At 30.3% G+C, this 230,686-nt stretch carries 180 protein-coding genes, 2 tRNA genes, 1 rRNA gene and 14 pseudogenes (1 of these 197 only partly in view); 127 read left to right on the top strand and 70 right to left on the bottom strand.

Annotated elements, in window-relative coordinates; translation table 4 throughout:
- Positions 1-37 precede the first annotated feature (37 nt).
- Together VY93_RS01555 and VY93_RS01550 are read right to left on the bottom strand one after the other, a co-directional pair.
- Positions 38-460 carry a hypothetical protein gene (locus VY93_RS01555; protein ID WP_020002774.1) on the bottom strand — a complete coding sequence of 141 codons (423 nt, stop codon included), beginning with the start codon at positions 458-460 and terminating at the stop codon, positions 38-40.
- 58 nt (positions 461-518) lie between these two features.
- Positions 519-959: a hypothetical protein gene (locus VY93_RS01550; RefSeq protein ID WP_020002775.1), complete on the bottom strand. Its 441-nt coding sequence runs from the start codon at positions 957-959 to the stop codon at positions 519-521.
- A 308-nt stretch (positions 960-1,267) separates the two neighbouring features.
- Here VY93_RS01550 and VY93_RS01545 point away from each other — a divergent pair, with 308 nt between their 5' ends.
- A complete protein-coding gene (locus VY93_RS01545) occupies positions 1,268-3,661 on the top strand; it encodes a P68 family surface lipoprotein (protein ID WP_020002776.1) in 2,394 nt (797 codons plus the stop codon).
- An 80-nt stretch (positions 3,662-3,741) separates the two neighbouring features.
- Here the strand turns inward: VY93_RS01545 and VY93_RS01540 are convergent, their stop codons facing one another.
- The gene (locus VY93_RS01540) at positions 3,742-4,764 is read right to left on the bottom strand and encodes an IS30 family transposase (protein WP_020002725.1); all 1,023 of its coding nucleotides are present in this window, start codon (positions 4,762-4,764) and stop codon (positions 3,742-3,744) included.
- Between the two features lie 158 nt (positions 4,765-4,922).
- Here VY93_RS01540 and VY93_RS03855 point away from each other — a divergent pair, with 158 nt between their 5' ends.
- The 3 genes and pseudogenes from VY93_RS03855 to VY93_RS04370 all read left to right on the top strand — a co-directional run bounded on the left by VY93_RS03855 (position 4,923) and on the right by VY93_RS04370 (position 7,069).
- Positions 4,923-6,257, top strand: a complete 1,335-nt coding sequence (locus tag VY93_RS03855) for a thermonuclease family protein (RefSeq protein ID WP_020002738.1) — start codon at positions 4,923-4,925, stop codon at positions 6,255-6,257.
- A gap of 96 nt (positions 6,258-6,353) precedes the next feature.
- Positions 6,354-6,644: pseudogene (locus VY93_RS04565) on the top strand (ATP-binding cassette domain-containing protein); the annotation flags it as partial.
- A gap of 290 nt (positions 6,645-6,934) precedes the next feature.
- A complete protein-coding gene (locus tag VY93_RS04370; RefSeq protein WP_020002737.1) occupies positions 6,935-7,069 on the top strand; it encodes a hypothetical protein in 135 nt (44 codons plus the stop codon).
- Positions 7,070-7,178: 109 nt separating this feature from the next.
- On the opposite strand, the pseudogene VY93_RS04280 reads toward VY93_RS04370, so the two are convergent.
- The 3 genes and pseudogenes from VY93_RS04280 to VY93_RS01515 all read right to left on the bottom strand — a co-directional run bounded on the left by VY93_RS04280 (position 7,179) and on the right by VY93_RS01515 (position 10,883).
- A pseudogene (locus tag VY93_RS04280) lies at positions 7,179-8,836 on the bottom strand (IS1634 family transposase).
- A gap of 328 nt (positions 8,837-9,164) precedes the next feature.
- On the bottom strand, positions 9,165-9,908 hold the full coding sequence (locus tag VY93_RS01520) for a phosphotransferase family protein (protein WP_011283432.1): 744 nt from the start codon (positions 9,906-9,908) through the stop codon (positions 9,165-9,167).
- Positions 9,908-10,883 (bottom strand): annotated as a pseudogene (locus VY93_RS01515) (aspartate--ammonia ligase). Before VY93_RS01515 ends, VY93_RS01520 begins: the two are co-directional and overlap by 1 nt.
- A gap of 247 nt (positions 10,884-11,130) precedes the next feature.
- Between VY93_RS01515 and VY93_RS04225 the strand changes: the two are divergent.
- Complete coding sequence (locus tag VY93_RS04225) at positions 11,131-11,310, top strand: hypothetical protein (protein WP_020002741.1); 180 nt, start codon at positions 11,131-11,133, stop codon at positions 11,308-11,310.
- Between the two features lie 1,035 nt (positions 11,311-12,345).
- Here the strand turns inward: VY93_RS04225 and VY93_RS01510 are convergent.
- Positions 12,346-13,296 (bottom strand): DHH family phosphoesterase, encoded by a 951-nt coding sequence (locus VY93_RS01510; RefSeq protein WP_020002753.1) that lies wholly within the window; start codon positions 13,294-13,296, stop codon positions 12,346-12,348.
- Positions 13,283-14,252, bottom strand: a pseudogene (locus VY93_RS04620) (DHH family phosphoesterase). The gene VY93_RS01510 and the pseudogene VY93_RS04620 overlap by 14 nt, the downstream one beginning before the upstream one ends.
- 1,012 nt (positions 14,253-15,264) lie before the next feature.
- Here VY93_RS04620 and VY93_RS01500 point away from each other — a divergent pair.
- On the top strand, positions 15,265-15,441 hold the full coding sequence (locus VY93_RS01500) for a hypothetical protein (protein ID WP_223211483.1): 177 nt from the start codon (positions 15,265-15,267) through the stop codon (positions 15,439-15,441).
- A 918-nt stretch (positions 15,442-16,359) separates the two neighbouring features.
- Here the strand turns inward: VY93_RS01500 and lpdA are convergent.
- The 7 genes from lpdA to VY93_RS01465 form a co-directional block, all read right to left on the bottom strand.
- The gene (gene lpdA, locus VY93_RS01495) at positions 16,360-18,228 is read right to left on the bottom strand and encodes a dihydrolipoyl dehydrogenase (RefSeq protein WP_020002784.1); all 1,869 of its coding nucleotides are present in this window, start codon (positions 18,226-18,228) and stop codon (positions 16,360-16,362) included.
- 1 nt (position 18,229) lies between these two features.
- Entirely contained in the window at positions 18,230-19,114 is an 885-nt protein-coding gene (locus tag VY93_RS01490; RefSeq protein ID WP_020002785.1) for a 2-oxo acid dehydrogenase subunit E2, read from the bottom strand.
- A 10-nt stretch (positions 19,115-19,124) separates the two neighbouring features.
- A complete protein-coding gene (locus VY93_RS01485) occupies positions 19,125-20,117 on the bottom strand; it encodes an alpha-ketoacid dehydrogenase subunit beta (protein ID WP_020002786.1) in 993 nt (330 codons plus the stop codon).
- Complete coding sequence (gene pdhA, locus VY93_RS01480; protein WP_020002787.1) at positions 20,117-21,241, bottom strand: pyruvate dehydrogenase (acetyl-transferring) E1 component subunit alpha; 1,125 nt, start codon at positions 21,239-21,241, stop codon at positions 20,117-20,119. Before pdhA ends, VY93_RS01485 begins: the two co-directional genes overlap by 1 nt.
- 53 nt (positions 21,242-21,294) lie before the next feature.
- Positions 21,295-23,043: a GIY-YIG nuclease family protein gene (locus VY93_RS01475; RefSeq protein ID WP_020002788.1), complete on the bottom strand. Its 1,749-nt coding sequence runs from the start codon at positions 23,041-23,043 to the stop codon at positions 21,295-21,297.
- Between the two features lie 247 nt (positions 23,044-23,290).
- Positions 23,291-24,295: a type I glyceraldehyde-3-phosphate dehydrogenase gene (gene gap, locus VY93_RS01470; RefSeq protein WP_011283362.1), complete on the bottom strand. Its 1,005-nt coding sequence runs from the start codon at positions 24,293-24,295 to the stop codon at positions 23,291-23,293.
- A 122-nt stretch (positions 24,296-24,417) separates the two neighbouring features.
- Positions 24,418-26,841 (bottom strand): GA module-containing protein, encoded by a 2,424-nt coding sequence (locus tag VY93_RS01465; RefSeq protein ID WP_082071168.1) that lies wholly within the window; start codon positions 26,839-26,841, stop codon positions 24,418-24,420.
- 902 nt (positions 26,842-27,743) lie between these two features.
- Here VY93_RS01465 and VY93_RS01460 point away from each other — a divergent pair.
- The 69 genes and pseudogenes from VY93_RS01460 (at position 27,744) to VY93_RS01145 (ending at position 107,005) form a co-directional block, all read left to right on the top strand.
- The gene (locus VY93_RS01460) at positions 27,744-28,757 is read left to right on the top strand and encodes a hypothetical protein (RefSeq protein WP_052717822.1); all 1,014 of its coding nucleotides are present in this window, start codon (positions 27,744-27,746) and stop codon (positions 28,755-28,757) included.
- A gap of 23 nt (positions 28,758-28,780) precedes the next feature.
- On the top strand, positions 28,781-29,236 hold the full coding sequence (locus VY93_RS01455) for a hemagglutinin (RefSeq protein WP_223211482.1): 456 nt from the start codon (positions 28,781-28,783) through the stop codon (positions 29,234-29,236).
- Between the two features lie 45 nt (positions 29,237-29,281).
- Positions 29,282-31,240: a hypothetical protein gene (locus VY93_RS01450; protein ID WP_169743361.1), complete on the top strand. Its 1,959-nt coding sequence runs from the start codon at positions 29,282-29,284 to the stop codon at positions 31,238-31,240.
- A 23-nt stretch (positions 31,241-31,263) separates the two neighbouring features.
- Positions 31,264-32,292 carry a hemagglutinin gene (locus tag VY93_RS04245; protein WP_223211481.1) on the top strand — a complete coding sequence of 343 codons (1,029 nt, stop codon included), beginning with the start codon at positions 31,264-31,266 and terminating at the stop codon, positions 32,290-32,292.
- Between the two features lie 479 nt (positions 32,293-32,771).
- Positions 32,772-33,245 carry a hypothetical protein gene (locus tag VY93_RS01440; RefSeq protein ID WP_046128340.1) on the top strand — a complete coding sequence of 158 codons (474 nt, stop codon included), beginning with the start codon at positions 32,772-32,774 and terminating at the stop codon, positions 33,243-33,245.
- A gap of 45 nt (positions 33,246-33,290) precedes the next feature.
- Positions 33,291-35,333, top strand: a complete 2,043-nt coding sequence (locus VY93_RS04365; protein WP_046128339.1) for a hypothetical protein — start codon at positions 33,291-33,293, stop codon at positions 35,331-35,333.
- 23 nt (positions 35,334-35,356) lie between these two features.
- Complete coding sequence (locus VY93_RS04325) at positions 35,357-36,421, top strand: hemagglutinin (protein ID WP_223211475.1); 1,065 nt, start codon at positions 35,357-35,359, stop codon at positions 36,419-36,421.
- A gap of 166 nt (positions 36,422-36,587) precedes the next feature.
- Positions 36,588-37,324: pseudogene (locus VY93_RS04615) on the top strand (hemagglutinin); the annotation flags it as partial.
- Between the two features lie 54 nt (positions 37,325-37,378).
- Complete coding sequence (locus VY93_RS01420) at positions 37,379-39,457, top strand: hypothetical protein (RefSeq protein WP_046128337.1); 2,079 nt, start codon at positions 37,379-37,381, stop codon at positions 39,455-39,457.
- 263 nt (positions 39,458-39,720) lie between these two features.
- On the top strand, positions 39,721-40,164 hold the full coding sequence (locus tag VY93_RS01415) for a hypothetical protein (protein ID WP_046128323.1): 444 nt from the start codon (positions 39,721-39,723) through the stop codon (positions 40,162-40,164).
- A 46-nt stretch (positions 40,165-40,210) separates the two neighbouring features.
- Complete coding sequence (locus VY93_RS01410) at positions 40,211-42,097, top strand: hypothetical protein (RefSeq protein WP_046128336.1); 1,887 nt, start codon at positions 40,211-40,213, stop codon at positions 42,095-42,097.
- Between the two features lie 870 nt (positions 42,098-42,967).
- A pseudogene (locus VY93_RS04675) lies at positions 42,968-43,525 on the top strand (hypothetical protein); the annotation flags it as partial.
- Positions 43,526-43,579: 54 nt separating this feature from the next.
- The gene (locus tag VY93_RS01400) at positions 43,580-44,008 is read left to right on the top strand and encodes a hypothetical protein (RefSeq protein WP_027332503.1); all 429 of its coding nucleotides are present in this window, start codon (positions 43,580-43,582) and stop codon (positions 44,006-44,008) included.
- Positions 44,009-45,994 (top strand): annotated as a pseudogene (locus VY93_RS04610) (hypothetical protein).
- Between the two features lie 23 nt (positions 45,995-46,017).
- Positions 46,018-46,641: a hypothetical protein gene (locus VY93_RS04315; protein WP_027332505.1), complete on the top strand. Its 624-nt coding sequence runs from the start codon at positions 46,018-46,020 to the stop codon at positions 46,639-46,641.
- Between the two features lie 636 nt (positions 46,642-47,277).
- Positions 47,278-48,429 carry a hemagglutinin gene (locus tag VY93_RS04310; protein WP_408633533.1) on the top strand — a complete coding sequence of 384 codons (1,152 nt, stop codon included), beginning with the start codon at positions 47,278-47,280 and terminating at the stop codon, positions 48,427-48,429.
- A 53-nt stretch (positions 48,430-48,482) separates the two neighbouring features.
- Positions 48,483-49,445 (top strand): hypothetical protein, encoded by a 963-nt coding sequence (locus VY93_RS01380; protein ID WP_052717816.1) that lies wholly within the window; start codon positions 48,483-48,485, stop codon positions 49,443-49,445.
- Between the two features lie 439 nt (positions 49,446-49,884).
- Positions 49,885-50,091, top strand: coding sequence for a hypothetical protein (locus VY93_RS04670; protein ID WP_052717814.1), 207 nt, complete (start codon positions 49,885-49,887; stop codon positions 50,089-50,091).
- A 207-nt stretch (positions 50,092-50,298) separates the two neighbouring features.
- Positions 50,299-50,892, top strand: coding sequence for a hypothetical protein (locus VY93_RS04665; RefSeq protein ID WP_052717812.1), 594 nt, complete (start codon positions 50,299-50,301; stop codon positions 50,890-50,892).
- 26 nt (positions 50,893-50,918) lie between these two features.
- Positions 50,919-52,022 carry a hemagglutinin gene (locus tag VY93_RS01370; RefSeq protein WP_117274813.1) on the top strand — a complete coding sequence of 368 codons (1,104 nt, stop codon included), beginning with the start codon at positions 50,919-50,921 and terminating at the stop codon, positions 52,020-52,022.
- 29 nt (positions 52,023-52,051) lie between these two features.
- Entirely contained in the window at positions 52,052-53,020 is a 969-nt protein-coding gene (locus VY93_RS04145; protein ID WP_223211472.1) for a hemagglutinin, read from the top strand.
- 35 nt (positions 53,021-53,055) lie between these two features.
- Positions 53,056-54,048: pseudogene (locus VY93_RS04600) on the top strand (hypothetical protein); the annotation flags it as partial.
- 23 nt (positions 54,049-54,071) lie between these two features.
- Positions 54,072-54,380, top strand: coding sequence for a hypothetical protein (locus VY93_RS04355; RefSeq protein WP_223211471.1), 309 nt, complete (start codon positions 54,072-54,074; stop codon positions 54,378-54,380).
- A 335-nt stretch (positions 54,381-54,715) separates the two neighbouring features.
- Positions 54,716-54,991 carry a hypothetical protein gene (locus tag VY93_RS01350; protein ID WP_046128333.1) on the top strand — a complete coding sequence of 92 codons (276 nt, stop codon included), beginning with the start codon at positions 54,716-54,718 and terminating at the stop codon, positions 54,989-54,991.
- A gap of 97 nt (positions 54,992-55,088) precedes the next feature.
- Positions 55,089-56,100, top strand: a pseudogene (locus VY93_RS01345) (hemagglutinin).
- Between the two features lie 26 nt (positions 56,101-56,126).
- A complete protein-coding gene (locus VY93_RS01340; protein ID WP_082071164.1) occupies positions 56,127-57,215 on the top strand; it encodes a hemagglutinin in 1,089 nt (362 codons plus the stop codon).
- 263 nt (positions 57,216-57,478) lie between these two features.
- Complete coding sequence (locus VY93_RS01335; protein WP_046128323.1) at positions 57,479-57,922, top strand: hypothetical protein; 444 nt, start codon at positions 57,479-57,481, stop codon at positions 57,920-57,922.
- A 46-nt stretch (positions 57,923-57,968) separates the two neighbouring features.
- Positions 57,969-59,855, top strand: coding sequence for a hypothetical protein (locus VY93_RS01330; RefSeq protein WP_046128331.1), 1,887 nt, complete (start codon positions 57,969-57,971; stop codon positions 59,853-59,855).
- A gap of 300 nt (positions 59,856-60,155) precedes the next feature.
- Positions 60,156-61,361: a hypothetical protein gene (locus VY93_RS01325; RefSeq protein WP_052717802.1), complete on the top strand. Its 1,206-nt coding sequence runs from the start codon at positions 60,156-60,158 to the stop codon at positions 61,359-61,361.
- Positions 61,362-61,390: 29 nt separating this feature from the next.
- Complete coding sequence (locus tag VY93_RS04305; RefSeq protein ID WP_082071161.1) at positions 61,391-62,473, top strand: hemagglutinin; 1,083 nt, start codon at positions 61,391-61,393, stop codon at positions 62,471-62,473.
- Positions 62,474-62,496: 23 nt separating this feature from the next.
- The gene (locus tag VY93_RS01315) at positions 62,497-63,009 is read left to right on the top strand and encodes a hemagglutinin (RefSeq protein ID WP_223211477.1); all 513 of its coding nucleotides are present in this window, start codon (positions 62,497-62,499) and stop codon (positions 63,007-63,009) included.
- A 45-nt stretch (positions 63,010-63,054) separates the two neighbouring features.
- Positions 63,055-64,977, top strand: coding sequence for a hypothetical protein (locus tag VY93_RS04120; protein ID WP_046128329.1), 1,923 nt, complete (start codon positions 63,055-63,057; stop codon positions 64,975-64,977).
- Between the two features lie 439 nt (positions 64,978-65,416).
- On the top strand, positions 65,417-65,887 hold the full coding sequence (locus VY93_RS01305) for a hypothetical protein (RefSeq protein ID WP_046128328.1): 471 nt from the start codon (positions 65,417-65,419) through the stop codon (positions 65,885-65,887).
- 45 nt (positions 65,888-65,932) lie between these two features.
- Positions 65,933-67,996, top strand: a complete 2,064-nt coding sequence (locus tag VY93_RS04265) for a hypothetical protein (RefSeq protein ID WP_046128327.1) — start codon at positions 65,933-65,935, stop codon at positions 67,994-67,996.
- 29 nt (positions 67,997-68,025) lie between these two features.
- Positions 68,026-68,499 (top strand): hemagglutinin, encoded by a 474-nt coding sequence (locus VY93_RS01295; protein ID WP_082071159.1) that lies wholly within the window; start codon positions 68,026-68,028, stop codon positions 68,497-68,499.
- Positions 68,500-70,521: pseudogene (locus tag VY93_RS04595) on the top strand (hypothetical protein).
- Between the two features lie 69 nt (positions 70,522-70,590).
- A complete protein-coding gene (locus VY93_RS01285) occupies positions 70,591-71,061 on the top strand; it encodes a hypothetical protein (protein ID WP_046128325.1) in 471 nt (156 codons plus the stop codon).
- Positions 71,062-71,106: 45 nt separating this feature from the next.
- Positions 71,107-73,134, top strand: a complete 2,028-nt coding sequence (locus tag VY93_RS01280) for a hypothetical protein (RefSeq protein WP_046128324.1) — start codon at positions 71,107-71,109, stop codon at positions 73,132-73,134.
- Between the two features lie 263 nt (positions 73,135-73,397).
- A complete protein-coding gene (locus VY93_RS01275; protein ID WP_046128323.1) occupies positions 73,398-73,841 on the top strand; it encodes a hypothetical protein in 444 nt (147 codons plus the stop codon).
- A 46-nt stretch (positions 73,842-73,887) separates the two neighbouring features.
- On the top strand, positions 73,888-75,774 hold the full coding sequence (locus VY93_RS01270; RefSeq protein ID WP_046128322.1) for a hypothetical protein: 1,887 nt from the start codon (positions 73,888-73,890) through the stop codon (positions 75,772-75,774).
- A 300-nt stretch (positions 75,775-76,074) separates the two neighbouring features.
- Positions 76,075-76,314, top strand: a complete 240-nt coding sequence (locus VY93_RS04350) for a hypothetical protein (RefSeq protein WP_052717798.1) — start codon at positions 76,075-76,077, stop codon at positions 76,312-76,314.
- Positions 76,315-76,998: 684 nt separating this feature from the next.
- Entirely contained in the window at positions 76,999-77,277 is a 279-nt protein-coding gene (locus tag VY93_RS04500) for a hypothetical protein (protein WP_052717796.1), read from the top strand.
- A 29-nt stretch (positions 77,278-77,306) separates the two neighbouring features.
- Positions 77,307-77,777 carry a hemagglutinin gene (locus tag VY93_RS01260; protein ID WP_223211474.1) on the top strand — a complete coding sequence of 157 codons (471 nt, stop codon included), beginning with the start codon at positions 77,307-77,309 and terminating at the stop codon, positions 77,775-77,777.
- 45 nt (positions 77,778-77,822) lie between these two features.
- The gene (locus VY93_RS01255) at positions 77,823-79,883 is read left to right on the top strand and encodes a hypothetical protein (RefSeq protein WP_046128320.1); all 2,061 of its coding nucleotides are present in this window, start codon (positions 77,823-77,825) and stop codon (positions 79,881-79,883) included.
- A gap of 264 nt (positions 79,884-80,147) precedes the next feature.
- Positions 80,148-80,708, top strand: coding sequence for a hypothetical protein (locus tag VY93_RS01250; protein WP_046128319.1), 561 nt, complete (start codon positions 80,148-80,150; stop codon positions 80,706-80,708).
- A 59-nt stretch (positions 80,709-80,767) separates the two neighbouring features.
- A complete protein-coding gene (locus VY93_RS01245; RefSeq protein WP_046128318.1) occupies positions 80,768-81,055 on the top strand; it encodes a hypothetical protein in 288 nt (95 codons plus the stop codon).
- A gap of 70 nt (positions 81,056-81,125) precedes the next feature.
- On the top strand, positions 81,126-81,716 hold the full coding sequence (locus VY93_RS04660) for a hemagglutinin (protein WP_309299859.1): 591 nt from the start codon (positions 81,126-81,128) through the stop codon (positions 81,714-81,716).
- Positions 81,717-81,724: 8 nt separating this feature from the next.
- Entirely contained in the window at positions 81,725-82,090 is a 366-nt protein-coding gene (locus tag VY93_RS04655) for a hypothetical protein (protein WP_046128316.1), read from the top strand.
- 53 nt (positions 82,091-82,143) lie between these two features.
- A complete protein-coding gene (locus tag VY93_RS04300; RefSeq protein ID WP_052717794.1) occupies positions 82,144-83,115 on the top strand; it encodes a hypothetical protein in 972 nt (323 codons plus the stop codon).
- A 23-nt stretch (positions 83,116-83,138) separates the two neighbouring features.
- The gene (locus tag VY93_RS04345; RefSeq protein ID WP_223211473.1) at positions 83,139-83,786 is read left to right on the top strand and encodes a hypothetical protein; all 648 of its coding nucleotides are present in this window, start codon (positions 83,139-83,141) and stop codon (positions 83,784-83,786) included.
- A 902-nt stretch (positions 83,787-84,688) separates the two neighbouring features.
- Positions 84,689-86,108: pseudogene (locus VY93_RS01220) on the top strand (hypothetical protein); the annotation flags it as partial.
- Between the two features lie 54 nt (positions 86,109-86,162).
- Entirely contained in the window at positions 86,163-88,085 is a 1,923-nt protein-coding gene (locus tag VY93_RS01215) for a hypothetical protein (RefSeq protein ID WP_046128314.1), read from the top strand.
- A gap of 249 nt (positions 88,086-88,334) precedes the next feature.
- Positions 88,335-89,555, top strand: coding sequence for a hypothetical protein (locus tag VY93_RS04235; RefSeq protein ID WP_051245058.1), 1,221 nt, complete (start codon positions 88,335-88,337; stop codon positions 89,553-89,555).
- Positions 89,556-89,581: 26 nt separating this feature from the next.
- Positions 89,582-90,658, top strand: a complete 1,077-nt coding sequence (locus VY93_RS01205; RefSeq protein WP_081692751.1) for a hemagglutinin — start codon at positions 89,582-89,584, stop codon at positions 90,656-90,658.
- A gap of 260 nt (positions 90,659-90,918) precedes the next feature.
- Complete coding sequence (locus VY93_RS04650; protein ID WP_027332508.1) at positions 90,919-91,131, top strand: hypothetical protein; 213 nt, start codon at positions 90,919-90,921, stop codon at positions 91,129-91,131.
- Complete coding sequence (locus VY93_RS04645; protein WP_027332507.1) at positions 91,119-91,742, top strand: hypothetical protein; 624 nt, start codon at positions 91,119-91,121, stop codon at positions 91,740-91,742. The genes VY93_RS04650 and VY93_RS04645 overlap by 13 nt, the downstream gene beginning before the upstream one ends.
- A gap of 175 nt (positions 91,743-91,917) precedes the next feature.
- Positions 91,918-92,076: a hypothetical protein gene (locus VY93_RS04640; protein ID WP_309299856.1), complete on the top strand. Its 159-nt coding sequence runs from the start codon at positions 91,918-91,920 to the stop codon at positions 92,074-92,076.
- A gap of 212 nt (positions 92,077-92,288) precedes the next feature.
- Complete coding sequence (locus tag VY93_RS01195) at positions 92,289-93,554, top strand: hypothetical protein (protein ID WP_052717789.1); 1,266 nt, start codon at positions 92,289-92,291, stop codon at positions 93,552-93,554.
- A gap of 26 nt (positions 93,555-93,580) precedes the next feature.
- Positions 93,581-94,669: a hemagglutinin gene (locus tag VY93_RS01190; protein WP_082071164.1), complete on the top strand. Its 1,089-nt coding sequence runs from the start codon at positions 93,581-93,583 to the stop codon at positions 94,667-94,669.
- A gap of 29 nt (positions 94,670-94,698) precedes the next feature.
- A complete protein-coding gene (locus VY93_RS04290; protein WP_117274811.1) occupies positions 94,699-95,703 on the top strand; it encodes a hemagglutinin in 1,005 nt (334 codons plus the stop codon).
- A gap of 26 nt (positions 95,704-95,729) precedes the next feature.
- The gene (locus VY93_RS04255; RefSeq protein ID WP_318023957.1) at positions 95,730-96,776 is read left to right on the top strand and encodes a hypothetical protein; all 1,047 of its coding nucleotides are present in this window, start codon (positions 95,730-95,732) and stop codon (positions 96,774-96,776) included.
- A gap of 332 nt (positions 96,777-97,108) precedes the next feature.
- The gene (locus tag VY93_RS04465; RefSeq protein ID WP_046128313.1) at positions 97,109-97,531 is read left to right on the top strand and encodes a hypothetical protein; all 423 of its coding nucleotides are present in this window, start codon (positions 97,109-97,111) and stop codon (positions 97,529-97,531) included.
- A 68-nt stretch (positions 97,532-97,599) separates the two neighbouring features.
- Positions 97,600-97,782, top strand: coding sequence for a hypothetical protein (locus VY93_RS04460; protein WP_027332510.1), 183 nt, complete (start codon positions 97,600-97,602; stop codon positions 97,780-97,782).
- A 23-nt stretch (positions 97,783-97,805) separates the two neighbouring features.
- On the top strand, positions 97,806-97,943 hold the full coding sequence (locus tag VY93_RS04340; RefSeq protein WP_223211470.1) for a hypothetical protein: 138 nt from the start codon (positions 97,806-97,808) through the stop codon (positions 97,941-97,943).
- 373 nt (positions 97,944-98,316) lie between these two features.
- A pseudogene (locus tag VY93_RS04075) lies at positions 98,317-99,827 on the top strand (hypothetical protein); the annotation flags it as partial.
- 53 nt (positions 99,828-99,880) lie between these two features.
- Complete coding sequence (locus VY93_RS01160; RefSeq protein ID WP_046128312.1) at positions 99,881-101,854, top strand: lipoprotein; 1,974 nt, start codon at positions 99,881-99,883, stop codon at positions 101,852-101,854.
- Positions 101,855-101,901: 47 nt separating this feature from the next.
- Positions 101,902-102,864 (top strand): hemagglutinin, encoded by a 963-nt coding sequence (locus tag VY93_RS01155; protein WP_220094918.1) that lies wholly within the window; start codon positions 101,902-101,904, stop codon positions 102,862-102,864.
- A 128-nt stretch (positions 102,865-102,992) separates the two neighbouring features.
- A complete protein-coding gene (gene gap, locus VY93_RS01150; protein ID WP_011283362.1) occupies positions 102,993-103,997 on the top strand; it encodes a type I glyceraldehyde-3-phosphate dehydrogenase in 1,005 nt (334 codons plus the stop codon).
- Positions 103,998-104,188: 191 nt separating this feature from the next.
- Entirely contained in the window at positions 104,189-107,005 is a 2,817-nt protein-coding gene (locus VY93_RS01145; RefSeq protein WP_020002904.1) for a sialidase family protein, read from the top strand.
- A gap of 117 nt (positions 107,006-107,122) precedes the next feature.
- Here VY93_RS01145 and VY93_RS01140 read toward each other — a convergent pair whose 3' ends face one another.
- Genes VY93_RS01140 through VY93_RS01130 form a run of 3 tightly spaced genes read right to left on the bottom strand, consistent with a single transcriptional unit; the run spans position 107,123 to position 109,102 of the window.
- Positions 107,123-107,959, bottom strand: a complete 837-nt coding sequence (locus VY93_RS01140; protein WP_046128311.1) for an N-acetylneuraminate lyase — start codon at positions 107,957-107,959, stop codon at positions 107,123-107,125.
- Complete coding sequence (locus VY93_RS01135; protein WP_026365169.1) at positions 107,952-108,647, bottom strand: N-acetylmannosamine-6-phosphate 2-epimerase; 696 nt, start codon at positions 108,645-108,647, stop codon at positions 107,952-107,954. Before VY93_RS01135 ends, VY93_RS01140 begins: the two co-directional genes overlap by 8 nt.
- Positions 108,647-109,102 (bottom strand): YhcH/YjgK/YiaL family protein, encoded by a 456-nt coding sequence (locus tag VY93_RS01130; protein WP_020002902.1) that lies wholly within the window; start codon positions 109,100-109,102, stop codon positions 108,647-108,649. The genes VY93_RS01135 and VY93_RS01130 overlap by 1 nt, the downstream gene beginning before the upstream one ends.
- Before the next feature lie 52 nt (positions 109,103-109,154).
- Here VY93_RS01130 and VY93_RS01125 point away from each other — a divergent pair, with 52 nt between their 5' ends.
- Positions 109,155-110,027, top strand: coding sequence for an ROK family protein (locus VY93_RS01125; RefSeq protein WP_020002901.1), 873 nt, complete (start codon positions 109,155-109,157; stop codon positions 110,025-110,027).
- Here VY93_RS01125 and VY93_RS01120 read toward each other — a convergent pair.
- Both VY93_RS01120 and VY93_RS01115 read right to left on the bottom strand, forming a co-directional pair.
- A complete protein-coding gene (locus VY93_RS01120) occupies positions 110,014-111,159 on the bottom strand; it encodes an amidohydrolase family protein (protein ID WP_020002900.1) in 1,146 nt (381 codons plus the stop codon). The two genes, VY93_RS01125 and VY93_RS01120, sit on opposite strands and share 14 nt — an antisense overlap.
- A complete protein-coding gene (locus tag VY93_RS01115) occupies positions 111,146-111,904 on the bottom strand; it encodes a glucosamine-6-phosphate deaminase (protein ID WP_020002899.1) in 759 nt (252 codons plus the stop codon). Before VY93_RS01115 ends, VY93_RS01120 begins: the two co-directional genes overlap by 14 nt.
- 434 nt (positions 111,905-112,338) lie before the next feature.
- Here VY93_RS01115 and VY93_RS01110 point away from each other — a divergent pair, with 434 nt between their 5' ends.
- Positions 112,339-112,569 (top strand): hypothetical protein, encoded by a 231-nt coding sequence (locus VY93_RS01110; protein WP_020002897.1) that lies wholly within the window; start codon positions 112,339-112,341, stop codon positions 112,567-112,569.
- Positions 112,569-114,416, top strand: a complete 1,848-nt coding sequence (locus VY93_RS01105) for a sodium:solute symporter (protein WP_020002896.1) — start codon at positions 112,569-112,571, stop codon at positions 114,414-114,416. Before VY93_RS01110 ends, VY93_RS01105 begins: the two co-directional genes overlap by 1 nt.
- 601 nt (positions 114,417-115,017) lie before the next feature.
- Here VY93_RS01105 and VY93_RS04195 read toward each other — a convergent pair.
- The 8 genes from VY93_RS04195 to VY93_RS04190 all read right to left on the bottom strand — a co-directional run bounded on the left by VY93_RS04195 (position 115,018) and on the right by VY93_RS04190 (position 129,376).
- Positions 115,018-117,714 (bottom strand): ABC transporter substrate-binding protein, encoded by a 2,697-nt coding sequence (locus VY93_RS04195; protein ID WP_036434340.1) that lies wholly within the window; start codon positions 117,712-117,714, stop codon positions 115,018-115,020.
- Positions 117,714-118,082, bottom strand: coding sequence for a hypothetical protein (locus VY93_RS01095; protein ID WP_020002894.1), 369 nt, complete (start codon positions 118,080-118,082; stop codon positions 117,714-117,716). Before VY93_RS01095 ends, VY93_RS04195 begins: the two co-directional genes overlap by 1 nt.
- 7 nt (positions 118,083-118,089) lie before the next feature.
- A complete protein-coding gene (locus tag VY93_RS01090) occupies positions 118,090-123,999 on the bottom strand; it encodes a PDxFFG protein (RefSeq protein WP_020002893.1) in 5,910 nt (1,969 codons plus the stop codon).
- Positions 124,000-124,009: 10 nt separating this feature from the next.
- The gene (locus tag VY93_RS01085) at positions 124,010-125,308 is read right to left on the bottom strand and encodes an ABC transporter ATP-binding protein (protein ID WP_020002892.1); all 1,299 of its coding nucleotides are present in this window, start codon (positions 125,306-125,308) and stop codon (positions 124,010-124,012) included.
- 9 nt (positions 125,309-125,317) lie between these two features.
- A complete protein-coding gene (locus VY93_RS01080) occupies positions 125,318-127,075 on the bottom strand; it encodes an ABC transporter ATP-binding protein (RefSeq protein ID WP_020002891.1) in 1,758 nt (585 codons plus the stop codon).
- A gap of 5 nt (positions 127,076-127,080) precedes the next feature.
- A complete protein-coding gene (locus VY93_RS01075; protein ID WP_020002890.1) occupies positions 127,081-128,070 on the bottom strand; it encodes an ABC transporter permease in 990 nt (329 codons plus the stop codon).
- On the bottom strand, positions 128,070-129,098 hold the full coding sequence (locus tag VY93_RS01070) for an ABC transporter permease (protein WP_026365166.1): 1,029 nt from the start codon (positions 129,096-129,098) through the stop codon (positions 128,070-128,072). The genes VY93_RS01075 and VY93_RS01070 overlap by 1 nt, the downstream gene beginning before the upstream one ends.
- Positions 129,099-129,205: 107 nt before the next feature.
- Complete coding sequence (locus VY93_RS04190) at positions 129,206-129,376, bottom strand: hypothetical protein (protein WP_020002889.1); 171 nt, start codon at positions 129,374-129,376, stop codon at positions 129,206-129,208.
- A 216-nt stretch (positions 129,377-129,592) separates the two neighbouring features.
- Here VY93_RS04190 and VY93_RS01065 point away from each other — a divergent pair.
- The 14 genes and pseudogenes from VY93_RS01065 (at position 129,593) to rrf (ending at position 146,044) form a co-directional block, all read left to right on the top strand.
- A tRNA-Cys gene (locus tag VY93_RS01065) sits at positions 129,593-129,666 on the top strand.
- 3 nt (positions 129,667-129,669) lie between these two features.
- Positions 129,670-129,746: transfer RNA gene (locus tag VY93_RS01060), tRNA-Arg, on the top strand.
- Positions 129,747-129,801: 55 nt separating this feature from the next.
- Positions 129,802-130,881: a peptide chain release factor 1 gene (prfA, locus tag VY93_RS01055; protein WP_020002888.1), complete on the top strand. Its 1,080-nt coding sequence runs from the start codon at positions 129,802-129,804 to the stop codon at positions 130,879-130,881.
- Positions 130,881-131,606: a peptide chain release factor N(5)-glutamine methyltransferase gene (gene prmC, locus VY93_RS01050; protein ID WP_020002887.1), complete on the top strand. Its 726-nt coding sequence runs from the start codon at positions 130,881-130,883 to the stop codon at positions 131,604-131,606. Before prfA ends, prmC begins: the two co-directional genes overlap by 1 nt.
- A gap of 8 nt (positions 131,607-131,614) precedes the next feature.
- Positions 131,615-133,555: a transketolase-like TK C-terminal-containing protein gene (locus VY93_RS01045; protein ID WP_020002886.1), complete on the top strand. Its 1,941-nt coding sequence runs from the start codon at positions 131,615-131,617 to the stop codon at positions 133,553-133,555.
- Complete coding sequence (locus tag VY93_RS01040) at positions 133,555-134,193, top strand: chromate transporter (RefSeq protein ID WP_020002885.1); 639 nt, start codon at positions 133,555-133,557, stop codon at positions 134,191-134,193. Before VY93_RS01045 ends, VY93_RS01040 begins: the two co-directional genes overlap by 1 nt.
- Positions 134,193-134,855: a chromate transporter gene (locus tag VY93_RS01035; RefSeq protein ID WP_020002884.1), complete on the top strand. Its 663-nt coding sequence runs from the start codon at positions 134,193-134,195 to the stop codon at positions 134,853-134,855. Before VY93_RS01040 ends, VY93_RS01035 begins: the two co-directional genes overlap by 1 nt.
- Before the next feature lie 116 nt (positions 134,856-134,971).
- Positions 134,972-136,659: pseudogene (locus tag VY93_RS03915) on the top strand (IS1634 family transposase).
- Between the two features lie 355 nt (positions 136,660-137,014).
- Complete coding sequence (locus VY93_RS01015; RefSeq protein ID WP_020002750.1) at positions 137,015-138,052, top strand: Dam family site-specific DNA-(adenine-N6)-methyltransferase; 1,038 nt, start codon at positions 137,015-137,017, stop codon at positions 138,050-138,052.
- A 751-nt stretch (positions 138,053-138,803) separates the two neighbouring features.
- Positions 138,804-139,631 (top strand): type II restriction endonuclease, encoded by an 828-nt coding sequence (locus tag VY93_RS01010; RefSeq protein ID WP_020002749.1) that lies wholly within the window; start codon positions 138,804-138,806, stop codon positions 139,629-139,631.
- 492 nt (positions 139,632-140,123) lie between these two features.
- Positions 140,124-141,811, top strand: a pseudogene (locus tag VY93_RS03910) (IS1634 family transposase).
- A gap of 1,241 nt (positions 141,812-143,052) precedes the next feature.
- The gene (locus tag VY93_RS00990) at positions 143,053-143,250 is read left to right on the top strand and encodes a hypothetical protein (RefSeq protein WP_020002743.1); all 198 of its coding nucleotides are present in this window, start codon (positions 143,053-143,055) and stop codon (positions 143,248-143,250) included.
- A gap of 14 nt (positions 143,251-143,264) precedes the next feature.
- Positions 143,265-145,490 carry an HsdM family class I SAM-dependent methyltransferase gene (locus VY93_RS03810; protein ID WP_051245055.1) on the top strand — a complete coding sequence of 742 codons (2,226 nt, stop codon included), beginning with the start codon at positions 143,265-143,267 and terminating at the stop codon, positions 145,488-145,490.
- 448 nt (positions 145,491-145,938) lie between these two features.
- Positions 145,939-146,044 (top strand): 5S ribosomal RNA (gene rrf, locus VY93_RS00975).
- 33 nt (positions 146,045-146,077) lie between these two features.
- Here the strand turns inward: rrf and VY93_RS00970 are convergent.
- Positions 146,078-146,581 carry a hypothetical protein gene (locus tag VY93_RS00970; protein ID WP_020002759.1) on the bottom strand — a complete coding sequence of 168 codons (504 nt, stop codon included), beginning with the start codon at positions 146,579-146,581 and terminating at the stop codon, positions 146,078-146,080.
- 141 nt (positions 146,582-146,722) lie between these two features.
- On the opposite strand from VY93_RS00970, the gene VY93_RS00965 reads away from it, so the two are divergent.
- Genes VY93_RS00965 through hinT form a run of 3 tightly spaced genes read left to right on the top strand, consistent with a single transcriptional unit; the run spans position 146,723 to position 150,404 of the window.
- Complete coding sequence (locus VY93_RS00965; protein WP_027332496.1) at positions 146,723-148,888, top strand: HinT-interacting membrane complex protein P80; 2,166 nt, start codon at positions 146,723-146,725, stop codon at positions 148,886-148,888.
- Entirely contained in the window at positions 148,888-150,084 is a 1,197-nt protein-coding gene (locus VY93_RS00960; RefSeq protein ID WP_020002757.1) for a HinT-interacting membrane complex lipoprotein P60, read from the top strand. Before VY93_RS00965 ends, VY93_RS00960 begins: the two co-directional genes overlap by 1 nt.
- A complete protein-coding gene (hinT, locus tag VY93_RS00955) occupies positions 150,084-150,404 on the top strand; it encodes a histidine triad protein HinT (protein ID WP_027332497.1) in 321 nt (106 codons plus the stop codon). Before VY93_RS00960 ends, hinT begins: the two co-directional genes overlap by 1 nt.
- Positions 150,405-150,450: 46 nt before the next feature.
- Here the strand turns inward: hinT and rmuC are convergent, their stop codons facing one another.
- The 8 genes from rmuC to VY93_RS00920 form a co-directional block, all read right to left on the bottom strand.
- Positions 150,451-151,950 (bottom strand): DNA recombination protein RmuC, encoded by a 1,500-nt coding sequence (gene rmuC, locus VY93_RS00950; protein WP_020002812.1) that lies wholly within the window; start codon positions 151,948-151,950, stop codon positions 150,451-150,453.
- A 64-nt stretch (positions 151,951-152,014) separates the two neighbouring features.
- A complete protein-coding gene (locus VY93_RS00945) occupies positions 152,015-152,506 on the bottom strand; it encodes a hypothetical protein (RefSeq protein ID WP_020002811.1) in 492 nt (163 codons plus the stop codon).
- The gene (thrS, locus tag VY93_RS00940) at positions 152,499-154,241 is read right to left on the bottom strand and encodes a threonine--tRNA ligase (RefSeq protein WP_020002810.1); all 1,743 of its coding nucleotides are present in this window, start codon (positions 154,239-154,241) and stop codon (positions 152,499-152,501) included. Before thrS ends, VY93_RS00945 begins: the two co-directional genes overlap by 8 nt.
- Positions 154,242-154,243: 2 nt before the next feature.
- Positions 154,244-155,236 carry a tryptophan--tRNA ligase gene (gene trpS, locus VY93_RS00935; protein WP_026365144.1) on the bottom strand — a complete coding sequence of 331 codons (993 nt, stop codon included), beginning with the start codon at positions 155,234-155,236 and terminating at the stop codon, positions 154,244-154,246.
- Complete coding sequence (gene obgE / locus VY93_RS00930; RefSeq protein WP_020002808.1) at positions 155,236-156,510, bottom strand: GTPase ObgE; 1,275 nt, start codon at positions 156,508-156,510, stop codon at positions 155,236-155,238. Before obgE ends, trpS begins: the two co-directional genes overlap by 1 nt.
- Positions 156,511-156,559: 49 nt before the next feature.
- Entirely contained in the window at positions 156,560-159,154 is a 2,595-nt protein-coding gene (gene secDF, locus VY93_RS00925) for a protein translocase subunit SecDF (protein ID WP_020002807.1), read from the bottom strand.
- A 62-nt stretch (positions 159,155-159,216) separates the two neighbouring features.
- Positions 159,217-159,312, bottom strand: a complete 96-nt coding sequence (locus VY93_RS04580; RefSeq protein ID WP_223211469.1) for a Holliday junction DNA helicase RuvB C-terminal domain-containing protein — start codon at positions 159,310-159,312, stop codon at positions 159,217-159,219.
- 99 nt (positions 159,313-159,411) lie between these two features.
- Positions 159,412-161,067: an IS1634 family transposase gene (locus VY93_RS00920; RefSeq protein ID WP_046128308.1), complete on the bottom strand. Its 1,656-nt coding sequence runs from the start codon at positions 161,065-161,067 to the stop codon at positions 159,412-159,414.
- Between the two features lie 334 nt (positions 161,068-161,401).
- Between VY93_RS00920 and VY93_RS00915 the strand changes: the two genes are divergently transcribed.
- Together VY93_RS00915 and VY93_RS00910 are read left to right on the top strand one after the other, a co-directional pair.
- Positions 161,402-162,682: a putative cysteine peptidase gene (locus VY93_RS00915; protein ID WP_020002736.1), complete on the top strand. Its 1,281-nt coding sequence runs from the start codon at positions 161,402-161,404 to the stop codon at positions 162,680-162,682.
- A gap of 29 nt (positions 162,683-162,711) precedes the next feature.
- Positions 162,712-163,245: a hypothetical protein gene (locus VY93_RS00910; protein WP_020002735.1), complete on the top strand. Its 534-nt coding sequence runs from the start codon at positions 162,712-162,714 to the stop codon at positions 163,243-163,245.
- A 78-nt stretch (positions 163,246-163,323) separates the two neighbouring features.
- On the opposite strand, the gene VY93_RS00905 is transcribed toward VY93_RS00910, so the two are convergent.
- Positions 163,324-164,979: an IS1634 family transposase gene (locus VY93_RS00905; RefSeq protein WP_046128307.1), complete on the bottom strand. Its 1,656-nt coding sequence runs from the start codon at positions 164,977-164,979 to the stop codon at positions 163,324-163,326.
- A 127-nt stretch (positions 164,980-165,106) separates the two neighbouring features.
- Here VY93_RS00905 and VY93_RS00900 point away from each other — a divergent pair, with 127 nt between their 5' ends.
- Complete coding sequence (locus VY93_RS00900; RefSeq protein WP_020002725.1) at positions 165,107-166,129, top strand: IS30 family transposase; 1,023 nt, start codon at positions 165,107-165,109, stop codon at positions 166,127-166,129.
- 271 nt (positions 166,130-166,400) lie between these two features.
- On the opposite strand, the gene ruvB is transcribed toward VY93_RS00900, so the two are convergent.
- The 3 genes from ruvB to rpmF form a co-directional block, all read right to left on the bottom strand.
- Positions 166,401-167,351, bottom strand: coding sequence for a Holliday junction branch migration DNA helicase RuvB (gene ruvB, locus VY93_RS00895; RefSeq protein WP_046128306.1), 951 nt, complete (start codon positions 167,349-167,351; stop codon positions 166,401-166,403).
- On the bottom strand, positions 167,329-167,925 hold the full coding sequence (gene ruvA / locus VY93_RS00890) for a Holliday junction branch migration protein RuvA (protein ID WP_011283327.1): 597 nt from the start codon (positions 167,923-167,925) through the stop codon (positions 167,329-167,331). Before ruvA ends, ruvB begins: the two co-directional genes overlap by 23 nt.
- 72 nt (positions 167,926-167,997) lie before the next feature.
- On the bottom strand, positions 167,998-168,198 hold the full coding sequence (rpmF, locus tag VY93_RS00885) for a 50S ribosomal protein L32 (protein WP_011283326.1): 201 nt from the start codon (positions 168,196-168,198) through the stop codon (positions 167,998-168,000).
- Between the two features lie 94 nt (positions 168,199-168,292).
- On the opposite strand from rpmF, the gene VY93_RS00880 reads away from it, so the two are divergent.
- The 4 genes from VY93_RS00880 to VY93_RS00865 are packed head-to-tail and all read left to right on the top strand — an operon-like array spanning position 168,293 to position 173,404.
- Positions 168,293-169,216 carry a nucleotidyltransferase gene (locus VY93_RS00880; RefSeq protein ID WP_020002747.1) on the top strand — a complete coding sequence of 308 codons (924 nt, stop codon included), beginning with the start codon at positions 168,293-168,295 and terminating at the stop codon, positions 169,214-169,216.
- A 6-nt stretch (positions 169,217-169,222) separates the two neighbouring features.
- On the top strand, positions 169,223-169,621 hold the full coding sequence (locus VY93_RS00875; protein ID WP_046128305.1) for a hypothetical protein: 399 nt from the start codon (positions 169,223-169,225) through the stop codon (positions 169,619-169,621).
- Positions 169,621-170,931 (top strand): site-specific DNA-methyltransferase, encoded by a 1,311-nt coding sequence (locus VY93_RS00870; RefSeq protein WP_081619822.1) that lies wholly within the window; start codon positions 169,621-169,623, stop codon positions 170,929-170,931. Before VY93_RS00875 ends, VY93_RS00870 begins: the two co-directional genes overlap by 1 nt.
- A gap of 10 nt (positions 170,932-170,941) precedes the next feature.
- Positions 170,942-173,404 (top strand): DEAD/DEAH box helicase family protein, encoded by a 2,463-nt coding sequence (locus tag VY93_RS00865; RefSeq protein ID WP_020002931.1) that lies wholly within the window; start codon positions 170,942-170,944, stop codon positions 173,402-173,404.
- 40 nt (positions 173,405-173,444) lie between these two features.
- On the opposite strand, the gene VY93_RS00860 is transcribed toward VY93_RS00865, so the two are convergent.
- The 7 genes from VY93_RS00860 to VY93_RS00830 are packed head-to-tail and all read right to left on the bottom strand — an operon-like array spanning position 173,445 to position 181,991.
- Entirely contained in the window at positions 173,445-174,857 is a 1,413-nt protein-coding gene (locus tag VY93_RS00860) for an MSC_0618 family F1-like ATPase beta subunit (RefSeq protein ID WP_020002930.1), read from the bottom strand.
- Positions 174,857-176,401, bottom strand: coding sequence for an MSC_0619 family F1-like ATPase alpha subunit (locus tag VY93_RS00855; RefSeq protein ID WP_020002929.1), 1,545 nt, complete (start codon positions 176,399-176,401; stop codon positions 174,857-174,859). The genes VY93_RS00860 and VY93_RS00855 overlap by 1 nt, the downstream gene beginning before the upstream one ends.
- Positions 176,401-178,608, bottom strand: a complete 2,208-nt coding sequence (locus VY93_RS00850) for an MSC_0620 family F1-like ATPase-associated subunit (RefSeq protein WP_020002928.1) — start codon at positions 178,606-178,608, stop codon at positions 176,401-176,403. Before VY93_RS00850 ends, VY93_RS00855 begins: the two co-directional genes overlap by 1 nt.
- Entirely contained in the window at positions 178,599-179,072 is a 474-nt protein-coding gene (locus VY93_RS00845) for an MSC_0621 family F1-like ATPase epsilon subunit (RefSeq protein ID WP_020002927.1), read from the bottom strand. The genes VY93_RS00850 and VY93_RS00845 overlap by 10 nt, the downstream gene beginning before the upstream one ends.
- Entirely contained in the window at positions 179,072-179,971 is a 900-nt protein-coding gene (locus VY93_RS00840; protein WP_020002926.1) for an MSC_0622 family F1-like ATPase gamma subunit, read from the bottom strand. The genes VY93_RS00845 and VY93_RS00840 overlap by 1 nt, the downstream gene beginning before the upstream one ends.
- A complete protein-coding gene (locus VY93_RS00835) occupies positions 179,961-180,518 on the bottom strand; it encodes a DUF2714 domain-containing protein (RefSeq protein WP_020002925.1) in 558 nt (185 codons plus the stop codon). The genes VY93_RS00840 and VY93_RS00835 overlap by 11 nt, the downstream gene beginning before the upstream one ends.
- A 9-nt stretch (positions 180,519-180,527) precedes the next feature.
- The gene (locus VY93_RS00830; RefSeq protein ID WP_020002924.1) at positions 180,528-181,991 is read right to left on the bottom strand and encodes an MSC_0624 family F1-like ATPase-associated membrane protein; all 1,464 of its coding nucleotides are present in this window, start codon (positions 181,989-181,991) and stop codon (positions 180,528-180,530) included.
- 357 nt (positions 181,992-182,348) lie between these two features.
- On the opposite strand from VY93_RS00830, the gene VY93_RS00825 reads away from it, so the two are divergent.
- The 3 genes from VY93_RS00825 to VY93_RS00815 all read left to right on the top strand — a co-directional run bounded on the left by VY93_RS00825 (position 182,349) and on the right by VY93_RS00815 (position 186,724).
- The gene (locus VY93_RS00825) at positions 182,349-183,731 is read left to right on the top strand and encodes a M17 family metallopeptidase (RefSeq protein WP_020002923.1); all 1,383 of its coding nucleotides are present in this window, start codon (positions 182,349-182,351) and stop codon (positions 183,729-183,731) included.
- Between the two features lie 68 nt (positions 183,732-183,799).
- Positions 183,800-185,215 (top strand): M17 family metallopeptidase, encoded by a 1,416-nt coding sequence (locus VY93_RS00820; protein WP_020002922.1) that lies wholly within the window; start codon positions 183,800-183,802, stop codon positions 185,213-185,215.
- Positions 185,216-185,344: 129 nt separating this feature from the next.
- Positions 185,345-186,724 carry a dihydrolipoyl dehydrogenase family protein gene (locus VY93_RS00815; protein WP_020002921.1) on the top strand — a complete coding sequence of 460 codons (1,380 nt, stop codon included), beginning with the start codon at positions 185,345-185,347 and terminating at the stop codon, positions 186,722-186,724.
- A gap of 16 nt (positions 186,725-186,740) precedes the next feature.
- Here the strand turns inward: VY93_RS00815 and rsmG are convergent, their stop codons facing one another.
- From rsmG to VY93_RS00795, 4 genes are all read right to left on the bottom strand, one after another.
- Positions 186,741-187,418: a 16S rRNA (guanine(527)-N(7))-methyltransferase RsmG gene (gene rsmG / locus VY93_RS00810; protein WP_020002920.1), complete on the bottom strand. Its 678-nt coding sequence runs from the start codon at positions 187,416-187,418 to the stop codon at positions 186,741-186,743.
- Positions 187,402-188,397, bottom strand: coding sequence for a ribose-phosphate pyrophosphokinase (locus VY93_RS00805; protein WP_026365172.1), 996 nt, complete (start codon positions 188,395-188,397; stop codon positions 187,402-187,404). Before VY93_RS00805 ends, rsmG begins: the two co-directional genes overlap by 17 nt.
- Positions 188,398-188,460: 63 nt before the next feature.
- Complete coding sequence (locus VY93_RS00800) at positions 188,461-189,531, bottom strand: M24 family metallopeptidase (protein WP_020002918.1); 1,071 nt, start codon at positions 189,529-189,531, stop codon at positions 188,461-188,463.
- A gap of 2 nt (positions 189,532-189,533) precedes the next feature.
- Positions 189,534-190,079: an inorganic diphosphatase gene (locus VY93_RS00795; RefSeq protein WP_020002917.1), complete on the bottom strand. Its 546-nt coding sequence runs from the start codon at positions 190,077-190,079 to the stop codon at positions 189,534-189,536.
- A 57-nt stretch (positions 190,080-190,136) separates the two neighbouring features.
- Between VY93_RS00795 and VY93_RS00790 the strand changes: the two genes are divergently transcribed.
- Positions 190,137-190,508: a hypothetical protein gene (locus tag VY93_RS00790; protein ID WP_020002916.1), complete on the top strand. Its 372-nt coding sequence runs from the start codon at positions 190,137-190,139 to the stop codon at positions 190,506-190,508.
- A 124-nt stretch (positions 190,509-190,632) separates the two neighbouring features.
- Positions 190,633-193,239 (top strand): PTS transporter subunit IIABC, encoded by a 2,607-nt coding sequence (locus VY93_RS00785; RefSeq protein ID WP_020002915.1) that lies wholly within the window; start codon positions 190,633-190,635, stop codon positions 193,237-193,239.
- Between the two features lie 40 nt (positions 193,240-193,279).
- On the opposite strand, the gene VY93_RS00780 is transcribed toward VY93_RS00785, so the two are convergent.
- Both VY93_RS00780 and ftsY read right to left on the bottom strand, forming a co-directional pair.
- Positions 193,280-193,513: a sigma factor-like helix-turn-helix DNA-binding protein gene (locus VY93_RS00780; protein ID WP_011283309.1), complete on the bottom strand. Its 234-nt coding sequence runs from the start codon at positions 193,511-193,513 to the stop codon at positions 193,280-193,282.
- Complete coding sequence (gene ftsY, locus VY93_RS00775; RefSeq protein WP_026365171.1) at positions 193,506-194,558, bottom strand: signal recognition particle-docking protein FtsY; 1,053 nt, start codon at positions 194,556-194,558, stop codon at positions 193,506-193,508. The genes VY93_RS00780 and ftsY overlap by 8 nt, the downstream gene beginning before the upstream one ends.
- Positions 194,559-194,615: 57 nt before the next feature.
- On the opposite strand from ftsY, the gene VY93_RS00770 reads away from it, so the two are divergent.
- From VY93_RS00770 to der, 3 genes are read left to right on the top strand one after another with little or no spacing between them, the layout of a single operon-like run.
- Positions 194,616-195,062 (top strand): hypothetical protein, encoded by a 447-nt coding sequence (locus VY93_RS00770; protein ID WP_020002913.1) that lies wholly within the window; start codon positions 194,616-194,618, stop codon positions 195,060-195,062.
- A 2-nt stretch (positions 195,063-195,064) separates the two neighbouring features.
- Complete coding sequence (cmk, locus tag VY93_RS00765; RefSeq protein WP_020002912.1) at positions 195,065-195,721, top strand: (d)CMP kinase; 657 nt, start codon at positions 195,065-195,067, stop codon at positions 195,719-195,721.
- Between the two features lie 5 nt (positions 195,722-195,726).
- Positions 195,727-197,034 (top strand): ribosome biogenesis GTPase Der, encoded by a 1,308-nt coding sequence (der, locus tag VY93_RS00760; protein WP_020002911.1) that lies wholly within the window; start codon positions 195,727-195,729, stop codon positions 197,032-197,034.
- Between the two features lie 32 nt (positions 197,035-197,066).
- On the opposite strand, the gene VY93_RS00755 is transcribed toward der, so the two are convergent.
- The 6 genes from VY93_RS00755 to VY93_RS00730 are packed head-to-tail and all read right to left on the bottom strand — an operon-like array spanning position 197,067 to position 204,108.
- Positions 197,067-197,699 carry a deoxynucleoside kinase gene (locus VY93_RS00755; protein ID WP_020002910.1) on the bottom strand — a complete coding sequence of 211 codons (633 nt, stop codon included), beginning with the start codon at positions 197,697-197,699 and terminating at the stop codon, positions 197,067-197,069.
- A complete protein-coding gene (locus VY93_RS00750) occupies positions 197,690-198,343 on the bottom strand; it encodes a deoxynucleoside kinase (protein WP_011283303.1) in 654 nt (217 codons plus the stop codon). Before VY93_RS00750 ends, VY93_RS00755 begins: the two co-directional genes overlap by 10 nt.
- Positions 198,344-198,345: 2 nt before the next feature.
- Entirely contained in the window at positions 198,346-199,299 is a 954-nt protein-coding gene (locus VY93_RS00745; protein WP_020002909.1) for an ABC transporter permease, read from the bottom strand.
- Entirely contained in the window at positions 199,299-200,909 is a 1,611-nt protein-coding gene (locus VY93_RS00740; protein WP_020002908.1) for an ABC transporter permease, read from the bottom strand. The genes VY93_RS00745 and VY93_RS00740 overlap by 1 nt, the downstream gene beginning before the upstream one ends.
- On the bottom strand, positions 200,893-202,704 hold the full coding sequence (locus tag VY93_RS00735; RefSeq protein WP_020002907.1) for an ABC transporter ATP-binding protein: 1,812 nt from the start codon (positions 202,702-202,704) through the stop codon (positions 200,893-200,895). Before VY93_RS00735 ends, VY93_RS00740 begins: the two co-directional genes overlap by 17 nt.
- Before the next feature lie 60 nt (positions 202,705-202,764).
- Positions 202,765-204,108: a BMP family ABC transporter substrate-binding protein gene (locus VY93_RS00730; protein WP_026365170.1), complete on the bottom strand. Its 1,344-nt coding sequence runs from the start codon at positions 204,106-204,108 to the stop codon at positions 202,765-202,767.
- 517 nt (positions 204,109-204,625) lie between these two features.
- Here VY93_RS00730 and VY93_RS03805 point away from each other — a divergent pair.
- Positions 204,626-204,919, top strand: a complete 294-nt coding sequence (locus tag VY93_RS03805; RefSeq protein WP_052717777.1) for a hypothetical protein — start codon at positions 204,626-204,628, stop codon at positions 204,917-204,919.
- Positions 204,920-205,775: 856 nt separating this feature from the next.
- Here the strand turns inward: VY93_RS03805 and VY93_RS00715 are convergent.
- The 7 genes from VY93_RS00715 to secA all read right to left on the bottom strand — a co-directional run bounded on the left by VY93_RS00715 (position 205,776) and on the right by secA (position 215,339).
- Positions 205,776-206,594, bottom strand: a complete 819-nt coding sequence (locus tag VY93_RS00715) for an aromatic motif membrane protein (protein WP_020003063.1) — start codon at positions 206,592-206,594, stop codon at positions 205,776-205,778.
- Positions 206,584-207,489: an aromatic motif membrane protein gene (locus VY93_RS00710; RefSeq protein WP_020003064.1), complete on the bottom strand. Its 906-nt coding sequence runs from the start codon at positions 207,487-207,489 to the stop codon at positions 206,584-206,586. The genes VY93_RS00715 and VY93_RS00710 overlap by 11 nt, the downstream gene beginning before the upstream one ends.
- Positions 207,479-208,408, bottom strand: coding sequence for an aromatic motif membrane protein (locus VY93_RS00705; RefSeq protein ID WP_020003065.1), 930 nt, complete (start codon positions 208,406-208,408; stop codon positions 207,479-207,481). Before VY93_RS00705 ends, VY93_RS00710 begins: the two co-directional genes overlap by 11 nt.
- A complete protein-coding gene (locus VY93_RS00700; RefSeq protein WP_020003066.1) occupies positions 208,398-209,477 on the bottom strand; it encodes an aromatic motif membrane protein in 1,080 nt (359 codons plus the stop codon). The genes VY93_RS00705 and VY93_RS00700 overlap by 11 nt, the downstream gene beginning before the upstream one ends.
- Positions 209,452-210,153, bottom strand: coding sequence for an ABC transporter ATP-binding protein (locus VY93_RS00695; protein WP_011283294.1), 702 nt, complete (start codon positions 210,151-210,153; stop codon positions 209,452-209,454). Before VY93_RS00695 ends, VY93_RS00700 begins: the two co-directional genes overlap by 26 nt.
- Positions 210,153-211,955: an ABC transporter permease gene (locus VY93_RS00690; protein WP_020003067.1), complete on the bottom strand. Its 1,803-nt coding sequence runs from the start codon at positions 211,953-211,955 to the stop codon at positions 210,153-210,155. The genes VY93_RS00695 and VY93_RS00690 overlap by 1 nt, the downstream gene beginning before the upstream one ends.
- 102 nt (positions 211,956-212,057) lie before the next feature.
- Positions 212,058-215,339, bottom strand: a complete 3,282-nt coding sequence (gene secA, locus VY93_RS00685; RefSeq protein ID WP_020003068.1) for a preprotein translocase subunit SecA — start codon at positions 215,337-215,339, stop codon at positions 212,058-212,060.
- A gap of 290 nt (positions 215,340-215,629) precedes the next feature.
- On the opposite strand from secA, the gene VY93_RS00680 reads away from it, so the two are divergent.
- The 10 genes from VY93_RS00680 to VY93_RS00640 all read left to right on the top strand — a co-directional run bounded on the left by VY93_RS00680 (position 215,630) and on the right by VY93_RS00640 (position 223,458).
- Positions 215,630-216,619: a hypothetical protein gene (locus VY93_RS00680; protein WP_020003069.1), complete on the top strand. Its 990-nt coding sequence runs from the start codon at positions 215,630-215,632 to the stop codon at positions 216,617-216,619.
- Positions 216,620-217,693: a potassium channel family protein gene (locus tag VY93_RS00675; protein ID WP_020003070.1), complete on the top strand. Its 1,074-nt coding sequence runs from the start codon at positions 216,620-216,622 to the stop codon at positions 217,691-217,693. It abuts the gene before it with no gap.
- On the top strand, positions 217,681-218,514 hold the full coding sequence (locus VY93_RS00670; RefSeq protein ID WP_011283289.1) for a deoxyribonuclease IV: 834 nt from the start codon (positions 217,681-217,683) through the stop codon (positions 218,512-218,514). Before VY93_RS00675 ends, VY93_RS00670 begins: the two co-directional genes overlap by 13 nt.
- Before the next feature lie 32 nt (positions 218,515-218,546).
- Positions 218,547-218,699, top strand: a complete 153-nt coding sequence (gene rpmG / locus VY93_RS03900; RefSeq protein WP_020003071.1) for a 50S ribosomal protein L33 — start codon at positions 218,547-218,549, stop codon at positions 218,697-218,699.
- Between the two features lie 84 nt (positions 218,700-218,783).
- The gene (gene gmk / locus VY93_RS00665) at positions 218,784-219,380 is read left to right on the top strand and encodes a guanylate kinase (RefSeq protein WP_020003073.1); all 597 of its coding nucleotides are present in this window, start codon (positions 218,784-218,786) and stop codon (positions 219,378-219,380) included.
- Positions 219,373-220,119: a PP2C family protein-serine/threonine phosphatase gene (locus tag VY93_RS00660; RefSeq protein WP_020003074.1), complete on the top strand. Its 747-nt coding sequence runs from the start codon at positions 219,373-219,375 to the stop codon at positions 220,117-220,119. The genes gmk and VY93_RS00660 overlap by 8 nt, the downstream gene beginning before the upstream one ends.
- Before the next feature lies 1 nt (position 220,120).
- Entirely contained in the window at positions 220,121-221,119 is a 999-nt protein-coding gene (locus VY93_RS00655; RefSeq protein ID WP_020003075.1) for a serine/threonine-protein kinase, read from the top strand.
- Positions 221,119-221,949, top strand: a complete 831-nt coding sequence (rsgA, locus tag VY93_RS00650; protein WP_011283284.1) for a ribosome small subunit-dependent GTPase A — start codon at positions 221,119-221,121, stop codon at positions 221,947-221,949. Before VY93_RS00655 ends, rsgA begins: the two co-directional genes overlap by 1 nt.
- Entirely contained in the window at positions 221,936-222,607 is a 672-nt protein-coding gene (locus tag VY93_RS00645) for a ribulose-phosphate 3-epimerase (RefSeq protein WP_020003076.1), read from the top strand. The genes rsgA and VY93_RS00645 overlap by 14 nt, the downstream gene beginning before the upstream one ends.
- Positions 222,608-222,624: 17 nt before the next feature.
- On the top strand, positions 222,625-223,458 hold the full coding sequence (locus VY93_RS00640; protein WP_020003077.1) for an MAG0110 family membrane protein: 834 nt from the start codon (positions 222,625-222,627) through the stop codon (positions 223,456-223,458).
- A 58-nt stretch (positions 223,459-223,516) separates the two neighbouring features.
- On the opposite strand, the gene VY93_RS00635 is transcribed toward VY93_RS00640, so the two are convergent.
- From VY93_RS00635 to VY93_RS00625, 3 genes are read right to left on the bottom strand one after another with little or no spacing between them, the layout of a single operon-like run.
- Positions 223,517-224,608, bottom strand: a complete 1,092-nt coding sequence (locus VY93_RS00635; protein ID WP_020003078.1) for a DUF3137 domain-containing protein — start codon at positions 224,606-224,608, stop codon at positions 223,517-223,519.
- The gene (locus VY93_RS00630; RefSeq protein WP_020003079.1) at positions 224,608-225,054 is read right to left on the bottom strand and encodes a GAF domain-containing protein; all 447 of its coding nucleotides are present in this window, start codon (positions 225,052-225,054) and stop codon (positions 224,608-224,610) included. The genes VY93_RS00635 and VY93_RS00630 overlap by 1 nt, the downstream gene beginning before the upstream one ends.
- A gap of 4 nt (positions 225,055-225,058) precedes the next feature.
- Entirely contained in the window at positions 225,059-225,712 is a 654-nt protein-coding gene (locus tag VY93_RS00625) for a LemA family protein (protein WP_020003080.1), read from the bottom strand.
- Between the two features lie 169 nt (positions 225,713-225,881).
- Between VY93_RS00625 and VY93_RS00620 the strand changes: the two genes are divergently transcribed.
- The 6 genes in view from VY93_RS00620 to VY93_RS00595 are tightly spaced (at most 25 nt apart) and all read left to right on the top strand, a layout consistent with a single transcriptional unit that may run on beyond the window.
- Positions 225,882-227,069, top strand: a complete 1,188-nt coding sequence (locus VY93_RS00620; RefSeq protein ID WP_020003081.1) for a phosphoglycerate kinase — start codon at positions 225,882-225,884, stop codon at positions 227,067-227,069.
- Positions 227,070-227,094: 25 nt separating this feature from the next.
- Positions 227,095-227,712, top strand: coding sequence for a tRNA (guanosine(46)-N7)-methyltransferase TrmB (gene trmB, locus VY93_RS00615; protein ID WP_020003082.1), 618 nt, complete (start codon positions 227,095-227,097; stop codon positions 227,710-227,712).
- Positions 227,705-228,247: a 16S rRNA (guanine(966)-N(2))-methyltransferase RsmD gene (gene rsmD / locus VY93_RS00610; protein ID WP_020003083.1), complete on the top strand. Its 543-nt coding sequence runs from the start codon at positions 227,705-227,707 to the stop codon at positions 228,245-228,247. Before trmB ends, rsmD begins: the two co-directional genes overlap by 8 nt.
- Positions 228,210-229,550 (top strand): class I SAM-dependent RNA methyltransferase, encoded by a 1,341-nt coding sequence (locus VY93_RS00605; protein WP_020003084.1) that lies wholly within the window; start codon positions 228,210-228,212, stop codon positions 229,548-229,550. Before rsmD ends, VY93_RS00605 begins: the two co-directional genes overlap by 38 nt.
- A gap of 2 nt (positions 229,551-229,552) precedes the next feature.
- Positions 229,553-230,248 (top strand): thermonuclease family protein, encoded by a 696-nt coding sequence (locus tag VY93_RS00600; protein ID WP_223211466.1) that lies wholly within the window; start codon positions 229,553-229,555, stop codon positions 230,246-230,248.
- A 17-nt stretch (positions 230,249-230,265) separates the two neighbouring features.
- Positions 230,266-230,686: the 5' portion of a winged helix-turn-helix domain-containing protein gene (locus VY93_RS00595; protein WP_020003086.1), read on the top strand. Its footprint extends 242 nt past the window's final position; 421 of the gene's 663 nt are visible here — the first part of the coding sequence; the start codon lies at positions 230,266-230,268; its stop codon lies beyond the right edge, outside the window.

The following is a 230,686-nucleotide window of genomic DNA, read 5'->3' as shown; positions in this document are numbered from 1 at the left end:
TTTATTTCATCATTTATATAATTAGATAACATAAAAATTAATACGAATTATAACTTTGATATATTTGATTTTCGTAATCAGAATATTGTTGTTGTGCTTGAATTGAATTGTTATATTTATTTATTGCTTCTTGATAATAATCAGTAGTTTTTTGAGCTAATTCATTTGCTTTTTCACTTATTATTCATCCCCCAAGCAAATATTTTCTTCATCAAGATAAATTATCTGCATCTTGTTTTAATTGTGAAAAAAGTCTACTTAAAAGCACCATATCATCTTGTTTGTTTAGCTCGTAATTTATAGCTGAAACATAAGTATAAATATATGTTCCATCTATTTGAATTTTAGATAAAACTGTTAATACAAGGTTTGTAGACTCTAAAGCTAGGGCTCCTAGTTTTACTATTTCAAAATCACCAGGTAAATCTAATTCGTTAACAATGTCGGCTGTATCTGACACAAGTGGTTGAATTGTTTTAATTATTTGTCCGATTTCTCCTACAAAATTATCGACAAAATTAGAAAAAATTGCTTACTTGTTTTATTCATAAATTAAAATCACCTTTTATTTGATCTCATTGAGCTTGTGTTATAAATTTTGAATATTTTTCTTCTTCTTGTAATTGTTCTTTTGATTCACTTAATAAACTTTGTGATGGATATTGATCACTATTACTAAAGTAGTTATTATTATATGTATTTATGATTGTTTTTAAATTATTTGATAAATCTTTTAATCCAGAAACTTTTTCCTGTAAAGTTTGAAGATCTGAATTTGTAAAACTAGTATTATCACTTAAGTCTTTTTGAAAATTAATTTGATTTAAAATTTCATCACCAAATTGACTTCTTAGTTTACTTTGTAAATTTTCTTTAAAATAATTTATTTGTTCTTTTTGATCTAAATCATTTTGATATTGAGCTTTTTGTTCAATTTGTGCGTCAGTATTAATTTGCATAAAATTTCCTTTTGTGTTTTTTTATGCTAAAATATTTTTGCGCCCTTTTTTAAAAACATGTTTAATTTTAAGAATTTAGTTGCGATTTAAATACTTAAAAATGTTTAACTAAAAAAAAGTAAAATACAAATACAAAAATATTTCATCGAAAATATTATATTTCAAAAAAATAAAATTATTTGCGTTTGCAAATAAGTTTTTCATATTTTTTGGTATAATGGAATAAGTAATTAAATTATCACTAAAATGACTTGATTACTATATTATTTGTATACAAAATTTAGGTTTGAAGGACTATATATAATACTATGAATAAAACAAAAATTAAATTTATTTTAGGAACGCTAGGTTCAATTGCAGCGTTATCTATTTCTGCATCATGTGGAAGTTCAAATGGATCAATAAATGAAAGTAACAATAATATTGGCGGTGTTACTGACAATTCATCTATCAAAGATAGAAGATTAAACGCTTTATTAGGCGCAAATCCAGAAGCATCTTCTAACGCTTTTCAGCAAGTTGAAAAAGACAAAATTGTTTTAGCTATGACTTTTTCACAAGGGGGAGCACAAGCAAAAGCTTTAAATGAATTAGTTAATGCTTATAATAATGATGCCGAATTAAAAGCGAAACTTGGAAATATTTTCAAAGAAGTTACTGTAAATAATGTTGGTTCAGGTTATGGGGAAGGAGCAAAAAAAGTATCGCAATATTTAGAAGCTAAAAATACTGATAATTTTTTTAACTTAATTTTAAATTATTCTCCTGTTGGGGCAATACTTGCAAATAGCAATATGTTATTAAGTTTTAACGACCCAAATGGAAATCCTGATTTAGATACAGATATTTCATTATTTAACAAGGATTTTGTTAATTCAAACGCAACAACAGAAAACATTAAAAACCCATCTACATACATATTACCAATAATGAAAAGTACTTTGGTTTCAACTATTAATGCTCCTGTTATGTCTTATATATTAGACACAATGAAAGCAAAAGGAGTAACTTTCTCAGATGATGTTGATACAAAAAATTTTGTTGCAGAAATAGATTCTAAGGGTCAACCTGACAGAAGTCAAATTCAAAAGCAATGAGGTGATCCAGTCGATAACGCAACTGAATTATTAAAAGGCTTTCAATTTTCTAAAAAGATTTTTAATAATTATGAAGATTTAATTAAATTTGCTGAATTAGCACAAAAATTATTTAAAAATACACAAGATAATCAAAATGATTTACACGTTTTAGGTATTGACAGCCCTACATCAACATTCCAAAATAGTGTTTATTCATTAACTGGATATCGGTATGCTAATTCTCTTGAAGCAACTTCTAAAAAAAATGGAGTAAATACTGTTAATTATAATTCTTTAACAACAACAGGTTCTCCAGCTAATGTTGCAGCAAAAACTGTTTATGAAACATTTAGAAGCGCAGTTGCAACACAGGGTGTGGTATTACAAGGTCCAGGACAATTTACTTCAAATAAACAAATTTATCATAAATTTGCAATGAGTATTGGTTCAATTGCTGGTTATACTCACAACTATATTGAATCAGTTGAGGGAACAATTAATTTTAATTTCTCTCAATATTCTGGTTTCAACTTTAAAGCTTCAACAAATAAAAGCGATAGAAATAACTATAATAGATCAGGATTTTTAACATTTGGATTAGGACTTAATGGTCTTGGAAGAAAATATAGAACAAATTATACAAGTGATCAAATATTTTTAGGATTTGGTTCATTTAAAAATGGTCTTGCAAAATCAAATGTTACTTTAAAATCACGTTTTGATATTAAGTCAATAGACACAACAAACGATGCATCAATTCAAGCTGCTATAGATAAAATTAAAAACGATACAAGTAATTGAAAATTATTGTTATTGCAACAAAGTGATAGTTCAAAAACTCAAGAATTTACAGATTTCCAAACAGTGGTAAAGAATGCAGCTAGTCAAAATTCAAGTGAAATTATTTATGGTGGAGTTGCTGAAAGTAGCAATTCTAAAAACCCACAAAAAAGTCTTGTTGTATTTGTGAAAAGTTCAAATTCAAATCCAGTTAAAGCTGATTGAGAAAAATATATTAAATTACTAGGTGGAACTGCTGAAGAACAAACTTCATCAAATACATTAAATAAAAATGAACTTGTAGTAATAAATGCTCCAACAAAATGAAATGAAAATTCAGCAAAAAATTCAATTTATTTACAAGGTCCTAGTTTAATTGGTATAAAAGCAAATGAAGTTGATGATGCTGCTACTAGAGCATTTGTACATTGACTTGTAACTTCTAAGAAAGAATATACTTTCTTTAAAGATGATTCAAAATCAACAGTAACTGCAACTCCTTCATTATTTTTCCAAAAACAAATGTCATATGTAATGCCAACATCAGATTTTCAAAATTCAGTTTCTGATAAAACATTTGATTCTGGAAAAAATTCAAGAACAGATAACCCATTCTTAGAAAATGCATTACAAGTATTTAAAAATGCAGCAAAAGATCAAGCAAACTGAACTACATATGAATCACCAGGTTCAGAAAAAGGTGATGCATTTAGAAATTCTGTTGAATCAGCATTTAAAAATTTAATAAATCAAGCTGCAAATGGAACACAAGTTTCACAACTTCAAACATTTGATCAATTTGTTCAATCATTTAGAGATACATTTGGTTCAAATAATAATTAATAAAATTCAAAAAACTAATAACTATTTTAAAATAGTTATTAGTCCCAAATTCTCACTTCTAGTGCAACATAAAAACTCAATTATATAAAGTTTTCTTTATTATGATTGAGTTTTTCTTTTAAAAATAAATTTTTAGAATTATCTCAATTAAAAATTTCTCTTGGCATTTCATTTATTTGATTTACAACATCTTCTAATAAATCATCAGAAACATCATTAAAATCAGTTCCTTTTTTAAAAAACCTTCTTATTAAACCATTAAAATGTTCATTGCTACCTCTTTGAAAAGAAGCATAAGGTTCTGCTCTATATATTTGAATATCTTTTTGTTTTCCAAAAATACTTATTTTTTCAAATTCAATTCCGTTATCGATTGTTATGGATTTTATTGTTAAATCATATTTTTTAATTAACATATTTAATTTTTTATGAATTTCAAAAGGATTTTTAGAAACAACTTTTATAGCTAAACCTAATCTTGATTTTCTTTCAACAATAACTAAAAGATTTTGTTTTTTATGTGCTTTTTTACCGATAACTAAATCCATTTCTCAATGTCCAAATTCTTTTCTTGTATTTATTGATTTTCTTCTTGCTCAAATAGGTAAAACATATTTGTTTACATCTAATAACCTTGAAATTGTTTTAGTTCTTTTCCCACCTTTTTTGTAATATTGACGAAGTTTATTGCTTGGTCTAAAAATTCATTTTGTAGTTTTTATTCACCTATAAATTGTTTGAAATGAAGGAGTTTTCATTTTTGGATTTTCTGTTTTTATTTTATTAATAGTAGCTTTTACACCGTGAATGTTTTTGTTGTAATATTTTTGAAATTTTTGATCAAATTCATTTTCTAATGCTCAATGATGTTTAAATAAAGACCTATATTTTTTTCTTAAATTTGTTTTTTGTTGTGCAACTTCGCAAAAATAATGACCAAAATTATCTAAATTTCTTTTTAATTCTCTAGAAATAGTACTTTTGTGAATATTTAATGTTTGTGCTATTTTGGAAATAGATTCTTTTTGTACATTAAATAAAAAACTTATTTGGTATCTTTTTTCTAAATTTAATCTTGAATATTTTTTAGTGTTATAATTCATTTTGGATTCCTTTGCTGGGGATCTTTTTTTATATCTTTTTTCAATTTTATAAAAAACAACACCCTATTTAAGAGTGTTGCACTGGGAATGATAATTTAGGACTAATAACTATTTTAAAATAGTTATTAGTTTTTAATTTATAATTTACTTATTAAATCATGAAAAAAATAAAAAAAATAGCATTAGTTAGCCCAATTTTAATTCTAACTTCTATTAGCGCTATAAGTTGTGGCAATGCAAATACAGAAAATAATGGTCAAACTACAGCTAGCTTCAAAACTGGAAGTAATAGCGATATTAATTTAACAACTTCTTATAATTATCAACTAGTTTTACCTAAAAGTTTTCAAACACAATATTTATTGAGATTAAATGAAAATTATTATAAAAATAATATTAATAAATTAACTCAAGACAGTATTGATTTTAATTCTAAAGTAAAATCAGCATTAGAATCTGCCTTGGAATCAAAATTCACCAATCAAAATAAAACAAGTTTCACAGGAAATATAACAGTAGAACCAACTGATTATATTTTAATACCTAAAGAAAACATCAAAAATTACCCTCAGGTTTTTAATTTAAAATTTAATAACGATAATTTCCAATTAAAATATATTGGAACTAATAGTAGTTTAGAACTTGGTAATTTAGGTGAAAAAAGAAGTGATGGCGAAACTGTTTCCATAAATTCAGTAAGCAATAAATTGTCAATAATTTATGGACTTTTTTACAACAACTTACCAGTTAATGGTTTTCAAAATATATTTTTATCAATAAACAAACAAAATGTTGTAAATCCAGATTTAAAAACAAAACTAGAAAGCATCACTTCAGTTGATACATCAAAATTTCAAAAAGTAAATATTGATTGAGTCAAACAAGAAGGAAATTATTTTGATGCAAAAATAGTTTCACAACAAGATGGCGATACTTTTACAGTACAACCAGTTAAAGCAACAACAGCATCAAGTATTCCACTTACTACTGATCAAAAAATTAGAATTAGACTTAAAGGAATAGATACTCCTGAAAAAGCTGTTGGTAAAAAAAGCGATTCAATAGTGGCTTCACCATTTGAATATGACTTCGCTTATATGTCAACTAATTTTGGGAAAGCTGCTTTAGTTGATCCAAACAAAACAGTAAGAGTTGCTTTTACCGAAGGTTTAGACGCTTTTGGAAGAATGGTTGGAGATATATTTTTTGGAGATGATTTCCAATATTCATATTCAGTTGAAATCACAAGAGCTGGTTATACTCTTCCATATGGAGATGATGGCTGAAAAGCGCAATTAAACAATCCTAATTCATATTCTAGTTTGGTATATCAAAAAATATCAGATGCCATGTATCAAGCACAAAGTGAAAAAGTTGGATATTATCATTATTTTAAAAATTTCGAAGATATACAAATTAATATATATAGATTAAAAGAGAACTCAAAATGAATTATTTTCACTGATGAAATGTTAAGGGGAAATAAAAAATAAAACATAAAACTATTAAATAAATTATTAAATTACTTAAAAATTAAAAATTTACAAATTCAAGAAAATGATATTGTAGCACTTAAAAAATAGCGTGAAATTTATGACAAACAACACGAAAAAGATATTCCTTCAATTGAGTTAAAAAATCTTAACATTGATTTTGGTGAAACTCTTGCAGTTGATAATGTTAGTTTTAGCATTCCAGAAGGAAAATCAATAACATTACTAGGGCCTAGTGGTTGTGGGAAAACAACAACGCTAAACTCAATAGCTGGACTATTAACACCAACTAGTGGAAAAAATTTTATTTAGAGGAAAAGATGTTGCAAATTTTACTCCTCAAAAAAGAAAGTTAGGATTTGTGTTTTTCAAAACTATGCTCTTTATCACGTAGGAATCAATAATTATTTTTATTTATCTAAATGGATTTGCAGTTTTATATATGTATTTGGAAGAATCTTTCGTCATTATATTAATTATTTATAATAGTCAAATCTATTGATTGTGTTATCTAAAAAACTACATTATGAGGAAAGCAATTTGAACTTAAATGATTAAAAAAATAGTTGCAAGGATTTAAAACTATGAAATAAAGTTTAAAATTAAATTAGGAAGTCTATTAATAAAATATTAATTAGTGTGACAATAACTAATCACACAAATAAAAAGGAGTAAAAATGACAGAAAAAAATAAATCAAATGATCAAAGATCAAATGTAAAGAATAGCAATAACTCTGCATTCAAACACAATGCAGATAATAGATCAAATCAAAAAAATCCAAATCACGCACCGTCAAAAGGTAAAAAGTAATTTAAATAAGTAACCTTAAAGACACTTCCTAACTTTGACACTTTTAAAACTTAAAACTACGAATAACCTTACAATATAGAGCTATTCGTAGTTTTTTATAATACAATTCCTATATAGTAAATTTAATATCTTCATATTTACCAATAGTCTCAATTGGTTTAATTCCAAGAACTTTTAAAATAGTTTTGAAATCTTCAGATTCTTCTGTTTTAATATAAGTATTAATTTCTGGGATAATTGATAATTTTTGATTTTTAATTGCATCAATTATTTTATTTGTAGGCATTGGATAACCACAACAATCAAGAACAAATTCTAAATATCTTTGGATTGTGAGTGCAAGAAAACAAATTAAAAAATGCCCTTTAATTGTATTTTCTCTCGAAAGAAAAATAGGTCTTAGTTCAAAGTTTGTTTTCATTACTCTAAAACTTTCTTCGATTTTTCAAAGTTTTGAATATTGCTTAATAATTTCCTTTTCATCCATATCTTCATGAGATGTTAAAATTCCGTAAAAACAATCTGCAGCTTCATCTTTTAAAATGGCTTGATGATCTAATTCAACTTCGTTATCTGCAAATTTTAAATACTTCTTACCACCTTTTTTCATTTCTGATTTTATAGCTGATAAATTGAGTAATTTTTCAGCTTTTTTAATGAGTCTTTCACGATCTTTTTTATCTTTTCTTTGTCTCTTTCTTGAGAAAGTTAAAATGAGTTTATTATCAATTTCATAGAAGGTATTATTTGATTTAAAAAACTCTTTGTGATCTTGTTTTTTCACACCAAATTCTTCATAGATCATTTTGTATGTTTCAAGATCATAAATTCCTTCGATTTTATTTTCTTTACCTTTGATTTTGTAAGCCATAATGTAGTCATATCCTGCTTCTTTTATGGCTAATAAGTTATTTTTTGAGTTTAATCCTCTATCTGCAACAATAGTGATTTTCTCTATACCTAAATCCTTTTTTATATTCTCTAAAACAGGTTTTAAAGTTAAGAAATCAGATGTGTTTCTAGGAAATAAATCGTAATAAATTGGTATTCCCATATCATCAATCAAAAGACCTAACACTACTTGTGTTTGGTTAACTTTATTATCTTTTGAAAAGCCGAATTTTCTAAGTTCGTCCGGTAAAAAACTTTCAAAATAAACAGTTGTTACATCATAAAAACAAAAAGTTAAATTTCTATTGATTTTTTCTACAAATTGTTCATTTAAATAGCTTAAAATTTCTACTTTTTTATCTTGTAAAAACTCAAGAGATCGATAAACATCTTTTAAACTATCATTAAATTCGTATCAATATTTTTTAATTTTTTCAACTGAACTTCGTTTAGATGATGGTTCTAAAATTCTTGTTAAAATCAGTATTTTTGTAATTGATGCTAGGTCATATTTTAATCTACTATTTTTCTTTTGTAAATCAGTTAAGAAAATTGGTAATTCAAGATAATTCATAATTTCTTCATAAACTAAATTTCCATAACCTTTGATTTGTGTCCCTTTAAATTTGTCCAATTTCAACGAATTCATAATCTGTAAAATTTGTTCATTTCTATCTTTTTGTTTTTTATTTTTCTTTGAACTGACAGATTCTTTTAATTCTTCAATAAAGTTTGGATTATCTTTTGTAAGATCTTCTAATTTTCCTAGAAACTTAACTTCTCTTATTTTGGGTTTTTAACTTCTTTGTCTCAATATGATTCCACAATTCTTACATATTGCGTTTTATTCTTTTTAATGATTTGTACTGATGCCATAATTTGTCCTTTTTACTATATATGTAAGAAAAAAAGAAAAAATTCTTAATATATAAAATATATTAAGAAATTCAAAAAGTCTCAAAAATAATAAAAGTGTCAAAGTTAGGAAAAGTTAACACATATTTAGATGTTGATAACGAAAACGAAGAACAAGAAGAAAAATTATACGAAGATAAATACAGTTGATTTTAAATAGTTGATGTCTAAAGAAAACTAAAATTTTATTATTGACAATTTATTTTTAGAAATTTTTATTTCAATTTTCAATTAGTAATTAACAAAAAAATAAAAACCAAATGGCTTTTTTCTTTTATATTTTTTAAAACTAACTAAAGTTTTGTGCTTTTCTTTGTTGAAATTTTTCTTCAGCTTTAAGCATTTTCTCAATATATGGTTTATCGTCAAAATGTTTTACTTTTTGTGCATTTACTCATAATATAATTAAATAAAAAATAACTACTTTATGCTGAAGAAGATATTCCTCTGAATAATTACCATAAGTTTTTAATAATAATTCTTCTTGTCTTTGATCTAAATGTCCTGCACAAATAAAAAAAGCTAAATCAAAGTGTTTATCGCCCATTGTAGCATATTCTCAATCTACAAAATAAATCTTATCATCTTTACCTCAGATAAGATTACTTTGGTAAATATCATTATGTAGAGGTGTTGATTTGTCCATATTTGATAAAACTAAATTGACTTTATTATAAAAATCATTAACTTCTTTTATATTAATATTTTTTTCGCTTAATATTTTTAAATAATTTTTAATTCTTTGAGCTATGTTATTTTTTGGGAATTCACATTTTGAATCATGTAATTTTTTGAAATTTATAGCAATTTTTTTAATGTTTTCATCTGTTAAAACTAATGGTTTTGATTCTATCCATTTTCAAACTGTTTGTTCGTGATTATGTGATATTAATTCAGGAACAAAATCTAAATTTCTTAATTCATCTAAATTAAGTTGATGATTCATTCCGTTATAAGTTTTTTCTTGTATAAATAAATCACCTTGTTTGTATGAAGTATTTGTATAACCAACTGAAATCTTTTCTTTTTGCATTATAATAATTTTATTTTATTTTCCTTTTCGTATTTTTTGTTTTCTTCATCTCATGAAGATACTTGAACTTCTCCTATATGTTTTTTTCTAATAAAAACATAGACAATCTACTTTGTCCAATTCCACCACCGATTGTATATGGAAGACTTCTAGCTAATATATCATGATGATATTGACCCATTTTACTATCTGAAATTTCTAGATAGCTTTTTGTTTTAATAAACTCTCTTCATCAACTCTAATTCCCATCGAATATACTTCAAGAGATTTATCATTTACATGATCATAAAAAATTAAATCACCATTTAAATTTCAATCATCATAATCAAAGGCACCAGCGGATTGTGGCTTTTGATCTTTTAAATTACAACCAACTTTATAAACAAAAACAGCTCTATGAATTTTTGCAATTTCATCTTCTCTTTTTGAAGCATCTAAATTTGAATAAAGTTTATAAAGTTCACCTGAAGAAATAAAAAATACTTTCTGTGGTAGTTTGTCTTCTAGGTTATATTTTTTATTTATGAAAGTTTGAGTCTTTTTAATAGCATTATAAATTTTGTTAACTGTTTTTTTAAGAAATGTTAAATTTCTATCTTGATAATTAATTACTAATTCTCAATCTCATTGATCTACATAATAAGAATGCTTATAATCTAGTGTTTCTTCTCTTCTAATTGCATTCATATCAGTATATAAACCTTGATATAAATCAAAATTATATTTTTTTAGCGCTATTCTTTTTCATTTAGCTAATGAATGAATTATTTCGTGTACTTTATCTGTATTTTTTGGTGTAAATTCAACTGGTTTTTCTCCATTTAATCCATCATTAACCTGACTTTGTTTTTCTACAAATAAAGGAGCTGAAACTCTTATTAAATTTAAACTTTTAGCTAAATTTTTAGCAAATTCTATTTTTAAATCATGAATTGCAAATTGTGTTGTTTTAACATCTAATTTTGTTTTGTACATACTTTTAATAAAAAAAGCTATTTTTTCCAAATAGCTCTCCCACATTGTAACTTCCAAGTTACCACTCTCAAAAAAATTTTAATATTTTTTTGAGAGTTTTTTTTATTAAAAACTCACTACAAAAAGAAAGAAAAATGCTCTCAAGAGAGCATTCATATATAACCATTAAAAATTATAGACGAATTTCTTATGATATTCGTGAAAAATAGAATTCTTGTTACAAAACTTTAACTTTTCTCTTAGAAAAATGGCTAAAGATCTCGAAATTTGTCATTCTTCATTGATTAAAGAAATTAGAAAAACTCAAGTGAATATGGATATGATGCAAAGCTTGCTAGAAAATCATGACATTAGAATTGGCTGAAAAACCACTTTAAACTTAAATCTGAAATTTATAAATTTAAAGAATTTGAAGAAAAATTCTTAAAAATTTATAACTCAAAGAAATGACAGTTGAAAGCACTGCGGATTTTATCAAGCGTAACTATAACATTAAATGTCCTTCAATTAAAACGATTTACAATTAAATTAATTCAAAAATTTGAAAAATAAATCGCAAAAATTTACTTAGAAGCAATTATGTATTTGGCGACAAAAGGCAAAAATCTCTCCAAGAGTGGCTTGCTTAAAAACGCTAAGTTAAGCCTTTTAAAATAGCTCAAAGAAAAAAATTGGCCACTAGGAAGCAAATTTAATCGTTGGTAAAAGAGGAGCTAAAGCTCATTTACTAGTTTTCCAAAAAAGACTCACCAGATTTGTTTTAATTAAAAAAATAATGACTAAAAATCCATAAAACATTAATCTAGAACTTTGAAATTTAGTTAAAGGCTATTGAGTTTAATGTTAAATATATTACCATAGATCAAGGCTTAAAATTTAACTTAATTTTCTATATAGGATATAGGTTAAAAATTTATATTTATAAAGCTCATCCTCATGCTTCACATCAAAAAGTAACTACCTAAAATATCAATAAATACATTCGAAGATATTTCAAAAAAAGCACTAACTTTGAAAAAATTGATGACCTTTAAATTTGAAAAGTTTAAAACATATTAAATCTAACTTGAAGAAAATTTCTAAAAAATTGAGAGCATCCAAACGAAATGTTTCATGAATATAATTGAAACAAATATTTATAAAATCCAATTCTTAAAGATATGCCACTATATACCAGAGCTAAAGGATTTGTACCAAGAAACAAAATTCACAAATACTCAAAAAAGAAAAAATAATAACTAATAAAAAATAAAAGCCAACTTTTTAAAAATCGGCAATTTTATTAAATTGTAAGCGATAACTTGCACTTTACAATATGGGAAGCTATTTTCCCAAATAGCTATTTTTTCTTTCTTTTTTTAAATAAAAAAGCTATTTTAAAAATAAAAAATCCAAATTATTTTTTTGATTTAATAAATTATTTAAAAAATTGCTTTCTTATTTCTCTAATAATACTAAATATTTAAATTTCTTTTTGTAATCTTTTCAAAAAATCATCAACTTTTGAAAAATCTTCTAATACGCACCCACATGCTCTTTGGTGACCCCCACCATTAAAATCTACGCACGCATTTCTAACAATTGGTCCATTGGATCTAGCTTCAACTCTTATTTTATTGTCATCTCTTTCTAAAAATTGAACTCAAATTGGATAATTTTCAATATTAGAAATTAAATTTACTTTAACTCCATTATCAGCATTTTTTGAAAATTTTGCCATTTGTTCTTTTGTTGTTTTTATATAAACTATATTTTGATATGTTTTTATATTTGCTAATAAAGTTGCGTTGTAATTTAAATCCTTAAAATTAACTTTACTTAAATTTTTTAATAATTTATCAGCGTTAAAATTGGTTTCATAAAGCTTAGAAACTATAAAAAAGGTTCTACTAGATGTATTTGAAAATAAAAATCTTCCTGAATCAGTATTAATTCCTAAATATAAATATTCAGCTGCTGTTTGTGAAATTTTTCAATTTTCTAAAATAGCCATATGCGCTATCATTTCGTCAGCAGCTACATAACTTGAATCAACCCATCTAGTACATTTATCAAGATCATCTTCATTAGGATGATGATCAATTCTTAGCGTTTCTTTAAAAAGATTTAAATCTAAAAGGTTTCTATTTTCGATTCTTTCTTTATAGTTAGCATCTACTATTATTGCTAATGAATTTTTCATTATTTCAGGAGTTATTTTTTCATTATCCATTTGAAAGTCTAAAAAACTAAAATTATTTTTTGAATCACCTACGCAATAAACTTTTTTATTTGGAAAATTATCTTTTATTAAGGTTTTTAAACCAAATTGAGATCCAAGACAATCGCCATCTGGCTGAATGTGATGAAAAATCACGATTGAATCGTAATTTTTAATTTTTTCAAGGGCAATTTTATGATTATTTACTTGCATTTTCAAATTTTAAAATCTCCTCATTTAACTCATCTAAAAGAACTGGAATTTCTTCAACTGAATTTAAAGTAACGCCAGCTGCGTTTTCATGCCCGCCCCCATTGTAACGCTTGGCAATTTCATTTACTAATGGACCGCTTGATCTAATTCTTTTTCCTATTTTTTTATCTTCTAGTTGAATAAATAAAACTCAAATTAAATTATCTTCAATATTAGCCATTTCGTTTACAAACATTGCAATTTCAAATGAATTCATTTGAAATTTTTCTTGAGTTTTTAAGTCAACATAATAATATAAAACTCTTTTTTCTTTTTTAAAATTAGAAAGTAAATGTCTGACAAATTTTAATTGCTTAAAACTTCTTTTTGCCATTTGTTTTAATATATAGTCAGGATGAAATCCATTTTCCATTAAATAAGCAACTAATTTATATGTTTGCTTAAAAGTTGCTGGATATAAAAATCTTTCTGAATCAGTATTAATTCCTAGATAAATATAGCCTGAAGCTTTTTTAGTGATTTTTCATTTTGCATCATAGGCTAATTTAGCTATCATTTCAGCTGCTGCTACATAATCTGATTCAACTCAAAGATAATCATATTTAATATCTAAATCATTTGGATGATGATCAATTCTTAGCTTGGCTGTTGTTTTATTTTCATATAAAATATGAGCATTTTCAATTCTATCAACACTTGATGCATCATTAATTATGGCTAGTGAATTTTGTAGTCAATTTCGCTTTCATTATCAAATTTAAAATCCATAAAATTAAAGCTATTGTAATTATTTCCAATACAATAAACTTTTTTATTTGGATAGTTAGTATTAATTAATTCGGCTAATCCAAATTGTGAACCAAGACAATCCCCATCTGGTCTATATGATGCAAAATGATAATGTTTTGGTATTTTTCAATTGCTTCTAGTGCTATTTTTGTTGATCCTATTTTCATTAAATTCCTTTTATTTTTATTGCAAAAGCTTCTTGAAAATCTTTTGCCGTAAATTGATTTGTTTTATTTTTTATTTTTGATAAAAAATCTGAATATAAATTTGTTTTTTTATTTATATCATCTGTTATTTCTTGCGAAAGTTTATCTGAAAAAGTTTGGCTAAAAACTTCGTTTTTATAAAAATTTAAATCATTTTTAAAAATTATTTTTTATAATTAAGATAAATAATTATTAAAAGCATTATTTAAATTTATAATTTCTTAATTGCTATTTTGGTTTTTATTAATTAAAATTAAATTATCAGCAATTGCTATTGAATCTGTTAAATTTTTTTGATTTTGAGAAACTAATCCCCAAATGATTTGATAAGGCTCTAAAAGAGATAAATCATCATTTTTTAAATTAGGATTATTTTTAAAATTTTTAATTAAAAAATCGCATAAAGCTATTATAGCGCTAATTGTAGCTTTAAGTTGTTTGTATACATTATCACTAAAAGCTTCTTGATTTTTTAGACTTTCTTGATTTAAATTATTTTGATTTTCAAAAAAATTACCTAAAGCAATAACAATATATTTATATTTTGCTTCATTTTGATTTTTGAGATTTTGATAATAATTTTTTAATAATTGAAACTCTTTTTGATAATCGTTATAATTTGAAAAAAACTATTGATCCCATAACCACAAAACACACTAAAAGCTGGTAATAATAAAGTTAAATTGCAAAAAAGTATTTTAGTTCTTTTTTTATTGTAACTTATTATATAAAAATAAAATAAAAAAGTTGGCCTTATTGCCAACTTCCCACATTGTAACTTCCAAGTTACCACTCCCAAAAAAATATTAAAATTTTTTTGGGAGTTTTTTTATTAAAAACTCACTACAAAAAGAAAGAAAAATGCTACCTTGATAGCATTCATATATAAGCTTAAAAATTATAAACGAATTTCTTATGATATTCGTCAAAAATAAAATTTTTGTTACAAAACTTTAACTTTTCTCTTAAAAAAATGGCTAAAAATCTCGGTATTAGTCATGTTTCTTTAATAAAAGAAATTAAAAATAATTCAAGTGAATATGGTTATGATGCCAAGCTTGCTCAAAAAAACATGACATTAGAATTGCTAAAAAACATTTTTAACTTAAATTTGAAATTTATAAATTTAAAGCTTTGGAAAATTTCTTAAAAATTTATAACGCCAAAGAAATGACAGTTGAAAGCACTCTGGAATTTATCAAGCTAACTATAGCATTAAATGCCTTCAATTAAAACGATTTACAATTAAATTAATTCAAAAATTTCAAAAATAAATCCCAAAAATTTACTTAGAAGCAATTATGTATTTGGCGGCAAAAGGCAAAAATCTCTCCAAGAGCGGCTTGCTTGAAAACGCTGAGTTAGGCCTTTTAAAATCAAATTAAGAAAAAAATTGGCCACTGGGAAGCAAATTTAATCAAAGGCAAAAGAGCAACTAAGGCTCATTTACTAGTTTTGCAAGAAAGACTCACCAGATTTGTTTTAATTAAAAAAATAATGACTAAAAATCTATGAAACATTAATCTATAACTTTGAAATTTAGTTAAAGGCTATTGAGCTTAATGTCAAATATATTACCATAGATCAAGGCTTAGAATTTAACTTAATTTTTTATATAGGATATAGATTAAAAATTTATATTTAAAAAGCTCATCCTTATGCTTCACATCAAAAAGTAACTACCTAAAATATCAACGAATACATTTGAAGATATTTCAAAAAAAGCACTAACTTTGAAAAAATTGATGACCTTGAAATTTGAAAAGTTTAAAACATATTAAATCTCACTTGAAGAAAATTTCTAAAAATTAAGAGCAGCCAAACGAAATGTTTCATGAATATAATTGAAACAAATATTTATGAAATTAATTCCTAAAGATATGCCTCTATACACCAGAGCTAAAGGATTTGTACCAAGAAACAAAATTCACAAATACTCAAAAAAGAAAAAATAATAACTAATAAAAAATAAAATCCGATTTTAAAAATCGGTAATTTTATTAAATTGTAAGTGGTAACTTGCACTTTACAATATGGGAAAAATTAGCGGTGCTAATTTTTTTTAAAATTATTTTTTCATGGCAGCAAGTGTCAGAGTTAAACTAGCTGAACGTGCAGCTTCTCATATCATTTCATTGTAAGTAGGGTGTGGGTGAATTGTGTGAGCGATTTCATGAACGCTTATTTCGTTTTCCATTGCCATTGCAACTTCGGCGATATAATCGGTTACATTTTCTCCAACCATTCAAGCGCCTAGAATTTCACCAAATTCTTTATCTACAACTAATTTTACAAGTCCTTTGGTTTTATTTGATGCTATAGCTTTTCCAAGGTTTGCAAAAGAATATTTTGCAGTCATAACGTTTCTTCCTTGAGCTTTAGCTTCAGCTTCGGTCATACCTATAAAAGCTATCTCAGGGCTGGTGTAAACACATCCAGGCACAGCTTTTGGATGATATGATCCTTTTTGTTTATCTCCTAAAATGTGAAATACAGCAACAAGCGCGTGAGCGTAGGCTACGTGAGCTAGCATTTTTTGGTTTGTCACGTCACCAATTGCATAAACTCCTGCAACATTGGTTCTTTGGAGTGAGTCTACTAAAACTTCGCCTCTTTCACCTAGTTTTACTCCTACTTCAGCAGCGTTAATTGCATTAGCGCTTCTTCCAATAGCGGTCAGAACCACATCTTGTTTAAGAGATAGAGTTTTTGAGTCTACTTCAACTTTTAAAGTTTTTTTCTCGTAGCCTAAAGTATTAGCGTTAAGTAGAACTTCAACGCCCATTCCTTCTAGCATTTCTTTAGCTAATTTTGAAACATCGCTATCCATTCCTGGTAGCAGAACTGGGCCGTTTTGAACAACGGTAACTTTTGATCCAGCTTTTGCAAAAACGTTAGCGAATTCTATTCCTATAACTCCACCACCAACGATGGTTACTTTTTTAGGAAGTTTTTTGTCAAAATTAATTGCTTCTTCTGATGTTAGAATTTCTCCGCTTTTATATCCTGATTTAAATCCTGGAACTTTTAATAGCTTATTAGCAGTAGAACCGGTAGCTAAAATCACGTTTTTAGCTTCGTAAACTTTACCGTTAACTTCTAAAGCTCTAGCTCCTACAAATTTAGCTTCACCAAAAACTGAAGTAACTTTAGACATTTTCATTAGCATTTCAACTGATGAAGAAATCTTTTTAACAACGTCAGCTTTTCTTTGGTGCATTTTAACTCATGATTTACTAAAATCTATTTTAGCTTTTTCAGCTACGATTCCGTAATCTGCAGCGTGCTCTAGATATGATATAACATCGGCTGATTTTAGCAGAGTTTTAGTAGGAATACATCCGGTATTTAGACATACTCCTCCTCAGTATTTTTTCTCTACTATTAAAGTTTTTAGCCCAGCTTTACCAGCTTCTTCAGCAGCTAGATATCCACCAGGACCTGATCCTACAACGATAACGTCGTAGCTTTCGTCCACTTTACCGGTGTATTTTTTACCTTCGTCAAAGGTTTTATCTTCTGCAGAAGGCGCAGGCGCAGCTGATGACTTAACTTCTTCTGCCTTAGGAGCAGGTTGACCTGAAAACATTTTTGAAAAGTCAATTAAATCATTATTTACTTTAACTTCTCCAACAACGCTAGCAGCTTCTTCTTTAGCTTCCGCTTTAGGCGCTGGCGCTTCAGCGACAGGCGCGTCACCTTTACCATCGTCAAATACGAAAATATCTTGACCTACGTGGATGGTATCACCTTGTGCCATTTTAATGGCAGTAACTGTACCAGAAACTGGCGAAGGTATATCAGAAGTTACTTTATCAGTTTCAACTGAAAAAAGATTATCACCTTCTTTTACTTGTTGACCTACTTTAACGTAAATCTCAGCGACCACACCTTCGTGTAGCCCTTCTCCTATATCAGCAAATTTAAATGTATACATCTTAATATACTCCCAATAATTCTGGACTTTCTAATAATTGTTTTACTCTTGAAGCAAATCTTCCAACGTCAGCTCCATCGATTCATCTATGGTCAGCTGCTACTGTTAGATACATAACTTTCCCAGCTACTAGTGTTCCTTTTTCAACAAAGGCCTCATCTTGAATAGCTCCAACTCCTAAAATAGCTAATTCAGGGTAATTTATAACTGGAACTCCTCATAGAGATCCAACTGATCCATAGTTAGTAACGGTAAAGCCAGCGTTTTTCATATCGTCTGGCTTAATGGTTTTATTTCTAGCAGCGCTAGCTAGTCTTGAAACTTCTCTAGCTAGATCTAGCACTGATAAAGCATTAGCATTTTTAATAACTGGAACCATTAGTCCAGCTTCGGTATCTACTGCAAAACCTAAATTAATAACTCCGGGAAAATCTAGAGTTGATTTAGCTTCATTATATTTAGCGCTAAATAATGGAAATTCTTTTAAAGCAACTGAAACTGCTTTTAAAATAAAAGGTAAAAAGGTAATTTTAACGTCTTCTGATTTAAGAAGTGAATCTTTAATAGATGATCTTAAATCTCATAATTTAGTCATATTTACTCTATGAACTAAATTAGTATAAGCCACGTTGCTTCATGAATTGGTCATGGCTTTTGCGATTGCTTTTCTAATAGGTTTTACTGCTTCTGAATAAGCTCCAACTTGAGGTGCAGCAGTTGCGCTAGCTGAAGCAGCTACAGGTTGAGTTGCGGCGGCAGCAGGAGAAAAGTTTTTAACGTCTTCATATAAAACTTTTCCATCAAATCCGCTACCTTTAACTTGAGAAATATCTACTCCAAGTTTAGCAGCTAGTGCACGAGCAATAGGTGTTGATTTTACTTGCATATTTTCCTTCCTAAAATTTAAATGAAGTAACTTCTTTAACTTTATCTACGATTTTATCAGCAGATATAGCGTGATATACTTCCCCTTTAGCTAGTGGCACGGTAATATCATATCCGGTTAGTCTTGCTAGAGGAGCTTTTAAGTATTCAAAAGCTCTTTCGTTAACTGCTGCCATAAGTTCTGAAGATACCGAAAAGCTTCTAACAGCTTCATGAACTACAAGAAGTCTTCCAGTTTTTTTCACAGATTCAACTACAGTAGGTAAATCTAACGGCTTAATGGTTCTTAAATCGATTAGCTCTACTGAAACGCTATCTCCTAGTTTTTGCACGGCTTCAATAGCAGCATGCACTTGCGCTCCATAGGTAACTAGAGTAAGGTCGGTTCCTTGTTTTAAAACGTTAGCTTTTCCGATTTCTACGGTATATTCTCCGGCTGGAATTTCTTGCTTACCTGCACGGTAGATTTTTTTAGGTTCTAAAAATACGACAGGATCTGGATCGTTAACTGCAGCCAATAGCAATCCTTTAGTATCGTAAGGAAAGGCTGGCATAACTACTTTAATCCCTGGAATGTGAGCAAATAAAGCTTCGATAGCTTCAGAGTGATGCTCTAGCGCTCTAACTCCTCCACCCATTGGCATTCTTAAAACTAGTGGCGAAGTGAATCTTCCTCTTGAACGGTTTCTAATTCTTGCAGCGTGAGTAAACATTTGTTGGAAAGAAGCGTATGAAAACCCTTGGAATTGCATTTCGATAATTGGATGAAGCCCTGCCATAGCAGCTCCGACTGCAACTCCGGCAATAGCAGCTTCGGCAATAGGAGTGTCAAATACTCTTTCTGGTCCAAATTCAGCTTGTAGTCCTTGTGTTGCTCTAAAAACTCCACCTTCAAATCCTGCATCTTCTCCAAATAAAACAGTTTTTGGATCTTTACGCATTGCAGTAAATAAAGCGTCGTTTAATGCTTCGATGTTATTAACTGTTATTTTTTTATCAGACATTATTTCCCTCCGTGAGCTTTAAAGAAGTCTAAAGCTTCTTGTTTTTGTTCTTTTAATTCTGGAGTTAATTCTGCGTATGTGTAATCGAAGACTTCATCTAAAGTAGCTTCGTTTAATTTAACAGATTCTTCATAGGTTTTTTTAGCAACTTCAAGAGAATCAGCTCAGATTTTTTCAATTTCTTTTTTGGTAAGAAGCTTTCTATCAAGAAGGTATTTTTCAATACGGTGCATTGGTTCTCATACTTCTTGTTCTTTCTCTTCAGTTTCTGTTCTATAAACTCTAGGGTTATCTGATGTAGTATGTGGGCCTTGTCTTCAAGTTACAAATTCCACTAAAACAGGACGAGATTCTTTTCTTGCAAATTCAACAGCTTCTTTTATAACGTCATAGCTAGCTAATAGATCGTTTCCATCTACTACCACTCCTGGAACAGCAGCTGCCACTGCTTTAGCGGCAATAGTTGATGAAATACTTTCTAAATGATTTGGTGTTGAAATTGCTCATTGGTTGTTATTAACGCAAAATACAGCAGGTCAGCTTCTAACTGAAGCAAAGTTCATTCCTTCGTAGAATTCTCCTTCGGCGGTACCACCATTACCTATAAAGCAAAGTGCAACTCCACCGGTTTTATTTTGCTTTAAAGCAAAAGCAACTCCGGCTGCTTGTGAAATTTGAGTTCCTATAACGATATTAATAGGAGTAACATTAACTCCTTCAGGAATTTTTGAACCTCTTTCGTTACCGTTTCAATATAACATTTGATTTACCATCGGTACGCCTAAAGCAAGCATGGTAGCGTTAGATCTAAAGGCTGGTAGGAATCAATCTTTTTTCTTGTCAAGAGCAAATGCGGTAGCAACTTGCAGAGCTTCTTCTCCTAAGTTAGGAGCAAAGGTAAGCATTCTTCCTTGTCTTTGTAGTTGAAGCATGTAAGTATCTTGTTGACGAGATAAAACCATTCATTTGTAACCTTCAACTAATTGTTTGTCGGTTAATTGTGGTTTATATTTTTTGTCAATTAAATTACCGTTAACATCTAAAACACGAATTAATTTAGATGGGTCAGTCATTACGACATCTTTACCATCTTTATCAACTAGATATTTGTATTTTGTTGACATTTTTTACCTTTCAATAAATAATAATTAAGTAAATATATTTTACTAAAATATGATTATTTTCTGGCGATAATATCCAGGTTTTCTTTTATTTTTTGAGCAATTGATTTATTGGTTACTTTTTGCAGCTCTTCAAAGCTGGCATTATAGATATTTGCAAAGGTTCCAAAATGCTTTAAGAGCTTTTCTTCGGTCTTATACGAAATTCCTTTGATTTGAATAAGCCGTGACTTAAACGTTAAATTTATTTGATTTTTTTGCATTCTTTTTTTGGCAAATAAATCAACTTCTTCTTGAATTTTTGATAAAAATAAAAAACTCTCACTTGAAATTTTAATAATTTCATCTTTAGAATTAATCATTAAATTTGTTTTATGATTTTTATCTTTTACAAGGCCGAAAAGCTTTATTTCCAAATTAGCACTAAAGTCTTTGTTGAAGTCTAAAATTGCTTTTTGGGCAAATTTTATTTGCATAGAAGAACCGTCTAATATAAAAATATCATCTTTGGTTATAAATAAATGATTTCTTTTTAGATATTTATAAACGCTATGATACATATATTCAATATCAGATTTAATTTTTAATTCTTTTTGCTCTTTTTCATGATTAAAAGAAGCATATAGATGCGGATTTTTTTCCGCTTTGGTATAGCAAATGCAACTTCCAATCGGGCTTGAATTATTAAAATGAGAATTATCAAAAATAAATATCGAATTGAGCTTATCTAAAAATAATTCAGAGGCTAAATTTTTTCATAAATTAAGCTTGTGTTGCTCCAAAATTATTTTTTGATTTAGATATGATTCATAACCGCTGTTGTTATTTTCATTAGCTAGCTTGATTAAATCGTGATTTATTCCTTTTTGAGGAAATATTATTTTAGATTTAAAATCTAAATCTAGATTTAAATCTTTGTATTTATAGTCAAGAATTATATTATCTGGAAGAGCTTTGTTTTTGTAAAATTCTTTTAAAAAATTAGAAATTATATTTTCTAAAGAATCATAATTTTCAATTATTTTTCTTTGGAAAATGTTTTGAACTCCATAAATATAAAGCATATAAAAAATAGCAATAGATTCATTTTTTTCTTCAAATGAAAATACGTCATAGTTTTTATATTTAGAAATTTCAATTATTTGTTTTTCTTTGAATTGACTGATAAATTCTAGCGCTTTTTGATATTCAATTGCAGCTTCAAAATTTAAATTATCAGCGGCTGCTAGCATTTTTTCTTTTAATAAATTATTAAAGTCATTGTTTTTAAATTTTAAAATTTCTTTTAAGGTGTTAAATTTTTCAATTCAATACATTTTTGGCTTGTCTTTTATCAAAAGCCCTTGATTATATAAAAAGATTCTTTGCAAAATTTTTACAAATTTAAATAAATGACTTTGTGGATATGGCCCATAGTAGATATTAAATTCACTATTTTTACTAACTCTATAAGTTTGTTTTATTTCTAGGCTATCTTTAATCTTAATATTTAAATAAGGATATTGCTTATCATCAAGAAGCATTATGTTATATTTTGGCCGATATTGATCGATATATTTTTTTTCTAAAATAAGCGCAGCTTTAGGAGAATCGGCTATAAAATAGTCAAAAGAATATATATTTTCAAACATGGCATATGTTTTAAAGGAATTTATATTTCCTTTAAAATATGAATTCATTCGATTATGTAAATTATTAGCTTTACCGACATAAATTACATTATCAAATTGATCTTTTCATAAATATGTTCCTGGTTTTTTTGGAACATTTTTAAGTAAAGATAATAGCTCTTGTTTTTTATCCATTAGTTAAATTTTAATTTAAATTATTATATTGTTTTATAATTATTTATATAAAAATTATTTATATAAAAATATTATGAAAAATCTTAATTGTAAATGTAAAACTTGCAATTGTAAAGATTGCAAGTGTGAAAAAACTTGTTCTTGCTAGAGTTTTTTCTTAGATAAAGCCCGCGCGGCTTTTTTTTATACAAAAAAACAACAAACTAAATTCAAAAGAAAAAAAGTTTGTTATTTTTTTGATTTTTAATTATAAAGAAACGAAGTATTCTAAAACTCTAACTAATTGCGATACGTATGACATTTCGTTATCGTATCATGCGAATAGTTTGTATAATCTTCCGTCTTTTGATTCAACAAAGTTTGTTAGTTTTGAATCAAAAACTGATCCGTAGTGAGAGTTAACGATATCTGATGATACTATTTCATCGGTTTCAAATTTAAATGATTCATTAGCAGCTTTTTTAAAGGCAGCGTTAAGCTCTTCTACAGAAGGAGATTTTTCAAGTCTAACGCTTAAATCTACTAAAGATCCAGTTAAGGTTGGAACTCTAATAGCAATACCATCTAAAACGTTAGATGCTTGAGGAACTACAAGGCCAATTGCTTTTGCAGCTCCAGTTGAAGTAGGAACGATATTTTCAGCAGCAGCACGCGCTCTTCTTAAATCTTTATGTGGAGCATCTTGAAGTTTTTGATCAGCAGTATATGAGTGAACGGTTGTCATATATCCTGATTTTAGACCGAATTCTTCAACTAAAACTTTTACCACAGGCGCAAGGCAGTTTGTAGTACATGATGCAGCAGAAATCACGGTATCACTACTTTTTAGAGTTTTATGGTTTACGTTATAAACCACAGTAGGAAGATCGCTTCCTGCTGGCGCTGAAATTAAAACTTTTTTAGCTCCGGCTTCTAAATGCTTAGATGCAAGGTCTTTCTTAGTGAAAAATCCAGTTGATTCAACTACTAAATCTACTCCTAGATCTTTTCATGGTAAATTTGATGGATCTTTTTCAGCAAAAACTTTAATTTCTTTTCCATTAACTCATAGTGAGCTATCTTTTTCTTCTACTGAAAATTGTAATTTTTTGAAAGCTGTATCGTATTTTAGCAGGTGAGCTAGAGTTTTAGCATCAGTTAAATCATTAACTGCTACCACTTCTACTTTGTCTGTAAGGCTTGTTTCTAGCATTCTACGTAATACTAGACGACCAATTCTACCAAAACCATTAATAGCTATTTTCTTTTTCATATTATCCTTAAAACATTAAATATTTGAATAAATTTTATTTACCGTAATTATAAAACAAAAAAGCCAAAAATAGTTGGCTTTTTTGTAAAACATTTTAGGGCATGTTTTTGGTTTTATTATTATTAAGTTGTACTTGGTGGTGTTTGTTCTGTAGATCCAGATGAATCTGAATTACTATATCCAGCTGGTTGTAATCTTGCTTCTTGAGTTTGACTTCCTCCAGTAGCTTCTTCTGCAGGAGGAGTTACTACTGGTGCTGTAAATACGCTTAAAGGTTTAACAAATTTAGTTAAAGGAATTCTAATTAAGAAAGTATTTAATCATCCATTGCTTGCTATTGCAGTAACTGCAAAGTATACTGCTTCAGTATCACCTTTTATTTGTTGTAAGAATACGTTGTTACCGTTTAAATCGTCTAAAGTTCCTGGTCTAAGCTCTCTTGTGTTTTGAACTTTAGTTATAGTAACTCCGTTTATTGAATTTGTTACAAATGCAGCTGGAAATTTAGGGTCAAATTTGTTAACGTAGTTAATTACAGACTGCATTAAAGGATTTACTAGTCTTTTAGTAAATAGCAGTCCTCTAAATGCGGTGTTAAATGCACCTGTAACATTTGAAGTACCATTAATTAAAGTATTAGCTGCAGTACCTACTGCAGGAACTGCTTGATCTAAAACAATAGCAGGTCCTGTATAGTTTAGGTAAACATTAACATCTTTAATGGTTTTAGCATGGTCAGCTGTATTTGCACCATTTGGCGTTGCTGAAGGTGATGACCCTTGAGTTTGAAACACATTTACTTCAGGATTTGAATCTTTGTATAAAACTCTTATAGTAAGAGTTACGCTAGTAGCTGAATCTTGTGCTAAAGCATATCCTTCCTTAGCTGCCAGATTGAAAGTAACTTTTGGGGTTAAATAAACTTTATTAGAACCTTTATTAGAAAATTCAACTTCATCTCAAGTGATAGTAGGAGTTGATAAAACCATATTCTTGAATTTATCTTTTCCTAATTTTCTTGTTAGCTGATCTGCTACAAGACTTAGTTTATCTTGGTTAGCTGCAAATCAATCTTCTAGTTTTTTTTGATTTGCTTCTTTGTGAGTTGCTTTACCTTTTTCTTCACCATCTGCTTCATAACCTTGCACTACTATTTTAGGCATAAACCCGTCTCAGTATAGTGTACGATCAGCGTCAACTTTATAGTAAGCAGTTTTGGTTGTAGGGTTATCACCGTTAAGTGCATCAGTAGCTGCTTTTAAAGTATCGTTTAATGATTTTAGATAAGATGCTGTTGATGCTAAATCAGCTGATGGAGCTGCTAGTTGAGTTTCTGCTTCTGCTGCAGCTTCTTCTTCACCTTCTGCTTCTCCTGACATTGCAACTCTAACTGTAGCTGATGCTGCGGCTGATGTTCCTCCTCCACTTCCATCTCCGCTTCCACTTTCTGTTGGAGCTGTTGTAGCAGCTGCTTGAGCTGGAGCTATTACGAAGTTTTGTAGTTTGAATTCTGATTTTTCTCTAGCTTTGGTTCAAGCTCTAGGGTTTGGTAAAGCGCCTCCTTCTGGAGCAGGAATCATAATTGATTGAGCTGTTCATTGGAATGCAGGAAACACTGATGAAGCTTTAAGTAGCGCTGCATCGAAATCTGCTTTGTTATCTGCATCATAGTAGTTTCTTGGGTAGTCCACTTGCATTACAAGACCTTTAGAAACTAGATCTTGAAGTGATGTTAGAGAATCTTTTAATGATGTTAGGTTTTCTAACATTGTTGTAGCTTCAGTTGCGTGATCTTTAGTTAAAGCATCAACTTGTTTTTCTAGTTCAGTTTTTAAAGCTGTATTAACAAGAGATTCAAGTTCTGTAACTTTAGCTGCAGCGCTAGTTTTTGTTTTTTGGAAGTCAAGATCTGGTTTAACTGCTGCAACTGCTGCATCTAGAGCTGTTTTTGCAGATTCTAATGTAGCTTTTGTTGTGTCTAAATTACTTGAAGCATCTAGGTTTTTAAGTTTTGAATCTTCTGTTAGAAAACCAGCTGCTGCTGTGTATTTTTCTTCTAAAGTAGTTTTATGAGTAGTATCTGTTACTTTTGAGTATTCAGCATCTTCTTTAACTTCCTTAGCTTTAGTAACCGATCCGCTTAATGCTTTTACAGCTGAAACAAGAGCGTCTGCTTTAGTTTTTAAATCTCTGGCTTCAGCTTCTGTTGTAGTTGCTTCAACTTGTCTTTTTAATGCTTCTTTAACTGAATCTGATAATTCTGCTGAAGCATCAATAGCGGTTTTAGCTTCTGTTTTAGCAGCCTCTACAGGGTCAACTGTACCACCTCCTGGGTTTCCTGGATTTGGGTTTTGAGGATTATCAGTACCTGGATTTCCTGGAGTACCTGGATTTCCTGGATTTGGGTTTTGAGGATTATCAGTATTTGGGTTTCCAGGTGTTGGTTCAGGTGCTGGAGTTTGATCACCACATGAAATTGCTATAACAGCAGGAGCAATGGCCACTGCACTAGCTGCTAATAGTAATTTAATTTTTTTATTTTTCATAAATAAATCCTTTTATTTTACGCATCAAAATTCGATTAAGGGTCTATATTTTTGTGTTTTGAATTTTTTGAATAATGCGTTAAATTAAAATAACTTTCTTTAATAATTTACTTAATTTCTTAATAATTATACAACATTAATTTTTTTAAGCAAGAAATTAACGTAGTTAATTAACTTTTTAGCGCCAATTTATAAGTGAATTAACTAAATTTGTACGTGTAAATTTTAGCAAAAATAAATTAATATTTTTTAATTATTTAAAAACATTATAAGTATTTTTTATTTTTAAATAATTTATTTTTTGTGTTTTTGAATTGTTTATTTTTTCTCTTAAATAAATTTTTAATAAAAATGAAAATTTAAAACTTTTTTATTTAAAGTTTTTATAGCTGTTTTTCAAGACTTTTAAATCAAAAAAATTAAAAAAACAAAAACAAAAACAAAAACCTGAAAATTTAAAGCAAAAAAAACAAAATATTTTTAAAAGGAATAATTCAACACTTAAATTTTTGAAAATAAATTAAGATCTAAATATTTTCACTATTAAATTGTGATCATTATTTTATTTTTAATATCAATTTATAAAGTTATTAACGTTAACAAATTTAAATTTAATGGTAATTCTTTTAGAGACTAAATTAACGCTTTAAGGCAAGCTATTAAAAAATACATTCAAAGCTTTGATCCAAAATTTAAAACAAGTAAAACCTCAGGATACCAAGCTTGAGTTTCATGACTTAAAGTTGAAGGAAGCATTTTAAAACAAGAACAAATTAGATGAGGTAATAATATATTCTTACAACATATAAATCTTTGCATTGTAAATATAAAATTTTCAATAACTAATAGAAAGCTTTGCTAGTAACAATATAAAAACTATTAATTTATACTGAGACGGGTTTATGCCTAAAATTGTAGTTGAAGGCTATCAACCAGCAGGCCATGGAAATAATAAAGATACTAACGAAACTGCAAATAAAACAAAACTAGAAGCTTGATTTGCAGCAAATCAAGACAAATTTACTTTAGTAGCTGACCAATTAACAAGAAAATTAGGTTCTGATAAATTTAAAAACGTTAAGCTTACATATAGAAGCATTACATGAACAGATTTTACTGTAGCTGGAGTAACCCGTTGAAATCCTACCGTTAAATTTAGCGTAGAAGCTAATGAAGGTTATACGTTAGATACTAACTCTACAAGAGAGATTGATCTTGTAGTTAGAGTGCTATATGAAAGCGCAGAAGCCAACGCTGCTAATGTCTTTACACATGAAGGAGCTTCATCTTCAGCAGCGCCAGGTAATACAAAGACACCAAATGATCCTAAGGTTATAAAAAACGTTAATGTGTATCTTAACTACACCGGGCCAAATATTGAGTTAGATGCAGAGCTGCCACAAGTAGGAAATCAGAATAATACTTCAATTAACGGAACCTCAAATGTAACAGGTGACTTTAACACTAAATTCAAAAAATTATTAGTAAACGTAGTAAGGGGGGGTCACGCTGAATCTTCATTATTCCAAGCAATAATTAACTACGTTAATAAATTTGACCCTAAATTTAGAGCTCAATTTGTAACAAATTCAATAAACGGAGTTACTATAACTAAAGTTCAAAACACAAAAGAGCTAAGACCTGGAACTTTAGACGATTTAGTAAAAAATAGGAACAACGTATTCTTACAACAAATAAAAGGTGATAAAGAAGCAGTGTATTTTGCAGTAACTGCAATAGCAAGCAATAATTGATTAAATACCTTCCTAATTAGAATTCCTTTGACTAAATTTGTTAGACCTTTAACTGAATTCAGGCCTACAACTCCTACAAACACTTCTAGCGATACTCAACAACAAGGAACTGAACAAACTGGTGAAACTCAAGGTTCACAACCAGCAGGACAAATCCAATAATAAAACCAAAAACATGCCTCAAAATGTTACTAATATACTGAGACGGGTTTATGCCTAAAATTGTGCTTGAAGGTTTTGATTCAACATGAGGTAGAAATTCAGACAACCAAGATAAAATTAGAGCTTGATTTGGTGATGCAGCAAACTGAGTAGGACTATCAGATCAACTAACTAAAAAGCTTGGAGCAGAAACATTTAAAAACGTAAAGTTAACTTATAAAGAAGTTACCTTTAGTACTAATGCTGTTAAAACTCCAACTGTAACATTTACAGTTGAAGCACAAGATGGATACACTCTTGATAATTCAGCAAATGAAATTAGCCTTGTTGTTAGAGTCTTATATAACCGTGGAAGTGAAAACGTAATTCAACTTCCTAGACAAGGAGCTTCATCTTCAGCAGCACCTAGAGGAGCTACCGTTAATGATGCTAACGTAAAAGCAAAAGTTAATGTGTATTTAAACTACACCGACATTTAATTAAGTTTAAAAAATAAATTTAGTTTTATTTTTAACTTAATTTTTTTGTGGTTTACAAGCGGATCGGTTACTGCTGCTAAAGCAGTTAAAGAAGATGCTGAATACTCAAAAGTAACAGATACTACTCATAAAACTACTTTAGAAGCAAAATTAACAGCAGCAGCTGGTTTTCTAACAGAAGGTTCAAAACTTGCAAATCTAAATGCTGATGGAACTTTAGCAACTACTCAAGCTTCATTAGAATCTGCAAAAACAGCTCTAGATGCAGCAGTTGCAGCAGTTAAACCAGATCTTGACTTCCAAAAAACAAAAACTAGCGCTGCAGCTAAAGTTATAGAACTTGACGCTCTTGTTAATACAGCTTTAAAAGATGAATTACAAAGACAAGTTAATGCTTTAACTAAAGATCACGCCGCTCAAGCTACAACAATGTTAGCTAACCTAACATCATTAAAAGAATCATTAGAATCTCTTCAAACTTTAGTATCAGATGGTCTAAAAATGCAAGTGGATTATCCACAAAAATACTACGATGCTGACAATAAAGAAGCATTCGATGCAGCTTTACTAAAAGCTTCATCAGTGTTTCCTGCATTCCAATGAACAGCTCAATCAATTATGGTTCCTACTCCAGAAGGAGGCGCTTTACCAAACCCTAGAGCTTGAACCAAAGCTAGAGACAAATCAGAATTCAAACTACAAAACTTTGTAATGGCTCCAGCTCAAGCAGCTACACCATCAGCAACAGAACCTGCAGCAGCTGAATCAGCTTCAGCTACAGTTAGAGTTGCAATGTCAGGAGAAGCAGAAGGTGAAGAAGAAGCTGCAGCAGAAGCAGAAACTCAACCAGCAGCACCAACACCAGCAGCTGATTTAGCATCAACAGTTTCTTACTTAAAATCATTAAATGACACTTTAAAAGCTGCTACTGATGCACTTAACGGTGATAACCCTACAACCAAAACTGCTTACTATAAAGTTGACGCTGATCGTACACTATACTGAGACGGGTTTATGCCTAAAATAGTAGTGCAAAGTTATGAAGCAGATGGTGAAGAAAAAGGTAAAGCAACTCACGAAGATGCAAATAAAACAAAACTACAAGAGTGATTTGATACTCCTGCTAATTGAGAAAAACTTTCAGAACAGTTAACCAAAAAACTAGGTTCTGATAAATTTAAAAATGTAGTTTTAACATCTCCAATGGTTAGCTATGAAGAAGTAACTGTTAATTCAAATGCTTGAAAAAATCCAAAAGTTACCTTCACAGTAGAGGCAAAACCTGGTTATGAATTAACACAACCTACAACAGATCCTAAACAAATCTCTCTAACTATTAGAGTTCTTTATTCATCTCAGGAATCTAACCAAAACCTACTTACTATTCAAGGAGCTTCATCTTCAGCAGCTCCTAGAAATGCTACCGTTAATGATGCAAATGTAAAAGCAAATGCTAATGTGTATTTAAACTACACCGGGCCAAGCATTGTCTTAGATGCAGATCTACCAACAGTAGGCGGAGAAGAAAATACTTCAATTAACGGAACCTCAAATGTTACAGGTGCATTTAACACTGCATTTAGAGGAAATCCATCTAAAGGACTGCTATTTACCAATAGATATGTAAATCCTTTATTGAAGTCTGTAATTAACTATGTTAATAAATTCGATCCAAAATATAGAGCTCAATTTGTAACAAATTCAATAAACGGAGTTACTATAACTAAAGTTGAAAAAATAAAAGAGCTAAGACCTGGAACTTTAGACGATTTAGATAAGAACAACGTATTCTTACAGCAAATCCAAGGAGATACTGAAGCAGTATATTTTGCAGTAACAGCTGTAGCAAGCAATAATTGATTAAATACCTTCCTAATTAGAATTCCTTTGACTAAATTTGTTAGACCTATTACACCATTTAGAGCACCAGCAGCTCCAGCTCAATCTCAAGGCGGACAAACTGAAACTTCACAACCAGCACAAAGAACAGGACAAAGCCAATAATAAAACCAAAAACATGCCTCAAAATGTTACTAATATACTGAGACGGGTTTATGCCTAAAATTGTGCTAGATAATTTTGATTCAGGTTGAACAAATGATTTAGACAACCAAAATAAAATTAAAGCTTGATTTGGTGAAGCAGAAAACTGAGAAGGTTTATCTGATCAACTAACTAAAAAGCTTGGAACAGAAAGATTTAAAAACGTTGTTCTTTCAAATCCAACAATTAGTGTTGAAACCGTAACGCTTTCAAGTGGAAGCGTTAAATTTCCTAAGGTAACCTTTAGAGTGGCAGCTAAAGATGGTTACCAATTAGCAAGTGGAGAAGGAACAACAACTACCTTAGAATTAAAAATAAGGGTTTTATATAGCTCAAGTAATCCAAACACTCTTTTACTTCCATATCAAGGAGCTTCTCCTTCTGCAGCGCCAGCTGGTTCAACGCCATCTAATAATGCCGCAGTAATTAGAGACGTAAACGTTTATATGAACTACACCGGGCCAAATATTGAGTTAGATGCAGATCTACCAAGAGTAGGCGAACAAGAAAATACTTCAATTAACGGAACTTTAAATGTAGATGGTGACTTTAACACTAAATTCAAAAAATTATTAGTAAACGTAGTAGGGGAGAGTATCACTCAAACTTCATTATTACAAGCAATAATTAACTACGTTAATAAATTTGACCCTAAATTTCCAGCTGAATTTGTATTAAAAACAAACGGAGTTGCTTTAACTAGCGTTCAAAGCGGCACACAACTTAAAATAGGAAGTTTAAACGATTTCCTATACAATAACAAAGGATTCTTACAACAAGTTAATGGAGACTCAAGCGCAGTATATTTTGCAGTTACTGCAATAGCAAGCAATAATTGATTAAATACATTCTTAATTAGAATACCTTTAACTAAATTTGTTAAACCTGTTACTGCGTTTATGCCAGCTGCCCCTATAGCTCCAGCTCAACAAGAATCTCAAGAAAATACTCAAACAACACAAGGTTCACAACAAGCTCCAGAAGGTGGATCTTCAACATCAGGAACAGGTTAATCACAACAAGCTACAAGTTAATAATAAAACCAAAAACATGCCCAAAATATTTAAATTTTTAAAGTTATTGCTCAAAGGATTTAAAAATATATACAAATAGATGCAAAAATATAATTTGCGTACAAAGATGGTTTATATTTTTGAAATTTTTCAAAATTAATATTTAGCTAAAAAAACTTAAAAACTGATCAGCTCAAGCAGCTACTCCAACAACAACGCAAACTTCACCTAGCGCGGCAACATCAGCTACAGTTAGACTTGCAACAGAAGAAACAAGTACAAACTCAGGAGAATCATCACCTTCACTAACTCCTGAAGCATCAACTCCAACAGCTGATTTAGCATCAACAGTTTCTTATCTAAAAACCTTAGATACAGATCTTAAAGCGCAAACTGCAGCACTAAATGGTGATACTACAACTAATAAGACAGCATACTACAAACTAGTTGACGGTCGTACACTATACTGAGACGGGTTTATGCCTAAAATAGTTGTAGATGATTACGTAGCAAATACTACTGAAGATAATAAAGAAGAAATCAAAGAAGCAAATAAAACAAAACTACAAAACTGATTTAAGGCTCCTGCTAATTGAGAAAAACTTTCAGAACAGTTAACCAAAAAACTAGGTGCTGATAAATTTAAAAATGTAGTTTTAACATCTCCAATGGTTAGCTATGAAGAAGTAACTGTTAATACAAATACTTGAAAAAATCCGAAAGTTACCTTTAACATTCAAGCAAAACCGGGTTACCAATTAACAGAGCCAACAACAGAAGAAAGTCAAATTTCACTTTCTATTAGAGTTCTTTATTCATCTCAGGAATCTAACCAAAACCTACTTACTATTCAAGGAGCTTCTCCTACTGCAGCTCCTAATAACACAAGAAATGCCAATGACGAAACAACTAAAAAAACAGTTAATGTTTATTTAAACTACACCGACATTTAATTAAGTTTAAAAAATAAATTTAGTTTTATTTTTAACTTAATTTTTTTGTGGTTTACAAGCGGATCGGTTACTAAAGCTAAGGAAGTTAAAGAAGATGCTGAATACTCAAAAGTAACAGATGCTACTCATAAAACTACTTTAGAAGAAAAATACACAGCAGCAACTGATTTTCTAACAGAAGATTCAAAACTTGCAAATCTAGATGCTTCAAGTAATTTAGACACAACAAAAGCTACATTAGAATCTGCAAAAACAGCTCTAGATGCAGCAGTTGCAGCAGTTAAACCAGATCTTGACTTCCAAAAAACAAAAACCAGCGCTGCAGCTAAAGTTACAGAACTTGAATCTCTTGTTAATACAGCTTTAAAAGCTGAACTACAAAGACAAGTTAATGAATTAACAAAAGAACAAGCTGCTCAAGCTACAACAATGTTAGAAAACCTAACATCATTAAAAGATTCTCTAACATCACTTCAAGATCTAGTTTCTAAAGGTCTTGTAATGCAAGTGGACTACCCAAGAAACTACTATGATGCAGATAACAAAGCAGATTTCGATGCAGCGCTACTTAAAGCTTCATCAGTGTTTCCTGCATTCCAATGAACAGCTCAATCAATTATGGTTCCTACTCCAGAAGGAGATGCGCTTCCAAACCCTAGAGCTTGAACCAAAGCTAGAGATAAATCAGAATTCAAACTACAAAACTTTGTAATGGCTCCAACTCAAGCAGCTACTCCAACAACAACGCAAACTTCACCTAGCGCGGCAACATCAGCTACAGTTAGAGTTGCAAATGGTGAAGCAGCTTCAGCAGCTGGCGCAGCATCAAGAGAAGCACAAACAACTCCTGCACCAGCTCCAATGGCTGATTTAGCATCAACAGCATCTTATCTAAAATCATTAAATGACACTTTAAAAGCAGCTACTGATGCACTTAACGGTGATAACCCAACAGAAAAAACAGCATACTACAAACCAGTTGACGGTCGTACACTATACTGAGACGGGTTTATGCCTAAAATAGTAGTGCAAGATTACCAAGCAGATGGTTACGACGTAGCAGATGGTCAAGGAAACAATAGAACAGCTCAAGAAAAAGCAAATAAAACAAAACTAGAAGCTTGATTTAGAGAAGAGTCAAACTGAACAGGACTAGAAGACCAGCTAACAAAAAAATTAGGTGAAGAAAAATTCAAGAATATGACTTTATCAAATCCTACAATTTCTTGAGATGAAGTTAGATTTTCTAATAGAGGTTCTAATAAAGGTTATTTAACCCCAAAAGTTACTTTCAATCTAGCAGCAAAAGATGGATATACTCTAGCAGAAGAATCAGCAGCTACTGTAACTCTTACAATAAGAGTTTTATATAAAGATTCAAATCTAACTAGAAATGTGCTTTCAACACAAGGAGCTTATTATACTGCAACTCCTAGTGATAATGCAACCACAATTGAAAAAGTTAACGTTTACTTAAACTACACCGGGCCTTCTATAGTTTTAGATCAAGCAGTTCCTGCAGTAGGTACTGCAAATAATACTTCACTAAATGGAACATCAAACGTTACAGATAAAGACTTTAATGATAAATTCAAAAAATTATTAGTAAGCGTATTAAGGAGGGGTCACGCTGAATCTTCATTATTCCAAGCGGTAATTAACTACGTTAATAAATTTGACCCTAAATTTAGAGCTGCATTTGTAACAAATGGAACAAACGGAGTTACTATAACTAAAGTTGAAAAAACAAAAGAGCTAAGACCTGGAACTTTAGACGATTTAGTAAAAAATAGGAACAACGTATTCTTACAACAAATCCAAGGAGACACTAAAGCAGTGTATTTACCAGTTACTGCAATAGCAAGCAATAATTGATTAAACACCGTACTTGTAAGAATTCCATTAACTAAATTCGTAAGACCTATAAGCGTATTAGAAGCACCACAGCAAGAAGAAACTCAAGAAGATGGCGAAGAAATGCAACAAGGTAACCAAGACGGAACTCAAGCAGGTCAAACTGATGAAACAGCAGGATCAGGAACACCTCAAGCATCATCACCACAAACCATGCCAAATTCAAGCCAATAATAAAACCAAAAACATACCCCAAAATGTTAGCGCTATACTGAGACGGGTTTATGCCTAAAATTGTAGTTGAAGGTTACGTAGCAAGTGATGATGCAAGGGTTGATGAAAAAACTCACGAAGATGCAAATACAAAATTATTGCAACAATGATTTGATACTCCTGCTAATTGAGAAAAACTTTCAGAACAGTTAACCAAAAAACTAGGTGCTGATAAATTTAAAAATGTAACTCTTTCATCTCCAAAAGTTACTTATGAAACTATATCAACAGGTAAAAATGTAAAAATTCCTAAAGTAACCTTTACACTTCAAGGTAAAGAAGGATATAACCTTCAAATTGATAATGGAGCTAGCCAATCGCTAACTCTATTAATTAGAGTGCTATACACCAGTGCTGATGCAACTGAAAACGCACTTAGATATCAAGGAGCTTCATCTTCAACAGCGCCAGGAAGTCCAACAGTTAATGATGCTAACGTAAAAGCAAAAGTTAATGTTTATTTAAATTACACCGGGCCTTCTATAGTTTTAGATGAAGCCCTTCCTACAGTAGGCGGAAAAGAAAATACTTTAATTAATGGTACTTCAAATGTTGAAGGAACCTTTAACGATAAATTCAAAAAATTATTAGTAAACGTAGTAGGGGAGAATATCACTCAAACTTCATTATTACAAGCAATAATTAACTACGTTAACAAATTTGACCCTAAATTTCCAGCTTCATTTGTATTAAAAACAAACGGAGTTGCTATAGCTAGCGTTCAAAACAACACACAACTTAGAATAGGAAGTTTAAACGATTTCCTATGAAATAAAAAAGGATTCTTACAACAAGTTAATGGAGACTCAAGCGCAGTATATTTTGCAGTTAACGGTGTAACCAGCCAAGGTTGATTAAATACTTTCCTAATTAGAATTCCTTTAACAAAATTTGTTAAACCTTTAACAGAATTCAGGCCTACAACTCATACAAGCCCTTCTAGCGATACTCAACAAGAACAAACTGAACAAACTGGTGGGAATCAAGATGCATCAGGTGGAGCTTCTGAATCAGGAACAGCAAGCCAACCACAACAAGCTGCAAGTTAATAATAAAACCAAAAACATGCCCCAAAATATTTAAATTTTTAAAGTTATTGCTCAAAGGATTTAAAAATATATATAAATAGATGCAAAAATATAATTTATGTGCAAAAATGGTTTATATTTTTGAAATTTTTCAAATTTAATATTTATCTAAAAACACAAAAACTAACCAGCTCAAGCAGCTGCACCAACACCAACAGAACCTGCACCAGCTGCAGTCGCTTCAGCTACAGTTAGAGTTGCAAATGGTGAAACAACTTCAGCTGATGGCGCAGCATCAGAAGATGCACAAGCACCACAAGCACCTGCAACTCCTGATTTAGCATCAACAGTTTCTTATCTAAAAACCTTAGATACAGATCTTAAAGCGCAAAATGCAGCACTAAATGGTGATAACCCAACAGAAAAAACAGCATACTACAAACCAGTTGACGGTCGTACACTATACTGAGACGGGTTTATGCCTAAAATAGTGCTTGAAGGTTTTGATTCAAGTTGAGCACAAAATACAGCCAACCAAAATAAAATTAGAGAATGATTTGCGACAGCATCAAACTGAGCAGGTTTATCTGATCAACTAACTAAAAAGCTTGGAGTAGAAAGATTTAAAAACGTTGTTCTTTCAAATCCACAAATTATTTTTGAAGACGTAAGGCTTTTAACTCGTGGAAGCGTTAAGTTTCCTAAGGTAACCTTTACAGTAGCTGCTAAAGATGGTTACCAATTAGCAAGTGGAGAAGGAACTTCAACTACCTTAGAATTAAAAATAAGGGTTTTATATAGCTCAAGTAATCCAAACACTCTTTTACTTCCATATCAAGGAGCTTCTCCTTCTGCAGTGCCAAGTGGTTCATCAGTTGATGATGATAACGTAAAAGCTAAAGTTATGTGTATTTAAACTACACCGACATTTAATTAAATTTAAAAAACAAACTTGCTTTTATTTTTAGGTTAATTTTTTTGTGGTTTATAATCGGATCGGTTACTAAAGCTAAAGAAGCTAAAAATGATGCTGAATACTCAAAAGTAACAGATACTACTCATAAAACTACTTTAGAAGAAAAATACACAGCAGCAACAGCATTACTAGAAGGTGAAACAAAACTTGCAAATCTAAATGCTGATGGAACTTTAGCAACTACTCAAGCTTCATTAGAATCTACAAAAACAGCTCTAGATGCAGCAGTTGATGCAGTTAAACCAGATCTTGACTTCCAAAAAACAAAAACTAGCGCTACAGCTAAAGTTACAGAACTTGAATCTCTTGTTAATACAGCTTTAAAAACTGAACTACAAAGACAAGTTGATGCTTTAACTAAAGATCATGCAACTGAAGCTACAACAATGTTAGCTAACCTAACATCATTAAAAGAATCATTAGAATCTCTTCAAACTTTAGTATCAGATGGTCTAAAAATGCAAGTGGACTACCCAAGAAACTACTATGACGCAGATAACAAAAGCGCATTTGACGATGCATTATTAAAAGCTTCATCAGTGTTTCCTGCATTCCAATGAACTACAGATTCAATTGTAGTTCCTGCTCCAGAAGGAGACGCGCTTCCAAACCCTAGAGCTTGAACCAAAGCTAGAGACAAATCAGAATTCAAACTACAAAACTTTGTAATGGCTCCAGCTCAAGCAGCTGCTACAACAGCTCCAACAGAAAGTGGAAGCGGAGATGGAAGTGGAGGAGGAACATCAGCCGTAGCATCAGCTACAGTTAGAGTTGCAATGTCAGAAGAAGCTGCAGCAGAAGCAGAAACTCAAACACCAGCACCAACACCAGCAGCTGATTTAGCATCAACAGCATCTTATCTAAAATCATTAAGTGACAGCTTAAAAGATGAAACCGATAAGTTAAATGGTGATACTACAGCTAATAAGACAGCTTACTATAAAGCAGATGCCGGTCGTACACTATACTGAGACGGGTTTATGCCTAAAATAGTAGTGCAAGATTACCAAGCAGATGGTTACGTAGCAGATGATCAAGGAAACAATAGAGCAGAACACGAAGCTGCAAATCAAAAAAAACTAGAAGCTTGATTTAAAGCAAATCAAGACAAATTTACTTTAGTAGCTGACCAATTAACAAGAAAATTAGGTGAAGAAAAATTCAAGAATATGACTTTATCAAATCCTACAATTTCTTGAGATGAAGTTAGATTTTCTAATAGAGGTTCTAATAAAGGTTATTTAACCCCAAAAGTTACTTTCAATCTAGCAGCAAAAGATGGATATACTCTAGCAGAAGAATCAGCAAATACTGTAACTCTTACAATAAAAGTTTTATATAAAGATTCAAATTTAACTAGAAATGTGCTTTCAACACAAGGAGCTTATTATACTGCAACTCCTAGTGATAATGCAACCACAATTGAAAAAGTTAACGTTTACTTAAACTACACCGGGCCTTCTATTGTTTTAGATGAAGCCCATCCTACAGTAGGCGAAAAAGAAAATACTTCAATTAATGGTACTTCAAATGTTAAAGGAACCTTTAACGATAAATTCAAAAAATTATTAGTAAACGTAGTAGGGGGGAGTTTCACTCAAACTTCATTATTACAAGCAATAATTAACTACGTTAACAAATTTGACCCCAAATTTAGAGCTGCATTTGTAACAGAAAAAAACGGAGTTGCTTTAACTAGCGTTCAAAGCGGCACACAACTTAGAATAGGAAGTTTAAACGATTTCCTATACAATAACAAAGGATTCTTACAACAAGTTAATGGAGACTCAAGCGCAGTATATTTTGCAGTTACTGCAATAGCAAGCAATAATTGATTAAATACCTTCCTAATTAGAATTCCTTTAACTAAATTTGTAAGACCTATTACACCATTTACAGCATCAGCAGTAATGATTCCTACTACTGAGGACTCTCAAGAAGAATCTGGAGAAAATTCTAGCCAAGCTGATAACACAGAGCAAAACGCAGAAAATCAAGAAGATGGACAATCAGGCGGAGAAGCTACTGAAACACAAGAAGCTCAAGGAGATTCAGCTTCACAATCATCACCACAAACTTAATAATAATAAAACCAAAAACATGCCCCAAAATGTTTTAATTAATTTAAGTTAAAAACTATTTTATTTTTTAAATAAAAAAATGTTTTAAAAAATAAGAACATAAAGCAAACACATTAGGTGGATATGATTTTTGAAATAAAAGAAACGCATTAATATTAACTACATGATTTGCAGCAAAATTTAAATATCTCAATTAAAAATTAATTCAAAAATATAAACCAAATTTAGGTTTAATTATTAACAAAATATACTGAGACGGGTTTATGCCAAAAATTACTCTTGAAAGTTTTACTGCATCGCAAGCAAATGTAGAAGATAATAAATCAAAACTTCAAACATGATTTAATACTAAAGCAAATTGAAGCAATCTAGAAGATCAACTTGTTAAAAAACTAGGAAGTGAGAAATTTAAAAACGTTAAACTAACCAATCCACAAGTAGATTGAAACATAGTAAATAGCAACCAATATAGACCTAAAGTTACCTTTGATGTAGCCCAAAAAGAAGGTTATGAATTGCAAAGCGGAAGTGAATTTTCACAAAGTCTTACAATGGTTATAAGAGTTTTATATACAACTCAATCACCTAATGCAAACGTTTTACAAATGCAAGGAGCTTCATCTTCAGCAGCGCCAGAAAATCCAACAGTTAATGATGCTAACGTAAAAGCAAAAGTTAATGTTTATTTAAACTACACCGACATTTAATTAAGTTTAAAAAATAAATTTAGTTTTATTTTTAACTTAATTTTTTTTGCAGTTTATAAGCGGATCGGTTACTAAAGCTAAAGAAGCTAAAAAAGATGCTGAATACTCAAAAGTAACAGATACTACTCATAAAACTACTTTAGAAGAAAAATACACAGCAGCAACAGCATTACTAGAAGATGGATCAAAACTTAAAAATCTAGATGCTTCAAGTAATTTAGACACAACAAAAGCTACATTAGAATCTGCAAAAACAGCTCTAGATGCAGCAGTTGCAGCAGTTAAACCAGATCTTGACTTCCAAAAAACAAAAACCAGCGCTGCAGCTAAAGTTACAGAACTTGAATCTCTTGTTAATACAGCTTTAAAAGATGAATTACAAAGACAAGTTAATGAATTAACAAAAGAACAAGCTGCTCAAGCTACAACAATGTTAGAAAACCTAACATCATTAAAAGAATCACTAGAATCTCTTCAAACTTTAGTATCAGATGGTCTAAAAATGCAAGTGGATTATCCACAAAAATACTACGATGCTGACAATAAAGAAGCATTCGATGCAGCTTTACTAAAAGCTTCATCAGTGTTTCCTGCATTCCAATGAACAGAGGATTCAATTGTAGTTCCTGCTCCAGAAGGAGATGCGCTTCCAAACCCTAGAGCTTGAACCAAAGCTAGAGATAAATCAGAATTCAAACTACAAAACTTTGTAATGGCTCCAACTCAAGCAGCTGCACCAACACCAACAGAACCTGTACCAGCTGCAGCCGCTTCAGCTGCAGTTAGAGTTGCAATGTCAGAAGAAGCAGAAACTCAACCAGCAGCACCAACACCAGCAGCTGATTTAGCATCAACTGCTTCTTATCTAAAATCATTAAATGACACTTTAAAAGCTGCTACTGATGCACTTAACGGTGATAACCCAACAGAAAAAACAGCATACTACAAACCAGTTGACGGTCGTACACTATACTGAGACGGGTTTATGCCTAAAATTGTGCTAGATAATTTTGATTCAAGTTGAGCACAAAATTCAGAAAACGAAAGAAAAATTAGAGATTGATTTAGAGAAGCATCAAACTGAGCAGGACTATCAGATCAACTAACTAAAAAGCTTGGAGCAGAAAGATTTAAAAACGTTGTTCTTTCAAATCCACAAATTATTTTTGAAGACGTAAGGCTTTTAACTAGTGGAAGCGTTAAGTTTCCTAAGGTAACCTTTACAGTAGCTGCTAAAGATGGTTACCAATTAGCAAGTGGAGAAGGAACAACAACTACCTTAGAGTTAAAAATAAGAGTTTTATATAGCTCAAGTGATCCAAACGCTCTTTTACTTCCATATCAAGGAGCTTCACCTTCAGCAGCGCCAAGTAATTCATCAGTTGATGATGCTAACGTAAAAGCAAAAGTTAATGTGTATTTAAACTACACCGGACCAGCAATTATGTTAAACGCTGATCTACCAACAGTAGGCGGACAAGAAAATACTTCAATTAACGGAACCTCAAATGTAAATGGTGACTTTAACACTAAATCCAAAGAATTATTAGTAAGAGATAACGCTCAAACTTCATTATTCCAAGCGGTAATGAATTATGTAAATAAATTTGATGTTAAATATCCAGCTAATCCAATAAGTGAGCAAAAAAATGGAGTTACTTGAGCTAAATTAGATAATAACGCGTTAAGAGTTGCAAACCTTGATGATGCTGAACCAGTTTACTTACAACAAGTTAACCAAGACACAAACGCTGTATACTTTGCAGTTAACGGTGTAGGTAACAACAAATGATTAAATACTTTCCTAATTAGAATTCCATTAACTAAATTTGTTAAACCTTTAACAGAATTCAGACCTACAACTCCTACAAGGCCTTCTAGCGATACTCAACAACAAGGAACTGCTCAAACTCAAAGTAATCAAGGTTCATAATAATAAAACCAAAAACATGCCCTAAAATGTTTAAGTTTTTAAGATTATTGTTCAAAGGATTTAAAAATATATATAAATAGATGCAAAAATATAATTTATGTGCAAAAATGGTTTATATTTTTGAAATTTTTTAAATTTAATATTTAGCTAAAAAAACTTAAAAACTAACCAGCTCAAGCAGCTCCTGCAACTCAAAGTGATTCAGCTGCAACTGCAGCCGCTTCAGCTACAGTTAGACTTGCAACAGGAACAGAAGAAGCAGCAGAAGATTCAGAATCATCAGAAGCTCAAACAGCTCCAATGGCTGATTTAGCATCAACAGCATCTTATCTAAAATCATTAAGTGACAGCTTAAAAGATGAAACCGATAAGTTAAATGGTGATACTACAGCTAATAAAACAGCTTACTATAAAGCTGATACTACTCGTACACTATACTGAGACGGGTTTATGCCTAAAATAGTTGTAGATGATGGTTACGTAGAAGATACTGAAGAAAATAATAAGGAAAATAACAAAAATACAAATCAACAAAAACTAGAAGCTTGATTTAAAGCAAATCAAGACAAATTTACTTTAGTAGCTGACCAATTAACAAGAAAATTAGGTTCTGATAAATTTAAAAATGTAACTCTAACAAATCCTCAAGTTAGCTATGAAGAAGTAACTGTTAATTCAAATACTTGAAAAAATCCAAAAGTTACCTTTAACATTCAAACAAAACCGGGTTACCAGTTAACAGAGCCTACAACAGAAGAAAGTCAAATTTCACTTTCTATTAGAGTTCTTTATTTATCTCAGGAATCTAACCAAAACCTACTTACTATTCAAGGAGCTTCTCCTACTGCAGCGCCAAGTGGTTCATCAGTTGATGATGCTAAAGTAAAAGCTAAAGTTAACGTTTATATGAACTACACCGGGCCAAATATTGTCTTAGATGCAGATCTACCAACAGTAGGTGGAAAAGAAAATACTTCAATTAATGGTACTTCAAATGTTGAAGGAACCTTTAACGATAAATTCAAAGAACTATTAGTCGATAATAATCGAGTGCCAAGAGAATTTCTTAGCACAGTTATAAACTATGTTAATAAATTTGACCCTAAATTTAGAGCTCAACTTGTAACAAGTATAAACGGAGTTGCTATAACTAGTGTTCAAAGCAAAAAAGAACTTAGAATAGGAAGTTTAAACGATTTCCTATACGATAACAAAGTGTTTTTACAACAAGTTAATGGAGACTCAAGCGCAGTATATTTTGCAGTTAACGGTGTAACTAGCCAAGGTTGATTAAATACTTTCTTAATTAGAATTCCTTTAACTAAATTTGTAAGACCTTTAACAGCATTTACTGCTCCTCCAGCTTCGGCTCCTACTCAAACAGATTCTGGAACAGGTGCACAAACTCAACCAGAAGCACAAAGCTAATAATAAAACCAAAAACATGCCCCCAAAATGTTTTCTTAATACTGAGACGGGTTTATGCCGAAAATTGTGCTAACTGATTTTGATAAAAATTGAGAACAAAATTCAGAAAACGAAAGAAAAATTAGAGAATGATTTGATAATGCAGTAAACTGAGCAGGACTATCAGATCAACTAACTAAAAAACTTGGAGCAGAAAGATTTAAGAACGTAAAGCTTACTTTCAAAGAAGCTAGCTTTAGTGGTGATGATATTAAAACTCCAACTGTAAAATTTACAGTTGAAGCAAAAGATGGCTACACTCTTGATAATTCAGCAAATGAAATTAGCCTTGTTGTTAGAGTCTTATATAACCGTGGAAGTGAAAGCACAATCCAGCTTCCTACACAAGGAGCTTCTCCTTCTGCAGCGCCAGGAAGTCCAACAGTTAATGATGCTAACGTAAAAGCTAAAGTTAATGTTTACTTAAACTACACCGACATTTAATTAAGTTTAAAAAATAAATTTAGTTTTATTTTTAACTTAATTTTTTTGCAGTTTACAAGCGGATCGGTTACTAAAGCTAAGGAAGTTAAAGAAGATGCTGAATACTCAAAAGTAACAGATACTACTCATAAAACTACTTTAGAAGCAAAATTAACAGCATCAGCTGGTTTTATAACAGAAGATTCAAAACTTAAAAACCTAGATGCTTCAAGTAATTTAGACACAACAAAAGCTACATTAGAATCTGCAAAAACAGCTCTAGATGCAGCAGTTGCAGTAGTTAAACCAGATCTTGACTTCCAAAAAACAAAAACTAGCGCAGCAGCTAAAGTTACAGAACTTGAATCTCTTGTTAATACAGCTTTAAAAGCTGAACTACAAAGACAAGTTGATGCTTTAACTAAAGATCATGCAACTGAAGCTACAACAATGTTAGCTAACCTAACATCGTTAAAAGAATCATTAGAATCTCTTCAAACTTTAGTATCAGATGGTCTAAAAATGCAAGTGGATTATCCACAAAAATACTACGATGCTGACAATAAAGAAGCATTCGATGCAGCTCTACTAAAAGCTTCATCAGTGTTTCCAGCATTCCAATGAACAGCTCAATCAATTATTGTAGAAACTCCTGAAGGTCAACTTCCAAACCCTAGAGCAGGAACCAAAGCTAGAGACAAATCAGAATTTAAACTACAAAACTTCGTAATAGCTCCAGCTCAAGCAGCTCCTGCAACTCAAAGTGATTCAGGTGCAGCTACAGCCGCTTCAGCTACAGTTAGAGTTGCAATGTCAGAAGAAGCTGCAACAGAAGCAGAAACTCAAACACCAGCAGCTCCAATGGCTGATTTAGCATCAACAGTTTCTTATCTAAAATCATTAAACGATACTTTAAAAGCAGCTACTGATGCACTTAACGGTGATAACCCAACAGAAAAAACAGCATACTACAAACCAGTTAACGGTCGTACACTATACTGAGACGGGTTTATGCCTAAAATAGTAGTGCCAGGTTATGAAGCAGATGGTGAAGGAAATGGTAAAGCAACTCACGAAACTACAAATCAACAAAAACTACAACAATGATTTGCAACCGAAAGTAATTGAGAAAAATTATCAGAACAGTTAACCAAAAAACTAGGTTCTGATAAATTTAAAAATGTAACTCTAACAAATCCTCAAGTTAGCTATGAAGAAGTAACTGTTAATTCAAATACTTGAAAAAATCCGAAAGTTACCTTTAACATTCAAGCAAAACCGGGTTACCAGTTAACAGAGCCTACAACAGATCCTAAACAAATCTCTCTAACTATTAGAGTTCTTTATTCATCTTAGGAATCTAACCAAAACCTACTTACTATTCAAGGAGCTTCATCTTCAGCAGCACCTAGAGGAGCTACCGTTAATGATCCAAATGTAAAGTCAAAAGTTAATGTGTATTTAAACTACACCGGGCCAAGCATTGTCTTAGATGCAGATCTACCAACAGTAGGCGGACAAGAAAATACTTCAATTAATGGTACTTCAAATGTTACAGGTGCATTTAACACCGCATTTAGAGGAAATCCATCTAGTGGACTGCTATTTACTAATAGATATCCAAATCCTTTATTAAAGTCTGTAATTAACTATGTTAATAAATTCGATCCAAAATATAGAGCTATATTTGTAACAAATTCAAAAAACGGAGTTACTATAACTAAAGTTCAAAGTGACACACAACTTAGACCTGGAACTTTAGACGATTTACTAAACAATAAGAACATCGTATTCTTACAACAAATAAAAGGTGATACAGAGGCGGTGTATTTTGCAGTTTCTGCAATAGCAAGCAATGGATGATTAAATACCTTCCTAATTAGAATACCCTTAACTAAATTTGTTAGACCTATTACACCATTTAGAGCACCAGCAGCTCCAGCTCAATCTCAAGGCGGACAAACTGAAACTTCACAACCAGCACAAAGAACAGGACAAAGCCAATAATAAAACCAAAAACATGCCCCAAAATGTTAGCGCTATACTGAGACGGGTTTATGCCGAAAATTGTGCTAACTGATTTTGATAAAAATTGAGAACAAAATTCAGAAAACGAAAGAAAAATTAGAGAATGATTTGATAATGCAGTAAACTGAGCAGGACTATCAGATCAACTAACTAAAAAACTTGGAGCAGAAAGATTCAAAAACGTAAAGTTAACTTATAAAGAAGTTACCTTTAGTACTAATGCTGTTAAAACTCCAACTGTAAAATTTACAGTTGCAGCAAAAGAAGGATACACTCTTGATAATTCAGCAAATGAAATTAGCCTTGTTGTTAGAGTCTTATATAACCATGATAATGAAAGCACAATACAGCTTCCTACACAAGGAGCTTCATCTTCAGCAGTTCCAAATAGAGCAAGTAGTCCAAACGACGAAACAACAATAAAAACTGTTAATGTTTACTTAAACTATACCGGGCCAAATATTGAATTAGATGCAGAGCTGCCACAAGTAGGATCTCAAGATAATACTTCAATTAACGGAACTTCAAGTGTAACAGGTGACTTTAACGATAAATTCAAAAAATTATTAGTAAGCGTATTAAGGAGGGGGCCACGCTGAATCTTCATTATTCCAAGCAATAATTAACTACGTTAACAAATTTGACCCTAAATTTAGAGCTGAATTTGTAACAGATGCAAGAGACGGAGTTACTATAACTAAAGTTCAAAAAGATAAACAAAAAAGAGATAGAGAACTTAGACCTGGAACTTTAGACGATTTAGATAAGGACAACGTATTCTTACAACAAATCCAAGGAGATACTGAAGCAGTATATTTTGCAGTAACAGCTGTAGCAAGCAATAGATGATTAAATACCTTCCTAATTAGAATTCCTTTAACAAAATTTGTAAGACCTTTAACTGAATTCCAAGCTCAAAGCTCACCAACAACTGGAACAAATTCGGGTTCAAAGTAATAATAAAACCAAAAACATGCCCTAAAATTTTTAGTTATTGTTCACTTATTATAAAAACACGCAAAATTAATTTATTTTTTTAATTAATGTACAAATACTTATAGTTTTTTTGATTTTTATCAAATGCATTTTTTTATTTAAAATCAAATCAAAAATTAACTTAAAAATACAAAAAGGCTCCAGCTCAAGCAGCTGCACCAACAACAACGCAAAGTTCACCTAGAGCGGCAGCATCAGCTACAGTTAGACTTGCAAATGGTGAAGCAGCTTCACCAGAAACTCAACCAGCAGCTCCAATGGCTGATTTAGCATCAACAGCATCTTATCTAAAATCATTAAGTGACAGCTTAAAAGCTGAAACCGATAAGTTAAATGGTGATACAACCGAAAATAAAACAGCTTACTATAAAGTAGATACCGGTCGTACACTATACTGAGACGGGTTTATGCCTAAAATTGTAGTGCAAGGTTACGTAGCAGATACTACTGGAAGTAGTAAAGATACTAACGAAAATGCAAATAGACCATTACTACAACAGTGATTTGAAGCTAACCAAGATAAACTAAGTCTTGTAGCAGATCAGCTTACAAAAAAACTAGGTTCTGATAAATTTAAGAATGTAGTTTTAACATCTCCAATGGTTAGCTATGAAGATACATCAAGTAATACTAGAGTACCTAAAGTAACCTTTACTTTACAAGGTAAAGAAGGTTACGAACTTCAAACCACAGATGGCGCAAGTGCTACTTTATCACTTTCAATTAGAGTGTTATATACAAGTGAAAATTCAACTCAAAACGTACTTAGATACCAAGGCGCATCTTCTTCAGCTGCTCCAAATAGAGCAAGTAATCCAAACAATGCAACTACTATTAAAGATGTTAACGTTTATCTTAACTACACCGGGCCAAATATTGAGTTAAATGCAGAAGCTCCTACAGTAGGATCTCAAGATAATACTTCAATTAACGGAACCTCAAATGTAGATGGTGACTTTAACACTAAATTCAAAAACTTATTAGTAAACGTAGTAGGGGGGGATCACGCTGAATCTTCATTATTCCAAGCAATAATTAACTACGTTAATAAATTCGATCCAAAATATAGAGCTGCATTTGTAACAAATTCAAGAGACGGAGTTACTATAACTAAAGTTCAAAACACAAAAGAGCTTAGACCTGGAACTTTAGACGATTTACTAAGCAATAAGAACAAAGTATTCTTACAACAAATAAAAGGCGATACAGAAGCAGTGTATTTTGCAGTTACTGCAATAGCAAGCAATAATTGATTAAATACCTTCCTAATTAGAATTCCATTAACAAAATTTGTAAGACCTATAAGCGTACTTGAAGAACAAAGCGCTCAAGATCAAACTCCAGAAGCTTCACAACAAGCTCCAGAAGGTGGATCTTTAGCATCAGGAACAGCTCCAACAGAAGGAACTCAAAGTTAATAATAAAACCAAAAACATGCCCTAAAATGTTTTCTTAATACTGAGACGGGTTTATGCCTAAAATTGTAGTGCAAAGTTATGAAGCAGATGGTGAAGAAAAAGGTAAAGCAACTCACGAAGAAGCAAATAAAACAAAACTAGAAGCTTGATTTTCCAACTCTGCTAACTGAGCAGGACTAGAAGACCAGCTTACAAAGAGATTAGGTTCAGATAAGTTTAAAAACGTTAAGCTTACATATAGAAGCATTACATTAACAGATTTTACTGCAGGTAAAGGAGTAACCCGTTGATATCCTACCGTTAAATTTAGCGTAAAAGCTAAAGATGATTATGCTTTAGATTCTACTTCAACAAGTGAGCTTGATATTGTAGTCAGAGTGCTATATAAAAGCGCAAAAGCCAACGCTGATAATGTCTTTACACACGAAGGAGCTTCACCTTCAGCAGCGCCAAAAAATACAAAGACACCAAATGATCCTAAGGTTATAAAAAACGTTAATGTGTATCTTAACTACACCGGGCCAAATATTGAGTTAGATCAAGCAGTTCCTGCAGTAGGTACTGCAGCTAATACTTTAATTAATGGTACTTCAAATGTTACAGGTGCATTTAACACCGCATTTAGAGGACTGCTATTTACTAAAAGACTAGTAAATCCTTTAATGCAGTCTGTAATTAACTACGTTAACAAATTTGACCCTAAATTTAGAGCTGCATTTGTAACAAATGCAACAAACGGAGTTGCTTTAACTAAAGTTCAAAAAGATAGACAAAAAAAAGATAGAGAACTTAGACCAGGAAATTTAGAAGATTTACTATACAATAACAACGTGTTTTTACAACAAATGAAAAATGATACTGAAGCAGTGTATTTTGCAGTAACTGCAATAGCAAGCAATAATTGATTAAACACCGTACTTGTAAGAATTCCTTTAACTAAATTTGTAAGACCTATAAGCGTACTTGAAGAACAAAGCGCTCAAGATCAAACTCCAGAAGCTTCACAACAAAGTTAATAATAATAAAACCAAAAACATGCCCCAAAATGTTTAAGTTTTTAAGATTATTGTTCAAAGGTTTTAAAAATATATTCAAATAGATAGAAAAAATATAATTTATGTGCAAAAATGGTTTATATTTTTGAAATTTTTCAAATTTAATATTTAGCTAAAAAAACTTAAAAATTAACCAGCTCAAGCAGCTACTGAAGAATCAAGTGATTCAGGTGCACCTGAATCAACTTCAGCTACAGTTAGAGTTGCAAATGCTGAAGCTGCTTCACCAGAAACTCAACTAGCAGCTCCATCAGCTGATTTAGCATCAACAGCATCTTATCTAAAATCATTAAACGATACTTTAAAAGCAGCTACTGATGCACTTAACGGTGATAACCCAACAGAAAAAACAGCATACTACAAACCAGTTAACGGTCGTACACTATACTGAGACGGGTTTATGCCTAAAATTGTAGTGCCAGGTTATGAAGCAGATGGTTACGTAGCAGATACTACTGAAGATAATAAAGATACTAACGAAGCTGCAAATCAAAAAAAACTAGAAGCTTGATTTACCAACTCTGCTAACTGAGCAGGACTAGAAGACCAGCTAACAAAAAAATTAGGTGAAGAAAATTTCAAAAATATGACTTTATCAAATCCTTAAATTTCTTGAGATGAAGTTAAATTTTCTAATAAAGGTTCTAATAAAGGTTATTTAACCCCAAAAGTAACTTTTAACTTAACTCCAAAAAACGGTTATACCTTAGCTGATAATTCAGAAAATACAGTTACACTAACTATTAGAAATCTATACAAAGAAGCTAATTCAGATACAAATGTATTTGCAACTCAGGGAGCTTCTCCTTCTGCAGTGCCAAATGGTGCAAATACAGCTGACCATGCTAAAACCATTAAAGATGTTAACGTTTACCTAAACTACACCGGGTCAAATATTGAATTAGATGCAGATCTACCAAGAGTAGGCGAACAAGAAAATACTTCACTAAATGGAACCTCAAATGTAGATGGTGACTTTAACACTAAATTCAAAAAATTATTAGTAAACGTAGTAAAGGAGGGTCACGCTGAATCTTCATTATTCCAAGCGGTAATTAACTATGTAAATAAATTCGATCCAAAATATAGAGCTGAATTTGTAACAAATTCAAGAGACGGAGTTACTATAACTAAAGTTCAAAGTGACACACAACTTAGACCTGGAACTTTAGACGATTTAAATAAGAACAACGTATTCTTACAGCAAATCCAAGGAGATACTGAAGCAGTGTATTTTGCAGTAACTGCAATAGCAAGCAATAGTTGATTAAATACCTTCTTAATTAGAATACCTTTAACTAAATTTGTTAAACCTTTAACAGAATTCAGACCTACAACTCCTACAAGCCCTTCTAGCGATACTCAACAACAAGGAACTGCTCAAACTCAAAGTAATCAAGGTTCATAATAATAAAACCAAAAACATGCCCCAAAATGTTACTAATATACTGAGACGGGTTTATGCCTAAAATAGTTATAGATGATTACGTAGCAGATGGTTACGACGTAGCAAATAATGCCGAAAACAATAGAGCACAACACGAAGCTGCAAATAGACCATTACTAGAACAGTGATTTAAAGTTAACCAAGATAAATTAAGCCTTGTAGCAGAGCAGCTAACAAAAAAATTAGGTGAAGAAAAATTCAAGAATATGACTTTATCAAATCCTACAATTTCTTGAGATGAAGTTAGATTTTCTAAAGGAAATGTTACTAAACTTTATTTAACCCCAAAAGTTACTTTCAATCTAGCAGCTAAGGAAGGATATGCTTTAGCACAAGATTCAGCTACTAGCGTAACTCTTACTATAAGAGTTTTATACAAAGATTCAAATCCTGAAGTAAATGTGTTTCAAACTCAAGGGTCATCACCTTCAGCAACGCCAAATGGTGCAAATAGTGCAAACCATGCTCAAACTATTAAAGATGTTAACGTTTACCTAAACTACACCGGGTCAAATATTGAATTAGATGCAGATCTACCAAGAGTAGGCGAACAAGAAAATACTTCACTAAATGGAACCTCAAATGTAGATGGTGACTTTAACACTAAATTCAAAAAATTATTAGTAAACGTAGTAAAGGAGGGTCACGCTGAATCTTCATTATTCCAAGCAATAATTAACTATGTTAATAAATTTGACCCTAAATTTAGAGCTCAATTTGTAACAAATTCAATAAACGGAGTTACTATAACTAAAGTTCAAAACACAAAAGAGCTAAGACCTGGAACTTTAGACGATTTACTAAAAAATAGGAACAACGTATTCTTACAACAAATGAAAAATGATACAAAAGCAGTGTATTTTGCAGTAACTGCAATAGCAAGCAATGGATGATTAAATACTTTCTTAATTAGAATTCCTTTAACTAAATTTGTTAAACCTTTAAGCGTATTTACAGCACCAGTAGTAACTCCTCCTGCAGAAGAAGCTACTGGAGGAAGTCAAACTCAAGAAGCAAGATTACAACCAGCTGGATATAGTAATTCAGATTCATCTGGATCTACAGAACAAACACCACCAAGTACAACTTAATAATAATAAAACCAAAAACATGCCTCAAAATGTTACTAATATACTGAGACGGGTTTATGCCTAAAATAGTTGTAGATGATGGTTACGTAGAAGATACTGAAGAAAATAATAAGGAAAATAACAAAAATACAAATCAACAAAAACTAGAAGCTTGATTTAAAGCAAATCAAGACAAATTTACTTTAGTAGCTGACCAATTAACAAGAAAATTAGGTTCTGATAAATTTAAAAATGTAACTCTAACAAATCCTACAATTTCTTGAGATGAAGTTAGATTTTCTAAAGGAAATGTTACTAAACTTTATTTAACCCCAAAAGTTACTTTCAATCTAGCAGCTAAGGAAGGATATGCTTTAGCACAAGATTCAGCTACTAGCGTAACTCTTACTATAAGAGTTTTATACAAAGATTCAAATCCTGAAGTAAATGTGTTTCAAACTCAAGGGTCATCACCTTCAGCAACGCCAAATGGTGCAAATAGTGCAAACCATGCTCAAACTATTAAAGATGTTAACGTTTACCTAAACTACACCGGGCCAAATATTGAGTTAAATGCAGAGCTTCCTAAAGTAGGATCTCAAGAAAATACTTCACTAAATGGAACCTCAAATGTAGATGGTGACTTTAACACTAAATTCAAAAAATTATTAGTAAACGTAGTAAAGGAGGGTCACGCTGAATCTTCATTATTCCAAGCAATAATTAACTACGTTAATAAATTTGACCCTAAATTTAGAGCTCAATTTGTAACAAATTCAATAAACGGAGTTACTATAACTAAAGTTCAAAACACAAAAGAGCTAAGACCTGGAACTTTAGACGATTTAGTAAAAAATGATAGGGACAACGTATTCTTACAACAAATGAAAAATGATACTGAAGCAGTATACTTTGCAGTTTCTGCAATAGCAAGCAATGGATGATTAAATACCTTCTTAATTAGAATTCCATTAACAAAATTTGTTAAACCTTTAACAGAATTCCAAGCTCAAAGCTAATAATAAAACCAAAAACATACCCCAAAATGTTAGCGCTATACTGAGATGGATTTATGCCGAAAATTGTGCTTGAAGGTTTTGATTCAAGTTGAACAAAAAATTCAGACAACCAAAATAAAATTAAAGCTTGATTTGGTGACGCATCAAACTGAGCAGGACTATCAGATCAACTAACTAAAAAACTTGGAGCAGAAAGATTTAAAAACGTAAAGTTAACTTATAAAGAAGTTACCTTTAGTAATAATGCTGTTAAAACTCCAACTGTAACATTTACAGTTGCAGCAAAAGATGGCTACACTTTAGTTGATAGCGGAGAAAATGCATCTGCTACAGAAATTAGCCTTGTTGTTAGAGTCTTATATAACCGTGATAATGAAAGCACAATTCAAATGCCAACACAAGGAGCTTCATCTTCAGCAGCGCCAAGTAATTCATCAGTTGATGATGCTAACGTAAAAGCAAAAGTTAATGTTTATTTAAACTACACCGGGCCAAATATTGAGTTAAATGCAGAGCTTCCTAAAGTAGGAACTCAAGAAAATACTTCACTAAATGGAACATTAAATGTAACAGGTGAATTTAACACTAAATTCAAAAAATTATTAGTAAGCGTATTAAGGAGGGGGGTCACGCTGAATCTTCATTATTCCAAGCAATAATTAACTATGTTAATAAATTTGACCCTAAATTTAGAGCTCAACTTGTAACAGAAAAAAACGGAGTTGCTATAACTAGTGTTCAAAGCAAAAAAAGAACTTAGAATAGGAAATTTAAACGATTTACTATACGATAACAAAGTGTTTTTACAACAAGTTAATGGAGACTCAAGCGCAGTATATTTTGCAGTTAACGGTGTAACCAGCCAAGGTTGGTTAAATACCTTCTTAATTAGAATACCTTTAACTAAATTTGTTAGACCTATAAGCGTATTTACAGCACCAGTAGTAACTCCTCCTGCAGAAGAAGCTACTGAAGGAAGTCAAACTCAAACATCAACACCACAAACCATGCCAAATTCAAGCCAATAATAAAACCAAAAACATGCCCCAAAATGTTAGCGCTATACTGAGACGGGTTTATGCCTAAAATTGTAGTGCCAGGTTATGAAGCAGATACTACTGGAAGTAGTAAAGATACTAACGAAAATGAAAATAGACCATTACTACAACAATGATTTGATACTCCTGCTAATTGAGAAAAACTTTCAGAGCAGTTAACCAAAAAACTAGGTGCTGATAAATTTAAAAATGTAACTCTTTCATCTCCAAAAGTTACCTATGAAACCATCCAACAGGTAGTGAAGTTAAAATCCCTAAAGTTACATTCACCGTTACTACTAAGGATGGATACAACCTTATAGCACCAGAAGGTGACACTAAACAAATCTCATTATCAATTAGAGTTTTATACACAAGTGCATCCTCAACACAAAACGTACTTAGATATCAAGGTGTTTCATATTCAGGATCTCCTGGCGGAGCAAGCATAGCTAACCATGCTCAAACCATTAAAGATGTTAAAGTTTACCTAAACTATACAGGACCAGCGATTGTTCTAAATGCTGATATACCAGCAGTAGGAACTACTTGATAATACAACAATAAATGGTACTTCTCCAATTAGAAATGAAGATATTCAAGAAAATTAAAAGCTTTATTAAACAAAACAACTGGCGTTAATGATCCTGCAGAGCTTATGCACGCTATTACAAAATACGTTCAAACTTTTGATCCAAAATACTTAAGCACTAGAACAGATAATGGTTATAGAGCTTGAGTTTCATGAATGTGAACAAATAGATCAGCTCTTAGTCAAAGAGAGCTAAAACAACCTGCAGATATCTTCTTACAACAAATGAAAGATGATACAGAGGCGGTGTATCTAGCAATCGGTGGAACAATCGATGATAAATGATTAAATACTTTCCTAATTAGAATTCCATTAAATAAATTTGTTAAAGCTATTTTATAGTTTGTATTCAACAAACTAAAACACAACCATATTTATAAGAATAAAACCTATTCTAATAACGAACAGCAAAATGCTTAATTTATACTGAGACGGGTTTATGCCTAAAATAGTTGTAAATGATTACAAAATAGTTGTAGATGGTTACGTAGCAAATACTGATGAAGTTAAAAAAGAAGCTGACAAAACTACAAATCAAGAAAAACTACAAAACTGATTTAACGATCCTGCTAATTGAGAAAAACTAGCAGAGCAGCTGACAAAAAAATTAGGTGAAGAAAAATTCAAGAATATGACTTTATCAAATCCTGAAATTTCTTGAGATGAAGTTAAATTTTCTAATAAACTTTATTTAACCCCAAAAGTTACTTTCAATCTAGCAGCAAAAAATGGATATGCTTTAGCTGAAGAACAAGACGCTTCAGCTAAAGAGATAAGTCTTGTGGTTAGAGCTTTATATAACCGTGATGATGAAAGCACAATCCAGCTTCCTACACAAGGAGCTTATCATACTGCAACTCCTAGTGATGCAAACGCAGATAATCCTGCTTCAGCTATTAAAAATGTTAATGTGTATTTAAACTACACCGGGCCAAATATTGTCTTAGATGCAGATCTACCAACAGTAGGTGGAAAAGAAAATACTTCAATTAATGGTACTTCAAATGTTATAGGTGACTTTAACACTAAATTCAAAAAATTATTAGTAAACGTAGTAAGGGGGGGATCACGCTGAATCTTCATTATTCCAAGCAATAATTAACTACGTTAATAAATTCGATCCAAAATATAGAGCTGCATTTGTAACAAATTCAAGAGACGGAGTTACTATAACTAAAGTTCAAAGTGACACACAACTTAGACCTGGAACTTTAGACGATTTAAATAAGAACAACGTATTCTTACAGCAAATCCAAGGAGATACTGAAGCAGTATATTTTGCAGTAACAGCTGTAGCAAGCAATAGATGATTAAATACCTTCCTAATTAGAATTCCTTTAACTAAATTTGTTAAACCTTTAACAGAATTCAGACCTACAACTCCTACAAGCCCTTCTAGCGATACTCAACAACAAGGAACTGCTCAAACTCAAAGTAATCAAGGTTCATAATAATAAAACCAAAAACATGCCCCAAAATGTTACTAATATACTGAGACGGGTTTATGCCTAAAATAGTTATAGATGATTACGTAGCAGATGGTTACGACGTAGCAAATAATGCCGAAAACAATAGAGCACAACACGAAGCTGCAAATAGACCATTACTAGAACAGTGATTTAAAGTTAACCAAGATAAATTAAGCCTTGTAGCAGAGCAGCTAACAAAAAAATTAGGTGAAGAAAAATTCAAGAATATGACTTTATCAAATCCTGAAATTTCTTGAGATGAAGTTAAATTTTCTAATAAAGTTTCTAATAAAGGTTATTTAACCCCAAAAGTAACTTTTAACTTAACTCCTAAAGAAGACTATAAAAAAGCAAGTGATTCTTCTGAAACAGTTACATTAACTATTAGAAATCTATACAAAGAAGCTAATTCAGATACAAATGTATTTGCAACTCAGGGAGCTTCATCTTCAACAACTCCTAATAATGCATCACAGGCAAATGATGCAACCACAATTGAAAAAGTTAATGTTTACTTAAACTACACCGGGTCAAATATTGAATTAGATGCAGATCTACCAAGAGTAGGCGAACAAGAAAATACTTCACTAAATGGAACTTCAAATGTAACAGATGACTTTAATAATAAATTCAATAAATTATTAATAAGATATAAGGCTGAATCTTCATTATTCCAAGCAATAATTAACTATGTTAATAAATTTGACCCTAAATTTAGAGCTCAACTTGTAACAGATATAAACGGAGTTACTGTAACTAAAGTTGAAAAAATAAAAGAGCTAAGACCTGGAACTTTAGACGATTTACTAAAAAATAGGAACAACGTATTCTTACAACAAATGAAAAATGATACAAAAGCAGTGTATTTTGCAGTAACTGCAATAGCAAGCAATGGATGATTAAATACTTTCTTAATTAGAATTCCTTTAACTAAATTTGTTAAACCTTTAAGCGTATTTACAGCACCAGTAGTAACTCCTCCTGCAGAAGAAGCTACTGGAGGAAGTCAAACTCAAGAAGCAAGATTACAACCAGCTGGATATAGTAATTCAGATTCATCTGGATCTACAGAACAAACACCACCAAGTACAACTTAATAATAATAAAACCAAAAACATGCCCCAAAATGTTTTAATTAATTTAAGTTAAAAACTATTTTATTTTTTAAATAAAAAAATGTTTTAAAAAATAAGAACATAAAGCAAACACATTAGGTGGATATGATTTTTGAAATAAAAGAAACGCATTAATATTAACTACATGATTTGCAGCAAAATTTAAATATCTCAATTAAAAATTAATTCAAAAATATAAACCAAATTTAGGTTTAATTATTAACAAAATATACTGAGACGGGTTTATGCCAAAAATTACTCTTGAAAGTTTTACTGCATCGCAAGCAAATGTAGAAGATAATAAATCAAAACTTCAAACATGATTTAATACTAAAGCAAATTGAAGCAATCTAGAAGATCAACTTGTTAAAAAACTAGGAAGTGAGAAATTTAAAAACGTTAAACTAACCAATCCACAAGTAGATTGAAACATAGTAAATAGCAACCAATATAGACCTAAAGTTACCTTTGATGTAGCCCAAAAAGAAGGTTATGAATTGCAAAGCGGAAGTGAATTTTCACAAAGTCTTACAATGGTTATAAGAGTTTTATATACAACTCAATCACCTAATGCAAACGTTTTACAAATGCAAGGAGCTTCATCTTCAGCAGCGCCAGAAAATCCAACAGTTAATGATGCTAACGTAAAAGCAAAAGTTAATGTTTATTTAAACTACACCGACATTTAATTAAGTTTAAAAAATAAATTTAGTTTTATTTTTAACTTAATTTTTTTTGCAGTTTATAAGCGGATCGGTTACTAAAGCTAAAGAAGCTAAAAAAGATGCTGAATACTCAAAAGTAACAGATACTACTCATAAAACTACTTTAGAAGAAAAATACACAGCAGCAACAGCATTACTAGAAGATGGATCAAAACTTAAAAATCTAGATGCTTCAAGTAATTTAGACACAACAAAAGCTACATTAGAATCTGCAAAAACAGCTCTAGATGCAGCAGTTGCAGCAGTTAAACCAGATCTTGACTTCCAAAAAACAAAAACCAGCGCTGCAGCTAAAGTTACAGAACTTGAATCTCTTGTTAATACAGCTTTAAAAGATGAATTACAAAGACAAGTTAATGAATTAACAAAAGAACAAGCTGCTCAAGCTACAACAATGTTAGAAAACCTAACATCATTAAAAGAATCACTAGAATCTCTTCAAACTTTAGTATCAGATGGTCTAAAAATGCAAGTGGATTATCCACAAAAATACTACGATGCTGACAATAAAGAAGCATTCGATGCAGCTTTACTAAAAGCTTCATCAGTGTTTCCTGCATTCCAATGAACAGAGGATTCAATTGTAGTTCCTGCTCCAGAAGGAGATGCGCTTCCAAACCCTAGAGCTTGAACCAAAGCTAGAGATAAATCAGAATTCAAACTACAAAACTTTGTAATGGCTCCAACTCAAGCAGCTGCACCAACACCAACAGAACCTGTACCAGCTGCAGCCGCTTCAGCTGCAGTTAGAGTTGCAATGTCAGAAGAAGCAGAAACTCAACCAGCAGCACCAACACCAGCAGCTGATTTAGCATCAACTGCTTCTTATCTAAAATCATTAAATGACACTTTAAAAGCTGCTACTGATGCACTTAACGGTGATAACCCAACAGAAAAAACAGCATACTACAAACCAGTTGACGGTCGTACACTATACTGAGACGGGTTTATGCCTAAAATTGTGCTAGATAATTTTGATTCAAGTTGAGCACAAAATTCAGAAAACGAAAGAAAAATTAGAGATTGATTTAGAGAAGCATCAAACTGAGCAGGACTATCAGATCAACTAACTAAAAAGCTTGGAGCAGAAAGATTTAAAAACGTTGTTCTTTCAAATCCACAAATTATTTTTGAAGACGTAAGGCTTTTAACTAGTGGAAGCGTTAAGTTTCCTAAGGTAACCTTTACAGTAGCTGCTAAAGATGGTTACCAATTAGCAAGTGGAGAAGGAACAACAACTACCTTAGAGTTAAAAATAAGAGTTTTATATAGCTCAAGTGATCCAAACGCTCTTTTACTTCCATATCAAGGAGCTTCACCTTCAGCAGCGCCAAGTAATTCATCAGTTGATGATGCTAACGTAAAAGCAAATGTTAATGTGTATTTAAACTACACCGGACCAGCAATTATGTTAAACGCTGATCTACCAACAGTAGGCGGACAAGAAAATACTTCAATTAACGGAACCTCAAATGTAAATGGTGACTTTAACACTAAATCCAAAGAATTATTAGTAAGAGATAACGCTCAAACTTCATTATTCCAAGCGGTAATGAATTATGTAAATAAATTTGATGTTAAATATCCAGCTAATCCAATAAGTGAGCAAAAAAATGGAGTTACTTGAGCTAAATTAGATAATAACGCGTTAAGAGTTGCAAACCTTGATGATGCTGAACCAGTTTACTTACAACAAGTTAACCAAGACACAAACGCTGTATACTTTGCAGTTAACGGTGTAGGTAACAACAAATGATTAAATACTTTCCTAATTAGAATTCCATTAACTAAATTTGTTAAACCTTTAACAGAATTCAGACCTACAACTCCTACAAGGCCTTCTAGCGATACTCAACAACAAGGAACTGCTCAAACTCAAAGTAATCAAGGTTCATAATAATAAAACCAAAAACATGCCCTAAAATGTTTAAGTTTTTAAGATTATTGTTCAAAGGATTTAAAAATATATATAAATAGATGCAAAAATATAATTTATGTGCAAAAATGGTTTATATTTTTGAAATTTTTTAAATTTAATATTTAGCTAAAAAAACTTAAAAACTAACCAGCTCAAGCAGCTCCTGCAACTCAAAGTGATTCAGCTGCAACTGCAGCCGCTTCAGCTACAGTTAGACTTGCAACAGGAACAGAAGAAGCAGCAGAAGATTCAGAATCATCAGAAGCTCAAACAGCTCCAATGGCTGATTTAGCATCAACAGCATCTTATCTAAAATCATTAAGTGACAGCTTAAAAGATGAAACCGATAAGTTAAATGGTGATACTACAGCTAATAAAACAGCTTACTATAAAGCTGATACTACTCGTACACTATACTGAGACGGGTTTATGCCTAAAATAGTAGTGCAAGATTACCAAGCAGATGGTTACGACGTAGCAGATGGTAACGGAAACAATAGAGCAGAACACGAAGCTGCAAATCAAAAAAAACTAGAAGCTTGATTTAAAGCAAATCAAGACAAATTTACTTTAGTAGCTGACCAATTAACAAGAAAATTAGGTGAAGAAAAATTCAAGAATATGACTTTATCAAATCCTACAATTTCTTGAGATGAAGTTAGATTTTCTAATAGAGGTTCTAATAAAGGTTATTTAACCCCAAAAGCTACTTTCAATCTAGCAGCAAAAGATGGATATACTCTAGCAGAAGAATCAGCAGCTACTGTAACTCTTACAATAAGAGTTTTATATAAAGATTCAAATCTAACTAGAAATGTGCTTTCAACACAAGGAGCTTATTATACTGCAACTCCTAGTGATAATGCAACCACAATTGAAAAAGTTAATGTTTACTTAAACTACACCGGGCCTTCTATAGTTTTAGATGAAGCCCTTCCTACAGTAGGAGCTAGACCTAATACTTCAATTAACGGAACTTCAAATGTAGATGGTGACTTTAACACTAAATTCAAAAACTTATTAGTAAACGTAGTAGGGGGGAGTTTCACTCAAACTTCATTATTACAAGCAATAATTAACTACGTTAACAAATTCGACCCTAAATTTAGAGCTCAATTTGTAACAGAAAAAAACGGAGTTGCTTTAACTAGCGTTCAAAGCGGCACACAACTTAAAATAAGAAGTTTAAACGATTTCCTATACAATAACAAAGGATTCTTACAACAAGTTAATGGAGACTCAAGCGCAGTATACTTTGCAGTTAACGGTGTAACCAGCCAAGGTTGATTAAATACCTTCTTAATTAGAATTCCATTAACAAAATTTGTTAAACCTTTAAGCGTATTTACAGCACCAGTAGTAACTCCTCCTGCAGAAGAAGCTACTGGAGGAAGTCAAACTCAAGAAGCAAGATTACAACCAGCTGGATATAGTAATTCAGATTCATCTGGATCTACAGAACAAACACCACCAAGTACAACTTAATAATAATAAAACCAAAAACATGCCCCAAAATGTTATCCCTATACTGAGACGGGTTTATGCCAAAAATTACTCTTGAAAGTTTTACTGCATCGCAAACAAATGTAGAAGATAATAAATCAAAACTTCAAAAATGATTTAATACTAAAGCAAATTGAAGCAATCTAGAAGATCAACTTGTTAAAAAACTAGGAAGTAAGAAATTTAAAAACGTTAAACTAACCAATCCACAAGTAGATTGAGACATAGTAAATAGCAACCAATATAGACCTAAAGTTACCTTTGATGTAACCCAAAAAGAAGGTTATGAATTGCAAAGCGGAAGTGAATTTTCACAAAGTCTTACAATGGTTATAAGAGTTTTATATACAACTCAATCACCTAATGCAAACGTTTTACAAATGCAAGGAGCTTCATCTTTAGCAGTGCCTAATGACACTACAACAGTTAGCGATGCAAATGTTTTAAGAACTGTTAATGTATATCTTAACTATACTGGGCCAAATATTGTCTTAGATGCAGATCTGCCAACAGTAGGCGGACAAGAAAATACTTCAATTAATGGAACATCAAATGTTACAGGTGCATTTAACAATGCATTTAGAGGAAATCCAACTAGTGGACTGCTATTTACCAATAGATATCCAAATCCTTTATTGAAGTCTGTAATTAACTATGTTAATAAATTTGACCCTAAATTTAAAGCTGAATTTGTAACAAATTCAAAAAACGGAGTTACTATAACTAAAGTTGAAAAAAATAAAAAACAAAAAAGAGAAGAACTTAGACCAGGAACTTTAGACGATTTACTAAGCAATAAGGACATCGTATTCTTGCAACAAATAAAAGGTGATACTGAAGCAGTGTATTTTGCAGTTTCTGCAATTACAAACGATAGATGACTTAACACCGTACTTGTAAGAATTCCATTAACTAAATTTGTAAGACCTATAAGCGTATTAGAAGCACCACAGCAAGAAGAAACTCAAGAAGATGGCGAAGAAATGCAACAAGGTAACCAAGACGGAACTCAAGCAGGTCAAACTGATGAAACAGCAGGATCAGGAACACCTCAAGCATCATCACCACAAACCATGCCAAATTCAAGCCAATAATAAAACCAAAAACATGCCCCAAAATGTTAGCGCTATACTGAGACGGGTTTATGCCTAAAATAGTTGTAAATGATTACAAAATAGTTGTAGATGGTTACGTAACAAATACTGATGAAGTTAAAAAAGAAGCTGACAAAACTACAAATCAAGAAAAACTACAAAACTGATTTAACGATCCTGCTAATTGAAAAAAACTAGCAGAGCAGCTGACAAAAAAGTTAGGTGAAGAAAAATTCAAGAATATGGTTTTATCAACTCCTACTATTACTTGAGATGAAGTTGAATTTTCTGGTACACATTATTTAACCCCAAAAGCTACTTTCAATCTAGCAACTAAGGAAGGATATGCTTTAGCACAAGATTCAGCAAATACTGTAACTCTTACAATAAGAGTTTTATGCAAAGATTCAAATCCTGAAGTAAATGTGTTTCAAACTCAAGGGTCATCACCTTCAGCAGCGCCAAGTAATTCATCAGTTAATGATGCTAACGTAAAAGCAAAAGTTAATGTTTATTTAAACTACACCGACATTTAATTAAGTTTAAAAAATAAATTTAGTTTTATTTTTAAGTTAATTTTTTTGTGGTTTACAAGCGGATCGGTTACTGCTGCTAAAGCAGTTAAAGAAGATGCTGAATACTCAAAAGTAACAGATACTACTCATAAAACTACTTTAGAAGAAAAATACACAGCAGCAGCTGCTTTTTTAACAGAAGATTCAAAACTTAAAAATCTAAATGCTGATGGAACTTTAGCAACTACTCAAAGTGATCTAGAATCTGCAAAAACAGCTCTAGATGCAGCAGTTAGCGCACTTATGCCAGAGCTTACTTTTGTTAAAACTAAAGCTAGCGCTGTTAAAACAGCTTCAGAATTAGAACCTCTTGTTAATACAGCTTTAAAAGCTGAACTAGAAAGACAAGTTAATGAATTAACAAAAGAACAAGCTGCTCAAGCTACAACAATGTTAGAAAACCTAACATCATTAAAAGATTCTCTAACATCACTTCAAGATCTAGTTTCTAAAGGTCTTGTAATGCAAGTGGACTACCCACAAAAATACTATGACGCAGATAACAAAGCAGATTTCGATGCAGCTTTACTAAAAGCTTCATCAGTGTTTCCTGCATTCAAATGAACTACAGATTCAATTGTAGTTCCTACTCCAGAAGGAGGCGCTTTACCAAACCCTAGAGCTTGAACCAAAGCTAGAGACAAATCAGAATTTGTATTACAAAACTTCGTAATGGCTCCAGCTCAAGCAGCTCCTGCAACTCAAAGTGATTCAACTGCAGCTGCAGCCGCTTCAGCTACAGTTAGAGTTGCAACAGAAGAAACAAGTACAAACTCAGGAGAATCATCACCTTCACTAACTCCTGAAGCATCAACTCCAACAGCTGATTTAGCATCAACAGTTTCTTACTTAAAATCATTAAACGATACTTTAAAAGCAGCTACTGATGCACTTAACGGTGATAACCCTACAACCAAAACTGCTTACTATAAAGCTGACGTTGATCGTACACTATACTGAGACGGGTTTATGCCAAGAATTGTAGTGCCAGGTTATGAAGCAGATACTACTGGAAGTAGTAAAGATACTAACGAAAATGAAAATAGACCATTACTACAACAATGATTTGATACTCCTGCTAATTGAGAAAAACTTTCAGAACAGTTAACCAAAAAACTAGGTGCTGATAAATTTAAAAATGTAATTCTTTCATCTCCAAAAGTTACCTATGAAACCATCTCAACAGGTAGTGATGTTAAAATCCCTAAAGTTACATTCACCGTTACTGCTAAGAATGGATACAACCTTATAGCACCAGAAGGTGACGCTAAACAAATCTCATTATCAATTAGAGTTTTATACACAAGTGCATCCTCAACAGAAAACGCACTTAGATATCAAGGTGTTTCATTTTCAGCAGCGCCAAGTGGTGCAAATACAGCTGACCATGCTAAAACCATTAAAGATGTTAATGTTTACCTAAACTATACAGGACCTGCTATTGTTTTAGATCAAGCAGTTCCTGCAGTAGGTACTGCAGCTAATACTTTAATTAATGGTACTTCAAATGTTACAGGTGCATTTAACACCGCATTTAGAGGACTGCTATTTACTAAAAGACTAGTAAATCCTTTAATGCAGTCTGTAATTAACTACGTTAACAAATTTGACCCTAAATTTCCAGCTGCATTTGTAACAAATGCAACAAACGGAGTTGCTTTAACTAAAGTTCAAAAAGATAGACAAAAAAAAGATAGAGAACTTAGACCAGGAAATTTAGAAGATTTACTATACAATAACAACGTGTTTTTACAACAAATGAAAAATGATACTGAAGCAGTGTATTTTGCAGTAACTGCAATAGCAAGCAATAATTGATTAAACACCGTACTTGTAAGAATTCCTTTAACTAAATTTGTAAGACCTATAAGCGTACTTGAAGAACAAAGCGCTCAAGATCAAACTCCAGAAGCTTCACAACAAAGTTAATAATAATAAAACCAAAAACATGCCCCAAAATGTTTAAGTTTTTAAGATTATTGTTCAAAGGTTTTAAAAATATATTCAAATAGATAGAAAAAATATAATTTATGTGCAAAAATGGTTTATATTTTTGAAATTTTTCAAATTTAATATTTAGCTAAAAAAACTTAAAAATTAACCAGCTCAAGCAGCTACTGAAGAATCAAGTGATTCAGGTGCACCTGAATCAACTTCAGCTACAGTTAGAGTTGCAAATGCTGAAGCTGCTTCACCAGAAACTCAACTAGCAGCTCCATCAGCTGATTTAGCATCAACAGCATCTTATCTAAAATCATTAAACGATACTTTAAAAGCAGCTACTGATGCACTTAACGGTGATAACCCAACAGAAAAAACAGCATACTACAAACCAGTTAACGGTCGTACACTATACTGAGACGGGTTTATGCCTAAAATAGTTGTAGATGATTACGTAGCAAATACTACTGAAGATAATAAAGAAGAAATCAAAGAAGCAAATAAAACAAAACTACAAAACTGATTTAAGGCTCCTGCTAATTGAGAAAAACTTTCAGAACAGTTAACCAAAAAACTAGGTGCTGATAAATTTAAAAATGTAACTCTAACAAATCCTCAAGTTAGCTATGAAGAAATAACTGTTAATTCAAATACTTGAAAAAATCCGAAAGTTACCTTCACAGTAGAGGCAAAACCTGGTTATGAATTAACACAGCCTACAACAGATCCTAAACAAATCTCTCTAACTATTAGAGTTCTTTATTCATCTCAGGAATCTAACCAAAACCTACTTACTATTCAAGGAGCTTCTCCTACTGCAGCGCCAAGTAATTCATCAGTTGATGAAGCTAACGTAAAAGCAAAAGTTAATGTTTATTTAAACTACACCGACATTTAATTAAGTTTAAAAAATAAATTTAGTTTTATTTTTAACTTAATTTTTTTGCAGTTTACAAGCGGATTGGTTACTGCTGCTAAAACACTTCAAGCTGAAGAACAATACACAAATGTAAGCCAAGATCTTAGAACTGATTTATATGCAAAATTAACAGCAGCAACTGATTTTCTAACAGAAGATTCAAAACTTGCAAATCTAGATGCTTCAAGTAATTTAGACACAACAAAAGCTACATTAGAATCTGCAAAAACAGCTCTAGATGCAGCAGTTGCAGCAGTTAAACCAGATCTTGACTTCCAAAAAACAAAAACCAGCGCTGCAGCTAAAGTTACAGAACTTGAATCTCTTGTTAATACAGCTTTAAAAGCTGAACTACAAAGACAAGTTAATGAATTAACAAAAGAACAAGCTGCTCAAGCTACAACAATGTTAGAAAACCTAACATCATTAAAAGATTCTCTAACATCACTTCAAGATCTAGTTTCTAAAGGTCTTGTAATGCAAGTGGACTACCCAAGAAACTACTATGATGCAGATAACAAAGCAGATTTCGATGCAGCGCTACTTAAAGCTTCATCAGTGTTTCCTGCATTCCAATGAACAGCTCAATCAATTATGGTTCCTACTCCAGAAGGAGATGCGCTTCCAAACCCTAGAGCTTGAACCAAAGCTAGAGATAAATCAGAATTCAAACTACAAAACTTTGTAATGGCTCCAACTCAAGCAGCTACTCCAACAACAACGCAAACTTCACCTAGCGCGGCAACATCAGCTACAGTTAGAGTTGCAAATGGTGAAGCAGCTTCAGCAGCTGGCGCAGCATCAAGAGAAGCACAAACAACTCCTGCACCAGCTCCAATGGCTGATTTAGCATCAACAGCATCTTATCTAAAATCATTAAATGACACTTTAAAAGCAGCTACTGATGCACTTAACGGTGATAACCCAACAGAAAAAACAGCATACTACAAACCAGTTGACGGTCGTACACTATACTGAGACGGGTTTATGCCTAAAATAGTAGTGCAAGATTACCAAGCAGATGGTTACGTAGCAGATACTAATGAAGGTAGTAAAGAAGCTGACAAAACTACAAATCAACAAAAACTACAAGAATGATTTAACACCTCAAGCAATTGAGAAAAACTTTCAGAACAGTTAACCAAAAAACTAGGTGCTGATAAATTTAAAAATGTTACTCTAACAAATCCTGTTATTAGCTACGATGATGTTTCAACAGGTAGAGATGTAAGAATTCCTAAAGTAACATTTACTGTTGCTGCTAAGGATGGATATAACCTTACCAAACCAACAGGTGAAACAAAACAAATTACTTTATCAATTAGAGTGTTATATACAAGTGAAAATCAGACAGAAAACGCACTTAGATATCAAGGTGTTTCATTTTCAGCAGCGCCAAGTGGTTCATCAGTTGATGATACTAACGTAAAAGCAAAAGTTAATGTTTATTTAAACTACACCGGGCCAAATATTGAGTTAGATGCAGAGCTGCCACAAGTAGGAAATCAGAATAATACTTCAATTAACGGAACCTCAAATGTAACAGGTGACTTTAACACTAAATTCAAAAAATTATTAGTAAACGTAGTAGGGGGGAGTTTCACTAAAACTTCATTATTACAAGCAATAATTAACTACGTTAATAAATTCGATCCAAAATATAGAGCTGCATTTGTAACAGAAAAAAACGGAGTTGCTTTAACTAGCGTTCAAAGCGGCACACAACTTAGAATAGGAAGTTTAAACGATTTCCTATACAATAACAAAGGATTCTTACAACAAGTTAATGGAGACTCAAGCGCAGTATATTTTGCAGTTAACGGTGTAACCAGCGAAGGTTGATTAAATACTTTCTTAATTAGAATTCCATTAACTAAATTTGTAAGACCTATTACACCATTTACAGCATCAGCAGTAATGATTCCTACTACTGAGGACTCTCAAGAAGAATCTGGAGAAAATTCTAGCCAAGCTGATAACACAGAGCAAAACGCAGAAAATCAAGAAGATGGACAATCAGGCGGAGAAGCTACTGAAACACAAGAAGCTCAAGGAGATTCAGCTTCACAATCATCACCACAAACTTAATAATAATAAAACAAAAAACATGCCCCAAAATGTTGCTGCTATACTGAGACGGGTTTATACCGAAAATAGTGCTAGATAATTTTGATAAAACCTGAGGACAAAATACAGCCAACCAAGATAAAATTAGAGTTTGATTTAGAGACGCAGCAAACTGAGCAGGACTATCAGATCAACTAACTAAAAAGCTTGGAGCAGAAACATTTAAAAACGTAAAGCTTACTTTCAAAGAAGCTAGCTTTAGTGGTGAGAATAATATTAAAACTCCAACTGTAACATTTACAGTTGCAGCAAAAGAAGGCTACACTTTAACTACAGGCGATAATGCTTCTGCTACAGAGATAAGTCTTGTAGTTAGAGTCTTATATAACCGTGGAAGTGAAAACGTAATTCAACTTCCTAGACAAGGAGCTTCATCTTCAGCTACTCCTAATAACGCAAAAAATGCCAATGACAAAACAACTAAAAGAACAGTTAATGTTTACTTAAACTACACCGACATTTAATTAAGTTTAAAAAACAAACTTGCTTTTATTTTTAAGTTAATTTTTTTGTGGTTTATAAGCGGATCGGTTACTGCTGTTAAAACACTTCAAGCTGAAGAACAATACACAAATGTAAGCCAAGATCTTAGAACTGATTTAGAAGAAAAATACACAGCAGCAGCTGCTTTTCTAACAGAAGATTCAAAACTTAAAAATCTAAATGCTGATGGAACTTTAGCAACTACTCAAAGTGATCTAGAATCTGCAAAAACAGCTCTAGATGCAGCAGTTAGCGCACTTATGCCAGAGCTTACTTTTGTTAAAACAAAAACTAGCGCTGCAGCTAAAGTTACAGAACTTGAATCTCTTGTAAACCCAGCTTTAAAAGCTGAACTACAAAGACAAGTTAATGAATTAACAAAAGAACAAGCTGATCAAGCTACAACAATGTTAGAAAACCTAACATCATTAAAAGAATCATTAGAATCTCTTCAAGATTTAGTTTCTAAAGGTCTTGCAATGCAAGTGGACTACCCAAGAAACTACTATGACGCAGATAACAAAAGTGCATTTGACGATGCATTATTAAAAGCTTCATCAGTGTTTCCAGCATTCAAATGAACTACAGATTCAATTGTAGTTCCTGCTCCAGAAGGAGACGCGCTTCCAAACCCTAGAGCTTGAACCAAAGCTAGAGAAAAATCAGAATTCAAACTACAAAACTTCGTAATAGCTCCAGCTCAAGCAGCTCCTGCAACTCAAAGTGATTCAACTGCATCTGAATCAGGATCAGCTACAGTTAAACTTGCAACAGAAGAAACAAGTACAAACTCAGGAGAATCATCACCTTCACTAACTCCTGAAGCATCAACTCCAACAGCTGATTTAGCATCAACAGTTTCTTATCTAAAAACCTTAGATACAGATCTTAAAGCGCAAACTGCAGCACTAAATGGTGATACTACAACTAATAAGACAGCTTACTATAAAGCTGATACTACTCGTACACTATACTAAGACGGGTTTATGCCGAAAATTGTAGTTAGCTTATTAACAACTAAACCTGCTAATCAAGAATATGATGCAAATCCAAGAACGACAGCCGTTACATTTTGAAAACAAAGAAACGGTGAAATACTAGATGTTTGATTTGCAGCAAATCAAGACAAATTTACTTTAGTAGCTGACCAATTAACAAGAAAATTAGGAAAAGATAAATTCAAGAATATGGTTTTATCTAATCCTAGAATTACTTGAGATGAACTAACAATACCCGAAGGAACTATTCTAACTTCAAAAGTAACTTTTAACTTAACTCCTAAAGAAGGCTATGAAAAAGCAACAGGTTCTTTAGAAACAGTTACACTAACTATTAGAAATCTATATAAAGCAGCAGCTCCGAATACAAACTTATTTGCAACTCAGGGAGCTTCATCTTCAGCAGCGCCAAAAAATACAAAGACACCAAATGATGATGCGGTTATAAAAAATGTTAATGTGTATTTAAACTACACCGGGCCAAATATTGAGTTAGATCAAGCAGTTCCTGCAGTAGGTACTGCAGCTAATACTTCAATTAATGGAACATCAAACGTTACAGATAAAGACTTTAACACTAAATTCAAAAAATTATTAGTAAGCGTATTTAGCAACGGTAACGCTCAAAGTTCATTATTCCAAGCAATAATTAACTACGTTAACAAATTTGACCCTAAATTTAGAGCTGCATTTGTAACAAATGGAACAAACGGAGTTACTATAACTAAAGTTGAAAGCGACACACAACTTAGAATAGGAACTTTAGACGATTTAGTAAAAAATAGGAACAACGTATTCTTACAGCAAATCCAAGGAGACACTAAAGCAGTGTATTTACCAGTTACTGCAATAGCAAGCAATAATTGATTAAACACCGTACTTGTAAGAATTCCATTAACTAAATTTGTAAGACCTTTAACAGAATTCCAAGCTCAAAGCGAAGCGGCTCCTACTGAAGAGACTTCAGGAGAACAAGATTCAGCTCCAACTGGAACAGGTTCATAATTCTAAAATTAAATAATAATAAAACAAAAAACATGCTCCAAAATGTTTTCTTAATACTAAGACGGGTTTATGCCTAAAATAGTTGTAGATGGTTACGTAGCAGATGGTGCAGGGGCTAATAAAGCACAACACGAAACTGAAAATACAAGATTATTGCAACAATGATTTGATACTCCTGCTAATTGAGAAAAACTTTCAGAACAGTTAACCAAAAAACTAGGTGCTAATAAATTTAAAAATGTAACTCTAACAAATCCTCAAGTTAGCTATGAAGAAATAACTGTTAATTCAAATACTTGAAAAAAACCAAAAGTTACCTTTAACATTCAAGCAAAACCGGGTTACCAGTTAACAGAGCCTGCAACAAATCCTAAACAAATCTCTCTAACTATTAGAGTTCTTTATGAAAATCAGGCTTCTACTCAAAACCTACTTACTATTCAAGGAGCTTCATCTTCAGCAGCGCCAAGTAATTCATCAGTTGATGATGCTAACGTAAAAGCAAAAGTTAATGTTTATTTAAACTACACCGGGTGTTAATTAAATTTAAAAAACAAACTTGCTTTTATTTTTAACTTAATTTTTTTGTGGTTTATAAGCGGATCGGTTACTGCTGCTAAAGCAGTTAAAGAAGATACACAATACAATAGTGTTGACGCAACTCTTAAAACTACTTTAGAAGAAAAATACACAGCAGCAACAGCATTGCTAGAAGATGGAACAAAACTTGCAAATCTAAATGCTGATGGAACTTTAGCAACTACTCAAGCTTCATTAGAATCTACAAAAACAGCTCTAGATGCATCAGTAGCAGCAGTTAAACCAGATCTTGACTTCCAAAAAACAAAAACTAGCGCTACAGCTAAAGTTACAGAACTTGAATCTCTTGTAAACCCAGCTTTAAAAGATGAATTACAAAGACAAGTTGATGCTTTAACTAAAGATCATGCAACTGAAGCTACAACAATGTTAGCTAACCTAACATCGTTAAAAGAATCACTAGAATCTCTTCAAACTTTAGTATCAGATGGTCTAAAAATGCAAGTGGACTACCCAAGAAACTACTATGACGCAGATAACAAAAGCGCATTTGACGATGCATTATTAAAAGCTTCATCAGTGTTTCCTGCATTCCAATGAACTACAGATTCAATTGTAGTTCCTGCTCCAGAAGGAGACGCGCTTCCAAACCCTAGAGCTTGAACCAAAGCTAGAGACAAATCAGAATTCAAACTACAAAACTTTGTAATGGCTCCAGCTCAAGCAGCTGCTACAACAGCTCCAACAGAAAGTGGAAGCGGAGATGGAAGTGGAGGAGGAACATCAGCCGCAGCATCAGCTACAGTTAGAGTTGCAATGTCAGAAGAAGCTGCAGCAGAAGCAGAAACTCAAACACCAGCACCAACACCAGCAGCTGATTTAGCATCAACAGCATCTTATCTAAAATCATTAAGTGACAGCTTAAAAGATGAAACCGATAAGTTAAATGGTGATACTACAGCTAATAAGACAGCTTACTATAAAGCAGATGCCGGTCGTACACTATACTGAGACGGGTTTATGCCTAAAATAGTAGTGCAAGATTACCAAGCAGATGGTTACGTAGCAGATGATCAAGGAAACAATAGAGCAGAACACGAAGCTGCAAATCAAAAAAAACTAGAAGCTTGATTTAAAGCAAATCAAGACAAATTTACTTTAGTAGCTGACCAATTAACAAGAAAATTAGGTGAAGAAAAATTCAAGAATATGACTTTATCAAATCCTACAATTTCTTGAGATGAAGTTAGATTTTCTAATAGAGGTTCTAATAAAGGTTATTTAACCCCAAAAGTTACTTTCAATCTAGCAGCAAAAGATGGATATACTCTAGCAGAAGAATCAGCAAATACTGTAACTCTTACAATAAAAGTTTTATATAAAGATTCAAATTTAACTAGAAATGTGCTTTCAACACAAGGAGCTTATTATACTGCAACTCCTAGTGATAATGCAACCACAATTGAAAAAGTTAACGTTTACTTAAACTACACCGGGCCTTCTATTGTTTTAGATGAAGCCCATCCTACAGTAGGCGAAAAAGAAAATACTTCAATTAATGGTACTTCAAATGTTAAAGGAACCTTTAACGATAAATTCAAAAAATTATTAGTAAACGTAGTAGGGGGGAGTTTCACTCAAACTTCATTATTACAAGCAATAATTAACTACGTTAACAAATTTGACCCCAAATTTAGAGCTGCATTTGTAACAGAAAAAAACGGAGTTGCTTTAACTAGCGTTCAAAGCGGCACACAACTTAGAATAGGAAGTTTAAACGATTTCCTATACAATAACAAAGGATTCTTACAACAAGTTAATGGAGACTCAAGCGCAGTATACTTTGCAGTTAACGGTGTAACCAGCCAAGGTTGATTAAATACCTTCTTAATTAGAATTCCATTAACAAAATTTGTTAAACCTTTAAGCGTATTTACAGCACCAGTAGTAACTCCTCCTGCAGAAGAAGCTACTGGAGGAAGTCAAACTCAAGAAGCAAGATTACAACCAGCTGGATATAGTAATTCAGATTCATCTGGATCTACAGAACAAACACCACCAAGTACAACTTAATAATAATAAAACCAAAAACATGCCCCAAAATGTTTTAATTAATTTAAGTTAAAAACTATTTTATTTTTTAAATAAAAAAATGTTTTAAAAAATAAGAACATAAAGCAAACACATTAGGTGGATATGATTTTTGAAATAAAAGAAACGCATTAATATTAACTACATGATTTGCAGCAAAATTTAAATATCTCAATTAAAAATTAATTCAAAAATATAAACCAAATTTAGGTTTAATTATTAACAAAATATACTGAGACGGGTTTATGCCAAAAATTACTCTTGAAAGTTTTACTGCATCGCAAGCAAATGTAGAAGATAATAAATCAAAACTTCAAACATGATTTAATACTAAAGCAAATTGAAGCAATCTAGAAGATCAACTTGTTAAAAAACTAGGAAGTGAGAAATTTAAAAACGTTAAACTAACCAATCCACAAGTAGATTGAAACATAGTAAATAGCAACCAATATAGACCTAAAGTTACCTTTGATGTAGCCCAAAAAGAAGGTTATGAATTGCAAAGCGGAAGTGAATTTTCACAAAGTCTTACAATGGTTATAAGAGTTTTATATACAACTCAATCACCTAATGCAAACGTTTTACAAATGCAAGGAGCTTCATCTTCAGCAGCGCCAGAAAATCCAACAGTTAATGATGCTAACGTAAAAGCAAAAGTTAATGTTTATTTAAACTACACCGACATTTAATTAAGTTTAAAAAATAAATTTAGTTTTATTTTTAACTTAATTTTTTTTGCAGTTTATAAGCGGATCGGTTACTAAAGCTAAAGAAGCTAAAAAAGATGCTGAATACTCAAAAGTAACAGATACTACTCATAAAACTACTTTAGAAGAAAAATACACAGCAGCAACAGCATTACTAGAAGATGGATCAAAACTTAAAAATCTAGATGCTTCAAGTAATTTAGACACAACAAAAGCTACATTAGAATCTGCAAAAACAGCTCTAGATGCAGCAGTTGCAGCAGTTAAACCAGATCTTGACTTCCAAAAAACAAAAACCAGCGCTGCAGCTAAAGTTACAGAACTTGAATCTCTTGTTAATACAGCTTTAAAAGATGAATTACAAAGACAAGTTAATGAATTAACAAAAGAACAAGCTGCTCAAGCTACAACAATGTTAGAAAACCTAACATCATTAAAAGAATCACTAGAATCTCTTCAAACTTTAGTATCAGATGGTCTAAAAATGCAAGTGGATTATCCACAAAAATACTACGATGCTGACAATAAAGAAGCATTCGATGCAGCTTTACTAAAAGCTTCATCAGTGTTTCCTGCATTCCAATGAACAGAGGGTTCAATTGTAGTTCCTGCTCCAGAAGGAGATGCGCTTCCAAACCCTAGAGCTTGAACCAAAGCTAGAGATAAATCAGAATTCAAACTACAAAACTTTGTAATGGCTCCAACTCAAGCAGCTGCACCAACACCAACAGAACCTGTACCAGCTGCAGCCGCTTCAGCTGCAGTTAGAGTTGCAATGTCAGAAGAAGCAGAAACTCAACCAGCAGCACCAACACCAGCAGCTGATTTAGCATCAACTGCTTCTTATCTAAAATCATTAAATGACACTTTAAAAGCAGCTACTGATGCACTTAACGGTGATAACCCAACAGAAAAAACAGCATACTACAAACCAGTTGACGGTCGTACACTATACTGAGACGGGTTTATGCCTAAAATTGTGCTAGATAATTTTGATTCAAGTTGAGCACAAAATTCAGAAAACGAAAGAAAAATTAGAGATTGATTTAGAGAAGCATCAAACTGAGCAGGACTATCAGATCAACTAACTAAAAAGCTTGGAGCAGAAAGATTTAAAAACGTTGTTCTTTCAAATCCACAAATTATTTTTGAAGACGTAAGGCTTTTAACTAGTGGAAGCGTTAAGTTTCCTAAGGTAACCTTTACAGTAGCTGCTAAAGATGGTTACCAATTAGCAAGTGGAGAAGGAACAACAACTACCTTAGAGTTAAAAATAAGAGTTTTATATAGCTCAAGTGATCCAAACGCTCTTTTACTTCCATATCAAGGAGCTTCACCTTCAGCAGCGCCAAGTAATTCATCAGTTGATGATGCTAACGTAAAAGCAAAAGTTAATGTGTATTTAAACTACACCGGACCAGCAATTATGTTAAACGCTGATCTACCAACAGTAGGCGGACAAGAAAATACTTCAATTAACGGAACCTCAAATGTAAATGGTGACTTTAACACTAAATCCAAAGAATTATTAGTAAGAGATAACGCTCAAACTTCATTATTCCAAGCGGTAATGAATTATGTAAATAAATTTGATGTTAAATATCCAGCTAATCCAATAAGTGAGCAAAAAAATGGAGTTACTTGAGCTAAATTAGATAATAACGCGTTAAGAGTTGCAAACCTTGATGATGCTGAACCAGTTTACTTACAACAAGTTAACCAAGACACAAACGCTGTATACTTTGCAGTTAACGGTGTAGGTAACAACAAATGATTAAATACTTTCCTAATTAGAATTCCATTAACTAAATTTGTTAAACCTTTAACAGAATTCAGACCTACAACTCCTACAAGGCCTTCTAGCGATACTCAACAACAAGGAACTGCTCAAACTCAAAGTAATCAAGGTTCATAATAATAAAACCAAAAACATGCCCTAAAATGTTTAAGTTTTTAAGATTATTGTTCAAAGGATTTAAAAATATATATAAATAGATGCAAAAATATAATTTATGTGCAAAAATGGTTTATATTTTTGAAATTTTTTAAATTTAATATTTAGCTAAAAAAACTTAAAAACTAACCAGCTCAAGCAGCTCCTGCAACTCAAAGTGATTCAGCTGCAACTGCAGCCACTTCAACTACAGTTAGACTTGCAACAGGAACAGAAGAAGCAGCAGAAGATTCAGAATCATCAGAAGCTCAAACAGCTCCAATGGCTGATTTAGCATCAACAGCATCTTATCTAAAATCATTAAGTGACAGCTTAAAAGATGAAACCGATAAGTTAAATGGTGATACTACAGCTAATAAAACAGCTTACTATAAAGCTGATACTACTCGTACACTATACTGAGACGGGTTTATGCCGAAAATAGTAGTGCAAGGTTATGAAGCAGATGGTGAAGGAAATGGTAAAGCAACTCACGAAGAAGCAAATAAAACAAAACTATAAAACTGATTTAACACCTCAAGTAATTGAGAAAAACTTTCAGAACAGTTAACCAAAAAACTAGGTGCTGATAAATTTAAAAATGTAACTCTAACAAATCCTGTTATTAGCTACGATGATGTTTCAACAGGTAGAGATGTAAAAATTCCTAAAGTAACATTTACTGTTGCTGCTAAGGATGGATATAATCTTACCGAACCAACAGGTGAAACAAAACAAATCTCATTATCAATTAGAGTTTTATACACAAGTCAAAATCAAACAGAAAACGCACTTAGATATCAAGGTGTTTCATTTTCGGCAGCGCCAAATGGTGCAAATAGTGCGAATCATGCTCAAACTATTAAAGATGTTAATGTTTACTTAAACTACACCGGGCCTTCTATAGTTTTAGATCAAGCAGTTCCTGCAGTTGGTACTGCAAATAACACTTCACTAAATGGAACTTCAAATGTTGAAGGAACCTTTAACACTAAATTCAAAAACTTATTAGTAAACGTAGTAGGGGGGAGTTTCACTCAAACTTCATTATTACAAGCAATAATTAACTACGTTAACAAATTCGACCCTAAATTTAGAGCTGCATTTGTATTAAATACAAACGGAGTTGCTTTAACTAGCGTTCAAAGCGGCACACAACTTAAAATAAGAAGTTTAAACGATTTCCTATACAATAACAAAGGATTCTTGCAACAAGTTCATGGTGATTCTACCGCAGTATATTTTGCAGTTAACGGTGTAACCAGCAAAGGTTGGTTAAATACCTTCCTAATTAGAATTCCTTTAACTAAATTTGTTAAACCTTTAACAGAATTCAGGCCTACAACTCCTACAAGCCCTTCTAGCGATACTCAACAACAAGGAACTGAACAAACTGGTGGGAATCAAGATGCATCAGGTTCAGCTTCTGAATCAGGATCAACTCAAACAGATCAAGCTCAACAAGAATCACCACAAACTCAATAATAATAATAAAACAAAAAACATGCCCCAAAATGTTAGCGCTATACTGAGACGGGTTTATGCCTAAAATAGTGCTAACTGATTTTGATAAAACTTGAGGACAAAATTCAGAAGAAAACGAAAGAAAAATTAGAAAATGATTTGATAATGCAGCAAACTGAGCTTCTTTATCTGAACAACTAACTAAAAAGCTTGGAGCAGAAAGATTTAAAAACGTAAAGTTAACTTTCAAAAGTGCAAGGTTTAGTACTGATCCTGCTAAAGTTCCAACTGTAACATTTACAGTTGCAGCAAAAGAAGGCTACACTTTAACTACAGGCGATAATGCTTCTGCTACAGAGATAAGTCTTGTAGTTAGAGTCTTATATAACCGTGAAAGTGAAAGCACAATTCAAATGCCAACACAAGGAGCTTCATCTTCAGCAGCACCTAGAGGAGCTACCGTTAATGATGCTAAAGCAAAAGCTAAAGTTAATGTGTATTTAAACTACACCGACATTTAATTAAGTTTAAAAAATAAATTTAGTTTTATTTTTAACTTAATTTTTTTGTGGTTTACAAGCGGATCGGTTACTGCTGCTAAAGCAGTTAAAGAAGATGCTGAATACTCAAAAGTAACAGATACTACTCATAAAACTACTTTAGAAGAAAAATACACAGCAGCAGCTGGTTTTCTAACAGAAGGTTCAAAACTTGCAAATCTAAATGCTGATGGAACTTTAGCAACTACTCAAAGTGATCTAGAATCTACAAAAACAGCTCTAGATGCAGCAGTTGCAGTAGTTAAACCAGAACTTGAATTCCAAAAAACAAAAACTAGCGCTGCAGCTAAAGTTACAGAACTTGATGCTCTTGTTAATAGAGCTTTAAAAGCTGAACTACAAAGACAAGTTAATGAATTAACTAAAGATCGCGCTGCTCAAGCTACAACAATGTTAGAAAACCTAACATCATTAAAAGAATCATTAGAATCTCTTCAAACTTTAGTATCAGATGGTCTAAAAATGCAAGTGGATTATCCACAAAAATACTACGATGCTGACAATAAAGAAGCATTCGATGCAGCTTTACTAAAAGCTTCATCAGTGTTTCCTGCATTCCAATGAACAGAGGATTCAATTGTAGTTCCTACTCCAGAAGGAGGCGCTTTACCAAACCCTAGAGCTTGAACCAAAGCTAGAGAAAAATCAGAATTCAAACTACAAAACTTTGTAATGGCTCCAGCTCAAGCAGCTGCACCAACACAAACAGAACCTGCAGCAGTTGAGTCAGCTTCAGCTACAGTTAGAGTTGCAACAGGAACAGAAGAAACTGAAACAGAAGAAGCAGCAGAAGATTCAGAATCATCAGAAACTCAAACACCAGCACCAACACCAGTAGCTGATTTAGCATCAACAGCATCTTATCTAAAATCATTAAGTGACAGCTTAAAAGCTGAAACCGATAAGTTAAATGGTGATACAACCAAAAATAAAACAGCTTACTATAAAGTTGACGCTGATCGTACACTATACTGAGACGGGTTTATGCCTAAAATAGTAGTGCAAGGTTACCAAGCAGATGGTGCAGGAAATGGTAAAGCAACTCATGAAGAAGCAAATAAAACAAAACTACAAAACTGATTTAACACCTCAAGTAATTGAGAAAAACTTTCAGAACAGTTAACCAAAAAACTAGGTGCTAATAAATTGAAAAATGTAGTTTTAACTGCCCCAACAGTTAGCTATGAAGATGGTGGAAGCAATACAAGAATACCTAAAGTAACCTTTACTTTACAAGGTAAAGACGGATATACACTTCAAACTGATAATGGTGCTACTTCATCATTAACTCTATCAATTAGAGTGCTATACACCAGCGCTTCATCAACTCAAAACGCTTTAAGATACCAAGGAGCTTCATCTTCAGCAGCGCCAAGTGGTTCAACGCCATCTAATAATGCCGCAGTAATTAGAGACGTAAACGTTTATATGAACTATACCGGGCCAAATATTGAGTTAGATGCAGAGCTGCCACAAGTAGGAAATCAGAATAATACTTCAATTAACGGAACCTCAAATGTAACAGGTGACTTTAACACTAAATTCAAAAACTTATTAGTAAACGTAGTAGGGGGGAGTTTCACTCAAACTTCATTATTACAAGCAATAATTAACTACGTTAACAAATTCGACCCTAAATTTAGAGCTGCATTTGTATTAAATACAAACGGAGTTGCTTTAACTAGCGTTCAAAGCGGCACACAACTTAGAATAGGAAGTTTAAACGATTTCCTATACAATAACAAAGAATTCTTACAACAAGTTAATGGAGACTCAAGCACAGTATATTTTGCAGTTAACGGTGTAACCAGCGAAGGTTGATTAAATACTTTCTTAATTAGAATTCCATTAACTAAATTTGTAAGACCTATTACACCATTTACAGCATCAGCAGTAATGATTCCTACTACTGAGGACTCTCAAGAAGAATCTGGAGAAAATTCTAGCCAAGCTGATAACACAGAGCAAAACGCAGAAAATCAAGAAGATGGACAATCAGGCGGAGAAGCTACTGAAACACAAGAAGCTCAAGGAGATTCAGCTTCACAATCATCACCACAAACTTAATAATAATAAAAACCAAAAACATGCCCCAAAATGTTTTAATTAATTTAAGTTAAAAACTATTTTATTTTTTAAATAAAAAAATGTTTTAAAAAATAAGAACATAAAGCAAACACATTAGGCGGATATGATTTTTGAAATAAAAGAAACGCATTAATATTAACTACATGATTTGTAGCAAAATTTAAATATCTCAATTAAAAATTAATTCAAAAATATAAACCAAATTTAGGTTTAATTATTAAAAAAATATACTGAGACGGGTTTATGCCTAAAATTGTAGTTGAAGGTTACGTAGCAAGTGATGATGCAAGGGTTGATGAAAAAACTCACGAAGAAGCAAATAAAACAAAACTACAAGAGTGATTTGCTACCTCAAGCAATTGAGAAAAACTTTCAGAACAGTTAACCAAAAAACTAGGTTATGATAAATTTAAAAATGTTACTCTAACAAATCCTGTTATTAGCTACGATGATGTTTCAACAGGTAGAGATGTAAGAATTCCTAAAGTAACATTTACTGTTGCTGCTAAGGATGGATATAACCTTACCGAACCAACAGGTGAAAAAAAACAAATTACTTTATCAATTAGAGTTTTATACACAAGTCAAAATCAAACAGAAAACGCACTTAGATATCAAGGTGTTTCATTTTCAGCAGTTCCAAATAGAGCAAGCAATCCAAACGACGCTAACGTTATGAGAAATGTTAACGTTTACCTAAACTATACAGGACCAGCGATTGTTTTAGACGCTACCTTGCCAGAAGTAGGAGCGCTAATAATACAACCATTAATGGTTCTTCTCCAATTACAGATGAAACTTTAGCAGCTAAAGTTAAAACTTTATTTAACAAAACAACTAATACCAATGATCCTACATAGCTAATGCTAGCGATTACAAAATACGTTCAAACTTTTGATCCTAAATATCTAACTAGCGTACCAGCAGATGCAGGTAATCATAGATATAGAGCATGTGTTTCATGACTTAGAACAAATAACACACGTTTAAGTCAGTCAGAACTTAAATCTCAAAACAATATCTTTTTACAACAAATGCACATGGACTCTGAAGCGGTATACCTACCAATCGGTGGACTTACCGATGATCAATGACTAAATGCATTCTTAATTAGAATTCCATTAAATAAATTTGTTAAAGCTATTTTATAGTTTGTATTCAACAAACTAAAACACAACCATATTTATAAGAATAAAACCTATTTTAATAACGAACAGCAAAATGCTTAATTTATACTGAGACGGATTTATGCCGAAAATTGTGCTTGAAGGTTTTGATAAAACTTGAGAACAAAATTCAGAAGAAAACGAAAGAAAAATTAGAAAATGATTTGATAATGCAGCAAACTGAGTAGGACTATCAGATCAACTAACTAAAAAGCTTGGAGCAGAAAGATTTAAAAACGTAAAGTTAACTTATAAAGAAGTTACCTTTAGTACTAATGCTGTTAAAACTCCAACTGTAACATTTACAGTTGAAGCACAAGATGGATACACTCTTGATAATTCAGCAAATGAAATTAGCCTTGTTGTTAGAGTCTTATATAACCGTGGAAGTGAAAACGTAATTCAACTTCCTACACAAGGAGCTTCATCTTCAGCAGCGCCAGCTGGTTCAACGCCATCTAATAATGCCGCAGTAATTAGAGACGTAAACGTTTATATGAACTACACCGGACCTGCACTAATATTAAACGCAGCTCTACCTACTGTTGGTAACGCAGCTAATACTTCATTAAATGGAACATCAAACGTTACAGATGAAGACTTTAACGCTGCATTAGAGGACTGCTATTTACCGATAGATATGTAAATCCTTTAATGCAGTCTGTAATTAACTATGTAAATAAATTCGATCCTAAGTATAGAGCAATGTTTGTAACAAATGCAATAGATGGAGTTGCTTTAACTAAAGTTCAAAACAAAAAAGAACTTAGACCTGGAAATTTAGAAGATTTACTATACAATAACAACGTGTTTTTACAACAAGTTCAAGATGATTCTAGCGCAGTATACTTTGCAATTACTGCACTTACAAACGATAAGTGACTTAACACCGTACTTGTAAGAATTCCATTAACAAAATTTGTTAAGCCTTTAACAGCATTTACTGCAACCCCAGCTTCGGCTCCTACTCAAACAGATTCTGGAACAGGTGCACAAACTCAACCAGAAGAACAAAGCTAATAATAAAACTAAAAACATGCCCTAAAATGTTTTCTTAATACTGAGACGGGTTTATGCCAAAAATTACTCTTGAAAGTTTTACTGCATCGCAAACAAATGTAGAAGATAATAAATCAAAACTTCAAACATGATTTAATACTAAAGCAAATTGAAGCAATCTAGAAGATCAACTTGTTAAAAAACTAGGAAGTGAGAAATTTAAAAACGTTAAACTAACCAATCCACAAGTAGATTGAGACATAGTAAATAGCAACCAATATAGACCTAAAGTTACCTTTGATGTAACCCAAAAAGAAGGTTATGAATTGCAAAGCGGAAGTGAATTTTCACAAGGTCTTACAATGGTTATAAGAGTTTTATATACAACTCAATCACCTAATGCAAACGTTTTACAAATGCAAGGAGCTTCATCTTCAACAACTCCTAATAATGCATCACAGGCAAATGATGCAACCACAATTGAAAAAGTTAATGTTTACTTAAACTACACCGGGCCAAATATTGAGTTAGATGCAGATCTACCAACAGTAGGCGGACAAGAAAATACTTCACTAAATGGAACTTCAAATGTTACAGGTGCATTTAACACTGCATTTAGAGGAAATCCATCTAAAGGACTGCTATTTACCAATAGATATGTAAATCCTTTATTGAAGTCTGTAATTAACTATGTTAACAAATTTGACCCTAAATTTAGAGCTCAATTTGTAACAAATTCAATAAACGGAGTTACTATAACTAAAGTTGAAAAAATAAAAGAGCTTAGACCTGGAACTTTAGACGATTTACTAAGCAATAAGAACAAAGTATTCTTACAACAAATAAAAGGTGATAAAGAAGCAGTATATTTTGCAGTAACAGCTGTAGCAAGCAATAATTGATTAAATACCTTCCTAATTAGAATTCCTTTGACTAAATTTGTTAGACCTATTACACCATTTAGAGCACCAGCAGCTCCAGCTCAATCTCAAGGCGGACAAACTGAAACTTCACAACCAGCACAAAGAACAGGACAAAGCCAATAATAAAACCAAAAACATGCCTCAAAATGTTAGCGCTATACTGAGACGGGTTTATGCCTAAAATTGTGCTAGATAATTTTGATTCAGGTTGAACAAATGATTTAGACAACCAAAATAAAATTAAAGCTTGATTTGGTGAAGCAGAAAACTGAGAAGGTTTATCTGATCAACTAACTAAAAAGCTTGGAACAGAAAGATTTAAAAACGTTGTTCTTTCAAATCCAACAATTAGTGTTGAAACCGTAACGCTTTCAAGTGGAAGCGTTAAATTTCCTAAGGTAACCTTTAGAGTGGCAGCTAAAGATGGTTACCAATTAGCAAGTGGAGAAGGAACAACAACTACCTTAGAATTAAAAATAAGGGTTTTATATAGCTCAAGTAATCCAAACACTCTTTTACTTCCATATCAAGGAGCTTCTCCTTCTGCAGCGCCAGCTGGTTCAACGCCATCTAATAATGCCGCAGTAATTAGAGACGTAAACGTTTATATGAACTACACCGGGCCAAATATTGAGTTAGATGCAGAGCTGCCACAAGTAGGAAATCAGAATAATACTTCAATTAACGGAACCTCAAATGTAACAGGTGACTTTAACACTAAATTCAAAAACTTATTAGTAAACGTAGTAGGGGGGGAGTTTCACTCAAACTTTATTATTACAAGCAATAATTAACTACGTTAACAAATTTGACCCTAAATTTAGAGCTGCATTTGTAACAGAAAAAAACGGAGTTGCTTTAACTAGCGTTCAAAGCGGCACACAACTTAAAATAGGAAGTTTAAACGATTTCCTATACAATAACAAAGGATTCTTACAACAAGTTAATGGAGACTCAAGCGCAGTATATTTTGCAGTTAACGGTATAACCAGCCAAGGTTGATTAAATACTTTCTTAATTAGAATTCCATTAACAAAATTTGTTAAACCATTAAGCGTATTTACAGCACCAGTAGTAACTCCTCCTGCAGAAGAAGCTACTGGAGGAAGTCAAACTCAAGAAGCAAGATTACAACCAGCTGGATATAGTAATTCAGATTCATCTGGATCTACAGAACAAACACCACCAAGTACAACTTAATAATAATAAAACCAAAAACATGCCCCAAAATGTTTTCTTAATACTGAGACGGGTTTATGCCTAAAATAGTGCTTGAAGGTTTTGATTCAACTTGAAGAGAAAATTCAGCCAACCAAACTAAAATTAGAGAATGATTTGGTAATGCAGCAAACTAGAAGATTTATCTGATCAACTAACTAAAAAGCTTGGAACAGAAAGATTTAAAAACGTAAAGTTAACTTATAAAGAAGTTACCTTTAGTACTAATGCTGTTAAAACTCCAACTGTAAAATTTACAGTTGCAGCAAAAGAAGGCTACACTTTAGCTGAAGGACAAGACGCTTCAGCTCAAGAGATAAGTCTTGTTGTTAGAGTCTTATATAACCGTGGAAGTGAAAACGTAATTCAACTTCCTAGACAAGGAGCTTCATCTTCAGCAGCGTCAGAAAGTCCAACAGTTAATGATGCTAACGTAAAAGCAAAAGTTAATGTTTATTTAAACTACACCGACATTTAATTAAATTTAAAAAACAAACTTGCTTTTATTTTTAAGTTAATTTTTTTGTGGTTTACAAGCGGATCGGTTACTAAAGCTAAAGAAGCTAAAGATGATACTGAATACTCAAAAGTAACAGATACTCTTAGAACTGATTTAGAAGCAAAATTAACAGCAGCAGCTGGTTTTCTAACAGAAGATTTAAAACTTGCAAATCTAGATGCTGATGGAACTTTAGCAACTACTCAAAGTGATCTAGAATCTGCAAAAACAGCTCTTAATGCAGCAGTTAGCGCACTTATGCCAGAGCTTACTTTTGCTAAAACTAAAGCTAGCGCTGTTAAAACAGCTTCAGAATTAGGACCTCTTGTAAATTGCTGAGCTTCGAAAACAAGCAAATGATTTACCTAAAAATGATCAAAGTAAAGCTGATAAATTAGATTCAGAATTAAAATCATTAAAAGAATCATTAGAATCTCTTCAAACTTTAGTATCAGATGGTCTAAAAATGCAAGTGGACTACCCAAGAAACTACTATGATGCAGATAACAAAGCAGATTTCGATGCAGCTTTACTAAAAGCTTCATCAGTATTTCCTGCATTTGTATGAACTACAGGTTCAATTATGGTAGAAACTCCTAAAGGTCAACTACCAAACCCTAGAGCTTGAACCAAAGCTAGAGAAAAATCAGAATTCAAACTACAAAACTTTGTAATGGCTCCAGCTCAAACAGCTACTCCAACAACAGCGCAAACTTCACCTAGCGCGGCAGCATCAGCTACAATTAGAGTTGCAAATGGTGATGCAGCTTCAGAAGAAACTTCAACTATGCAAACTGCTCCTGCAGCAGAAACTCCTGCAGCTGATTTAGCATCAACAGTTTCTTATCTAAAAACCTTAGATACAGATCTTAAAGCGCAAACTGCAGCACTAAATGGTGATACTACAACTAATAAGACAGCATACTACAAACCAGTTAACGGTCGTACACTATACTGAGACGGGTTTATGCCTAAAATTGTGCTAGAAGGTTTTGATTCACGTTGAACAAATGATTTAGACAACCAAGATAAAATTAAAGCTTGATTTAGAGAAGCATCAAACTGAGCTTCTTTATCTGAACAACTAACTAAAAAGCTTGGAGCAGAAAGATTTAAAAACGTAAAGTTAACTTTCAAAAGTGCAAGGTTTAGTACTGATCCTGCTAAAGTTCCAACTGTAACATTTACAGTTGCAGCAAAAGAAGGCTACACTTTAACTACAGGCGATAATGCTTCTGCTACAGAGATAAGTCTTGTAGTTAGAGTCTTATATAACCGTGAAAGTGAAAGCACAATTCAAATGCCAACACAAGGAGCTTCATCTTCAGCAGCACCTAGAGGAGCTACCGTTAATGATGCTAAAGCAAAAGCTAAAGTTAATGTGTATTTAAACTACACCGACATTTAATTAAGTTTAAAAAATAAATTTAGTTTTATTTTTAACTTAATTTTTTTGTGGTTTACAAGCGGATCGGTTACTAAAGCTAAAGAAGCTAAAGATGATACTGAATACTCAAAAGTAACAGATACTCTTAAAACTACTTTAGAAGAAAAATACACAGCAGCAACATCATTACTAGAAGATGGAACAAAACTTGCAAATCTAAATGCTGATGGAACTTTAGCAACTACTCAAAGTGATCTAGAATCTACAAAAACAGCTCTAGATGCAGCAGTTGCAGTAGTTAAACCAGAACTTGAATTCCAAAAAACAAAAACTAGCGCTGCAGCTAAAGTTACAGAACTTGATGCTCTTGTTAATAGAGCTTTAAAAGCTGAACTACAAAGACAAGTTAATGAATTAACTAAAGATCGCGCTGCTCAAGCTACAACAATGTTAGCTAACCTAACATCGTTAAAAGAATCATTAGAATCTCTTCAAACTTTAGTATCAGATGGTCTAAAAATGCAAGTGGATTATCCACAAAAATACTATGACGCAGATAACAAAAGCGCATTTGACGATGCATTATTAAAAGCTTCATCAGTGTTTCCAGCATTCAAATGAACAGAGGGTTCAATTGTAGTTCCTGCTCCAGAAGAAAGTGCTTTACCAAACCCTAGAGCTTGAACTAAAGCTAGAGACAAATCAGAATTTGTACTACAAAACTTTGTAATGGCTCCAGCTCAAGCAGCTGCTCCAACAACAGCGCAAACTTCACCTAGCGCGGCAGCATCAGCTACAGTTAGAGTTGCAATGTCAGAAGAAGCTGCAGCAGAAGCAGAAACTCAAACACCAGCACCAACACCAGCAGCTGATTTAGCATCAACAGTTTCTTACTTAAAATCATTAAACGATACTTTAAAAGCAGCTACTGATGCACTTAATGGTGATAACCCAACAGAAAAAACAGCATACTACAAACCAGTTGACGGTGGTACACTATACTGAGACGGGTTTATGCCAAGAATTGTAATTGAGCGTTTCGATACAACTTGAACAGAAAATACAAGAAATAGAAACGATTTAGTTGCATGATTCCAAAACACTTCAAACTGATCACAAGTTAGTGAGCAACTTACTAAGAAACTAGGAGTTGAAAAACTAAGAAACGTTAACCTAGTTTATAAAAACATTACTTGAGTTAACTCACCTGCAGGTGCACAACATAAAATTCCTACAGTAACTTTTACCGTAGAAGCCAGAGACGGTTACACACTAGCAGATGATTCAACTAGAGAATTAAGCTTAGTAGTTAGAAACCTATACAATAGTTCAGCCGTAGATGCTACTACACTATTTCCTTATCAAGGAGCTTCATCTTCTGCAACGCCAGCTGGTTCAACGCCATCTAATAATGCCGCAGTAATTAGAGACGTAAACGTTTATATGAACTACACCGGACCTGCTATTGTTTTAGATCAAGCAGTTCCTGCAGTAGGTACTGCAGCTAATACTTTAATTAATGGAACATCAAATGTTACAGGTGCATTTAACAATGCATTTAGTGGACTGCTATTTACCAATAGATATGCAAATCCTTTAATGCAGTCTGTAATTAACTACGTTAATAAATTTGACCCTAAATTTCCAGCTGCATTTGTAACAAATGCAACAAACGGAGTTGCTTTAACTAAAGTTCAAAAAGATAGACAAAAAAAAGATAGAGAACTTAGACCAGGAAATTTAGAAGATTTACTATACAATAACAACGTGTTTTTACAACAAGTTCAAGATGATTCTAGCGCGGTTTACTTTGCAGTTACTGCAGTTACAAACGATAAGTGACTTAACACCGTACTTGTAAGAATTCCATTAACTAAATTTGTTAGACCTATAAGCGTATTTCAAGCTAAAACAGCAGCTCCACAAGACGCTGCACAAGCTAGCGAAGGTCAAGGATCACAACCAGATCAAACAGGTCAAACAGCTTAGTAATAATAAAAACCAAAAAACATGCCCCAAAATATTTAAGTTTTTAAGATTATTGTTCAAAGGTTTTAAAAATATATTCAAATAGATAGAAAAAATATAATTTATGTGCAAAAATGGTTTATATTTTTGAAATTTTTCAAATTTAATATTTAGCTAAAAAAACTTAAAAATTAACCAGCTCAAGCAGCTACTGCAACTCAAAGTGATTTAGCTGCAGCTGCAGCCACTTCAGCTACAGTTAGAGTTGCAATGGGAGAAGATTCTGCAGAAGAAGGCGTAGCATCAGAAGATGCACAAGCACCACAAGCACCACAAGCACCTGCAACTCCTGATTTAGCATCAACAGTTTCTTACTTAAAATCATTAAACGATACTTTAAAAGCAGCTACTGATGCACTTAACGGTGATAACCCTACAACCAAAACTGCTTACTATAAAGCTGATACTACTCGTACACTATACTGAGACGGGTTTATGCCAAAAATAGCGCTAGAAGGTTTTGATTCAAGTTGAACAAATGATTTAGACAACCAAAATAAAATTAAAGCTTGATTTGGTGACGCAGCAAACTGAGCTTCTTTATCTGATCAACTAACTAAAAAGCTTGGAGCAGAAAGATTTAAAAACGTTGTTCTTTCAAATCCACAAATTATTTTTGAAGACGTAATGCTTTCAAGTGGAAGCGTTAAGTTTCCTAAGGTAACCTTTACAGTAGCTGCTAAAGATGGTTACCAATTAGCAAGTGGGGAAGGAACTTCAACTACCTTAGAGTTAAAAATAAGAGTTTTATATAGCTCAAGTGATCCAAACGCTCTTTTACTTCCATATCAAGGAGCTTCATCTTCAGCAGCTCCTAGAAATGCTACCGTTAATGATGCAAATGTAAAGTCAAAGGTTAATGTTTACCTAAACTACACCGGGCCAAGTATAGTTCTTGATGCTGATTTACCACAAGTTGGAACAGCGACAAATACTTCAATTAACGGAACTTCAAGTGTAACAGGTGACTTTAACACCGCATTTAGAGGAAATCCATCTAGTGGACTGCTATTTACCAATAGATATGCAAATCCTTTATTAAAGTCTGTAATTAACTATGTTAATAAATTTGACCCTAAATTTAGAGCTGAATTTGTAACAAATTCAATAGACGGAGTTACTATAACTAAAGTTCAAAGCAACACACAACTTAGACCTGGAACTTTAGACGATTTAGTAAAAAATGATAGAGACAACGTATTCTTACAGCAAATCCAAGGAGATACTGAAGCAGTGTATTTTGCAGTTTCTGCAATAGCAAGCAATGGATGATTAAATACCTTCTTAATTAGAATTCCATTAACTAAATTTGTAAGACCTTTAACAGAATTCCAAGCTCAAAGAGAAGCGGTTCCTACTGAAGAAGCTAGCGGAGATCAAGCTCAAGCAGATCCTCAAGCAACTCAAATGGGAACACAAGCTTGAAGCTAAAAATAAAACCAAAAACATGCCCCAAAATGTTAATTAAATTTTGAGACGGGTTTATGCCTAAAATAGTAGTGCAAGGTTATGAAGCAGATGGTGAAGAAAAAGGTAAAGCAACTCACAAAGAAGCAAATCAAAAAAAACTAGAAGATTGATTTGCAGCTAACCAAGATAAACTAAGTCTTGTAGCAGATCAGCTAACAAGAAAATTAGGAAAAGATAAATTCAAGAATATGGTTTTATCAACTCCTACTATCACTTGAGATGAAGTTGAATTTTCTAATAAAGGTTCTAATAAAGTTTATTTAACCCCAAAAGTTACTTTCAATCTGGCAGCTAAGGAAGGATATGCTTTAGCACAAGATTCAGCTACTAGCGTAACTCTTACAATAAGAGTTTTATATAAAGATTCAAATTTAACTAGAAACGTGCTTTCAACACAAGGAGCTTATTATACTGCAGCACCTAAAAATGCTATCGTTGATGATGCTAATGTAAAAGCTAAAGTTAACGTTTATATGAACTACACCGGGCCAAATATTGAGTTAGATGCAGATCTACCAACAGTAGGTGGAAAAGAAAATACTTCAATTAATGGTACTTCAAATGTTGAAGGAACCTTTAACGATAAATTCAAAAAATTATTAGTAAACGTAGTAGGGGAGAGTATCACTCAAACTTCATTATTACAAGCAATAATTAACTACGTTAATAAATTTGACCCTAAATTTCCAGCTGAATTTGTATTAAAAACAAACGGAGTTACTGTAGCTAGCGTTCAAAACAACACACAACTTAGAATAGGAAGTTTAAACGATTTCCTATACAATAACAAAGGATTCTTACAACAAGTAAATACTGACACTAAAGCAGTATATTTTGCAGTGATGGGTGTAACAAGCAATGGATGAGTAAATACTTTCCTAATTAGAATACCTTTAACTAAATTTGTAAGACCTATAAGCGTACTTGAAGAACAAACCACCGAAGAAGAAACTCAAGAATCTCAAGAAGGTCAAGAAAATCAAGAGCAAGGATCAACAACTCAAACAAATACAGAATCTAGCGGAACAGGTCAAAGCTCAGATTTAACCGAAGTATCTGCTTAATCACCACAAAATTAATAATAATAAAACCAAAAACATGCCCCAAAATATTTAAGTTTTTAAGATTATTGCTCAAAGGATTTAAAAATATATACAAATAGATGCAAAATATAATTTGCGTACAAAGATGGTTTATATTTTTGAAATTTTTCAAATTTAATATTTAGCTAAAAAAACTTAAAAACTAACCAGCTCAAGCAGCTACTCCAACAACAGCGCAAACTTCACCTAGCGCGGCAGCAACAGCTACAGTTAGAGTTGCAATGTCAGAAGAAGCTGCAGCAGAAGCAGAAACTCAAACACCAGCAGCTCCAATGGCTGATTTAGCATCAACAGTTTCTTATCTAAAATCATTAAGTGACAGCTTAAAAGCTGAAACCGATAAGTTAAATGGTGATACAACCGAAAATAAAACAGCTTATATAAAGCTGATACTACTCGTACACTATACTGAGACGGGTTTATGCCTAAAATAGTTGTAGATGATGGTTACGTAGCAGATACTACTAAAGATAATAAAGAAGCTAACAAAACTACAAATCAAGAAAAACTAAAAGCTTGATTTGCAGCAAATCAAGACAAATTTACTTTAGTAGCTGACCAATTAACAAGAAAATTAGGAAAAGAAAAATTCAAGAATATGATTTTATCAAATCCTGAAATTTCTTGAGATGAAGTTAAATTTTCTAATAGATTTTATTTAACCCCAAAAGTTACTTTCAATCTAGCAGCTAAAGAAGGCTATGAAAAAGCAACAGGTTCTTCTGAAACAGTTACACTAACTATTAGAAATCTATACAAAGAAGCTAATCCAGATACAAATGTATTTGCAACTCAGGGAGCTTATTATACTGCAACTCCTAGTGATAATGCAACCGCTATTAAAAATGTTAATGTTTACCTAAACTACACCGGGCCTTCTATAGTTTTAGATCAAGCAGTTCCTGCAGTAGGAGCTACACCTAATACTTCAATTAACGGAACCTCAAATGTAGATGGTGACTTTAACACTAAATTCAAAAAATTATTAGTAAACGTAGTAAAGGGGGGGTCACGCTGAATCTTCATTATTCCAAGCGGTAATTAACTATGTAAATAAATTCGATCCAAAATATAGAGCTATATTTGTAACAAATTCAAGAGACGGAGTTACTATAACTAAAGTTCAAAGTGACACACAACTTAGACCTGGAACTTTAGACGATTTACTAAACAATAAGAACATCGTATTCTTACAACAAATAAAAGGTGATACAGAGGCGGTGTATTTTGCAGTAACTGCAATAGCAAGCAATAATTGATTAAATACCTTCTTAATTAGAATTCCATTAACTAAATTTGTTAAACCTCTAGCTCCATTTGCACCAGCAGCTCCAGCTCAACCTCAAGGCGGACAAACTGAAACTTCACAACCAGCATAAACAACAGGACAAAGCTAATAATAAAACCAAAAACATGCCCCAAAATATTTAAATTTTTAAAGTTATTGCTCAAGGGATTTAAAAATATATACAAATAGATGCAAAAATATAATTTGCGTACAAAGATGGTTTATATTTTTGAAATTTTTCAAATTTAATATTTATCTAAAAAACATAAAAACTAACCAGCTCAAGCAGCTGCTCCAACAACAGTGCAAACTTCACCTAGCGCAGCAGCATCAGCTACAGTTAGAGTTGTAATGTCAGGAGAAGCAGAAGGCGCACAAGAAGAAGATTCAGAAGCAGCTTCACCAGAAACTCAAACACCAACACCAGCAGCTGATTTAGCATCAACAGCATCTTATCTAAAATCATTAAGTGACAGCTTAAAAGCTGAAACCGATAAGTTAAATGGTGATACAACCGAAAATAAAACAGCTTACTATAAAGCTGATACCACTCGTACACTATACTGAGACGGGTTTATGCCTAAAATAGTTGTAGATGATGGTTACGTAGAAGATACTGAAGAAAATAATAAGGAAAATAACAAAAATACAAATCAACAAAAACTAGAAGCTTGATTTAAAGCAAATCAAGACAAATTTACTTTAGTAGCTGACCAATTAACAAGAAAATTAGGTTCTGATAAATTTAAAAATGTAACTCTAACAAATCCTCAAGTTAGCTATGAAGAAGTAACTGTTAATTCAAATACTTGAAAAAATCCAAAAGTTACCTTTAACATTCAAACAAAACCGGGTTACCAGTTAACAGAGCCTACAACAGAAGAAAGTCAAATTTCACTTTCTATTAGAGTTCTTTATTTATCTCAGGAATCTAACCAAAACCTACTTACTATTCAAGGAGCTTCTCCTACTGCAGCGCCAAAAAATACAATGACACCAAATAATGCTGAGGTTATAAAAAACGTTAATGTGTATCTTAACTACACCGGGCCTTCTATAGTTTTAGATCAAGCAGTTCCTGCAGTTGGTACTGCAAATAATACTTCACTAAATGGAACATCAAATGTTATAGGTGACTTTAACACTAAATTCAAAAAATTATTAGTAAACGTAGTAAAGGGGGGTCACGCTGAATCTTCATTATTCCAAGCGGTAATTAACTATGTAAATAAATTCGATCCAAAATATAGAGCTGAATTTGTAACAAATTCAAGAGACGGAGTTACTATAACTAAAGTTCAAAGTGACACACAACTTAGACCTGGAACTTTAGACGATTTAAATAAGAACAACGTATTCTTACAGCAAATCCAAGGAGATACTGAAGCAGTATATTTTGCAGTAACAGCTGTAGCAAGCAATAGATGATTAAATACCTTCCTAATTAGAATTCCTTTAACTAAATTTGTTAAACCTTTAACAGAATTCAGACCTACAACTCCTACAAGCCCTTCTAGCGATACTCAACAACAAGGAACTGCTCAAACTCAAAGTAATCAAGGTTCATAATAATAAAACCAAAAACATGCCCCAAAATGTTACTAATATACTGAGACGGGTTTATGCCTAAAATAGTTATAGATGATTACGTAGCAGATGGTTACGACGTAGCAAATAATGCCGAAAACAATAGAGCACAACACGAAGCTGCAAATAGACCATTACTAGAACAGTGATTTAAAGTTAACCAAGATAAATTAAGCCTTGTAGCAGAGCAGCTAACAAAAAAATTAGGTGAAGAAAAATTCAAGAATATGACTTTATCAAATCCTGAAATTTCTTGAGATGAAGTTAAATTTTCTAATAAAGTTTCTAATAAAGGTTATTTAACCCCAAAAGTAACTTTTAACTTAACTCCTAAAGAAGACTATAAAAAAGCAAGTGATTCTTCTGAAACAGTTACATTAACTATTAGAAATCTATACAAAGAAGCTAATTCAGATACAAATGTATTTGCAACTCAGGGAGCTTCATCTTCAACAACTCCTAATAATGCATCACAGGCAAATGATGCAACCACAATTGAAAAAGTTAATGTTTACTTAAACTACACCGGGTCAAATATTGAATTAGATGCAGATCTACCAAGAGTAGGCGAACAAGAAAATACTTCACTAAATGGAACTTCAAATGTAACAGATGACTTTAATAATAAATTCAATAAATTATTAATAAGATATAAGGCTGAATCTTCATTATTCCAAGCAATAATTAACTATGTTAATAAATTTGACCCTAAATTTAGAGCTCAACTTGTAACAGATATAAACGGAGTTACTGTAACTAAAGTTGAAAAAATAAAAGAGCTAAGACCTGGAACTTTAGACGATTTACTAAAAAATAGGAACAACGTATTCTTACAACAAATGAAAAATGATACAAAAGCAGTGTATTTTGCAGTAACTGCAATAGCAAGCAATGGATGATTAAATACTTTCTTAATTAGAATTCCTTTAACTAAATTTGTTAAACCTTTAAGCGTATTTACAGCACCAGTAGTAACTCCTCCTGCAGAAGAAGCTACTGGAGGAAGTCAAACTCAAGAAGCAAGATTACAACCAGCTGGATATAGTAATTCAGATTCATCTGGATCTACAGAACAAACACCACCAAGTACAACTTAATAATAATAAAACCAAAAACATGCCTCAAAATGTTACTAATATACTGAGACGGGTTTATGCCTAAAATAGTTGTAGATGATGGTTACGTAGAAGATACTGAAGAAAATAATAAGGAAAATAACAAAAATACAAATCAACAAAAACTAGAAGCTTGATTTAAAGCAAATCAAGACAAATTTACTTTAGTAGCTGACCAATTAACAAGAAAATTAGGTTCTGATAAATTTAAAAATGTAACTCTAACAAATCCTCAAGTTAGCTATGAAGAAGTAACTGTTAATTCAAATACTTGAAAAAATCCAAAAGTTACCTTTAACATTCAAACAAAACCGGGTTACCAGTTAACAGAGCCTACAACAGAAGAAAGTCAAATTTCACTTTCTATTAGAGTTCTTTATTCATCTCAGGAATCTAACCAAAACCTACTTACTATTCAAGGAGCTTCTCCTACTGCAGCGCCAAGTGGTTCATCAGTTGATGATGCTAAAGTAAAAGCTAAAGTTAACGTTTATATGAACTACACCGGGCCAAATATTGTCTTAGATGCAGATCTACCAACAGTAGGTGGAAAAGAAAATACTTCAATTAATGGTACTTCAAATGTTGAAGGAACCTTTAACGATAAATTCAAAGAACTATTAGTCGATAATAATCGAGTGCCAAGAGAATTTCTTAGCACAGTTATAAACTATGTTAATAAATTTGACCCTAAATTTAGAGCTCAACTTGTAACAGATACAAACGGAGTTGCTATAACTAGTGTTCAAAGCAAAAAAGAACTTAGAATAGGAAATTTAAACGATTTACTATACAATAAGAAAGTGTTTTTACAACAAGTTAATGGAGACTCAAGCGCAGTATATTTTGCAGTTAACGGTGTAACCAGCGAAGGTTGATTAAATACCTTCTTAATTAGAATACCTTTAACTAAATTTGTAAGACCTTTAACAGCATTTACTGCTCCTCCAGCTTCGGCTCCTACTCAAACAGATTCTGGAACAGGTGCACAAACTCAACCAGAAGCACAAAGCTAATAATAAAACCAAAAACATGCCCCAAAATGTTAGCGCTATACTGAGACGGGTTTATGCCGAAAATTGTAACTACAGCTCTACCTACTACTGTTGCGCCAATGAATAGAGAATATAATGAATCTCCAACTAGCGGATATGAATTTTGAAAAACAAGAAACGCATTAATATTAACTACATGATTTAATCAAAACCAAGATAAACTAAGTCTTATAGCAGATCAGCTTACAAAAAAATTAGGTGAAGAAAAATTCAAGAATATGACTTTATCAAATCCTACAATTTCTTGAGATGAAGTTAGATTTTCTAAAGGAAATGTTACTAAACTTTATTTAACCCCAAAAGTTACTTTCAATCTAGCAGCTAAGGAAGGATATGCTTTAGCACAAGATTCAGTTACTAGCGTAACTCTTACTATAAGAGTTTTATACAAAGATTCAAATCCTGAAGTAAATGTGTTTCAAACTCAAGGGTCATCACCTTCAGCAACGCCAAATGGTGCAAATAGTGCAAACCATGCTCAAACTATTAAAGATGTTAACGTTTACCTAAACTACACCGGGCCAAATATTGAGTTAAATGCAGAGCTTCCTAAAGTAGGATCTCAAGAAAATACTTCACTAAATGGAACATCAAATGTAGATGGTGCATTTAACAATGCATTTAGAGGAAATCCAACTAGTGGACTGCTATTTACTAATAGATATGCAAATCCTTTATTGCAATCTGTAATTAACTATGTTAATAAATTCGATCCAAAATATAGAGCTGAATTTGTAACAAATTCAATAAACGGAGTTACTATAACTAAAGTTCAAAACACAAGAGAGCTTAGACCAGGAACTTTAGACGATTTAAACGGTAACAACGTATTCTTGCAACAAATAAAAGGTGATACTGAAGCAGTATACTTTGCAGTTTCTGCAATAGCAAGCAATGGATGATTAAATACCTTCTTAATTAGAATTCCATTAACAAAATTTGTTAAGCCTTTAACAGTATTTACTGCTCCTCCAGCTTCGGCTCCTACTCAAGATTCATCAGCTTCAAATACAAACCCACAAACAACAACTTAAAGTTTATAATAATAAAACCAAAAACATGCCCTAAAATGTTAATTAAATTTTGAGACGGGTTTATGCCTAAAATTGTAGTTGAAGGTTACGTAGCAGATACTGCCGGAAACAATAGAGCAGAACACTAAGCTGCAAATATAGAAAAACTAAGAACTTGATTTGATACTCCTGCTAATTGAGAAAAACTTTCAGAGCAGTTAACCAAAAAACTAGGTGCTGATAAATTTAAAAACGTTAAACTAACCAATCCACAAGTAGATTGAGACATAGTAAATAGCAACCAATATATACCTAAAGTTACCTTTGATGTAACCCAAAAAAAAGGTTATGAATTGCAAAGCGGAAGTGAATTTTCACAAAGTCTTACAATGGTTATAAGAGTTTTATATACAACTCAATCACCTAATGCAAACGTTTTACAAATGCAAGGAGCTTCATCTTCAGCAGCGCCAGCTGGTTCAACGCCATCTAATAATGCCGCAGTAATTAGAGACGTAAACGTTTATATGAACTACACCGGGCCAAGCATTGTTTTAGATGAAGCCCATCCTACAGTAGGATCTCAAGATAATACTTCAATTAACGGAACTTCAATTAACGATAAATTCAAAGAACTATTAATCAATAATCTAATGCCAAGAGAATTTCTTAGCACAGTTATAAACTATGTTAATAAATTTGACCCTAAATTTAGAGCTCAACTTGTAACAGAAAAAAACGGAGTTGCTATAAAAGCGAAAAAGAACTTAGAATAGGAAATTTAAACGATTTACTATACAATAAAAAGATATTCTTACAACAAATAAAAGGTGATAAAGAAGCAGTGTATTTTGCAGTTACTGCAGTTACAAATGATAGATGATTAAACACCTTCCTAATTAGAATTCCATTAACTAAATTCGTAAGACCTATTACACCATTTAGAGCACCAGCAGCTTCAGCTCAATCTCAAGGCGGACAAACTGAAACTTCACAACCAGCACAAACAACAGGACAAAGCCAATAATAAAACCAAAAACATGCCCCAAAATGTTAGCGCTATACTGAGACGGGTTTATGCCTAAAATTGTAACTACAGCTCTACCTACTACTGTTGCGCCAATGAATAGAGAATATAATGAATTTTCAACTAGCGGATTGAATTTTGAAAAACAAGAAACGCATTAATATTAACTACATGATTTAATCAAAACCAAGATAAATTAAGCCTTGTAGCAGAGCAGCTAACAAAAAAATTAGGTGAAGAAAAATTCAAGAATATGACTTTATCAAATCCTAGAATTACTTGAGATGAAGTTGAATTTTCTAATAGACGTTATTTAACACCAAAAGTAACTTTTACCTTACTCCTAAAGAAGGCTATGAAAAAGCAAGTGATTCTTCTGAAAAAGTTACACTAACTATTAGAAATCTATACAAAGAAGCTAATTCAGATACAAATGTATTTGCAACTCAGGGAGCTTATCATACTGCAACTCCTAGTGATAATGCAACCACAATTAAAAAAGTTAATGTGTATTTAAACTACACCGACATTTAATTAAGTTTAAAAAATAAATTTAGTTTTATTTTTAACTTAATTTTTTTGCAGTTTATAAGCGGATCGGTTACTAAAGCTAAAGCAGTTAAAGAAGATGCTGAATACTCAAAAGTAACAGATACTCTTAAAACTACTTTAGAAGCAAAATTAACAGCAGCAGCTGGTTTTCTAACAGAAGATTCAAAACTTGCAAATCTAAATGCTGATGGAACTTTAGCAACTACTCAAAGTGATCTAAAATCTGCAAAAACAGCTCTAGATGCAGCAGTTAGCGCACTTATGCCAGAGCTTACTTTTGCTAAAACTAAAGCTAGCGCTGTTAAAACAGCTTCAGAATTAGGACCTCTTGTAAATGAAGCGCTTCTTGCTGAGCTTCGAAAACAAGCAAATGATTTACCTAAAAATGATCAAAGTAAAGCTGATAAATTAGATTCAGAATTAAAATCATTAAAAGAATCATTAGAATCTCTTCAAACTTTAGTATCAGATGGTCTAAAAATGCAAGTGGATTATCCACAAAAATACTACGATGCAGATAACAAAGCAGATTTCGATGCAGATAACAAAGCAGATTTCGATGCAGCTTTACTAAAAGCTTCATCAGTGTTTCCAGCATTCCAATGAACAGCTCAATCAATTATTGTAGAAACTCCTGAAGGTCAACTTCCAAACCCTAGAGCTTGAACCAAAGCTAGAGACAAATCAGAATTCAAACTACAAAACTTTGTAATGGCTCCAGCTCAAGCAGCTACTCCAACACCAACAGAAAGTGAAAGCGGAGATGGAAGTGGAGGCGGAACATCAGCCGCAGCATCAGCTACAGTTAGACTTGCAACAGGAACAGAAGAAGCAGCAGAAGATTCAGAATCATCAGAAGCTCAAACAGCTCCAACAGCTGATTTAGCATCAACAGTTTCTTACTTAAAATCATTAAATGACACTTTAAAAGCTGAAACCGATAAGTTAAATGGTGATACAACCGAAAATAAAACAGCTTACTATAAAGCTGATACTACTCGTACACTATACTGAGACGGGTTTATGCCTAAAATAGTTGTAGATGGTTACGTAGCAGATACTACCGGTGATAATGAAGCAGCTCACGAAGAAGCAAATAAAACAAATCAAAAAAAACTAGAAGCTTGATTTACCAACTCAGCTAACTGAGCAGGACTAGAAGACCAGCTTACTAAGAAATTGGGAGCTGATAAATTTAAAAATGTAGTTTTAACTGCCCCAACAGTTAGCTATGAAAAAGTAACTGTTGGTAAATATACTTGAAAAAATCCAAAAGTTACCTTCACAGTAGAGGCAAAACCTGGTTACCAATTAGCAAGTGGAGCTGGAACATCAACTACCTTAGAGTTAAAAATAAGAGTTTTATACCAAGTGAATCCTCAACACAAAACCTACTTACTATTCAAGGAGCTTCTCCTGTTGCAGCGCCAAGTACTGCAAGTGTAGAAAATCCAGCAACCGCTATTAAAAATGTTAACGTTTACCTAAATTACATAAACCAATTTAAATTAACTAATTAGGTTTTATTTTTGAGTCAAAATTTAGCTTAGAAACCAGCGGATCGGTTACTGCTGCTAAAACACTTCAAGCTGAAGAACAATACACAAATGTAAGCCAAGATCTTAGAACTGATTTAGAAGCAAAATTAACAACAGCAGCAACAGCATTACTAGAAGGTGAAACAAAACTTAAAAATCTAGATGCTTCAAGTAATTTAGACACAACAAAAGCTACATTAGAATCTGCAAAAACAGCTCTAGATGCAGCAGTTGATGCAGTTAAACCAGAACTTGACTTCCAAAAAACAAAAACTAGCGCTGCAGCTAAAGTTACAGAACTTGAATCTCTTGTTAATATAGCTTTAAAAACTGAACTAGAAAAACAAGTTGATGCTTTAACTAAAGATCACGCAACTGAAGCTACAACAATGTTAGCTAACCTAACATCGTTAAAAGAATCATTAGAATCTCTTCAAACTTTAGTATCAGATGGTCTAAAAATGCAAGTGGATTATCCACAAAAATACTACGATGCAGATAACAAAGCAGATTTCGATGCAGCTTTACTAAAAGCTTCATCAGTGTTTCCAGCATTCCAATGAACAGCTCAATCAATTATTGTAGAAACTCCTGAAGGTCAACTTCCAAACCCTAGAGCTTGAACCAAAGCTAGAGACAAATCAGAATTTAAACTACAAAACTTCGTAATAGCTCCAGCTCCAGCAGAAAGTGGAAGCGAAGATGTAAGTGGAGGCGGAACATCAGCCGCAGCATCAGCTACAGTTAGACTTGCAACAGGAACAGAAGAAGCAGCAGAAGATTCAGAATCATCAGAAGCTCAAACAGCTCCAACAGCTGATTTAGCATCAACAGTTTCTTATCTAAAAACCTTAGATACAGATCTTAAAGCGCAAACTGCAGCACTAAATGGTGATACTACAACTAATAAGACAGCATACTACAAACCAGTTGACGGTCGTACACTATACTGAGACGGGTTTATGCCTAAAATAGTGCTAAATGATTTTGATGCATCGCAAACAAATGTAGAAGATAATAAATCAAAACTTCAAACATGATTTAATACTAAAGCAAATTGAAGCAATCTAGAAGATCAACTTGTTAAAAAACTAGGAAGTGAGAAATTTAAAAACGTTAAACTAACCAATCCACGAGTAGATTGAGACATAGTAAATAGCAACCAATATAGACCTAAAGTTACCTTTGATGTAACCCAAAAAGAAGGTTATGAATTGCAAAGCGGAAGTGAATTTTCACAAAGTCTTACAATGGTTATAAGAGTTTTATATACAACTCAATCACCTAATGCAAACGTTTTACAAATGCAAGGAGCTTCATCTTCAGCAGCGCCAGCTGGTTCAACGCCATCTAATAATGCCGCAGTAATTAGAGACGTAAACGTTTATATGAACTACACCGGACCTTCTATTGTTTTAGATGAAGCCCATCCTACAGTAGGAGCTACACCTAATACTTCAATTAACGGAACCTCAAATGTAACAGGTGACTTTAACACTAAATTCAAAAACTTATTAGTAAACGTAGTAGGGAGGAGTTTCACTCAAACTTCATTATTACAAGCAATAATTAACTACGTTAACAAATTTGACCCTAAATTTCCAGCTTCATTTGTATTAAATACAAACGGAGTTGCTTTAACTAGCGTTCAAAGCGGCACACAACTTAGAATAGGAAGTTTAAACGATTTCCTATACAATAACAAAGGATTCTTACAACAAGTTAATGGAGACTCAAGCGCAGTATATTTTGCAGTTAACGGTGTAACTAGCCAAGGTTGATTAAATACTTTCTTAATTAGAATTCCTTTAACTAAATTTGTAAGACCTATAAGCGTATTTACAGCACCAGTAGTAACTCCTCCTGCAGAAGAAGCTACTGGAGGAAGTCAAACTCAAGAAGCAAGATTACAACCAGCTGGATATAGTAATTCAGATTCATCTGGATCTACAGAACAAACACCACCAAGTACAACTCAATAATAATAATAATAATAATAATAATAATAAAACCAAAAACATGCCCCAAAATGTTAGCGCTATACTGAGACGGGTTTATGCCTAAAATAGTGCTTGAAGGTTTTGATTCACGTTGAACAAATGTAAATGATAATAAATCAAAACTTCAAACATGATTTAATACTAAAGCAAATTGAAGCAATCTAGAAGATCAACTTGTTAAAAAACTAGGAAGTGAGAAATTTAAAAACGTTGTTTTATCACAACCTAATGTTACTTTAGAAACATTTACATGAAACCGTCAAACCTGAGGAGTTCCAACCGTTACTTTCAACCTTGCCGCTAAAGAAGGCTATGAAAAAGCAAAAAATTCTACAAATACTATTGCACTAAAAATTAGAGTAGTTTACAATTCAAATAATACAAATGAAATTTTATTCCCAATTCAAGGAGCTTCATCTTCAGCAGCGCCAAGTGGCGCAAATACAGCTGACCATGCTAAAACCATTAAAGATGTTAACGTTTACCTAAACTATACAGGACCAGCGATTGTTTTAGACGCTACCTTGCCTGAGGTTGGAAAAGTTGATAATACAACTACAAACGGAACATCAAATGTAACAGATGACCTTAACACTAAATTCAAAGACTTAGTTACAAGCGACCAAAGAACTGCATCACTATTTTTCCAAGCAATTCAAAAATATGTAAATACCTTTGATCCTAAGTATCCAGCTAATCCAGTAAGTGATCAAAAAAATGGTGTTACTTGAGCTAGAGTAGAAAATAAAGCATTAAAAATCGCAAACCTTAATAATCCTAATGCTGTATTTGTGCAACAAATGAAAGATGACAGCGAGGCAGTATATTTACCAGTTATTGGAGTTGCAAACAATAGATGATTAAATACTTTCTTAATTAGAATTCCATTAACTAAATTTGTTAAGCCTCTAACAGTATTTACTGCTACTTCAGCTTCGACTCCTACTCAAGATTCATCAGCTTCAAATACAAGCCCACAAACAACAACTTAAAGTTTATAATAATAAAACCAAAAACACGCCCTAAAATGTTTTACAAAAAAGCCAACTATTTTTGGCTTTTTTGTTTTATAATTACGGTAAATAAAATTTATTCAAATATTTAATGTTTTAAGGATAATATGAAAAAGAAAATAGCTATTAATGGTTTTGGTAGAATTGGTCGTCTAGTATTACGTAGAATGCTAGAAACAAGCCTTACAGACAAAGTAGAAGTGGTAGCAGTTAATGATTTAACTGATGCTAAAACTCTAGCTCACCTGCTAAAATACGATACAGCTTTCAAAAAATTACAATTTTCAGTAGAAGAAAAAGATAGCTCACTATGAGTTAATGGAAAAGAAATTAAAGTTTTTGCTGAAAAAGATCCATCAAATTTACCATGAAAAGATCTAGGAGTAGATTTAGTAGTTGAATCAACTGGATTTTTCACTAAGAAAGACCTTGCATCTAAGCATTTAGAAGCCGGAGCTAAAAAAGTTTTAATTTCAGCGCCAGCAGGAAGCGATCTTCCTACTGTGGTTTATAACGTAAACCATAAAACTCTAAAAAGTAGTGATACCGTGATTTCTGCTGCATCATGTACTACAAACTGCCTTGCGCCTGTGGTAAAAGTTTTAGTTGAAGAATTCGGTCTAAAATCAGGATATATGACAACCGTTCACTCATATACTGCTGATCAAAAACTTCAAGATGCTCCACATAAAGATTTAAGAAGAGCGCGTGCTGCTGCTGAAAATATCGTTCCTACTTCAACTGGAGCTGCAAAAGCAATTGGCCTTGTAGTTCCTCAAGCATCTAACGTTTTAGATGGTATTGCTATTAGAGTTCCAACCTTAACTGGATCTTTAGTAGATTTAAGCGTTAGACTTGAAAAATCTCCTTCTGTAGAAGAGCTTAACGCTGCCTTTAAAAAAGCTGCTAATGAATCATTTAAATTTGAAACCGATGAAATAGTATCATCAGATATCGTTAACTCTCACTACGGATCAGTTTTTGATTCAAAACTAACAAACTTTGTTGAATCAAAAGACGGAAGATTATACAAACTATTCGCATGATACGATAACGAAATGTCATACGTATCGCAATTAGTTAGAGTTTTAGAATACTTCGTTTCTTTATAATTAAAAATCAAAAAAATAACAAACTTTTTTTCTTTTGAATTTAGTTTGTTGTTTTTTTGTATTTTTCAAAACTAAAAGTAAATAGATTTTTACTAAAAAGCTTATAATTATTAATATATAATTAAATGTATATAAATTTATATGTCAGTTTTTTGTTTAAATAGCAAATCATCTTAAGAAAAGTCATTACAATGAAAAAAACTAAAGCTCAAAAAGATCAACAAAAAAAATCGCAATTTAAAAAGAGATTTTGATTTACCTTTACATTTTTAGTCGGAAACTTAACAATTATAAGTTCTTCTTTAATTCCGCTTTCATTAAAATGAATTTGAGCTCCTCTTAATATAGAAGAGGATCTTGAAATTAATATTAAAGATGATTTAAATGGTTCAAGATTTATCTCAGAGATAAATAGTGATAACCTTCCAGAGTTTGTTAATGCATTTTTTAACAACAAACAATATTCAATTGATGATTTAAATTTAAAACTAGCAGGAGTTAATTACATTACTGGTTGAGTTTATGTTCAAGCTTCAGTAAAACCTAATGTTAAAGTAGCTAAAAAATATCAAGATGCAGTTAAACTATTTAAACTAGAATTTAAAAACTCACAAGTTAAATTATTCGATCCTAACGTGACAACATTTTCAATTAAACCTGAAAATAACACTAAAGAATTCACTAGCGAATTTCAAACTAGAGAAGATCTTGAAAGCTTTTTAAATAATGCAGATAATATTTCACTATCAGAGCTTCAAGATAAGCTTAATTTAACTTTTTTTGATAAAAATAACGTTCCGCTAAATTTATATACCGGAGCTGTAGTTACGCTAAGCAATCCTGTTAAATTCACTACCACATCATATGTAATGGATTATAAAATTACATGACAAATACCGGTAGCTAATGACGTATTTTACGGAAACTTATATTCATTTAGCTTAAATGGAAAATTAAATCTAAGACTAAAAGAAATAAATTCAATTTCAAGTTTATACAGTGATGTTGATGACATTGACTTTAAAAAACTTCAATCAAAAGAAATTTTTAAAAACCTTGAAGAGGTTCAAAACTTTTCAACCAGTATTGAAACTTTAGATCAATTCTATAACGTTCCTGATGATTTAGTAGTTAAAGGGCAAGACTTTAAACTAGGATACTACATTAATAAAACAGCACGAATTTTTGACGACGTTGAATCATTTTTAGATAACAGCAACTTAATATCAAGCGGTTACTTAACTAGAATGACCTACGATGATAAATATAAAGTTGTTATATCTAAACCTAATTTAGATACCTTTACTAAAGCATCATCTGAAAGCCAAAGAAAATACCTACAAAGCTTTAAGCAAAATAAAGCTCCAATTAAAGTAACTATTGCAAATACCGTCGATAGAACTGTAGAAGTATTTTATACCGACCTTTGATTTAATAAAAGTCCGCTTGTTAACGGAAAATATTTATTCTTTAATATGTCTCCTCCAGGTGATAAATTCGTCTACTATACAAAAGATGTAAATACTTGAAGAATACCTGGAGTTATAAAAACTCATGATAATAAACTAATTTTTAACGCTGATAAAAGGGTTAACAATAAAGATGATCGTGGGCATCTAGAACAAGACATGAGAGTATCTGAAGATGGTGGAAAAACCTGATCAAATCCTCAAACTATTGTTAGAATTTCAGCTAAAAATACCAAAGATGGTGCAAATAAAGGTCAAGTAATTGACGGAACCATGTTAGAGGTATTTGATAAAAGCATTAACAAGCATAAACTTTTATATGTTTTTGGAGTTTCTAGTTACTTACATACAGTTTTCCATGAAAGAACCATTAGAGATGATGGAAATACTTCAGGGCTAGTAAATAACAATAAGTGAATGCTATTTATTGATAAAGAAAATCTAAATCAAAAATTTGTAGCAAAACCTATTACAGTCGATGGTGATAGTAACTGATTTAAAGTATTTAAAGTTAAAAATAGTTCTGGTGTTCAATGAAAAGATATTGATGATAGAACCGAGCTTGACGAAGCTAATATAATAATTGATAACTCATTGAAAAACGGAACTATAACTGGAAATGTCTACGATAACGTTCCAAGTAATATCTTTAGCACTTTCGGTGAGCCTGGTAGAAATTCAAGATCATCAGCAATTTCAAAATATATATCAAAATACTCAATTTGAGATCAAAGATTACCATATTACTTTACTGGTAATATAATGCAAAAAAATGTTTACTTTGCAAATTCTAGATACTACTTTGATAACATTTTATGAACTTTCCAAGTTGAAAGTATCGATGGCGGAAAAACCTGAACTAATTTAAGAAACGTATCTCCATTTTTAAATAGAAAAGATCAAAGATGATACATAAATGGTGTTGGAAACGGAATTCAACTTAATCATCAACGTAATTCAAATGGAGATGTTATAGCAGTTTTCCCATTCTATCTTGCTAGCAAAACAAGGCAGGAACGTCCTAAATTAATGGCAACTAAAGATGGTGGAAAAACCTGATATGAACTTGCAGATTATCCATTTAAACTTCTTCCTCCTGGAGCTTCTGAATCATCTATAAGTGAAGATAGTAAAGGTAATTTATGATGACTTGCCAGAAGATCTGATGGAAGAGTTTTCACACTTATTAAATCAGAAGACGGTGGAAAAAACTGAAAAGTAATCTTTAACGATAAAAGAGGAATTTTTACAAAACAATTTATTGGATCTACTATCTTTAACATTAAAGCACTAGGAGAGAAATTAATTTTCTCAGCTAATGATAATGGTGGCGGAAAAATTTATCTAGTTGATATAAATAATCCTACAACCATTGAACCAATTTACACCATAAATAGAGGTTCATATGGTTATTCAACTACAGTAACTTTTAACGAAAATGATAACTACTTTGACGTATTAACTTTCTACGAGGTAAATAACCCTCAAAAAGGAAGAGACATCAACCTAAAAAGACTTAGAGTCTTTGTGGTTAGTTAATCAAAAGCAAAATAAGCTAATTAAAAATCACCAGAATTTGGTGATTTTTAATTATGAATTTTATTATTTTAGATATTTATCGGTGATAAATTCTGCGTGTTTTTTAATTTCTTCATCTTAGTATCTTCAGAATGGTTTTCTAGTGTAACCTGCATCTACTCCATGAAGACGCATAATAGCTTTAAGTGATTGCATTAATCCTTTTGAAATTAAATCTAGCACATAATCGTTATATGTATGAGTTAATTTCATTACAGCTTCCTTGTCATTAGCTTCTCATGCTTTAATGATTGCATTAGCGCCTTTAGCATTAACGTTATATGTAGATCCGATAAATCCTTTAGCTCCCATGGTTAGCCCCATCGCTAGAGCTTCATCTCAAGCGAACATGAAAAGTTTATCTGGGTATTTAGACATAAGTCTTTCAAAAGTAAATAAATCGGTTGCTCCATATTTTGAACCAATTACGTTTTTAATTTCAAGAAGCTTTCCAAATTGATCGGTAGATACTTTTTGTCCAGCTAATTGAGGAAGGTAGTAAATTAGTATAGGAATATCAGCTGCCTTAGAAATTTCTTCATAGTAATGATGAGTTTCATTAAATGAAAAGTTGTAGTAATATGGAGTAATAGCTGAAATAGCGTCGTATTTTAGTTCTTTGGCTAGCTTAGCTAGTTCTTTGGTTTCTTCAATATTTAAACTTCCAATTTGAGCTACTAGTGTCACTCTACCAGCGTTGGCTTCTGCAACTAGTTTCATTACTTCTTTTTTATCTTCAAATGATAGTAGTAAAAATTCTCCGGTAGATCCGGTGATATAAATTCCATCAACTTTTTGTTTTTCAACTAAAAAATTAACAACTTCTTTAACTCCAGCTTTATGTAATTTACCATCTTTGGTAAATGGGGTAACCATTGCGGGAAATAATCCCTTAAATTTATCAAAGTTATGCATCTTTAAAAATTATGTCCTTAAATTGTTTTGTTATAAATTGTGGCCTGGTAATAGCAGAACCTACCACCACCGCATCACTATTTAATAAAAGCGCTTTTCTAGCTAGCTCGGGAGTGTTAAAGCCGCCTTCGGCAATAAAGATTTTATTATTATCGTGAGCTAGCTTTATGGCTTTTTTTAAGAAAGTAAAACCTTTTTCAGTATTACTTTTATTTTTGGTTTCTTGTGTGTAGCCTCTTAGAGTTGAGCTAATAATGTCAAAGCCTAGAGATATTGCATTTTGCATTTCTTCAAGGGTCGCACAATCGGCCATTAGCTTTTGATTTTTAGCTTTATTTTTTTTGAAATATTCCACTAAAAACTTTAAATCCTGCTTTGGACGCTCTCTTAATGTAGCATCCAAAGCGATAATATCAACTTTGGTTTTAATAAGCTTTTTAAGTTCGGTTAATGTTGGGGTGATAAAAACTTCTGAATCGGGATAGTCTTTCTTAATAATTCCAATAACTGGAACTTTAAAGTTTTCTTTAAGGATCAAGTTAATATTAGAAACTTGACTGGTTCTAATTCCTTGCGCTCCACCTTGCATGGCACTTCTAGCCATTTTTAATACAGTAGTTTTTCCATACATTGGCTCGTTTTCAAGTGCTTGACAAGAAACTATAAATTTGGCATTAAAATTTTTCATTATCATTGAATTTTTAATACAAATTTTTTAAATTTATCTCTAGAAGAGATATATTTAGGAACATGTCCTTCTTTAGGTAAAAATAAAAGAAATTCATGCTTTGTAGGCGCTAAAAGATTTCTTTCATTTGGCAGTTCAAATAATTGAACATCGTTTTCCTGGCTATAATCGTTTTTTTTGTGAGTTAACTCACTTTCGTAGAGATAGTAGAATTTTTCTCTTTCATCTACTACTATATGCAAGTCTGCATATACTTGGTGAACTTCGTATTGTTTGTTTAAATCATCATAGCCTTCAACATCAACGTGAAAGCCATAGACTTTTTTACCATCGATTTCAAAAACTCCTTCTGGTAGATGATTTAAATCTAAATTCGAAAGTCACTTGATTGCTTTATCAAAATTTTTGTTTAAATTTTGATACCTTGAAATATTTTCAAGTTTATCGTAAATCATTTTATCTCCTGAATTTAATGCTATACAATAATATTTTATTATAATTTTAGTAATGAGTGCTAAAGTGATTTTTGCCCTTGATATCGGGGGCACTTCTATTAAATATGGAATTATAGATTTCAAATACGATATTTTATTTTCATCTAGCGTTAAAACCAAAAAAGAAAAAATGATCTTTCAGGTTGAAAAGCTAATTCTAGAGGCCAAAAAAAGCTACGATTTTGACTACGTAGCAATATCATCAGCAGGAGTAGTTGATAGCAACAGTAACAAAATAACCTATACCAATAGCGACTATAGAATTTGAACCGGCTTTGACTTTAATATAGTAGCTAGAAATACCAATACTAAAATCGCAATGATCAATGACGCAAATGCTGCCGCGCTTTCAGAGTTAGTTTCTAAAAAACACGATAGCTTCGTATCTATCACCCTAGGAACTGGCCTAGGCGCTGGAATAGTTTATAACGGAGAGATTTTCCAAGGAAAAAACTTTCTTGGCGGAGAAATAGGAAATAATTTAGCTTTTAAAAACCAAAAAGAAAAAATCAATGAAGGGCTTTCTTTTTCTAGATTTAATAAAAAAATATCGCAAAAATTTAAAATTAAATCTAAAACTCCAAGCGTATATTATCCAAAGTTATATAAAGAAAATCAAAACTTTAAAGTCTTATTTAACAACTACGCATCTAAGCTTGCTTATTGAAGCTTTGTGATAGCTATAATTTTAAACGTAGATCACGTATATATCGGTGGAGCATTTAGCTTTGTAGATGATTTTTTATTTGACAAAGCTAAAGATATCTTTATTTCAATGCAAGATGATTCTCCATATAAAATTAGCTTTTCTAAAGCTAGTTATAAAAATAACGCCGGAATAATCGGCGCTACATATTTTTTAAAACAAAAATTTAATCTAGCTTAGCTTTTTCACCATCAAAGTAGTGAAGCTTAACATTAAAATCTTTATCAATTAATACAAAATTTGCTTTTGTATTAATTTTTATTCTACCTAAGGTTTTGCTTTTAAGGCTTTTAGCTACGTTATATGAAGAAAATTTAACTAGCTCGCTAAAAGAGCATTTTGTTGCCTTATAAAAATTTTTAAGAATTAAATTATAAGGCATGCCGCTTCCTGCTAGAGTAGAGCTATCTTTAAGATAAAAAAGATAGTCTTTTTTTTCTACTTCTAAATTATTAAGTTTATAAATTCCATTTTTAGAACCTTTATTAGGAAGTGAATCTGATACCAAAACTATATTACTATCATCAAAGCTTTGATATAAAAAATTTAGCGTTTGACTTCTAACATGAGTTAAATCAGAAATTATTTCAATTAAATAATTTCTATTAGTATCTTCTAAAACGCTATTAACTAAACTTTTATTTCTTTGGTGAAAGCCTGACATTGCATTTAAAAAATGAATAACTCTTTTATATTTATTATCTTTTAAATATTTGCTATCGAAATTATTATCATTAGAATGCCCTAGCGCAAAGTTTATCTGATCGTGATACTGATTCAGCATTTTTTTATTTTGGCTGTATTCTGGCGCTAGTGCTAAATACACAGGAATAAATTTTGATACCTCGCTAAAAAACTGTGCTTCTTTAGTTGATAAATTTTTAATTAAGTTTTCATCATGAGCGCCATTTTTTTCTTTTGAAATATAAGGCCCTTCTAAATATCAAGCTAGAAATTCTTTTGGATATTTTTCTGTGAAATAGCTAGCTATTTTTTTAATATCGCTATAGCTAGCAGTTACAGTAGTTGCAAAAACATGGCCAACACCTTCTTTTTTGATTTCTGCTAGGTATTTATTTAATTTATCTTGAATATTTTTTTCTTTTAAATCGTTAAAAGAAAAATCATATCCTCCATGGGTATGTGAATCAATAAAACTTGGCATTAATATATGGCCGCTATAATCAAGCGCATCTTTAATATTGCATTTACCTTTATTAACGCTTTTTATTATTCCACTGTTACTTAATACAACATAACCGATAAAGCTTTCTTTATGGGTTGCTATTAATAAATTTTTATAACAAATCACAAGCTGCCTCTAAATCTAGATATAGTGTAACTTTATTATGCTTTAATAGTGCCGAAGCTGGTAGAGAAGTGTCAAAATCTTTTAATTTAAGCAGTTTTTTAATGGGATCGCATTTAGAGCTACCAAAAGCAATTAAAGCGATTTCTTTAGCTTTTAAAATAGTGCTAAGACCCATTGAATAAGCCTGCCTTGGCACTAAATCTTTATTTGCAAAAAATTTAGCGTTAGAATCTATTGTAGATTGTGCTAAATCTACTATAGAAGTTTTAGACTCTAGCGGAGTTCCAGGCTCGTTGAAGCCTATGTGGCCATTGGTTCCAATTCCTAGAAGCTGAAAATCTATTCCACCTTTTTTATCTATCAATTCATCATAGCTGTCATAATTATTTTCTAAAGGGAAATGCGTTTGTGATTTATCTATTCCTACTTTAGAAAATAAATTTTCATTCATAAAGTATCTATATGATTTTTTGCTAGTTTCATCTAAATTTAGATACTCATCTAAATTAAAAGTTTGAATTTTTGATAAAACTAAATTTTTTTCTTTTGCCTTTTGAGCAAAAAAACTATATAAATCAAGCGGGCTATCACCGGTGGCTAGGCCTAGATTAAATTGGGGACTTTTTTCTAATAAAGACACTAAAAAAGAGGCTAGAAATAAACTAGCATCTTTTTTATTTTTAAAGATTTTTACTTTGAGGTTATTATCAAAAGATAATTCTTTTACGATTAATAATTTATTCATAATACATCCTAAGGTATTTCCTTAGAATATATTATAATAAATAATAGGTGGATTGTTCTGCCAGGAACTTTTACCTAAATAATTTTCTTTGGTTATAGATTTGTATTTTTAATTTTTTATAAAAATACATGCAAATTATATAATATTCCAAAAAAAATAATTAATAAATTTTTAAAAATTTTTTAAGGATAAAATGCATAAATATAGAAAAGACGGTTTAAGTCAGTCTAAGGCGTTTTTCTACTGTTTAGGACTAGGATTAATTGGTGGAGAGTATTTTTACTTAAAGCTAAAAAAAACTTGCACTAATTAAGCTAGCTCTTGCGTTTGTAGGTGCTACAATTATCTTCGTAACACTTGTTGTACTTGCAAACACTCAAAGCCCAGTATTAAGCGATGAAACAAAAAAAGCTATTGATTTAAAAACAGCTAATGTGTTTAACCAATTTATTGACAAACACCAAAATACGCAAGCATTACTTCCAGCTTATGTAGTAGGCGGACTGTTAATAGCTTCTAATGTTGTATGAACTATATATAATGCAGTTTTAATTCACAATGGTGAATTTAAAGATAATAAAAAGCAAAAAATATCACAATGAACAGAAACTCAAGAATCATACCTTGAGCACTTATTAACTAAAGGCGAAAACTGGAGACATTAATGAATGATATTAAAGAAATCGTTAAACCTTCTCTTGCAACCGCTGATTACGTTGTTATTGCTTTATATCTAACTGCAGTTTTAGGAATTGGATTATTTTTCTTTATTCAACAAATTAAAAGAAAAAAACAAAATTCCGTAAACAACTTCTTCACCGGAGAAGGTAAAAACCCTATTTGAGTTGTTGGTTTCTCAATTTGAGCCACAATTCTATCTTCAAACTTTTTCCTTGCGGCAACAGGTAACGCTATTGCAACAAGATGAATGTGAGCCGGAGCCAACATTTCACTTGTAGGAATTACTCCATTTATAGCATTATTTGTCGTACCTTTCTATCGTAGATTAAAAGAAAGTACCGCATATTCATATCTAGAAAATAGATTTAACTATGCAACTAGAGTACTTGCATCTGGATTATTTATTGTATTCCAAATCTTTAGAGTAGCGATTGTTTTATATGTTCCTACTCTAGCTATGACAACTGTTTCAGACGTTAATCCAGAATTTATACTATTAGGTCTTGGAATTGTTGTTATATTAATTACAATGTTTGGTGGTTTCAAAGCCGTTGTTTGAACCGATGCCGTTCAAGGATTAATCCTTGGAATGGGAATGGTTTTAGTGCTATTTTTCGCACTAGGTAAAACCAACTGAAGTTCAAGCCACGTATTGCTACAAAAACCACTTACTATAGAATCATGAAAAGTAACACTAGCAAGTGGTGGTATTGGATTCATATTCGTATATAACATCATTAACTCTTTATATGCTTTCACATCATCACAAGATGTTACCCAAAGATATAAAGGGACAAAAACTATTGGTGAAATTAGAAAAACCTTATATATTGCTGCCGGACTTGGAATATTTACAGTTTTAATATTCTTCGGTGCTGGAGCTGCAATATATACATATGTTTCATCACAAGAATCAGTCACTGTAAAAGAACTTAAAGAAATTGCTAAAAATGCTGATGGTAAACTACCTGCAAATCTAGTTGGGCTTCAAGATAGTGATCTTGTCGGTCAATTAGCAGGTCAAAAAACTATAGGACAAATTGATAACGTTAAAGCTGTTCCATTCTTTGCTAAAGGTGGAATAGAGCAAGGCGATAAAGTTTTTGCTTACTTTGTTGTTAAAGTTCTTCCTCAAGGAGTAGTAGGAATTATAATATCTGCTGTTTTAGCTGCTGCACAATCTACTATTTCATCAGGACTTTCAGCGGTTTCAAACTCAATTATTGTTGACTTTGTTGATAAAACACAATGAGGAAAAGGACTTTCTGCTAAATACAAAGCAAACCTTTCAAGACTATTAGTTTTATTATTTGGTTCAGTTTCACTTGGTGGAGGATTATTCCTTCTCGCAACTAAACAACAACAAATCTTTAACTATATAACAGGAACAGTTGGACTTCTTAACGCACCTGTTGTTGGAGTATTTGTTCTTGGAGTATTTACCAAAAGGGTTAACGGTAAAGGATCAGTTGCCGGAATTGTATTAGGATTCTTAGTTGCCTTTCCACTATGAGTATTTACTCAAGGCTTCGTGCCAAAAGAACTTAGAATAGAATTTGCTGGTGTATGATTAACAATTACTTCATTCCTTACAGCAATCATTACTGCCCTTGTAGTTTCAAAACTAACAGGAGATGCAGCCGCAATGAACAAAAGCATTGCTAATAAATCTTACTGAACTAGAACTAAAGAATTTAAATACCTAACAGAACTAGAAGAAAACTTAGAACAAGTAAGTAAACTAGTTAAAAAAGGTAAACTTTCTAAAGAATTTGAAACCAGATACCACGCTGTATTTGAAAAAATGCAACACGTAGTTGACGCTCAATAATTTAAAAATAAACGAAAAATCAGCCAAATGGCTGATTTTTTATACTAGTTATTTTGTCTATTAGTAATTATTTTGTGAATTAAATTTATTTCTAGAAAATAAATTTATTAACTAAACCAAAATGAAAGGAGGTTAAATAATATTGATAAAAAAATACAAACGAAAGATTAATATAATTATGACCGGCAATTTAAAAAAATTAAAGGAAAAGTCTAGAAAAAAAATTAAAAATTCTAGAAAATAAAGAAAACAAGGTCAATTTTATATTTATTGTTAAAAATTTAAATAAAGAATTTTTGTTACAAAATATGTCTAATAATTAGAAAGGAAAAGGTTGAAAATCCTTACGTGACGAGAATTATTATTTTTTAACGAAGAGTATATATGTAGTAATTTTTTTACGATTTAACACGAATAGACTATTTAATAATTTTTACGAAAATATAATTTTATTGAGAATTTTGTGCGATTTTAGAATATACACTAAATATTTTGAAATAATTGCAGCTAATTTACAAAATGTAAAGTAACTGCATAATAATTATATATTAAAAAAAGAAAAAATGCTAGCATTAACTAACATTTTTTTAATTATTTTGAGCTATGATGATTGTCCGGCAGTTACTCTAGGAAGTCCTGGAACTGGTGGACGATCAATATCGTATGCATATTGAAGATCGTATCTAAATAGATTTCTAGTTCCTCCAACACGAGAGATATTTCATAATGTATCAACTTCCATTAAAGGTATTACAGGAGCTGCATCTCTTATTATTTTTTCAAGACCAGCTACTATTTCAATAACTTTATTTTCATCGTATCCTTGGGTTTTTTCTTTATCAGTGAATTGATAACTAAAGAAGTTTGAATATCTATCTTTGTATTGGAATTCATCTTCATCATCTCGTCTTTGAGAAAGCTCTTTAATTTTGTCTCAGATTTCTTGTGAAACTCCTAAACGTTTTCTGGTTTCTTCTTCGGTTTTAGCTACTAGGCTGCCATTTACTAAATCTTTAGAATCTGCTAGGCTATCGAAGTATTTTTTATAGGTAAATCCACCAGATGGGTTTAAGTTAAATCCGGTTGTTTTCGAGTTTTCACGGTTAATTCCATCTTCAACAAAGAAGGCTTTAACGTATGAATCAATTTCTGTTCCAAAGCTATCAAAGTTTTTATAGGCAATATCAAAATCACCTTCTTCAACTTTAGAAATATAAACGTTTTCAGGAAGCGCTTTTAGCTCTAAGTTAATAAAGTTTCCAAATAAAAGCTCTAGTGAGTTTTTAAGGACAAGCCCTACGTTACGTTGCTCTTCGGTTGAATTAAAGATATAAGTTAAATTAACTTGTTTTAGACCTGGATGTTTTGCTTTGAAAACTTCCATATAGTGTTTTGCAACTTCAGGACGATATCCTTGATCGGTTCTATTGGTTGCTTCAAATTTATAGTTTTTAGATAAGTGATCTCCATAGCTATAGTTTTGAAGTGGCACTTTTTGATCAGTTGCATAGCTTCCTTTAGGAGTTGTTCATTGATCTTGGAAACCAAATTCAATTGCAGTTCCATCTGATTTATGCGCGTTACCAAATCCGGTTCATGTTATAACTGGATAAGAGTTATTTCACCCTGAGTTAAATAGCATAACTTCACGGTTAATTGCATAATAAAATGCATTTCTTAAATCAGGATCGTTTATATATGAATCTTTATTGGTTTCTTGATCTAAATTGAACATAAACCCAAGTGTTCCATACCCTGTGGTTTTAGACATTAAGTTTCTAAATTCAGGATCGGCTCAGAATTTTTTCTGCAACACTGATGGAATTTTTGCAAAGGCAATATAACCATCTGAAAACATTGCAGATTCTAAGTTTCTTTCATCGTTAAAGTAGATTTTTATTTTATTAGATATGGTTCTATTAACATTGAAATATGATTGGTTTTTAGCTAGAGTTAGCGAACCTTGAGATCCTAGAATTAATGAATCTATTAAAAATGGACCATTGGTTAATATACTTCTTTTATCTTTTCCAAAGTTTTGAATTCCGCCTAGTTCATTTTCAACAAATGCTCTATTTATAGGAAGTCAGTTTCTATTTAAATCGTTAATCATATCATCGATTGACTTTGGATTAGACTCGGCATATTCAACTCTAAATTCATGCTCATCTCTTGCGAAGATTATGTATTTTCCAATTAGCCTTGCATCTTCATAACTTTGGAAGTTTGAAGAGTCAATTCTAGCATACTGAAATACTTGACGAGGGTCAATGTATGGATTTCTTCTTAAAACTAAATCGTTTCCGTCTTCGTCTTTAAGAGTTATAGTATCTCCATCAGAAGGATCGACGTCTTTGTTGTCTTCTAGTTTTAATAAGTTATATAAGTCTTTATTTGAGATATTGAAAAATAATCTACCACTTCAGAAACCAACATTAAGCGCTGCTTGTTGAATTTTTTCAACGTCTTGCTCATCTCCTTCATTTTGTGAAGGTCAAAGGTAGTCTTTATTGCTTAATTGGTTTCCATTTTCGTCTCTGGCATCTACTTTATATTGTCATTTGCCATTGACTTTTTCATAAGGAGGATATCCTCATGGGTTTTTATAAGTTGTTCCGAATTTTTTAAGGTATTCGTTTTGTAGTGAAACAAATTGATCAAGACCTTTAATATCACGAGAGAGAAGATCTATTTGTTTTTGTGAACCAGTATTAATATCAGCTATATAGTGAATGTAATCAAGAAAATCATCAACAGTTTGCACATCACCATTACTTCAACGACTTCTTCCATCGTTAAGGGTAATGGTATAGGTTATTACCCTAGCATTAGGAGTAAAAAGACCTCTTCCTCCACGAGCGCTAAGCGCCTGGAATGATCCAGCACCAACATCAATTCCAAAGTTATCAAATGGATATGATCTATCACTTTGGTAGTTGTTATTTTCCAAGTCAGGACTATTTACGTATTTTTCAAGGCTTACTGAGTTGTTATTGTTTCCATAAACTCCAAAAGTAAGCGGAGTTTTACCTAAAATAGCCTGAAGTTCGCTAACTGGGCCAAATTTATAAACAGTGTCAACTAAAGAAGGAACGATTAAATCAACAGATTTATATAAAACGTAATTAAGTGAGTTAAGCGAAGGAGCTGAAAGCCCTAAGTCATAGTCTAACTTTTTATTGTTAGATAGTAGCGGCGTAGGTTCTTTGCTTGCATTGCTAGCACAAGAAATGGCAATGGCAGGAGCCATTAAGCTTGATAGCGCTAGTCCTAGAGAATATTTTATTTTTTTCTTCATTAAGTTGTTTTTCAATCTTTAGCAAGTGAGTCAAGAAGTTCTTGCTCGGTTCTGCTAAGGGTTTCTCCTAATATTGCTTTATCTAATACGCTTTTGATTAATTGTTCTTGATTTTTAGTGTGTTGTCATCCGTAGTGTTGGGTAAGCAGAATTGCACAGTTACATACAAAGCCTTGTTTTGGATCTCTTTGTTCTAGGTTCAATCTAGCTTCAGCAATTTTAACGTTATCACTTTTTGTGCTTGGCCCTTTGTAAGCGTCTGCATAATTGGTGTTTTTAAGGTTAATTGCTGTAGCAGTAGTAACTGCTGCTAGCGCTAATACTGATGCTGATGATACAAGAATTAATTTAAGTTTTTTGTTTTTCATAAAACTCCTAGTTTGAATTGAATTGGTCTTTTACGTTTAATACTGCTGAATGTGTTCCGTCGGTGTTTTCCACTTTTTGAACAGTTAAAGGTGACTGGTTAAATAATTTACCGTTTTCCGCCATAGATACTAGGCTTCCTAAATCTACATCTTCTAGTTTTTCTTTGTTTGAATTTGCAAAGTAAACGTTGTATGTATTTCCAGGTGAAACTAGCCGATTTCTATATTGTGAAACTAAGGCATAATCTGATACTCAAGAAGCAAAACCAACTCTTTGAGTATTTGTTTTTTTGTCAAGATATGGCTCGTCTTTTATGTAGTGACGATTCACGTCTGTATAGCCATTTTCAGGCGCTTGTTTGGTGTAGTAGAATAGGTTATTAGTATGCGATACATGCACTGGAAGATATGAAACTTCTTTAGTTGCTGTATTTTCAAATGCAAGGTATTTTAGATCTTGAGATTTTTCTAAATCAAAGTATCCATAGAAGGCTACCGCATCTTTATCACTATCTCTTCAGAATCCTGAAAGGGTTCTATCTCCAATTCCTTGTGATTGGATTAAGTACTGTCAGTAAGCTTTAGCTCTTGAAGTAACGGTCTGTCCAAGAAGGTCTTTAATTCTAATTGAATTATCTTGCTTGTCTAGACCGTGTTCATCATAAAGCTCTCAGTTAAGTTTGGTTCTATAGAATCTATCTTTATATCAACCATTGTTAAAGCTTCTTATTTTTCCAAAGAAGTTGTTGGTGTATTTAGGTAGTCAGTAGAAGTAGTTATCTCTTTTTGATGACTCGTAGTTAGGAAGTCCATTTTTAGCTGCTCTATTTCTATTGTTTTGTTCCACATAATATGGAATCACATTAGAAGTAAGCATGTTATTTGTTACCTCAGAATCCACTTGGAAGTTTTGATATTTATTTGATGCGGTTGCATCTACTATATATTCTAGCCCGGTGGTAACTTCGGTTATTCCAGAAATATAATCAGGACGGTTTCCGTATTGATCATATGATGGAGTATAAGTAGTTTGTAGGTAATCACGGTTTATTTGCTCAGCGTATGAATATACATAATCTGAGAATATAGATCCGGTTTCTGAAGATATCTTAGTGCTAAAGTATAAATCAACGTCAGATGAAACTCCGTTTCTTACGGTTAGCTGTCCTGCCTCTTTGTTAACGAAACCTCTTGAAGTTTTTGCATCTGGCAAGAATCATGTAATTCCGGTTAATAAGTGTAGATCAAATAATGTTAAGTTATCGTACATTATTTGATGTTTATCAAAGTATTCTTTAACGAATTTTAGATATCTATCAACGTTTCTATTATCATCTGCATCTGTAACAGTTAAATCAACAAAGCTTGATTTAAGGTTATCAACCCCAACGTTTTTATCTAAAACTCATAAATTATCTCTTTTAGCAAGGAAATCTTTAAGTTGGTAGTCTTTTGCAAATGGAACATATCCAGATCTTAAAAATCTTTGCATTGCTTGGTTTGCAACTTCTTGTTTTGTTTCTGATAGAGGCTTTGAGTATAAGTCAATTAAATCTTGACGTTCTTTATTGGTAAATAATCTACCTTTATAGTTTTGTAAGAAGCTTAAGTATCTACTTCTAAATGTTTCTAGATCTAAACGAGCTTCAACGTAATCGATATCTCAATTAAGAACTTGTTGTTTTGTAGCTGCATCATAAGTTGCTTTTGCTTTTTCATAATCAACTGTCATGAAATCAAACATTTCTTCTAAATCATTAAGAACTCTTTTATCTTTTCCAGGGCTTAATTTAATAGCTCCAAAAACACCATTTTGAACATCGCTTACACCAAAGTCAGTATTAACAACTAAAGTTTGAGCATTTCTTTTTGATAGATCAACTTTTGTTGTTTCATCTGGTGATTCAGCTTCTATTTCAGTTCCATTTTCATCGGCAAAGAAATATGCTGTTGCAAATTGTTGTCCGTCATTATCTACTGCTCCGATTGGACGCATTCATGGTGCATAGTCACTATAAATTCTACCGTTTAGGTTTTTAAATCAAACAAGACCATTAACCACGTTACTAATGCTTATTGGAGTATTGTTTAAAAATGACGAACTCTTGTATGGATCTTTATATGTTGTTTCTTTTGTATTTGTATTGTATACAACTCTTCTTTGAGCAAAGTTAGGAACATATTGGTGAGTACTATTTAAAAATAGTTTATTCCCACCTAATGTATCAACAACATTATATTCAGGTAAATGTCCTCTTCATGCATATGATGTTTGCATGAATACGTCAAATACTTTTCTTCTTTCAGCTTCAGTTCTTATTTGATTTTGTTTAGCACTTCTTTCTTGAGGAGTTAAAGTTCTAGGGAATAAAGTTAAAAATTCTGTTAAGGTTTCATTAACTTCTGCTATTGAAAGTCCAGGGAATCTAACTGGGAAGTTGTAAGCATATTCTCTAGTTTTTGTTAAAGCGCCTTCATCAAATATTAATGCATTACGGTAACTTTCAGGACCATAGAATGAAGTTTTAGCAAAATATAATGGTCAGTAGGTAATATTATAATCATCGGCTTCTGCAGTTCTGAATGTAAATTCATCATTACCAAATAAACCATTTGTTCATGATCTTTTGTTTACAAAGTTTTTGTAGAATTCAGTAGCTTTTGAATATTCACCATTTACTAATTCATCTTGAGATGTATATCTAAGTGAATATGGAACGGCATTAGTTATTTGAACGTTGGTATCTGTTATAGCAGTACCGGTGTTTCATCCATTTGAACTAAATCTTTTAACGATGAAGTTATTAACGTTTTCGTTAAATTCACGTTCGATTCTTTTTAACTCTGAGAATTGCGCAGTTGTTAAAACGCTTCCTTCAGGAATATTTACGTAAAGTTCTCCGTTTTCACGTCTAACTTTATTTGAAGTAAGTTTGAATAATCCATTTTGTGGATCGTATGGCACGAATTTAAATAATACAAATCCACCATTGCTGTATTCAATTTTTTGACCTAAACCATCTTTTAGATAGTCTTTAATTTGATCATTACTTGCATCTTTAAAGGTATATCCAGTAGGAGAAGAAGTATCTACTTGGAAGTATTGAGCAGTTCCTTCTATTGTAGGGTTAAGTGTTCCAGATTGCTCGTCAAATGCATTTGTTAGTCAAAGATCGAATAAGTCAACATTATCAGAAAGATTGTAGTCTTTTTTTCTTTCTTGTAATGCTTTTTGTAGACCTTCAAAGTTTTGAAGGAATCTTCTTTTTGGGTTAGTTAAAGCACGAACTATACTTGGATCAGCTTTAGGTGCTCCTCAAACATCACTTTGAGTTTCGTAGGCATAGCTTCCATCTTTTTTCTGGAATCCATAGTTAACAAAGTTTCCAGTGTTTGATTCAGGAAGAGAGTTTATTTCTTTTTCACCTTGAGCGTAAAGGTTTGTAGTTTTAGCTTCTAAGTGAGTTCTAGCTCTTAAATATAAGTCTAGATTTTCCTTAGAGATAAAGTTTTGAATATTAGTTGCACCTCTAGGGCTTTGCGCAGAAGCTAGAACTGGATCGTATTGCTTATCTCCTAAGTCTTGGGCTCCGGTTAGAGTTATATGGTGACCGTATTCGTGAGCTCCAACGAAACGAAGGAAATCACTTGACATTCCTTTGAATTTAGGATCGCTTAGTTTTAATACAGCTCATAGACCGATATTATCATCTGAGCTAAATCCTTTGTATGGACCATCTTCTAATTTATATTCAACAACACCTTGGTCGTTTACTTTTTTAACAACGTGAGGCCCGGTTCTATCTGATAATAAATAAGGCATTTTTCTTGAAATATTATCAAGAAGATTTTGGTAGGCACTGTAGTAAAGTGTGAAAGTTCTTTCTCTTTTGCCTTCAGGGATAACGATATCACTATCTAGATTTACTAAGTATGGATCTAGATATTTAACATATCCTGCTTTTGAAAATAGCTCTTGGACAAAATCTCAATCTCTATCGCTCATTGATTTAGCATCAACGCTGTATCTATATTTAGCATTATGAGTTAATAAATCAACTGTTAAAACTCCATTTTCTACAGAAATATCTGATACTCTAGCTTGTGATAATAAGTTTGTATCAAAAGCTGGAAAATCAACTTTTCCTGTTTCTGCGTCTTTAAAGTTTCTCTCATCAACTAAACTTGCATAGTTTTTGGCGAATTCAACTTCTTTTCCATTAGGTGAAAATAAAGTTAAATTTTTCTTATCATTTAGATCAACAACTGTTGCTGCCATAGCATCAGTTGCATCACTTTTAACAGGTGCTTCTGGCACCATTAAACTTGTTTGAGGCGTTGCTGGCTGAGTAGCTCCAGGAAATCCTGGTGCAACTGCAGATGCGGTATTTTCGGTATTTTCTGTTGAGCTTTGCTCTTGAGTTTCACTTTGTTCTTGAGACTCGCTTTGATCTTGTTGTGGTTGAGGGCTTTGGTATAGGTTAAATGTTTTTCCAACAAGGCTTTTTAGATCGTAGTAGTCTAAAAAATCAACAGTTGGCTGGCTGAATTCGTATTTTTCTAATTCATCTAAGTTTGATAAAGCTTGCGCTGAATAATCATAATCTGTAACTAAAAGAGTTTCATCTGGAGTATATAATGCTTTTTTAATTGCGTCAAGTTCTGCTGCTACTTTAGCTTTAGCATCAGTATCATTTGCATTGGTTTGAAGATCTTCTAAAACTTTAGCTTCTAGAGCTTCTTCAGCTTTTTTAGCTGCTTCTATTGCACCATCACCTTTAGCTGCATCTACAAAACGTAGATATAGCGCCATTCTTCCGTTTCTTGTAACTGGAAGATTTTTTAAGTCGGTTTCTTTTTCTTCGCTTGGTGTTAAATCTAGTGAAGCTAATTCTGGATAGGTTTTGCTTAGTAAATCAGCGTTAGCCATTCCAAGACCTGATACGTAGTATTCTTTAAGTTTTGAAGAATCAAATACAAAAGAAGGATCTTTTAAAAGATCTCTAAGTCTTGCTTGAGCCTCGCTTTGAGAGCTAGCGCTTTCAGGGTCGTATTCTTTTAAAAATACTACTTGTTTTACGCCAGCTTCTGAATCGCTATAAACGTAAAGTTTTCTATTTTGAAGTCTTTGCGCTGCTAAAAGATTTCTAAATTTGATGTTACTTTGTTGAGTATTTCTAGGTTCATTAGCTAGGATGTTTAATTTTTTAGCATTTTTAAGGAAAAAGTCAAGTTCTTCTTCGGTTATTGATACTGAATTTAAACGATATAGTAGAGAATCTTGAAGGTTTCCTTCTCCGGCTAAAAATGAATATAGAGAAAGAGACCCAAAGAAAGCATCAGGATAGAATTTTATGGTTTGAAGTTCTTTATTAGCGTTTAAGTGTTGCCCTAGTGTTATAGAGTTACCATCTCTTTGAACTCCTTTAACTATGCTAAATGATTTTAGTGTTAACATGTCAGGTCCTCATGATACGTTTTTAACAAATCATTGAGCGAATTTTAGAAATTCATGAGGTGGAACCGCTTCTAGATATTCATTGTAGAACTTAAATGAACCATAGCTTATCTCAAGTACTGGTAAAAATCCATTTTGTAGGTAAAATACATTGAAAAAATCCTCATATTCATATGATCTTCCATTATATGTCACTCTATCTAGATTATCTTGACCGTCTTGGTATTTTCCAAAACTAGCAACGCTAGTTTTTTTATCTTGAAGTAGAAATTTTAATTCTGGGCTAGAATCTTTAGCTAGAAATACATTTACTAATTCATTTTCAGCAGGGTTAAGCGCTCCTTTAGTTTGGCTAGAGTTATCGCTATATAGCTTTACAGCTCCAAGCGAGACACCACCGGCTACTAAAAAGCTAACTGCCGCAATTAAGTATTTATATACGTGTTTTACTTTTGCCACTTATACTCCTTTATTGGTGTAATTCTTTTAATTTTTGATGATATTTTTGTCACATTTTTTTAATTAAAGGTGGAAGCTCGTATTTAGGCGCTTTTTCATCAAGAAGCGCACTTTTTACGTAGTGAGTATCAGAGATTTGATACATTGCAGGTTCTACTTCTAAATCCACTCCTAGAGCGTAGTCGTTTCTTACTGCAAAGGCATCACCTTTAATGTTATTCAGCGATGATGGAACGCTACCACGAATTGTAGTTAGCTTTTCAGAGTTGTTAAAATCTGGCATTGACATTATTAGCCCTCATGAATAAGGATGTTGTGGATGCTCTAAGATTTCTTCTTTGGTTCCAGTTTCTACGATTTGTCCAGCATACATTATGCTTATAAAATCACTAATAGAAGCCACCACCCCAAGATCGTGGGTTATGAAAACTATTGCAATTTTTAGCTTTTCTTGAAATTCTCTAACGATATCAAGAACAAGCGCTTGAACGGTAGGATCTAAGGCTGTGGTAGGTTCGTCCATTACCAAGATTTTTGGCTTAAGACTCATTACGCTAGCGATAGCTATCCTTTGAATCATACCTCCAGAAAGTTCATGAGGGTATGCGTTCATGATTTTTTCAGGATTATTAATTTTTGTCATCTTAAGGTATTCAAGCGCTACTTTTTTAGCTTCCATTTTGGTTTTAACTACCTTATTAATTAATAGTCCTTCGGTTATTTGTTTTCCAACTTTCATGGTCGGATCTAAAATTGACATCGGGTTTTGGAAAACAGCTGAAACTATAGTTCCTCTAATTTTACGATTCTCTCAATCGGTAAATGTAAAATCTTGAACTTCGTTGTTAAATAACTTAATTTTTCCAAAGTCAATTACTGCGTTATTTCCGGTTAATCCGTAAAGAAGCGATGTAATAACAGATTTTCCTGAACCTGATTCTCCTATTATCGCGTGAACATAACCTTCATAAATTTTAAGGCTAGTTCCACGAAGAACCACGTTTTTTTCTTTAGGGTTAGCTGGATTTAAAAATGATAGATGGATATCTTCAATTTCAGCTGCAACCACGGTATCTTTACCAAAAACTTTTTCAGTTTTGGCATTTTTAATAAAATCTTGAAGTCTGAATTCTTTTTTAGCAAATCTTAGCTTTTCTAAAAAAGATTTGTAATTATTTTCAACTTGTTTTCATTTAGAAACTTTTTTATGATGAGTAAAACTATCTTTTAATTCATGATAGGTATTTTTATTTTCATGCTTTAACGGTTTATCGTAAAGCTTTGAATAACCTTTAAATTCTTTATTCATAATTTACTCCTATTTTTTCTTATCTAATTTATCTAGATTTCAAGATCTTCTTGATTCTTGAGCAGTTCTAGCTGAAGATACTTTGCTATCGTTTCTAAATTCTTCAAGTACGCTATCTTTAGCGGTTTTTGTATTATTTAATTCTGAATGAAGTTGACTTTTTGAGTTGGCTTTATTAGATTTATCTTGTAAATTTGCCTCAGGCTTAGCTTTAGGTACTTCCTTTGTAGCAGGCGCTGCTGCTTTAGGATCTAATGGCTTTGCTTGAGCTGGCTTAGATTGCATTGGTTTAGCCTTAGCTGGTTTTGTAGCTTTAGCTAAGCTTTCTTTTAGTTCTTTTAATTTAGCTAAAAGACTGCTAGATAATGGTTTTTTAGTTTTAGCATCTTTACCAAAAGAATGAGTCTGAATGTCAAATTCTGATTTTGGCGCGTCTTTTCTAGTTGAAAGCTGGTCATATTTATTTGCTTTTCAAGCTGAGATTTCTTCTTTGGTAGCAAATACGTAATGCTTATTACCTAAATCGTTTCAAACTGGTTGGACTTCTTTGGTGTATTTATGCATTGAAGGATCGTATACAAATCCTATTAGGCTTCCTTTTTTAGACTCTATCGAAGGAACAGCGTCAAGCAGAGATTTTGTATAAGGGTGAAGTGGGTTTTTAACAACTTCATGAGTTGGCCCTACTTCTAAAAGGGTACCTTTATATATAACTGCTATTCTATCTGAGATATACTCAACCATTCTAAGGTCGTGAGCTATAAATAAAATGGTAAGGTTGAATTTTTCTTTAAGTTCGTTAAAGATATTAACAACTTGAGCTTGTATCGAAACATCAAGCGCTGAGATAGGTTCATCAGCTACTAGCATTTTAGGTCTTAGAACTATACTACGGCTAATACCGATTCTTTGTTGCTGTCCACCGGAAAATTCCAGTGGGTATCTACTAAGAACTGATTTATCAAGTCCTACTTGTTTTAAAATGTCAACAATTAAATGCTTTTTAAGGGCTTTATCTGACATTTTTTCAAATTTTTCACGCTCTTTAGATTTATCGTTTAAGAATTTAACAAGTTCTTTAGACTCGGGCTTATTTGCTTTAGCAAAATAATCTCTAACGTCTGTATATAGCGTTTTTTTGTTGAAAACGTGTGATGATTCAAAAGTTGAATAGTATTTTTTTTCTGCAACTTTTAAAAATGTGCAAAGCTCTTTTTTATATCCTTTGGTAGATAGTTCTTTTAAAACAGCAAGGTCAAACGTAGCAAGCGCTATTAGCCTTGAGTTTTTAAGGTTATCTAGCCCTTCGCTAACTACCTTTTCAATGTTTTTGTTTGGATTCAGTGAATTGGCCGGATCTTGGAAGATCATTTGCACTTTGTTGGCCATATAATTAAGAGTTTTTTTGTAATCTTGAAGTTTTTTTCCAAATTTAAAGCCACGGCTAAATTTTCTTGGAACTACAACATCTTCAAGTTTAATGTGTCCATGTTGATATGGGGTAAGTCCTACTATTGCTCTCCCGGTGGTTGACTTTCCTGATCCTGATTCTCCTACAAGCCCTAAAACTTCACCTTGATAAATATTTAGTGATAAATCATTTATGGCTCTGAATTTTTTAAATCCTGAGCCATAAATGATATCTAGATGCCTAATTTGAACAAGTACATCACGCTCTGGGTAGGCGTTAAGCATTGTATCTAAACCTTCGACAATCGGACGATAGGTTGTTTTAAAATTAGTAGTTTCTTTATAGTATTTTTTCATGGTAATTATCTTTGTTTTAGAAGGCTAGTTTGGATCGCAGATCCTATTAATTGAACGCTAGTGGTTATAACTATTAAAAAGCTAGCAGGAATTAGTACATAACGAGGATAAATTGAAAATGTATTTATTCCTTCGTTAATTAATGTACCAAGGGTTATGGCATCAGGAATTGAAAGCCCTATGAAAGCAAGTGAAGTTTCTGAAAGTATAACTCCAGGGATGGTAAATACTAGCTGAGTAACTAGTATTGGAACTATAACTGGAAGATAGCTTAGAAGAATTTTATAAGTAGGAGTAGCTAAAACTTTAGATGCAGAAATTCATTCAAAGTTTTTAGCACGTTTAACTTGAGCTCTTATTTGGTTAGCCATTCCAGTTCATCCGGTAAGGCTAAGCGCTAGAGCTATAACTCAAAAGGTAGGATTTATTACTATAGTTACAAGTATCAAAATAATAATGGTTGGTATAACTGAAAAGATTTTAATAAAAAACGTAAAAGCTTTATCAAATCATTCAAAGTGTCCCATTAAAATTCCAAATGTAACTCCGATAAACACTTCCACTAATGTAACAACAAGTGATAGTAGAAGTGAATATCTAAGACCGTGTCAAATTAATGTTCAAAAGTCATTTCCTCTTGAAGTAGTTCCTAATAAATGCCCTTTAAAGAAAGGTTGCAAGTAGCCATCTTTGGCGTCGTTACTTGCTGAGGTATCGTTTCAAATTAAAGGAAATAGGAAAGTTAATAAAAAGATTGCAACTAAAAATACAAAACCAAATACTCCAGATCAGCTCTTTGAATATCTATTTAAAAATTGTTTAAATGGGCTTAGTGAAGTTTTTAGATAAGCACTTTCACGGTATTCTAAAATGTTACCGACCATTTTTCATTGCTGATAAGCAAAAGGCTTTAGCAGCGGGTTAGGCGCGTCTTTGTTTGATAAATCGTTTCTAGATTGCGTTTTTGCTTTAGTAGGCTTAAGGCCAAATTTCATTATCTTCCTCCTTTTCTTCTAATTCTTGGATCGATAAGTTCGTATAGTATGTCACGTATGGTGTATGATAGTATGGTAAGTAGTGAAAAGAATACTACTTGGAATAAGATTATGTTGTAATCTTTTGAGGTTATGGCGCTAAATAAAATATTTCCAGAACCAGTTATAGTAAAGATTCTTTCTATAAATATTGACCCAACAAAGCTCCCTAGTACCACGGCTGGGAAAAAGGTTGCAATTGGGAATAGCGATGGCTTAAGAGCATGAGTTCAAACAAATCTACTTCTTGAAAGTCCTTTAAGGTAGCAGAATTTTGAATGCATAGAGTTTAGCTCTCTATTAAGCTCTGTTTTTATATATTTAATATAAACAATTATCGAACCTAGTGACAAGGCAAATCCAGGCAATACATAGGTTGCAAAGTTCTTAACGTCAAATATATAAGGTATGTTTAAATTTTTTCCTAAGATAAGCAGAAGTATGGCAAATATTAGCGAAGGAACTGATGATAAAATCGAAATAATAACGGTTGTTATGTTATCTAAGATTCCATCAGGACGCTTTCCTACTATAACTCCAACCGGTACCCCGATCATTACAGTAAGACAAACACTTCATAGTCCAACGTAAAGCGAAGTAATAAGCCGATCGAAGATAAAATCATTTATAGAAGTTCTTGGGAAAACGCTTAAAGATACCCCAAAGTCACCTCTAAATAAATCACGAATATAATTTAAATATCTATTAAATAGTGGTAGGTCTAATCCTAATTGCTGCCTTACTGCTACTTTTTGTGCTTCCGAGAGCCCACTTTCTACTCCGGTATCTCCTGGCACTGAGTTAATTAAAAAGAAAGTAATAGTAATAACAATAAAAGCTATAGTAAAGAATTCTAAAATAATTTTGGTAAATCTTCAAGTGCTTTTTAGCAATGGACTTTCAACGTTAAAAAGTTTTACGTATCACTTTTTTTCATCTAGTGAGCTATTATCAAGCGTTACATAATTAGGCACTATTTTTTCAAGCATAACCGAGCTTGAGCTTGGCTTCTTGAGTTTAGTTTCTTTCATTTGTGTCTCCTTGTTAAAAAGCAGGCCTTTAAGCCTGCTTTTATATTATTTTTATAATTAAAATATTAAAGTTGCTTAAAATATAAGAATTGCTTGATTCCGGTTTTATTAGCCTTTTTGTTATTCTTAAAAATAGCTTTGGCAATAAAGTTAATAATCGCAATAAAATATGAAAACATTTCAATTGCATAAATTGAATTTAAATTGTATTTATTATTGAAATGTTTACTAAGCATTAATATCTATCTTTGTTTTGTTAAGACAAATACGATTATAGCACAATTTTTTTAAAAAACAAAATAAATTTTTGAAATTAAAATTTTTTTTATTTTTGATGTTTATGCACACAAATGCACTATAAAAATATTTATTAAATTATAGCTTTTTTAATGGTAAAACTTGCTAAAATTTTAAAGCTATATTGTAATATAATAATATAACTAAATACTTAAGGCACCATAGCCAAATGGCAAGGCATGAGTCTGCAAAACTTTGATTACGGGTTCAAATCCCGTTGGTGCCTCCAAATGCGTCTGTAGCTCAATTGGACAGAGTGTTAGGTTACGGCCCTAAAGGTTGCGGGTTCGACTCCTGCCAGACGCGCCATATCACAAATGTGACCTAGCTTCCCAGCGGAAGCTTTTTATTTTTAGAAGGACTAATGGAAAAATCAATTATTAATTCGCTACTTAATATTAAAGAAAAATATCAAGATTTAAAATCACAGTTAAATCTTCCAGAAATAATAGCTGACATTAAAAAATATACAAAGCTTTCAAAAGAAATTAATTCTATCTCGGAGATCGTAGAAACTTTTGATGAATTTTTAAATTTAGAAGAAAATATAAAATCATCAAAAGAGCTTCTTGATATAGAAACTGACGCTGAAGTTATTATGCTAGCCAAGGAAGAAATCTCTCAAGCTCAAAGTAAGCAGCTTGAGCTTGAAGAAAAGTTAAAGATACTTCTTCTTCCAAAAGATGAAAACGATAACAAAGACGTTATAGTTGAAATCAGAGGAGCAGCCGGTGGCGATGAAGCCAATATCTTTGCCGGGGATTTATATAGAATGTATACCAAGTGATGCCAGCAAAATAATATGAAGCTTTCAACTTTATATTTAAGCCCAGCTGTCTCTGGTGGATTTACCTTAGTTACTTTTTCAATTCAAGGTGAAAAAGCTTATTCTAAGCTTAAATTTGAATCAGGGGTTCACCGTGTACAAAGAATTCCAGTAACAGAAACTAAAGGTAGGGTGCATACTTCTACTGCTACCGTTACTGTAATGCCTGAAATCGATGACGATATCGAAATCGAAATCAAAAAAGAAGATTTAAGAATTGATGTCTTTCGTTCATCAGGAAACGGCGGGCAATCGGTTAATACTACCGACTCTGCCGTTAGAATTACTCACTTTCCAACTGGAATAGTAGTATCTTGCCAGGAGGGAAAAAGCCAAATTCAAAATAAAGATATAGCCATGCGGATTTTAAAATCTAAGCTTTACGACTTAGAACTTCAAAAAAAACAAAGCGAAGAATCTGGATATAGAAAGCTAGCCGGATCTGGAGCTAGAAGCGAAAAAATTAGAACCTATAACTATCCTCAAGATAGAGTAACCGATCATAGAATCGGCTACTCTACTAGTTTAAACTACGTTATGGAAGGTAGGCTTAATCCTATCATTGAAGAGCTCTTATTAGAAGAACAAAAAGAAAAAATAGCTCAAGCAGGAATTTAATGATAAACGAGCTTAAACGCGAAAAAAGAAAATATGGACTTAGCGAAAATTTAACTCAAAAAGAGTTAAATTTGCTTAGTAAAAACTATCCTATTCAAAAAATAATAGGACATGTTGAAATGCTGAATGTCAAAATAGATTTAAGCTATAAAGTTTTAATTCCAAGATACGAAACCGAAGAAGTAATTTTAAAGGCTTTTGAATATATTAAAAATGATTCAAGTTTTAAAGTATTAGACCTAGCTACCGGTAGCGGATTTATTGCTTTAGCTATTAAGAAAAAATTTAGTAGCGCTAAAATTTACGCTAGCGATATTTCAAAAATAGCGCTGCGTCAAGCAAGTAAAAACGCTCAAATTAATAAGTTAGATATTGGCTTGATTCATTCAAATTGATTTTCTAATGTGAATCAGAAATTCAATTTGATAATATGCAATCCTCCATATATCGGTAAATATGAAGAATTAAGTGAATCTATTAAAAAATACGAACCTAAAAAAGCGCTTTATGCCAAAGATGATGGTTTTTATTTTTATAAAAAAATAATAAGGCAAGCTCCTAAGTATCTCCAAAACGAAAAGCTTTTAATTTTTGAGCTTTCGGCTTTGCATCTTGATAAATGAAATGAAATTAAAAACCAAAAAGTCAAATATAATATAAATAGCATTACTTTTTTTAATGACATTGCAAATCTACTTAGAATTGCAATTATTAAATTTAATTAAGGAATTTTATGAAACACAAAAACATGCACGAAAAACTAGTAGCTTCAATGCAAGCTATAGCACTGGACTCTATTAATAAAGCAAAAGGCGGACACATTGGAATGGCTATAGGGGCTGCTCCTATTACTGCAACGCTATTTACTAAATTTTTAAATATTAATATACAAGATCCAAAATGAATCAATCGTGATAGATTCATTTTATCGGCAGGACACGGTTCAATGAGTATGTATTCTGTGATGCATTTTTTAGGAATACTTTCTACCGAAGACATGCAAGCTCATAAAAAGCTCCAATCTAAAACTCCAAGCCATCCTGAAATTGATGCCTTGGATTACGTTGACGCTACCACCGGGCCTTTAGGTCAAGGTGTGGCAATGGGTGTTGGAATGGCGCTGTCACAAAAAATTCTTGCATCAAAATTTAACAAGCCAAACTTTGAGCTATTTAACCACGATGTTTTTGTGCTTCATGGAGATGGCTGCCTTCAAGAAGGAGTAGCGCTTGAAGCTATTCAATTTGCCGGGACTAATAAGCTAGATAAATTAATTTTAATTCATGACTTTAATAACGTGCAAATTGATTCTAAAGCATCTGAAGTTAATAATATAAACCTGATTAATTATTTTAAATCTCAAAACTTTAAAACTTTTGTGGTTAAAATTCCAAATGAAAAAAATCTAACTAAAGCTATTGAGCTAGCTAAAGCTAGCGATAAACCTAGCTATATTCAAGTGCATACTAAAATTGCAAAACATACTCCTTATCAAGGAACTCCAAAAGGTCATAATGGTACTTTAGACGAAAAACAAACTTTAAGATTTAAAAGAAAATTAGGTCTAGAAAACAAAATGCCATTTGTCTATGACTATGATGTATTTGAATATACAAAAAGTTTTTGAGAAGAAAAAGAAAAAAGCTACCAAGCTTGAGAAGAATTATTTAATTCTTATCAAAAAGCTCATCCGCAACTTGCTAGAGAGCTTTTTGATCTTCTTAAAAAAGAAAAGCACTTTGATTTATCAAATCTTAAATTCAAACAAACCAACGTAGCAACTAGAAATTATGTTGGCGAGGTTCTTAGTTACATTGATTCAAACTTTGAAGATTTTGTAGTAGGCTCAGCTGATTTATATGCAGCTACTAAAGTTGGTTTTTCAAAGCAGCTAGATAAAAACATAAAATACGGAATTAGAGAATTTTCTATGGCTGCAATTAATAACGGAATTAATTTAGATGCAGCCTATAAAACCATTGATTCAACCTTTTTAGCTTTTGCCGATTATATGAAACCAGCGCTTCGTTTAGGATCATTAATGGAGCTTCCTGCAATTCACGTATTTTCTCATGATTCATATCAAGTAGGTGGTGATGGGCCTACTCACCAACCTTTTGATCAAATTCCAATGCTTCGTGCTATGAGCAATTTTAAAGTGTTTCGTCCTTGCGATGAATCAGAGGTAAAACACGCATTTAGCTATGCGCTAAATGCTAAAAAAGATCAAGTTGCAATTATTACTTGTCGTCAAAATTTAAAATCGCTAAATTTAGCGCCAAAAAACTTTACGCCAGCATATGTTGCTCAAAGCGTGATAGGAGATTTTGATCTGACTTTACTAGCTACTGGTTCTGAAGTTCAGCTAGCACTAGAAGTCGCAGAAGAACTTAAAAAACATAGCATTAAAGCCCAAGTAGTTTCAGTTATGCTTCTTGACGAACTAGTAAATAACGAAAACCTAGCGCTTTCACTAGGCCTAAATAAAGCGCCAATGTATACGCTAGAGGCAAGTAGTGATTCATATTGATATAAACTTTCTAAGTTTAATAAATTAGACGGCCAATTTGCTAACGGATATGGTTATAGCGAAGACGGTGATAAAGTTTATAAACTAAAAGGCTTTGAAGCTCAAAGCATTGCTAAAAACGTTTTAGCGTTTCTTAAAAAATAATGAATAGCGATATTGATAATAATAAACAAAATAAGCCTTTGTCAAAGCCTAGTTTTTGACAAGCTTTTTTATTTGTTTTAAAAATAACTTTTATTGGTTTTGGAGGCGGAAACGCCCTAATGCCAATAATTGAAAAAGAAGCCATTATTAAAAATAATTGAGCTTCTAAAAAAGAATTTGAAAAAGTAATAATAGTAACCAATATGATTCCAGGCGCTAGCGTAATTCAAGCGATATCATTTTTATGCATTAAATGATTTGGGCCGCTTAAAGGAAGCATACTTACTTTAATTTCAGTACTGCCACATTTATTTTTTGCGCTACTACTTTTCGTATTTTCTAGATACATTCCTAAAAAATATTTATACATTTTTGCACTAGCAATTATTTGCGTAGTTATCGCGATTTTAATTAACTTTACAATTAGCTTTTTAAAAACATCACATAAAACTCTAAAGCTTCCGCTTTGAATATTTTTATTTATATTTTCTAGTTTATTTTCACTATTTGTTCCAGCTCCGATTAACGTTTCAATACTTAACATATCAATAGTAATTTCAGGAACTCTTCTTTATCAGCTCATAGTTTATTTAAAGCAAAAGAAAGCTTTAAATAAAAATAAAGGCGGTAAAAAATAATGATTTTAATTTTATTTTTTACTTTGCTTATGATGTGCGTAATATCACTATCTGTATTTGGATCAGGACAAGTTTTTATTCCGCTGTTTCGTTGATTTTGGATGTTTTTAGAAAAAACATTTAATGCAAATATTTCAAACGATACCATCAATGAAGTAATATCGATTAGTAATTTAACTCCAGGGCTAGTATCTACTAAATTTGCATTCTTTAGTGGATATTTAATTTCAAATGGTTATTGATATGGATATCTAGCTGCGATATTAACCTACGTTGTTTTTGCATTATGTGCAATTATGGTTTTGGTTTTTGTGATGAAAAATCTAAAAAAATTTGAAAGTAGTAAAACCATTCAAAGAATTTTTATAATTTTAAAACCAGTTATTGCTGGAATTATATTTTCTCTAGCAATTCAACTTTTTATTTCAATTACATTTCCATTTGTAACATTTAATTCGTCTATAAGTTCTTATTTTAAAATAGATTTTGGCAAAACAAATGCCATATTTTTTAGCGGATGAAGGAGATATGTACTTTTTGCGTTTGTGCCGGTTTCTATAAGCTTTTCAATTATTATGCTTAAAAAAACTAAGATTCATTTGCTGGTTTTAATACTGCTAAATATCGCTTTGGCGCTACTATTTTTCCAACCTTGAATTTAAAAATAAAAAACAAAAAACCTGAGTTTCCAAGTTGGAAGCTCTTTTTTATACCTTTTACCTTATTATTTATATACATAGTATATAAGTACATTTTTTAATTATTTTAATTTTTTACAATGATTACAATGATAATAATGTATAATATAAATATGAGTAACTACATTCTGTATAAAAGAAAAAACCCAAAACAAATTTACATTGCATTAGGAATATCAAAAGGATACGGTAAAGGGATTGGTAATTTAGTTGGATTAGGTTATTGAGAAGAAATTAAAGAAAAATATTCTCTACAAAACATCGATGATTTAAAACAAATTGCTAGATTGGTTCCTGTTGGAGAAAATAAAATTGAAGTTAAAATCAAATTTTTTCAATTACTTAACCCGACATCTGTCGAAACAAATATAAAAAACGTTGGTATTGAATTGATTTATAAAGTAATTAAAGAACTAGATTTATTTAAAGGATTACCGAAAACTAAACACAAATCTTTAGAAGAAGTATTGGAATTTATTGTTGCAACAAGAATAATTCAACCAAGAAGTTATATTTGTCAATACAAAAACAAAAATGACTTTTTACATAAGATAGATATAAAAAAATCTTCAATTTATAACTATTTCGATACTTTTTTAGAATATAAAAATGCAATTTTAGTCAATATTTATAACAAAATGCAAGAATTGACAACTAGAAACGCAAAATTAATGCATTTTGATAATACAACTATTTATTTTCAAAGTTTTTCAAGAGATGCTTTGAAATAAAGAGGTTTTTCTAAAGATGGAAAGCATGATGAAGATCAAATTGTTGTGGCTATGGCAGTTGATAATAATGGCATTGCTTTTCACTATAAAGTTTTAAAAGGAAATACTGTAGATTCTAAAACTCTTGTGAAATTTTTAATCGAAATGCAAAGAATTTACAAAACAAAAGACATAATAATTGTTGCTGATAAAACTATTAGTCAAAATGCGAATTTAAGATATTTACAACAAAAAGGATATAAATATATACTTCAGAAACGTATTGATATTCTTGGAAAAGAAGATAAAGCATTTATAGTAAATAAACAAGGCTTTGTTCAAGAAAATGAGTATTTTACTAAATCTAGATTCGTTTAATCTATTTGAGCTAAAAACAAAAATAAAAAAAGAGATAGCGATACATTTAGAAAACAATTTGTCTATTTTAGCCCTTCAAAACAAACTTTAGACAAAATAAAAAGACAAAATCTTATTAATAAATTGAAAAAAAGTCTATTAAAGGTGAATTGCCATTAAGTGCTTTGGCTTCTGAATATAAGAAAAAGTATATTAATGTAGATGGTAAAACAGTAGCAAGATTAAATATTGAAAAAATTAAAAAAGTGGCTAATGAAGATGGCTTTTATATGATTGAAACGAACATAACAAATTTAAATTCAAAAAAAGCCAATGAAATATATAATAGACAATGAAAAGTGGAAGAAAGTTTTAGAAGCTTAAAATCAGCAATCGAAGTTAGACCGATATACGTTTATAAAGACGAGCATATTCAATCTCATGTATTTTTATGCTTTTTGTCTCTAATTGTTTTGAAATATTGCATTTATAAATTAAAGAAGTTTTATAAAGATAATGAAGAGATCCAAAAACTGACAATGAATATGTTTATAGATGCATTGAAACTTATAACAATCACAACAAAGACTGTCAATGGTAAAATTGTAAGTGAAATCAAGAATAATTTAGACCCAGAACATAAGCAATTAAACAAAATATATAGTGATTTTCAATATGCGGTTAATGGTCTATCATTGTAATTTAAAAGCGCAAAAAACGAATACACCTATAAATAAGGCGTATTCGTTTTTTCTTCATTGCAACTTGGAAACGCAGGACGAGTTTGATTCTCGTATTTGACACCATATAAAACAATGGTTTGATATGCTTATAAAGGCTATTCAAACCTTTTTTTATGCTGGAATTGGCAAAAATTAGTAGTTATTTTATATATTCAGCAAATTATATTAGCATTATATTATTAACCTATGAAGTTTTAGTTGTCGATTTTTCGTAAAAAACTTTTTTATCTAAAGACATAGCTTTTAATTCTATTTCTAGTAATAATGTGTAATTTAACATACTTTTATTATATAATTTGGTAAAGGTAATTTTATGCTTAAAGAAATATTTGGTAAAAAGATTAAACAATTAAGAATTCAAAAAGGAATGTCTCAAGATAAACTTTCAATCTTAAGCGGAATTGATAGACCACAAATTTCAAAAATTGAACAGGGCAAAATTAATGTGACTCTAGAAACTATCGAAAGAATATCTATTGCATTAGGTGTTAAGTCATCGAAACTTTTAGATAATAAAACGACACTCCGCCCTTTTGTTAAATGGGCAGGCGGAAAAACTCAACTTTTAGATAAGTTGTATTCATTAATGCCTAGAAAATTTAACAATTATTATGAACCATTTGTTGGCGGTGGCTCTTTTTTCTTAAGTTTGGCTCCAACAAAATCTGTTATAAATGATTTTAATAGTGAATTAATCTGTGCATATAAGTGTTTTCAAAATGAAAAATTATATAATAAATTGATAAATGAATTAATTAAACATGAAAAAAATCATTCAGAAGAATATTATTATCAAATTCGTTCAAAAGATAGAGAAACTAATTTTTTAAATCTACCAATTTATGTTCGTGCTGCCAGAATGATATATCTAAATAAAGCTTGTTTTAATGGTTTATATAGAGTTAATTCAAAAGGTTTATTTAATGTTCCTTCAGGAAAAAAAACAAAAGTAACAGTCTTTGACAAAGATAATTTTAAATCATTGAAAAAATATTTTACAAACAATGATATTACTATTTTAAATGACGATTTTACTGAAGCAGTTAAGAAAGCCAGAAAAGGTGACTTTGTATATTTCGATCCTCCTTATGACACAATAGAAAATAAAAAAACATTTACTTCATATTCAAAAAATAATTTTGGAAAGAATGAACAAAAAAGACTTGCAAACATTTATAAAGAACTAGATAGTAGAGGTGTTAAGGTTATGCTAAGTAATCATAACACTGCGTTTATTAATGAGTTATATTCGAAATTTAAAATTCATATTGTAAATGCAAAAAGAATGATTAATTCAAAAGCAGATGAAAGAGGAAACGTAGAGGAGGTTATTATTACTAATTATGAATAAATCTTATTTTTATCTATAAATAATACTTTTGTTCTTTATAATAGCGAATCATTTAAACTATTAAAATAATTTAAAAAGTGTTGATATGATTTTGCTTACCCAACATATTTTTTATCAAAATCCCATTTTACTCTGGAAATAAGTATCAGTTAATAAAACAGACTTAGATAAAATTTTAGCAATTCATGATAAAACAAAAATTAAATAGAAAGTGAATAGAGACTTGCAAAGAAATTTTAAAAGATGACGTTACATTTAGATTAGCGGTGTCTTTCATAATATTTATTGTATCGGAGTTTTCCTAAAACTAAAAGTTTTTTCAATAATAAACAATATTATTTGAATTAGATCAAATATTGTATCAAATTTAGCGCATAAATGTTTTATTAGTTTAATTTCCGAAACGATTTTTTAGTCTAAAAACAAATAACTTCTAACAAAAAACAGGCATACTCTTAATTATCAATTAATGAAAGATGAAAACAACTACAAAGAAATAAAAGCAGTTTAAATTTTGTTTCCTATTAAAAAATGAAAAAATACAAAAAAATATTCAACTCTAAACTATTGTCTAAAAATTGTCTACAAATAAATGTAGTTTAAATTTTATATCCATTTAATGCTAAGATGTTGGAAAAATTATATTTGAATTGATTATAATGTTAATTATTTGGAAATATCAAAACAAAAATATTTCGATTCGATGAAAAAGTGATAAAAAATGAGAAATTTTAATGAATGATTGTCAACGATGAGAGATAGCATAGCAACCTATGATTATTACACTGATTTTAAAAAAGTTTATACTAATACTGATTCTATAAAAATAGAACTAAACATTTTGAATAGTCTAATTGGTTCATCTTCTATTAGAAATGATTTTTTGACGTTGTTGAAACAATACCCTGAAGTACTAAAAGCAATTCCAATTTTAATTGCTAAAAGAGAATGTGAAATTAAAGTTACTGATATTGAAAGCACAAAAATATTTAATTTTATTAATGCCAATTATTCAGCTGAGGAATACGCTGATTTTATGGAAAATACAGGTCTTTTTGATCTTATCTCGAAGCATCTAATTAATAATCTTTTTGATTATGTAATGGGCGTTGAAGTTGGAATGGATACTAACGCAAGGAAGAATAGAACAGGTGATGTTATGGAAAATATCATAGAATCTTATCTGGTTAAATCCGGCTTTATAAAAAATAAAACCTATTGAAAAGAAATGTGTAAAAGTGATATCGAAAAAATTTTTGGCATTGATCTTTCAAAAATAAGTAATAATGGTAAAACAGAAAAACGTTTTGATTTTGTTTTTATTAAAGCTGAAAAAGTATTTGCTTGTGAATGTAATTTTTATAATAGTGGCGGTTCTAAACTTAATGAAACTGCTAGAAGCTATAAAAATCTAGCTTTAGAAGCAAAAGAAATATCCAATTTCACCTTTGTTTGGTTTACTGATGGAGTTGGTTGAAATTCAGCTAAACATAATTTAGAAGATACCTTTGATGTATTAGACACCATTTATAATTTAAATGATTTAGAAACTGGTAATTGTGCAGTTTTAAATGACTAACGATTTAATTTATAACGTTATTTAATGAATCAAATTTAAAGTTGTATTTGAATAATGTTTTTTATACTTATACCTATTTTTAAGGATAAATCTTATTCTAGAAAGTACATATTTTAAAGTTTTGGGGATTTTTCCTAAGAAAATAGAAAATATTGTTGAATAATATAGATTGATTAAGAGTTAAATAATCGTACTAAAATGATATTTTTTATCATAATAATAGTGGACGATGTGAAATAAATTATTATCAAAGAAAATAATTCTGACAATATTAAACATGGAATAAATACTTTAATAATTGATTCATTATTTTAACAGAAAGTAAAATTTATTTTTATGAATTCAGTTGTGTAAAAATAATTGTTTAACTAAGAGAAAAAATTAGAATAATAACCCGAGTTTCCAAGTTGGAAGCTCTTTTTTATACCTTTTACCTTATTATTTATATACATAGTATATAAGTACATTTTTTAATTATTTTAATTTTTTACAATGATTACAATGATAATAATGTATAATATAAATATGAGTAACTACATTCTGTATAAAAGAAAAAACCCAAAACAAATTTACATTGCATTAGGAATATCAAAAGGATACGGTAAAGGGATTGGTAATTTAGTTGGATTAGGTTATTGAGAAGAAATTAAAGAAAAATATTCTCTACAAAACATCGATGATTTAAAACAAATTGCTAGATTGGTTCCTGTTGGAGAAAATAAAATTGAAGTTAAAATCAAATTTTTTCAATTACTTAACCCGACATCTGTCGAAACAAATATAAAAAACGTTGGTATTGAATTGATTTATAAAGTAATTAAAGAACTAGATTTATTTAAAGGATTACCGAAAACTAAACACAAATCTTTAGAAGAAGTATTGGAATTTATTGTTGCAACAAGAATAATTCAACCAAGAAGTTATATTTGTCAATACAAAAACAAAAATGACTTTTTACATAAGATAGATATAAAAAAATCTTCAATTTATAACTATTTCGATACTTTTTTAGAATATAAAAATGCAATTTTAGTCAATATTTATAACAAAATGCAAGAATTGACAACTAGAAACGCAAAATTAATGCATTTTGATAATACAACTATTTATTTTCAAAGTTTTTCAAGAGATGCTTTGAAACAAAGAGGTTTTTCTAAGATGGAAAGCATGATGAAGATCAAATTGTTGTGGCTATGGCAGTTGATAATAGTGGCATTGCTTTTCACTATAAAGTTTTAAAAGAAAATACTGCAGATTCTAAAACTCTTGTGAAATTTTTAATCGAAATGCAAAGAATTTACAGAATAAAAGACACAATAATTGTTGCTGATAAAACTATTAGTCAAAATGCAAATTTAAGATATTTGAAGCAAAAAGGATATAAATATATACTTCAGAAACATATTGATATTCTTGGAAAAGAAGATAAAGCATTTATAGTAAATAAACAAGGCTTTGTTCAAGAAAATGAGTATTTTACTAAATCTAGATTCGGCGAATCTATTTGAGCTAAAAACAAAAATAAAAAAAGATATAGCGATACATTTAGAAAACAATTTGTCTATTTTAGCCCTTCAAAACAAACTTTAGACAAAATAAAAAGACAAAATCTTATTAATAAATTGAAAAAAAAGTCTATTAAAGGTGAATTGCCATTAAGTGCTTTGGCTTCTGAATATAAGAAAAAGTATATGGATGTAGATGGTAAAACAGTAGCAAGATTAAATATTGAAAAAATTAAAAAAGTGGCTAATGAAAATGGCTTTTATATAATTGAAACGAACATAACAAATTTAAATTCAAAAAAAGCCAATGAAATATATAATAGACAATGAAAAGTGGAAGAAAGTTTTAGAAGCTTAAAATCAGCAATCGAAGTTAGACCGATATACGTTTATAAAGACGAGCATATTCAATCTCATGTATTTTTATGCTTTTTGTCTCTAATTGTTTTGAAATATTGCATTTATAAATTAAAGAAATTTTATAAAGATAATGCAGAGATCCAAAAACTGACAATGAATATGTTTATAGATACATTGAAACTTATAACAATCACAACAAAGACTGTCAATGTTAAGGTTGTAAGTGAAATCAAGAATAATTTAGACTCAGAATATAAGGAATTAAACAAAATATATAGTGATTTTCAATATGCCGTTGATGGTCTATCATTGTAATTTAAAAGCGCAAAAAACGAATACACCTATAAATAAGGCGTATTCGTTTTTTTTCTTCATTACAACTTGGAAACGCAGGAAATATAGCAAAGGTTTTTGTTTCAATTGAGTATTTATTTCTTCTTACTTGCTTTAAATAATCGTGGTAATAATGAGTAAAATAAATTCTTTTTTCTTTACCATTTTTAATTTCTCTAATATAATAAACTCCTAAATTGTAATAATGTTTATCTCCCTGTGTATCAATAATTACTCTTTTTTTTACTTTATGCAAGTTCCAATTTGGGCGCTCTTGTTTTCTTTTTATAGTTCTAAATTATTCTTCGATTTTATTTAAATCTTTAATGAAAAATTCAAATGCTGTATTCATTTCCCCCCTTATAAAAATAAAATCATTATATTTTTATGATAATACGAACAAAACAAAAACGGAATTTTGGAGCATTTCAAACTGGGAAAATAAAAAAACCAAGCAGAAATTACTACTTGATTTTAATAATTTTTCTATTTCAAAATTCATACGTTTTTTGCTAATTGTTTTTATTGTTTGAGATATATAAGTATCATAAATATAACGCTCATGAGTAATTTCCTGAGTTTCCAAGTTGGAAGCTAAGGTTTGGAAAACAGATGAATAAATGAAAGTGTTTCTATCATATTAAAAACTAAAAATTCAAATAGTCTGTTTTTATAACTTTCGTAATTAGTTTTAATTTTATTTCAACGCGTGATATCAAAAGCAAGTAAGAGTTTTTTCTTCATTGAACTTTCAAAAAAGTTATAAGAAATAATTTGACTTTTCATCTTATTTTTTAAGGAAAGATAAGCGCTGCATCAAACCACTTACCGTGATGCAGTTTTTTTATTCGATTAACTATAATCTAAATGATTACATCAATATTGTAACATAGTTCTCTATTTGGCCAAGTGTTGTTTATATTATAAAATATTATTTTATATTATGTTGTGAATTTATTTTTAAGGCTTAAAAATAGAGTATTCTTATATTAAATATATTATTTTATAATATTTTATATTGTGATATAATATATATATATATATAGAAAGAAGAAAAAATAAAAACAAAAGTACTTACTTATTTAAACAACAAAGGTGGTGTTTTAAAAACAACATTATCTACTTATCTAGGTTTTATTATTCTTTTTATCCTGCTAGGTATATTATCTAAATATGTTTTTATACCAATACTCAACAGTTATGATTATCAAATAAGGGGGGGAATGAATTTAAAAGAAAGAGTTTCTAGTTATAGCGTAGAAAAAACTAAAGCAAACAACAATAATAGCTTAAAAAAAGCTATTTCAATAACATTAAGCCAACAAGCAATTGATAAACTTGAATTTATCAAAACACAAAAAGGCAATATAATGAACCGCTCACAAGTAATTGAATTACTAATTAAAGAATACAAAATATAAGGAGTTTAATATTTATGTACAAAACTGAATTCGAAATAGTGAATGAATTCACTAATAAATTGGAGCTAAAAAACAAAACAGATGGGACATTGTTTATATATAAAAAACCTAATAAAAATCATTCTATGTCCTTGAAACCCGATGGCTATTACTATTTAGATGGTGTAACATTTATTTTAGATGCAAAAGCTGAGGGCAAGGAATTTGAAGGACAGCTAGAAGATTATATGAAATTAGAGAAGAATCCTAATTTCATAGGATTTAAATATAATGGTAAAAATTTTGAATGCTATGTTCAAGGCAAACTGGTCAAAGAAGAGACAAAAATAAAAACAGCAAAGGAATATATATCAAAATACTTTCCTAATGCAAGAATTACCCTACCAGAAAAAATAAATACTTTTGCAAAGAAGTTAGCAAATGATTTTAGAAACGCAAGAGTAAGCAGACAAAATAATGTACCTTTTATTGGCGCAGTAATGTTATGCTTAAAATATTGTAAAAATTTTGAAGAAGAAATAAGTAGTAATAATTCAAAAGATATTTTGCTAAATATCAAGAACGCTATCAATAAATATATAGAAGATACCCCTAAAAATAAAAAACTTAAGAAAGAACAAATAAAAATAATTTTAAGTGAGCAAAGCTTAAATGAAATTGATTATAACCACCTAATTTCTTTAATTAGTGATATTTCATCTATTTATAACTTTATTAATGTAGAAGACCAAATAGGTCATGATACAATGAATGGCTTTCTAAAAGTATTTAGAAAATGAAATTCCGCAAACGCTAAAGAAAAAGGGGAGGTTTTTACACCAGACCATATCGCGGAATTGATGTATAAGTTAGCAGATTGTTCTTATGAAAGCAAAATTCTTGATCCAACTTGTGGTTCTGGTACGTTCTTAGTAATTTCTATGTTTAATATGTTGAAGGAAATAGAAGGTCTAAACATAAATGACGAAAGTAAAAATAATTTAAAAAAAGCAGTATTGCAAGAAGGTCTATATGGTGTTGAAAGTGATATGTTTAATGCTACACTTTCTGATATAAATATGATGCTGCATGGAGATGGGAGTTCTCACATTTTTAAAGATAACTGTTTCAACAAATTGCCGGAATTAAAGGATGTATATAATCGTGCGTTAATGAACCCACCTTTTTCACAAAAAGATAATGAATTAAAATTCATATATGAAACATTGCAAAATATGGAAGTTGGTGGTATAGTATCAGCAATTGTTCCTATTAGCTGTATTTTGAGCGCAAAAAAAACTAAAAGCACTGTACCAGAAAACTTAAAATACAAGAGGCTAATTTTGGAAAACCATAATTTATTACAAGTTATTAGATTACCTAAAAAGCTTTTCCATCCAAATGCATCTGTTCAAACTGCTATAATAACAATTCAAGCTCATACAAAATATAGTCAAGCTACAAAAAGAAAAAATTTCTTAGATGATGGCTATATTGAAAGCCGAAATATAGGAAGAACTGAGCATCACGTAGATTTAGCTAAAAAAATATTTAATCAAGAAAAATGAGAAATTGTAAATCTAAAGGCAGAAGAAGATTGGCCTAAGTATGAAGCTATTGATTATACCACTATATCAAAGCTTGATTTTGTGAGACAAAAGCTTGATTTTGTGAGACAAAAGCTTGATTTTGTTCTACTAACTCAAGATATCAATAATTTAATAATTGAAAATAATGGAATTATAGACTTATCAACAATTCAAGTTTCTGATGCTAAATTGGATTTTAATAATTGAAAAGAATTTAAGATTATAGAATTATTTAATATAGAAAATGGTAAAGATAAGTCTGATGAAAACAACCCCGATAATAAAGATGGAAAAATACCTCTTGTTATTGCTTCTAAAAATTATAATGGGATTGGTTACTATATCAAAGAATGTAAAAAAATCTTTAACAAAAATTGCTTTACACTTGTTAATCAAGGCGATGGAGCAAGTGGAATAGCAAAAGCACATAGTTACGATTTTGCTGCAACAAGTTCGGTTAGTGTTTTAAGTAACAGTAATCTAAACCCTTCTATTAATCTTTTTATAACAACTGTTATGTCTAAATTACACGATTTATTCGATTACACATACTCTATGAGTAGTGAGAGATTAAGTAAAATTAATATTTTATTGCCAGCAAAACTAAATAATAAAAACGAGTGAGAGCCGGACTGAAAATTTATGGAAGATTATATTAATAATAAAATTTAATTAAAATGAAATTATCAAAAATAGCAAGGAAACCCTTGTTATTTCTATTTAACTTTATTACGATATTTACGTACCCTGCATTTCCAAGTTGAAAGCTCTTTTTTATACCTTTTACCTTATTACTTATAACAATCACAACAAAGACTGTCAATGGTAAAGTTGTAAATGAAATCAAGAATAATTTAGACCCAGAACATAAGGAATTAAACAAAATATATAGTGATTTTCAATATGCGGTTGATGGTCTATCATTGTAATTTAAAAGCACAAAAAACGAATACGCCTTATTTATAGGTGTATTCGTTTTTTTCTTCATTACAACTTAGAAACGCAGGGTTTTAATACTGCTAAATATCGCTTTGGCGCTACTATTTTTCCAATCTTGAATTTAAAAATAAAAAACAAAAAAAGTTTTATTAATTTTTATTTTTTATGTTAAAATATTTTCAATAGTAGCCATAGCGAAGGTTTGCACCTGATACCATTCCGAACTCAGTAGTTAAGCCCTTTAGCGCCTAAGATAGCTGAAAAGCAAAAATCGGGAGCTGCTTTTTTTTATTTTCTTTTTTAAGAAAAAATAAAAAAAATTATTTTAAATTTTCTTCAAAATAATTTAAATATGGCAGTGATAAATTTTTATTAAGTTTGATTACTTTATAAAAATTCGGATTAATTTTATATACGGCTTTAACTTTTAATTTCTGGCTAGCGCTATCAAAATATAAATAAGCTCAAGTGTTAGGATTATTTGAATTTAGATAATCTACCAAAGAAATAATTTTTTGATGTTTTGAGCTTTGGTTGATTTTATAAATTAACTTTTTGGTTTTGCTAGAAAGCACCAAATCAGTTTCACTTGGAATTAATAAATTAATTCAAAATTCATTATTATCAAGAAAAAACCTAGGAAGGGGGTTATCATTAACATTTAATTTATAATCGCTAGTTTTGAAATTTTTATCAAATAAAAGTTTGTTGTAATTTTCAAAACTAAGTGCAATTTCAAAAGGAGCTTGTAGCTCTTTTGAAAAATAAAGTTGATTTAAACTTTGACCACAAACCGAAAAAACAATTTTGTTTTTTTTGGCCATTTTATTAAATAAAATAAGTGAATTTAATAGACTTTCCAAGTGCATATTTTTAATTATAATTTAATATTGTATTTTTAGTATAATTTAAAATAATTTTGATAAATATGAATTTATTCATTTTTATTATGCAGAGGTCAATTTATGGCAAAAAGACAAAAAACATTTTTTGAGCGTTTAAGTGAAAAAAATGAAATTCATGAAAACAAGAAAATAAAAAAAGTATCAAATAGCCAAGCAACTCGTAAAAAGGCAGCAATAGCAACACTATCGCTATTATCGGTAGGAGTTATTTTAGCGATAGCTGTTCCACTTGGAGTTACTACTAATTCAGTTACAGTAATAAGCCCAGTTGACGATTCGTCAACTGCTTTTACCTTTAAAGGGCCAAATTCTAGTGATGGCAGCCAAAAGCTAACAGTAGGTTCAGTTACTAAAAGTGTTCAAGGAAGCGATGCACAAGTTAACGAAGAAATAAACGACGTTACTAAAAAACTTGTGTTTTATTTATACGATCAAGAATACAAAGCATCAGTAGAGCAACAAAGAGTTTATAATGCATCGCTAGCACTTGGCCAAAGCGCTAGAAATGATATCGCGCTTTCATCGCTTGAAGAAATCAAACAAAAACAAACTAAAGTTGTTGAAGATCTAAAGCGTAATTATATTTCAGTGTATGGTTTTCAAAATTGACAAAAACAATTCACTGAAACTCTTTCAACTGATCCTAAATATTCAGGCGCTAAAGATGAAACTGAAGCTATTGAAAATCTAACCTACAATGAAATTAAAACTTATGCTGAAGCAAGATTTAAACCTGAATTTGTAAATACCACTAGAAGTGAAATTAATAAGCTTGCAAGTAGAGATATTTACAAAGTAGATGCCAATGGTAATGAAATCTCAAGCAATGGTCAAAGACAAGTTTTAATTAAAAGCGGGGAAAGAGTTAATTCATTTTACCAAGATGGCTCAAATTACTTTTTAAATGCAGCTAATAATAATCTAGCAACTGCTTTTTTAACTAAATCATTTGTATCTTCACAAAAAGATCCAAGCGAAATATTAAAAAGCTATTTTGACGCAAATGATTTACATGTAGTAACCAGCGTAGATCTTCCAGGAAAATTATCTTCGCCAGTTACAAACGCTATTACTTTAGATGTTGACGCTAAAGCTAAATTTATCAACCTTGCTAAATATTGATCTGTTAAAAATACTAATTCACAAAGACAAATTTTAAGCGGAAGCGAAATTTTAAAACAACTAAAGCCAGCTACTTCTTATTTCCCAACTCCAACAGAAGCTCTTTCACAATCTCAAATTACAGTTAATCAAGGAAACTATCAAACCTTTTTAAATACACTAACTTTAACTAAAGGTGATAGTTATGGAACTAGCGGGCTTCAAAGCATTGAAAGCGTATTTCAAAATGGAACCGAGCAAGGGCTATCATCTATTTGAAGCAAAGTTTTAGCTTCAGCTCTTAATGCATCAAATCTGCCACAAGTTGATTTAAGTAAAGTCTTTGACTTTGAAAATATAAGAACTAATGATCCTAGCGCTTATTCAAGATTTTCAACTCTTTTAACTGCTGCCAAAAACGCAACCTCAGATCAAGATGCATTTAATAAAACCAAAGAGTTAAATCAATTTATCGAATCATATTTAACCAATATGTCTAATGCCGAATTTTCATCTCTTTTAGTTAGACAATATACAAATCAGCTAGTTAAAAATGTTGGTGGAAATAATTTAGTTTCATTTATTTATACAATTAAAGATATGCCTAATGCATATTTAGTAGTTTCTAAAGATAAAATTTCAATTCAACAATATACAAACTTTACAAGCTTTGACAACTTCAAAGAATTTGTCAAAAATACATTGTATTCAGTAGCTCAAGGTAATAAAGACATATTTAACCTGCCACAAGCAGTTAGTCAAAGTCAAAATGATAACGTGATTTTAGCTCACATGCTTAATGATGCCGATTTTGTTTCTTATCTAAAAACCAAAGAAAATCCATTTTCAAAAGATAAGTCAAATTATAGAGATGAAGATATCTCCAAAATCAAGCAAGAAAACGCATCAATTATTGCAGGTAATAAAAGCAAAATGCAAATTCAAAACTTCACTAGCGTTTCAAATTTAATTAATAATTCACTAGTGTCACAGAATTCATATAACTTTGGTGTAAAAGATGGCGTAGCTAGAATAATTTCAGGATTTAATGGATCAACTCCTACTTATTTAGGAAATAGTGAAAGCGCACAAGATTTAATAGTTAAGGTATTAATTTCAAAATAATGAAAAATAAATTTAAAAAATTATTAACACTATCTGCAATTATGCCAGTAAGCGCTATTGCTATTTCTTGTGGGACTATAGTTGATGATCCAGAAAAAGTAGCTCAAGATAAACTGCTTAATTCTGATAATGCCAAGCTCGCTGCTGAAAAGTTTTGACTAGACCAAAGTCTTGCGTCTTTATATGGATCAACTAGCGCTGAATTAACCAGTAACGAGAAATACAAACAAGAAGCATTAAATGCTTATAAAGTTTATGTTGCAAGTCAAAATTTAAAAGATCCTTTTTATTTATGAAACCAAGTTAATTCATGAAATTTAAAAGGACTATTTAATGAATCTGCTGAATTAAATTCACTTAAAAAATACAAAAGCTCAGTAGATGAAACTTCATATTGACTAGCATATAACAAAGACGAAACTGATGTTAAATTTAACACTCAAAAACTTCTTTTAGTTTTAAAATATTTCGAGCTTAACGATGCTAAGTCACTTCAAAAAGTAAATCAAAATTACGCACTTCAAAAAGATAACTACGACAATAATCAATTTAACTTAATTGATTATGTGCTAAATAAAAAACTTGTGCAAAGTTGAAGCTATGATAATCAAAGTGATAAAAACGATGTCTTTTCAACTTTAACAAGAAGCATACAAAATGTTAGTGACTACAATAACTTACTTAAAAACACACCAGCGCTATTAAACGTTGCCAGTCAAGAGCTTTTATTTAACGCTAATAACAGAGCTGCCGAAGTTACAATGGGAGGATTTGCTAATTTAAAAGCGCTTCCTGCAGAAGTTAAATTAAACTACGATCTTAAATCACTACTGAAAGTAACTGAAGCTAAAAAATTAAGTGGATTTTACAACTACCAAAACAATACTTTAGTGCCTCTTTCAAATACCAGCTTAGAAGCTCCAGTATTTGTTTCTAGAGATGGGCAGCTTTTAAAAGTAAGCTATTTTAATCAAGTAGCGCCAATAAAAGATACCATTGATGGTAAAGATGTTTTATCATTTAATAAAACCGCTTATGCAAGTAAATTATTTAATTTAGAAGTTAATTTAGCCGCCTACGATGATAAATTATATAACACCGCAAAAAGCGCTTTTGTAGCGCTAGGATATTTACTAGAAGTAAATAATGAGACCTTAAAAGAAAAATTAGCAGGGGAAGATTTTGTTGCAAAATAATGGAAAAATCAGTTTTTAAAAAAATAATCGATCGCGAGTTGCCAGCTGAAATAATCTACGAAGATGATTTAGTTATTGCTATAATGGATGCTTTTCCTGTTTCAGAAGGACATTTTTTAGTAATTCCTAAAAGTGAAAAACCAAATATGCTAACTCACAGCGAAGAAGAAATGACCTATGCTTTTAAAGTAGCATATAAACTTGCCAAAGAAAGACTTTGAGATAAAGGAATTAAAGACTTTAGGTTAATGATAAACACCGGCATAAAAGGGAAACAAACTGTATTTCATACACACATTCACATAGTTCCTTACAAATAAAAATCCAACTAAAAAAGCTTTAGAATTTCTAAAGCTTTTTTAGTTGCTATTCTATTTCAAGAATTTCGCCTTCAACAATAAGTGACTCTGGAGTTTCTCCAGTTAGAGTTTTTTCAATTCTTTCAAATTCAGATAATCTTTTTTTAGAAGTAATTTTAGTTTTTTCTTTTTTGTAAGTAGAAAAGGCGTCATTTACAGTTTTAACTCATTTTTCAAGCTCTTGTAAATATGAACTTTGTTTTTTAAGAAGCGTTGCTGTGCTCTTAATAACTTTATCGGCGTTATCGTCAAATTTCTTGATTAAATGAACTATGTCTTTGTTATGAATTCCAATGTTGAATTTGCTATATAAATCTTTAATTATAGAAACTAAAACCATAACCAGTGATGGCGAGATTAATTCGATATTATATTTTTTTCTAATTTCATCAACTAGTGAGCCTTTTTCATATTTAACAAGCTCAAGATAAATGCTTTCACTTGGAATAAACATAAAAGCTACGTTGGTAGTTATGCCTTCGATTATATATTTTTCAGAAATACTTTTAGCATTAGCCATAATTTCTGCCTTAATGTTTTTTCATAAATTATTAATTGCTTTTTGTTGTTTAGGAAAATCTAATTCGTTTTTATTTGCATCTATGTAATCTAAAAGACTTCTATAAGATTCTAAGTTAAATTTAGAGTCAATTGGAATATAAATTTGATTGTTATCTGATACATTAATTGGAATTGCAATATCAACTTTATCTTGTTTTTTATTCGAAAGTTGAAATTGACTTTTGTAACCATTAGGCATTGCGTCATTTAAATAATTCTCTAAAAGTTTTTCACCAAAAATTCCTCTGGTTTTATTATCTTCAAAGATTTTTCTAATTTCACTTAAATCGTTTCTAAGTGATGCAAGCTGATTTACATCGCTACTAATTAAATTAACTTTTTCACCAAATTTAGAAATTTCTTCATTTATTTTTTTAGACATTTCATCTTTTAGTGTTTTAGAATAATTGTTAAATTCTTCTTTTAATTCTTTGTAGCTATTTGTAACTTTTTGATTAACATTTTCTGATAAAGATTGAATTTCTTTATTTAAATGTTGACTTTGTTTTTGAACTGATTGATTAAAGTTTTGATTTTGATTAAATAAAATTTTGTAAGTTTCATTTTTATTTTCATCTAAAGTTTTAATAAGGTTTTGAGATTGGTTAAAAATTTTATCTGCTACTGTTTCATTTTGCTGCGCAATAGCTTTATTGATTTCATTAACAACATTAATAATTGTGTTATTAACTTCTTGATTTTTTAAATCTGTTTGTGTTTGAAAACTTTTTAAATTTTCATCACTATTTTTTAAATTAGTAGTTAATTCCACTAACTTTTGAAGTAGCTCGCTATTATTATTTAAATCAGGAGCGCTTACTACTGGCGCCTCACTTTGAGTTGTTGCGGCTTTCTTTTTGTTAAATACGAAAAATGCAATTGTGGCAAAAGCAGTTACAATAAGAACTGCAACCATTACTATTAATACTATAAATAAAGTTTCCATTTTTTATTTCTTTTAAAATATTTTACAAAATTAAAATAAAAATTGTCACTTTGCATGACAACTTTTAATTTTTTGTAATTTTTTTGTTTTTAATTTTCACTCTTAAATTTATTATATATTTAGGTTTTAAAAATACTAGCATTAAAAGCCAAACTGCACCATGAAGCACAAAAAATAATGCAGTATCAAATTTAAAATAAATAAATAATAGTTGCGTCTTGTTAATTTCTGAATTTATTAAAACTTGTGGGAAAAAACTAAGCGATGAAATAAAACAAGCAAAAAACATTACGCTATATAAAGTATTAATTGTAATTTTAGAATAAATGCAAAAAATAAATCCAACTGCAAAAATATTAGCTAAAAATAAAAGTGCTAAAAAGATTCTTAAAGTTCTATCTATTTCAAAATCTAGTCAATAATAAAGCGGAATTACTCTAGAAGATCAAAGTAAATTCGCAACGCTTAAAAAAATAGTAAAAAATCAAAAACCAATTATAAATTGACGGTTTTTAATTCATAATAGTTTTGATTTTTTAATTGCGGTTTTATTCATGACTTGCTTTTAATTCTAGAAGCATTTTTGAAAATTCTTCAAAGGTAGTAGTTGTGGTTTTTTCTTCACCATATCTACGATATGAAATGGTTTTATTGGTTTTTTCTGCTTCACCTAAAATAACTTGGAATTTAGATTTAGAAATTTGAGCTTCGCGAACTTTTTTAGAAAGACGTTCGTTTCTAAAGTCAACTTTTGATCTAATGTCTAATGCTAGAAGTTTATCATTAACTTCTTTAGCGTATTCATAGTCAGTGTTTTCGTTAACCGGAATAATAGTGACTTGTTTTGGTGCAAGTCAAAATGGTAAATTACCTTTGGTTTGTTCTATTAATATCGAAATAAAACGCTCGTAGGTTCCTATTAATCCTCTATGAATTAATACCGGAACTTCTTCATTATTTTCTGAATTGGTATATGAAATTTCAAATTTTTGAGGAAGTAAAAAATCAAGCTGAATTGTAGAAACTGTAACTTCGTGATTTAGCGCTGTTAATATTTGAATATCCACTTTTGGCCCATAAAAGGCAGCTTCTCCGATTTTTTCCTCGTATTTAATTCCTAGCTCTTTAATTATTTTTTTAAGCTCGAATTCTGCTTCATCTCACATTTGATCATTAGCGTAATATTTTTCTTTATCGGCTTTATCTCTTAAGCTAAGAGATACATAATTAATTTTAATTTTAAAAGCATTTAGCGTATCAGAAATTAACTCAAACATCTTTTTAAATTCTTGAGCAATTTGATCTTTTCTAACAAATAAATGTCCTTCAGTTAAAAGCATTGAACGAACTCTTTCAAGACCGGTTAGCGCTCCTGATTTTTCATATCTATAAAGCTGTGATTGCTCGCTATATCTAATTGGCAGATCTCTATATGAACGCTTTTCACTACCAAATAAAATAATATGGTGCGGACAAGTCATTGGACGAGGTATTAATCTTTCGTTTTCACAAACGATAGGCTTAAACATATCATCTTTATAATGATCTAAATGTCCTGAAATTTTATATAGCTTTTCTTCTCCAAAATGCGGTGTTAAAACTTCAGTAAAGCCATATTTTTTATCCATTTTTAAAACTAGATTTCTAATTTCATTATGGATATGCATTCCATCTTCAAGTCAGAAAGGAAACCCTTGTCCACCAAGTGGATTAAAGGTAAAAAGCTTCATTTCTTTACCAATTTTTCTATGATCTCTTTCTTTACGATCTTTTAAAATTGCAAGAAATTCGTCAAGTTCTTCTTTGGTCTCTCAGCTAGTTCCATAAATTCTAGTTAGCTGGATATTATCTGAATTTCCTCTTCAGTAAGCTCCTGCTAATGAAAGAAGTTTAAAGTGCTTTATATGCTTAGTATCTTCAACGTGACCACCTGCACATAAATCAGTAAATACTTTTTCTTTGTTTAGCGGATCTGCTAAAGTATAAAAAGTAACCTCTTTATTTTGAGATTTAAATTCATCGTAGAGTTCTTTTTTATAGGGCTGATTATCAAATGAATAATCACTTAAAGAAACTTGCTCCATTTTTAAATTTCTTGAAGCTAGTTTTTTCATCATTTTTTCAATTTTTAAAAGCTCGCTATCGCTTAGGGGCTCTTTAAATTCGAAATCATAATAAAAACCTTCAGAAGTAGCTGGGCCAAAACCTAGCTTAGTTTCTGGGAATAATTTAAGTACGGCTGCAGCTAGTAAATGTGATGTTGTATGATTTAATTCTTTATTTGCTTTCATAATTAATTTAATCCCATTTTTTCTTTTAATTCTAAAATAGTTTTTTGAGCTAGTTTTTTAGCTTTGCTGGCTCCTGATGATGCAATTTCATCAACTGTTTTTAAATAGTCATTGTATTTACTTTGCAAGTTTTCAAGTAAAGCTTTAACGCTTTCTGCTACTGCTTCTTTGAATTCTTTATAGTTTGAATCTCTAAATTTTTCTGCAGCTTCTTCTAGTGATAAATCATTAATTGCAGCATATATATTTAAAAGGTTTTTAACACCTTTTTTTTCGTCTGATAAATAAACTTTATTTTCAGAATCTGTTACTGCTTTAAGAATTTTATTATATGCACTTTGCGGATCTTCTAAAAGATAAATAGTTGCCTTTTGGCTGCCTTCACTTTTTGACATTTTTTTGTCAGGATTTTGCAGCGACATAATTTTAGTTCCAACTTCATTTAAAAGTGGCTTTGGAACATTGAATTTAGTTTTGTATTTGCTGTTAAATCTTTCGGCAATGTTTCTAGTTAGCTCTAAATGCTGAGTTTGATCTTGTCCAACTGGAACAATTTCTGGGTTATATAAAAGAATGTCGCCAGCCATTAAAGTTGGGTAAGCTAGAATTCCACTTGGTATTTTGTATGTGTTATTACCTTGTTTGAATTTTTCAGTTTTATCCTTAAACTGAGTCATTCTATTAAGCTCACCAATTGTAGTTTCACATAAACAAAGTCATTGAATAAAACCGTGTTCTAAAACATCTGATTGATAAAAAATATTTACTTTTTGCGGGTCAAGTCCTGACGCTAAATATAGCGCTATTATTTTTCTTTTATTTTCTTTTAATTCTTTAGCTGACATTTGACTGTCAGTTAAAGCGTGAAGATCTGCTACAAAAATATAAGATTCAAAATTATTTTGCAGCTTTATAAATTTTTTAATAGCACCAAGATAATTTCCTAAAGTTAAATCACCTGTTGGCTTAATGCCACTTACTAATCTAGCTTGCATTATAATTCTTCCTCCCATTCAAATTTATGTTGATAAATTTCAACTAAATCACCTTTTTGAATATCTCTTTTAATTAAAGCTTCTCAAACACCTATTTTTTTAAGAATGTTATTAAACCTCATTAAATTATCAAAAGTATTTATTGGAATTTTTAAAACTAATTCTTCTATTTTTTTACCAGTTACCTTAAAGTGATTTCGATTCATTTTTTGAATTACAAAATCAGGCTCGTAATTTATTTCTTTAACTTCAGTTTCAAAATCATCTTCAATTTTTATTTGAAGATGTGAGGTTTTTTCTAAGAACTCTCAAATGATTTTTTTAAGATTTTCAACGTTATGATAATTTAGTGCAGATATCTCAATGATTTCTATATTAGGATATTTGGCTTTGAATTTTTCAATATTATTTTTGAAATTTGCAAGATCAGATTTATTCGCTACTACTAGTTGAGGTTTTTGAGTTAAGTTAAGTTTATAGCTTTCAAGTTCTTTTTGAATTGCTTCATAACTTTGAATTGGATCTTTATCAGGAGAACCAAAGTCAACGATATGAATTACAACTTTACATCTTTCGATGTGACGCAAGAATTGGATTCCAAGTCCTTTACCTAGTGATGCGCCTTTAATAAGTCCAGGAAGATCCGCAATAGTATATGAATAATCATAATATTTAACAAGACCTAACTGAGGAACTAAGGTAGTAAATTCATATTCAGCTACCTTAGCTTTAGCATTTGATAGCGCATTAATTAAAGTAGATTTACCGCATGATGGTAGGCCTACAAGACCTACATCTGAAAGAATTTTTAATACGATATTAGCTTCGTATTTTTCTCCGGGCATTCCATTTTCGGCAATTCTAGGAGCGGTATTTTTAGAGGTTTTAAATTTATTATTTCCTCTTCCGCCTTTTCCGCCTTTAGCAACTAAATAAAGATGATTTTCTTTAATAACATCGGCAACTATTTTTTTGTTTTTGTATATCAGCGTTCCAAGCGGAACTTTAACGATGGTATCTTTTCCTTTAGCTCCGTATAGATTTTTAGGCCCACCTTTAACGCCATCTTCTGCGATTATAAATTTATTTTTGTAAAAGCTAAGAAGAGTGTTTTTACCTAAATCTGCGACAAAGTATATATTTCCACCGGTTCCACCGTCTCCGCCATCTGGTCCACCTTTATCAACATGGGCCTCACGGCGAAACGAAATCATCCCATCACCTCCTTTACCGGCTTTGAGCATGATTTTTACTTGATCTATAAACTTTGCCATAATGTTTATTAATTATATTAAAAAGAAGAAAAAATAGCCTCAGCTATTTTTAATAGTTAAAGTCATTTATACCATTAACTGTTTGTTCTTCAGGATTATTAATTTCTCAAAATCCTTTTTCTTTTCTTTTTACAATTCCTTTTTGTCTAATGTATTCTAATTTTGCTCAAACTCATGAAGCAATAAAAACAGATGAATAAACTCCGATTGCAATACCAAATAACATTACGATATTAAATATAAAGTTAATTGCGTTTCCAAAAGCTAAAATTACAGAAACTGCCAAGATGGTAGTAAATGAAGTATAGATACTTCTTTTAATAGTATCTGCTATTGCTACGTTAATGATTTTTTTAAGATCGCTTTTTTGAAGAATTTTTCCAGTGTAATCAAATTTTATTTTTTCACGAATTCTATCAAATGTAACAACGGTATCGTTAATACTTAATCCGATAATAGAAAGCATAGCGGCAACTATTATAGTTGACACTTGCAGCCTGGTAATTACCACAAAAGCTAGCACCATTAAAAAGTCATGAATTAAAGCTATAATTGCCGCAATAGAATAAGTTCAATTCATTCTAAATAGTAGATATAAAACTATTCCAACAAAACCTATTCCGGTTGCTAAAATTGCATTTTGAACAAGTTTTGCAGCTTCAGATGATGAAACTGTAAAGGTAGCTACATTTATAAATGGATTAACTCTAGTTGCAATGTTTTTAATGTCATTAACTATGCTTGATAGATCTTGTTGTGATCTAATGTTAATTACATAATTTGTTCCTTGCTCGTTGGCTTTTTGAATATCGATAATGCTATTTACATTTTCGATGTTAAAGGTTTGAGAAGATTCAACTATTTGCTTTTTGATTTCATTAGCTTCGGCTAATGAAAGAGTATTAGCGGTATTTCTATCTGTTGCGATATTTAAATTAATTCCACCAGTGAATTCTATGTTTCTATTTAGCCCAGCTCAAATATCTTTATTAGCTCCAGAAATCGAAGCAAAAACTATTAGTGAAATCACCATAAATGATAGTGATGCTAAAACAAATCATTTAGCATTTTTATAGTAGTTGAAGTTTTCGTTAATTTTAGCAAGCTTGGTTTTATGGTTTATGTATTTTTTGTGTAGCCCTAAAAGATAAAGTCTTTTTTCAAATAAACCAGTATTAACTAGCATATATGATAAAAATCTAGAAAACACAAGCATTACTAGCAGAGTAAATAAAATAGAAAGCGTTAGCGTAATGCTATATCCTCTAACGTCTTTAGTTCCAAAATAAAATAATATAAACGCAATAATAATAGTTGTAATATTAGCATCTAATATCGAACTTAGAGAAAGTCTATTTGATGAATAAAATGCTTTTTTTAGCGAGTCACCTGAATATACATATTTTTTAAGCCGCTCGTAGGTAATAACGTTAGCATCAACTGAAATTCCAATTCCTATAATTAAAGCCGCGATAGTAACAGGCGAATATTCTCCTCTTAAAACAGTAAACATTAAAAGAGTTAAATAAATATATAGCGCGATGCTAATAGTTGTTAGCACTCCTAAAAGGCCATAATTTACAATCATAAAAATTGAAATCAAACTAAAAATTACTATTCCAGCAATAATAGCGCTTTGGAAGGCATTATCATTTAAATTTGAACTTAAAAATACGCTCGATAAAATATCAATAGAATAATCACTAAGTCCAAAGTTTATTCTATTAGCTAATTCTTGAGCTTGAGTGTTGGTGAAGTTTCCATTTATTATAACTTCACTAGTTGAGATTGGGTTATTAACTTGCGCTACTGAAATTAGATATCTATTTTGAATATCTAAAACATTTTTCTTAAATTCATTAGCTACTAGCCGCGGCTGATTAGTAACTGGATCTTGAATTTGAGTGTAAGCTTGATTATTAACATGAACAAAGTTTCAAAGGTTTTCTCCACTTTCTTTTCATTCAAGTGGATATTGAGTTTTGGCAATGTGCAATAGCTTATCGATATCTAGTCACATTAAAACTAAATTATTAGGCTGACTTTGTTTTGATAAATAGTCAGTAGCTTTAGTTCACTCTAGCCTTGCGTCAGAATTTTTTAAAGTTAATTGAACTGAATCTCTTCCGTTTTGGTTAACGTATTTTGCTGCGCCTAGCGCAAAAGGCGGAACTCAATTTTGTGGAGTTCCTCTATCTAAAGATCCATTAGCAGTAAAAGAACCATCAAAAAATAATGGTTTTAAATTAATATCAGTTACTGTAAGAATTGGTTTTTCAGATATTTCTTTTTCAAAAATATCTCTTTGAGCATTAGTAACATTACCAGCTTTGGTAATTCTTATTTTTCCATCACCTTCAGAAGAAACGGTTATTCCATTTAGTCCGGTTCCACCAGTTAAACGATCAAAAAGTGATTTATTAACTTGTTCTGTAAGTGTTTTATCTGCGTTTTGATCATCTTTTTTAACTTGAACTAAAACTTCAATTCCGCCACCGTAGTCAATTGATTTATTTACGTCTTTTGAAATGTAAAATACGCTACCTAAAACAATAACTATAAATGTTGAAACAATAGTAATGGCACTAATTAAAAAACGTTTTCAATTGCTTAAAACAAATAAGTTTTTTAGCCTTTGTTTCATATGTTTTTATATTATATAAAAATTAATTTTTTATTTTTAATAAATTTAAAGGCTAAAAATAGCTAGCATATTAGCTTTTCTTTTAAAAGATAAGTTATTCCTTTGGAAGATATCATTCTTCCTTTTGAGGTTTTAGTAATTAGCTTTAAATAAAGCAAAATACGTTCTATTTCATTAACAAACTCCTGCGTTTCCCACTTAGTAGACTAAAAAAACAAATATCGTTTTATGTAAACAGTATTTGTTTTTAATAATTATTAAATATTTAATATTTTTTTAATGATTTCATAATTAGATCAATGTTCATTTATACTTGCATTTTTTATTTTAATGCTTTTTATTAAAGTTTCTTCTGAATAATGTTTTAAGACTTTAACATTCTGAATTATTTTAACAATTTTATTTATTGTAAATTTATTTTTATCTTCTAAACCTGTTGAATAATTTATTTGGTAAACTAAAAATTTCAAAAGTACTAAAGCTAAAAAACATAAACAAATATAACCTTCAATATGTTTTCAAGTTTGTAAATAAATTGACCTTAATTCAAGTGTACCTTTTAATGTTCTAAAGTTTTCTTCGATTTGTCATTGTCTTGCATAAAAATTAATCACATCTTTTTCACTTAAATCTAATCTATTAGTTTCGTAAACGTAATAACCGTCAAATTGTTGGTCTTTTTCGATTTTTTCATGGTCTAATAAGTAGTAACCATTTTTATTGCTTGCTTTATAAAATCTACATTTTTTTGAACCAACTAAATCTGTGTAATTAACTACACCATTTGTAGCTTTTTTATAGAAATTATCAATGAGAATTTTACGATCCTCAAAATCTTTTTTGGCTCTTTTATCACTATAAGTGATAATTTGTTTTTTAGTATGCCCGTTAAATCTAGCTTTTTTAAAGAGTGAATCAACTTCACGCGTTTTATAACGCAAGCCTTCATTATTTGTTTGATAATTATCTTGATTTAAGACAAAGTTTTTAAAGTCCTTTGTAGCCGATTTTAAACGATAGGAAATAATGTAATAAAAGTTTTTATCTTCTAGAAAGCGAATATTTGCATTAGTTCACATACCTCTATCAGCAACAATTGTAACTTTTTTAATGTTATAAATTTTAGCTAATTCCACTATAAAAGGTATAAAAGAAGATGAATCAGCTGTATTGCCTGGAAATACTTTATAATAAAGCGGAATACCGTTAATATCTGTTGCCATACCTATAACCATTTGATCTTCTTTGAATTTGCCATCTTTAGAATAACCGGGCATTTTCATAGCATTTCTAGCAAAAGTTTCAAAATATGTAATCGTTGAATCAAATCAAATAACTTCAACATTTCTTTTAAAATCATTCATTAATTTAGCATTAATATTTTTTAATATTTCGTTTCTATTATCAGATATATACTCTAAAGCACGATAAAAAGAGTTTTTACTGAAAGTTTTTAAATTATGTTCTTTCATTTCATTACATGTTCCCAAAATACTTTTAGGATCTTTAATTCTTTGGAAAATCATTTGTTTTACTGTTGTTGTAAGACTTACAGATTTTGTCACTTTGCAATCATTGAAAATGTCAAAATAATCAATCAATTTCTCTATTATTTCATAGCCTTTATATTTTTCAATAAATTCATTTTTTATTTGAGAAGAGTTTTTTAATTTTTTATTAATTTCATCAATAATTTCTTCTTTTGTAGCTGTTATAGAAAATTTACTTACTATATCTTTTATTATTTCCAATGCATTTTCATTATACTCTTGATATTTTTCAAGAAATCCAATGCTAAATCTGGTTCCATAGGAATTTGTACCATGGTTACGATAACCGATTTGTAAATAAGTTCCATTAAGTCTTTTAGATTTACCAACGATTCATTTACGATCTAATAGACTATAAAATATTTATATATTTAACAATAAATATATAAATAAAGTAATAAAAAAGCCCAAAATAGGGCTTAAGTGGGAAACGCAGGAACTAAGATTATTTCATTTTTATACCAAAAGGAAAGAAAAAAGAAATAAATAAAACTGTCAAATGTTTTATCAATAACAATTTTGTACAATTCAATTTTTAATGAGTATAAAAACATATTTTTTATAAATAAAATGAATTATTCAATTGAATAATTTGAATGTTTAAATATCATTTTAAAACTATTTAGATTCCCTATTGCAATTACTTTAACTTTTTAAAGTAATATAATTAATATATATATATATAAAGGGGGGTTATATGAAAAAATTCAAAAAGAAAATTAATATACTATTATTTAGCTCTATTTCTACTACACCATTTTTAGTGGCATTAAGTATGAATATTAAAGAAAATAATAGTTTATTAGACAACGAAATTAAAAAAATAAAAAGTTTAATACCAGAAGCAGAAAATGTAATATTTCATAAAGAAATACAAGATATTAAAAATAAAAAATTGCTTTTAATAGTATTTGATAATTATTATAGTGTATTAGACATAGACTCTAATATAACAATAGAAATAAATAACACTAAAGTTCCTATTCATTTAGTTAATATGAATATTATTTATGGTGGGTTTTTAGGTATTCTTACTATAAATGAAAATAAATATTTTGATGTTAACAATATAGAAGTATCATATGATGATATAGAAAAAGCACATATTACAATTGATAAAAATCGTGAAAAACCATCAAATAATATAAAAATAAGAAAAAAAAGAAGTAATGATACTAATAATAATTATCCATATATTAATTATGATTATAATGGCGTATTTAAAGTAAGTACAACTGTGCCTTATTCTTGGTGATTTGCTTCAAGAGATAACAAAGAAAAATCAGGATATGTTGATTTGAGTTTTGATATAACTCATTCAGGGGAAAAAGGTTTATGTGAATATGTGGCTTTAAGCCAATTAATGTTATATAATGAAATATTTATTAAATCAGGGATTTTTAGTAAGGAAAAATTTGACTTTTATACAAAAGATAGCGGTTATGACAAAATTTTAGAAAATTCATCTCCTGTTTTCAGATATCATTTATATAATAAACCAGAATCAAGTTTAGCTATGACCTTATTTAATAATGCTGGTAAAAAATTAAATCTAAAAACTGGACAACTTTATGAAACAGCAATAAAGAAATTTATTAATAATAATGATGAAATAAATAAATGAAATTTTAATCATAAATATGGTGGTTATAAAAAAACATGAGAATATGTAAAAAAAGGAGTACCTACCATATTAGGAGTCGCCCCTACAGGAGGATTTTGGCCTAATCACGCTTATATAATGTATGGTTATGATGATAAAACTGATATGTTTCTAGGATCAATGGCTTGAGGGCAAAAGAGAACTAACTCTGTTTTATATTCATATTATACTAGTGCATGGGGTTCTTATTATTTTAATATTGAATTAAAGAATAAAAAGGATTTAGGCAAAGTAAATAGTGTATTCAAATTTTATGATACATATTTTACAGGAAAGACAATTGATAATTTTATAAAAAGTAGAACAAGCTGATAGTAAATTTATCTTAGATAATAAGAGTTTTTATGAAAATAAATATTTTAAATAGAAAAATAATAATGAAGTCCATTTCAATATTTACTTGAATTACTTTAATTATTTCATTAATTTTTTTGCCAATATTTATTTATATTTTAAATGATCAATTAAGATGAGCTACTTATCCATCAATTCAAGAACAAATAAGTTATAGTTTAACTCATTTTTCGAATTGAAATATTTTAAAATTTTTTGTACCTTTATGAACTGTAATTTTATTTTCCTTTTTACTTTATTTTATAAGCTTAAAAATAGTACATAAAAATAATTCTCTTAATTCTTTATTGGTAATAAGAAATGTTGGCTTTATTAACCCTAAATTAAGTAAAAGAAATGATTTAATAATTGCTTCAATAATGTTATTTTTAATGAGTTTAGTAATAATGGCATTTGCAAGTTTAATACTTCCTTTTACTGTATATATACACATGGCAGTAACTATACCATTTTTTGTTTTAATGCTTATACACTTATTTCTTAACATGTTTAACTTTATAGCAATTATTAAAGAAATAAATTAGTTTTTCCTGCGTTTCCCACTTAGTAGACTAAAAAAACAAATATCGTTTTATGTAAACAGTATTTGTTTTTAATAATTATTAAATATTTAATATTTTTTTAATGATTTCATAATTAGATCAATGTTCATTTATACTTGCATTTTTTATTTTAATGCTTTTTATTAAAGTTTCTTCTGAATAATGTTTTAAGACTTTAACATTCTGAATTATTTTAACAATTTTATTTATTGTAAATTTATTTTTATCTTCTAAACCTGTTGAATAATTTATTTGGTAAACTAAAAATTTCAAAAGTACTAAAGCTAAAAAACATAAACAAATATAACCTTCAATATGTTTTCAAGTTTGTAAATAAATTGACCTTAATTCAAGTGTACCTTTTAATGTTCTAAAGTTTTCTTCGATTTGTCATTGTCTTGCATAAAAATTAATCACATCTTTTTCACTTAAATCTAATCTATTAGTTTCGTAAACGTAATAACCGTCAAATTGTTGGTCTTTTTCGATTTTTTCATGGTCTAATAAGTAGTAACCATTTTTATTGCTTGCTTTATAAAATCTACATTTTTTTGAACCAACTAAATCTGTGTAATTAACTACACCATTTGTAGCTTTTTTATAGAAATTATCAATGAGAATTTTACGATCCTCAAAATCTTTTTTGGCTCTTTTATCACTATAAGTGATAATTTGTTTTTTAGTATGCCCGTTAAATCTAGCTTTTTTAAAGAGTGAATCAACTTCACGCGTTTTATAACGCAAGCCTTCATTATTTGTTTGATAATTATCTTGATTTAAGACAAAGTTTTTAAAGTCCTTTGTAGCCGATTTTAAACGATAGGAAATAATGTAATAAAAGTTTTTATCTTCTAGAAAGCGAATATTTGCATTAGTTCACATACCTCTATCAGCAACAATTGTAACTTTTTTAATGTTATAAATTTTAGCTAATTCCACTATAAAAGGTATAAAAGAAGATGAATCAGCTGTATTGCCTGGAAATACTTTATAATAAAGCGGAATACCGTTAATATCTGTTGCCATACCTATAACCATTTGATCTTCTTTGAATTTGCCATCTTTAGAATAACCGGGCATTTTCATAGCATTTCTAGCAAAAGTTTCAAAATATGTAATCGTTGAATCAAATCAAATAACTTCAACATTTCTTTTAAAATCATTCATTAATTTAGCATTAATATTTTTTAATATTTCGTTTCTATTATCAGATATATACTCTAAAGCACGATAAAAAGAGTTTTTACTGAAAGTTTTTAAATTATGTTCTTTCATTTCATTACATGTTCCCAAAATACTTTTAGGATCTTTAATTCTTTGGAAAATCATTTGTTTTACTGTTGTTGTAAGACTTACAGATTTTGTCACTTTGCAATCATTGAAAATGTCAAAATAATCAATCAATTTCTCTATTATTTCATAGCCTTTATATTTTTCAATAAATTCATTTTTTACTTGAGAAGAGTTTTTTAATTTTTTATTAATTTCATCAATAATTTCTTCTTTTGTAGCTGTTATAGAAAATTTACTTACTATATCTTTTATTATTTCCAATGCATTTTCATTATGCTCTTGATATTTTTCAAGAAATCCAATGCTAAATCTGGTTCCATAGGAATTTGTACCATGGTTACGATAACCAATTTGTAAATAAGTTCCATTAAGTCTTTTAGATTTACAAACGATTCATTTACGATCTAATAGACTATAAAATATTTATATATTTAATAATAAATATATAAACCTAAATTATCATTCCCAGTGCAACACTCTTAAATAGGGTGTTGTTTTTTATAAAATTGAAAAAAGATATAAAAAAAGATCCCCAGCAAAGGAATCCAAAATGAATTATAACACTAAAAAATATTCAAGATTAAATTTAGAAAAAAGATACCAAATAAGTTTTTTATTTAATGTACAAAAAGAATCTATTTCCAAAATAGCACAAACATTAAATATTCACAAAAGTACTATTTCTAGAGAATTAAAAAGAAATTTAGATAATTTTGGTCATTATTTTTGCGAAGTTGCACAACAAAAAACAAATTTAAGAAAAAAATATAGGTCTTTATTTAAACATCATTGAGCATTAGAAAATGAATTTGATCAAAAATTTCAAAAATATTACAACAAAAACATTCACGGTGTAAAAGCTACTATTAATAAAATAAAAACAGAAAATCCAAAAATGAAAACTCCTTCATTTCAAACAATTTATAGGTGAATAAAAACTACAAAATGAATTTTTAGACCAAGCAATAAACTTCGTCAATATTACAAAAAAGGTGGGAAAAGAACTAAAACAATTTCAAGGTTATTAGATGTAAACAAATATGTTTTACCTATTTGAGCAAGAAGAAAATCAATAAATACAAGAAAAGAATTTGGACATTGAGAAATGGATTTAGTTATCGGTAAAAAAGCACATAAAAAACAAAATCTTTTAGTTATTGTTGAAAGAAAATCAAGATTAGGTTTAGCTATAAAAGTTGTTTCTAAAAATCCTTTTGAAATTCATAAAAAATTAAATATGTTAATTAAAAAATATGATTTAACAATAAAATCCATAACAATCGATAACGGAATTGAATTTGAAAAAATAAGTATTTTTGGAAAACAAAAAGATATTCAAATATATAGAGCAGAACCTTATGCTTCTTTTCAAAGAGGTAGCAATGAACATTTTAATGGTTTAATAAGAAGGTTTTTTAAAAAAGGAACTGATTTTAATGATGTTTCTGATGATTTATTAGAAGATGTTGTAAATCAAATAAATGAAATGCCAAGAGAAATTTTTAATTGAGATAATTCTAAAAATTTATTTTTAAAAGAAAAACTCAATCATAATAAAGAAAACTTTATATAATTGAGTTTTTATGTTGCACTAGAAGTGAGAATTTGGGTTTATATATTTAATAATAAATATATAAATAAAGTAATAAAAAAGCCCAAAATAGGGCTTAAGTGGGAAACGCAGGAAAACAATAACTATAAATGTTGAAACAATGGTAATGGAGCTAATTAAAAAACGTTTTCAATTGCTTAAAACAAATAAGTTTTTAGCCTTTGTTTCATATGTTTTTATATTATATAAAAATTAATTTTTTATTTTTAATAAATTTAAAGGCTAAAAATAGCTATCATATTAGCTTTTCTTTTAAAAGATAAGTTATTCCTTTGGAAGATATCATTCTTCCTTTTGAGGTTTTAGTAATTAGCTTTAAATAAAGCAAAATAGGTTCTATTTCATTAACTAAAACTTCTTTAGGATGAATTAAAACTCCACTTAGCGTATCTAATGAAACTGGCTTTGAGTCAAAACCATCACGCAGTAGTTGCAAATACTCTACGTGATCTTTAGTAAGACCATATTCATACAAATCTAAGCTCTTAAAAGTTTTTTTAATAATTTTTTTGTCAATGATTCTAGCGTTTTTAACTATCGCAAAATCGTTAATACGCTCGAGCAAATGATTAACAATTCTTGGTGTATTTCTAGAATAGCTTGCTACGAAATCAAAATGCTCTTCGCCCAAATTAATATTTAAAAGTTTTATTGAATTTCTAATTATTTGTTTCATATCTTCTGCGTTATATGAAACAAAGCGCGCAATATAGCCAAAACGGTCCTTAAAAGGCTGATCCATTTCGTTTATTTTAGTGGTGGCTCCTATTAAAGTAAAAGGCTTAATTTTCATTCTTAGCGCTTTAGCATTGCTTTCGGTTCCAATAATTAAATCAAAGACAAAATCTTCCATAGCTGAATATAAAAATTCAATAATGTTTTTATTGATAGAGTGAATTTCGTCAATGAACACTATGTCGTTTTCATTTATCACGCTTAGAATATTTATTAAATCGGATTTTTTCTCTAAATTTGAGCCTTGAATAAAATGAATTTTATTTTTAGTTTCATTAGCAATAATTCCTGCTAGCGAGGTTTTACCCATTCCAGGCATTCCATAAAACAAAATGTGATTTAATACTTTATTTTGTTTTTTAGAGCTTTCAATCATTGCCTTTAAAGTTGAAATTAAATTCTTTTGACCAATAAAGGTTTCAAAGTTATGTGGTCTGGTTATTTGCATGCATTTGAGTTGTAATTAAATTAATGCTTTCTTCAACCATTAAGTCAAGCTCTTTAGTTGAAGAGATATTATTAACCGCATAGTCGATATCGCTTGCTTTAAAGCCAAGTTTATTTAAAGTTTGTTTTAGTTCTTTGATGTTGGTGATATCATCGAATTTTTTAACTTCTTTGTTTTGAATTATTTTGGCTCATTTATCTTTTAGCTCCACGCAAATTAGCTTCGCACTTTTATCGCTAATATAATTAATTTTAGAAATTTCTTTTCAATCCCCTTCGGCTATTAAATTAGCCACCAGCTCTCAATTTTGATCTAAAATTAACATCGCAGTTTTAGGCCCGATTTTATCAATTGAAATTAAATCAGTGAAAAGCAGCCTTTCTTTAAAAGTTTTAAATCCATAAGTTTGCTGGATATAATCATTTTTAACTTCGTATAAATATAGCTTAAGCTTTTCGCCTTTTGAATATCTTGAGTTATCACAAATGGTTACTAGATTTCCTTCACCTTTTGATTCTAAAATAATATTGTTATTGTTTTTATAAACTATTTCACCTATTTTATATAGCGTCATATTTCCTCCAATAAAATAAGAAAATTTAATCTATAAAAAACAAAAAAAGAACAAATGCGTTCTTTTTCCATTTTATTGAACTCTGTCGTTTAAACAGGTGTAACCAGCAACTTTTTTGCCTTTATAAAATCCACAACGATAACAAGTAACGTGTTGCTCAATCATGCTTGTGCAATTTTTGCAGGTTACTAGATTTTGTGCATCTAAGGCAGAATGTGTATTTCTTTTGTGTTTACGTTGTTTACTAGTTTTACGTTTTGGTACAATTGCCATAAATACATTCTCCTTTAGTTAGAATTAAGATATAGAAATGAATTAATTTCAAGTTTTTTAATTATAATATATTTTAAAAAATAATTCATAAAAAATGTTAATTAATAAAAATTTAAAAATTGGAATAGTTGTTGAATATAATCCCTTTCATAATGGGCATATTTATCAATTAAATTGAATTAAAAATAACTATCCAAATTCCAAAATAATAATTGTAATGAGCCATAAATATTCGCAAAGAGGCGAAATTATTTGCATGCCTTTTTGAAAACGAAAACTATGAGCTAAAAAATATGGCGTAAGCAAAGTTTTAAAGCTTTCGACTAGAAAAACAATTCAAGCGGCGCATATTTTTGCACAAAACGCCATTCAAAAACTAAACAAAGAAAAAATTGATATTTTAGTTTTTGGATCAGAATCTACAAACGATTCTTTAATGCTAAAAATAGCTACCTTTATCAAAGAAAATAAAGAACTATACAACCAAACTTTAAAGAAAAATTTAAAAGGTGGAAACTCTTTTCCGAAAGCTAATTTTTTAACGCTTAAAGAATTAACCAATGAAGATTTTTCGCTGCCTAATGATATATTAGGATTTGAATATATCAAGCAAATTGTTGAAAATAATTACAAAATACAGCCAATAGCAATTAAGCGTAGCGTAGGATTTCATTCAGAAGAGCCTAGCGATGAATTTGCCTCAGCTTCGCTAATTAGAAAAATGCTTAAAGATGGCAGAGACGTTTCTAAATATACACCAGTTGATTTAAAGCAAATTCCAACAAAATTATTAATAGAAAATACTTTTTTAAAATTTAAAAAATATATTTTAAAAACGCCAGCATCTAAGCTTAAAAAATATTTACTAGTAGATGAAGGAATTGAAAACTTATTTAAAAAAAATATTTTGCTTTTTGATAATTACCATGACTTTATCAATGCTTGCGTTTCTAGAAGATATACTAGATCTAAAATTATGCGAACATATCTTTGCATATTACTTAAAATTAAAAAATAAGGCCTTATGAACAAATTTATAAATTTAATTCAAAACTATAAAAATAAAATAAATGAAATTTCTAAAGCTAATTTAAATGAAGATCAAAAAGAATTAATTTTTAAAGTTATGAATCTTTTTGCAAAAGAAGATGAATGCACAGAAGATGAATTAAAAAATTTATACAACTTGCTTATTCAAAGAGTAAAAGTTAGTTTTACTTTTGATGCAGCTCCAGGTACTCTTAAAGACGCAATAAGTTACTTAGAGAAAAATGAAAAATTATCGTTTAATAATGATTTTTATAAGCCTAAAAATCAATTAATAATTGGTGAAAATTTTGATGCTCTTAAGAATTTAATTCTAATAGAGAGAGAGAGAGAGAGAGAGAGAGAGAGAGAGAGACGCTTTCCGGGTATGATCTAATTTATATAGATCCACCTTATAACACCGAATCAGCTTTTGCCGATGGTAATTCGGTTTCTAATAATAACGAATTAATTTCTGCATCTAAATTTATATATCGTGATAAATTCAGCCGTAATGGATGGCTTAACATGATGCACGAAAGGCTACAATTAGCTAAAAAGTTATTAAAAGAAACAGGAATAATTTTTGTTTCAATTGACGATAACGAACAGGCTTATTTAAAAGTATTAATGGATGAAATATTTGGTGAAGAAAATTTCATTGCTAATATTTCTTGGATTAAAAAAAGAGGCCCAGGAAGTAATACTTCCTTTATTAATAAAGTCGTTAAAAATTGTGAATACATTTTAATGTATGCAAAAAATTACAACAAAGATACGCAAATAGGTTATAAAATCCACGATCTAGAAAAGCTCAAAAAATTAGGATATACAAATAAAGATGAATTTTTTGAAGAAAGAGGATTTTATAAACTTGCTGATTTACACCACCCATCTAGTAGTGGTGCTTTTAGGTATTCAAAGTCTTTAAATTATTTAATAGAGGCTCCTGATGGAACTAAGTTTGAGCTTTATTCAAATATTTTAAAACCTGAATCTGCTTGCTATACATGATCAGAAGATTCTTTTAATGTAGGAAACAAACTAGGATTTATCGAAATAAAGAAAAATCCAAAAGGTTACTGACAAGCTTATAGAAAGCAATATCAATTTGTTAAATTTGATCCTAAAGAAAAAAGCATTGTAAAAGTAGTTGCTGGACAAGAATTTGAAAATTACATTGAAAATATTTACAACCAAAATGGTGGTAAGGAAATAATAGAAATTTTTGAAAACAAAAACGTTTTTGATTTTCCAAAACCTCTTGATTTAATTAAATATCTGCTTTCATTTTCAAATAACAAAAATGCTAGAGTTTTAGACTTTTTTGCAGGTAGCGAAACTACCGGTCACGCAGTAGAAGATTTAAATAAACAAGATGGTGGCAATAGAACTTATACTCTTGTTACAAATAATGAAAACAACATTGGTTATAGCGTTACTTATGAAAGACTTTTTAGAGTTAATTTTGGAAAGTCAACTAATGGAAGCTCATTTAAATGAGTAAAAAATAATAATGCTTATAAATCAAATTTAGATGTATTTGAAGTTAAATATGAATCAACTAATATAAATGATTCAAGAAATGTTGATCAAATAGTAAATAATGTTCAAAAGATGCTTTTAGATTTTGGTATTGATAAAAAAGTTAAATACAAACAAATCTTAAACAGACTAAAATCTCTTAAAAAACTAGACGATAACTAAAAGGTAAAATATGGAATTAACAAAAGCCCAAAAAAATGCAGTTGATAATATTGTTGATTATTGAAAGCATAAAATCAACAAAGAATTAGTCTTTAAAGCGACAACTGGTAGTGGTAAAACTTTTATGATGGCTAAGATGATAGATCAAATGATTTCTTTAAATGAAGGAAACTCTAAAAAGCTTTTCTTTATTATTGCAACTCCATCATCAGCAGAACTTCCAAGACAGTTTTATAATAAATTAAACGACTATAAAAGCTATTTAGATAATAAAGACTTAAAAATAGAGCTTGTCGAATCTCCTTCATCTAGCAATAAAAAAGGTGATCAATCTTATCACTTAGAACCTGAAGAAAATAAAGTTATGATTTTTGGTAAATCTAGCTTTGGTAAAAAAAGAATTTTTACCGAGCAAGGCGTTATTGATGCTTTATTTGATGAAGTTAGAAGAATGCAATATAACCAAGAACTTAGTCTTATTTATATTCGTGATGAAGCGCATATTGGAACCAAAGTTAATAAAGAATATATTAATAATTTTGAAAATAAAATTTCTAGAGTTTCTGACTTTACTATTAAAATGTCAGCTACTACTGAAATGAATCAGGACTTTGTAGAAATTACCGAAGAAGAGTTAATTAACGCTGATGATGTAAAGCTTTTAAAGAAAAATTTAATCTACAACGAAGGAATTATCGAGCGTACAGAAGTTTATGATGGTGAAACTATTTTAAGAATAGCTTGCAAGAAATTTAAAGAACTTAAAAAAGAATATGACGGTGCTAAAAATCCAGGATTAAATGGTGTTAGTCCAGCGATGTTGATTCAAGTTAAAAATAGTGACAAAAACAATGAAGAAAATCAAAGAATTGAAGTTTTAGTTGAAAAATACAAAAAAATAGTTGAAGAAAATGGTCTAACTTGAGCTACTTATTTTAGTGAAGACAAAAATACATCAAGTGAGCTAAGAGAAGAGGCCACTCTTAAAAATTTATCAGCTAATAATTCAGCTTATGATGTTATATTTTTCAAAATAGGACCAGCAACTGGGTGAGATATTCCTAGAGCTGCAATGCTAGTTCAACTAAGAGACGTAACTTCAGAAAAACTCAACGTTCAAACCATAGGAAGAATTAAAAGAAATCCTAATCCTAGATATCCATTTAATGATGACAATATAGTTTTTAACTACTATATTTATTCAAATAATACATTTGAAAATATGGAGCTGGTAAACTGAAAACTAAAAAATAACTTCAAAGAAGAGAAAATTCTTTTTGGTCAAATTAATCTTTTAAATAAAGTAACAAAAGATGTAATTGATGATCTTCAATATAAAGAAGATGTTAAAGCTTTATTTGAAAATCATCCTTTTGAAAGCCAATTTTTAGAATTAAAAGAAGAATTTAATAAAAACCAAAAACTTGAAGGTACTGTTAGATATTCAAAAATTACTCAAACGCAAGAAACTGCAAAACTTATTGAATTTTGAATTGAAGATAGTGTTGAATTAAAAATATATGTAGAGCGTCAATGAGAGCTAGCTAAAGAATATTTAAAGTTATTTGACTATAGATATAACTTCCTGGAAAATAATTTATTTGAAGGTGATAGTGATAGCCCTATTAAAGCTATATATCTAAAGCTTCTAGATAAATTCAAAGATGATTTAATGTTTAGCTGAGATACTTATAGATATTTAGTAATTAAAAACCTACTTCCTAAAATTAAAAAAGCTTATAAAAGTCATGTTAAAAGATTTGAAGAATTTGGTAATTTTTACAATCTGGATTTAGCTAATTTTAACCAGATAATAACTTTTAGTAAAGAAAAATCTGACGCAACTAAAAAGACATTTCCTAAATTTGAAAAGCTTAGTGATATGGTTCAAAATAAATTTGTCTATGAATCGCTAAATAGCAAAAACGAAATAAAACTTCTTTCAAAAAATGAGCAAAAATTCATCGATGATTGTAAGAAATTTATCGATTACATCGACAAGGAAAATACTAAAATAAATCATTTTGATTGAGCGATTAATTCGCCATCTGGAAATATATTCTTCCAATATAAAATTGTTAATAAAAACGATGAAGATGAATCTCAAATGGCTGTAGAAGTACCTAAAAGCTTCCCGGACTTTATAACTATATTAAACAAAGAACACTTAGTATTTATCGAGGTTAAAGGTCAAGGAAGTGACGATATAAATCTAGAAAAAACGAATAAACTTTTAAGCGCTTACTCTGAATATGTTAATTCATATAAAAAGCTTTTAAGTAATGAAAATAGTTTTTCAAGGAAAAAATTTAAATCACTAACAATGATAGTTGCAGCTTATTCTAGCGATGATTCTAGCTATTTTGAACTTAAAGGAACAAGTACAATAGATAGCGTAAATCAAAAGCTACAAAACCAAGATCAAAAAAGATTTGCCAGCCTTAAAAGCTTTTTCAATGAGATAACAGGCTAAACAAAAAACCGAAACTATTTCGGTTTTTTGTTTAGGGATTTTAAGCTTTAGCTACTTCGGTAGTTGAACTTTGTTTTGCAAAGTTTCTAGCATCAGTGGTATCGATTTCATCTACTGAACCAATGTAAAGGAATTTTCTTGGTTCAACGTTTAAAAATTCACCATTGATAATTCTAACCACAGAATTAACTGTTTCTTTTAAAGAAACAAATACTCCTTTTTCATGAGTGAAATGTTCTGTCATGAAAAAGTTTTGTGAGAAGAAGTTTTGAAGTTGAAGCGCTTTTTTAACAACAACTTTAGCTTCTTCGTCAAGTTCATCAATTCCTAGAATTAAAATAACGTCTTCAAGTTCTTTATATCTTTGAAGAATTTTCTTAGCTTCTACAATTGCATTGTAGTGTTCTTTTCCGATTATTCTTTCATCAACACTATCTGATGAAGAAGCTAGAGGATCAATCGCTGGGAAGATATTTTTAGCAGTAATTTCACGGCTTAATACTAGCGATCCATTTAAGTGCTTAAAGATAGCGACAGCAGAAGGGTCTGATAAATCATCCATTGGTAAAAATACTGTTTGGAATGAGGTTATAGTTCCATTTTCATTTGTAAAAATTCTATTTTCTACATATGAAATATCGGTATTAAGTGTAGCTTGGTATCCTCCAAGAGATGGTTTTTTATCAAGCGAGGCTGACATTTCATTTCCGGCTTGAAGAAATCTGAAAATGTTATCAATAAATAGTAAAACATTTTCTTTTTGTGTATCTCTTAAATACTCAGCTGCGGTAACTCCAATAGGCACTATGCTCATACGTGATCCAGCAAGTTCGTTCATACGAGAAACAAAGATAATTGAGTTTTTCATTAAATTTGAAAACTTAAGCTCGTCGTAAAGCTCAATCGCTTCTCTTGAACGTTCTCCAGCTCCGATGAAAATTGAAGTTGTTTTTTTATCTTTTTTAGAAAGAGTAAATATAACTTCTTTCATTAAAACAGTTTTACCAACTCCAGCTCCACCAAAAAGTCCTATTTTAGCTCCAGATAAAACTGGAATGAAAAAGTCAATAGCTTTAATTCCAGTTTCTAGAATTTGAGGCTTGGTAGTGAAATTACTATTTGCATAAATAGTTGAATCCATTTCAACTCTTTTAAGCTTAGCTTCAGGATTAGTTAACGAATTACCATTAACATCAAAGATGTGGTTTTTTGATTCTTCTCCAACTGGAACCATAAATGATTTTTTAGTATTTTGCAAGTCTTGCCCAACATAAAGTGGTTTCATAGTTGAAATTAAAACTGCGTATAATTCAAAGTCATTTACGATTTTTTTAACCATTAAATGGCTGCCGGTTTCTTTTGAATATAAAATTGTATTAATTTTAGGAAGTTCTTCGTTTTTTGCAAAAGCAACTTCAACAACATCGGTTCAAATTTTAGTTATTTTTGCCATTAGTAATTCTCCATTCTAGCTTCAATTTCCATAATTTGAGCTTTTGTTAGTTGATCAAATTTTCTATCTAAAGTAATTTTTCAGTTGTAGTTTTTATATTCAGCATATTGTAGAAGAGCAAAAGCAAAATAATCTCTTACTAAGCTTTCATCTACGTTTTCACTATTTTTACCATCAATTGAATCAAAGGCATCTTTAAAGCTTTGGTTGGTTTCAACTAAAACTTCAATGAATTTTAAAACTTCAGCGATATTGCTTACGTTTCTAAGAAGTCCTCACGCTAAAAGTTTTGATGTTAAAAAGATAGTTTTTTGGTTGTAAAATGAAACACCTTTTTGAGAAAAAATTCCTTCAACTAATTGACCATCAACAATTAGTGCGTTGGTTTCATCATTTAAATCATATTTAAGTGATGAAAGTTTTGCTTGACGTTTGTAAGCTTTATAAATTTTTCCAATTTCTTTTGAAGTTTTAGCCATGTTTTTCTCTTGCACGGCAGCACCAATACGAGAAACTGATAGCTCGGTATCAATAGCAGGAAGTTGTCCTGATTGGAAAATATTAGCATTTGTTACTAATTGACCATCGGTAATAGAAATAATATTTGATGCAATCAGTGATGAAATATCATTATCAACGGTTTGTAGAATAGGAAGCGCGGTAATTGATTTTTTACCTACGAATCTTCCACTACGTTCTAACAGCCTAGAGTGAGCGAAGAACATATCTCCAGGAAAGGCCTCTTTACCAACAGGTTTATTGGTAAGAAGAGCTATTTCACGATAAATATTTGCATGTGTAGTTAAATCATCAAAGATAACTAAAACGTCTTCATCTTTTGCAATATTTTCAGCGTGAGCCATAGCAACGTAAGGAGCTAGGTATTGTTCATAAGGAGAATCCGCTGGCGCGTTAATAATAATAGTGTGATCTAGCGCTCCATTTTCTTTAAGCAGTTGATAAGTGCTAGTTAGCTGAGCGTGTTGTTGTCCGATTGCAACGTAGATACATTTTACGCCTTGATTTTTTTGGTTAATTATAGTGTTTAAAGCTAAGAAAGTTTTACCGGTTTTTCTATCACCAATTATTAGCTGTCTTTGTCCTCTTCCAATTGGAATAAGTAAATCAACTACAACGTAGCCAGTTAAAAGCTGTTTTTTAAGTGGTTGGTAGTTTAGAAGTTCTTTGGGATTGTTAAATGGAGTTGATAAACTTGAATAATATTTACTTTTATTAAGAGATGCTTTAGCTTTGTGTGGATAAATATTATTTTGAATATCAATTATTTTTCCAAAGAATTCTTTTGAAGTTGCAACTTGAAATTCATGGCTTTGTGGCACAACTTCAGAATTAATATGAAAATCATTAAAAGTTCCAGAAGCAAGGCAATATGCTTTATCTTTTGTAGCTGATATTAAAAGAAGCTTAAGATTTGGATTACTTTTTAAATAAAAGATTTGATTTTGGTGATAATCTAATTGCCCTTTGATTTCAACAACGTAATCAAAGATTGCTGAAATTGTAGGATTGTTATTAGTTGTCATTAAATTCCTCCTAAAATTGCAAACACAATTAAAGCAATTGCAATTATAAATGTAACAGATGTAATTGATCAAGTAAGTGCGATTTTATTGGTTTTATCACTCAATCATTTACGTCTTTTGAAGTTTTGTAAGAATATTGAAAGAATAAATAGTCCGATAGAAATAAGCATTAATATACTTCCAATAGATGCCAGCACGATTTTATTATTTTGCCCACTTTCAATTGGGAGTATATTTAACTTTTCGTATGCGGCTTGAAATTTTTTCTGATCGCTTGGAGCTTGACTTTGAAGTACGTCAGTTAAAATTGTTGTCATGTTTCTGATTTGTTCCATGATAATGGTAAGTTGTTCCATCATGGTGTTGTATTGAGCAGATTCATCAAAAGTAGGATTTCCAGCAAGGCCTTTAAAGTATTGGATTCTACTATTAAGGCTTTGCATTGCTTTGTCAAACGTTTCAACTGAATAATTTGGATTTTTAGCAAAGAATTCTCTAATTTTGTCTCTATTAGTTGAACCTGAATTTGAATTATTAATATTAAAGCTTAGCTGCGCAAATACGCTTTCTAGCCTGGTTGAGAAAAAGGTTCAATATGCGCTGTTATTAATATTTGAAGTTTTAATAGCACTTAAAAATAAGGTTTGAACTGCTTTTCCAAAAGGAGTGTTTTCATATCTTTTAGCGGCAGTTTTTAAATCTTCATTTTCTTCTAATTTAACGCTTGAGCCTAATCTAACTAACAGATCAATATATGATGCGTTATATTTTGGCTCGTTAATGATTCCTGTGGTTACTCCCATTAAATCAAAGGCAGCTGCCGCGATTTCAGCGTTACCTACGTTTGTAAAGTTTAGCTGGTCAGGTTTCATTCCTAGAGCGGTATAAAATTTAGAATATGTATCTTGAACTATTTGGTTAGCTATTTCTCTAGCTAGAGTTGAATTACCGTAGTTTTTAACGTATCCTATTGCATAGGTAGCAGTTTTAGTTGGGTCATTTAAATCACGAATTTCAACTTTAACTTTAATTGGGAAGTTTCCCCTATCATCAAAGAAGGTTGGGTTTTGTTTAATAAATTCGCTATATCCTGGATCTAAATTAAAGTTTGATATTTCAGTCACTCTATATTCGAATCTAGGGTTAATTGGATTGTCAAATGAAAATAATTGAGCAGAGTTTCCAGTTCTAGCTAAAATGTCATTATAGTCGGTAAATCCTGAATATTTATAATTAATAAAAGGAGCTATACGAGGAACGTTTTGTGAAGCGATATTTTTATTTAGATCTTTTTCATTTTCTTTTGGAAGTCCAGGAATTGGATTTTGATTTTGTTGAGTGTTATCTTGCTGTTTTTTTTGTTCTTGATTTTGATCTTGGTTTTGACTAATATCGTAGATGATAAATCTTTTTTGAAGTTTTTCTTTAATATAGTCATCTCAGCTTGAATAGTTTTTAGGAGTAGTTAAATCAAAAGTTTTATCAAAGGTTAGCTCAGTGTCTGTATTGAGTTTTGGAAGATCATCTTTATTAACAAAAATATTATCCCCGGCGTTTTCGTTTTCCTTGTCGGTTATATTTTTGAAATAATCATTAATTTTTGAATTTAGATCATCTTTGCTAATGTCATTGATTTTATCTTTTTCAGTAACTTCTTTTTTAGAATTACTATCTTTGGCCAGAGCTGAAGCATAGTCATTTGGATTTGATCCAATAATAACATTTGAAAATTCTTTACCTTCGTAGGTTATATTTCCAAGGTTATATTTTTTATCATTAGCTAATGCGTTTAGATAAGTAGGATCAAAGGTTTTATCACTAACTAGCTTTGCTTTATTGGTTTGCAAGTACGTTGCTACTTTTTGATAGTAAAGTGCTTTAGCGATTAAATCTCTAGCGATATTTGGTTCGCTTTTAGTAGCTTCGATTAATTCTTTAGCTTTGTTATTTAACGCAGTAACGGTATCATCTACTAGCTTTTCAACATTTTCTTTAACCTTTTTGTCTAGCTCACCTTTAAAGCTATCAAAGTCATCTGCATTTTTTGGTGGAGTTGCAGGAGTTTTTGGGGTAGTTCCGCCACCGGTTCCGTTATTGTTGGTATTTGCATTACTGTTGGTATCAGCTGATATAGCAACTATTGATAGAGCAGTAGAACTAGCAAGAAGGCTTGAAGTTAAAAGCATTTTTTTAAGTTTTATTTTCATGAGACCTCTTTTTTAGGAACCAATGAAAAGTTGATAATGGCTTTTAATTTAAAGTTTCTATCATTGATTTCATCAATTTTAGCCTGCTCAACTAGTGATGAGTTTAAATCTCTTAAAGAAGTTAAATAAGTTATTTCTTTGTTATTTTCTTTATAAGTTTTTTGGATATTTTTAATAAATTCTTGCATTTTTTTAACAGATTCGTATGCTTTTAAATGATCGTTATATTTAATGGTGATTTTATCGTCAATATAAGATATGAAAACGTTTTGCAAAATAAAGTATTCAACATCTAAGCTAGGAAGAGTTACTTGGAAAAAGCATTTAGTATAGCTTCCTATCGAATTATTTTTAAATTCAGATCAATTATCTCTAAGACCGTTGTTGATTTTTAAAGATACGATATCTAAATAATTTTCAACGTTATTTTGAGAGAGAAATTTTACTTTAATTACATCTTTCATTAGCTTCCCTCTTTCTTAATAGATGATGAATGAAGAAGATCTTTTTTCTTAAATAGTATTGAAATTTGTTCAACTTCAAGTTCACGTTTTTCACGCTCGATTCTAATATTTAGCAGCCTTAGTTTTTCGTCTAGATCGTTAAGCGTTTTATTTAAAGCAACAAGTTTATATTTTTCGCTAATTAAAGCTGATTCTGAAAGCAAACTAAGTGAAACGTAAGTTAAATAAGATTCGAATTCAGAGTTGATAAATTCTTTGATCTCTGGATAGATTTTAAGTTTTGATGTATCAACTGATTCAACTTTATTTTGTAGATTTCTTTCGATTTTAAAGTTTAGTTTATTAAGCGGCAGAACGCTTAGATATGCTTCTTTTAATTTTGATGAGTTAATTACAAAATTTAAATTGTGAAATCCATTTGTTTTTAAATAGTTTTGTAAAAACTTTGGAAGAATTTTTACTAAAAACTCTACGTCGTTTTTATCGTGGCTAAAAATTACGTGAGCTTTGTGTTTAGTTGCAAATTCATTTGCACGTTTACCAATAACTACTAAAAAGTCGCGTTTGAAATCGATTGACTTTTTCATGTTTCTTTCGTGTCTTTGGTATGAGTTAGTTGCAAATTTTTCTTCTTCGGTTATATAAACTCAAATAGATTTAACTCTTGAAAGTTTAGAGAGAATTTTAAGTTGCTTTTGCAAAATTAAAGAATGTTTTATCTCATAACGCTTAGCAAGACTTTCAATGTAATACTTTGCTTGAAGTGATCTTTCAAAGTAAAAAACGTTTTGCTTTGAAAGTCTTAAGATATTAATAAGAGTTATGTTTTTATCTGATTCGACAATCTTTTTGATTTTGGTGTAGCTTTCTCTTTTATTTACTAGCGATTTAACGTTCATTTTCTACTACCGACTTATCAAATAAAAGTTTAAATTTTGAATTTTCATCTAAAAATAAAATTACATTTGGAAAAATTTCAATTACTTTTAATTTTTCAAATAAATAATCTTTTAAAAAGTTATTTAAATGTTTAAATACAAGGTTAGTTTTATCGTTATTTTTGGCACTTAAATCTGTGCTTAAAACATTGCTATCTTCAGAAAGAGATACATAAGGAACAAGATCGTGTAAACTAAAACGTTCGTTTCTAGTTCAAGCTAAAACAAAATCATCAAAAACTACTTGTTGTTTTTGGAAGAAGCTATCATATGAAGCTTTTCAAAGTTTGTTAAATTCACTGATTTTATCTTTTTGGTTTAGCTTTAGATAAAACTGGTTAACAAATTGTTCATATGATAAAAATTTTTCATCGCTATCTTTAGCTTGAGATAGAATTTCGAAATAATTTTTGTAAACAAAATCTTGATATTTAAGTTGCTCTTTGCTGTATTGAGCTTCTTTTGTTTTTTTAGATTTTGAATTTAATGGTTTTTTAAATTTAAACATATCTTTCCTTTATGATTGTGAATACTTCTTACTGTAACGATAAATATTAACGGTATTAAATACTCAAAATGCAATTTTTGAAATCATAAATACAATCGAAATAAAAGTAACTAAAATCATGGCAATTTCAGGAACTTTAATTCTAAATGCAATAGTAGCTAGCGAGAAGTTATCAATACTTGATAAATTCAGGCTTAGTATTTGATACGCAGCGATAAAGCCAACTAAAAATAGCACTGCAGCGATATATAGCAGCTGGCTAAAGTTTGGCTTTCTAGTGAAAAACATTCAATTTATCACGATAGCTAAAACAAATACTACCATTGCAATAGTTACTGCGGTTGTGGTTAATTTTTGCTCAACGTATAAATTAGTTCCTACCGCCCCGGCGCATATTAGCGCGATAGCAAAAACATTTGAATATAAAATTAGCCGAGTATTTTCTCTAGCTACCTTTTTAATGTTAGATATCACTAAAACAAATAAAGTAAGTAGGAAAAATGTCCCAATGTAGGCTGGGAAGATGTAATAGTTGATTTGTTGATTTACTAAATATGAATCGACAAATTTAACTTCGTATGCAGGCATGGTACTTCTAGGATCAATTTCAACGAATTTAAAATTAGGATCTGCTACTAGAAAAATTGAAACCAAGTATCATAGCGCAATTGCTAGCGATATAACAATTAGTACTGTAATTACATTTTTTAAAAATATTTTACTTTGTGAAAGCGAATTTGGCCGAACCAAAAACGCTCAAAATGAAGATAATACAGTAACTATTACAAATAAAATAATTGCCGCTAGTTGCATTACTGAAGCTAGCTCATTTTTGAAAATATTGGCAAGCATTCAATTTTGAAGTTTATTTTCAACAAATAAGCTTTGGTATGTAGTTTCTTGTGTAAAAATAAAAAACATTGCATATAACCCTACAAATGTTATGTATTTTAGTGTTTTGTTAAAAGCGTAAAGTGCTTGTTCTTTTTTAGTGTAGTTATTTAACCTAAAATCATGAATCTCAAAGATCTGATTTATTATTAAAAGTCCAATAAATGAAAATGATTTTTTAAAAACCATTGTAGGGCTATCAACCTTAATTACAAAAGCAATAATTAAAACAATTAATGCGTATAGGTTATAAGCTAGGAAATATGGAATATATTTATAGCTAGGTGCTAGAAACTTATTTGAATTTCTATATGCAAAAAAGTAGGTCATTAAAACCGTAAAAAATGCATATAGGTAATTAAAAACAAGTAAGAAATTAAGGCCTTGGAATTCAGTGTTGTTGTATAGAAAAAGTATTGAAAAGTCAGCATCTTGCTTAGCGGTTGCATTTGTTTCTTTAAAAATTGTAGGAAACATAAAAAGCAAAATTAAACTAACTGAAAAAATCAAAAAATAGCTAATTAAAGAAAAAATTTGACTTAGCGGATATTTTTCTAAAACAAAGTGAATTTTTGTTTTCATTTACTGCCTCCTTTCTAGTCTAAAAAGCTAAATAAATTAGTAATTTTTTTTAAATTGCCTAAATTATAAATTGTTTTTTTTTTTTTTTTGTAAATAAAAATTACAAAAAATTACATTTCTAGGATTTAAGTTCCTATAGGAACTTATTATATCATAATTTTTATTACTCAAAAAATAAATTTTTTATTTATATAGGCGTATAATTAAAAAGTAAGAGGAATATAAGAAAAAATTTTTTTATATTAAAGACTTTACAAAGACCCCAAAAATAATTTAATAAGAAAGCAAAAATGCATATTAAAATTTTCTTAAGTTTTTAGATGTTTTAAAATTAACTTTTAATATGTATTTTAGTTTATGAAAATACAATACAATCAAAAAAACGAAAGCGATATTGTTATAAATTTTGTTTTTTATGATTCAAAAAAGATTAAAGATTTTATAATCAAAAAAAACGGATATTTAACAGAAGATTTAGAAAATAAAATCGCTTATCTTTACATCGATGAAAAACATGCCAATATCGATGGTTTAACTAAAGTAATAGATAGCTTTGCCTCTAGCATTAAAAGAAACTATCAAATTAATACCGAATCTTTAACTAGTCATTTTGATATCTATGACGCTTTAAGAATTTTAATAATGCGTCTTGATTTTCATTCAAGCGTATTATTTAAAAAGTCAATCGACGATTTAAAAGAAGTAAAAAAATTCAAACCTCAAATTAGTTTAATTATTAACACCTTTGACGAAAAGCATGTTGATAATTACGTTAAAAAAATTAAAACCATTTCCAATAGCGTTAAAAGCGCAAGGTTTTTACAATCTATGCCTGAGAATTTTTTAAATTCAGAGCAGCTAGCTCACTACGTGGCTAAAGATTTAAAACAAATTCCAGAAATCCAAGTTACGGTATTTACTAAGTCAAATATCGAACACCTTGGAATGAATTTGCTTCTTAGCGTAAATAAAGGATCAACTCACGAACCTAGAGTTGTGATTTTAGAATATAACGGTGATCCAGAAAGTAAGCAAAAAACTGTCTTTGTCGGAAAAGGAATTACCTTTGACACCGGTGGAGTTAATACTAAAGGATATCACACTGAAGGCATGAAATACGATATGTCAGGATCCGTGGTTGCCGCTTTTGCTTTAAAAGCGCTCGCTAAACTTAAAGCAAAAGTAAATGCAGCAGCTATTATGTGCATTACCGATAATAGAAGTGCAGGAGATGCCTCGCTTCCTGAAAACGTATATCAGTCAATGTCTAAAAAATGAGTTGAAGTAGTCGATACCGATGCAGAAGGAAGGCTTGTTTTAGCTGATGGAATATTTTATAGCGCTAGCGTTTTAAAAGCAACCACTATAGTAGATATCGCCACCTTAACTGGAAGCCTAAAATTTGCACTCGGAGAAACTTATTCAGGAGTGTGATCAACTAGCGATGAAAAATGAGAAAAACTAAAAGAAGCTTCGCTAACTACTTTTGAAAAAATCTGAAGAATGCCACTTCATGAAGACTATCATAAAGAAAATAAAAATTCAAAAGTTGCCGATCTTAAAAACTATTCATCAAAAGTTCCATGCGATCATAACCAAGCGGCTATGTTTTTAAAAGAATTTACCAAAGGCGTGGATTTTATTCACTGCGATATAGCCTATACCGCTGCTAAAGATCAAGTAGCGCAGGGAGTTTTAATTCCAACTTTAGTTGAATTTGCATTAAATTTAAAATCTTAAGAGCTTATTTAAATAAAAAGGTAAAATTTAACTAAACTACTACTATTATTAGTTACAGAAAGAAAATAATGAAATTAAATAAAGTAACCAATCAAAGAAATAGCGATATGCTACTAAAAGCTGTCTTTGACAGTGAAAAAACCAAAGAATGCAAACTGCTACTTAAAAAACAAAATCAAGTAACAGAATTCTTTAGCGAAAATACCGCTAAAGCATATCTTGGTAGTGAAGAAAAATATACTTATGAAACTTTAGTTAAATTTGTAAAACAATTTGTTTCATCACAAGCTCGCCCATACCAAGTTGATGTTGCTTCATTTGCTAAAAAAGCAGTTAAGCCAAGACATGTTGTTAAAGCTTTTGTAGATGCATATAACTACGCTAATGCTGATTTATATTCAGCTAAAACTAACCAAAAAAACAGTGACGAAGAAAAAGCACTTTCACTTTTATTTGTCTCAAACAACCCTGGTGAAGTTTCTGAATTAGAATTAACCTATAGAAAACAAACAGTGCTTTCAGAAGCTGTTAATTTTGCAAGAAATCTTCAAATTCTTCCACCTAATATTGCTAACTCAGAATATTTAGCTAAAAAGGTAGAAAACGAATTAAGCGAATATGCAAATCTTGAAGTTAAAGTTTTAGATAAAGAACAAATCGAAGACTTAAACATGGGGCTACTTCTTTCAGTTAATAGAGGAAGTATGTATGAGCCTAGAGTGGTTGTAATTGAATATAACGGTAACAAAGAATCAGAAGAAAAAACCGTTATGGTCGGAAAAGGAATTACCTTTGACTCTGGAGGATATTCACTTAAACCAGCTCGTTCAATGCTTGGAATGAAATTCGATATGTCAGGAGCTGCAATTGTAGCTTCAACTATGATGGCAGTTGCAGAATTCAAACCTAGAGTTAATCTATCAGCGGTGCTATGTCTAACAGATAACAGAGTAAACGGAGACGCTTCTCTTCCTGATTCTGTTTGAGAGTCAATGAGCGGAAAAACAGTTGAAGTAAATAACACCGACGCTGAAGGTAGACTTGTTATGGCTGATGGGCTAACCTATGCCGTTAGAAAACTAAACGCTACAAGACTTATCGACGTTGCAACTCTAACAGGAGCTATTCTATCTGCGCTTGGAACTACCTATACTGGAGTTTGAGCAACATCAGATCAAGATTGACAATCAGTTTTAATGGCATCTAAAGTTCAAGATGAATTAGTTTGAAGAATGCCTCTTGATGATGAATTTTCAAAAGAAATTAAAAAATCTCTTGTAGCTGATCTTAAAAATACCGATCTTACCGGAATGGGTGGATCAAACTCAGCTGCAATGTTTTTAAAAGAATTCACTGAAAATAGAAAATACGTTCACTTTGATATCGCTGGAACTGCAGAACAAGGCGGAAATCCTACTGGAGTTATGGTTAAAACCTTAGTTCAACTTGCAATCAACGAATCAATTCGTGAAATGAAAAAATAATCAATTTTAAAATAACTCGCTATTGGGTTATTTTTTTATTTTTAATTTTCAAATATTTGAAAAATGTATAATTTAGTTAAAAATAAGCATAAAATTTGCATTTTTTGAAATTTATGAAATAAGGTAAATATGAAAAAATACGATGTAATAATTATCGGCTGAGGTAAAGGCGGAAAAACTCTAGCTAATAAGCTCGGCCTATCTAATAAAAAAGTAGCCATTATTGAAAAAGATCCAAAGATGGTTGGAGGAACCTGCATTAATGTCGGCTGCCTTCCTACTAAAAGCTATACTCACTATAGCCATGTTTTTGTCGAAAGCTCAAAACTAGGATACAAAACCAGCTACGAAACTGGTAAAAAAGCTTATGTAAAAACTCTAAAGCATAAACTCGAATTTGTTAAAAAGCTAAACCAGAAAAACTTTGAATTATTAAATAAAAATAAAAACGTAGATATTTATATGGGAAGCGCTAAATTTTTAAGTGACTATGAAGTTGAAGTTAACTTAAATTCAAATAAGAAAAAAGTAAAACTTACTGCTAAAAATATAATCATAGGAACTGGATCAGTAAGCAGAAAACTAAATATCGAAGGTGCAGCAAAATCTAGATTTGTTAAATATAGTAATGACATTTTAAATCTAAGAACGCTGCCTAAAAAACTACTTGTAGTAGGTGCTGGTTTTATAGGTCTAGAATTTGCATCATACTTTGCAAACTTCGGAACCCAAGTAACAGTAGCTCAATATAATAGTGACTTCATGCCAAATGAAGATAAAGAAGATAGTAAATTTATATTAGATACTCTCAAAAAACAAGGTATTAAATTTGAATTCAATACCACTTGTGAAAAATTTAAAGATTTAAAATCTCAAGTTCAAGTATCACTGAGCAATAAAACTAAAAAATACAAAGAGAAATTTGATGCGGTATTAATTAGCGCTGGTAGAATTCCTAATACTTTAAATTTAGGACTTGAAAATACTAAAATTAAAGTATTAGATAATAAAGCTATTGAAGTTAATAAATATCTTCAAACAAATGTTAAAGGAATATATGCAATAGGAGATGTTAAAGGCGGACCTATGTTTACATATATTTCACTTGATGATTATCGGATAGTATCTGACCAACTTCTAAAAACTAAAAAAAATAGAAATCTGGATAATAGACCACTAGTTCCTACTAATGTATTTATCCGTCCTAGCTTTGCTAGAGTAGGACTAAATTTAAAACAAGCTAAAGAGTTAAACTTGCAAGGCTGCTACGCTAAAACTATATTAACAAGCTCTATTCCAAAAGCTCACGTAATTAATGAGCTTGAAGGTTTTAACAAATTAATCTTCAACAAGCAAAACCAATTAATTGGCGTGTCGCTTTTTAGCTATGTAGCACACGAAATAGTTAACGTGTTTTCTTTAATGATTCAAAACAAAATGACTTTTGAAGAAATTAAGGATTACATTTATTCACATCCAGTCTACACTGAAATGCTTAACGATTTATAGCAAAAAACAATCCAACTTAGGATTGTTTTTTGATGTCTTTTCATGAGTAGGGAAACTCTTTGGGGCAGCTTCTTAATTTTTTGATTCTAACTAAAAAATTTTCTTTAGCGTTTAGGATAAACTTATCAACTATAACTTCAACTTTTAGTTTAGATAAAATTTCTTGAGCCTCTAAAATTTCTTGTTTGTATTTAGGACCTTTAATTAGTACCATTTCACCTTTTAAAGCCACTAAGTGAAATGCTGCCATTAACATGGTTTTAACGCTACCAACTGCTCTAGCTACAACTACATCATAAATATTTTTTTGGCTAAATTCTTCAGCTCTTTGTTTATAGATATTAACTTTATCTAAAGTTAATTCTTGTTTTACTAAGTTTAAAAAATCTACTCTTTTTTGAATTGGTTCAAAGATATCAATTGAATTATTTTCTCTTAATAAAGCATAAGGAATTGCAGGAAAGCCAACGCCAGAACCGATATCTAAAATTTTAATTTCGCTTTTATCTTTTGTAGAAGAATTCATATGTAAAAGCGAATTTAAAATTCCTTCTTCTCATAAAGACTCACCACTAAATCCTGTTAGGTTTATATTTTTATTATGCTCTTCTATTAAAGAAACGTATTTTTCAAAATCTAAAAAGTTAGCATTACGTTCTTTACAATAAGCAATAACTTTATTTTTGAATTCCATTATTAAATAAAGTTATTGCTTCTTTTCATTTTTTATATATTTCAGAAATGCTCTCGCCTACTACCGATGCTGAAATTACTTCTGATAAAAAGCTAGCTAGAGAAACTATTTTTAGCTTTTTAAATTTAGAAAGATTTTCATAATTATCAACTGAATTTGTAATTAAAACTTCTTTGATGTTTTCATCATTTTCAAAGATTTCAAAACCTTTTGTAAATAGCCCATGGCTAGCTACTAAAATAACGTCTTTAGCACCTTCATTTTTTAAAGCTTTAGCAGCCTTTAAAATAGTTCCACCGGTATCGATAATATCATCTACTATTACTGCGTTTTGATTTTTAATCTCACCTAGAATTCCCATCACTTCGCTTTGATTTGCTCCGGTTCTTCTTTTATCGATGATGCAAATTTTTAAATTATCAGAAATAAGCTCGGCGAATTTTCTAGCTCTAACAGTTCCTCCATGATCAGGAGAGACTATCGTAAAGTTATTGCTATAGGTTTTTTTAAGCTCTAAAGCCAATGGATATTGCGCTTTTAAATCATCAACTGGAATATCAAAAAATCCTTGAATAGATGGATTATGTAAATCTATAGAAATTATTCTATCAGCTCCAGCTTTTTGAAGAAGATTAGCCATTAGCTTAGCTCCGATGGGTTGCCTTCCACTGACTTTTCTATCCTGACGAGCGTAGCCATAATAAGTAAGCGCTACTGTTACATTTTTAGCGCTTGCTCTTTTTAGCGAGTCTAAAAATAAAAATAGCTCCATGTAACTATGATTTACATTTTTTGAAGTGGAAGCAATAATATAAACGTCTCTGTTTCTAACTGTATCTTCGCTAACAAGCATAGTCTCACCATCTTGGTAAGTAGTTTTAACAATTGGAGTTAGCTTGATGTTTAAAATCTTTGAAATTTCTTCTGCTAAAACTTTGCAGTTATCCATTCCAAATAAAATAATGTTACTGTTATCAATTTTATTCATAATCTGTATTTAAATTTTAATTTAATAAACAAAAAAACATTCAAAAAAGAATGTTTAATTTTCGTCTTTTCTAGATAAAACTCTTCTACCAGTTTCGGTAACTAAAACATCATCTTCAATTCTAGCTCCGGTTAAACCTTCTAGATAAATTCCAGGTTCAACAGTTATAACCATATCAGGTTCTAGTACTGTTTCACCTCTAAATGAAACCACAGGAAGTTCGTGCACGTCAATTCCTAATCCGTGTCCGGTTGAATGTAAAAAGTAGTTTTCATATCCTTTAGCTTTAATGTAGTTTCTACATACTAAATCAATATCGCTGGCTAACACTCCTGGCCTCACTGCGTCTCTTCCAGCTTTGGCAGCTTCTTCTACAATTTGAAGCACTTCTAAAACTTTAGGATCTTTAGCTTTGGCTCTATCACCTAAAAAGCTAGTTCTAGTAATATCGGCACAAAATCCTTTATATAGCCCACCAAAGTCTACCTTTAAAATTTCATTGTCCTCTATTACATCATCGGTTGGATGGTGGTGAGGCTCAGCGGCATTTTTTCCGGTAGCTACAATAGAATTAAAACCTTCTTTAGAACAACCATTTATTTGCATAAAATATGCAAGCTTAGCAGCAGCATGCTTTTCGGTTACTTTTTCTTTTTTATCAAGTTTAAATCTTAATCACGCCATTAATTGATCGTAAGATTTTAGTGATAAATCAACAACTTCTTGCAGGGTTTCTATTTCTTCTTTAGATTTAACAACTCTTAATTCTTGACCATGAACTCAAGCTACATTTTCTTCTTTTAAATCCATTAAAGAAAGTAAATGTTTTGTAAGTTGCTTGGTTAGATAATTTTCTTCTAGCAGAACTTTTTTAAATCTCTTTTCTTTAAAAAAATTTTTTAGATTATCTCCGGCAAGAAGTTTTACTTCAACGTTTTTAGCAGTTTTTTTTGCGTATTCAATATATCTATTATCTACAAATAAAGTAGCTTTATCTTTTTCAACTACTATATAACCATCTGAGGTTTCTACTTTTGCGTATCATAATCTAGTTTGAGGCGCTTCTGAAACTAGCGCATCAGCTTTATGTAAATCTAATAATTTTAATAATCTTGTTTTGTCCATAATTAACTATATTTCTCTGGATGTTTTTCTTTCATTTTTTTTATAAAGTCATCTTTATGAAGACTTGAATATTTTTCAAATAATTCATAGCATTCTTTAAGCTCCTCTAAAGCTCATTCTTTAGATTCAAAGCCTTCAACTTTAGTAATGCCTACTCTTTTGAAGTTTTTATAGTTTGCAAAAAACGCTTCTAAATTTACTAAAAAAGAAAGCGGAAGATCTTTTAATTCTTTGATGTGCTCTAGCCTAAAATCATCAGCGTGAACTGCTACTAGTTTAGTATCAGTTTCGCCATCGTCAACCATTTTCATAGCTCCTATTACTCTAACGTTAAGAGCTGAGTTAGGTAAAAACTTTTCAGGTGAATAAACTAGCACGTCAAGCTCGTCTCCATCTCAGTCTAAAGTGCTTGGCACAAATCCATAATTACATGGATATAAAAAATCTTCTCTTAGAATTCTATCGACTTCTAGCATGTTAGTTTTACGGTTAAATTCGTATTTAACATTTGAGCCTTTTGGAATTTCAATTACTACTTTTAATTTCATATATGAAAATATACCAAAATCTAATAATTTTTTTTAGATAATGTAAAATAAAATAATATGAATTCTAAATTAATGATAAGCCTTGCAAATTCAGTTAGCTCCTTAGTTCCCGGACCTACCACTACTAGTGTAGGTGGAGGCCTTTCTAAAGACGTAGCTATTGTATTAGTAGTTGGCTTTTTTTTACTTGCCGCGCTAATGATTCCACTTCACTTTAGACAAAAGAAAAAAGTAAAGCAATTTAAAGAAAAACAGCTTAGAGATTTCTATCAAAATAATCCAAGAAAAACTCACATGAAATATGAAGACACTAAAATGTTTCTGCCTTCTTGAGAGAGAGCAAAATATTCTGCCCCTATTATTTTATTTATAGTTTTTATAGTAATAGCAATTTCTATTTTAGTTGGTTCTACATTAATATCAAGATAACATTAAAATAAAAATTTATTATATAATAATAATTAGAATTAGATTATTTGCTTTTTGAAAGAAATGCGAATAGTTTGTTCAGATTCTTTTAGATTATAATAGAAAGGTTCAATAATCTTTATTAATGAGTTTCGCGAAATTAGGCTCTTTTTTTAGATCAAAAAAAGAGAAAAATTCAGATAACAGCGGCTCAGGAAATGCACGTAAGATCTTATCTAAATTATCTGGTGCTTTCATGTTGCCTATTTCTGTTATGGCGATTGCCGGATTATTTTTAGGGGTTGGAGCTACTGTTGCTGAAAAAGCAGCCGGAGTTGCAGCTGTTCAAAAAATCGGTGAATTGCTTAAAATTTTAGGTGATCCTGTTTTCGGTGCACTACCATTACTTTTTGCTGCTGCGTTTGTTATCGCATTTACAGACGAAGCCGGAGTTGCGGTTTTTGCTGCCATTATAGGTTACCTAGTCTTCTCAGCGGTTCAGGGAGTATTTATTACACCTGTAACATCGACTGTAGACGGTAAAGAAGTTATTGACGGATACGTTGTTTTATTTGAACAAGGTGGAAGATCTGCCAAATCTCTTAAACAATTAGTTGGATCAACTCTTGGTATTCGTTCATTACAAACATCAGTGTTTGGAGGAATAGTTGTAGGACTTGTTGTTCAATATCTATACAACAAATTCCACACTATCCAATTACCTAGAGTAATTTCATTCTTTGGTGGAAAAAGATTCGTTTCACTAGTTACAATTCCAGCTATGGCTGTATTAGCATTTGTATTCTTGCTATTTTGACCATGAGTGGGAATTGCACTTAACTTCTTAGGTGAAGCATTAAATAAAACACCAGTTGGTGTTAACTCACTTATCTTCGGATACATAGAAAGATCATTAATCCCATTTGGATTACACCATGTTTTCTATGCACCTGTTTGATATACACCTGCAGGAGGGGATTTAAACGCTGCTTTACAAGCTTTTGTTTCAACAAATAGTCTTCCTCTTGATTTATCACTTGTTGATTTATCATTTGAAGGAGCAAAAGATTCTGCAGCAGCTGCAGCTGCTGCTGGAGTTTCTGAAGGATATGCAAACTTCGTTAAGTTATTCCAAGATGTAGCTAAAGAACCTAACGGTTTCCAAGGTGATTCAACAATATCACTTAAATTACTAGGATATGGAAATACAGTAGCGCTATTTTCACCAACTGAATTAGTAGCACTTAAAAACCCATCATCTACAATTCCTACAACACTTTCATGAGTTGGTAAAACTACAAGCCAACTAGTAACTGTTGCTGGAAAAAAATACTACCTATACTCAAATGTTCCATTATTTGCATTTGTACAATACGCACTTAACATTAAAATCGGACAATACCTAGACGGTAAATTCGGTGTTATGATGCTAGCTCTTCCTGCTGCTGCTGCTGCTATGATATTTGCAGCACCTAAGGAAAATAGAAAAGTTGCTGCCGGAACAGTTGTTCCTGCTGCGTTCACCTCACTTATAACAGGTGTTACAGAACCAATTGAATTTACATTCCTATTCTTATCACCATTATTATTCTGAGGATTCCACTCAATTATGGCTGCATTCTCATTCATGTTTGCAAACCTATTAAACGTTCATATACCAATGGCCTTTTCAGGTGGAATTCTTGACTTTGTAATTTATGGGGTTATTCCATTCCAAAAAGGAACACAATTCTGATTCCCATTACTTACAGGGGCAGCATACATGCCAGTTTACTTCTTCGTATTCTACTTCTGAATTAAATACAAAAACTTAGAAACACCTGGAAGAGGTGGAAACACTAAATTATTTACCAGAAAAGACTATGAAGCTAAAAAAGATGCTAAACATTCAGCTGAAGGTATGGCATCTGCAAAAACAGTTGATACTCAAGCTTACGCTGTAGTGCAAGCTTACGGTGGAACTGAAAACATTACTGCTTACAACAACTGTGCATCAAGACTTCGTTACGATGTTAAAGATGTTAGAAAAGTTAATCCAGAAGCTCTAAAAGCTGCTGGAGCCGTTGCCGTGAAATTTGAAGCGTCTAACCACGCGCAAGGAATTTTCGGGCCAGTTGCAGAACAATTAAATTCAAAAATTAAATCACAAAGAGATTTAATTGCAGCTAAAGAAGCAGAAGAAAAAGCTTCTTCTGTGAAGAAATTAAATCAAGCGCCAGTAGTTGAAAAAGAAGTTGTTAAAAAAGAAACTCCAGTTAGAAAAACAACAGTAGAACAATTAACAAAACCAGTATCTTTATACACTCCTGCTAGAGGTGATTTAAAACCTTTAGAATATCTAAACGATGGTGTGTTTTCAAACAAAACCATGGGAGATGGATTCGTTGTTAGATTTGTTTCTGAAAAAGTTGGAAACGTTTACTCACCAGTTGATGGTGTTGTAACACTAGTTTTCCCAACAAAACATGCTTACGGAATCGAAACCAAAGAAGGTGTTAAATTACTTGTTCACATTGGAATTGATACCGTTAATCTAAATGGACAAGGATTTGAATCATTTGTTAAATTAGGTCAAAAAGTTAAAGCTGGAGACCAACTAGCTAAAGTTGATTTACCATTCCTAAAAAGACACAAAGTAAAATCAGATGTTATTACTCTTGTTTTACCAGAATCAAAATACAAAAACTTCTCAGTTACACTAGATACTAACGAAGTTCCTAAATTAGGAATCAGAGTTGGATTAGTTAGATAATTTCCAAAGTAAAATACTAAAAAATGCCAAAAGGCATTTTTTAGTATTCTTTTTTAAATTTTTCTTCAAGTTTAATAAGTTTTTTTAGCGTTTTATTTATCGAGTCATAGACATTGGTTCTTGAGGTTACTAGAATTTTGGCTATTTCTGAATATGATAAATCTTCATGAAAATAAAGCTGAAAAATTTGCTTTTGATTTTGGGTTAATAAAAATGAATATTTATCAAAGAGCATTAAATATAAATTTAAATCTTCAAAGTTTTTTTTAGACATTTTCCTGCAATAGAGATTTTGTCATTTGATAAATAAAAAGCTCTAAATCAAATTCTTGCAAATCATCAAGTTTTTCACCAAGACCTACTAGCTTTACATTTAAATCTAGCTCATCTTTAATGCTTAAAACTATTCCACCTTTAGAAGTTCCATCCATTTTAGTAAGAATTATTCCGCTTAAATTAACAACTTCTTTAAAAACCTTAGCTTGCATTATCCCGCTTTGCCCGTTAGTAGCATCGAGCACTAACAGTGATTCATTAGGAGCTTCTGGCAGAAATCTTTTTAAAACTTCATACATTTTCTTAAGTTCATTCATTAAATTAACTTTATTTTGAAGCCTACCAGCGGTATCTATAATCAGCAAATCATAAGCTTCATCTTTAGCTTTTTTTGCAGCTTCATAAATTACTGAAGATGGATCTGCATTAGCTTTTTTTGGCATTACAATGTCGCATCCGATTTTTTCACTTCAAATTCTAAGCTGTTCTACCGCTCCTGCACGGAAGGTATCAGCTGCTGCTATTAAAACCTTTTTATCTAAGCTTTTATAATAATTTGCTAGCTTAGCGATCGATGTAGTTTTTCCACTACCATTAACTCCTACTATAAAAAATACATTTGTCTGGTTATTTTTATAATCTAAGGAAGTGTCTATTATTGAATTATTGGTATAAATTTCAAAAATCTTATCAGCTATTATTTCACCAATTAATTTAATGTCGGTAATTTTATTAATTCTAATTTCTTTTTTGATTTGCTCAATTATGACATCAACTAAAGAAACGTTAATATCTGACATTATTAGAATTTCTTCTAAGTTTTCAAAATACTCTTCATCAAGCTCTAGATGTTTATTTTGAAGCTCAAGTAGCTGCTTACCAAAATCTGATGCTTGTGAGAGTCCTTTTTCATATTTTTGAAATTTTTCGCTTTTTAAAACTAAATTAAGATGTTTTTCTTTTAGTTTTTTCTTTTTTTCATCAATTTCATTTTCTTTGTTGCTATGAAATAGTTTGTTTATTATTTTCTTAAAAAAAGCCATATTCATATTTTAGTTTAATAATTGAAAATAATGTAAAATTTATTAAATAATATCGTTATGTCTAATTTTAAGCATAGTAATAAAACATATTTACTAAAAAACCTTACAAAGTTAGCACTTTTTGAATCATTAAATAATTTAAATCAAAAAACTGGTGAATTTTTTGAAGAATTTGCCACCTTAAAAAACGAATTAAGATATCTTAAATTTCAAAATCCAGAATTTTTAAATGATGAATTTAAATTTTCAGACATGGATTTTAGTTTTCAAAATGACTCTGCAAGTAATTTTGCTTTTTCCAGTGATTTAATAGAGTTTAACAATCAAGTAAGACAGTCAAAGTTAAATATTGCCAAAAATAATTTAAATTTTTGAAATGAATTTGATTTTAATTTAAATCTTAATGACGAACATATCATGGAAATCCAGGCGCTAACTTTAGAAGAAAATTCAAGCTCTTTAGAAGAGACAATCGAAATTATCACTGAAAAAATTAGAATTTAATTATGGAATTAAAAGTTAACATTGCAATCGATGGACCTAGTGGCGTAGGTAAATCTACCGTATCAAAATTAATTGCCAAAAAACTAAACTACACATTTATAAATAGCGGAAGCATTTACAGAACTATAGCTTACCACGTTATTAAAAACGATATAGATATCAATAACGAAAAAGATGTTATTTCATCTTTAGATTTCCTTGAATTTAGTTTATCAAAAAATGAAGAGCTATTTTATAAAGGCGAAAATATAACTTTAATTCTTCGTTCCGAACAAATTTCAATTTCAACTCCTGTAGTTTCTAAAATTCCCGAAGTTAGAGAATTTGTAACTTCATATATTCAAAAAATGACTAAAGGCAAAAAAGGTTTTATAATCGATGGTAGAGATACAACCTTTAAAGTAATGCCTCACGCTGACGTTAAAATTTTTCTATGAGCTACCGCTGAAGAAAGAGCTCAAAGAAGAGTAGATCAAAACCATCAGCTAGGATATAATTCAAACTACGATGAAGTTTTATATGAAATTAAAAAAAGAGATCATCAAGATATGAATCGCGAGCATGATCCACTTCATAAAACAGAAGACTCAATTCTAATTGATTGTACAAATATGAAAATCGATGAAGTTGTTAATAAAATAATTTCACTTATCAAATAATAATTATGAAAAATACTATTGCAATTATTGGAAGACCAAATGTAGGAAAATCTACATTATTTAATCGTTTAAATGGTAGAAAAATTTCAATAGTAGACGATACTCCAGGAGTAACAAGAGATAGGCTCTATGAAGTTATTTCTTGACTTAATAAAGAAATTAAAATCATAGATACTGGAGGAATCGAAATTAAAAATGCTCCTTTCCAAGAGCAAATTCAAATTCAAGCCAAAATTGCAATCGAAGAAGCTGACGTTATATTTTTTGTTTTCGATGGACATAGTGAAATATCAAATGATGATTTATTTATCATGAATATTTTAAGAAAAGCCAACAAAACAGTTTTAGCTTTAGCCAACAAGCTAGAAGGTAATAAAGATTTTGACTATTCTTGATATAAACTAGGAGTTGATATTTTCCCAATTTCAGCGCTTCACGGTGAAGGGCTAGGAGAAGCGCTAGATGAAGCTTGCAAACATTTATTTTTTGAAGAAAAAAATCTAGAGAATAATTTCAAGCTTTCAATTATCGGTAAGCCTAATGCCGGTAAGTCTTCATTATTAAATAAATTAACAAATGAATATAGATCTATAGTTTCTGAAATTCCAGGAACAACTAGAGACTCTGTTAAAAGCTTTCTAAAAATAAAAGATCAAAACTTTGAAATTATTGATACCGCTGGAATTATGCGTAAAAGTAAGCTGGTAGAGAGCGTAGATCACTACGCTCTTATGCGGGCAATGAGTTCTTTAGTAGAAAGCGATTTAACATTGGTAGTTATCGATGCTACTATCGATGAGCTTTCACATTTTGACTCAAGAATAATCGGTTATGCTTTAGAACATAACAAACCAATAGTTATCGTAATTAACAAATGGGATTTAGTTGAAAAAAATCAAAATACAATGATGCAATACGAGAAAAAGCTTCGTGAAAAAATGAAGTTTTCTTCTTGAATGCCAGTGGTATTTATTTCGGCTAAATCAGGATCTAGAATTGATAAATTAATCGATACTATTCTTCAAGTTAGAGAAAATTTAAATCGCGAAATTAAGCCAAACTTGCTAGCTAATTTAATTTTAGAAGCTCAATTAATTCAACCAGCTATTTCAAATAAAGGTGGAAGGCTTCATATCTACTACGCTAGAAAAGAAAAATCTAAAATTCCTACTTTTACATTTTTTGTTAATAACAAAAAATATGCGCATTTTTCTTATATGCGTTTTTTAGAAAAACAAATTAGAGAAAACTTTGATTTTAGAGGCTGCCCGATTGTAATCAACCTTAAAAACAAATCACAAACAATGCAATAAAAAACTAACAGATTTATGCCAGTTTTTTTGTTTTATTTTAAGTTTTGAATTAAGCTTGCAACTTTTTGTGCAACCTTATTTTCATCTAAATTATTAACATCAACTATGTGATATTTTAAGTTGAATTCTTTGCAAAGATTGATAAAGTTTTCTTTGTAGATGGTGTGAAGTTTTTTAAAAGCTTCTTTGTTTTTATGATATGTATCCATTTCGGATTTATATTGTCTTTTTAAGAAACGTTTTTCAAATGTTTCATAAGTTACGTCAAGATAAAATATATAGTCAGGTAAAACTTCGGGAACAATAATTGAATTAACTACATCTAGATATGTTTTGTGTTTGTGAGGTTCTTTTTCAAAAGCTGTAATTGCAAAAATTTGATGTTCAATAGAAAATCTATCTGAAAAAATATAATAGTTATCCTTAGCTAAATACTCTTTATATAGCTTTTTCATTTTTTCAATGTGATTATCCATTATATAAACTTCAAAGGGTAGAACTACATTTGGCTTTTTTTCAAGTTTTCACTTTAAAAGTTTTTCAAAAACTTCATCATCTTCTTCATATTCTTTAAGCATGAAACTGTTTTTAAAATATTCGGTGTGAAGTTTTTTAGTTAAAGTGCTTTTTCCTGATGCGACCATTCCTGAGATTGCTATTTTCATTTTGTGTTTTTAAAGGTTTCAATTAAAGAAATGGCTTTAGTTAAAACTTGACCTTCATCTAAATTATTAGTATCTATTATTTGGTATTTGATTTGATATTTTTTGCATAACTCTAAAAAATATTGTTTATAAAACATATGCAAATTTTTTCAATAATCAATATTATTTTCAAAGTTATCTACTTCTTCTGAACGCGATCTTTGAGTTAATCTATTTTGAAAAGTTTTAAAGTCAATATCTAAATATAAAACTAAGTCAGGCTTTATTTGATTAACTAAAAGATTATCTAAAGCTTTATCGTAGGCAAGCTTATGATTTAAATTAGTAACTAAATCCATTTTGTTAAAAATGGCATGCTCTGCTGGAAATCTATCTAAAAATAAATAATCATCTTTAGTGAATTTTTCATTAAATTCCTCATAGATTTCTTTTAAAGATTCAATGTGATGATTTAAAACATATAAATCAAAACTTAAATTTATATTTTCTCTTTTTTCTAAAAATCAACGAAGCATTGTAGAAAAAATTTCATCATCTTTTTTATATTCGTCTAAATAAAGCGAATTATTTTCGTAGTGACTATTTAATTTCTTAACTAAAGTAGATTTCCCTGAAGAAATCATTCCTGAAACTGCAACTATCATGATTACCTTTTTGACTTATCGTAGATAACTCCAAGCGCTGCAGGAGCGTTTGTTTTCTTAGAAAATGCAATCATGACAATAAGTGTTGTTATAAATGGAAGAATGTTAAATAACTCTGAGTAGTTTTTATAGCTTGCCGGAAAGTATTGAACTCCATAAAATGAAAATGAATAAACAATAGAAAACATTAACGAAATTAATACTGAAATTGATATTTTTCATTGACTGGTTATCATTATTGCTAGCGCTAAATAACCAAGTCCTTGAATGTCATAGCTTTGTTGAAGTTGCCCAAGACGAATTTGTCCGAAAAATGTTCCAGCTATGCCAGCTATTAGCCCTGAGATAAATACTGCGTGTCATTTATATTTATAAATATTAATTCCAGCAACGTCAGCGGCTTGCGGATTTTCTCCGATAGCTTTAAATCTAAGGCCTCATCTAGTATACTTAAGCGCTATAAAAGAAAGCACTACTATTAATAAAGTTAAAAATACTTTTAGCGATACTAAGTTTTTCAGTGACGATGTAATATCGCTTTCTAGTGCTAATTCTTTAGTTGCAAAACTTATATTACCACTTCTTTGTTTAATGATTAAAAACGCAATAGCAGTAATTCCAAAAACTAAAATGTTAACCGCATAACCAGTAATGGTTTGATTTGATTTAAGTCTTATAGTTGCATAACCAAAAACTAAGGCAAATAGTGCCGTGATAATTCCACAGAGCGGCACTAGTAGCAATTGATAATACATGCTTATTTCGTTGCTATTACCAAAGACACGAATTAAATAATTAATTACGGTATATACCAGCGCACCAAAAACTATCATTCCGTTTATGGCGATATTTATAATTCCAGCTTTTTCTGAAAATATTCCTGAAATTGATCCTAGCAATAGAATACAAAAGATAAAAACACCAACGTTAATAATGACAAATGCGATTGTATTCATTAGCTAAAAATTCCTTTCAGTTTAAGTTTTTTATGTGCAGCTTGATAGAGCTGATTTTTATCAAAGTGATATTGATTTTTAAGATTTACTTTTTTAAGCTTATGGCTCTGCTTAAAGTTTTGAAGGTTATCAAAGCCTAGCGCTTTTACTTTTAAGTTAAATTCAAAACGCTCTTTGAAAATATCAGCGTATGTCTCTAAAATTTCTTTTGAGTTTTGATTTTTAGTAGAAAGCACTTTATCAAATAAAGCATTTTCAAGTTGTTTTTTTTCTTTTGAAATTTGCTTTTTGATTTTTAGATGTTCTAAATAATGACGATAAATTTGTCTCTGGTAATAAAGCGAATTATGCACTTTATCTTGTTTATATTTAATATAGCTTTGTCAGTATTTTTTGTTAAATAATAAATGCATTTGTTTATAAATTCATTCGAATGGCTTGAATTTATAAAACATCACCGAAAGCGCACTCATAAACAATACTAACCCAGTTATAAGTGTTTGAAATTCAACATTAACTTTTTGGATTCCATTTTGCAGCTGAAGCACAGGCGCTGAGGTATAAAGCATTGAATAAAATAAGCTAGTAAATATAACTCCAAGAGGTGCGTTTAATGCTAGAAGGGCAATTGCTATTGATTCAAAGGCAATAGCAATAGGCCCATTAGATAAACTATTAATTGAATTTTGATTTATTACTATATAAAAGAATCCACCAATAGCACAAAGAGATCCTGAAAATCCAAAAACTAAAATGCTTAAAAATTTTTCATTAAGTCCAATATATTTAGCATTGGTTTTATTTAATCCTAAAACTTTGATTTTATATCCTAGCATGGTTTTGCTAAGCACAAATCAAGTTCCAATAGCTAGCAGGATAAATAAGGCAACACCAAAAATAATAAAGTTATGTGTTAGACTTAATTTAATTGAATATATGGCAGTACCAAAGCTAAAATTTGAAATAAATTTATCTCTAAATTCAGTTGAAACTCCGCTTCCTAAAAGAATTGAATCATGACCGCTGTTAAACATTCACTGCGCTATATAAATTACAATTCAGTTAAAAAATATTGTAGTTATAACTTCGTGAATTCTAAAAAATGATTTTAGAATTCCAACTAAAGCCCCAAGAAAAAATCCTCCTATTACAAAGATTAAAAATCCAAGAGCTAATATCGTAAAGCTAATTTCTTCTCCAGCTCTAAAGCGCGCTAGAATTAGCATGCTATAAAAAATAACCGCCGGAAGCAGCATCTGCCCTGATGCTCCTATGTTAAAAAGGCCGCTTTTAAAGGCAAAGGCAACTCCAAGTCCGCTAAAGCCAAAAACGATAAAGTAGTTTAAAAATAAATAAGTATTAGAAGAACTAAATCCGTTTTTAAAAATAAAGCTAATTAAAGAAAATAAATTAATTCTTGAACTTTCTCTACTAAATTGACTAACTCCTCTAATATAAAAAATTATTGAAGTAATAAGAAGACCAAAAATTATGGCATATAGTGACGAATAAACTTTTCTTCTAGTTGATTTTTGTTCATCAAATGCTAGAAACTTCATTAAGTTTCTAGTTGCATTTTGAAAGTTTTGCTTTTTATTTTTTATTTGCATGATCACTTCCTGAATGGGCCATGTATTGACCTATTTGATTTTTTGTTAATTCATTTGATGATTTTACGGCAACTATTTTTCCGTTACTAATAACTGCTATAGTATCGGCTAAGGTTAGAATCTCATCAAGCTCGTATGAAATTAATAAAATTGCTTTTTTATCTTTTTTAGCTTGCAATATTTTTTGGTGGATATTATTAATAGCACCAACGTCAAGACCTCTAGTTGGATTCATTATTAAAATAAATTTATAGCTAGATGACATTTCACGACCGATTATAAATTTCTGCTGGTTTCCACCTGAAAGTGATCTAGAAATAGATCTACCTTCATTGGCTCCTCTTACGTCATAATTGGAAATAATTTCGCTGGTTTGAGTAGCTATATTTTTGGTTTTAAAAACTCCAAAAAAATTAAACAGCTTATCTCAAGTTCTTCTTATGAAGGTGTTATTTCTAAGCGAAAAATCTAAAACTAGTCCGTGTTTGTGTCTATCGCTAGATACATAGCTAAAACCAATTTGAGAAAACTCAAAAGTATTTAATTGGTTTACATTGATAAACTCTTGAGCATTTTTTTGGTATTTATTTTTTATTTTAAAATAGCTATAAATTTCTATAGATAAATAGTAGGCTACAAATAAAAATAATCCTAAAAATAAAATTCCAAGCGCTAAGTATAAATTAGCTAGCTCTTTTGCCTTTGATGATGCTCATAGTGAAATTTGCATTATAAAAAGAATTAAAAATACTAAACTAAAAGCGCTTTTTAGATAAATTTGAAACTTTTTATATTTAAAGAAGTCTTTTATTTTTTCTTTAACTAACTTGGTGCTTTTGAGTTTTATTTCACCAGAGGTTTCTTTTTTCATTCTTGAAATTACTTTTTCAAGTTCTTCTTGACCATTTCCTTCAACTCCGGCAATGGCCATTATTTCACCTGAATGAATTTTTAAGTTGATATCTTCTAGCTTTTTAGTTCCATTAAGATTTAAATTTTTGATTTCAAAAATTAAATCTTTGCCTAAAATTTTTCCTTTATCGGGATTATCTATTGTTAGTGTTTCGCTTCCGACCATTGCGGCAGCCATATCTTTAACGCTAGCACTAGAGACTTTAAATTCAGCTGACACTTTTCCCTGACGTAAAACGGTAGCGTTATCTGCGATTTGTTTTATTTCATGAAGCTTATGGCTAATGAAAATAATTGTTTTACCTTGTTTTTTAAAAATTTCAAAGGTTTTAAGTAGTCCTTGAATTTCTTCTTGGGTTAAAACCGCAGTTGGCTCGTCAAAGATTAAAATATCAGAATCACGATAAAGCATTTTCATAATTTCAATTTTTTGCCTAACAGAAACACTTTCGTTTCCGGTTTTTTTATTTAAATCAAAATTAATTAAAAATGTTTCTTGAAGTGCTTTGATTTTTTGTCTTGATGGAGTTAAATTTAATAAGTTAGTATTTTTCTTGGTAAATTCATCACCTAAAATAATATTTTCTAAATTGGTATATACATCAACTAATTTAAAGTGTTGATGCACCATTCCAATTCCTAAAAATGTAGCTTCATTAGGATTTGAAATAAATGTTTTTTTACCATTTATTTTAATAACTCCACTATCTGGAGAATATAGTCCAAATAAAATCGACATTAAAGTTGACTTTCCGGCACCGTTTTCTCCAATTATTGCATGAATTGAACCTTTTTGAATTTTAAAACTAATATCTGAATTAGCTTTAATGTTGCCAAAAGATTTTGAAATATTTTCAAATTCAATTGCGTATTCTTTTTTCATATTTTCTTAATTTAAACTAAATAAAAATCAATTTTTAAATTGATTTTTATTTAGTGTTTTCTATTGTTGTGTTGTATTTGTTTGGTTAATTAAATCTGTAACAGCTTTTAGTAAATCTGTTACTGTTGTATAACTTTGCTGACCACCTTCGGTAGCTTTTGAGTCATCTGAAATATAATCAACAAATGCTTGAGACTTAGATTTAAATAAATTCTCGGCATCAGTTAAGAATTGATCCATTTTTGCTCTATCAGCAGCATTTGTTAAATGGCTTTTTGTAAATCCGGCTCATCCTTGAGCAAATGTTCCTTCAAGGGTGAATGTTTTTGATTTATCATGACCTACAAGAAATTTATTTTCTCTTGAGTTTTTAGCTGAAAGAAGAATTTCTGTCATAATATCGTATTCTGCTTGGGCAATATTTTTTGTAATTGATGTTAAGAATTTTCCTGCTTTATCTGGATATGAAAGCGATTGATCAACGTCAACTCCTATTACAAGTTTATCTGCATTAGCTTGACTTCTTGCATATGCGTTTAAAACTTCACCGGTTGCAGGGCCTGCAACTGGCAGAACAACGGTAGGTGTTTTTCCGTCTTGTCCACTTAATACAGAAGTAATAACTGTTTGCATTTTTTCATTAGTTTCATATCCTGAATCAAGAGGGACTGGGAATTGGTGTTTTACTTTAACAGTATTTTTTGGATCTTGATTATATGCTAAAACTCCTTTAGCAAATCCGGTGTTGAATCTTGTTGTTCCAACGTTATCTCCACCTGCAAATGAAGCTACGATTCTTTTATCTGCATCATTTGGATATTTATATGCTAAATATTTAGCTGTAGCATAACCTACTATTCAAGCTGATTGATCAAATTTAAATAAAAGACCAAAGAAGTATGGATATTGTTTTGAAAGAGCGTTTGCCCCTGTTAAACTAAAGTCAACTCCAATTATTTGAATTTTTCTATCTACAAGAGTTTGATAGTTTTGTTCAATAAAACTTTTTAATGAAGCAGAATGAGTAAATCCTGAAAGAATTCAAACTGTATATCCTTGCGATAAAGCTTGATTATAAGCTTGTGTATAGTTTTCAGTGCTAGGTTGAATGAAGTTTACTTCAGCACCAGTTTGATCATAAAGCTGGTTTAAAGCCTCTCATGATGATTGGTTAAATGATTTATCATGAACATCACCTTTATCGGTAATTAAAACGTATTTTTGACTTCTAGCTTCTTCTTTTACGCTTGTTAAATCAACTGTTTTAATTTGAGCAACTCTTTCTTCTTTTGGAATTCACCCAGAAGGTTTTTGTGCTTCGCTTTGATCTCCACAAGCTGTTGCTATAATTGCAGTAGCTGCAATAGGTGTCATTATTATTGGTAAAATAAATTTCTTTTTCATATATGTTTAAATGTTTAAAATCCCTTTAATTTACAAAAAAATTTTTAAAAATGCAAACACAAATTCAAAAATTTCTTTGTAATTATTATATATATAAAAACAAAAAAGTTTTTGTATTTTAATAATAAAATTACATTTTTTTTAAAAGTAAAAAAAGAAAATATTAAATCTAAAATTTAATTTAAAAGTTTAAATGTTAGATCAATATTTTCATCTCACATTGTAACTTCCAAGTTACCACTCTCAAAAAAATATTAAAATTTTTTTGGGAGTTTTTTTATTAAAAACTCACAACTAAAGAAAAAAATGCTCTCAAGAGAGCATTTATATATAACCATTAAAAATTATAGACGAATTTCTTACGATATTCGCGAAAAATTGAATTCTTGTTACAAAACTTTAATTATTCTCTTAGAAAAATGGCTAAAGATCTCGAAATTTGTCATTCTTCATTGATTAAAGAAATTAGAAAAAACTTAAGTGAATATGGATATGATGCAAAGCTTGCTAGAAAATCATGACATTAGAATTCGCTAAAAACCACTTTAAACTTAAATCTGAAATTTATAAATTTAAAGAATTTAAAGAAAAATTCTTAAAAATTTATAACGGCAAAGAAATTCCAGTTGAAAGCACTGTGGAATTTATCAAGCGTAACTATAGCATTAAATGTCTTTCAATTAAAACGATTTACAATTGAATTAATTCAAAAAATTGAAAAATAAATCGCAAAAATTTACTTAGAAGCAATTATGTATTTGGCGGCAAAAGGCAAAAATCTCTCCAAGAGAGCCTTGCTTGAAAACGCTAAGTTAGGTCTTTTAAAATCTGATTAAGAAAAAAATTGGCCACTGGGAAGCAAATTTAATCAAAGGCAAAAGAGAAGCTAAGGCTCATTTACTGCTTTTCCAAAAAAGACTCACCAGATTTGTTTTAATTAAAAAAATAATGACTAAAATCCGTGAAACATTAATCTAGAACTTTGGAATTTAGTTAAAGGCTATTGAATTTAATGTCAAATCCATTACCATAGATCAAGGCTGAGAATTTAACTTAATTTTTTATATAGGATATAGATTAAAAATTTATATTTATAAAGCTCATTTTTATGCTTCACATCAAAAGAACTACCTAAAATATCAATGAATACATTCGAAGATATTTCAAAAAAAGCACTAACTTTGAAAAAATTGATAACCTTGAAATTTGAAAAGTTTAAAACATATTAAATCTAACTTGAAGAAAATTTCTAAAAAATTAAAAGCATCCAAACGAAATGTTTCATGAATATATTTGAAACAAATATTTATGAAATTAATTCCTAAAGATATGCACTATATACCAGAGCTAAAGGATTTGTACCAAGAAACAAAATTCACAAATACTTAAAAAAGAAAAAATAATAACTAATAAAAAAAAGCCGATTTTTAAAATCGGTAATTTTATTAAATTGTAAGTGGTAACTTGCACTTTCAATATGGGAATAATGAATGCATTAATATGTATTCATTATTTAATTAAATTAATTATTAAAAATTTACAAATGCGTTTTAAAATATGCGTTTTAATCTTAATGTTGAATAATTAAAAACTGATTTTAATTGATGCTTTAATTAATAAAAAAAGCCAAAAAATTATATCTTGGCATATTTATTAATTTTTATTTATTAAATTAAAGAAGGTTTTAAAACTAATTCTGCTAAATATCCATATTTTCCTGATCTTGAATATTTTATTTCAAAATCTTCATAGCTTTTTTGATTAGGAGTTTTTAAATTAGTTTCAATATCATTATATATTTCTTGCAAATTTATTTTTTGAGCGTTATTAGTTGTTGCAAAAAGTTTAACTTCAAAATTAAATTTTTCTGAATTTGGATCTTTTTTTCCTAAAAACCTCGCAAATGTATTTTGTGAAAGAAGTAAATAAAAATGAATTTCATTTTTATCAATATTATAGTCAGTGAAATTTTCTAAGACTTTACCGTTTTGATAAGTAGTAAATCTAGGTATTGCAATATGTTTGTGTGATACTAAAGTTTGATCTTTATAAAATGGAGAATGTTTTGCTTCCTTAGTGTCTGGAAGATTAAATCATTTATAAAAATATGGCTGGAATAAAAGTAAATTATTAAAAACATAATATCAATTCTTAGCAATTTCACTCATTAATGTTTCAGCTATTTCTTTCTTTTTTGATTCGTTAACTGTTTCAAGTAAACTTTGGAAATTTTTATCATAAGTGTTAAAAAAATTTCTAAAGTAATTTTGATCGTTTTTATAAATTGAAGAATTCTCTAAAGAATCGTTTTTATCTAAAGATAAAATAGCTGCAAGCTCGGTTTGATTTTCGTTATTTATTGGAACTTGAAAATTTTGATCAAGATAATCTTTTTTTGTATCTTGGATATTTGAAGAACAACTTATCAAAGAAGCACTTAAAGGTAGAGTTGAAAAAAGAATTAAAAATTTAAACTTATTTTTCATTGTTTATATCAACTACAGTGTAGCGTAATTTGCTTCCACCGTATCTTTCTGTAAATAAAAGACTTTTAAGTTCATCAACACTTTTAGAATCAAAGTCTTCATTGTCTTCTATGTATTTTTTGATGTTAAAATCTCTTAATTTATTATTTGAAGAAATTAAGTCTGGATAAGTAAATAAATAACCAAGAAGACTAATATCTGAAAGTTCATCTTGTAGATAGTGTCTAACTTCTATTCTAATTAAAAATCCTGCTTCTATTAAAAGTCAAACATTAGCAGTAAGAATTTCATCATCGCTTTCATAAATTTGTGTTGAAAAATCAATTATTTTATTTGAGTTAGGTGTATAAAATGTTCCAAGAACTAAAGAATTTTCTTGAGATTGAATTGAATATTGTGTTGAAGTTTTTTCAAATAAATTAACAGATGGATAATTAACAAAAGTAAATTTATCTAAATTAAATAAAAATCAAAGTCAATTATTATCAAATAATTGTCCAACTCTTGCTCTAGAGTTTTCATATGGATATGGCAAATCTCCAAAGAAAAAATTTGAATCTGAACCTAATGCAGATTGAATGTTATTACCATATGAAAGTCAGTATTTTAAATCTTTTTTATATTTCGAATCGTAATTTAATTCATTTTGTTCTTTAATGTATTTTTCACGATTTTCTTTTTTAGGAAATGCAAGATTTAAAAGACTATTTATTGCTTTGCTTTCAATAAAATCATTTCATCTTTGATTAATAGTTACATTTTCTTTAGTAATTTTTTCAAACAAACTTTTGGCATTATTTGAATTTGTGTTTGCATTTGAATTTGAAGCACAAGAAATAGCTGGCAATGCTGCCATTGTTAAAAAAACTGCCGGTAATATTTTTTTAATTTTCATTTTCTTGCGTTTTACTTTCTTTGGTATTTGAAGTTTGAGATGCTGGACTTTCTTCTTGGATAGCATTTATTTTTGGTAAAAGCACAAATTTTGCTGGTATTCCATAATTTTGGTCTTTTATTAAGCTTTTTTCAAATAATTCATATCCTTCTTGATAATTATGAATTACCGCTGAATGCCATATTCTTGAAATAATACTTAAAGAAATATTTCTTGCTCCAAAATCTCCAAAATATCAAATATATGGACGAATACTTAAAGTAGGTTTATCTAAAGATTCATTTCTAATAGTTACTCTAAAAACACTTTTATCTTTTGCAATATATAAAACTGATGAATCACCTAACTCGGCTGATTCCTCACCTACTTTTATAGAATCAATGTAATTAGTTAAATATCTAAAATCACGATAGGGGGTTTTGTTTTTTACTTGATTTAAATATTGAGCTGAGTGAAAATTATCTTTTGTTTTGTTAATGATTACAAAGTCATTAAAAGTTCCGCTAAATTTAGATAAATTTTTAAAAAAGAAATATCAGTTTTGACTATATAAATCTGCTAGTTTATTAGCAGTTAAATCCATTTGTGTTTGATTATTATCCTGCTTTGCTTTTAAAAAATCTTGCTTTAGTGAATTTAGCTGATCCAAAAGAGTATTTTGATAATTAGAATCATTTTGCTGATTTAAAAAATTAACTCTATCAGTTTCATTTTTAAATGTTCTTGAAAGTAAATTATTTAAAATCAATTCACTTTTAGCTTCATTATTGTCGATATCCTTATTGGTTACAACTTGACTTGTATCAATTAATTTATTAAGTGAGCTTCTCTCTGAATAATTAGCACAACTAATTGCAAATAAAGGTAGTGCAATTGGAATTAAAAGACTAATAGCTAAAAATCTTTTTTTAATTTTCATCTATTCACCTTAATGTGTATTTAAAAAGTTTTGTTTTTGGATTACTTGCATTTAATTCGTTAATTGCTTTAAATTGCATGCCAACGTAAGATACATTTGAAAAGTATTGAAAGAATTTTTCGTATGTATTTTCTTTTCTAACTTCTTCTTCGGTTTTACTTCCAAATTCTTTAGCTTCTTCTATAAGACTATCTATTTTTTGAGTTCATTTTTCTCAAATTTTATTTTCAAAATCAAGTGCTATATTTTTGTATTTTTCTTGATCTGCTTCTTTTTTTAAAGAAATAGCTTTATAGTTTTTTGTAGTTGTGTTGCCATTAGAATTTTCTTGATTTGCAGTTAAATCTACAAGAGCAATATCATCATCGCTTAGTGCTATTTTAAAATAATCAGGAACGAAAAATAAGTTTTGTTTTCCTTGGTTTTCGTAAGTGTAAAATTTAACAAACCCATCATCTAAAAAGTAAAAGTGTGCTGTTAAATCTTTAAATGTTTCATTTGCATCTGGATCTACTTTAATTTTGTAGCTTAAAATATAAAAAATTTCATTTCAATTAATTTTTTTATCTAATCTACCATATAAATGCTCAATTAAATCAAAGTCTTGTTTTTGTGCTGCTTCATCATCATATAATTGACCATAAGGATTAAATTGATATATAAATTTTGAAATGTTTTTAACCATTCAATATCAATCATTTTTAAATGTGTCTTTTAAAATATTAATCGAATCACTGGTTTGTTTTTTTAATTCACTATTTTGTTCTAAAACGTTAACGTAAAATGGTGGAGCTCAAACAAGAGCTTGTTTTACTTCATTAAATTTTGCTGGAAGTATTTGATCTTGAGAATTTTTAAAATTTTCAACTGCTACTTGGTTGTTATTAAAAACATAATTTAATAAACCATCAAAAGATGCGATAGATTCTCTAGAAAGCGAAGTTGACGCTTGTTCATTTGAATCCACGCTATTTTTAACAGATGAAGTGCCACAAGAAGAGGCTACTATTGGAACTAAAGAAAGCAAACTAAAAGATAATAATTTATTTATTACTAAGAACTTTTTCATAAAATACTTTTTCTAATGGTTTGTATTTTTTACCATTGTAAACTATTTGTCCTTTGTGAATTAAAGTAAATGAATCTGTGTATTTATCAATTTCTGATAATACGTGTGAGCTAATAAAAATTGTTTTTCCTTGACTTTTTAGTTGATTTAAAATTGTAAATAATTCAAATCTAGCAGTAGGATCTAAGTTAGCGGTAGGCTCGTCTAAAATAATAAGTTGTGGATCATGAATTAATGCTTGTATTAAAAGAATTTTTTTCTTTTGGCCAGATGAAAAATTAACCGGCTTTTTGTTTTTTAAATCACTAATATTAAATTTTTCAAGAAGCGCTGTTATTTTTTCTTTAGCTACACTTTTGCTAACTCCATTAAGCATTGCAAGAAATTGCAAATATGTAAATGTGGTTAATTCTTTAGGAAATTTTGCATATTCTGGAACATATCCAATAATGTTTTTAGTTTCAGGATTTTTTGAATTTTTGCCATCGATTAAAATTTCACCAGAATAGCTATTATAAGCTCCAATAATTGATTTAATAGTTGTAGTTTTTCCGGCTCCGTTTTCTCCTATAAATGAATGAAAATGCCCAGCTTCTACAGAAAAATTTATGTCAAATATTCCAGTGTTAGGAGAATAAACTTTTTGTAAACTTTTTACTTCTAAAATATTTTTCATTATTTATAGTCCTTTTTCATGTATAGATATGTATTTAAAAACACAACCATCATTGCAATTACCACTCAAATTAAATAGTAGTAATTTTTATCAACTATTTGATTTCCTCTTTCTAGAGAATATAACTCATTTACTTTTTGGAATAAGTAATTATCGCTTGGTTCTAATTCATAACGAATTACAACTTTATCGTTTTTAACTTCTTGTTTTGCAGTAAATGATGAATATCCTCCAATTTCATATTTATATCCATCAATTTCTAAAACTATTTTCGAGGGATTATCTTTTTCTAACGGATCTTCATTAGAAAGAAGTGCTTTTGTTAGAAAAGAATCATTATGTGCAAAATATAAATAATATAAAAGTCCGACAGCTAAATAAACTTTTTTCTCAGTTAAGTTTTTAATTTTATTATTTTTAATTGCGTTTTCATCTAAAACAGTAGTAGAAGGATCAACTAATTTTGCTTCACTAGAATCAGATGAAATTTCATTTAATTTTGAAGAAACTTCATCTAAAAGAAGTTTTTTATTAGTAAATAAATCAGTTGAATTTACTTGTTTTAATTTATTAAAAAGATTTGCGTAAAACCTTCTTGCGTAGTTTTTAAATACATCACTATTTAAAAGTTCACTGGTGTATTGTCATGAAATTTCACCAACTAAATTATTAGGTGATGAATAAATAAAATTGTCTTCAGGGAAAGTAACATCAAAAGTTGATGCGTTTTCTCTTGCATAAACTATTTTGGCGTTAATTAAATTATCAATTTTTGAATCAACTTTAAGTAGCCCTGGAACTATATAGTATTTGCTTTTATCATCATTAACGCCTGATGTTGCAATTTTAGGATCTTTAACTAAATTGTAATTGTAGGCAATTGAATCTAAGTGATTATAAAATATGTAATCTTTTAAATTATTTTCACTATTATTTTCGGTAAAGCTTAATGGATTTTTATTGTTAACATTTGCTGCGTCAATTAATTGATATGGCAGTGAAAGTCATGAATAAACTTGTCATGATTTTGATGAATTTTCAGCATAACCATATGCATTATTTATAAATTCTTTTTGCAAATCACTGAATTTATCACTTTTATAACCGTTAGCTAAAATATAGTAATTATCTTTATTGTTATTCAAATAAAACTGGTTGGTATTAACTGCTGTATTGCTACGATTAAATTGATATGGTGTATTTAAATAATAAGCAAAGTTATTTGCAGTTGAAGTTGAATTAGAATTAATTACAACTCCACCAATAACTAAAGGAGTTGAAATTACAAGTGAAATAGTTAAAGCTAGTTTAGAACTTAACTTATAAGCAATTAGTGCTGCTATATTTCCGAAAATTAAATAGCTAAAAAATAAGCTTGCAAAGCTTATAAAAGAAACCACTAGCGCATTTTCTAAATTCATTATAAAAAATGCTGAAATGTTACTTGTAAAAACTACTAAAGATCACATTAATCCAAAAGAAATAAAAGTTGCTTGTTTAGAAATAAACATTTTTTTTCTACTAATTGGCTTAGAAAAAACCAAAATATCTAAAGCATCTGATTCCTGTTCTTTGAATAAATTAAGCGCTTTAATTGATGCATAAAGTGTAGTAAATAAAAGTTCTAAAAATAAAAATGCATAAATTATTGTTGTTGAATTTATGTTTTTTATGTTTTGATTTCAAATAACAATTCCAGCAATTAGTGAAACTGAAAATACAAAAAGCGGAATTACTATTGAATTTACTTTTTTAAATAGTAGTTTATGCAAAAACGCACAATAAACATAAAACTGCTTCATTAAACTCTTTCTATAAATATGAAATAAATGGAATATAAAATTATACATATTATATTACATTTTTAAAATATAAAAGCAAGCACTATGGCCTGCCTTTATAATTTATTTTAATTTGATTTTTTCTAGTTTTAAATCAATTTTATTTTTTGGAAAAACAATTTTATTTACAAAGTTTTCAGCTTCTACTTTTTGCGCTTTTGCCTTTGAAGTTTTTGCAGTTTTAGTTTTAACTTTATCTGCTTTAACTTCTGTTTTAGGTTTTGTTTCTTTTGCTTTAGTTACTTTAGCTTTTGGTTTATCTTGAGCTTTTGCTTTTTTGTCAGTTTTTTCAACTTTAGCAATTTTAACTTCAGAAGTAATTTTTGGTTTTTTAGGTTTTTGTGTTTCTTTTTTTGCTAAAGATTTTTTAGCTTTATCTGATTTTGGTTTTTCTTTGCTTTCAAGATCTTTTGGTTTAACTTTTTTAGCGACTTTTAGTTTTTCTGATTTTGCTTTAGAAACTTTTTTAGGTTTTTCTTCTACTACTGTAGCAACTTCTTTTGCTTTTAGTTCTTCGGAAACATTTTCTTGATTTTTAGTAGCATCAACTTTAGTTTCTGCTGGTTTATTTTCTTTAGGTTGATTTTCTTGATTTTTAACTTCTTCTTGCTCTTTTTCTTTTGACTCAAGCTCGCTATCTTTTTTAGTTACATTTATAAAATCATCAATGTTGATTTCTTCAAATCATTGATTAGTGTCAATGCTAGGATCAATTACTGTATCAGGAGTTAAAACCATTTCATGTTCACTTTGACTTTGTGAACCCGTTTTCGGTTCTGGATTGTTTCCTAAATTATCACTTGATGGATCTTTATAAGATTGTTCTTGTAGGTTTTGCTGTTCTACTTCATTTAATCTTTGTTTTACGTTGTTATATCTTTCTAGAAGCTGTTTTTCTTGTTCTGAAATACTTAAATAAGGATTATATTCAAAAGTAGATGCAACTTGTTGATATAAAGGATCATTTTTGATTTCTGCAGTGATCAAGCTTTTTTCACCAAGTGGTGATGAAAAGACTTTTAAAACAGATTCAAAGGCAATTGTTTGAATTAAATCTTCAAACATTTTTGTTCCTTCATCAGTATAAATTTGATAAGGATTTTTTTGTGAATATTGAACTAAATTAACATTAGAACGAAGTTTGTCCATTTTGTTAATATGTTTTTTTCAATTATCATCTAGTGTTTTTAATAAAACTTGTTTTTTGAAATTATCTATATAAGCTTGATCGGTTTTTTTAATTGCATTTGCAAGTCATTGATTGTAGATATCATTAACCATTTGATTTACTTTATCGACTAATTCATTATCATGAATACGTTTAAATTCATCAACATTAAAATCATGTTTTATATAAACGGCAATATTTTTATTTAAAAAATCTACTAGCTTTTGATAATCATAAGCTCCGCTTTTAAGCTTATGGTCTTCAATTGCAACTAAATTTTTAACAAAAACTTTAATCATTCTACGAATGATTTCTTCAAATTCATTTGATATTAATAAAAGATCTCTTTGAGAGTAAATTAAATCTCTTTGTTGACGGATAACGTCATCATAATTTAAAACGCTTTTTCTAGAATCGTAGTTAAATCCTTCGATTTTCTTCTGCGCATTATTAAAGGCAAATCTAAGTTGTTTGTTGGTTATTTCTTTTCCAGCATCTTTTGCGTAAGCTTCTTGGAAAGCTTCAAAGTTTGCAAACCGCATAATTAATTGATCTTCTAGCGAAATATAAAACCTAGAAATTCCAACGTCACCTTGACGTCCTGAACGACCTCTTAATTGATTATCAATTCTTCTCGATTCAGCTTTATCAGTTCCTAAAACATATAATCCGCCGAGCTCTAGCGCTTCTTTTGATGGCTTAATATCGGTTCCTCTACCGGCCATATTGGTTGCAATAGTTACAGCTCCTTTAACTCCAGCTTGTGCTATGATTTCAGCTTCTAGCGCTTTGTCTTGTTTTGCATTTAAAACGGTATGAGGCACATTTTTTTCAATTAAAATTCTATGAATTATTTCAGAGTCTTCAATTTGCGCGGTTCCTACTAAAACGGGCTGACCTTTTTGATATAGCCTTTCAACTTCTTTACCTACTGCTTCTCATTTATCTTTGGCGTTTGCAAAAATTAAATCAGGTGCATCTTCTCTAGCGATTGGTTTATTGGTAGGAACTACATTTACACGCATGTTGTAAATGTCGATAAATTCTTGCTCCTCGGTTTTACCAGTTCCTGTCATTCCACAAAGCTTGTTAAACATTCTGAAAAAGTTTTGGTAGGTAATAGTAGCCAGCGTTTGAGTTTCAGGCTCGATTTCTACCATTTCTTTGGCTTGAATTGCTTGTTGAAGACCTTCAGAATAACTACGACCTTCCATAATTCTTCCAGTAAAGGCATCAACTAGTTCGATTTTGTTATTTTTAACAATATATTCAACATCGATTTTAAAAACTTTATGAGCTCTAAGTGCATTTTGAATTAAATGCACTTTTTCAGAATGTTCTATGTTATATAAATCATCAATTCTAAAAAATGAATTAGCCTTTTCAATTCCCGAAGCTGTTAAAGTTACCGCCTTTGATTCTTCATCAACTAAAAAATCATCGTTATTTAGCGTTCTTACAAATTGATCAGCTGAATAATAACTACTTGAATCGTTGGCCTCGCCTCCAGAGATGATAAGCGGAGTTTTAGCTTCATCGATTAATATAGAGTCCACCTCATCGATAAGACAAAAGTTTAGCTCACGTTGAACTTTTTCACTCATATCGCTAACCATGTTATCTCTTAAATAGTCAAAACCAAGCTCTGAGTGAACTGAGTAAGTAATGTCACAAGAATAAGCATAACGCTTTAGATTTGGATCCATTTGCGCTTTGTTTATTCCTACCGAAAGACCTAAATAATTAAAAACTTGCCCCATTTCTTGGGCATCTCTTTCGGTTAGATATTCATTAACTGTTGAAACTATTGCTCCTTTTCCTGAAAGAGCATTTAAATAAACTGGAGCTATAGAAGTTATTGTTTTTCCTTCTCCGGTTTTCATTTCAGCTACGCTTCCTAAATCTAAAAGAATACCGCCCAGAATTTGCACGTCATAAGGACGCTTTCCTAAAACTCTTTTAGTAGCCTCACGGGCTACCGCAAAAACTTCATCACGAATATCTTCAAGCTTATAACCTTCTTTTAAAAGGTCTTTAAAGAACTGAGTTTTAGATCTTAATTCTTCGTCGGTATTGTTAATTACGTATTTTTCTAAATCATTAATTCTCTTTAATGATTTTTCTGCAATACGCATTTCAGTTGATTTTATATTTAAAAATTTAGAAAAGAAAGCCATTTTACCTCGTAGCCATATAGTAACTATTATTTTATTAAATTTTGCTTTATATATAAAAGTTAATAAATAATAATTTTTATATAAAAAATAATAAATTTTTGGATTAAAATTTAATTTAGAAAAATTAAAATAATTAAGATTAAAAATGCTATAATTTAATTAATGCCTATCGGCCTTTGCCGTGGGAGTGGAAAGCTATAAGCTTTGCTTGTTGTCCCTCTAAGTAATATGGACCTTTCAGGCAATAATTAAAAAGAGCATTTGCTCTTTTTTGCTTTTTAAGGTGTTTCATGAAAGAAAATAATTTGAAAAACAAAAAACTAACATATAGTGAAATTTCACAAATTAGCGGAATTTCAATTGCATCTATTTCTAGATATTATCGCGATGGTTATCTTTCAAAAGAAAAAAAACTAATTCTAGAAAAAATAATAAGTGACTATGGACTAGAAACCAAAGATCATTTCAAGCTAACTAAAACCGTTAACTATAATTTAATCTTTGCGCTAATTCCGCAGTGACAAAATCATAAATTTAGTCCAATTATAAGCGGGCTAGTTAACGAAGCTAATAAAGTAAAGCAAAAAGTCTTTAATTTATACTATAACACCGATAAAAACGATTTTATTGAAAATATTTATCTAGCGCTAAAACACAATCCAATTGGTATCGTGGTATTTTTCAATAAAAAAAACGAAGAGCAACTTGAGTTTTTAAAAAAACTATCAGACCAATGCAACATCTTTATCTACGGATACACCTACGATGGTTTAAATAGCATTAAAATCGATTTTACCAAAGCCTTTTATAAACTAGCTTATTTCATGGATTTATATTTTTTATCTAAAAAAAATATTGCCAAAAAATTAGTCTACGTATTTAATAATAAAACCGAAAAAGCAATTCAAAATGAAAAGATCGCAGGAATTGAAAACTACGCTAAAAAAAATAATATTGAAACTGCTTTTTATAATTTAAATTTATATTCTAAAAAAGACGTTGCTTCCTTTTTTGAATTTTGCAAAAAAGGAAGTTATAAATACATCGTATCTTCTACTAGAGAAATTTTTGCGAGCTTAATGGCGGGCAATTCTGATAACTTATATATAACCGATATTGGTTATATTTCAATTTATGATCAGATTCGAAATTATTTATTAAAAATTCACATCGACTATCCTAATATTGGAATTGAATTTCACCGTATGATTAGTAGCTATCTTCTGGAAAGTGAATCTGGTACAATAAATAAAAACATGGAAGTAGAGATTATAAAATAAATGTTTTTACTTAAATATATTAAAAATAACAAAGCTTTAATTTTTAAAAATCTGTCAATAATTGTTTGATCAGATTCAATAGTTAACGGTCTTGAAAAAAGAGTTACTGATCAGAGAATTCGTTTCTTAAGAAAACTATACGCTTTTGTTATTGTCTTCATTTCATTATCATCATTTTTAACTTTTATCAATCCTAATGATAATTTTAGAACAGCCTTTAATGCAGTAATTGCAATTACACAAGTTGTTTCGTTTTTCGTATTTTTATTTGATTATGCAAGTCACTGAGTTACATTTTATACTCGTAAAAATACGCAAAATTGATCAAGGCTAAAAACGTTGCTTAGATATCCAATTTCATTTCCTGGAATAGTTATTTTAATTTGCCTTTTATCTTCGCTAAACGTTTTACAGATTTTAAATAATTCAATTGAAATTCCCCCTTATTTAAATTTTTTTAAATCACTAAACTTTGCCAAAATTTTTAGAATTTTATTTTGCCTTAAATTAATAGCTGGAATAGCTTATATCTTTGACGCATTCAAAGAACAAAAGAAAGTGCTGCTATATTTATTTTGACTTTCAATAATATTTATTCTTTTATTTGGTCTTGTGATATTAAACAATGAAGTTCAAGAGCTTAATCTTGTTCAAATGAATTGATTAAAAGAAAATAATATTGATCCTAGCGATACTGCTAAGTATCTAAATGATCCAAGTTACAAAGCGCTTTCAAATGGTTATATTACAAACTTCTTTGACACTATATATTTCATGACCATTACTTTAACTACTATAGGTTATGGAGATTTAACTCCGCATTCACCAGTAAGTAAATTTGTGGTAATGCTAGCAGCTATTTTAGGAGTGGCAATTATAGCAATTCCTTCCGGGGTTATTGCAGGTTCATTTTTAAACTTACTTCAAAGTCATTTTAAAGACAAAAAGAAAGAAAAACAAGAAGCCAAAAAACAAGCTCTTAAAGATAAAGAAGCTTTAGAGGCTAAAGCTACTAAAGCAGAAAAAAATACTGAGAAAACACATCTTGATGAAAATAATTTATGATTAAGCTAGGAAGTCACGTTTCATTTAAAAAACCAAATTATTTAGCAGGCGCAGCCGGTGAAAGCATTAACAATAAAGCCAACACCATGATGATATATCTAGGCGCTCCGCAAACTACTAAAAGAGTTGAATTTGAGCTATATAAAAAACAAGAATATCTTGATTTTTATGCTAAAGATATTCCTGCTGAAGATATAATAGTTCATGCGCCTTATATAATTAATCCTGCCAATCCTACTAAGGCTAAATTTTCTTGTGATTTTTTAATCCAAGAAATAAATAGAATGAATTATATAAATGCTAAGTATTTAGTTCTTCACCCTGGAGCTTATACAGAATTTGCTCCTCAGGAAGCTTTGGATCAGCTTGTTAAAAGCTTAACTCATATACTTTCTAAAACTAAAGACGTGGTTATTTGCATTGAAACCATGGCCGGTAAAGGTACTGAAATAGGAATTAATTTCGAACAAATTTCTTATTTAATAAACAAGCTTAACTCAGATAGAATTGCGATATGCTTAGATACTTGTCATTTATGAGATGCAGGTTATAATTTAAAAGATTATCAAAGCTTTAAAGATGAGCTAAAGAAATGAAATCTTTTAAAACATGTAAAAGTAATTCATTTAAATGATTCTAAAAATGAATTATCATCGCATAAAGATCGTCATGCAAATATCGATCAAGGCCACATTGGACTTGAAACCTTGGCAAAATTTGTTCATGATAAAGATTTTGATAATATTCCTATAATTTTAGAAACTCCCTACGTTGATAATAAACCTATCTACGATGTGGAAATTCAAATGTTATTAAATAAAAAACCATAAAAAATATATAATAAATAAAACAAGGAGACATTATGGCACGTGAAGGTTTTACGTTAGAATGTACAAGTTGCAAAATGCAAAATTACATTTCTAAGAAAAATAAAAAATTACATCCTGAAAAAGTTGAACTTTCTAAGTATTGTTCAAAATGCTCAAAACATTCTGTTCACAAAGAAAGAAAATAATTCAAAAGCCAAAGTGGCTTTTTTATTTTTAATTTTGCCATCTTTTATGCTAAAATATTTTAAATTTATTTTTAGCAAAGTTTTATGAATAAGAAAAAGAAAAGCATAGTAATTTTTACAGGTCCATCAGGTGTTGGAAAAGGAACAGTTGAACAACTTGTTTTTAACTATGATGAACTTAACTTATCTTTATCTTGTTCAGCGACTACTAGAAGTCCAAGAGGTGGTGAAACTAATGGTATTCACTACTATTTTATTTCTAAAGAAGAATTCAAAGACAGGATTAAAAATAAAAAGTTTTTAGAATACTCTTTTCATTTTGACAATTATTATGGAACTTTATACAGCGAGCTTGATAATATAATTGCTCGTAATAAAGTTCCATTTTTAGAAATTGAAACCAATGGCGCAAAAATAATTGCCCAAAAAATGCAAAAACTTAAAAATCCTCCTTATAATTTAATTACAATATTTTTATCTCCTCCAAGTATTACTGATATTTATAAAAGAATTAAAAACAGAGGAACCGAAAACGCTCAAACTATTAAAAATAGAGTAAATAAAGCTAAAGAAGAGCTGCTTGAGGATGGTAATTTTAAATACGTAGTTTATAATGACAGACCTGAAAGAGCAGCGCAAGAAATAAGAGAAATTCTTCACAAGGAGTTAGACATTGATTAGTCTTAAAAGCATTTCAATTACAGGTGCATACCGTAAAAAAAATGATGATAGAGTAAGTCACTTTGAAAATGACGATTTTTTAGTCGCTCTTGTCTGTGATGGAATGGGTGGACATTTACATGGTGATATCGCTGCCGAAGAAACTGCAAAAATTTTTACTAATCAATTTAGCAAAAATTTTAGCTATATTTCCTTTCAAGAAACTTCGCTGTGACTTAAAAACGTAGTTAATTTAGTTAAAAAAAGATTTAAAGATTTAATTAAATCTGACTTTTCAAAAGAAAGAATGGGAACTACTTTAACTGGAGTTTTAATTCTTAAAAAAATTCAAAAAATAATAGTTTTTCACATCGGTGATAGTAGATGTTATTTTTACACTAAAGAAAAAAAACTAGTTCAAATAACTCAAGATCACTCTTATGAAAATAAACTTTTAAGCACTGGAATTTCTTTAGAAGAAGCTAAAAGCAATCCTAAAGGAAGACTTTTAACTAGCGTTTTATCTTTAAAAAATAAAATCACTTTTAACATTTACGATCTAGATCAAATCGATTATGCTAAAGTAGATAAAATCATTTTAACAAGTGATGGTGCTCATGAATTTATCTCTAGCGAAGAATTCAAAGCTGAGCTTAAATCTTCATCAAGTGAAAAAATTGCTAATTCTCTTGTTGAAATTGCACAAAAAAATGACTCAACAGATAACATTAGCTGTATTGTTATAAACCTTGGAGAGTAAAATGAATAATAGCAATATTATCAATGATTCCAACGTTTATAAAAAATATGAAATTATCTCTCCTCTTGGAGAAGGCGGATACGCCAATGTTTTTAAAATAAAAAGCAAATTTAACAACAAATACTACGCTTTAAAATATTTAAATATTCAAAATAAAAATAGTGAATTCGAGCGCTTTACAAACGAAGCGCATTTAATTAAAAATTTAAATACCGAATACGTTCCAAAAATTTTTGAATTTTATAAAGACACCAAAGAAGCTTATATGGTTCTTGAATTAATTAATGGCAGCTTAGTTTCAGAAAAGCTAAAAGCTCACGGTAGAATAAATGTTAAAGATGCGGTTCAAATCATTAAATCAATTGCATATGCTGTGCAAGAAATTCATAGCCATAAAATAATTCATAGAGACATTAAAAGCGATAATATCTACATTACAATTGATGGAAAAATCAAAATAATAGATTTTGGTATTTCAATTGAAGATGATGTCGATCAACAAAGATTTACAAGAGAAAGCTCAGTTGCTTGTTCTCCATTTTTTATGGCACCAGAAATTGTAAATAGAAATAAGCCAATTAATAAATCAGTAGATATTTACGCTATTGGAATTTTATTTTACGAAATGATAACTGGCAAGGTTCCTTTCAAAGGAAAAACCGCTAGTGAAACTATTAAAAAACATCTTTCAAGCGAAATTCCAAATCCTCAATCAGAAGTAGAAGAAATTCCAAATTCTGTTGTTAATATAATTTATAAAGCTCTCCAAAAAGACCCTGAAAAAAGATATAAAAGCACTTTAGATTTAATCTTTGATTTAGAAAATTCACTAAATCCTAAATTTTTAAATCAAAGTTTATTTAATCCTAAAAATTTACAAGAAAAGAAAAATTTTTCTTGATTTATTCAAAGTAAATTTTTTCTAGTATCTATTTTTAGTTTTATCGCGCTTTGTTTTATTGGAATTTTTGTGCTACTGCATTTTTTTGGAGTTTATTAGTGAATAGAGTTTTTGAATTATTTGGTCAAACTGCTAATGTTTGTGATCTTGAAAATAACTGCAAACTACTTCCATTTGCAGGAAGATTAAAAAAGTTAAAAATAACTCCTAAAGTTGGCGATATCGTAGAAGTTGAAAATGATTTAATTACCGATATAAAACCAAGAAAAAATGAATTAATTAGACCAAAGGTAGCTAATATTGATCAAGTGCTTGTTTTTTTATCAGTTAAAGAACCTGACTTTTCATCGTTTTTACTTGATAAATATTTAGCAATTGTAGAAAGCAAAAATATTGATTTAATAATTTTTCTAACTAAATCAGATTTAGATTTAGAGCTAGCAAATCATTGAAAACAAAAATACGAGATGCAAAATTACAAAGTTTTTTTGCTTTCAAGTAACGATAATAATTACGATGAAATTAAAAAGTTATTTGATAAAAAGTTTTCAATAGTGATGGGCCAAAGCGGAGTTGGTAAAACTACTTTTATTAACAATATTTCAAATAATAATTACAAAACTCAGCAAATTTCAAAAAGCCTTTCAAGAGGAAAACATACCACTACTTCAGCTAAAATAATTTCATTTTTAAATGGATTTTTAATAGACTCACCAGGATTTTCATCGCTTGATGTTGAAAAAGAAATAAACTTAAATAAAAGTTATTTAAATTTTAAAGAGCTTGCTAAATTATGCGAATTTAAAGATTGTATGCATAACTTTGAAAAAAATTGCAACGTTAAATTAAATTTAAATTCAAATTTAGTGCCTGAATTTAGATATAAAAATTATTTAAAGCTGTTAAAGGAACAAAATGAAAGAAAATAGAAATAAACTAGTAACTCCTAGCATTTTAAATGTCGAAAAAGAAAAAAGAATTGATTACGTTAATTCTTTAATTGATTTAGGAATTTCATGATTTCACTATGATGTAATGGATGCTAAATTTGTAGAAAATACAGCAATCGAAGTTGATGAAATAATTAAAATTTCTAAAAAAACTAAAAGCCATATTAAAGATGTTCATTTAATGGTTGAAAATCCTTATGAATATGTCGATAAATTAAAAGACTATGTCGATATATTTACATTTCACTATGAATCCATTGAAAATGATTTAGATAAATTTGAAGAATTTTTAGATTTAAACAAACATAATTTAAGAATAGGGCTAGCCATTAATCCTGAAACTGATGTTGAAAGAGTATTTCCATTTTTAGAAAAATTAACTTTAGTTTTAGTAATGTCGGTTAATCCTGGTAAAGGCGGGCAAGCCTTTATAGAATCTGCTTTAGATAAAATTAAAAAACTTAAATTTGAAAGACTTAATTTAAGAAAAAATTATGAATACTTGATTCAAGTAGATGGTGGAATTAATAATTTAACAGGTCCTAAATGCTTTAAAAAAGGTGCTAATTTATGTGTGGTTGGAACCTTTTTAGTTAAAAGTCCAACTAAAGAGACTATCAATTCTATATTTAAATAATGTGGTAAAATTTAGTAATGAATTTTGAACAAAAAAATAATTTAAATTCTTTACACGTAGATGTTGATAAAGACTATAAATTTTTAATTTCTTCTAAGAAAACACAAGGGCAATTTTATGGGCTTGTGTTTATGTTTTTTGCATTAGCATTTAGCGTGTTTGTTGCACTAACTATTTCTATTTATCATAGTGTTTTTAATGCGATAGTTAATGGTGTAGATAACGCCTTTACTCGCTTTATGAAAGAAAAACCATTTGTAGTATATGGACTAGTTCTTGGATTATTTGTTGCCTATTTTATAGTTATTTGATTCTTAAGAAAATTTAGCTGAAAATCGCTGATATTTAGTTATCCGGTTGTAGTTTTATTTTTCTCTGTAATGATTTCTATGGCACTGGTTGTATATTCAATTAATCCAGATTGAAATAGAGCAACTACTAGCTATAAAAATCCTCCTATCACAGTGCCATTGGTATTAATGTTTGCGCCAATGCTTGTGTTATTTTTCCTTGGAGTATTTTCATATTATGGTTTATTTGATTTAACCAAACTTATGAGAGTTTCAGGATTTTTACTTGCAGTATTTTTAATTCTTACAGTAATTGGAATATTTGCAGTAGGCCCTGTATATGGAACTATAAACGTTGCTATTTCAATAATAGGAATTGCAATAATTTCAATTAGCACTATTTACACTTTTAATAGAATACTAACCGATTCAAAAAACCTTGCATTCTTTTCAAAACATGAATTTATCGCAAGAGCTGCTGGATATGGAATTGAATTATTTATTAGCTATGCAAATATCTTATGATTCCTAATTAGAATTATGATGAAATTTAAAAAGTAATGCGAATCAATTTAACAAAAAAATATCGAAATTAATCGATATTTTTTTGTTACCTTTGTTACTTAAGATAGTAAGGAATGTATGCGTAAGATATTAGAATGTAAAGATTGTAAATATCTAAAGCTACGTCATTTATAATTGCTCTTAAAAGTTGATCAGGATTTGAATAATCTTTTTCTCAGTTAATTTCCATAAATCCCATGTCAGCTGTAAAGACGAAATAAATTGCGCTTCCATCTGATATCATCACTAGATTTGAAATCTTTTGAACGCTTTTAGAATTTTGATGAAGCTTGACCATGTTTTCCATAGCAAGCGGTGTATACATAATTCTTAGTTTTACTTCATCGTTTGTATATGCATTAAAGGTTTTATTGAAAGCATCTGATTCTAGTTTTACTTTTTGCAATCTAAAGCTTTTAAATAAGTCGTTATATTCTTTGATTAATTTTGAATTTTCAAAAGCAGCGGCAAATGCAAAACCTTTATCACCTAAATTTTTAGTATCAATTTTTAAAAGAGTTGTTTTTAAAAATTTATACACAGGGCTATTATTTCTATTTTTTTGAACTTCCACTTTAATGTCCATGTTTACAAAATATGCATCATGGCTTGGAGAAAGAGTAATTTTTTCCTCATCACCGATTGTTTCTAAATCAGCTTTAAGTTTAAATAAAATTGGTCTAATTAGTTTTTTAAGTTCTACAACTGTAACTTCATTTAATGTATCTCTATATTGTTTTGGATATTCTTCGTCATAGCTAAATTGTTCATCAAGAAGAGCAAATGCTTCTTTATAAATTACTCGTTTATTTAGCATTTTTGCAACAGTAATATTAAATCTTTCTTTGTATTTGTCTGCAAAGAAAAACATTAAATAAGCAAGTCCACCAAAGGCAAACATAGCCAATGCTAAAAATACAATTACAAATGAAAATCCTTCTTTTTTATATAAAACTATAACTGTAATTAGTAATGCTACAGCTATTGCAATAAAAACACCCATTAAAGAATAGAAAACTTTTAATTTCTTTTTTAGATTTAGTCTTTTGTAAAGATCGTTAATTTCTTTATTGTAATGCGCTTTTATATTTGAGTGAAGTTTTTCATAAAAATTTTTAAAATTTGTAAATTCTGAAACGTTTTTCATTATAAAAGTTCCTTTATTTTGTTTGCTAGCTCGGTTGCTATTTTTTCAAGAGTTAAAACAATCTCTTTATCTTTAAAATTAGATTTTAAAGGAGAGTCTAAATCTAAAACTCCATATAATTTTGAATTAACAATTATAGGAATTACAACTTCAGAATTAGAAGCGCTATCGCAGGCAATGTGATCTTTAAATTCATGAACGTCATCGACTACTATAGTTTTTTGTTCGCGCGCTGCTTTACCACAAACTCCTCTAGAAAATGGAATTTGTGTGCAGGCGATTTTTCCTTGAAATGATGATAAATATAAAACTTCACCTTCAGCTAAATAAAAACCAGCTCAGTTTAAATTTTTAAAATTTTGATAAATAAAAGCAGATGTGTTAGCTAAAATAGAATAAATTTTAACTTCATCTGCAATTAAGGATTTATATTGTTGAACTAACATTTAATTAGTTAAGTCTATCCATTGAAACGTCAGCTAATTGTTTTTCGCTAGCTGCAAATAATGGGAAGGTAGTTAGCTTCATTCTAGAAGCTACTGAGTTTCTAGGGAAGGTGAAAAGTAATTTGTTAAATTCAGTTACTTTTGAGTTGTATAGTCTTCTTGATGCTGCAATTTCTCTTTCAAGATAAGCAGTATTTTCCATTAAGTCTTTGTATAAAGAACTTGCTTTAAGTTCTGGATAATTTTCAGCAACAGCCATAAGTCTTCCAAAAACTGAATTGTTTAATCTTTCAATTTCAGCTCCGTTTTCAACAGCGCTAGGTTGACTTGTTAGGTTTCTTAATTTAGCAACTTCTGCGTATGTTTCTTTTTCAAAGTCTTTATAGCTTCTAACTTGTTCTACAAGTTTTGTTAAAGTGTCAGCTCTTTTTGCAAGTTGAATTTGAATAAGTGATGCATTTTCATTAATTTCATTTTGCATTCTATTGAATTGGTTTCTAAAAACCATGTCAAAAATAGCAGGAGCAATGAAAATATATAATGCAAATCACAATACATTTTGTGGCTTGGTAACGTGGGCTGGCTTTACAGAATTATCAACATTTGGTGAAAATCCCTCTGAGCTTTGTGCCGCTCTTGGATCAAATAAATTTGACATTTTTTATACCTCATTTATAAGTAGTGTTATTTGATTTCTATTATAACATTTTTCAATTTGCTCATATAACGAGAATTATTTTGAAAAATGTGATAAAAATATTAAGTAAATAGTATTATTTATGTATATAAATATGTAATCGATAAACTTGTAATATTCAAGAGGAATAATGAAAAAAACATTAAATGATTTAAATTTAAAAAACAAAACTGTTTTAGTTAGAGTCGACTTTAACGTTCCAATGAAAAATGGAGTAGTTACTTCAAATAAAAGAATAGTAGCTGCGCTTCCTACAATTAAAAAAGTTCTTTCAGAAAACGCTAAAGTAGTTTTAATGTCTCACCTTGGTAGAGTTAAATCAGAAGAAGATAAAGCAAAATACAATCTAGAACTTGTAGCTAAAGAATTATCAAAATTACTTGGTAAAGAAGTAACTTTTGTTAACGCTACAAGAGGTAAAGAATTAGAAGATGCAATCGCAAAACTTCCACACGGTGAAGTGCTACTTATGCAAAACACTCGTTATGAAGATTTAAACGATAAAGCTGAAAGTAAAAACTCACCAGAACTTGGAAAATACTGAGCATCACTTTGTGATGTATTTGTAAATGACGCTTTTGGAACCGCTCATAGAGCGCATGCATCAAATGTGGGTGTGGCATCAAATGTTAAAGAATCTTGCCTTGGATACTTAATGGAAAAAGAAGTATCAAGTCTTGAAAAAGCAGTTAATTCTCCAGCTCATCCTTATGTTGCTTTAATTGGTGGGGCTAAGGTATCAGATAAAATTGAAGTTTTAGAAAACTTAGTAAAAATTGCAGACAAAATGCTTATCGGTGGAGGAATGGCCTATACATTTAAAAAAGCTTTAGGGCAAAGCATAGGACACTCACTACTAGAAGCTGATAAATTAGATTTTGCTAAAGAGTTTTTGGCAAAATACTCAGATAAAGTTGTTCTTCCTATTGATAATGCTTGTTCTTTAGAATTCTCTGACGTTGAACCTACATTTTTTGAAGGAGATATTCCTGATAATTTTGACTGTCTTGACATTGGCCCTAAAACAATGAAATTATTTGAAGATGCTTTAGTTGGAGCTAAAACAGTAGTTTGAAACGGACCTATGGGAGTTACAGAATTTAAACACTACAAACAAGGAACTCTTGCAATGTGCAAGGCAATTTCAAAATTAGAAAATTGTTTTTCAATCGTAGGTGGTGGAGATTCAGTTGCTGCTGTTGAAGATCTTAAAATGGAAGATAAGTTTTCACACGTTTCAACCGGTGGAGGAGCTTCACTTGAATTTCTACAAGGATTAAAACTTCCCGGGTTTGAAGCAATTCAAGAAAAAAATTAGCAGTTGCTAATTTTTTTAAATAATTATGAGATTAAGAAATGACAAATTCGCATTAAGCGAATTAAATGAATTTAAATTTTTTATTAAAAATTATCCTTTTAATATCAAAGAAGATGACATTTTAGAAATCGGTTCCGGCAAAGGTGAAATGATTTCACAAATGGCGCTTTTAAATCCTAACCAAAGATTTATAGCCATTGAAAAATATCCAACAGTTGCTAAAAAAATAATGCAAAAAATCAAAGAATTAAATTTAGAAAATTTATATATTTCTTGCATCGATGCATCAAAGCTTAGTGAAAACTTTATCGGCAAAACCAATACTATTTGACTTACATTTTCAGATCCATGGCCAAAGAAGCGTCATGAAAAAAGAAGGCTAACATATAAAAGCTTTTTAGATCAATACGAGTTTTTATTAAAAGATAAAAATTCTAATTTTTATCTAAAAACCGATAACGATTTATTTTTTAATTATTCCTTAGAGTCTCTTCAAGAAAACAATTGAAATTTAAAATTTGTAACTGGCGATTTACATAATTCAATTTATAATGAAACTAATATTAAAACCGGTTATGAAATTAAATGAATGGATAAAACTAAAATTAATTTTTTAATTGCAAGTAAAGGCGAAAATGCTTAGAGTTATTGCTGGAAAATATAGAAACCGAAAAGTAAATCAGCCATCAAAAGAAACAACTAGATCAACTATCGAAAAAATCAGAGAAGCTATTTTTTCATCAATAGCTTTTAAGCTTCCTCATAAAAACTTTTTAGATTTATTTTCAGGATCTGGAATTTGATCGATAGAAGCCTCATCAAGAGGAGCTAGCCAAGTTGTAGGAATTGAAAAAGATAGAAAAGCTTACAAAATAATTTTAGAAAACATAAATTCGATAAAAATTGACAATATTTCAATAAAAAATATGGATGCTATGGAATTTATCAAAAATAATACAATGGTTTTTGATTTTATTTTTATAGATCCGCCATTTATTCGATACGATTATATTAATGACAGTTTAAAATTTATTCAAGAAAATAAATCTTTAAGCGAAGATGGTGAAATCATTCTACACACTGATGACTATCGTCAAGTGGTAGTACCAGAGAAATTAAAAATTTACAAAGAAAAAAGATATGGAAAAAAATTTATATACTTTATCGTTTGAAAATAGGTTAATGGTAGGGCAATTAATTAAAGTTACTTGCCAGAGCATTTCCTATGAAGGTTATGGTCAAGTTCAACTTTATTCAAAAGTTTTAATTGCATCAAATTTTTTTCCAAGCGAAAAAGCAATTGTAAGAATTGAAAAAATTTTTTCAAAATATGTTTTTGCTAAAGTTATCGAAATTAAAGTTAAATCTAAATATAGAAACGAAACTCAGCTCGATAGCAATAGCGCGCAGCTAGTGAACTTAAATTACGATCAACAAATCAAATTTAAAAAGAGTTATTTAAATTTTTTATTTTTAAGAAACTTTCAATTAACTCAAGATGTTTTTCAAGATTTTTTAACTTCAACAAAGCAATTTAATTATCGAAATAAAATAACTTACTGAATGAATAAAGATTTTGATAATAGATGAAACTTTTGTGAATCAATTCAAAATACAAATAAATTTCAAAAAGAAAAAAATTCATTTTTAGCATCAAAGGCAATAGTTGATTTTAAAAATAGCTTTTTAAAATTTATAAATTCTAATAGCGGATTTTTTGACAAACTTAAACCTACTAAAATAATGATTAATTCAAGTAGGGATAGTCAAATTTTTGTAATTTTAATTTGTGATAATTTAGTTAAAAGAGATCTATGAAAATTTGATTTTAAAAAGCTCTTTCCTAGCCTTACAAATTTAATAATAAATTACAACAATACTTTCTTTGAAGTTTATAAAGGTAAAACTTTTGTTCAAAGAATTGGTGTTAATAAATTTAATGTATTAAATGATTCTTTCTTTCAAGTTAATGGTCCTGTTGCAAAATATCTTTTTGACGATTTAGCTGAATTAATCAGCAAAGCTAATTCGAAAAGCTTAATTGATTTTTATTGCGGAGTTGGAGCTATAACTATATATTTAGCTACTAAATTTCCAGAGCTTGATTTTTATGGATACGAAAAAAATAGATTTGCAATTAAAATCGCAAACGAAAATGTTTTAATTAATAAATTAAATCCAGAAAAAATTAAATTTTTAAAATTCGATTTAGATAAAAAATTAAATGACAAAGTATTTCAAGATTCAGTTATTTTTGATCCTCCAAGAGCTGGGCTTAGTCAAAATTTAAAGCTGCTTGTTTTAAATAGTGAAAATGTAAAAAATATATTTTATATTTCTTGCAATCCTAGAACCTTAGTTAGAGATGTAAAAGAAATAACTGAAAAAAGCAATTTTAAAATCAAATTTATAAAGGGCTATGACATGTTTCCACAAACTCATCACATTGAAACATTAGTATGGCTATCAAGGGAAAATTAAAAATGAAAAAGAAAAATTTTTGAAAAAAGTTAATTTTATCTATTAGTAATTTATTTGTAACAGCTACTGTTGTAACTTCATGTTCATTTGGCTTTAGTCAGAAAAAAGACGAAAAACAAAACGAACAAAGCTCGCTAGGAACTAGCAGCGGACAAACTCAAAATCAAGATCAAAAAGTTGCCGCTAGCAATCTTCCAAAAGCTAAAGTAGCAAGATATACCGATGGAGATACAGTTGACATCATCTACGATACTATCGAAGTTACAGCTAAAATTAGATTCTATGGAATTGACACTCCTGAAACTTTAAAAGGATCAAATAGAAATCTAATAGCTAAATATGAAAACGTTTATGCTCAAAAAGCAAAAGACTATGTAAAAGATTTAATCACTAAAAACAATCACGTAGTTTACGTTAAAAAAATAACAACCGATAAATATAATCGTACCGTTGCAATTTTATATTTAACCGATGACCAAACTTCAAAAAGCGTTAACGAATTAATTGTAAAAAACGGTTACGGTGCTGTTAGATATATTTCACTAACTAATAAAACCTATAAAGTAAAAGATGATTTTCAAAGAGACTTTTACTTTAGACTACTTAATTTCCAAGAAGAAGCAAAATCTAAATCATTAAATATTTGAGAACATGATTTAAAAGATGTTTACTATAAATACCCTTTTAATAATGATTAAGATTTATAATTTTTAATATGTTATCTGATAAAAATAAAACCGAGCAAATACTAGAGTATTTAATGGAATTAATCCAAACTGGACAAATGCCGCCAAATAAAATTATGCCAAGTCAGCATCAGCTGATGAAAAGGTTTGAATGCTCTAGAAATATAATTGCTGCCGCTTACAAAAAACTTGAGTTTTTAGGTGCAGTTTATTCAATTTCTAAAAGAGGATATTTTGTATCAGAGAATTTTCACAACCTAATAAAACCACTTAGTTTTTTACTTGGTGTATCTCGTCAAGATGGATACGAAATTAAAAACGTAGATACTTTGCCTGATTGAGCTACAAAAAAACATATTATTTTTACTAATGGTTTTAGAACTTTTTTCAAAAATTATTTTAAAGAAGATAAATTAATAGCAGAGTCAGAAATTTTTCTTTCTTTAAAAT

The organism is Mycoplasmopsis synoviae ATCC 25204 (assembly GCF_000969765.1).
In the GTDB taxonomy this organism is placed as follows: domain Bacteria; phylum Bacillota_I; class Bacilli_A; order Mycoplasmatales; family Metamycoplasmataceae; genus Mycoplasmopsis; species Mycoplasmopsis synoviae.
The sequence above is the reverse complement of the archived record's forward strand: the minus strand, read 5'-3'. Positions and strand labels throughout refer to the sequence as shown.